The 230686-nt window shown below is 64.2% G+C and carries 205 protein-coding genes, 3 tRNA genes and 2 pseudogenes (1 of these 210 cut by a window edge); 139 read left to right on the plus strand and 71 right to left on the minus strand.

What is annotated here, in order from left to right; all coding sequences use genetic code 11:
• Positions 1-1264: 1264 nt before the first annotated feature.
• The 7 genes from T31B1_RS06970 to T31B1_RS07000 all read right to left on the minus strand — a co-directional run bounded on the left by T31B1_RS06970 (position 1265) and on the right by T31B1_RS07000 (position 6929).
• A complete protein-coding gene (locus T31B1_RS06970) occupies positions 1265-1966 on the minus strand; it encodes a hypothetical protein (protein ID WP_353248775.1) in 702 nt (233 codons plus the stop codon).
• Positions 1967-2195: 229 nt separating this feature from the next.
• Positions 2196-2660, minus strand: coding sequence for a pilin (locus T31B1_RS06975; RefSeq protein ID WP_353248776.1), 465 nt, complete (start codon positions 2658-2660; stop codon positions 2196-2198).
• A gap of 769 nt (positions 2661-3429) precedes the next feature.
• Positions 3430-3900 (minus strand): pilin, encoded by a 471-nt coding sequence (locus tag T31B1_RS06980; RefSeq protein WP_353248777.1) that lies wholly within the window; start codon positions 3898-3900, stop codon positions 3430-3432.
• Positions 3901-4067: 167 nt separating this feature from the next.
• Positions 4068-4286, minus strand: coding sequence for a translation initiation factor IF-1 (gene infA / locus T31B1_RS06985; RefSeq protein WP_353248778.1), 219 nt, complete (start codon positions 4284-4286; stop codon positions 4068-4070).
• 64 nt (positions 4287-4350) lie between these two features.
• Positions 4351-5118, minus strand: coding sequence for a leucyl/phenylalanyl-tRNA--protein transferase (gene aat / locus T31B1_RS06990; RefSeq protein ID WP_353248779.1), 768 nt, complete (start codon positions 5116-5118; stop codon positions 4351-4353).
• Complete coding sequence (locus tag T31B1_RS06995) at positions 5115-6257, minus strand: GNAT family N-acetyltransferase (RefSeq protein WP_353248780.1); 1143 nt, start codon at positions 6255-6257, stop codon at positions 5115-5117. The genes aat and T31B1_RS06995 overlap by 4 nt, the downstream gene beginning before the upstream one ends.
• Positions 6258-6593: 336 nt before the next feature.
• Positions 6594-6929 (minus strand): hypothetical protein, encoded by a 336-nt coding sequence (locus tag T31B1_RS07000; RefSeq protein ID WP_353248781.1) that lies wholly within the window; start codon positions 6927-6929, stop codon positions 6594-6596.
• A 333-nt stretch (positions 6930-7262) separates the two neighbouring features.
• On the opposite strand from T31B1_RS07000, the gene T31B1_RS07005 reads away from it, so the two are divergent.
• The 4 genes from T31B1_RS07005 (at position 7263) to T31B1_RS07020 (ending at position 12279) form a co-directional block, all read left to right on the plus strand.
• Complete coding sequence (locus tag T31B1_RS07005; protein WP_353248782.1) at positions 7263-9746, plus strand: DNA translocase FtsK; 2484 nt, start codon at positions 7263-7265, stop codon at positions 9744-9746.
• Positions 9747-9879: 133 nt separating this feature from the next.
• Positions 9880-10518 (plus strand): outer membrane lipoprotein periplasmic chaperone LolA, encoded by a 639-nt coding sequence (lolA, locus tag T31B1_RS07010; protein ID WP_353248783.1) that lies wholly within the window; start codon positions 9880-9882, stop codon positions 10516-10518.
• Positions 10519-10544: 26 nt separating this feature from the next.
• Positions 10545-10919 (plus strand): VanZ family protein, encoded by a 375-nt coding sequence (locus T31B1_RS07015; protein ID WP_353248784.1) that lies wholly within the window; start codon positions 10545-10547, stop codon positions 10917-10919.
• 37 nt (positions 10920-10956) lie between these two features.
• The gene (locus T31B1_RS07020) at positions 10957-12279 is read left to right on the plus strand and encodes a replication-associated recombination protein A (protein ID WP_353248785.1); all 1323 of its coding nucleotides are present in this window, start codon (positions 10957-10959) and stop codon (positions 12277-12279) included.
• Positions 12280-12332: 53 nt separating this feature from the next.
• Here the strand turns inward: T31B1_RS07020 and T31B1_RS07025 are convergent, their stop codons facing one another.
• On the minus strand, positions 12333-13010 hold the full coding sequence (locus T31B1_RS07025; RefSeq protein WP_353248786.1) for a haloacid dehalogenase type II: 678 nt from the start codon (positions 13008-13010) through the stop codon (positions 12333-12335).
• Positions 13011-13193: 183 nt separating this feature from the next.
• Complete coding sequence (locus tag T31B1_RS07030; RefSeq protein ID WP_353248787.1) at positions 13194-14630, minus strand: DcaP family trimeric outer membrane transporter; 1437 nt, start codon at positions 14628-14630, stop codon at positions 13194-13196.
• A gap of 574 nt (positions 14631-15204) precedes the next feature.
• Between T31B1_RS07030 and T31B1_RS07035 the strand changes: the two genes are divergently transcribed.
• Positions 15205-15894, plus strand: coding sequence for a LuxR C-terminal-related transcriptional regulator (locus tag T31B1_RS07035; protein WP_353248788.1), 690 nt, complete (start codon positions 15205-15207; stop codon positions 15892-15894).
• Between the two features lie 63 nt (positions 15895-15957).
• Here the strand turns inward: T31B1_RS07035 and T31B1_RS07040 are convergent, their stop codons facing one another.
• On the minus strand, positions 15958-19617 hold the full coding sequence (locus T31B1_RS07040; protein WP_353248789.1) for a PAS domain-containing hybrid sensor histidine kinase/response regulator: 3660 nt from the start codon (positions 19615-19617) through the stop codon (positions 15958-15960).
• Positions 19618-19650: 33 nt separating this feature from the next.
• Here T31B1_RS07040 and serS point away from each other — a divergent pair, with 33 nt between their 5' ends.
• Positions 19651-20928 carry a serine--tRNA ligase gene (serS, locus tag T31B1_RS07045; protein ID WP_353248790.1) on the plus strand — a complete coding sequence of 426 codons (1278 nt, stop codon included), beginning with the start codon at positions 19651-19653 and terminating at the stop codon, positions 20926-20928.
• 676 nt (positions 20929-21604) lie between these two features.
• Here serS and cysB read toward each other — a convergent pair.
• Positions 21605-22585: an HTH-type transcriptional regulator CysB gene (gene cysB, locus T31B1_RS07050; protein WP_353248791.1), complete on the minus strand. Its 981-nt coding sequence runs from the start codon at positions 22583-22585 to the stop codon at positions 21605-21607.
• 130 nt (positions 22586-22715) lie between these two features.
• Here cysB and T31B1_RS07055 point away from each other — a divergent pair, with 130 nt between their 5' ends.
• Together T31B1_RS07055 and cysG are read left to right on the plus strand one after the other, a co-directional pair.
• On the plus strand, positions 22716-23531 hold the full coding sequence (locus T31B1_RS07055; RefSeq protein ID WP_353248792.1) for a sulfite exporter TauE/SafE family protein: 816 nt from the start codon (positions 22716-22718) through the stop codon (positions 23529-23531).
• 75 nt (positions 23532-23606) lie between these two features.
• Positions 23607-25025: a siroheme synthase CysG gene (gene cysG, locus T31B1_RS07060; RefSeq protein WP_353248793.1), complete on the plus strand. Its 1419-nt coding sequence runs from the start codon at positions 23607-23609 to the stop codon at positions 25023-25025.
• A gap of 73 nt (positions 25026-25098) precedes the next feature.
• On the opposite strand, the gene T31B1_RS07065 is transcribed toward cysG, so the two are convergent.
• A complete protein-coding gene (locus T31B1_RS07065) occupies positions 25099-25770 on the minus strand; it encodes a Bax inhibitor-1/YccA family protein (RefSeq protein ID WP_353248794.1) in 672 nt (223 codons plus the stop codon).
• A gap of 144 nt (positions 25771-25914) precedes the next feature.
• On the opposite strand from T31B1_RS07065, the gene T31B1_RS07070 reads away from it, so the two are divergent.
• The 5 genes from T31B1_RS07070 to T31B1_RS07090 are packed head-to-tail and all read left to right on the plus strand — an operon-like array spanning position 25915 to position 32987.
• Complete coding sequence (locus tag T31B1_RS07070; protein ID WP_353248795.1) at positions 25915-26796, plus strand: DNA/RNA non-specific endonuclease; 882 nt, start codon at positions 25915-25917, stop codon at positions 26794-26796.
• Positions 26793-30428 (plus strand): response regulator, encoded by a 3636-nt coding sequence (locus T31B1_RS07075; RefSeq protein ID WP_353248796.1) that lies wholly within the window; start codon positions 26793-26795, stop codon positions 30426-30428. The genes T31B1_RS07070 and T31B1_RS07075 overlap by 4 nt, the downstream gene beginning before the upstream one ends.
• A 51-nt stretch (positions 30429-30479) precedes the next feature.
• Positions 30480-31310 (plus strand): CheR family methyltransferase, encoded by an 831-nt coding sequence (locus T31B1_RS07080; protein WP_353248797.1) that lies wholly within the window; start codon positions 30480-30482, stop codon positions 31308-31310.
• A complete protein-coding gene (locus T31B1_RS07085) occupies positions 31307-31885 on the plus strand; it encodes a chemotaxis protein CheB (RefSeq protein WP_353248798.1) in 579 nt (192 codons plus the stop codon). Before T31B1_RS07080 ends, T31B1_RS07085 begins: the two co-directional genes overlap by 4 nt.
• A 28-nt stretch (positions 31886-31913) precedes the next feature.
• Complete coding sequence (locus T31B1_RS07090) at positions 31914-32987, plus strand: diguanylate cyclase domain-containing protein (protein WP_353248799.1); 1074 nt, start codon at positions 31914-31916, stop codon at positions 32985-32987.
• On the opposite strand, the gene T31B1_RS07095 is transcribed toward T31B1_RS07090, so the two are convergent.
• Positions 32984-33271 carry an exodeoxyribonuclease VII small subunit gene (locus tag T31B1_RS07095; protein ID WP_353248800.1) on the minus strand — a complete coding sequence of 96 codons (288 nt, stop codon included), beginning with the start codon at positions 33269-33271 and terminating at the stop codon, positions 32984-32986. The two genes, T31B1_RS07090 and T31B1_RS07095, sit on opposite strands and share 4 nt — an antisense overlap.
• 244 nt (positions 33272-33515) lie before the next feature.
• On the opposite strand from T31B1_RS07095, the gene parE reads away from it, so the two are divergent.
• Together parE and parC are read left to right on the plus strand one after the other, a co-directional pair.
• Complete coding sequence (gene parE, locus T31B1_RS07100) at positions 33516-35423, plus strand: DNA topoisomerase IV subunit B (RefSeq protein ID WP_353248801.1); 1908 nt, start codon at positions 33516-33518, stop codon at positions 35421-35423.
• A 69-nt stretch (positions 35424-35492) separates the two neighbouring features.
• Positions 35493-37718, plus strand: coding sequence for a DNA topoisomerase IV subunit A (gene parC, locus T31B1_RS07105; protein ID WP_353248802.1), 2226 nt, complete (start codon positions 35493-35495; stop codon positions 37716-37718).
• A 56-nt stretch (positions 37719-37774) separates the two neighbouring features.
• On the opposite strand, the gene T31B1_RS07110 is transcribed toward parC, so the two are convergent.
• A complete protein-coding gene (locus T31B1_RS07110; protein ID WP_353248803.1) occupies positions 37775-39880 on the minus strand; it encodes an EAL domain-containing protein in 2106 nt (701 codons plus the stop codon).
• A 17-nt stretch (positions 39881-39897) separates the two neighbouring features.
• The gene (gene epmB, locus T31B1_RS07115; RefSeq protein ID WP_353248804.1) at positions 39898-40941 is read right to left on the minus strand and encodes an EF-P beta-lysylation protein EpmB; all 1044 of its coding nucleotides are present in this window, start codon (positions 40939-40941) and stop codon (positions 39898-39900) included.
• Between the two features lie 113 nt (positions 40942-41054).
• Here epmB and efp point away from each other — a divergent pair, with 113 nt between their 5' ends.
• A complete protein-coding gene (gene efp, locus T31B1_RS07120) occupies positions 41055-41627 on the plus strand; it encodes an elongation factor P (protein ID WP_353248805.1) in 573 nt (190 codons plus the stop codon).
• A 20-nt stretch (positions 41628-41647) separates the two neighbouring features.
• Positions 41648-42598, plus strand: coding sequence for an EF-P lysine aminoacylase EpmA (gene epmA / locus T31B1_RS07125; RefSeq protein WP_353248806.1), 951 nt, complete (start codon positions 41648-41650; stop codon positions 42596-42598).
• A gap of 14 nt (positions 42599-42612) precedes the next feature.
• Here epmA and asd read toward each other — a convergent pair whose 3' ends face one another.
• Positions 42613-43509: an archaetidylserine decarboxylase gene (gene asd, locus T31B1_RS07130; protein ID WP_353248807.1), complete on the minus strand. Its 897-nt coding sequence runs from the start codon at positions 43507-43509 to the stop codon at positions 42613-42615.
• Between the two features lie 274 nt (positions 43510-43783).
• Between asd and prmB the strand changes: the two genes are divergently transcribed.
• The 3 genes from prmB (at position 43784) to T31B1_RS07145 (ending at position 47378) form a co-directional block, all read left to right on the plus strand.
• A complete protein-coding gene (gene prmB, locus T31B1_RS07135) occupies positions 43784-44734 on the plus strand; it encodes a 50S ribosomal protein L3 N(5)-glutamine methyltransferase (protein ID WP_353248808.1) in 951 nt (316 codons plus the stop codon).
• Between the two features lie 40 nt (positions 44735-44774).
• The gene (gene aroC, locus T31B1_RS07140; protein WP_353248809.1) at positions 44775-45875 is read left to right on the plus strand and encodes a chorismate synthase; all 1101 of its coding nucleotides are present in this window, start codon (positions 44775-44777) and stop codon (positions 45873-45875) included.
• A 66-nt stretch (positions 45876-45941) separates the two neighbouring features.
• Complete coding sequence (locus tag T31B1_RS07145) at positions 45942-47378, plus strand: nuclear transport factor 2 family protein (RefSeq protein ID WP_353248810.1); 1437 nt, start codon at positions 45942-45944, stop codon at positions 47376-47378.
• A 30-nt stretch (positions 47379-47408) separates the two neighbouring features.
• On the opposite strand, the gene T31B1_RS07150 is transcribed toward T31B1_RS07145, so the two are convergent.
• The gene (locus T31B1_RS07150) at positions 47409-48293 is read right to left on the minus strand and encodes a LysR family transcriptional regulator (RefSeq protein ID WP_353248811.1); all 885 of its coding nucleotides are present in this window, start codon (positions 48291-48293) and stop codon (positions 47409-47411) included.
• Between the two features lie 104 nt (positions 48294-48397).
• Here T31B1_RS07150 and leuC point away from each other — a divergent pair, with 104 nt between their 5' ends.
• The 16 genes from leuC (at position 48398) to T31B1_RS07230 (ending at position 66009) form a co-directional block, all read left to right on the plus strand.
• Positions 48398-49810 carry a 3-isopropylmalate dehydratase large subunit gene (gene leuC / locus T31B1_RS07155; RefSeq protein ID WP_353249588.1) on the plus strand — a complete coding sequence of 471 codons (1413 nt, stop codon included), beginning with the start codon at positions 48398-48400 and terminating at the stop codon, positions 49808-49810.
• The gene (locus tag T31B1_RS07160) at positions 49807-50622 is read left to right on the plus strand and encodes a class I SAM-dependent methyltransferase (RefSeq protein ID WP_353248812.1); all 816 of its coding nucleotides are present in this window, start codon (positions 49807-49809) and stop codon (positions 50620-50622) included. Before leuC ends, T31B1_RS07160 begins: the two co-directional genes overlap by 4 nt.
• A 36-nt stretch (positions 50623-50658) precedes the next feature.
• Positions 50659-51303, plus strand: a complete 645-nt coding sequence (gene leuD, locus T31B1_RS07165) for a 3-isopropylmalate dehydratase small subunit (RefSeq protein ID WP_353248813.1) — start codon at positions 50659-50661, stop codon at positions 51301-51303.
• A gap of 49 nt (positions 51304-51352) precedes the next feature.
• Positions 51353-52429 carry a 3-isopropylmalate dehydrogenase gene (gene leuB, locus T31B1_RS07170; RefSeq protein ID WP_353248814.1) on the plus strand — a complete coding sequence of 359 codons (1077 nt, stop codon included), beginning with the start codon at positions 51353-51355 and terminating at the stop codon, positions 52427-52429.
• 185 nt (positions 52430-52614) lie between these two features.
• Positions 52615-55098 carry a FimV/HubP family polar landmark protein gene (locus T31B1_RS07175; RefSeq protein ID WP_353248815.1) on the plus strand — a complete coding sequence of 828 codons (2484 nt, stop codon included), beginning with the start codon at positions 52615-52617 and terminating at the stop codon, positions 55096-55098.
• 33 nt (positions 55099-55131) lie between these two features.
• A complete protein-coding gene (truA, locus tag T31B1_RS07180) occupies positions 55132-55911 on the plus strand; it encodes a tRNA pseudouridine(38-40) synthase TruA (RefSeq protein WP_353249589.1) in 780 nt (259 codons plus the stop codon).
• A 44-nt stretch (positions 55912-55955) separates the two neighbouring features.
• Positions 55956-56585, plus strand: coding sequence for a phosphoribosylanthranilate isomerase (locus T31B1_RS07185; RefSeq protein WP_353248816.1), 630 nt, complete (start codon positions 55956-55958; stop codon positions 56583-56585).
• A gap of 2 nt (positions 56586-56587) precedes the next feature.
• Entirely contained in the window at positions 56588-57835 is a 1248-nt protein-coding gene (trpB, locus tag T31B1_RS07190; RefSeq protein WP_502950935.1) for a tryptophan synthase subunit beta, read from the plus strand.
• Complete coding sequence (trpA, locus tag T31B1_RS07195) at positions 57832-58668, plus strand: tryptophan synthase subunit alpha (protein ID WP_353248817.1); 837 nt, start codon at positions 57832-57834, stop codon at positions 58666-58668. The genes trpB and trpA overlap by 4 nt, the downstream gene beginning before the upstream one ends.
• Positions 58665-59570, plus strand: a complete 906-nt coding sequence (gene accD, locus T31B1_RS07200; protein WP_353248818.1) for an acetyl-CoA carboxylase, carboxyltransferase subunit beta — start codon at positions 58665-58667, stop codon at positions 59568-59570. The genes trpA and accD overlap by 4 nt, the downstream gene beginning before the upstream one ends.
• On the plus strand, positions 59567-60883 hold the full coding sequence (gene folC, locus T31B1_RS07205) for a bifunctional tetrahydrofolate synthase/dihydrofolate synthase (RefSeq protein WP_353248819.1): 1317 nt from the start codon (positions 59567-59569) through the stop codon (positions 60881-60883). The genes accD and folC overlap by 4 nt, the downstream gene beginning before the upstream one ends.
• A 36-nt stretch (positions 60884-60919) precedes the next feature.
• Positions 60920-61648 (plus strand): SPOR domain-containing protein, encoded by a 729-nt coding sequence (locus T31B1_RS07210; protein WP_353248820.1) that lies wholly within the window; start codon positions 60920-60922, stop codon positions 61646-61648.
• A gap of 76 nt (positions 61649-61724) precedes the next feature.
• Positions 61725-62258, plus strand: a complete 534-nt coding sequence (locus tag T31B1_RS07215; RefSeq protein WP_353249591.1) for a CvpA family protein — start codon at positions 61725-61727, stop codon at positions 62256-62258.
• Positions 62259-62271: 13 nt separating this feature from the next.
• On the plus strand, positions 62272-63783 hold the full coding sequence (purF, locus tag T31B1_RS07220; RefSeq protein WP_353248821.1) for an amidophosphoribosyltransferase: 1512 nt from the start codon (positions 62272-62274) through the stop codon (positions 63781-63783).
• Between the two features lie 247 nt (positions 63784-64030).
• Positions 64031-65218: an O-succinylhomoserine sulfhydrylase gene (locus tag T31B1_RS07225; RefSeq protein WP_353248822.1), complete on the plus strand. Its 1188-nt coding sequence runs from the start codon at positions 64031-64033 to the stop codon at positions 65216-65218.
• Positions 65218-66009, plus strand: coding sequence for a ferritin-like domain-containing protein (locus T31B1_RS07230; RefSeq protein WP_353248823.1), 792 nt, complete (start codon positions 65218-65220; stop codon positions 66007-66009). The genes T31B1_RS07225 and T31B1_RS07230 overlap by 1 nt, the downstream gene beginning before the upstream one ends.
• 78 nt (positions 66010-66087) lie before the next feature.
• On the opposite strand, the gene T31B1_RS07235 is transcribed toward T31B1_RS07230, so the two are convergent.
• The 3 genes from T31B1_RS07235 to dusA are packed head-to-tail and all read right to left on the minus strand — an operon-like array spanning position 66088 to position 68483.
• The gene (locus T31B1_RS07235; RefSeq protein WP_353248824.1) at positions 66088-66828 is read right to left on the minus strand and encodes a UDP-2,3-diacylglucosamine diphosphatase; all 741 of its coding nucleotides are present in this window, start codon (positions 66826-66828) and stop codon (positions 66088-66090) included.
• A gap of 21 nt (positions 66829-66849) precedes the next feature.
• Positions 66850-67464: a peptidylprolyl isomerase gene (locus T31B1_RS07240; RefSeq protein WP_353248825.1), complete on the minus strand. Its 615-nt coding sequence runs from the start codon at positions 67462-67464 to the stop codon at positions 66850-66852.
• Positions 67464-68483 (minus strand): tRNA dihydrouridine(20/20a) synthase DusA, encoded by a 1020-nt coding sequence (gene dusA, locus T31B1_RS07245; RefSeq protein WP_353248826.1) that lies wholly within the window; start codon positions 68481-68483, stop codon positions 67464-67466. The genes T31B1_RS07240 and dusA overlap by 1 nt, the downstream gene beginning before the upstream one ends.
• 74 nt (positions 68484-68557) lie before the next feature.
• On the opposite strand from dusA, the gene T31B1_RS07250 reads away from it, so the two are divergent.
• Entirely contained in the window at positions 68558-69691 is a 1134-nt protein-coding gene (locus tag T31B1_RS07250; protein ID WP_353248827.1) for a quinone-dependent dihydroorotate dehydrogenase, read from the plus strand.
• Here T31B1_RS07250 and T31B1_RS07255 read toward each other — a convergent pair.
• Positions 69639-70076, minus strand: coding sequence for an alpha/beta hydrolase (locus tag T31B1_RS07255; protein ID WP_353248828.1), 438 nt, complete (start codon positions 70074-70076; stop codon positions 69639-69641). The two genes, T31B1_RS07250 and T31B1_RS07255, sit on opposite strands and share 53 nt — an antisense overlap.
• Positions 70077-70175: 99 nt before the next feature.
• Between T31B1_RS07255 and T31B1_RS07260 the strand changes: the two genes are divergently transcribed.
• The 17 genes from T31B1_RS07260 (at position 70176) to T31B1_RS07340 (ending at position 91826) form a co-directional block, all read left to right on the plus strand.
• A complete protein-coding gene (locus T31B1_RS07260; protein ID WP_353248829.1) occupies positions 70176-70562 on the plus strand; it encodes a hypothetical protein in 387 nt (128 codons plus the stop codon).
• Between the two features lie 17 nt (positions 70563-70579).
• On the plus strand, positions 70580-71995 hold the full coding sequence (locus tag T31B1_RS07265) for an alpha/beta hydrolase family protein (RefSeq protein WP_353248830.1): 1416 nt from the start codon (positions 70580-70582) through the stop codon (positions 71993-71995).
• 98 nt (positions 71996-72093) lie between these two features.
• The gene (locus T31B1_RS07270) at positions 72094-73215 is read left to right on the plus strand and encodes a beta-ketoacyl-ACP synthase III (protein WP_353248831.1); all 1122 of its coding nucleotides are present in this window, start codon (positions 72094-72096) and stop codon (positions 73213-73215) included.
• An 88-nt stretch (positions 73216-73303) separates the two neighbouring features.
• Positions 73304-75913: an aminopeptidase N gene (pepN, locus tag T31B1_RS07275; RefSeq protein ID WP_353248832.1), complete on the plus strand. Its 2610-nt coding sequence runs from the start codon at positions 73304-73306 to the stop codon at positions 75911-75913.
• An 80-nt stretch (positions 75914-75993) separates the two neighbouring features.
• Positions 75994-76689 (plus strand): phosphate regulon transcriptional regulator PhoB, encoded by a 696-nt coding sequence (gene phoB / locus T31B1_RS07280; RefSeq protein WP_353248833.1) that lies wholly within the window; start codon positions 75994-75996, stop codon positions 76687-76689.
• Positions 76690-76710: 21 nt separating this feature from the next.
• A complete protein-coding gene (phoR, locus tag T31B1_RS07285; protein ID WP_353249592.1) occupies positions 76711-78030 on the plus strand; it encodes a phosphate regulon sensor histidine kinase PhoR in 1320 nt (439 codons plus the stop codon).
• A 274-nt stretch (positions 78031-78304) separates the two neighbouring features.
• Entirely contained in the window at positions 78305-79594 is a 1290-nt protein-coding gene (locus tag T31B1_RS07290; protein WP_353248834.1) for a putative porin, read from the plus strand.
• 96 nt (positions 79595-79690) lie between these two features.
• Positions 79691-81364 (plus strand): choice-of-anchor I family protein, encoded by a 1674-nt coding sequence (locus T31B1_RS07295; protein ID WP_353248835.1) that lies wholly within the window; start codon positions 79691-79693, stop codon positions 81362-81364.
• 167 nt (positions 81365-81531) lie between these two features.
• Entirely contained in the window at positions 81532-82761 is a 1230-nt protein-coding gene (pstC, locus tag T31B1_RS07300) for a phosphate ABC transporter permease subunit PstC (protein ID WP_353248836.1), read from the plus strand.
• 24 nt (positions 82762-82785) lie between these two features.
• Positions 82786-83955 (plus strand): phosphate ABC transporter permease PstA, encoded by a 1170-nt coding sequence (gene pstA, locus T31B1_RS07305; protein ID WP_353248837.1) that lies wholly within the window; start codon positions 82786-82788, stop codon positions 83953-83955.
• 101 nt (positions 83956-84056) lie between these two features.
• The gene (gene pstB, locus T31B1_RS07310) at positions 84057-84836 is read left to right on the plus strand and encodes a phosphate ABC transporter ATP-binding protein PstB (protein WP_353248838.1); all 780 of its coding nucleotides are present in this window, start codon (positions 84057-84059) and stop codon (positions 84834-84836) included.
• A gap of 10 nt (positions 84837-84846) precedes the next feature.
• A complete protein-coding gene (gene phoU, locus T31B1_RS07315) occupies positions 84847-85587 on the plus strand; it encodes a phosphate signaling complex protein PhoU (protein ID WP_353248839.1) in 741 nt (246 codons plus the stop codon).
• Between the two features lie 85 nt (positions 85588-85672).
• A complete protein-coding gene (mrcB, locus tag T31B1_RS07320; RefSeq protein WP_353248840.1) occupies positions 85673-88114 on the plus strand; it encodes a penicillin-binding protein 1B in 2442 nt (813 codons plus the stop codon).
• The gene (locus T31B1_RS07325) at positions 88111-88689 is read left to right on the plus strand and encodes a tetratricopeptide repeat protein (RefSeq protein WP_353248841.1); all 579 of its coding nucleotides are present in this window, start codon (positions 88111-88113) and stop codon (positions 88687-88689) included. The genes mrcB and T31B1_RS07325 overlap by 4 nt, the downstream gene beginning before the upstream one ends.
• Entirely contained in the window at positions 88686-90593 is a 1908-nt protein-coding gene (gene yoaA / locus T31B1_RS07330) for a DNA repair helicase YoaA (RefSeq protein WP_353248842.1), read from the plus strand. The genes T31B1_RS07325 and yoaA overlap by 4 nt, the downstream gene beginning before the upstream one ends.
• Before the next feature lie 7 nt (positions 90594-90600).
• Positions 90601-91302 (plus strand): tRNA (adenosine(37)-N6)-threonylcarbamoyltransferase complex dimerization subunit type 1 TsaB, encoded by a 702-nt coding sequence (gene tsaB, locus T31B1_RS07335; RefSeq protein WP_353248843.1) that lies wholly within the window; start codon positions 90601-90603, stop codon positions 91300-91302.
• A complete protein-coding gene (locus T31B1_RS07340; protein ID WP_353248844.1) occupies positions 91299-91826 on the plus strand; it encodes a gamma carbonic anhydrase family protein in 528 nt (175 codons plus the stop codon). The genes tsaB and T31B1_RS07340 overlap by 4 nt, the downstream gene beginning before the upstream one ends.
• Before the next feature lie 15 nt (positions 91827-91841).
• Here the strand turns inward: T31B1_RS07340 and T31B1_RS07345 are convergent, their stop codons facing one another.
• Together T31B1_RS07345 and T31B1_RS07350 are read right to left on the minus strand one after the other, a co-directional pair.
• Positions 91842-92570, minus strand: coding sequence for a class I SAM-dependent methyltransferase (locus tag T31B1_RS07345; RefSeq protein WP_353248845.1), 729 nt, complete (start codon positions 92568-92570; stop codon positions 91842-91844).
• 20 nt (positions 92571-92590) lie between these two features.
• Entirely contained in the window at positions 92591-92911 is a 321-nt protein-coding gene (locus tag T31B1_RS07350) for an SCP2 sterol-binding domain-containing protein (protein ID WP_353248846.1), read from the minus strand.
• 149 nt (positions 92912-93060) lie between these two features.
• Here T31B1_RS07350 and T31B1_RS07355 point away from each other — a divergent pair, with 149 nt between their 5' ends.
• Positions 93061-94011: a transaldolase gene (locus T31B1_RS07355; RefSeq protein WP_353248847.1), complete on the plus strand. Its 951-nt coding sequence runs from the start codon at positions 93061-93063 to the stop codon at positions 94009-94011.
• Positions 94012-94026: 15 nt separating this feature from the next.
• Here T31B1_RS07355 and T31B1_RS07360 read toward each other — a convergent pair whose 3' ends face one another.
• Positions 94027-94287 (minus strand): hypothetical protein, encoded by a 261-nt coding sequence (locus tag T31B1_RS07360; protein ID WP_353248848.1) that lies wholly within the window; start codon positions 94285-94287, stop codon positions 94027-94029.
• A gap of 154 nt (positions 94288-94441) precedes the next feature.
• Here T31B1_RS07360 and T31B1_RS07365 point away from each other — a divergent pair, with 154 nt between their 5' ends.
• A complete protein-coding gene (locus T31B1_RS07365; protein ID WP_353248849.1) occupies positions 94442-94789 on the plus strand; it encodes a type 1 pili tip component in 348 nt (115 codons plus the stop codon).
• Positions 94786-95454: a CoA pyrophosphatase gene (locus tag T31B1_RS07370; RefSeq protein WP_353248850.1), complete on the plus strand. Its 669-nt coding sequence runs from the start codon at positions 94786-94788 to the stop codon at positions 95452-95454. Before T31B1_RS07365 ends, T31B1_RS07370 begins: the two co-directional genes overlap by 4 nt.
• A 16-nt stretch (positions 95455-95470) precedes the next feature.
• Here T31B1_RS07370 and T31B1_RS07375 read toward each other — a convergent pair whose 3' ends face one another.
• The 6 genes from T31B1_RS07375 to typA all read right to left on the minus strand — a co-directional run bounded on the left by T31B1_RS07375 (position 95471) and on the right by typA (position 103086).
• The gene (locus tag T31B1_RS07375; protein WP_353248851.1) at positions 95471-96280 is read right to left on the minus strand and encodes a slipin family protein; all 810 of its coding nucleotides are present in this window, start codon (positions 96278-96280) and stop codon (positions 95471-95473) included.
• A 42-nt stretch (positions 96281-96322) separates the two neighbouring features.
• A complete protein-coding gene (locus tag T31B1_RS07380; RefSeq protein ID WP_353248852.1) occupies positions 96323-97699 on the minus strand; it encodes an NfeD family protein in 1377 nt (458 codons plus the stop codon).
• Positions 97700-97708: 9 nt separating this feature from the next.
• Positions 97709-98470, minus strand: a complete 762-nt coding sequence (locus T31B1_RS07385; RefSeq protein WP_353249593.1) for a ParA family protein — start codon at positions 98468-98470, stop codon at positions 97709-97711.
• A 264-nt stretch (positions 98471-98734) separates the two neighbouring features.
• Positions 98735-99487 carry an SIR2 family NAD-dependent protein deacylase gene (locus T31B1_RS07390; RefSeq protein WP_353248853.1) on the minus strand — a complete coding sequence of 251 codons (753 nt, stop codon included), beginning with the start codon at positions 99485-99487 and terminating at the stop codon, positions 98735-98737.
• Between the two features lie 69 nt (positions 99488-99556).
• Positions 99557-101137, minus strand: coding sequence for a GNAT family N-acetyltransferase (locus T31B1_RS07395; protein WP_353248854.1), 1581 nt, complete (start codon positions 101135-101137; stop codon positions 99557-99559).
• Between the two features lie 113 nt (positions 101138-101250).
• The gene (gene typA, locus T31B1_RS07400) at positions 101251-103086 is read right to left on the minus strand and encodes a translational GTPase TypA (protein WP_353248855.1); all 1836 of its coding nucleotides are present in this window, start codon (positions 103084-103086) and stop codon (positions 101251-101253) included.
• Between the two features lie 192 nt (positions 103087-103278).
• Here typA and T31B1_RS07405 point away from each other — a divergent pair, with 192 nt between their 5' ends.
• The gene (locus tag T31B1_RS07405; RefSeq protein ID WP_502950936.1) at positions 103279-104526 is read left to right on the plus strand and encodes an MFS transporter; all 1248 of its coding nucleotides are present in this window, start codon (positions 103279-103281) and stop codon (positions 104524-104526) included.
• Here T31B1_RS07405 and T31B1_RS07410 read toward each other — a convergent pair.
• Entirely contained in the window at positions 104520-105830 is a 1311-nt protein-coding gene (locus tag T31B1_RS07410; RefSeq protein ID WP_353248857.1) for an Nramp family divalent metal transporter, read from the minus strand. The two genes, T31B1_RS07405 and T31B1_RS07410, sit on opposite strands and share 7 nt — an antisense overlap.
• Before the next feature lie 192 nt (positions 105831-106022).
• Here T31B1_RS07410 and T31B1_RS07415 point away from each other — a divergent pair, with 192 nt between their 5' ends.
• Positions 106023-107963: a metallophosphoesterase family protein gene (locus T31B1_RS07415; protein ID WP_353248858.1), complete on the plus strand. Its 1941-nt coding sequence runs from the start codon at positions 106023-106025 to the stop codon at positions 107961-107963.
• Between the two features lie 90 nt (positions 107964-108053).
• Complete coding sequence (locus T31B1_RS07420; RefSeq protein WP_353248859.1) at positions 108054-108524, plus strand: EF-hand domain-containing protein; 471 nt, start codon at positions 108054-108056, stop codon at positions 108522-108524.
• 88 nt (positions 108525-108612) lie between these two features.
• On the opposite strand, the gene T31B1_RS07425 is transcribed toward T31B1_RS07420, so the two are convergent.
• From T31B1_RS07425 to T31B1_RS07485, 13 genes and pseudogenes are all read right to left on the minus strand, one after another.
• Positions 108613-109056, minus strand: coding sequence for a SulP family inorganic anion transporter (locus tag T31B1_RS07425; protein WP_353248860.1), 444 nt, complete (start codon positions 109054-109056; stop codon positions 108613-108615).
• Between the two features lie 15 nt (positions 109057-109071).
• Positions 109072-109542, minus strand: a complete 471-nt coding sequence (locus tag T31B1_RS07430) for a SulP family inorganic anion transporter (protein ID WP_353248861.1) — start codon at positions 109540-109542, stop codon at positions 109072-109074.
• A 91-nt stretch (positions 109543-109633) separates the two neighbouring features.
• A pseudogene (locus T31B1_RS07435) lies at positions 109634-109798 on the minus strand (SulP family inorganic anion transporter); the annotation flags it as partial.
• A gap of 162 nt (positions 109799-109960) precedes the next feature.
• Positions 109961-110098, minus strand: coding sequence for a hypothetical protein (locus T31B1_RS07440; RefSeq protein WP_353248862.1), 138 nt, complete (start codon positions 110096-110098; stop codon positions 109961-109963).
• 58 nt (positions 110099-110156) lie between these two features.
• Positions 110157-110776: pseudogene (locus tag T31B1_RS07445) on the minus strand (carbonic anhydrase).
• 198 nt (positions 110777-110974) lie between these two features.
• Complete coding sequence (locus T31B1_RS07450) at positions 110975-112033, minus strand: alpha/beta hydrolase (RefSeq protein WP_353248863.1); 1059 nt, start codon at positions 112031-112033, stop codon at positions 110975-110977.
• A gap of 115 nt (positions 112034-112148) precedes the next feature.
• Positions 112149-112508: a putative quinol monooxygenase gene (locus T31B1_RS07455; RefSeq protein ID WP_353248864.1), complete on the minus strand. Its 360-nt coding sequence runs from the start codon at positions 112506-112508 to the stop codon at positions 112149-112151.
• 81 nt (positions 112509-112589) lie between these two features.
• The gene (gene pip / locus T31B1_RS07460) at positions 112590-113543 is read right to left on the minus strand and encodes a prolyl aminopeptidase (protein WP_353248865.1); all 954 of its coding nucleotides are present in this window, start codon (positions 113541-113543) and stop codon (positions 112590-112592) included.
• A 60-nt stretch (positions 113544-113603) separates the two neighbouring features.
• Entirely contained in the window at positions 113604-114926 is a 1323-nt protein-coding gene (locus T31B1_RS07465; protein ID WP_353248866.1) for a hypothetical protein, read from the minus strand.
• Positions 114927-114944: 18 nt separating this feature from the next.
• A complete protein-coding gene (locus T31B1_RS07470; protein ID WP_353248867.1) occupies positions 114945-115586 on the minus strand; it encodes a 3-oxoacid CoA-transferase subunit B in 642 nt (213 codons plus the stop codon).
• On the minus strand, positions 115583-116257 hold the full coding sequence (locus tag T31B1_RS07475) for a 3-oxoacid CoA-transferase subunit A (RefSeq protein ID WP_353248868.1): 675 nt from the start codon (positions 116255-116257) through the stop codon (positions 115583-115585). The genes T31B1_RS07470 and T31B1_RS07475 overlap by 4 nt, the downstream gene beginning before the upstream one ends.
• Before the next feature lie 29 nt (positions 116258-116286).
• A complete protein-coding gene (locus T31B1_RS07480; RefSeq protein WP_353248869.1) occupies positions 116287-118290 on the minus strand; it encodes a TRAP transporter permease in 2004 nt (667 codons plus the stop codon).
• A 78-nt stretch (positions 118291-118368) separates the two neighbouring features.
• Positions 118369-119532 carry a TAXI family TRAP transporter solute-binding subunit gene (locus T31B1_RS07485; RefSeq protein ID WP_353248870.1) on the minus strand — a complete coding sequence of 388 codons (1164 nt, stop codon included), beginning with the start codon at positions 119530-119532 and terminating at the stop codon, positions 118369-118371.
• 6 nt (positions 119533-119538) lie between these two features.
• Here T31B1_RS07485 and T31B1_RS07490 point away from each other — a divergent pair, with 6 nt between their 5' ends.
• Positions 119539-120009: a hypothetical protein gene (locus T31B1_RS07490; protein WP_353248871.1), complete on the plus strand. Its 471-nt coding sequence runs from the start codon at positions 119539-119541 to the stop codon at positions 120007-120009.
• A gap of 102 nt (positions 120010-120111) precedes the next feature.
• Here the strand turns inward: T31B1_RS07490 and T31B1_RS07495 are convergent, their stop codons facing one another.
• From T31B1_RS07495 to T31B1_RS07505, 3 genes are all read right to left on the minus strand, one after another.
• On the minus strand, positions 120112-121488 hold the full coding sequence (locus tag T31B1_RS07495; protein ID WP_353248872.1) for a PQQ-dependent sugar dehydrogenase: 1377 nt from the start codon (positions 121486-121488) through the stop codon (positions 120112-120114).
• An 83-nt stretch (positions 121489-121571) separates the two neighbouring features.
• Positions 121572-122339 carry an SDR family NAD(P)-dependent oxidoreductase gene (locus T31B1_RS07500; protein ID WP_353248873.1) on the minus strand — a complete coding sequence of 256 codons (768 nt, stop codon included), beginning with the start codon at positions 122337-122339 and terminating at the stop codon, positions 121572-121574.
• Between the two features lie 46 nt (positions 122340-122385).
• Positions 122386-122700 (minus strand): MGMT family protein, encoded by a 315-nt coding sequence (locus T31B1_RS07505; protein ID WP_353248874.1) that lies wholly within the window; start codon positions 122698-122700, stop codon positions 122386-122388.
• Positions 122701-122816: 116 nt separating this feature from the next.
• On the opposite strand from T31B1_RS07505, the gene T31B1_RS07510 reads away from it, so the two are divergent.
• From T31B1_RS07510 to T31B1_RS07520, 3 genes are all read left to right on the plus strand, one after another.
• On the plus strand, positions 122817-123995 hold the full coding sequence (locus tag T31B1_RS07510) for an acetyl-CoA C-acetyltransferase (RefSeq protein WP_353248875.1): 1179 nt from the start codon (positions 122817-122819) through the stop codon (positions 123993-123995).
• A gap of 182 nt (positions 123996-124177) precedes the next feature.
• Entirely contained in the window at positions 124178-125011 is an 834-nt protein-coding gene (locus tag T31B1_RS07515) for an aldo/keto reductase (RefSeq protein ID WP_353248876.1), read from the plus strand.
• Positions 125012-125040: 29 nt separating this feature from the next.
• Positions 125041-125457 carry a VOC family protein gene (locus tag T31B1_RS07520; protein ID WP_353248877.1) on the plus strand — a complete coding sequence of 139 codons (417 nt, stop codon included), beginning with the start codon at positions 125041-125043 and terminating at the stop codon, positions 125455-125457.
• Here the strand turns inward: T31B1_RS07520 and T31B1_RS07525 are convergent.
• The 5 genes from T31B1_RS07525 to T31B1_RS07545 form a co-directional block, all read right to left on the minus strand.
• Positions 125454-126245: a DUF3750 domain-containing protein gene (locus T31B1_RS07525; protein ID WP_353248878.1), complete on the minus strand. Its 792-nt coding sequence runs from the start codon at positions 126243-126245 to the stop codon at positions 125454-125456. The two genes, T31B1_RS07520 and T31B1_RS07525, sit on opposite strands and share 4 nt — an antisense overlap.
• A gap of 66 nt (positions 126246-126311) precedes the next feature.
• Positions 126312-129446, minus strand: coding sequence for an error-prone DNA polymerase (locus T31B1_RS07530; RefSeq protein ID WP_353248879.1), 3135 nt, complete (start codon positions 129444-129446; stop codon positions 126312-126314).
• Positions 129443-130873, minus strand: a complete 1431-nt coding sequence (locus T31B1_RS07535; protein ID WP_353248880.1) for a Y-family DNA polymerase — start codon at positions 130871-130873, stop codon at positions 129443-129445. The genes T31B1_RS07530 and T31B1_RS07535 overlap by 4 nt, the downstream gene beginning before the upstream one ends.
• Positions 130833-131663 (minus strand): translesion DNA synthesis-associated protein ImuA, encoded by an 831-nt coding sequence (imuA, locus tag T31B1_RS07540; RefSeq protein ID WP_353248881.1) that lies wholly within the window; start codon positions 131661-131663, stop codon positions 130833-130835. Before imuA ends, T31B1_RS07535 begins: the two co-directional genes overlap by 41 nt.
• Positions 131664-131895: 232 nt before the next feature.
• Positions 131896-132345, minus strand: a complete 450-nt coding sequence (locus T31B1_RS07545; RefSeq protein ID WP_353248882.1) for an META domain-containing protein — start codon at positions 132343-132345, stop codon at positions 131896-131898.
• A 423-nt stretch (positions 132346-132768) separates the two neighbouring features.
• On the opposite strand from T31B1_RS07545, the gene T31B1_RS07550 reads away from it, so the two are divergent.
• The 3 genes from T31B1_RS07550 (at position 132769) to T31B1_RS07560 (ending at position 136497) form a co-directional block, all read left to right on the plus strand.
• Positions 132769-134061, plus strand: coding sequence for an MATE family efflux transporter (locus T31B1_RS07550; RefSeq protein ID WP_353249594.1), 1293 nt, complete (start codon positions 132769-132771; stop codon positions 134059-134061).
• A gap of 191 nt (positions 134062-134252) precedes the next feature.
• Positions 134253-134546, plus strand: a complete 294-nt coding sequence (locus tag T31B1_RS07555; protein ID WP_353248883.1) for a hypothetical protein — start codon at positions 134253-134255, stop codon at positions 134544-134546.
• Positions 134547-134673: 127 nt separating this feature from the next.
• Entirely contained in the window at positions 134674-136497 is a 1824-nt protein-coding gene (locus tag T31B1_RS07560) for a patatin-like phospholipase family protein (protein WP_353248884.1), read from the plus strand.
• Positions 136498-136524: 27 nt separating this feature from the next.
• On the opposite strand, the gene dapE is transcribed toward T31B1_RS07560, so the two are convergent.
• The 6 genes from dapE to map all read right to left on the minus strand — a co-directional run bounded on the left by dapE (position 136525) and on the right by map (position 143608).
• A complete protein-coding gene (gene dapE, locus T31B1_RS07565; RefSeq protein WP_353248885.1) occupies positions 136525-137676 on the minus strand; it encodes a succinyl-diaminopimelate desuccinylase in 1152 nt (383 codons plus the stop codon).
• Between the two features lie 4 nt (positions 137677-137680).
• The gene (locus T31B1_RS07570) at positions 137681-138031 is read right to left on the minus strand and encodes a Spx/MgsR family RNA polymerase-binding regulatory protein (RefSeq protein ID WP_353248886.1); all 351 of its coding nucleotides are present in this window, start codon (positions 138029-138031) and stop codon (positions 137681-137683) included.
• Positions 138031-138855 (minus strand): 2,3,4,5-tetrahydropyridine-2,6-dicarboxylate N-succinyltransferase, encoded by an 825-nt coding sequence (gene dapD / locus T31B1_RS07575; protein WP_353248887.1) that lies wholly within the window; start codon positions 138853-138855, stop codon positions 138031-138033. The genes T31B1_RS07570 and dapD overlap by 1 nt, the downstream gene beginning before the upstream one ends.
• 114 nt (positions 138856-138969) lie before the next feature.
• Positions 138970-140172, minus strand: coding sequence for a succinyldiaminopimelate transaminase (gene dapC / locus T31B1_RS07580; RefSeq protein WP_353248888.1), 1203 nt, complete (start codon positions 140170-140172; stop codon positions 138970-138972).
• Positions 140173-140183: 11 nt separating this feature from the next.
• Positions 140184-142841: a [protein-PII] uridylyltransferase gene (gene glnD / locus T31B1_RS07585; protein WP_353248889.1), complete on the minus strand. Its 2658-nt coding sequence runs from the start codon at positions 142839-142841 to the stop codon at positions 140184-140186.
• A complete protein-coding gene (map, locus tag T31B1_RS07590) occupies positions 142841-143608 on the minus strand; it encodes a type I methionyl aminopeptidase (protein WP_353248890.1) in 768 nt (255 codons plus the stop codon). The genes glnD and map overlap by 1 nt, the downstream gene beginning before the upstream one ends.
• A 246-nt stretch (positions 143609-143854) precedes the next feature.
• On the opposite strand from map, the gene rpsB reads away from it, so the two are divergent.
• The 22 genes from rpsB to truD all read left to right on the plus strand — a co-directional run bounded on the left by rpsB (position 143855) and on the right by truD (position 168808).
• A complete protein-coding gene (gene rpsB, locus T31B1_RS07595; protein ID WP_353248891.1) occupies positions 143855-144766 on the plus strand; it encodes a 30S ribosomal protein S2 in 912 nt (303 codons plus the stop codon).
• A 71-nt stretch (positions 144767-144837) separates the two neighbouring features.
• On the plus strand, positions 144838-145719 hold the full coding sequence (tsf, locus tag T31B1_RS07600) for a translation elongation factor Ts (protein ID WP_353248892.1): 882 nt from the start codon (positions 144838-144840) through the stop codon (positions 145717-145719).
• Positions 145720-145894: 175 nt separating this feature from the next.
• On the plus strand, positions 145895-146644 hold the full coding sequence (pyrH, locus tag T31B1_RS07605) for a UMP kinase (RefSeq protein WP_353248893.1): 750 nt from the start codon (positions 145895-145897) through the stop codon (positions 146642-146644).
• Positions 146641-147198, plus strand: a complete 558-nt coding sequence (frr, locus tag T31B1_RS07610; RefSeq protein ID WP_353248894.1) for a ribosome recycling factor — start codon at positions 146641-146643, stop codon at positions 147196-147198. The genes pyrH and frr overlap by 4 nt, the downstream gene beginning before the upstream one ends.
• 29 nt (positions 147199-147227) lie before the next feature.
• Positions 147228-147956, plus strand: coding sequence for a polyprenyl diphosphate synthase (uppS, locus tag T31B1_RS07615; protein ID WP_353248895.1), 729 nt, complete (start codon positions 147228-147230; stop codon positions 147954-147956).
• Complete coding sequence (locus T31B1_RS07620) at positions 147957-148787, plus strand: phosphatidate cytidylyltransferase (protein WP_353248896.1); 831 nt, start codon at positions 147957-147959, stop codon at positions 148785-148787. It begins immediately after the preceding gene.
• Positions 148788-148976: 189 nt separating this feature from the next.
• On the plus strand, positions 148977-150338 hold the full coding sequence (gene rseP, locus T31B1_RS07625) for an RIP metalloprotease RseP (protein WP_353248897.1): 1362 nt from the start codon (positions 148977-148979) through the stop codon (positions 150336-150338).
• Positions 150339-150566: 228 nt separating this feature from the next.
• Entirely contained in the window at positions 150567-152915 is a 2349-nt protein-coding gene (gene bamA, locus T31B1_RS07630) for an outer membrane protein assembly factor BamA (RefSeq protein ID WP_353248898.1), read from the plus strand.
• A 28-nt stretch (positions 152916-152943) separates the two neighbouring features.
• Positions 152944-153453 (plus strand): OmpH/Skp family outer membrane protein, encoded by a 510-nt coding sequence (locus tag T31B1_RS07635; protein ID WP_353248899.1) that lies wholly within the window; start codon positions 152944-152946, stop codon positions 153451-153453.
• Between the two features lie 49 nt (positions 153454-153502).
• Positions 153503-154543, plus strand: a complete 1041-nt coding sequence (gene lpxD / locus T31B1_RS07640; protein ID WP_353248900.1) for a UDP-3-O-(3-hydroxymyristoyl)glucosamine N-acyltransferase — start codon at positions 153503-153505, stop codon at positions 154541-154543.
• A gap of 69 nt (positions 154544-154612) precedes the next feature.
• Complete coding sequence (gene fabZ / locus T31B1_RS07645; protein ID WP_353248901.1) at positions 154613-155083, plus strand: 3-hydroxyacyl-ACP dehydratase FabZ; 471 nt, start codon at positions 154613-154615, stop codon at positions 155081-155083.
• Positions 155073-155846 (plus strand): acyl-ACP--UDP-N-acetylglucosamine O-acyltransferase, encoded by a 774-nt coding sequence (lpxA, locus tag T31B1_RS07650; RefSeq protein WP_353248902.1) that lies wholly within the window; start codon positions 155073-155075, stop codon positions 155844-155846. Before fabZ ends, lpxA begins: the two co-directional genes overlap by 11 nt.
• Positions 155847-155867: 21 nt before the next feature.
• Complete coding sequence (gene lpxB / locus T31B1_RS07655) at positions 155868-157028, plus strand: lipid-A-disaccharide synthase (protein WP_353248903.1); 1161 nt, start codon at positions 155868-155870, stop codon at positions 157026-157028.
• Positions 157025-157636 carry a ribonuclease HII gene (gene rnhB, locus T31B1_RS07660; protein ID WP_353248904.1) on the plus strand — a complete coding sequence of 204 codons (612 nt, stop codon included), beginning with the start codon at positions 157025-157027 and terminating at the stop codon, positions 157634-157636. The genes lpxB and rnhB overlap by 4 nt, the downstream gene beginning before the upstream one ends.
• Positions 157637-157645: 9 nt before the next feature.
• The gene (dnaE, locus tag T31B1_RS07665) at positions 157646-161146 is read left to right on the plus strand and encodes a DNA polymerase III subunit alpha (protein WP_353248905.1); all 3501 of its coding nucleotides are present in this window, start codon (positions 157646-157648) and stop codon (positions 161144-161146) included.
• A gap of 30 nt (positions 161147-161176) precedes the next feature.
• Positions 161177-162148: an acetyl-CoA carboxylase carboxyltransferase subunit alpha gene (locus T31B1_RS07670; RefSeq protein ID WP_353248906.1), complete on the plus strand. Its 972-nt coding sequence runs from the start codon at positions 161177-161179 to the stop codon at positions 162146-162148.
• The gene (gene tilS, locus T31B1_RS07675) at positions 162145-163431 is read left to right on the plus strand and encodes a tRNA lysidine(34) synthetase TilS (protein ID WP_353248907.1); all 1287 of its coding nucleotides are present in this window, start codon (positions 162145-162147) and stop codon (positions 163429-163431) included. Before T31B1_RS07670 ends, tilS begins: the two co-directional genes overlap by 4 nt.
• A gap of 77 nt (positions 163432-163508) precedes the next feature.
• Positions 163509-165152 (plus strand): CTP synthase, encoded by a 1644-nt coding sequence (gene pyrG, locus T31B1_RS07680; RefSeq protein WP_353248908.1) that lies wholly within the window; start codon positions 163509-163511, stop codon positions 165150-165152.
• Positions 165149-165982 (plus strand): 3-deoxy-8-phosphooctulonate synthase, encoded by an 834-nt coding sequence (gene kdsA, locus T31B1_RS07685; protein ID WP_353248909.1) that lies wholly within the window; start codon positions 165149-165151, stop codon positions 165980-165982. Before pyrG ends, kdsA begins: the two co-directional genes overlap by 4 nt.
• A gap of 50 nt (positions 165983-166032) precedes the next feature.
• The gene (gene eno, locus T31B1_RS07690; protein ID WP_353248910.1) at positions 166033-167316 is read left to right on the plus strand and encodes a phosphopyruvate hydratase; all 1284 of its coding nucleotides are present in this window, start codon (positions 166033-166035) and stop codon (positions 167314-167316) included.
• Between the two features lies 1 nt (position 167317).
• Entirely contained in the window at positions 167318-167728 is a 411-nt protein-coding gene (locus T31B1_RS07695; protein WP_353248911.1) for a septum formation initiator family protein, read from the plus strand.
• Entirely contained in the window at positions 167729-168808 is a 1080-nt protein-coding gene (truD, locus tag T31B1_RS07700; RefSeq protein ID WP_353248912.1) for a tRNA pseudouridine(13) synthase TruD, read from the plus strand.
• A 4-nt stretch (positions 168809-168812) separates the two neighbouring features.
• Here truD and T31B1_RS07705 read toward each other — a convergent pair whose 3' ends face one another.
• Entirely contained in the window at positions 168813-169403 is a 591-nt protein-coding gene (locus tag T31B1_RS07705; RefSeq protein ID WP_353248913.1) for a Smr/MutS family protein, read from the minus strand.
• A 160-nt stretch (positions 169404-169563) separates the two neighbouring features.
• On the opposite strand from T31B1_RS07705, the gene surE reads away from it, so the two are divergent.
• The 8 genes from surE (at position 169564) to recJ (ending at position 178459) form a co-directional block, all read left to right on the plus strand.
• Complete coding sequence (surE, locus tag T31B1_RS07710; RefSeq protein WP_353248914.1) at positions 169564-170313, plus strand: 5'/3'-nucleotidase SurE; 750 nt, start codon at positions 169564-169566, stop codon at positions 170311-170313.
• Between the two features lie 38 nt (positions 170314-170351).
• Entirely contained in the window at positions 170352-170996 is a 645-nt protein-coding gene (locus T31B1_RS07715) for a protein-L-isoaspartate(D-aspartate) O-methyltransferase (protein WP_353249595.1), read from the plus strand.
• Positions 170996-171571: a YqaA family protein gene (locus T31B1_RS07720; RefSeq protein WP_353248915.1), complete on the plus strand. Its 576-nt coding sequence runs from the start codon at positions 170996-170998 to the stop codon at positions 171569-171571. The genes T31B1_RS07715 and T31B1_RS07720 overlap by 1 nt, the downstream gene beginning before the upstream one ends.
• Complete coding sequence (locus T31B1_RS07725; protein WP_353248916.1) at positions 171568-172464, plus strand: peptidoglycan DD-metalloendopeptidase family protein; 897 nt, start codon at positions 171568-171570, stop codon at positions 172462-172464. The genes T31B1_RS07720 and T31B1_RS07725 overlap by 4 nt, the downstream gene beginning before the upstream one ends.
• Before the next feature lie 277 nt (positions 172465-172741).
• Complete coding sequence (alaC, locus tag T31B1_RS07730; protein ID WP_353248917.1) at positions 172742-173950, plus strand: alanine transaminase; 1209 nt, start codon at positions 172742-172744, stop codon at positions 173948-173950.
• Positions 173951-173986: 36 nt separating this feature from the next.
• Positions 173987-175300, plus strand: a complete 1314-nt coding sequence (locus T31B1_RS07735) for a homoserine dehydrogenase (protein ID WP_353248918.1) — start codon at positions 173987-173989, stop codon at positions 175298-175300.
• Positions 175300-176688 carry a threonine synthase gene (gene thrC, locus T31B1_RS07740; protein ID WP_353248919.1) on the plus strand — a complete coding sequence of 463 codons (1389 nt, stop codon included), beginning with the start codon at positions 175300-175302 and terminating at the stop codon, positions 176686-176688. The genes T31B1_RS07735 and thrC overlap by 1 nt, the downstream gene beginning before the upstream one ends.
• A gap of 31 nt (positions 176689-176719) precedes the next feature.
• Entirely contained in the window at positions 176720-178459 is a 1740-nt protein-coding gene (gene recJ, locus T31B1_RS07745; protein ID WP_353248920.1) for a single-stranded-DNA-specific exonuclease RecJ, read from the plus strand.
• A gap of 12 nt (positions 178460-178471) precedes the next feature.
• Here recJ and T31B1_RS07750 read toward each other — a convergent pair whose 3' ends face one another.
• The 5 genes from T31B1_RS07750 to sufB form a co-directional block, all read right to left on the minus strand.
• Complete coding sequence (locus T31B1_RS07750; protein WP_353248921.1) at positions 178472-178792, minus strand: non-heme iron oxygenase ferredoxin subunit; 321 nt, start codon at positions 178790-178792, stop codon at positions 178472-178474.
• Between the two features lie 61 nt (positions 178793-178853).
• A complete protein-coding gene (locus tag T31B1_RS07755) occupies positions 178854-180104 on the minus strand; it encodes a SufS family cysteine desulfurase (RefSeq protein WP_353248922.1) in 1251 nt (416 codons plus the stop codon).
• Between the two features lie 7 nt (positions 180105-180111).
• Positions 180112-181440, minus strand: a complete 1329-nt coding sequence (gene sufD, locus T31B1_RS07760; protein WP_353248923.1) for a Fe-S cluster assembly protein SufD — start codon at positions 181438-181440, stop codon at positions 180112-180114.
• Positions 181437-182195 (minus strand): Fe-S cluster assembly ATPase SufC, encoded by a 759-nt coding sequence (gene sufC / locus T31B1_RS07765; RefSeq protein ID WP_353248924.1) that lies wholly within the window; start codon positions 182193-182195, stop codon positions 181437-181439. The genes sufD and sufC overlap by 4 nt, the downstream gene beginning before the upstream one ends.
• Before the next feature lie 85 nt (positions 182196-182280).
• A complete protein-coding gene (gene sufB, locus T31B1_RS07770; protein ID WP_353248925.1) occupies positions 182281-183750 on the minus strand; it encodes a Fe-S cluster assembly protein SufB in 1470 nt (489 codons plus the stop codon).
• 203 nt (positions 183751-183953) lie between these two features.
• Here sufB and T31B1_RS07775 point away from each other — a divergent pair, with 203 nt between their 5' ends.
• From T31B1_RS07775 to T31B1_RS07785, 3 genes are all read left to right on the plus strand, one after another.
• Complete coding sequence (locus T31B1_RS07775; protein WP_353248926.1) at positions 183954-184412, plus strand: DUF3015 family protein; 459 nt, start codon at positions 183954-183956, stop codon at positions 184410-184412.
• A gap of 98 nt (positions 184413-184510) precedes the next feature.
• Positions 184511-184960 carry an acyl-CoA thioesterase gene (locus T31B1_RS07780; protein WP_353248927.1) on the plus strand — a complete coding sequence of 150 codons (450 nt, stop codon included), beginning with the start codon at positions 184511-184513 and terminating at the stop codon, positions 184958-184960.
• A gap of 22 nt (positions 184961-184982) precedes the next feature.
• A complete protein-coding gene (locus T31B1_RS07785) occupies positions 184983-185243 on the plus strand; it encodes an Rdx family protein (RefSeq protein ID WP_502950938.1) in 261 nt (86 codons plus the stop codon).
• On the opposite strand, the gene T31B1_RS07790 is transcribed toward T31B1_RS07785, so the two are convergent.
• From T31B1_RS07790 to T31B1_RS07800, 3 genes are all read right to left on the minus strand, one after another.
• Positions 185240-185665 carry a DUF3293 domain-containing protein gene (locus tag T31B1_RS07790; RefSeq protein ID WP_353248929.1) on the minus strand — a complete coding sequence of 142 codons (426 nt, stop codon included), beginning with the start codon at positions 185663-185665 and terminating at the stop codon, positions 185240-185242. The genes T31B1_RS07785 and T31B1_RS07790 overlap by 4 nt on opposite strands.
• A 77-nt stretch (positions 185666-185742) precedes the next feature.
• Positions 185743-188205: an acyl-CoA dehydrogenase gene (locus tag T31B1_RS07795; RefSeq protein ID WP_353248930.1), complete on the minus strand. Its 2463-nt coding sequence runs from the start codon at positions 188203-188205 to the stop codon at positions 185743-185745.
• Positions 188206-188217: 12 nt separating this feature from the next.
• The gene (locus T31B1_RS07800) at positions 188218-188847 is read right to left on the minus strand and encodes a TetR/AcrR family transcriptional regulator (protein ID WP_353248931.1); all 630 of its coding nucleotides are present in this window, start codon (positions 188845-188847) and stop codon (positions 188218-188220) included.
• 150 nt (positions 188848-188997) lie between these two features.
• Between T31B1_RS07800 and T31B1_RS07805 the strand changes: the two genes are divergently transcribed.
• Positions 188998-189438: an acyl-CoA thioesterase gene (locus T31B1_RS07805; protein ID WP_353248932.1), complete on the plus strand. Its 441-nt coding sequence runs from the start codon at positions 188998-189000 to the stop codon at positions 189436-189438.
• A gap of 48 nt (positions 189439-189486) precedes the next feature.
• Here T31B1_RS07805 and T31B1_RS07810 read toward each other — a convergent pair whose 3' ends face one another.
• Both T31B1_RS07810 and purB read right to left on the minus strand, forming a co-directional pair.
• Positions 189487-190104, minus strand: a complete 618-nt coding sequence (locus tag T31B1_RS07810) for a nitroreductase family protein (RefSeq protein WP_353248933.1) — start codon at positions 190102-190104, stop codon at positions 189487-189489.
• On the minus strand, positions 190104-191486 hold the full coding sequence (purB, locus tag T31B1_RS07815) for an adenylosuccinate lyase (protein ID WP_353249596.1): 1383 nt from the start codon (positions 191484-191486) through the stop codon (positions 190104-190106). The genes T31B1_RS07810 and purB overlap by 1 nt, the downstream gene beginning before the upstream one ends.
• A 153-nt stretch (positions 191487-191639) precedes the next feature.
• On the opposite strand from purB, the gene T31B1_RS07820 reads away from it, so the two are divergent.
• Positions 191640-193043 carry a class II fumarate hydratase gene (locus tag T31B1_RS07820; protein ID WP_353248934.1) on the plus strand — a complete coding sequence of 468 codons (1404 nt, stop codon included), beginning with the start codon at positions 191640-191642 and terminating at the stop codon, positions 193041-193043.
• 471 nt (positions 193044-193514) lie between these two features.
• Entirely contained in the window at positions 193515-193721 is a 207-nt protein-coding gene (locus T31B1_RS07825) for a cold-shock protein (protein ID WP_353248935.1), read from the plus strand.
• A 195-nt stretch (positions 193722-193916) separates the two neighbouring features.
• Here T31B1_RS07825 and T31B1_RS07830 read toward each other — a convergent pair whose 3' ends face one another.
• A complete protein-coding gene (locus tag T31B1_RS07830) occupies positions 193917-195017 on the minus strand; it encodes a mechanosensitive ion channel family protein (RefSeq protein WP_353248936.1) in 1101 nt (366 codons plus the stop codon).
• 164 nt (positions 195018-195181) lie between these two features.
• Between T31B1_RS07830 and T31B1_RS07835 the strand changes: the two genes are divergently transcribed.
• Entirely contained in the window at positions 195182-196108 is a 927-nt protein-coding gene (locus T31B1_RS07835) for an alpha/beta fold hydrolase (RefSeq protein WP_353248937.1), read from the plus strand.
• Here T31B1_RS07835 and T31B1_RS07840 read toward each other — a convergent pair whose 3' ends face one another.
• Positions 196109-197617, minus strand: coding sequence for a BCCT family transporter (locus T31B1_RS07840; RefSeq protein ID WP_353248938.1), 1509 nt, complete (start codon positions 197615-197617; stop codon positions 196109-196111).
• 305 nt (positions 197618-197922) lie between these two features.
• On the opposite strand from T31B1_RS07840, the gene T31B1_RS07845 reads away from it, so the two are divergent.
• From T31B1_RS07845 to tolB, 35 genes are all read left to right on the plus strand, one after another.
• Complete coding sequence (locus T31B1_RS07845; protein WP_353248939.1) at positions 197923-198951, plus strand: DNA topoisomerase IB; 1029 nt, start codon at positions 197923-197925, stop codon at positions 198949-198951.
• Positions 198952-199008: 57 nt separating this feature from the next.
• Positions 199009-200067: an NAD-dependent epimerase/dehydratase family protein gene (locus T31B1_RS07850; protein WP_353248940.1), complete on the plus strand. Its 1059-nt coding sequence runs from the start codon at positions 199009-199011 to the stop codon at positions 200065-200067.
• 49 nt (positions 200068-200116) lie between these two features.
• Positions 200117-200617, plus strand: coding sequence for a disulfide bond formation protein B (locus tag T31B1_RS07855; protein WP_353248941.1), 501 nt, complete (start codon positions 200117-200119; stop codon positions 200615-200617).
• Between the two features lie 31 nt (positions 200618-200648).
• Positions 200649-201134, plus strand: a complete 486-nt coding sequence (rraA, locus tag T31B1_RS07860; protein ID WP_353248942.1) for a ribonuclease E activity regulator RraA — start codon at positions 200649-200651, stop codon at positions 201132-201134.
• A gap of 66 nt (positions 201135-201200) precedes the next feature.
• Positions 201201-201878: a uracil-DNA glycosylase gene (locus tag T31B1_RS07865; protein ID WP_353248943.1), complete on the plus strand. Its 678-nt coding sequence runs from the start codon at positions 201201-201203 to the stop codon at positions 201876-201878.
• A 7-nt stretch (positions 201879-201885) separates the two neighbouring features.
• Positions 201886-203709 carry an excinuclease ABC subunit UvrC gene (uvrC, locus tag T31B1_RS07870; RefSeq protein WP_353248944.1) on the plus strand — a complete coding sequence of 608 codons (1824 nt, stop codon included), beginning with the start codon at positions 201886-201888 and terminating at the stop codon, positions 203707-203709.
• A gap of 48 nt (positions 203710-203757) precedes the next feature.
• Complete coding sequence (gene pgsA, locus T31B1_RS07875; RefSeq protein ID WP_353248945.1) at positions 203758-204309, plus strand: CDP-diacylglycerol--glycerol-3-phosphate 3-phosphatidyltransferase; 552 nt, start codon at positions 203758-203760, stop codon at positions 204307-204309.
• Between the two features lie 291 nt (positions 204310-204600).
• A tRNA-Gly gene (locus T31B1_RS07880) sits at positions 204601-204675 on the plus strand.
• 82 nt (positions 204676-204757) lie between these two features.
• Positions 204758-204831: transfer RNA gene (locus T31B1_RS07885), tRNA-Cys, on the plus strand.
• A gap of 576 nt (positions 204832-205407) precedes the next feature.
• On the plus strand, positions 205408-207075 hold the full coding sequence (locus T31B1_RS07890; RefSeq protein ID WP_353248946.1) for a phosphohexomutase domain-containing protein: 1668 nt from the start codon (positions 205408-205410) through the stop codon (positions 207073-207075).
• A gap of 433 nt (positions 207076-207508) precedes the next feature.
• Positions 207509-207596: transfer RNA gene (locus T31B1_RS07895), tRNA-Leu, on the plus strand.
• 34 nt (positions 207597-207630) lie between these two features.
• Positions 207631-208263, plus strand: a complete 633-nt coding sequence (gene ccmA / locus T31B1_RS07900) for a cytochrome c biogenesis heme-transporting ATPase CcmA (RefSeq protein ID WP_353248947.1) — start codon at positions 207631-207633, stop codon at positions 208261-208263.
• Positions 208257-208925 carry a heme exporter protein CcmB gene (gene ccmB / locus T31B1_RS07905; RefSeq protein WP_353248948.1) on the plus strand — a complete coding sequence of 223 codons (669 nt, stop codon included), beginning with the start codon at positions 208257-208259 and terminating at the stop codon, positions 208923-208925. The genes ccmA and ccmB overlap by 7 nt, the downstream gene beginning before the upstream one ends.
• A gap of 215 nt (positions 208926-209140) precedes the next feature.
• On the plus strand, positions 209141-209884 hold the full coding sequence (locus T31B1_RS07910; RefSeq protein WP_353248949.1) for a heme ABC transporter permease: 744 nt from the start codon (positions 209141-209143) through the stop codon (positions 209882-209884).
• Complete coding sequence (gene ccmD, locus T31B1_RS07915; RefSeq protein WP_353248950.1) at positions 209877-210041, plus strand: heme exporter protein CcmD; 165 nt, start codon at positions 209877-209879, stop codon at positions 210039-210041. The genes T31B1_RS07910 and ccmD overlap by 8 nt, the downstream gene beginning before the upstream one ends.
• A complete protein-coding gene (gene ccmE, locus T31B1_RS07920) occupies positions 210034-210510 on the plus strand; it encodes a cytochrome c maturation protein CcmE (protein ID WP_353248951.1) in 477 nt (158 codons plus the stop codon). The genes ccmD and ccmE overlap by 8 nt, the downstream gene beginning before the upstream one ends.
• Positions 210507-212474 carry a heme lyase CcmF/NrfE family subunit gene (locus tag T31B1_RS07925; RefSeq protein ID WP_353248952.1) on the plus strand — a complete coding sequence of 656 codons (1968 nt, stop codon included), beginning with the start codon at positions 210507-210509 and terminating at the stop codon, positions 212472-212474. Before ccmE ends, T31B1_RS07925 begins: the two co-directional genes overlap by 4 nt.
• Positions 212474-213007 carry a DsbE family thiol:disulfide interchange protein gene (locus T31B1_RS07930; RefSeq protein ID WP_353248953.1) on the plus strand — a complete coding sequence of 178 codons (534 nt, stop codon included), beginning with the start codon at positions 212474-212476 and terminating at the stop codon, positions 213005-213007. Before T31B1_RS07925 ends, T31B1_RS07930 begins: the two co-directional genes overlap by 1 nt.
• Positions 213004-213513 carry a cytochrome c-type biogenesis protein gene (locus T31B1_RS07935; RefSeq protein WP_353248954.1) on the plus strand — a complete coding sequence of 170 codons (510 nt, stop codon included), beginning with the start codon at positions 213004-213006 and terminating at the stop codon, positions 213511-213513. The genes T31B1_RS07930 and T31B1_RS07935 overlap by 4 nt, the downstream gene beginning before the upstream one ends.
• Entirely contained in the window at positions 213510-214340 is an 831-nt protein-coding gene (gene ccmI / locus T31B1_RS07940; protein WP_353248955.1) for a c-type cytochrome biogenesis protein CcmI, read from the plus strand. Before T31B1_RS07935 ends, ccmI begins: the two co-directional genes overlap by 4 nt.
• A gap of 64 nt (positions 214341-214404) precedes the next feature.
• Entirely contained in the window at positions 214405-215292 is an 888-nt protein-coding gene (locus tag T31B1_RS07945) for a MaoC family dehydratase (protein ID WP_353248956.1), read from the plus strand.
• Between the two features lie 50 nt (positions 215293-215342).
• Positions 215343-216245: a UTP--glucose-1-phosphate uridylyltransferase GalU gene (gene galU / locus T31B1_RS07950; RefSeq protein WP_353248957.1), complete on the plus strand. Its 903-nt coding sequence runs from the start codon at positions 215343-215345 to the stop codon at positions 216243-216245.
• Positions 216246-216379: 134 nt separating this feature from the next.
• Positions 216380-219295, plus strand: a complete 2916-nt coding sequence (locus T31B1_RS07955) for a 2-oxoglutarate dehydrogenase E1 component (protein ID WP_353248958.1) — start codon at positions 216380-216382, stop codon at positions 219293-219295.
• A gap of 44 nt (positions 219296-219339) precedes the next feature.
• The gene (gene odhB, locus T31B1_RS07960; protein WP_353248959.1) at positions 219340-220653 is read left to right on the plus strand and encodes a 2-oxoglutarate dehydrogenase complex dihydrolipoyllysine-residue succinyltransferase; all 1314 of its coding nucleotides are present in this window, start codon (positions 219340-219342) and stop codon (positions 220651-220653) included.
• Positions 220654-220728: 75 nt separating this feature from the next.
• Complete coding sequence (gene lpdA / locus T31B1_RS07965; RefSeq protein WP_353248960.1) at positions 220729-222165, plus strand: dihydrolipoyl dehydrogenase; 1437 nt, start codon at positions 220729-220731, stop codon at positions 222163-222165.
• A 217-nt stretch (positions 222166-222382) separates the two neighbouring features.
• Positions 222383-224395 carry a potassium transporter Kup gene (locus T31B1_RS07970; protein WP_353248961.1) on the plus strand — a complete coding sequence of 671 codons (2013 nt, stop codon included), beginning with the start codon at positions 222383-222385 and terminating at the stop codon, positions 224393-224395.
• Positions 224396-224486: 91 nt separating this feature from the next.
• A complete protein-coding gene (locus T31B1_RS07975; protein ID WP_353248962.1) occupies positions 224487-225236 on the plus strand; it encodes a YebC/PmpR family DNA-binding transcriptional regulator in 750 nt (249 codons plus the stop codon).
• Between the two features lie 15 nt (positions 225237-225251).
• Complete coding sequence (gene ruvC, locus T31B1_RS07980) at positions 225252-225761, plus strand: crossover junction endodeoxyribonuclease RuvC (protein ID WP_353248963.1); 510 nt, start codon at positions 225252-225254, stop codon at positions 225759-225761.
• Complete coding sequence (gene ruvA / locus T31B1_RS07985; RefSeq protein ID WP_353248964.1) at positions 225758-226366, plus strand: Holliday junction branch migration protein RuvA; 609 nt, start codon at positions 225758-225760, stop codon at positions 226364-226366. Before ruvC ends, ruvA begins: the two co-directional genes overlap by 4 nt.
• 1 nt (position 226367) lies before the next feature.
• On the plus strand, positions 226368-227414 hold the full coding sequence (gene ruvB, locus T31B1_RS07990; RefSeq protein ID WP_353248965.1) for a Holliday junction branch migration DNA helicase RuvB: 1047 nt from the start codon (positions 226368-226370) through the stop codon (positions 227412-227414).
• Positions 227407-227823 carry a YbgC/FadM family acyl-CoA thioesterase gene (locus T31B1_RS07995; RefSeq protein WP_353248966.1) on the plus strand — a complete coding sequence of 139 codons (417 nt, stop codon included), beginning with the start codon at positions 227407-227409 and terminating at the stop codon, positions 227821-227823. The genes ruvB and T31B1_RS07995 overlap by 8 nt, the downstream gene beginning before the upstream one ends.
• Positions 227823-228575: a protein TolQ gene (gene tolQ, locus T31B1_RS08000; protein ID WP_353248967.1), complete on the plus strand. Its 753-nt coding sequence runs from the start codon at positions 227823-227825 to the stop codon at positions 228573-228575. The genes T31B1_RS07995 and tolQ overlap by 1 nt, the downstream gene beginning before the upstream one ends.
• A gap of 18 nt (positions 228576-228593) precedes the next feature.
• Positions 228594-229034, plus strand: a complete 441-nt coding sequence (gene tolR / locus T31B1_RS08005; RefSeq protein WP_353248968.1) for a protein TolR — start codon at positions 228594-228596, stop codon at positions 229032-229034.
• A gap of 1 nt (position 229035) precedes the next feature.
• Positions 229036-230160 (plus strand): cell envelope integrity protein TolA, encoded by a 1125-nt coding sequence (gene tolA / locus T31B1_RS08010; RefSeq protein ID WP_353248969.1) that lies wholly within the window; start codon positions 229036-229038, stop codon positions 230158-230160.
• Positions 230157-230686, plus strand: partial view of a Tol-Pal system beta propeller repeat protein TolB gene (gene tolB / locus T31B1_RS08015; RefSeq protein WP_353248970.1) — the start only. 769 nt of this gene lie beyond the right edge of the window; only the first 530 of its 1299 coding nucleotides appear in the window; its start codon is at positions 230157-230159; its stop codon lies beyond the right edge, outside the window. The genes tolA and tolB overlap by 4 nt, the downstream gene beginning before the upstream one ends.

Here is a 230686-nt window from a genome sequence, read left to right on the forward strand (position 1 = left end):
AAACCCTGTCTTGCGCCGATGCTTCGCATCGATGCCCTGTGCTGCTCGCCCGTCCGGGGCGCAGCCGGAACTCGCCGCGCTCCTGCGCGACTCAGACACCCGGCTGCTTCCGGGGCGCAGCCGGAACTCGCCGCACTCCTGCGCGACTCAGACACCCGGCTGCTCTTCATCCCCGGCCGGCCTCCGCTGCTCGGCACTACGCCCAAGGGATTGAATAGAGACGCTCGAACGAGCGATGTCGACGCGGCTGGAGCCGTATTGGGCCCCGTGTGGAGCGAGCGAGACGCGCAGTGCCGACGGGTGTCCGGCGCACTGCGCCGGTGCGGCCAGCCTGTCTGAGCGTCGCCCAAGCGACGCGAGTTCTGGTCGCATCCCTTCGGCATGAGCATCGCAGTGGTTCGGCGCGCTTCGCGCCGACGCGTAACCCGGGTGTCTTTTCTCTTGGTTACTTCTCTTTGGACAAGCAAAGAGAAGTAGCTCGCGCTGCAGCGCGAAACAAGAGGTTCGATGAACTCGTGAGCGCCGGAAGACGGGTGGCTTAAATCCTGCGTCTTGAATCGACCACGCGGACGAAATTCAACTTGGGGTTTCGCACCGCTGTGCGAGTAACTTTCGTATGCTTGTCCGGGTAAGTCACCAAAGCAAAGGACACCCGATCTTGCGCCGATGCTTCGCATCGGTGCCCTGTGCTGCTCGCCCGGCCGGGGCGCAGCCGGAACTCGCCGCACTCCTGCGCGACTCAGACACCCGGCTGTGCTTCATCCCCGGCCGGCCTCCGCTGCTCGGCGCTACGCCCAAGGGATTGAGTACAGCCGTGTAGGTCGGATTAGCGTAGCGTAATCCGACACGAATTCGACTCGATTCAAGCCGGAGCCCGAACAGCGACCCAGGTCGGATCAGGTGTCTTGCACCGTGAACCGACCTTCTGCGTCATGGTCGAGCGACTGTATTCAGGGCCCCGTGTGAAGCGGCGATAAGCACAGCGCTCAAGGGCGTCCGTGGCACCGCCTCGGTGCGGCCACCCTGTTTGAGCATCGCCAAAGCGACGCGATCCTTCATCTATTTCCAGGCCTGGATCCCTTCGGCACGAGCATCGCCGTATCGCCCGAAAGGCGGAGCAGGGTCATTGCGCTGCGAAGCGGCGGGATGCGACCCTCGGCGGGCGAGCTGTACGAGTCGCTCGAACTCGCAAGTACGCGAACACGATCGGGTCGAACCGCTTGACGTAACTTCGATTGGATCTTTCGCGTCGCCGTCAGCGTGTCTAGAAAGCCAGAATGACGCCCATGCCCACTGCGATATCATCGCGCAGGTCGCCGTCTTCGGTCTGGATACGACGCCCGTCGTTGAACCCGAGCCCGCCCTGGAAACCGAGGTTGGAACTTACCCAGCCCTGTTTCATGAAACCTCGCAGCCCGTATTCCGGGTTGAACAGGCTGTATGACGTCACTTTGGGCGCAGCCGGGGCAGGCCGTGAGCGCAGGTCGAGCCGAGACGACGGCAGCGACTCGGCGAGCTCATCGTCTACGTTTTCATCGCGTGGCTTGTTGGCCGACGCCAGTTCGTCTTCGACGATCGTATCGGCTTCGAGTTCGGGAACACGCAGGTTCAACGGCTCCTGAACAATGAGTGCGGGCTCGGCGCTGGCCGGCTTCGACCGCCGGGTGTCGTTCTTCGCGAGTCGGTCGCCAGAAGTGGCCGCCGAGCCGGTGTCGTCCTCGGCCACGGTGCTGAGCGCCTCATCCATCCGCAGATCCAGACCGATGGGCTGCCGGTAGCGCGCCTTGTTCGGTACGGCGATTACGTGTTCGGTGAGGGTCGGCGCCGGACGGCTGGCGGGCTTTGCCGAGGTGGCGAGGGGCTTGGACGCCAGGGGTGGGGCGGCGGGCCATAGGAATACGGCGCCGGCAGCCAGCAGCGCCGCGGCTGCCCCTGGGGCAGCGAACTTGCCTATCCCTCGTGCCACGATACCCATCCTGCTTCATCAACGAAGCGGCCATTCGGCCAGAAACCACGCGAACGCCTGCGGCTAAACCGCTGTTCACGGACATCATCGCGTCAACCGAGCAGGTTGGCAATATGTCCAGGGCAAAGATTGTATCGACAATTATCGACCGGCCGCTGAACACGTGCCTGTGGCCTGCCGGCGTGGCGCGAATCGGGCCCGCTGGCGCGTGACGGATCGAAGGACTCGGTCAGTCCGCTGCGGCGTCCGGGGAGATCGCCGAGACCGACTCGCAGCTTGCCGGAGCCTTGCCGGCGGCCGCGTCGGTCTGGCAACGCCAACTGATGCCGCCCTCGGGAGAGGCGGCGGGTCGCAGTATCGCGACCTTGCCGGCCAGCGCGCTGTCATCGGCGAAATGCGCCGTAATGACGCCGTCCTGGACATTCACGCGCGAGACGTAGGTGCCTTTCATCTGATCGGCGTCCGGAATCGAGCCCACGCCATTATCCAACCCGTCCAGCGTCTGACGGCTCTGGTACGCATCGCCGACGGCCGTCTTGAGCCCAGCGGCCAGACTCATCGCTTCCGAGAACTGGGCCTTGGCAACGTAGTTGTAGTACGTGGGTAGGGCAATGGCGGCCAGAATGCCGATGATCGCCAGGACGATCATCAGCTCGATCAGCGTGAAGCCACGCGTACGGTGCAGCCGTGCCATTAGGCAGTCATTGGAAAGCTCGTTATTCAACGCCGGGCTCCGCACCGTGCCAACGGTAATCAGATCAAGGGGAAGGCTGTTATCCCCGTGGTGTTCAGTTCGAGACGTGCAGCCTGTGCGACTCAGGGGGCTGCCGGTCGTGACCGTATCTTACGTCCGGAGGCGCCTCGATGGGCGATCGTCGATCAGATTGCGTCGAGTCTCGTTCCAGCCCGGAAAATTGACGCGCTCCCCACGCCCGAATCAAAGTCGTAGGTGGTATTAGCCGCAGGCGTAATCCGACGAGAATGCGCTTGGGTCTCGCGGGCTTATATCAAGAATCGGCGTTGGGAATGTCCCGCATCGTGTCGCCTACGTTCTGTCGGCTTACGGCCTTTGGCCTAAGCCGACCTAAGTGCTAGGCGAATGTCGTTAACGCCGGTAGAGGCTGAGTTGTACGCACGCCCGCATTAATACCGCAGGTTGGAATGCCGCAGCCGTAATCCGACGGAAATGCGCCGTGGTCTAAGTAGTGCTGAATGAAACGGAGCGAGTGTTGGTCGCCATTCTATCTCTTACGACCCGTCCGCTTACGTCACTGGCCGCAGTTGATCATTGCCACTCGACTCGCGGGCATAACTCGTTGTAAAGCTTGGTCTCGTCTATTAATTGTCGTCACACGCCGATTTAATAAAGAAAACAGGAAGGGCGATTTACGCCCTTCCTGTTTTACCTTGCGTATGACTCTACAAAGCGAGCATATACTCGACTCGGGAATGCGAGTTTGCAGTTATGTTCCTGTACCGCTACCGGTGCAACTCGAAGGCAGATACTGAGGGTCTGCGGTGCTCTCGCAGGTCCAGCTGGCGCTCCCGCCTGAACCGCCTGAACTATTGTCCGACATCTTCAAAGTAAGCGTTTTAGAGGCAATTGAGGCGGAAGCCTGATTGCCTAAAGTGGCTTCGATAGTGCACGCAGGCGCTGTGCCCCCAACCACGACCCCGGTCACATAGTTGCCGGTATATTGCCCCTTAGGACCGATCTGTCCGTCCGCTGCACTAGAGTTATCAGGACAAGCGCCGGTTTCGGAATACGCGGTAACCACGTCGGTTTTTAACCCGTCAGCTAGCGTAAGAGCCTCGGTCATCTGAGAACGAGCGACGTAATTCTGATACTGCGGAATAGCGATAGCCGCCAGAATACCGATGATCGCTACGACGATCATCAGCTCGATGAGCGTGAAGCCTTGTTGTTTCTGCATGGGTTCCCCCGGTAGTACGATGAAAATGAACGCCGAAACTCGTGACGCGGTGTTCATTATGCAGCGTTCGTGCCAGCGGGAAAACCCGTGCATTCATGGCGATTTAAGATGTCATGTGACGCTCAGGGGCAGGTCAATCGGCGTCGGAAAGTGACGCTTTGCGTCACCTAGCGGCCGCGGTAGGTGATCCGGCCTTTGGACAGGTCGTAGGGGGTGATCTGTACCGTGACGCTGTCGCCGCGCAGGATACGGATATAGTGCTTGCGCATCTTGCCGGAGATATGGGCCGTCACGATGTGGCCGTTGTCCAGCTTTACGCGGAAGGTGGTGTTGGGCAGCGTCTCGACGACGGTGCCTTCCATTTCGATATGGTCTTCTTTTGCCATTGACTCCTGAACTCGTTTTTCTAGCGGTTTAACCGGTGGATTATCGGTGATCTATCGATGGGGTTCAATCGCCCTCGTTTCCAGGGGCCGCCGTGGCTTCCAGATGCGCGGCCGAGCAGGGTACGTCGATCTCGAAATGCCAGCGCCCGGCAGGCGCCGGTCGGCGGCATTCTTCGCCGACGTGCCGGAGGAATTTGCTGCGGGGCAGGTCGACCGCGCCCATGCGATACAGATGGCCGGATCCGACCTGGCCGTCCAGCAGCGGAAAGCCCCAGGCATGCAGCTGTCGCGTCAGCCAGACCAGCGCGATCTTGCTGGCGTCGGTGGCATGGCTGAACATCGATTCACCAAAGAACATGCGACCGAGCGCGACCCCGTACAGCCCGCCTATGAGTGAACCGTCGCGCCAGACTTCGACCGAATGGGCATCGCCCAATGCGTGCAGCTTGGCGTAAGCCGCGCGCATCTGCGGGCCCAGCCAGGTACCGGGGTTGCCGGCGCGCCGACCGGCACAGGCGCCGATTACGCCGTTGAAGTCTTCATCCAGGGTGACGGCATAGTCGGCCTTGGCCAGCGTACGTTTGAGCCGGCGCGAGACATGCACGCGGTCGGTATAGAACACGGTACGCGGATGCGGACACCACCAGAGGATGGATTCGTCCGGGTTGTACCAGGGGAAGATACCCTGGGCATAGGCCCGGCGCAGGCGCTGGGGCGACAAATCGCCGCCCATGGCGAGCAGGCCGTTGGGCTGGTCCAGCGCCAGGGCCGGATCCGGAAAAGCGCCGTCCGGCGTGTTCGGATCGAGCCAGTACACCCGGAGCGCGCTCATGGCCGGGGCGCGGGCTGGGCATCGAAATTGCAGCGTTCGCGCTGCTCGGCCTGGAACGAGGCCATCATGTCTGCTTCACGCGCGCAGAAGTCGTCGACGGCACCGGCCAGCCGCGGCTCGGCGATCACGTGGTTGGACCAGGTGGCCACCGGCTCGAAGCCGCGGCGGATCTTGTGCTCGCCTTGGGCGCCGGCGTCGAAACAGGCCAGTCCGTGTTCGATACAGTAATCGATGCCTGCGTAGTAACAGGTCTCGAAATGCAGGCTGTGATAATCGGCGGCGCATCCCCAGTGGCGGCCGTAAAGCGTATCCCGGCTGACCATCATGAACGCCATGCCGACCGGCGTGCCCTGATGGCGGGCGATGAAGAACAGCACCTGATCGGGCAGGCGGTCGCACAGTTCGGCAAAGAACGCGCGGGTCAGATAAGGCGACTGGCCCCGCACCGCATAGGTCCGTCCGTAGAAGCCGTAGAGCGTCTGCCACAGGTCGGCGCCGATATCGGCCGGCCGCCGCACTTCGACTTTCACGCCGGCGTCCTGCATCCGTTTGCGTTCGCGGCGGATTTCCTTGCGTCGCTTGGATGACAGCTGGCCCAGGAACGCCTCGAAGTCGGCGTAGTCGCGGTTGTACCAGCGATATTGACATCCGCGACGTGCGATCGCGCCGACGCCGCTCATGGCTTGGGTGGACAGATCGTCGCCGAACAACGTGTGCAGCGAGGACACGCCGAGCGCAGCCGGCAGCCCGGCCAGCTGTTCGGCGAGCAATGCCCGTGCCGTATCATCCGCGGCCAGCAGGCGCGGCCCGGCCACCGGCGTGAAGGGCACGGCGTTGACGAGCTTCGGGTAATAGTTCAGCCCGACCTGACGATAGGCGTTGGCCCAGGCGAAATCGAATACGAACTCCCCATAGGAGTGGTTCTTTGCATACAGCGGCGCGGCAGCCACCAGCCTGCCGTCGCCGTCTTCGACGAGCAGATGCGCGGGTTGCCAGCCGTGGTCGGCGCTCACACTGGCGCTGGCCTCAAGCGCGGCGAGAAACCCATGCTGTATGAACGGCTGATCGGTGCCGGTCAATGCATTCCAGCGCTCAGCGGGGACATCGAGGATGGTATCGACTTGGCGAACTCGGGCCATGGGGCAATCACAACCTAGGGCGTGGATGAATGCAACCGTGCTCCGGGCGCGGTACGGCTGCGCCGTTGGACTCCGGCGATAGATGAGGCCGGTCCTCACCGCGCGGTCGTGACACATTGCGCGCGCAATGCCGGCTCGCGAGTGTAGCGTGCTGGATACACATAAACGACGCGCAGGCCAGGCCGGATGCATGCGGGTCGCGGCGGAGGCCACCCAGGCAGGATCCGATCGAAGGGCGCCGACCTCGTGGCCGGCGCCTGGTATCACGGCCGCTCGAAACCGCATACGCGCCGCACGCACCGGCGCTGGAGGCCGGTCAAGCGGGCGACGTCGTGTTCAGTTCAGTGCGTAGCCAGGCTGTACGGTATCGCGCAACGCATATTGCACACAGGCATCGTGCTCGAAGGCATCGAGCCGGTCCTGTTCGTTATCGGCCGAGCCGGCCTCGCGCACGCGGCCCTGCGCGTCGAAGGACACGATCGCGCCCAGCGTGCGGACGTGTATCTCGCCTTCCTCGTTGACCGTGTCCTCGAACGCGACCTGCACATAGCGCAGACGCTTGTCGGCATATTCGGGCAAATCGCGTTCGCCCTCGGCCACTGCGGCGGCCTCGGCCTCGCTGAATTCGTGAATGGAGCCTTCCTGAGTCAGCAGAAAATGACGGACGGACATGACGATCTCCGTGGCGTGCTGATGATGCAAATTATATTGTGCACAAATTGCGCCAATTCAAGCGCGTGGCCGGCACAGCTGAAGCGCTGCCTGCACTGTAGGCCGGCCGCTCGGGTACAATCGCCGCAGTGATGCCGTGAGCGCGGCGCTTCGTCCCGTGCTCGACGGGCGCTGGGCGAGGCCGAACCAGCCTGTGCCGTGCTGGCCGATTGCGCCGAGTTGCTCTGCCACGGCGTCGTGGCCGCGCTGCCACGGCTCGAGGCGCGAAACGGCACACCGGATCATCGATATCTGCGGACACTCGACGCAACCACCGTCAATCGAGACGTGACCATGGCGAAAGCGATCGCGAAACAGGGCAAGGCAGCCAAGGCCGGACCCAAGTCCAGCCGCGGCGGCACGGCCGGCGGCGCGAGCGAGGCACCCCCGAGCCGGTATCGGCAGCGCCTGGGCCGACTCATGCGCGAGGCGGTGCTGTTCGCCGCAGCGGCCGTCACCCTGTTTCTGCTGGCCGCCCTGGTGTCCTACAGCCCCATGGATCCGGGCTGGTCGTCATTGGGCGACGGCACCGCGATCGACAATCTGTTCGGTCGCCCGGGCGCATGGTTTGCGGACGTACTGCTCAGCCTGTTCGGCTATCTGGGCTTCATATTTCCCTGGATGGTGCTCTACGGCGGCTGGCTCGTGTTCGCCAACAGCGACCGACCGGCCAACGACGTGTTCTCCAAGAGCATACGAGCGGGTGCGCTGCTGTTCTGGCTGGTCTCGGGCTGCGGGCTGGCCTGGCTGGCGCTGGGCACCAACGGCGATGCCATGCCGCAGGGCAGCGGGGGCATTGTCGGCACCGTGACCGCCGGCGGGCTGGCGCGGGTGATCAACGTCATCGGCGCGGCGTGGCTGCTGATCACTGTATTCGTGATCACGCTATCGGTCGGTCTCGGGTTCTCCTGGCTGGCGGTGACCGAGCGTACCGGCCACTTCGTGCTCAACGGCCTTCGTGGCGGTCTGCGCGGCGCCATGGATCGTCTGCGGGCCTGGCAGGCGACTCGTGCGGAACGCCGCGAAGCCCAGGTCAAGCAGCCCAAGATCAGCCGCGCCGAACGCAAGGCAGCGAAGAAGCCGCGCGTGGCGCCGACATTGGGCAACGGCTCCGCCGGCGCCAAGGGCGAGGTTCCGGCGCCGGCTGCGGCGCCGGAACCGGCCGCCGGTGCCGGCGGCCTGACGGTCAAGAAAAAGAAGAAGACCATCAAGGCCGAGCAGCTGGATCTGCCCATGGACGAGCAGATCGATGTACCGACCTACGACCCGGCCAAGGACAGCCCGATCCCGCCCACCATGTTGCTGGATCCGGCCCGTGCGCCCAAGCATGACCAGGACGAGGCCGTGCTGCGTTCGATGTCCGAGCAGCTCGAACAGCATCTGGCGGATTTCAACGTGCAGGCCAAGATCGTTGCCGTCGAGCCGGGGCCGGTGGTCACCCGTTTCGAGGTCGACCCGGCACCGGGGGTGAAGGTCAACCAGATCTCCAATCTGGCCAAGGATCTGGCCCGCGCCATGTCCACGACCAGCGTACGCGTGGTCGAGGTGATTCCCGGCAAGTCGGTGATCGGGTTGGAGATACCCAACGTCGACCGCGAAATCGTCGCCCTGCGCGAGATCGTCGAATCGCCGCTGTACGCCAAGGCGAGTTCACCGTTGACCATGGCGCTCGGCAAGGACATCGGCGGCAATGCGGTCACGGCCGATCTCGGCAAGATGCCCCACCTGCTGGTTGCCGGCACCACCGGGTCGGGCAAGTCGGTGGCGATCAACGCCATGATCCTGTCGATCCTGCACAAGGCCGAGGCCTCGGAAGTGCGCCTGATCATGATCGACCCGAAGATGCTCGAACTGTCGGTCTATGAAGGGATTCCGCATCTGCTGGCACCGGTGGTGACCGACATGAAGGATGCAGCCAACGCGCTGCGCTGGTCGGTCGGCGAAATGGAGCGCCGCTACAAGCTGATGTCGGCGCTGGGCGTACGCAACATGGCCGGCTACAACGCCAAGGTTCGCAAGGCCATCGAAGCGGGCACGCCGATCGAGGACCCGATTCTCAAGAACGCCCAGTCCAACGACGACGCCGAAGCCGGGGAGGAGGTGCCGACTCTGGAACCGTTGCCCTCGATCGTGATCATCGTCGACGAACTCGCCGATATGATGATGACGGTGGGCAAGAAGGTCGAAGAACTCATTGCCCGGCTGGCCCAAAAAGCCCGTGCGGCAGGGCTGCACATGATTCTCGCCACCCAGCGCCCATCGGTCGATGTCATCACCGGGCTGATCAAGGCCAATATCCCGACGCGTATCGCTTTCCAGGTCGCCTCCAAGATCGATTCGCGCACCATTCTGGACCAGCAGGGCGCCGAGAGCCTGCTCGGACATGGCGATATGCTCTATCTGCCGCCTGGCACCGGCTTTTCGACCCGTGTGCACGGCGCTTTCGTGGACGACCACGAAGTGCACAAGGTCGTCGAGTATCTCAAGCAGGTTGGCGAACCCGACTATATCGAGGAGATTCTCGAAGGCGGCGATATGGAAGGCGGGGGCGGCGCCGACGACGAAGACGATATCGAGGCCGATCCGCTCTACGATCAGGCGGTGGCGATCGTGCTCAAGACCCGCAAGGCCTCGATCTCGTATGTGCAGCGTCGGCTGCGGGTCGGCTACAACCGATCGGCGCGTCTGATCGAACAGATGGAGAACGCCGGCATCGTGGGCCCGGCCGAAGGCAGCGGCGGCCGGGAAGTGCTCGCCCCGGCGCCGCCCGAGGATTGACCGGTCACGGTATCGCCGGAACTTACCGGCACGCCGGGGTTCGTACCCCAGACTCGATTAAGTCCGAGTTCATGGCCGGCAGCTAGGCTGGCCGCTACGCCTTTTCTGACTATCGCTCGTACAAGGATCGACCATGCGTCTACGTCGTCTGTTTTTCGCCGCCATGCTGAGTGTCGCGGCTGCCAGCGCACAGGCCGACGGCGTGTCGGACCTGGAGAGTTTCTACAAGAACGTGAACAGCCTGTCGGCTCAGTTTTCGCAGGTCCAGACCGACGACACCGGGCAGACACTGCAACGCGCCAGTGGCGTGTTCCTCCTGTCGCGGCCGGACCGTTTTCGCTGGGAGTACCAGCAGCCCTACGAACAGATCATCGTCAGCGACGGCCAGGTGTTCAAGTTCTACGACGTGGATCTCGCCCAGGTAACCGTGCGGGATATCGACACCACGCTACAGGCCACGCCCGCACTGCTGCTGACCGGTGGAGCCGCGCTCGAGGATGCCTTCAATATCGCTGCTGCCGGCCAGCGCGATGGCATGAGCTGGGTACGGCTGACCCCGCGTGCCGACGACACCGATTTCGCCGAGGTGCGGCTGGGCCTGAAAAATCAGGTGCCCAGCGTGATGGAACTCGACGATAACCTGGGCCAGACGACGCGTATCCGCTTCTCGCAGGTCGAACTGAACCCGAGTCTTGCGAAGTCGCGCTTCGAGCTCGACGTGCCCGACGATGTCGAGGTGGTCGACGGCCGCCAGCTTCAAGGCCAGCGATGAGGCACGCCCGTCCCGCGGGGTTCGCGATGCAGCGGCTATGGGTCGGTCTGGGCCTGGTGGCTTGCGGTGTCTTGCTGTATCTGTGTCTGATGCCGCATCCGCCGAGCGTAGGCATACACAACGCCGACAAGCTCGAGCATTTCCTTGCATTCGGGATACTCGGTACCTGGTTCGCAGGCGTGCTGGCGCCGCGCTATCTGGCGGTATTCATCGGGTTGGTCGGCTTCGGGGCGGCGATCGAGGTCATCCAGGGGTTGGTCGGCCGCGACGCGGACCTGTTCGATCTGGCTGCGGACACGCTCGGCGTACTCGCCGGTATCGGGGCCGCGCGCCTCGGCGCACTGGACTGGCTGCGGTATATTGATGCCCGTGTCGCAGCAAACCGAAATAGCGCTGGATAATCCGGCGGCCGAAGCCGGCCGGCCACTGGCGGACCGCATGCGTCCGACCGAGCTGGCCGATTATGTGGGCCAGTCGCATATCCTGGGCGCCGACAAGCCGCTTGCCCGGGCACTCGCCGGTGGCCGGATTCACTCGATGATCCTGTGGGGCCCGCCCGGCACCGGCAAGACGACGTTGGCGCGCCTGCTGGCCGCGCAGGTCGACATGCGTTTCGTGCAGATCTCGGCGGTGATGGCCGGCGTCAAGGATATCCGGGCGGCGGTGGCCGAGGCGCGAGAGGCGCGCAGCGGCCGGGGCCAGGGCACGCTGCTGTTCGTCGACGAAGTCCATCGGTTCAACAAGGCGCAGCAGGACGGTCTGCTGCCCTTTGTCGAGGACGGTACGCTGGTGCTGGTGGGCGCGACGACCGAGAATCCGTCGTTCGAGGTGAATAACGCGCTGCTGTCGCGCACCCGGACCTATGTTCTGCGCGCGCTCGACGTCCAAGCCATTCGCCTGCTGATCGACCGCGCGCTGGCCGACCGGGAACGTGGGCTCGGCGGGCGGGGCCTGGACATGCCGGCAGCACTGCGCGACCAGCTGGCCGCACGCGCCGACGGCGATGCCCGGCGTGCGCTGAATCTGCTCGAATTGGCCGCCGACATCGCCGCCGGTCGCGACGCCAGCTCGGGCGAGATCGTGCAGGCCGATCTCGACGATGTGCTCAGTTCCGGCCTGCGTCGCTTCGACAAGGGCGGCGATTATTTCTACGATCAGATGTCGGCACTGCACAAGAGCGTACGGGGCACCGACCCGGATGCCGCGCTCTACTGGCTGGCGCGCATGCTCGAAGCCGGCTGCGACCCGCGCTATGTGGCGCGTCGGGTCACCCGGATGGCCAGCGAGGATATTGGCAATGCCGACCCGCGCGCATTGCAGCTGGCGCTCAACGCCTGGGACACCTACGAACGCATGGGCTCACCCGAGGGCGAGCTCGCGATCGCACAGGCGACGGTGTACATGGCCTGCGCGCCCAAGTCCAATGCGGTCTACGCCGGTTTCAACGCTGCCTGGAAGGATGCACGCGAACAGGGCTCGCTGGAAGTGCCGATGCATATCCGCAACGCGCCGACGACGTTGATGAAAGACCTTGGCTACGGCCAAGGCTATCGCTATGCGCACAACGAGGCCGACGGCTATGCTGCCGGCGACAGTTATCTGCCCGAGGCGCTGCTGGGTACGCGCTACTACGAGCCGGTGGCGCGTGGCCTGGAGATCAAGATCGGCGAAAAACTGGCCCGTCTTCGAGCCCGCGATGAAGCCGCTGATACGAGCCGTGTGACCCGCAGTCATCCGAATGCCCCGACCGCCGACGAGTAGGCGTCGGGCTGACGCCTGAGCCGGCGACCGGCCGCGGACCGGCGGCGTGCCGCCTAGCCGCCATCGACGGCGATGACCCGCTCGGCGACCTCGTGCATGTCGGCGCCTACGATATCCGGTGTATCGGCGGCATCGTGTGCGATCCGCCCTTCGCGGGCGACATAGGCACCCGCGAGCCCGGCCCGAAGCGCACCCGTCACGTCCCAGTCGTGGCAGGCGATCAGACGCAACGCATCCGGCGTGCAGCCCAAGGCTTGGGTGGCGACGCCGTACGCGTCTGGATGAGGTTTGTAGCGCCGAGCAGCGTCCACCGACAATACCCGCTCGAAATAGCGGCCCAGGCCGGCATGCTCGAATTGCGCATCGACTGTGCGCTGGGCGGAGTTGGTCAGCGCAATGAGCGAAAACCCGTGTGCGGCGAGCTGTTCGAGCGCGGGTTCGACGTCGGCATGCGGGGCCAGCGTGGCAATGGTGTCGAACACGCGCTGACGCTGTTCGCTGGACAGCGCACAACCTGCATTGGCTGCGAGATGGTCGAGACTGGCCGCGGCCAGATCGGTGAAGTCGCGGTATTCGCCGGTTAGCGTGGTGATCGTCGACCAGTGCAACAGGCTCTGGAACCATTGTCGCCGCAAGGCAGCGTCGCCGAACAGATCGGCGAAGACCGGGTCCAACGGTGCCAGATCGAGCAGCGTTTCGTTGACATCGAAGACCAGGCGACGAGTAGGCATGACAGCAACCGACGTAGAGTGGAACAGCTCCGAAAGGCTAAGCGGTCGTGAACCTGTAGGCAATCGTCCGACAGGCGACCGGCGCACGTTAGCCCGTTCGGCATCGGACACAACGAAAAACGGCCCGCAGGGCGGGCCGTCGAAGCGGTCGGCAGCGGGCCGACCGGGGCGTGCAAGCGCCCGCTAGAAGGCGTACTTGGCCGACAACTGAACGCGATTCATGTTGCCGTCCAGCCCGTTTTCCACCTCACGCTTGGCGTAGGCATATTCGCCGCCGAGCGTCAGCGGGGTGAGCGGGTTCCAGAGCAGGTTCACGTGCACACTGGTCGCGCTCTTGGTGGCCAGACCGCCGCGTTCGGCATCATTGTCGACCTGCAGTGTGCCGACCAGCAGGTTGGAGCGCCATTTCTCGCTCCAGAAATGCCGGAGATAGCTGTAGCCGGCATAGTAGGAGATCGTTTCCACCGACCCGTCGTCGCTGACATAGCCGGCCGGCGTGATCCCCAGGCCGACATATCGGCCCAGCCCGTCCCCGTAGATGCCGGAAAAGCCGATCTCGTCGCCGTTATCCCCGAGGTTGACGCTCCCGGACAGCCGCACGCCGTAGCCGAGTTTGCTGTCGTCTTCGTAGTCGATACCGCCGGGGCCGGTCACACCGTCGTTGCTGACCTGTTTGAGCACACCGCCGACGCTAAGATGACCGAAGCCCGTCGGCAGGCTGTAGTCGCCGGTCAGCTCGGGGTATTTTTCTTCCGGGGTGAGTGCGGTGGCACGCTGGCCGCCGGCCATGACGTCGAACTGCGTTTCCGGGTTTTCCAGTGCCAGCGACCAGTTGTCATGCGTATAACGGATCTGCGGCTGCCGCGAATAGCCGACCGATTCGGCCGATGTGAAGAAGTCGAGTGTTTCGGGAAAGACCTGCAGGTCCATGAAATTCGACCAGGTCTGACCCAGCAGCCAGGTGTCGTCGATCTCGATGAAGGCGTGTCGAAGACGCAGGCCACTGGCATTGCTGGTCAGCTCGCTGCCCTTGCTGCCGTAGAAATCGGCTTCGACAAAGCCCTTGACCTTGTGATCGCCCAGGGTGGTGATGCTGGTGAGATTGAAGCGTGATTGACGGGCGTTGAAGTCGGTCGACTGCGAATCGGGACCGTTCAGATTGCCCACCGGCACCCGCGAGGGCAGATAGAACTCGCGATCGGTATCCGAGGTCTGGCCGCCGCTGTACATGCTGTAGACCGCGTCCATCTTCACGTAGCCGCCGATCTTGAGCGTGGTGTTGTCGCCGATGCGGAAGCTGCCTTTGGGGGTGGTCGGCGCAGGCTCGCTCCGTGCCTGGACATTGCCCTGGTCGGTCTTGGATTGATCGCCGACCAGCTCCTGGGCCGAGTCGCCGATGAAATCGGCACGCTGTTGGCGCACCTCGATACGTGATGAGGGTGCAGCCGCTGTCTGGCGGCTCTGACGCAGTTCGGCCTGGGTCTGGCGCAGCATCTGTTCGAGCCGATCGATACGTTGTTCGAGTTCTTCATTGGTGGCGGCATGCGCCATGTTGACGCCGGCCACGAGCGCGGTGACGCCCAGCGCCACGGCCGGCGCCGTCTTATTGAATCGTTTCATGGATCTCCCCTGGAAGTGACAGCACGGGCAATGCCCGTAATCGGTTCGGCTGCACCAATCCCCGCAGCCGAAAGCGCTATATCGAAATAGCGTTTCGAAAATAGGCCGTACACCGTCTACTGTCCAGAGTTTGCCGCCTAATGCTTTAGTCGAGTCGAATGGCTGGATAGCGTCATATATCCCCATCGTAACCGCCGTCATATGCGGGCAAGTGCCGGATATGTAATGACTAAACGCGGGCCTCGTGCCGACGCCCGACTGTCCCATAGATCATGAATATCCGCGCAATCAGCGACCGAACACGCTGTTAAGCGGATTAAATCGCGCGAATTGTCCGCATTGCGCGAGTATCGGTTGCTGCGGCGGCGGGTGGCCATGGTCGACGGACGAAAGGCCGTGCGCCATACACCTTAGGTCTTAAGCGCAAGGTCGTATATCATGAGCCGTGGCCAGCACGGCCGCCGGTATCGCGCCCGCGTTCCGGCGGTCTGTTCATAACGACGAAAACACTGAGCCGCGGCCGGCCGCACGTCACGCCGATGGGGTAGTGTGGCTTCACGTACAAGAGGACGTCATGAGCAGCAAACAACCCGCCGCCGGTATGAAAGTACTGATTGCCGACGATCACCCGCTGTTCCGAACCGCCCTCAGCGATGCGGTTCACCGATCTCTGGCTGATGCCCGTCTGGTCACCGTCGGCTCGTTCGACGAACTCAGTGCCACGCTCAAGACCGACGCCGACGCAGATCTGCTGTTGCTGGACCTGAACATGCCCGGCGCCCGCGGCTATTCCGCGCTTGTCCATGCGCGCAGCGTGGTGCCGTCGCTACCGGTGATCGTGGTATCCGCCTACGAGGACGGCGGTGTGATCCGGGCTTCCCTGGACCACGGCGCATCGGGTTTTATCCCGAAATCGGCCTCGCCTGAAACCATGGCCCGCGCGATCGCCGCCGTGCTCGACGGCCAAACCTGGGCGCCCGATAGCGGCACCGATACGCGCAGCGTCGACAGCGAGTTCACCGACAAGCTCGCGCTGCTGACGCCGCAACAGCAGCGGGTGTTGGTCATGCTCACCGATGGGCTTCTGAACAAGCAGATCGCGATCGATCTCGATATCTCCGAGGCGACCGTCAAGGCCCATATCACCGCGATCCTGCGCAAGCTCGGCGTACATACCCGCACCCAGGCCGTTATCGCCGCACGTAGTCTGGAGATCGATTGGGCGAGCTACGGCCGCGGTGCCCCCAACGCGCCGACCGACTGACCCCGCTTCAGGCGACGCCACTCAGCGCCCTTGCGCTGGCAACCCCACACAGACAATGGCTGATCAGCTCGGCCCGATGTCCGCCGCCGTGTCGAGCGTGGTCTGAGCCAGCGCGGCGCGCAGCTTGGCGGGCGATAACGGTTTATAGAGCACGGTGACGCCCTGGGCACGTGCGGTCGCCGCGATATCGGGATCCCGGTTGGCGGTCACCAACAGGCAGGGCAGCGGGCGAATCGCGCACAGCTGGCGGGCCAGCGCCAGGCCATCAGGCGAGTCGGCGCCCAGATCGTGATCCAGGATCGCCACATCGATCGCCGTATCGGCCAGGATGTCAGCTGCATCTTCGGGCGGTGCGGTCATGCAGTCGATATGCCAGCGTTCGAGCAGCCCGGCGAGTGCGTCCAGCGATGCGCTGTCGTCGTCCACACACAGAACCTGATGGACCCCCAGCGACTGAGGGCGGCTTGCCGATTCGTCCGTGTCGATCACGGTGTGGGTATCGCCATCGGCGGGGGCGGCTCGGGCGACCGTCAGCGAAAACAGCGTGCCGCGGCCGGGCACCGAGTCGACGGTGATCCGATGGCCGAGCAGACGGGCCATACGGTCGGCCAACGACAGCCCGAGGCCGAGACCACGTTCGCCCGAGGCGGCACTGGCCGAGCCGCGCTGGAATTCATCGAAGATCGAGGCCAACTGGTCCCGCGCGATGCCCGGACCGGTATCCCAGACCTGAATACGCAGTTCCTGGTCTCCGCGCCGTACGCCGACGAGCACCCGGCCTCGCTGGGTATAGCGGACCGCGTTGGACAGAAAGTTCTGCAATATCCGGCGTAGCAGCGCCGGGTCGCTACGAACCCAGCAGCGACTCGGCACATGATGCAGGCACAGCCCGGCATTGCGTGCCAGCGCGTCGAATTCCGCACTCAGCGGATCGAGCACGCGCGACAAGGGAAACACCGCTTCGTTGATTTCCCATGCACCGGCATCGAACTTCGAGATATCCAGCAGGGGTTCCAGCAAGGCCTGGGCGGCTTCGAGCGATGCCTGGATATGGGTCAATGCCTTGGCCTGGGCCGGGCCGTCGTTGTCGCGGGCCGAGGCCGCAAACAGCCGGGCGGCGTTGAGCGGCTGAAGGAGATCGTGGCTGGCAGCCGCCAGAAACCGGGTCTTGGAAAGATTCGCGCGTTCGGCTTCGCGACGCGCATCGTGGGCGGCACGCTGGGCCGCGGCGCGTTGGTCGTTCTCCCGGCGCAGGCCCTCGTTGGCTCGACTGAGCGCGGCCGTGCGCTCGCCGACCCGGGCCTCGAGTTGTTCGTTGGCCCGGGTCAGGGCGGCCTCGGTGCGTTTGAAGGCGGTGATGTCGTTGAACGTGGTCACGAAACCGCCGCCGGGCAGCGGGCTGCCGGTCATCTGCAGCACGGTGCCGTTGTGACGATGGCGCTCGAAGCGATGCGGGCGGCCTTCGCGCATGTGCTCCAGGCGTTTGCGCACGTGCTCCTCGACCGGGCCGGGCCCGCATTCGCCGCGCATGGCGTTGAAGCGGATCAGGTCGGCCACCGGCCGGCCGTTGCGTACCAGGCCCGGCGGATACTCGAACAGCGCCAGGTAGCGTGTATTCCATGCAACCAGGCGCAGGTCCTGGTCGATCACCGAAATGCCGTGATCGATATTCTCGAGTGCCGCCTGCAATACGTTGCGGTTGAACTGGACCGCGTCGGCGGTCCGATCCAGCAGGCGGACCATGTCGTCGACGCGCAGATCGCGTTGGCGCAGCCCGGAGGCCAGCATCAGGCGTGCCGAGGCGCTGCCCACGACGCCGGCCAGGCGACGTTCGGCGAACTGAAGCAGATGCGCATCGACCAGCTGGTTGGCCATGAGTTCGCGGCTGTGGTGACCGGCATAGTCGTCCAGCGCGGCCCGGGCGGCCTGAGCGCCCAGAAAGCGTTGCAGCAGAACTTCCAGCTCGCCGACGCGGATCGCCGGCTGCCGGGTTTCCACGCGCTGGCGTTGCGGGCGCTGAAGGCCCAGATCGACGAACGCGACCGCCTGCGCCCGCTCGATCAGGCTGCTCGTGGTGTTCAACGACACCGCGGCCATCACGGCCGTATCCAGCGCCAGGATCCAGAACACGCCATGGGTAAGCGTGTCGCCGAAATCGTAGCCGAACAGTGCCTGGGGCTTGAGCCAGCCGATATTGAACGGCCCGGTGGCGATCCACGCGGTATCCAGCCAGCCGACGCTGGCCAGATTCGGCAGCACCAGCGTATAGGCCCAGACCGCGATCCCGACCGCCAGTCCGGCCATCACGCCCTGACGGCCGATGCGCCGGATATACAGACCGCCGATCAGCGGCGGCAGGAACAGTGCGACCCCCGAAAACGACAGCAGCCCGATCGAGGCCAGCGCTTCGCCGGTGCCGAACAGCCGATAGCAGCACCAGGCCAGTACGAGGATGAGCACGATCAGCGTCCGGCGTATGCGCAGCAACGAGTCGGCCATGTTGCGCCCGCCGATGAAGCTCAGCCGCGGTACCCGTAGAGCGACCGGCACCACGATCTCGTTGCATAGCATGGTAGCCAGCGTGACCGTGGCCATGATGACCATGCTCGTGGCTGCGGAGACGCCGCCGATATAAGCGATCAGCGCGATACCGGTGGCGTCGTCGACCAGCGGCAATGCGAGCACGAAGCGGTCCGGGTTGATCGTGCCCTCGGCGAAGATCACCAGACCGGCGCCGGCCAGGGGCACCACGAACAGCGACATCAGCAGCAGATACAGCGGGAACAGCCAGCGCGCCGTGACCAGATCCCGGGTGTCGGTGTTCTCCACCACGCCGACGTGGAACTGGCGTGGCAGACACAGGGTGGCCGAAACCGCCAGCACGGTCGTGGTGATGAAGCGTGCATCGATCAGCGGGCCATCGAACAGCGTGTTGAACTTGGCCACGCGACCGGCCTGGTTGAACAGATCGTCGAGCCCGCTGAACATGCCGTAGACCACGAACAAGCCAACACACAGAAAGGCTGCAAGCTTGACGACGGACTCGAAAGCGATCGCCAGGATCAGGCCCTGGTGAGATTCGCGCGGGTTCACGTGGCGAGTACCGAACGCGATGGTGAACACCGCCATCATGATCGCCACATACAACGCCGTGTCTTCCCAGGGCGCATCCGGCGTGCGCGTGGCAGCCAGCGAATGGGCGCCTTGGGTAAGGGTATAGAACGACATCGTCAGCGCCTTGAGCTGCAGCGCGATATAAGGCAACACCACCAACAGGGCGATGCCAGAAACCAGGGCAGCCAGTCCCTGGGACTTGCCGTAGCGGGCGGCGATGAAGTCGGCGATGGAGGTTGTGTTCTGCTGCTTGGCGATCAGCAGCATCTTGCGCAGCACAGGAGAGAACACCAGCAGCGCGATCATCGGGCCGACATAGATCGGCAGATAGGTCCAGCCCTGGGTGGCGGCCGTGCCGACGTTGCCGAAGAATGTCCAGGAGGTGCAGTACACGGCCAGCGACAGCGCGTAGACGATCGGCCGCGGGCCGGGCCGCTTGTGCTGACGCCCCCGGCGATCGCCGATATAGGCGATTGCGAACAGCACGCCGATATAGATGATCGAGCTGGTGACGAGTATCCAGGGGCTGACGATGGCGGAGTCTCCCTCGTGCGGTCGATGAACGGCGCGCCGGCCCGGTACGGGCTGCAGGCGCGGCGTGCGGCCCATATAATGCCGCGCAAATTCTCAAATCACGACGTTATGCTTGATCCCCGCCTGCTACGCAACGATCCCCAGGCCGTGTCCGCGGCCCTGGCCAGGCGCGGATTCGATTTCGACGCCGCGGCCTACGCGGCGCTCGATGCGCAGCGCAAGCGCCTGCAGACGCGCACCGAGGAGCTGCAGGCAGAGCGCAACCGGCGGTCGAAGTCGATCGGCCAGGCGAAGGCCGCGGGCGAGGATATCGAGCCGCTCAAACAGGCGGTGGCCGGGCTGGGCCAGCAGCTCGACGATGCCAAGGCCGAGCTGGAGACCATCCAGCAGCAGCAGGACGACGTCCGCGCCGGGCTGCCCAATCTGCCGCGTGCCGACGTGCCGGAGGGGTTGAGCGAGACAGACAACGTCGAGGCCCGCCGCTGGGGCGAGCCGGCTGTGTTCGATTTCACGGTGCGTGATCATGTCGAGATCGGCGCGCTGCTCGACGGCATCGACGCCGCGGCGGCGGCAAAGATCACCGGCGCGCGCTTTTCCGTGCTCAAGGGCGGGGTGGCACGTCTGCACCGGGCGTTGATCGCCTACATGCTGGATACGCACACCGCCAACGGCTATACCGAGCTCAACGTGCCGTATATCGTCAACGCGGGTTCGTTGTTCGGCACCGGCCAGTTGCCCAAGTTCGGCGAGGACCTGTTCCGCCTGGCCGAACCCGACGACTACTACCTGATCCCTACCGCTGAAGTGCCGGTCACCAATCTCGTGGCTGACGAGATCGTGGACGCCGATCAGCTACCCCTGCGCTTCGTGACGCATTCGCCGTGCTTCCGCTCGGAGGCGGGCTCGGCCGGACGCGATGTCCGAGGCATGATTCGCCAGCACCAGTTCGAGAAGGTCGAACTGGTCAATCTCGTGCATCCGGACGAATCCGATCGCGCGCTGGAAGCGATCACCGCAAGCGCCGAGTCCATCCTGCAGGGGCTGGAGCTGCCGTATCGTGTGGTCACACTGTGCGCCGGCGATATGGGCTTCGCGGCTGCCAAGACCTACGATCTGGAGGTCTGGTTGCCCAGTCAGGACACCTATCGCGAGATCTCCTCCTGTTCGAGCTTCGAGGATTTTCAGGCTCGGCGGATGGGCGCTCGGTACCGGGATGCGGATACCGGCAAGCCACGGCTGTTGCATACGCTGAACGGCTCGGGGCTGGCCGTCGGGCGCACGCTCGTGGCGCTGCTCGAAAATCACCAGCGCGCCGACGGCAGCGTGGATATACCGGCCGCGCTGCAGCCCTTCACGGGCGGCGTCGAGAAGTTGACGCCGGGCTAGATTGTGGCGACAGGGCGGGTGCGGGCGGTGCAGGGCGGCAGTGCAAGGGTTCGTCGATGCCCTGCGCTGCGCTCAAGGGATTGAATACAGCCGTGTAGGTCGGATTAGCGCAGCGTAATCCGACACGAATTCCACTCGAGACAAGCCGGAGCCCGAACAGTGACCCAGGTCGGATCCTGGCGGAGCGCGTGTATTCGGGCTCCGTGTGGAGCGAACGAGACGCGCAGTGCCCAAGGGTGTCCGAGGCACGGCCTCGGTGCGGCCAACCTGTCTGAGCGTCGCCCAAGCGACGTGAGTTCTGGCCGCATCCCTTCGGCATGAGCATCGCAGTGGTTCGGCGCGCTTCGCGCCGACGCGTAACCCGGGTGTCGTTTCCTTTGCTTCCTTTCGTTTGGACAAGCAAACGAAAGGGAGTTGCGCGGCAGCGCGAGACCAAAGTGGCGTCTAACTCGTGAGCGCCGTAAGACGGGTGGCTTAAACCCGGCGTCTTGAATCGACCACGCCGGCGAATTCTCGCTTGTCTTGTCACACGGCGACACGAACTCGACATTTCGGTCAGCTCGTAAGCGCCGAAAGAGGCCGCGGCCTGATACAGGCGAGTCATGAATCCTTTCCTACGGCTTCAGTTGCCATACGTCGATGGACAAGCGACGAGAACATCGCCGTCGAGCGCCCCTCATCGGAACGGCAGCTCGTCCCAGATCTCGGCGATGAGCGCGTCGTAATCCGGGCCCGGGTAGGATGCGATCGCCCGATCCAGCCGTCGGCTGGTCAGATGTGGGGCGAACTGGGCGATGAAACGACGCATATAGCCCCGCAGGAAGAGGTTATGGCGAAAGCCGATATGCGTAGTGCTGGAGGCAAACAGATGGCTGGCATCCAGACGCACGAGATCGCTGTCCTCGGCTTCGTCGTAGGCCATGTTCGCGACCACGCCTACGCCCATGCCGAGACGCACGTACGTCTTGATCACATCGGCATCCACCGCCGTGAGCACCACGTTTGGCTCGAGGCCTTCGGCGTTGAAGGCGTCGTCCAGATGCGAACGCCCGGTAAAACCGAACGTATAGGTCACGATTGGCTGCGCGGCAAGTTCGGCCAACGATAGCCGTTCGGTCTTGGCCAAGGCATGCGCCCGGGGAACCAGAACACAGCGGTTCCAGTGATAGCAGGGCAGCATGATCAATTCATCGTAGTGCTCCAGCGCTTCCGTGGCGATCGCGAAATCGGCGTCGCCGGCGGCAGCCCAGCCTGCGATTTGGGGCGGCGCGCCCTGATTGATATGCAGCGAGACCTGTGGATAGGCATGCCGGAAGGCGTCGATCACGTCCGGCAGGGCATAGCGGGCCTGGGTGTGTGTAGTGGCCAGACACAGCGACCCGCGGTCGGCATCGGCGAACTCGGTGGCTGTTCGGGTGATGTTCTCGACCTCGGACAGAATCCGTCGCGTGGTCTCGAGGATGCGTTCGCCGGCCGGCGTCACCCGATCGAGATGTTTGCCGTTGCGCTCGAAAATGAGTACGCCCAGCTCTTCTTCGAGCAGCCGAATCTGCTTGCTGACCCCCGGCTGTGAAGTGTGCAGCGACTCCGCGGCGGCGGTGATATTGAGCCGCCGACGGGCGACCTCGTTGATATAGACGAGTTGACGAAGCTTCATCTTCGGGCAGGTTTCTCAGGGCCTGGTTTCATATGCTATTCCATTCTTAAAGCATAAACAGATATTTCTATCCGATTCTATACGTCGCTGCTAGCCTTGCGCGCTTGGATTTCATGGCAGTGCAGCATCGATGCTTGCGTTCAGTGTGGCGGGATTGGTGGTCGGTTTGGCCGTCGGCGTGACCGGCGTAGGCGGCGGATCGCTCATGACGCCGCTGTTGATCCTGCTGTTCGGTTTCGCACCCTCCGCGGCGGTCGGCACGGATCTGCTGTATGCCGCCGGCACCAAGGGGTTCGGTACCTGGCTGCATGGTCGCCAGCAGACCGTCGACTGGCGCGTGGTCGGGCTGATGGCGGCGGGCAGCCTGCCGGCCGCCATCGCCACGATCGTTTGGCTGCACTTCGTTGGGCTGCATCCCTGGGTCGAGCATCTGATGACTATCACGCTGTGCGTGGCCATCATCGCCACGGCCGTGTTGACCCTGGTACGCAAGCGGCTGATGGCCCGTTTCGGCTCCGGGATCGGCAGCGACAATGACAGCGGGTTGCCGGATCGGCTGCTGCACTGGCGCGAGCCGATCACCGTGTTCGGTGGCGTGGTGCTAGGGGTGTTGGTGACGCTGTCATCGGTAGGCGCGGGCGTGCTGGGCACGACGATGCTGCTTCTGCTCTACCCGCGTCGTGCGGCGATTCGAATCGTGGGCACCGATATCGCCCATGCCGTGCCGTTGACGCTGGTTGCCGGCCTGGGGCATCTGAGCCTCGGCACGACCGACCTCCCCGTGCTCGGCTTTCTGCTTCTGGGCTCGCTGCCGGGTATCTATCTCGGGACACGGCTTGGCTCGCGTTTGCCAGATGGCCTGTTGCGGCCGATCATATCGGTCCTGTTGCTGCTCATCGGCTCGAGCATGCTCATCGATAGCGCGCGGTCGCTGCTCGGCAGCTGAGCCGCCGGCCGGTGCGGCAGGGCAGTGAAACGCGCCGACAGTTTGTCGTTCGATCCTCCCAGCCCAGTTGATGCCGTGCCGAGTCCTGTGACGCCGCCGCTGCCCTTGTTTATCCGTCTGTCGGGCCGGTCGGTGCTGGTCGCCGGCGCGGGACGAGTCGCCGCCCGGCGTATCCGGCGTTTAATCGATGCGGGCGCGTGGGTACGCGTGATCGCCCCCGAGGCCGCGCCGGAGATCCGTGCGGCCGCCGATCGTGGCGCTATTGAATGGCAGGCCCGCCGCGCCGAGCCGGGCGATGTGGCCGGCCAGTGGCTCGTCTTTGCGCTGACCGACGATCCCGCGGTCAATGCCATGCTGTGCGACGCCGCCGCCCATGCGGGTATTCTCGCCCAGCGCGGCGACGACGCGCAGGCATCGGATTTTGTCGTGCCCGCGGTGATCGAGCGGGACTCGCTGCAGATCGCCATCGCCAGCGGCGGCGAGGCGCCCACGCTGGCCCGCCTGCTGCGGGCACGGCTGGAGGCCTGGGTGCCGCGTGCCTACGGTGATCTGGCGGCTCTGGCCGGACGCTATCGCGACGCGGTCAAGCAGCATTTGCCGCGCTCTCGTCGTGCGGCGTTCTGGACGCAGGTACTCGACGGGCCGATTGCGGAAAAAGTCTTTGCCGGGCGGCTGGCCGAGGCGCAGCGCGATCTGGACGCGGCGCTCCGGGACGCTCGCCACGCGCCGGCGGCGTCGCGTGGCGAGGTGTACCTGGTGGGCGGTGGGCCGGGCGACCCGGACCTGCTCACCTTTCGGGCGCTGAGGTTGATGCAGCGCGCGGATGTCGTGCTCTACGACAGCCTGATCGCGCCGGCCATCGTGGAACTGGTCAACCCTGAAGCCGAACGTATCCACGTGGGCAAGCGTGCCTCGCGCCATACCTTGCCTCAGGACGATATCAACGGGCTGATGGTGCGTCTGGCGAGTCAGGGCAAGCGCGTGCTGCGGCTCAAGGGCGGGGACCCGTTCGTGTTCGGTCGCGGCGGCGAGGAGATCGCGCGTCTGGCGGCCTCGGGTATCGCCTTCCAGGTGGTCCCCGGAATCACGGCGGCCAGCGGATGTGCGGCCTACGCCGGCATTCCGTTGACCCATCGCGACCACGCCCAGTCGGTGACGTTCGTCACCGGCCATCTCAAGGCCGGTGAACTGGAGCTGGCGTGGACACAGCTCGCCGCGCCCGGCCAGACGGTGGTCTTCTTCATGGCCTTGAAGAGTCTGCCCATCATCTGTGAACAGCTGCAGACCCACGGCCTGCCGCGCGAATGGCCCGCGGCGCTGATCATCGAAGGTACGACGACGCGCCAGCGCGTGGTCGTCGGCACGCTGGCGGATCTGGCCTCGCGTGCGGCGCGGATGACCATCCACGGGCCGACTTTGCTGATTGTGGGCCAGGTCGTCCAGCTGAGCGAGACCCTTGCCTGGTTCGACCCGGTCGCCGACGAGCGCGCATGAAAAAGGCCCGGCATCGTCTCGATGCCGGGCCCGGATCCGTCGTCTCGGGCGTCGCCTGTCGACGGCCTCGGTTCTATTCCTCGCCCATGAATACGCCCAGCAGCTGGAGCAGGCTCAGGAACAGGTTGTAGATGGTCACGAACAGGGTGACGGTGGCGGTGATGTAGTTGGTCTCTCCGCCGTGCACGATTTCGCCGGTCTGATATACGATCAGACCCGACATGAGCAGTACGAACAGGGCGGACACGGCCATTGACAGGGCGGGGATCGAGAACACCACCGCGATGATGCTCATCACGAAGGCCACGAGGATGCCCATGAACAGCATGCCGGCCCACTGGTTGAAGCGACGGCCCGAGGCCAGTGCGTAGGCCGACAGTCCCATGAAGATCGTGCCGGTGCCGCCCAGGGCGAGCATCACGATCTGGCCGCCATTCGAGAAGCTGTTGAGGTAGAGATTGAGAATCGGGCCGATCGTATAGCCCATGAATCCGGTCAGGGCGAATACGCTGACCAGACCCATCGCGCTGTTCTTGGTTTTTTCCACCGCGAACAGCAGGCCGAAGTAGCCGACCAGCGTGATGATGATGCCCGGGTGCGGCGCGTTCAGCCACATCGCCGAGCCCGCGACCGCTGCCGAGAACAGCAGGGTCATCGACAGCAGCATGTAGGTGTTGCGCAGCACGCTGTTGGTGGCCAGCGCGGTCTGTGCGCTTGAGGTACGGACAGTGCGTTCAGCAGTCATTGAGGTGGGCCTCGGTGGGTGTCTGGTCGAAGGCTATCACGCCTTTTCGTGGAAAGAATCTTTGGTTGAACAATGCAGATAAAAATGCCGTATCAACGGTTTCAGTCCACTACGATAATCGGGGCATTTCAGGCATTTGCAAGCGTGCTGGCGATCGTGTGCACGCTGGTCCTGGCAATGGCCGGCTGTGCTGCCGGCGAGCCCGACGATCACGGTGGCGACACGCCGGAATTCGGGCAGCCGGTGGCCGCGCGGCAGTCGCTACGCGTTCTCGATAACACCGGCTTCACGATTGGCTACGACGGGAAACGTCGACAGGCGGCCTGGGTCGCCTACCGGCTCGGGCCCATCGGCGCACGGCAATACCTGCCGAGGCCGTCGTTCGAAGCGGACCCGCGCCTGCCAACCCCCGCGCCATTGGCACGCTACGCCGGGCCCGACTACGATCGTGGTCATCTGGCGCCTAACTACGCGATCAGCCAGCTTTACGGCGAAGCAGGTCAGCGCCAGACGTTCTATTACAGCAATGTCGCCCCCCAGCGGCCGCGCCTGAACCAGCTTGTCTGGCAGCGGCTTGAGGAGATCGAGATCGACGAGATCGCGCCGCGAGTCGGCGCACTCTGGGTCATCGTCGGCCCGATCCCGGCTGCGCCCGGCCAGCCGCCGGTCGCTTTCTTCCGGCTATGGATCGCGCGCGACGGCCAGGGCGGCTGGCAGGCGCTGGCGTTTCGTGTCGGCCAGTCGGTGCGTGGCGACGAACGCCTGGACGCCTTCATCGTGCCCATTGACCGTATCGAAGCCGAAACCGGGCTCGATTTCCTGCCCGAGCTGAGCACCGCGCGACAGGCCGCCATCGAAGGACACGCCGCGCCGGCCTCCACCTTCGGTTTCGCCCCGCTGGCGTGTCAGCCAGCCCGTTACAGCCGTCGCTGGCAGGACCGGGACGGCATTCGGTTACGTTATGATCGCTGCGCAAACCCTGCTGAAACGCCTGCCGGCCGTGCCGGCCGAAGGAAAGACCATTGACCGAGAACACGCGTACGCCGGGGGTCATCGGCGCATTCAGCGAGCGGTTGTCGATACGCCAGCGCCTGGTCGGCGCCGTGATTCTGCTGCTGCTGCTCTTCGGCGCGGTCTGTGTATTCAGCCTGGTCGCCGCAGAAAGCGTGCGCAGTGCCCGATCGTTTTCGCAGCAGGTCAACCGCGTATTTCTGGATACAGCCGATCTGGGCGAGGCGATCTCGCGTCAGGAGGCCAGTCTCCGCGGCTATGCGTTGTCGGGTAGGCCCCGCTATCTGGATACGCTGGATGACATGGACATCCAGTTCACCCGCGCGCTGGTCGCGTTGCAGGCGGCACTGACCAACGCACCGGCCCAACAGCAGCGGCTGAACACCATCGGAGGTCTGCATGAGCGCTGGCGACTGACCGTGGCTGACCCGATCGTGAGCGCGGTCAAGGACGGCGATCTGGCCAGTGCCCGCGAGCGGCTGATCGCTGGTGATAGCGTCAAGCTGATCGATCCGATACGCGGCGCGCTACAGGATTATCGCGAAGCAGTGCAGTCCCAGCTGGCCGCGAGCGATGCGATACTCGATTACCGTCAACAGCGTGCCCGCTGGCTGCTGGTCGCCATGTTGCTGTTCGGCTTGTTCGTGGGTCTGCTCACCGTCAACGCCATCATCCGTCGCGTAACACGACCTCTGACCCAATTGACCGACATCACTTCGCGTCTTGCCGCGGGCGAACGCGATATCCACGTGCATTTCCGTCGTCGCCGCGACGAGATCGGGTCGGTCGCACGTGCGCTTGAACACTTCCGCCAGATCATTCTCGAGCAGGACCGCCAGGACTGGATCCGCGATCACCGGGCCCGCCTGAGTGTGCTGATGCAGCGCTTCGGTAATGACCGGGAGCTGGGCGATCAGCTGCTCGGGCAACTGGCCGAACTCTGTGGTGCCGGATACGGCGCATTGTTCACGCCGGCTTCGCTGGCTGACGACGAGACACGGTTCGCGCTGCTTTCACGCTACGGCTACAGCGATGATGCCGAGCAGGTGTTCGCAGCCGGCGAGGGGCTGGTCGGCCAGGTACTGGTGACCCGGCGCCAGATTCTGCTCGAGGCCGTACCCGAGGGTTATCTGCCGGTGCGTTCCGGGCTGGGTGCGGCACGACCGTCTGTTCTGCTCATCGTCCCGGCCCTGGTCAACGACCGCGTGAGCGCGATTCTCGAACTGGCGTTGTTTCGCCAGCCGAGCCAGTCGGAGCTCGACCTGCTCGATACGCTGATGCCCAATATCGGGCTGGCATTCATGTCGCTGGCACGCATGCGGCGCACCGCCGAATTGCTCGATCAGAGCCGTGCCCAGACCCAGGCGCTGACCGCGTCGGAGCGCCAGCTTCGCGAGCAGCAGGACACGCTCGAAAAAGCCAACACCGAACTGCGCATGCAGAGTGAGGAACTGGCCGCCCAGTCCGAGGAGTTGCGTGCGTCGGAAGAGGAATTGAAGGTCCAGTCCGAAGAGCTTCAGGCGACCAACGAAGAGCTCCGCCAGAAACAGGATCTGATGAGCGACCAGCAGGTCGAGCTGTCGCGTCTGCATAGCGAAAGCGAACAGCGCGCCGAGGCGTTGGCCCGCGCCAGCCAGTACAAGTCCGATTTTCTGGCCAACATGTCCCACGAGCTGCGCACGCCGCTCAACAGCCTGCTGATCCTGTCACGAAGCCTGGCCGACAACGACGAGGGCAATCTCGAGGCCGATCAGATCGAGGCGGCCAGCATCATCCACGAGTCGGGAAGCAACCTGCTGGCCCTGATCAACGATATTCTCGACCTGTCCAAGATCGAGGCCGGCAAGATGCGCGTCAACGCCGAGCGATGCCGGATCGTGGATCTGGTCGCTCGCCTGCATCGATATTTCGATCATGTGGCCGAGCGCAAGCAACTCGCCTTCGCGGTCGAGATCGCCGACGATACGCCCGCGGAAATCATGACCGATGCAGGCAAGCTCGAGCAGATTGTGCGCAATCTGGTCAGCAATGCGATCAAGTTCACCGAGCACGGTCGGGTGACGGTCACCTTCGCGCCGGTCGATCCCAGCACCGTGCTGCGGAGCGAGGGGCTGACGCCGGGCGATGGGTTGGCGGTTCATGTACGCGACGAGGGTATCGGCATACCCGCCGACCGCCTCGAACAGATCTTCCAGGCCTTCGAACAGGTGGATGCCAGTACCAGTCGAACCTATGGCGGCACCGGACTCGGGCTGTCCATATCGCGCGAGCTGGCGCGCCTGCTCGGTGGCGAGGTGCACGTCGAGAGTCGGCTGGGCGAGGGGAGTTGCTTTAGCGTGTATGTTCATCGCGAGCTGGTCGCGGCGAGCGAGGCCGGTGGCGATTCGCCGATATCTGGTCGTGCCGCGTCCGTGCGTGAACCGGCTGTCGAATACGGCGCGGCTATAACCGAGCGCCCGGCCCGACCGACACCGGAGCCTGGGCGTAGCCCGCATCTGCTCATCATCGACGACGATGCCGTATTCGCCCGGGTGGTCGCCGAGGCGGCGCGCAAGCGCGGTTTCGAATGCACGATCGCAGGCGACGGCGAACGCGGTCTCGACATGGTTCGCCAGCAGTTGCCGGACGCGATCGTGCTCGACCTGGGTTTGCCCGGTATGGACGGCTGGGCCGTGCTGGACCGCCTCAAGGCCAATGAACGCACCTGCAAGATTCCCGTACATATCGTCTCGGCGGCCGACGATACCGGACGGTCCCAGCAGTCGGGGGCGGTGGGATACTTGCGCAAGCCGATTTCGCGCGATGACCTGGACACGCTTTTCGCACGCGCCGAGGCATTGACCGGCCGGCAGGCACGCCGCGTGCTTGTGGTCGACGATGATCGCGAAGCGCATACCGCCATCGCCCATCTGCTCAAGCACGAGCGGGTGGAGATCACGGCCGTGACCAGGGGCAGCGAGGCGTTGTCGGCGCTGGACGAGCAGAGCTACGACTGCGTGGTGCTGGACCTGCGGTTGCCCGACATCAGCGGTTTCGAGCTGCTCGAACGCATCGCCGCGCGCACCGGTGCGCCCCCCGTCGTGGTGTATTCGGCGCGCGAGCTCACCGACGAGGAGACACGGACGCTGCGGGCGCACACCGACAGCATCGTGATCAAGGGCTCGCACGCGCAGGCGCGGCTGCTCGATGAAATTTCGCTGTTCTTCCACCGTATTGCCGATGCCTCGCGCACCCCGGCACCGGTCGCGGCGGCCGAGCGCGCGGCGCCGGAGACGTCGCTGGCCGGGCATACGGTCCTGCTCGTCGACGACGACATGCGCAACACGTTCGCGCTGTCGCGCGTGCTGCGTGCGCGCGGCCTGAACGTGCTCATGGCCAGCGACGGGTTCAAGGCGCTCGATCAGCTGGCCGCCCACGACAGCGTCTCGATCGTGCTGATGGACATCATGATGCCCGGCATGGACGGCTACGAGGCCATACGACGTATTCGTGCCCAGCCCGAACGGGGCGAACTGCCGATCATCGCCTTGACCGCGAAGGCAATGGCCGGTGATCGTGACAAATGCCTGGAGGCCGGCGCCAATGACTACCTGCCCAAACCGCTGGATACCGATACGCTCGTCACACGCATGCAGGCGCTGCTCTAGCGTCCGCGCATTCGCGCCGGCCATGGGTGGGCTGCGCTGATGGCCTCGCGAATGAGTGATACCGACGTCGAAGACATCGCCCTGGAGGTTTTCATCCAGAGTGTGCGTCTGCGTCACGGCTACGATTTCTCGGGCTATGCACGGGCCTCGCTCAAACGTCGAGTGGTCGAGCTGGCGCGTTCGCTGTCGCTGCCCAATATCGGCGCGCTCCTGCCACAGGTGCTCTACGATGACGATATCGCCCGTACCATCGTCGCCCATCTGTCGGTGCCGGTTTCGGCACTGTTTCGCGACCCGGAAGTCTTCGGCCGGCTCAAGCACGACGTGCTGCCGGTGCTTGCGTCCTGGCCGCGTATCAACATATGGCAGGCCGGATGTGCTCATGGCGAAGAGGTCTATTCGCTGGCGATCCTGCTGTCCGAAGCCGGCCTGACGTCGCGTAGCCAGATCTACGCCACCGATTTCAACGACCACGCGCTCGAGCGGGCCGCCGAAGGAATCTTCGACAGCCGCCACCTGGATGATTACCAGCAGAACTATCGCCTGGCGGGCGGGCAGGGCGCGCTGTCGGATTACTATCATGCCCGCTACGATCTGGTGCGGATGCGCCGGGAACTGCTCGATCGTGTGGTGTTCGCCCATCACAACCTGGTGACCGACGGCGTGTTTGCCGAAGCGCACCTGATTCTGTGCCGCAACGTGTTGATCTACTTCACGCAACCGCTCAAGGACCGGGTGCTGGAGTTGTTCGCCGACAGTCTGGTGCGCGGCGGATATCTGGTGCTGGGCAGCAAGGAGACGCTTCGCTTTTCGGCGGTGGCCCATCGCTTCGAGGCGGTCAGCGAAGACGACCGCATCTATCGTCTTGCGAGTCAGTCGTGATCGACACCGAGCGCCATGAAGCGCTGGCCATCGGCGGCTCGGCCGGCAGCCTGCCGGTCGTTATCGATCTGCTGGCCGAGCTGGCCGCCGATACCGCGCTCGTCGTGGTGCTGTGCCTGCATATGGGCCGCAGCCGCGCCGGGGACATGGCGCGCGTACTCGGCCGGCGCTGCGCGCTGCCGGTCAGCGAGGCGGGCGAACGACAGCGGTTGGCGCCGGGCCATGTCTACTTCGCGGCCGGCGGATACCATCTGCTGGTCGAGCGCGACCGGCGTTTCGCGCTGTGCGCAGGCGAACGGGTGAACTTCGTGCGGCCGGCGATCGATATCCTGTTCGAATCGATGGCTGACGCCTATCGGGACGGGCTGGCAGGCATGTTGCTTTCTGGGGCCAATGCCGACGGCGCATCCGGATTGGAGTATATTCAGCGTCTTGGCGGGCTGACCCTCGTGCAAAGCCCGAACAGCGCGATGGCGGCTCAGATGCCTTCAGCCGCGCTGGATCTGTTCACGCCCGACCGCGTGCACGACCCCATGGGTCTTGGGCAGGCGGTGCGGGCGCTTTCGCGGTCGTGATGCCGTTGCTATGACACAACGCAGTGGAATGTGGGGCAACGATTTGTCCACGCCCAGGATCCTTGTCGTCGACGATCGGTACGCCAACCGCGTAGCGATGCGCCACGTGCTGTCCGGCCTGGATGTGGAACTGGTGGAGGCCGAAAGCGGCAACGACGCGCTCGTGGCGTGTCTGGAACACGAGTTCGCGCTGATCCTGCTGGACGTGCAGATGCCGGGCATGGACGGTGTCGAGGTGGCCGAGTTGCTCAACGGCGAGGAATCGACCCGCGATACGCCGGTGATCTTCGTGACGGCCGGCTCGACCGACGACATCGACCGCCTCAAGGGGTATGACGTCGGCGCGGTGGACTACATTACCAAACCGCTGAATCCGCCGCTGCTTGCGGCCAAGGTCCGTAACTTCCTGGATCTTTATCAAAGCCGCCGCGAACTGGTCGCGACACTCGCCGCACTGGATGAGCGCAACCTCGAACTGCAGCGCGAAATCGAGGAACGCAAGCGCGCCGAGGCACTGGCCCAGCAGCTGGCGACCCACGATGCGCTGACCGGGCTGCCCAATCGGCTGCTGTTCGTCGACCGTCTGGCTTCAAGCATGCGTCGAGCCCGGCGCGAACAGGCACAGTTCGCACTCGGCTACATGGATCTGGACGGCTTCAAGCCGATCAACGATGCCTATGGTCATGGGGCCGGTGATACGCTGCTCAAGGTAATCGCGGAACGGCTGGAACGCCATACCCGTGCCTCCGACACCACCGCCCGATTCGGTGGCGACGAGTTCGCGCTGATCTTCGATCACGTGAAGTCCGCCGAGAGCTGTCGTTCGTTTTGCGAAGAACTGCGGCTGGAACTCAGCGCGCCGACGACGGTGGCACTGGACGGCGGCTCGGTAGAGGTTGCGGTCGGGGTGAGCATCGGTCTGGCGATCTATCCGGCTCACGGTGACGACGCCGACCGACTCATGCACAACGCCGACTGTGCGCTTTACCAGGTCAAGGCTCACGGCAAGGCCGGGGTACGCGTGTTCCAGCCCGAGGACGATGTGCCGCGGCTCGGCGCGGAGCCTGTGGCTAAGCCGTTGGGGCGCGTGGTGCGCGGTTAGCCCGGCGATGCATCGTCCGGCCGATCGAAGGCGACGACCTGTTCTTGTGCGCCGTCGGCCAGGAGCTGGTCGACCCGCAGCTCGGCTTGCTTGAGCAGGCTCTGACACTGTCGCGCCAGAGTAACGCCGCGTTCGAACTTGCCGAGCGCATCCTCGAGCGAGATATCCCCGGCCTCAAGCGCTTCGACCAGGGTCTCCAGTTCGGCGACGGAGGCTTCGAAATCGCCCAGCCCCGGCTTGGTGTCGGTAGCTTGAGCTGACGGCGTGCTGGATTTTCGAGCCATGGCGGGGCGCGGGTCCGACGAACGAATGACAGTCGCGCAGTGTACCCGGCGCACCGGCCGGCGTCAGCGCTGTCTTGCCAGCGTACCCGCGGTGGCTTAACGTGCCGCGCTATTGCAACGCACGCATCCGCCCGTGCCCGTCGACGGTCGCGCCGATCCCGCCGGTGGGCCGACGACGCAGCCTGCAGGGCCGTCCAGCCGTGACGGACCCAGCCGGATGCGCGACCAGATCCGAAGAGGTTTCATGGCCAGCCGTTACGACGCCGCCGATATCGAAGTGCTGTCCGGGCTCGATCCGGTACGCAAGCGCCCGGGCATGTTCACCGATACCGCGCGTCCCAATCATCTGGCTCAGGAAGTCATCGATAACAGCGTGGACGAAGCGTTGTCCGGGCATGCCGGGACCATCGAGGTCACGCTGGCCGCAGACGGCAGCCTGGCAGTGGTCGACGATGGCCGCGGCATGCCCGTGGATACTCACGGCGAACATGGCGTATCGGGCGTCGAACTGATCCTGACGCGCCTGCATGCCGGCGGCAAGTTCTCCAATCGGCAATACCAGTTCTCGGGTGGTCTGCACGGGGTCGGCGTATCCGTGGTCAATGCGCTGTCCACGTCGCTGGTGGTGCAGGTCTGGCGTGGCGGGGTGCATTACGAAATGCGCTTTGCCGACGGCGAGAAGACTCAGGAGCTTACCGAGATCGGCCGCTGTGCCAAGAACCGGACCGGCACCATGCTGCGGTTCTCGCCCGATCCGCAGTATTTCGACAGTCCGCGGTTTGCCACTGGCCGGCTCAAGCATCTGTTGCGGGCCAAGGCCGTGCTGTGCCCGAACCTGCGGGTACGTTTCGTCGACGAGGCCGGCGAGGAAGACATCACCTGGCAGTATGCCGACGGACTGGCCGACTACATGGCCGACGCGCTCGCCGATATCGAGTGCCTGATCTCTCCGGCATTCACCGGCGGCGAGAACGAGACCACTCAAACCGTCGACTGGGCGCTGACCTGGCTGGCGCCGGATCAGCCAGGCGTGGATGGGGTGGCCGAGAGTTACGTGAACCTGATTCCGACCGCCTCGGGCGGTACCCACGTCAACGGCCTGCGGACCGGTCTCACCGAGGCGGTGCGCGAATTCTGTGAATTCCGCAACCTGCTGCCACGTGGGGTCAAGATCGCCCCGGAGGATGTCTGGTCCGGGTGCAGCTATGTGCTGTCGGTCAAGATGAACGAGCCCCAGTTCTCGGGCCAGACCAAGGAACGGCTATCCTCGCGCGATATCAGCGGGTTCGTCTCCGGCGCGGTCAAGGACGGATTTTCGCTGTGGCTCAACGCACATGCCGAGACCGGTGAGCTGCTGGCCGCCCAGATCATCGGCAACGCCCAGGCGCGGGCGCGGTCGGCCAAGAAGATCAAGCGCAAGCGTGTGACCGCCGGCCCGGCGCTCCCGGGCAAGCTCACCGACTGTGTGACTGACGACCCGGCGCGGTCCGAACTGTTCCTGGTCGAAGGCGATTCCGCCGGCGGTTCGGCCAAGCAGGCCCGTGATCGCAACTTTCAGGCGGTGATGCCGCTGCGCGGCAAGATCCTCAATTCCTGGGAGGTCGATGCCGCCGACATCATGGCCTCGAACGAGATCCACGATATCTCGGTCGCCCTTGGCCTGGACCCGGGCTCGGGCAATTTCGAGCGTCTGCGCTATCACAAGATCTGTATTCTGGCCGATGCCGATTCGGATGGGCTTCATATCGCAACGCTGCTGTGTGCGCTGTTCGTCAAGCATTTCCGGCCGCTGGTGGAGCATGGACACGTGTTCGTGGCGATGCCGCCCCTGTTTCGGATCGACGCCGGCAAGGAAGTCTTCTATGCGCTGGACCGCGACGAGCGCGATGCCACGCTGCGCCGGCTCGACAACGAAAAGAAAAAGCGCAAGATCAGCGTCACGCGGTTCAAAGGGCTCGGCGAGATGAGCGCACTGCAGCTGCGCGAGACCACGATGGCCCCGGACACGCGCCGTCTCGTCCAGCTGTCGATCGGCGAGGACGGGGTGCCCGATGGGCAGGTCGACGAACTCATGGACATGCTGCTGGCCAAGAAGCGCGCCGCCGATCGTCGGGGCTGGCTCGAGGCCAACGGCCACGAAGCCGAGGTCTGACAGGCCATCGCCGGGTGGCCGGTGAACGCCGCCAGCCGTTAAGCAATCAATCAAGCGAATCCTTTACGCATGGCAACCACTCTGGAACACGACAGCGAGCGCCAGCCGCTGCGCACCTTTGCCGAAAAGGCGTACCTCGACTATGCGATGTACGTCATTCTCGATCGTGCGCTGCCTCATGTCGGCGACGGCTTGAAGCCGGTACAACGGCGTATCGTCTATGCGATGTCCGAGCTGGGCCTGTCGGCCGCCTCGAAACCGAAAAAGGCCGCGCGTACGGTCGGCGACGTGATCGGCAAGTTTCATCCGCACGGCGACTCGGCCTGTTATGAAGCCATGGTGATCATGGCGCAGTCGTTTTCCTATCGCTATCCGTTGATCGACGGTCACGGCAACTGGGGTACGGCGGATGACCCGAAATCGTTCGCGGCCATGCGCTATACCGAATCCCGGCTGACCGGTTATGCCGCGACGCTGCTGTCCGAACTGGGCCAGGGGACAGTGGACTGGCAGCCGAACTTCGACGGCACGCTGGACGAGCCCAAGACGTTGCCGGCGCGGCTGCCCAACGTGTTGCTCAACGGCGGGACCGGCATTGCCGTGGGCATGGCGACCGACATACCGCCACACAACCTGCGCGAAGTCGCCGCCGCTACCGTCCATCTGCTCAACCATCCCGATGCCGATCTGGATGCGTTGAGCGAGCATCTGCCGGCGCCCGATTTCCCCACCGGCGCTGAGATCATCAGCCCCGCCGAGGAAATCCGCCAGCTCTATGCCACGGGTAACGGCATGGTGCGCCTACGGGCCACCTATACCGTCGAGTCTGGCGAGATCGTGATCGATGCGTTGCCCTATCAGACATCCGGGGCCAAGGTGCTCGAGCAGATCGCCGGCCAGATGGCGGCCAAGAAGCTGCCGATGGTATCGGATCTGCGCGATGAATCGGATCACGAGAACCCGACCCGCCTCGTCATCGTGCCGCGCAGCAATCGTGTGGATATCGAAGCGCTCATGGCGCATCTGTTCGCCACCACTGGTCTGGAAAAGGGGGTGCGGGTCAATCTGAACGTGATCGGCCTGGACGGCGCGCCCCGGGTCAAGAACCTGCGCGAAATTCTGTCCGAGTGGCTGACTTATCGCACCACGACGGTCACCCGTCGACTCGAACACCGGATGGATGCCGTACTGGACCGGCTGCATATCCTCGAAGGGTTGTTGATCGCGTATCTGAATATCGACGAGGTGATTCATATCATCCGCACCGAGGACGAGCCCAAACCGGTGATGATGAAACGCTTCGAGATCACCGGCACGCAGGCCGATGCCATCCTGGACCTGCGCCTGCGGCACTTGATGAAGCTCGAGGAGTTCAAGATCCGCGGCGAACAGGAAGCCCTCGAAGACGAACGCAAAACCCTGGAAGCGACGCTCGGCTCGAAGAAGAAACTCAATGCGCTGATTGCCTCGGAAATCGAGGCCGATGCGGAAAAATACGGCGACGAGCGGCGCAGCCGTCTGGTCGAGCGTCAACAGGCCCGCGCCTTGTCCGAGGCCGATCTGCTGCCCAGCGAGCCGATCACCGTGGTGCTGTCCCGTCAGGGCTGGATTCGTTCGGCCAAGGGCCACGATGTCGATGCGCCGAGCCTGAATTTCCGTAGCGGCGACGACTATCTGACCCACGCGGCCGGTCGGAGCAATCAGACCCTGATCGTGATCGATTCCACCGGACGTAGCTATACGCTGGCCGCGCACAAGCTGCCGTCGGCCCGTGGTCAGGGCGAGCCGCTGACCGGCAGCCTCAACCCGGCCGACGGCGCCCGTTTCGTGGGTCTGGCCATCGGCGACGAGAACACACGCTGTGTGCTGGCCAGCGATGCCGGCCATGGTTTTGTCACCACTCTGGCCGATATCAGCAGCCGCAACCGTTCCGGCAAGACGGCGTTGTCCACCGGGCGCAATGCCCGTGCGCTCGAGCCCTCGACGTTCAGCGCCGAAGACGCTGAAGTCTGTGCGGTCACCAGCGAGGGGCAGCTACTGTGCCTGGCTATCGACGAACTGCCGGTGCTGTCCAAGGGCAAGGGCAACAAGCTCATCTCGCTGAAAAAGGGCGAGCACCTGATCGCGGTCGCGGCCCTCGCAGCCAACCAGCGTCTGACGCTGTACAGCGGCAAGCGTCACATGACGCTCAAATCGGCGGACCGGGACGCTTATCGGGGCCCGCGTGCCTCGCGCGGGCGAACGCTGCCGCGGGGGTTCACCCAGGTACAGGCGCTGGCGGTCGAAAGCGACTGACCGAGCTCGGGGCGGGCCGCCCGGTCGTCGGTTACCGGCGGCATGCGGCAGGCTCGCTAAGGGCGAATCTCGCCGGTGTGATCCAGCACGTCGGTATTCGGTTCCTGGATGAAGTGGCCCTGGACATAATTCACGCCGGCCTGCCAGAGCCGCGCCATGCTGTTGGCATCCTCGATCTGTTCGGCAATCAGCGGTATATCGCGTTCGCGCGCGCTGGCGATGATCTGGGCCAAGCGTTCGTCGTCGCCGGCGGCCAGGATCTGGCGGGCGAAATCGGCCGACAGCTTGATGAAGCTGGCCGGCATCTTGTCGAGCACTTGAATGGCCTTGGCCGTGCTGCCGTAATGGGTCAGCGCCATACGGAACCCGAGTGCCTCGAGTTCGGTAGCCAGGCGCCGGGCTTGCACGATCTGGCCGCGCGCGTCTTCTTCTCGAATGCTGAAAATCAGATTCTGGCGCGCAATGGCACGCGCGGCCAGTGTCTGCTTGAGCCAAGCCAGGAATTCGTCGGTTGCTGCGATCGTCGCGGCCGAGAGTTTGACGAACAGCGCGATATGGATGTCCTTGGCCTGCTGCTGCCAGATCACGTCGATAGCGCGGCGCGTGACCCATTGGTCGATACCGCCCATCAAGTCCGCCTTTTCGGCGGCCGCGAGGAATTCCCCGGGACGCACGAGCGCGCCGCGGTCGTCGACATAGCGCAGCAGCACGTCGAAATAGGGCTGGCTGTCGCCGGCCAGGCTGGTGATGCCCTGGTAGGCCAGGCTGAACCGGTCGTGGGTCATGGCCTGTCGCAGCCGCGCGATCCACTCGGCCTGCATGCCCTGATCGGCGTCGCCGTCGGCCGCGCCGATGGTGCATTCCTGACACAGGTTGCCGCCGTCGGCGCGCAGCTGATAGGCGGTGTTCATCAAGGTTTGCAGACGCTGGGCGTTGTCGGCGGCGGTGCCCGAGAGCACAGAATAGGTCAGAGTGGCCGACAGGCTGGCACTGTGGCGGCCGTCGCCGAAGATCTCGTCGGCCAGCGAGGCGCGGAGCTGACGGGCCGACTCGGCCAGTTCATTGGCCGAATGCCGCTCGACGAGCATGACGTACTCACCGTTGCCGAACCGGAAGATGCGGTCCTCTTCGCGTACGGCCTGAAGCAGGAACAGACCCACTTCCTGCAGCAGAAGATCGGCTTCGGCGAGGCCGAGATCCGATTGCAGCACGGGGGCGTCGTCGACGGCGATGAAGATCAGGCCGAGCACGCGCTCCTTGGCGCGGCCGGCGACCTGACGCAGAATCGCATGCAGTGCCATCCGCCCGTCGAGCGCGGTTCGGCGCGAGGCCTCGGGCAGGGGCAGGTGCTCCTTGTCGGTGGCTTGCAGGACCAGATTGACCGAATGACGTTCTTCGCTTTCGCTGACCCCCGGGCTGAGCACCGCCCGGACCGGCTGACGATGACCGTGTCGGGTCACCAGATCGAAGCTGAGCGTGGTATCGCTGTTATGGCGCACGACCTGCTCTACCCCTTCGGCCACCCGGCCGCGGTCGGCCGGCGCGGTGCGATCGAGCAGGTCCATGCCGCGTACGCTGTCGATGTCGGCCACCCCGATCAGCCGGGCGAAGGCCGCATTGGGATCGATGATACGGGTGACGTCGAGGGTGGCCCGTGCATCCTGTCCCTGGCTGAGCAACACATCCAGGCGCCGCTGAGACTGATTCAGCCGCTGCCCGGCCTCGAGCAGTTCGTGTCGAACGCGGCCGAGTTCCACAGCCTGGCCCAGGCGTGTTTGCAGACGCGCTCGATCGCCGAGCGCCACCAGATCCCAGGCGCCGTCGGCCACCGCTGTCTCCAGCGTCAGGCCGGCTTCGCCGGCATCGATCATCACGATCGGCGCGGACCCTGCCACGCCGCGGATCAGTCCGAGCGCGCGCTGTGCGGCCTCCGGCTCGGTATCGCAGCCCAGGCAGTAGACGGCCGCCGGCGCGTTGGTGTGACTATCGGCAGCCTCGGCCGGCGCCGAGGCGTGGACAATCTCCAGGGCCGGGTCGATCTCGGCAAGCGCCTGCGAGGCGGCGCTTCGAATCGCCGGCTCAGTGGTGATCACGATCGCGACCAGATTCTGCATCCGGCCGGTAGGCGGTGTGAGCGTCGTGGCAGAGCGGGTCTGGTTCAAAAGAGCGTCCCCGATATTCAGTGGCTGTGGTTTCGGGCGCGATGGCCCAGCACCTGCTTGGCACCTTCGCCGGCGCTTTCGCGAGCCAGCCTGGGTACGAGATAGCCCGGCAGACGCGCGGCCAGCCGGTCGATGAGCGTTTGCGCCTGTGCGGGGCCGACCTCGAAATGCGCGGTACCGGCGACACGGTCGAGCAGGTGCAGATAGTACGGCAGCACGCCCAGCGCAAACAGCCGCTGGGATAACGCCGCGAGGGTCTCCACATCGTCGTTGACGCCGCGCAGCAGCACCGCCTGATTCAACAGTGTGGCGCCGGCGTCGCGCAGGCGCGCCAGGGCCGCCGCGACCGCATCGTCGAGTTCGCGGGCGTGATTGGCATGAATCACGATGACAGTCCGCTGAGCGCGCCCGGCGATCCAGTCGACGAAGCCGTCATCGATGCGCTCGGGCAGAACCACAGCGGTACGCGAATGGATACGCAGGCGTTTGACGTGTTTGATCTCGTCGATTCCCGCGCCGATCGCCGCCAGCCGGGCGTTGCTCAGCGACAATGGGTCGCCGCCGGACAGGATGACTTCGTCGATACGGTCGTCGGCGGCGATAGGCGCAAGGGCGGTGCCGGCGGGACCGCGCCGTGCCTGATGAGCGGCATAATCGAAATGTCGGCGGAAGCAATAGCGACAATGGATCGCACAGGCGCCGGTGGTCACCAGCAGCGCGCGGCTGGTGTACTTGTGCAGCAAGCCATGGCCAACATGGCTGTCCCCGTCGCCGACCGCATCGAAAACGAAGCCCGGCGTATCGTCGTGTTCGGCGTCCAGCGGCAGGACTTGGCGGAGCAGCGGATCGGCCAGGTCGCCCCGGGCCATGCGAGCGACATACCCACGCGGCACGCGCAGATCGAACAACCGGGCCGCTCGACGAGCGCCCGGCAGCGCCTTGCGCGGCAGTTCCAGCAGTTCGAAGAGCGTGTCGACATCGGTGATCGCATCGCGCATCGCCTGCTGCCAGGGGCGATCGCTTTGCGATAGACTGACGCGTTTTCGGGCGAGAGCGCTCATGGGCTCGGACAGCCGCGGGGTGAACTGCTGCAGTGTAGAGCGCCATCCGCGGCACGCCAACAGCCCGGCCGTGTCGGCCGCGCCGCATAATTTGCTCATCGGAAGAATTTTGTATGGCCAGTTTCAATACCAACCAGTTCAAGGGTGGTCTCAAGATCATCCTCGACGGCGATCCCTATACGATCGTGGAGAACGAATTCGTCAAGCCCGGCAAGGGGCAGGCGTTCAACCGAGTCAAGGTGCGCAATCTCAAGACCAACCGCACCATCGAACGCACGTTCAAGTCGGGTGACAGCGTCGAAGCGGCCGACGTGCTCGATATCGATCTGCAGTTTCTCTACCACGACGGCGAGTTCTGGCACTTCATGGAGCCGAACACCTTCGAGCAGTATCAGGCCAGTGAAGCCGCTGTCGCGGATTCGGCCAAGTGGCTCAAGGCACAGGACACTTGCCACGTCACACTGTGGAACGGCACGCCGCTGCAGGTGGATGCCCCCAATTTCGTGACGCTGACCGTCACCGAGACCGACCCCGGCCTGCGTGGTGACACCTCCGGCGGTGGTGGCAAGCCGGCCACGCTCGAGACCGGTGCCGTGGTGCGCGTGCCGTTGTTCATCGAGGAAGGAGAAGTGCTCAAGGTCGACACCCGCAAGGGCGAATACGTCTCGCGCGCCAACGAGGGCTGATCGCGGCCCTCGACCGCGCGATGAATCCTCCGGACTGGCGGCCGTCGGCGACGCCCGCTGTGCTGCGTCGACGCGCGGCGCTTCTGGCCGATCTGCGCGCGTTCATGGACGCGGCCGGGCTGTGCGAGATCGACAGCGCCCATATCGGCCGCGCCGCGCCCAGTGAACGTGCGCTCGACTGCCTGGCGGTCGGTCAGGCGGGCTTTCTCCAGCCATCGCCCGAGCACGGTTTGAAACGGCTGCTCGCGGCCGGCATGGGCCCGATCTACCAGCTGAGCCACGTGTTCCGGGCCGGCGAGGTGGGCCGTTGGCACAATCCCGAATTCTCGATGCTCGAGTGGTATCGGCCGGGCGCCGATCTGTCGACGATGATTGCCGAGACCGAGACCCTGATCGCCCGTATCGCCGGCGTCGCCTGTGCGCCGCGGCTGCGCTATCGCGCCGCATTCGAAGCCTGTATCGGGCTCGATCCGTGGAAGGCCTCGACGCGGGCACTGGCTCGGGCGGCGATCGAGCGGGGCGTGGCGCCGGTACCGCCGGCCGGCGACGAGGATCGGGTCTACTGGCTGGATCTGCTGATGAGCCTGGTCGTACAGCCAACGCTCGGCCACGATGGCCCGGTCTGTGTGGCCGGCTTTCCGGCAGCCGATGCCGTACTGGTCGAACACGATTCCGACGAACCCGGTGCAGCCGCGCGCTTCGAGTGCGTCTGGCGGGGCGTGGAACTGGCCAACGGTGCGCAAGAGCTCCTCGACGCATCCCAGGCCAGCACGCGTATGGATCGCGAGATCGCGGCACGGGCGGCTGCAGACAGACCCGCCCAACCGCGCGACGAGCGTCTGCTGGCGGCGATGCGCGCGGGGCTGCCCGCCTGTGGGGGCGTCGCGCTCGGTGTCGATCGTCTGCTGGCGCTGATGCTCGAGCGAGACAACGTCGCTGAGGTGATGCCCTTCGCCTGGGCACAGCGCTGAGCGCAGGCTGCGCGTCAGGCGCCGGTGCCCAGCCGTGCCACGGCTTCGCCGAGTTTGACCGGCTGACCGGCCGTCAGCTTTTCCTGCCATGCCAGCGCGCCCGGACCGAACAGCAGGATCACGCTCGAGCCGATCGAAAAGCGGCCCATTTCCGCGCCGCGGCGATAGTAGGCCTGCTCGACGGTCGTATCGGCATAACCTTCGGTATGGCCGATGCGCCGATGGGGCGGGCAGATCTGGCCTGCCCAGCGGGTATGAATCCCGCCGACGATGAAGGCGCCGACCATGATCAACGCCATCGGGCCAACGGCGGTATCGAACAATGTGACCAGGCGTTCATTGCGCGTGAACAGACGCGGAACCGATCGGACGCACATCGGATTGACACCGAACAGGCGCCCGGGCAGGTAGCGCATATCGCGCACGCAGCCATCGACGGGCATATGCACCCGGTGGTAGTTGGCCGGCGCGAGATAGAACGTGGCATAGCTGCCACCCAGAAACGCCGCCGACCAGGCCTCGTCGGGCCCGACGAGGGCGCGCAGATCGTAGCTCATGCCCTTTGTCTGGCAGATCTGGCCGCTGTGTGCTTCGCCAAAGCTGCCCAGCACGCCGTCGACGGGTGAGATCACCTGTTCGCGATCCTCGGGCAACGGGCGTGCATCGGCAGCCAGGGCGCGGGTGAAAAAGGCGTTGAAACTGTCGTAACGGTCGGGGTCGGGCTCGGCGGCCTCGCGCATGTCGATGGCCGGATAGAGTTTGAGAAATCCTCCGATCATGGCGCGCCGTAGCCACGGAATACGTGAGTTGGCCAGACCGTGTGCGGCGCGCGAGATCGCCCGGGTGGGCAGCAGCGAAAGCAGGGTGGTCAGAACACGATCGGAAAAACTCGCCCGGGGGGTCGCGGCCATGGATTCGGTGGAGCTTGTGGGAGACAGGTTGCGCAGCGTAGCGTCGCCACGCGCCCACGCAAAGCGTGCGTGGTTTATCCTACGCTGGCTGTCGGGGCGATTTTCGTTCCGGCGCATGGTCGCCAGGCCGGCTCGGCGCGAACACCCACGGCCGGGCCTGTCGAAGCGGGCACGATATTCGGCAAGCAAGCCGTGCCGCTGCCGACGGATCGCCAGGCCGGTTTTGGTTCGATTTACAAACGATACGGCACACCCGTGCCGCTGCATGGTGGCTATGAGTCAACGCGACGCAGATACTTCAGACGACCCTCGGATAGCGGCCACGCTGACGCGGGTACTCGATTACGTGCGCTGGGGGGCGTCGCGCTTCAACGCCGCCGGGCTGGCCTTCGGTCACGGCAGCGACAACGCCGTGGATGAAGCGGCCCACCTCGTGCTCGATACGCTCGGTCTGGATGCCACGCTGCCGGATCTGTATCTGTACGCCACGCTCACCGAGCCCGAGCGGCTCGCGGTGATCGAGGTCATCCGCAAGCGTATCGAGACCCGTCTGCCGGCGGCCTATCTGACCCGCAAGTGCTGGTTCGCCGGAATCGAGTTCCATGTCGACGAGCGCGTGATCGTACCGCGATCGCCTATTGCCGAGTTGATCGAAACCGGTTTTCAGCCGTGGCTTGGTCACCGCGAGCCGTTGCAGATCCTGGATCTGTGTACCGGCAGCGGGGCGATCGCGATCGCCTGTGCGATGGCGTTTCCGGAAGCGCGTGTCGTGGCCACCGACGCCAGTTCCGACGCGCTCGCGGTCGCCGCGATCAACAGCGAAAAACACGATATCGGCCCCCAGGTCGAATATGTCGAAGCGGATCTGTTCGACGGCCTGGCCGACGAGCGCTTCGATCTGATCGTGACCAATCCGCCGTATGTCAGCCACGACGAATGGTCGGGCCTGGCGCCGGAATATCACCATGAGCCCGGCTTTGCCTTCCATGGCGACGCCGACGACCTGCTGCTGGTCAGCCGAATCCTGTTCGATGCGCCGCGCTATCTGGCCGAAGATGGCTTGCTCGTGCTGGAAGTCGGCTACAGCGCGTTTGCGCTGGAAGCGCGTTACCCCGATCTGCCGATCACCTGGGTGGACCTGGCCCGCGGCGGTCTGGGTGTAGGCGTCATCGAAGCCGAGGATCTGACCGCCTGGGCGGCGGCACAGCACGACGAGGCGTTCTGATGCATCGATCGTTTCGTTCCCATCACAAGGAGTACTGACCATGGCCGGCAATACCTGGGGCCAGCTGTTCACGGTCACCACATTCGGTGAAAGCCACGGCCCGGCCATCGGCTGCGTCATCGACGGTTGCCCGCCGGGCATTGCGATCGACGAATCCGATCTGCAGGCCGACCTGGATCGGCGCAAGCCGGGGACGTCGCGCTATGTTACCCAGCGGCGCGAGGCCGACGAGGCGCGAATCGTCTCCGGCGTGTTCGAGGGTGTGACCACCGGTACGCCGATCGGGTTGATCATCGAAAACACCGATCAGCGCTCGCGCGACTACTCCAAGATCAAGGACGTCTTTCGGCCCAATCACGCCGACTACGCCTATCTGCAGAAGTACGGCGTACGCGACTATCGCGGCGGCGGCCGCTCGTCGGCCCGCGAGACGGCCACGCGCGTTGCCGCCGGTGCGATCGCGCGCAAGGTGCTGTCGGAGTGCTTCGGTGTGCGCATTCAAGGGTATCTGTCACAGATGGGGCCGATCCGGTTGGCCTGTACCGATCTCGAAGCGGCCAACCACAATGCGTTTTTCTGTGCCGAGCCCGAACGGGTGGGTGAGCTCGAGGACTACATCAACGCGCTGCGTCGTGACGGCGACTCGATCGGCGCGCGTGTCGAGGTGATCGCGACCGGCGTGCCGCCGGGCTGGGGAGAGCCCGTCTTCGATCGGCTCGATGCCGATATCGCCAAGGCGCTGATGAGCATCAATGCAGTCAAAGGCGTGGAGATCGGCGACGGCTTCGGCGTGGTCACCCAGCGCGGCTCCGAGCATCGCGACGAAATGTCGCCCGAGGGTTTCGTAAGCAACCATTCCGGCGGCGTCCAGGGCGGCATCTCCAGCGGCCAGACCATACGGGCGAGCATGGCGCTCAAGCCGACGTCCAGCATCACGATTCCGGGCGATACGATCGATACCGCTGGCCAGGCGGCGCAGATGCGTACCACCGGCCGCCACGACCCCTGTGTGGGTCTGCGGGCGACACCCATTGCCGAGGCCATGTTGGCGCTGACACTGCTCGATCACGCGCTGCGCCAGCGCGGGCAGAATGCCGATGTCGCCAGCGGGCTTGCACCGATTGCAGCGCAAAGGCAATGATCGGCGCTCAAGAGCTGGGCGCGACCGGCCGATAAGTACAGGACGGTACAGGGGGAACTGGCAGCCATGTCGAAGTTTTTGGCGAATCGCGGGCGCCGCCGCGCCGCATGGGCGCTGGCAACAGGGATATTCGTCTGCGGGGGCGCGCACGCGGATGTGCAATCGGCTCGCCAGGCCATGTCGGCCAACGACTATCCCGCGGCGATCACGCAGCTGAATGATGTGCTCGCCCAGACGCCCGACAACGTCGAAGCGCGTTTTCTGAAAGGGCTGGCACTGGCACGCAGCGGCGATACCAAAGGCGCGCTGACGGTGTTCAATGCGCTGGTCAAGGACGACCCGGACATGGCCGAGGCATGGAACAACCTCGGTGTGCTGCGTGCCCGCAACGGCGATCTAACCGGCGCGCGCGACGCGCTTCAGCGTGCCACGCAGACTGATCCCGAGCACGGACCGGCTCAGGAGAATCTGGGCGATATCTATGTTGCACTGGCCCGCAATGCCTATCGGCGCGCCGGCGAACTCGAAACCGACAACGCCATCGCGCGGGCCAAGAGCCAGCAGCTGGCGGCGTTCATCGGTAGCGGGCAGGACGCGAGCGAGACATCGCAGTCGACAGGCACTCGGCGTACCGCGGCGAGCCCGCCAGCGGTGGCGGGCGTGTCCGAAAACGCTGAATCGACCGCCGCCGCGGATGACAATGGACCGAAGGCCGCGTTGCAGCGCTGGGCCTCGGCCTGGTCGGCCCAGAACGTCGACGCGTATCTGGCCATGTACAGCGACCGCTTCGTGCCGGATGACGGAGCCAGCCGTTCGGCGTGGGCCAGCGAACGCAGACAGCGACTTACCGCACCCTCGCGTATTCAGGTCACGCTCGACGATATCCGAGTCGAAACGCGGGGCGATCAGGCGCTCGTACGATTCGATCAGCGTTATCGCTCGAACACGTATCAGGATCACGAGGTCAAGGCGCTGCTCATGCGTCGAAGCGACGATGGTTGGCGGATCCTGCGGGAAGGCAAGGCGAGTGCCGTGGACTTCACCGCGCCGGCCGAGCACGGAAGTGGCTCGGCGGCGATACCGGCGCAGACGCCGGGCAACGAGTCCGATGCCGCCCGTGCACAGGGGTCGGACCCGGCGCGGATGCAGGCCGCCAGTCAGGCCGAGGCGACCCGCGGCGCGGTACGTCGATCCCTGCAGGCCTGGGCTCAAGCCTGGTCGAGCCAGAACCTGCAGGCCTATCTCAACGCCTATAGCGATAACTACCAGCCGAGCGAAGGCGTCAGCCGCGTCGATTGGGTCCAGACTCGGCGGGCGGCCGTGCGGACCCCGGCATGGATTCGGGTGGAAATCAGCGACCTGGACGTGAGCGTGCTCGACGGCGACCGTGCGCTGGCCACCTTCAACCAGCATTACCAGTCCGACGGCCACGAGGATCGTGAGCGCAAGCGAGTTACGCTGGTCCAGGAGGACGGCGGCTGGCGAATCGTGCGCGAAGGATAGACGCACCCAGCAGAGCCGCCCGGTAGGGCGCTAGCCGCGGTCGGCGTCGCGCTCGTCGATCAGCATGGTCAGCAGTGCGCCCGCCGCGTTCGACAGGCTGCGCTGGGGGTGACGGATCACGCCCAGTCGGCGAGTCAGCGCCAGGCCGCGGACCTCCACGGGAACGAGTTCTTCGTGGTGCATGGACGCCGGCAGTACGGTCCATCCGATACCGGTGGCGGCCAGCATCTGCAGTGTTTCCAGGTAATGGCTGGTCATGCGGGGCGTCACCGTCACCCCGAGCCGGGCTAAGGCGGCCACGACGATGCCATAGGTATAGCTCTCCGTGGGCGGGAGCACGGCAGGGTGCTCGGCCAGCGCTGCCGCGCCGACGGGCGACGAGCGTGCCAGCGGGTGTTCGTGCGCGGCGAACACACGCATCGGATCGTCCCAGATATGCGTTTCGACCAGCTGGGGGTCGGCGACCGTCGGCAGAGTGATCACCGCGATTTCCAGCTCGCCGTTGGCCACGCGCCGACAGGCCGCCTCCGAATCGAGGAACACGACTTCGGGCGACACCTGCGGGTAATGCCGTATGTAGGCACGCAGGATATCCGGCATGCGGTGCAGGCCCACGTGATGCGACAGCGCCAACCGGAGCGGGCCGGCCACCTTGCCGCCCAGATTGTCCAGCGCGCGCTGACCGTCGGCGAGCACGGCCAGTAGTTCGCGTGCGTGCGGCAAGTAGGCTCGGCCGGCCTCGGTGAGTGCTACGCCACGGCCGACCCGGTCGAACAGCGCATGGCCCAGGCGTTGCTCGAGAGTAGCCAGACGCTTGCTGATGGCCGGCTGGCTCAAATGCAGGGTATCGGCCGCAGCCTGAAAGGAACCGAGATCGCAGATAGCCACGAATGCACGAATGGCGTCGGTTTGCATGGCTGAACTCATGAAGGAAAGTTTTAGAATATATCCAAAACATTCATTTGAGTAATTACTGGACGCGCTTTAGGCTTTGCGGTCTTCGCCACTGTCAGGAGCGGATCATGGGCGCGACACTCTACGAAAAGATCTACAACGAACATCTGGTGCGCGATGAAGGCGGCAGTGCGCTGCTGTATATCGATCGGCACATGGTTCACGAGGTCACCTCGCCGCAGGCCTTCGAAGGGCTGAAGCTGGCTGATCGCGGCGTATGGCGCGTGAATGCCAATCTCGCCGTGCCAGACCACAACGTGCCGACGGTCAACCGCGACGGCGGGATCGCCGACTCGATTTCGCGTGCCCAGGTCGAGGCACTGCAGATCAACTGCAACGAGTATGGCATCCGTCTGTTCGGCATGGGCGATCCGCGCCAGGGCATCGTCCATATCATCGGTCCGGAGCAGGGGGCCACCCAGCCGGGCATGACCATCGTCTGTGGCGACTCCCATACGGCTACGCACGGCGCCTTCGGCTCGCTGGCTTTCGGTATCGGCACCTCCGAGGTCGAACACGTTCTTGCCACCCAGACGCTGCCCCAGGCGCGCTCGAAGACGATGCTGGTGCGGGTCGACGGCCGGGCCGCTCCGGGCATCTCGGCCAAGGACATCATGCTGGCGATCATCGGCAAGATCGGCACCGCGGGTGGTACCGGCTATGTCATCGAGTATGGCGGTGAAGCGGTCCGTGCCCTGTCGATGGAAGGCCGCATGACCATCTGCAACATGTCGATCGAAGCCGGCGCGCGCGCCGGCATGGTCGCAGTCGACGATACCACCATCGACTACATGCGCGGCCGCACCTATGCGCCGAACGACGACCAGTGGGATACCGCCGAGGCGTACTGGCGGACGCTGGTGTCCGATGAAGATGCCGAGTACGACCGCGTGGTGGTGCTCGACGCCGCCGAGATCGCGCCGCAGGTGACCTGGGGCACGTCGCCGGAGATGGTCGCGCCGGTGACTGCACGGATACCGGCACCGGCTCAGGCCGCCAGCGACACCCAGGCCAAGGGCTGGGCCGCTGCGCTCGAATACATGGGCCTGACCGCCGGCGTGCCGATCACCGAGGTCATGCTCGACAAGATCTTCATCGGGTCCTGTACCAACGCTCGGATCGAGGATCTGCGCGTGGCCGCCCGGTATGTCGAAGGGCGACAGATCGCGCCCAACATTCAGCTGGCGATGATCGTGCCGGGTTCCGGTCTGGTCAAAGCGCAGGCGGAAAAAGAGGGTCTGGACATTATCTTCAAGGACGCCGGGTTCGAGTGGCGAGACGCCGGCTGTTCGATGTGCCTGGGCATGAACGACGACAACCTGTTGCCCGGCGAGCGCTGTGCATCGACGTCCAACCGCAACTTCGAAGGTCGCCAGGGCAAGGGCGGGCGAACCCATCTGGTCAGCCCGGCGATGGCGGCGGCGGCCGCGGTCCACGGCCATTTCGTCGATATCCGCGAACTGGACGTCACGCAATGAGCTCCGCGGGGCCCGAAGCGCCGACCGCCGATACGACCGGCGGCTGGAACGCCGATGACTATGCTGCCAATGCCCGCTTTGTCGCCGACCTGGCCGGTTCGCTCGTTGACTGGCTCGAGCCGGCCGCCGGCGAGCGCATTCTGGATCTCGGCTGCGGCGACGGCGAACTGGGCCTGGCGATCGCGGCGCGCGGCGCACACGTCCTGGGCGTGGACGCCAGCCCGGCGTTCGTCGCCGCTGCGGGTCGCCGCGGGCTGACCGCGGTCGTCGGTGACGGCCAGGCGCTGGATCGTGTCGACGGCGTGGACGGGCGGTTCGACGCGGTGTTCTCGAATGCCGCACTCCACTGGATGAACCGTGCGCCGGATGCCGTGATCCAGGGCGTGTTCGACCGGCTCGTGCCCGGCGGGCGTTTCGTCGCCGAATTTGGTGCGCAGGGCAACTGTGGTCCGATCAGACAGGCGCTGCGTGCCGAGCTCCAGGCGCGCGGTCTGGATGCCGACGCGGTCGACCCGTGGTTCTTTCCCAGCGAAGCCGATTATCTGGCCCGGCTGCGGGCGGCCGGATTCGTCGTGGAGGCCCATGAATGTTTCGAACGACCCACGCCGCTACCCGGAGATATCACGGCCTGGATCGAGACACTGGCGCGGCCGTTCGTTCACGCCGTCGAGCCGGACGACGCGCGTCCGGGCTATGTGGCCGCGGTGCGCGAGCGCCTGGCCCCGATGTTGCGCGGCGAAGACGGCCGCTGGACCGCGCCCTATGTCCGGCTGCGCTTTCGTGCGCGCAGGCCGGTCATGTCCGACGACTGATTGCACGACCGTACGACCACCAGAGCGAGTCAGAACATGCAGGCATTCACCGTTCACGACGGCATCGTGGCGCCACTTAACCGGGCCAATGTCGATACCGACGCCATCATCCCGAAACAGTTCTTGAAATCGATCCGGCGGACCGGCTTCGGGCCGCATCTGTTCGATGACTGGCGGTACCTGGACGCCGGGGACCTTGATACGCCGATCAGCGATCGGCGCGAGAACCCGGAGTTTCTGCTCAACCAGGCGCCCTATCGCAATGCCAGCATACTGCTGGCGCGGGAGAACTTCGGCTGCGGCTCGTCACGTGAGCATGCGGTCTGGGCGCTGGAGGATTTCGGTATCCGCTGCGTGATCGCGCCGAGCTACGCCGATATCTTCTACAACAACTGCTTCAAGAACGGCGTCCTTCCGATTGTTCTGCCGTCAGAAAACGTCGACGAATTGTTCTCGGCTGCAGATCGTGACCAAGGCCTGACTGCACGGGTGGACCTGGTCGAACAGAAGATCGGGCTGCCCGACGGGCGCGAGTTCGGTTTCGATATCGATGCCTATCGCCGCAAGAATCTGCTCGAAGGGCTGGACGATATCGGCCTAACGCTTCAGCACGCCGACGAGATCCGTGCGTTCGAAGCCAAGCGCGCTCAGGAAAAACCGTGGCTTTTTCGTGACTTGTAAGGCATCGTTGAGCAGCTGAATCAATCTTGTACCAAACCGAGAGACGTCGATGAGCGCAAAGATCCTGGTCATGCCGGGCGATGGAGTGGGTCCGGAGATATGTCGAGAGGCTGTGCGCGTGCTGGACGCACTGGCGACCGACCATGGCCTGGATATCGAACTCGACGAGGCCCTGGTCGGTGGTGCTGCCATCGATGCCCACGGGGATCCGCTGCCCGAAGGCTCGCTGGCTGCCGCGCGCTCGGCCGATGCCGTGCTTTTCGGCGCTATCGGCGGGCCGGCCTGGGACGACCAGCCGCGCGACAAGCGCCCGGAGTCCGGTCTGCTGCGCCTACGGGCCGAGCTGGGCCTGTTCGCCAATCTGCGCCCGGCCATTCTGTATCCGCAACTCGCACACGTGTCGGCCCTCAAGCGGGAGATCGTGGCCGGGCTGGATATCATGATCGTGCGCGAACTGACCGGCGGCATTTATTTCGGCAAACCCAGCGGCACCCACACCAACGCCAATGGCCGGCGTGAAGCGTTCAACACGATGCGCTACGACGACGCCGAGATCGAACGCATCGGGCGCGCCGCATTCGATATCGCCCGCGCCCGCGGGGGCCGGCTGTGCAGCGTCGACAAGGCCAACGTGCTGGATGTCTCCCAGCTTTGGCGCGACGTCATGAACGAGATCGGCGGCGATTATCCTGACGTGGAACTGACCCATATGTATGTGGACAACGCCGCCATGCAGCTGGTGCGCGCGCCCAAGCAGTTCGATACGGTGGTGACCGGCAACCTGTTCGGCGACATCCTTTCGGATGCAGCCGCGATGCTCACGGGTTCGATCGGCATGCTGCCGTCGGCGTCGATGGATGCCAACGGCAAGGGGCTGTATGAACCGGTACACGGCAGCGCACCGGATATCGCAGGCCAGGGCGTGGCCAATCCGCTGGCAACGATCCTGTCGGTTGCAATGATGCTGCGCTATACCCTCGACCGCGGCGATCTCGCGGACAAGGTGGAGAATGCAGTGGGTTACGCGCTCGATCGGGGGTTGCGCACGCGCGACATCATGGACGACGAAACCCAGATCGCCAGCACCCAGGAGATGGGGGGGGCCATCGTCGATATGCTGCGCTGAGGCTCGATCCTCTTTCGCCCGCAACCGGAATACCGGCAAGCGGGATGGCCACAGCGGTCGCCGTGGAGCCGTCTTAGGTGACGTAAATCGTCACGTAGGGCGTCCTCGCGGCCGCGGTCAGTGCTAGCATGTCGAAATCTGCTTATGCAGCCGGGGGATAAGGCCGCACAGTGCGCATATCGAGAATGACGATCAGGCGGTGGCTGGGTGCAGGCGCACTGCTCGCGCTCGGGCTGCACGCCGGGCTGGGTTTCGCGCTCGGGTTCGGTAGTCTGCGTGTCCAGTCGGCGCTCAACGAGCCGCTCGAGGCGAGTTTCGATCTCGTGTCTTTATCGGCGGAGGAGCAGGCGTCGCTGGCCGTGGATGTCGCCAGCTCCGACATGTTCGAGCGATTCGGTATCGAGCGGTCTTCGCTGGCAGACGATCTGCGTATCCGCACCACACACGATTCCTCCGGGCGGGTCACCGTACACCTGAGTACGCGGCGCACGGTTCGCGAGCCCTTTCTGCGCTTTCTGATTGAAGCGCGAACCAGTCAGGGCAAGGCACTGCGCGAGTACACGGCACTACTGGATCCGCCGGGTCGCCGGCCGCCGCCCGTGGGGCGTTCCGACCCAGCGCCGGCCGTCAGCGAGCGCAGTGCACCGCGCCGGTCGTCGACGCCGCCGGCGAGCGCGCCGTCGCCCAGCCGGACCAACACCGCCGCCATCGATTCCGACCGCTACGGGCCTGTGCGGCGCGGCGAGACGCTGTTCAGTATCGCCGAGCGTATTGCCCGACCCGGTACCAGTCAGGCCCAGCGTCAACTCGCGCTGTATCGCGATAATCCCCAGGCGTTCAGCGGCAGCATGGACATGCTGCTGCGCGGGGCGATGTTGAAGGTGCCGCCGGCCGAGCGCATCGCCGCGATCGATCCGGATGCCGCGCGTGCCGCGATTCGCGCAGCGCGCGAATCGCCGTCGGCCGACGACTCCAGCGGCCAGGCCGCCACAACGGTAGCCCGCACGAGCAGCGCGCGCGATGCCGTCGAGCCGCCGCCACCGACGACCAGTACCGATGCCACGCTGCGTCTGGAGCCGCCGCGCACGCCGGCCGGGTCGAGCCCGGCCAACAATGAGCCGGCCTTCGGTCGGCTGGTGATGCCGGCGTTCGATGACACGGCGGTCGCAGCCGCCCCGGCCGCTACCACCGCCGACGACACCGCTCCGGTCGCTGCCTCGCCCGACACGGTGATCGCGGCCACAACGGCGGCCGGGGATTCGTCGTCGCAAGCCGAGTCGGCAACGCCGGCGCCGGCCGTCACCTCGGAACAATCGATGGCTAGCGATGCGACAGGGGCGGGCGCATCCCAACCCCTGTCGGCCGCCGGGGCGGATGTGGCCGCGGCCGGCGACAATGGCTTGCTGCGCCCGGTCAACCTGGTACTGCTTGGTATCTCGCTACTGCTGCTGGTACTGCTGCTGTTGTGGCGGCGTCGACGTGAATACCGACCGGTACCGCTGGACTTCGATGAGCCATCGGACACACCGGCCGAGCACGCGACCTCCGGCACGACCGCGGGGGCGGCATCGCCGAACGATCCGTCGCTCGAGACGCCCGACGCGCTCGGCTCTGTGGCCGAGCCGGAGACCGGTCGCCGTGGTATCGCGCCCTCGGTACGCCTACAGGATGCCGACCGCCAGATGAAGCTCGGTCAGTTCGGCGCGGCACTGGCAACCCTGGAAGAGGGGCTGGCCAGCCATCCGGAGGATGCGGCTCTGCAGGACAAACTGCTGGAGTTGGACTATCTGGCGGGCGATGCCGCTCGTTTCGATCGCGATGTGGATCGCTTTGGCGCTGCGCTGGCCGATAACGGCGTGCGCTGGGCAGGCGTGGCTGCAATGGGCCGGCTCCTGTTGCCACACGATGCCCGTTTTGCCAGCCAGCCGGTGCATCCGGGCACATATCGGTCCGAACCTGTAGAGCCCGGCGAGCCTGTCGCTTCCGTGGCCACGCCCGCACGGCCGGCGCCCGAGCCGGTGGGCCCAGCAAACCCGGCGCCGGTGGCGCCCGATTCGCCGGCGCCAATGGTCGGACGCGATGTGTCCGACGAGGTCGACCATCGGGAATCGTCTGCACCGGGCGATGCGCTGGACCTGCCCGCCGCTGAGCCCGGCGCGCCTGTGGGTACGCCGGTTACCGCTGTGTCGCCCGATACGGCGGCACCGGGAACGTCACCAGGAACGATCGACGACCGCCCGGCAGCTGCGGTGGCGGACGAGCACGGCCTGTCGCTGGATCTGGACGATGGCTACGAATGGAAGCCACAGCCGGCGCCCCCCGGCGGCGAGCGCCGTCATGATCTGGGCGACGAGCGCGGCATGCCGTTCGAGCTGGATACCTCGGACTACAGCGCCGATCTCGAATCCGTCGGACGAGACGACCTGACTTCGTCGGAGCCGCCGACCTCGGTTGCGCCCATCGACACGAGCGAGTTCGACCTGGGCGACGCGGAGTCGTCGAACCAGACGGAGACAGATGCCGACTCGGTGGATATCCGGCTCGATCTAGCGCGCATGTATATCGATATGGAAGACGCCGGCTCGGCACGCGAGCTGCTTGAAGAAGCGCTCGCCGAAGGCAGTGAGTCGCAGAAAGCCACGGCCCGCCAGTTGCTGGATACGCTTTGATCGGCCGGCATCCCGATGGACGGCGCGGCTGACGTGCGCTGGGCGGCCTGTATCGAATATGACGGCTCCGGCTATCACGGCTGGCAGAGTCAGCCGCACGCGGCCAGTGTCCAGGACACGCTCGAGACGGCGTTGAGCCGCCTGGCCGATGCCCCGATCCGTACGGTATGCAGCGGGCGCACCGATGCGGGTGTGCACGCCCAGGGGCAGATCGTGCACTTCGATACCCAGGCGGTACGCCGACAGCGTGCCTGGCTGCTGGGGACCAACCGTTATCTGCCCGACGACATCGCGGTGCAATGGGTCGAGCCGGTCGATGAGAGCTTTCACGCCCGGTTCGGGGCGGTGGCGCGTGAATATCGGTACTGGATCCTCGATCGCACGGCGCCATCGGCGCTCTGGCGGAATCGGGCCTATCACTCCCACGTACGACTGGACGCCGAGGCGATGCACGCAGCGGCACAGCAGCTGGTCGGGTATCACGACTTCAGCGCGTTCCGTGCGGCCGCCTGTCAGGCCAAGACGCCGTGGCGAGACCTGCAGGCGATATCGGTCGTTCGCCACGGCGACTGGCTGCGTCTGGATGTCCGAGCCAATGCGTTCTTGCACCACATGGTGCGTAATATCGTCGGCAGCCTGCTGCCTATCGGTCGCGGGCAACACGACGATCAGTGGCTGGCCGATCGGCTGGCCGAGGGCGATCGGACGCAGGCGGGCATGACGGCACCGGCCCAGGGGCTGTCACTGCGGCGGGTGCATTATCCGCCCCGGTTCGTGCTCCCCCAGCCGGCGCTTGAGCGTCACGGCTGGTAAACTGAACGATTGATTCGTTCACTGGCCCGGCAACGAGTCCGACCATGCAGCGTGTACGCGTGAAAATCTGCGGTGTGACACGGCCCGAGGATGGGCTGGCAGCGGCACGTGCGGGCGCCGACGCCGTGGGGCTTGTGTTCTATCCGGCCAGTTCGCGGGCGGTGAGCATCGAACAGGCCCGCGATATTGCCGCTGCGCTGCCGCCGTTCGTAGCGCGGGTCGCGTTGTTTCTCGATGCCTCGGCAGACGAGGTGACGCGCGTTGTCGAGGCGCTGCGTCTGGATGCGCTTCAGTTCCACGGCCATGAAAGCGCGGCCTTCTGTCGCCGCTTCGGCTTGCCGTATCTCAAGTCGGTTCCGATGGGCGAGCCGGATATCGACCCGGGGCAGTGGGCACGAGCCTACGACGATGCCCAGGGTCTGTTGCTGGACGCCAATCGCGCAGGCCAGGCGGGTGGCCGAGGCGAGACCTTCGATTGGCACACGCGCCACGACCTGCCGGACCGGCCGATCGTGGTCGCCGGCGGTCTCAACGTGGATAATGTAGGTGACGCCATCCGGCGGTTCGCCCCGTATGCCGTGGATACCAGCAGCGGGGTGGAGAGCGCCCCGGGGATCAAGGACGCACAGCGCATGCAGGACTTCGTCCGCGCCGTGTACAACACCACAGGATGATTATGGCGACGACAGCAGAGCAACCGACCGTGGATCCGACGCCCCTGGCCAACGCATGGCGCAACATGCCCGACGCGCGCGGCCATTTCGGACCTTACGGCGGGCGCTACGTTGCCGAGACGCTGATGGCGCCGCTGGACGAGCTGGCGGCCGCCTATGACTCGGCGCGCAACGACCCGACGTTCATGGCGGCGCTGGATCGCGATCTCGCCGATTATGTCGGCCGCCCGTCGCCGCTCTATCTGGCCGAGCGGTTGAGCGCCCGGGCGGGCGGGGCCCAGATCTGGTTCAAGCGCGAGGATCTGAATCACACCGGGGCGCACAAGATCAACAACACCATCGGTCAGGCACTGCTGGCCGAGCGTATGGGCAAAAAGCGCATCATTGCCGAAACCGGTGCCGGTCAGCACGGCGTGGCCTCGGCAACGGTCGCCGCTCGCCTGGGCATGGAATGCGTGGTCTATATGGGCAGCGAAGACATGCGCCGCCAGGCCACCAACGTCTACCGCATGCGCCTGCTGGGCGCCGAAGTTCGTGCGGTCGATTCCGGCTCCAAGACGCTCAAGGATGCGCTCAACGAGGCGCTGCGCGACTGGGTGGCCAATGTCGACGACACCTTCTATATCATCGGTACGGTCGCCGGACCGCATCCGTACCCGGCCATGGTGCGTGACTTCCAGGCGATCATCGGACGGGAAGCACGTCAACAGATGCTCGATCGCTGCGGCCGGCTCCCCGATGCCCTGGTTGCCTGTGTCGGCGGCGGCTCGAATGCCATCGGTCTGTTTCATCCGTTTCTCGACGACGAGAGCGTCGCCATCTATGGCGTGGAAGCCGGCGGCGACGGCGTGGCCAGCGGGCGCCATGCGGCGCCTCTGTCGGCCGGCCGCTCGGGTGTGCTGCACGGAAACCGGACGTACATCATGCAGGACGAGAACGGCCAGATCAGTGCGACGCACTCGGTTTCGGCCGGGCTGGATTATCCCGGCGTGGGCCCGGAGCATTCCTGGCTCAAGGATATCGGTCGGGCCCACTATGTCGATGTCGACGACCGCGCCGCGCTCGCAGCCTTTCATGAATGCACCCGTATCGAAGGCATCATGCCGGCACTGGAATCCGCCCATGCGGTGGCCTATGCCCAGAAGCTGGCCGCCCGCATGTCGCCCGATCAGATCGTGCTGGTGAACCTGTCCGGCCGCGGCGATAAGGACATGGCCAGCGTGGCCGAGGCCGCCGGAGACACGCTGTGACCCGTTTGAGCCAGCGATTCGACGAACTCGCCGCCGCCGGGCGGACCGCGCTCGTACCCTATCTGACCGCGGGCGATCCGAGCCCGGACGCGACAGTGGGCTTCATGCACGCACTGGTCGCTGCCGGGGCCGACGTGATCGAGGTGGGCGTGCCGTTTTCCGACCCGATGGCGGACGGGCCGGTCATCCAGGCTGCCTGCGAACGCGCGCTTGCCCACGGTACCAGCCTGACGCGCGTGCTCGAGATGGTGGCGGAGTTCCGCCGCGAAGACGCCAGCACGCCCGTGGTGCTTATGGGATATCTCAACCCGATCGACCGCTTCGGACTGGAGCGATTCGCTGCACGTGCCGCCGAGGTCGGCGTTGATGGCGTACTGATCGTGGACCTGACCGCCGAAGAGGCTCCCGAGATCATGCCCACGCTACGAGGAGCGGATCTGGACGCGGTCTGTCTGGTCGCGCCGACCACCGGTGCCGAACGGCTTGAGCGGATCTGTGCCAACGCCGGCGGCTTCATCTACTACGTGTCGTTCAAGGGCGTGACCGGCAGTGCGAGTCTGGACGTATCGTCGATCGGTGAACGGATCGAGGCGATCCGCGCGGTCAGCGATCTGCCGGTGGCGGTAGGGTTCGGCGTGAGCACGCCGGCCAACGCCGCGGACGTGGCGCGCGTAGCCGATGCCGTGGTGGTCGGCAGCGCGCTGGTCAGGCGAATCGCCGATCTAGGCGATGACCGAGCCGCCACCGAACAGGCCTTACGCGATACGCTGGGCGCGATGCGAACCGCGATCGATGAACAGGACATGCAAACAAAAGAGGCACGACGCGCATGAGCTGGTTGCAGAAACTGATGCCGTCGCAGATGCGAAACGACAGTGCGGCGAAGAAGAACACAGTCCCGGAAGGACTCTGGACCAAATGCAGCAACTGCGGGGCCGTGCTCTACAGCGCCGAGATGGACCGCTCGCTGCAGGTCTGTCCGAAGTGCAACGCACACCAGCGGCTGCGCGCGCGCAAGCGTCTGGATCTGTTTCTCGATGCCGATAACCGTGAAGAGTTGGCCGCAGGGCTGGAGCCCAAGGATCCGCTCAAGTTTCGTGACAGCAAGAAATACCGTGATCGGCTGAATCAGGCGCAGAAGGATTCGGGCGAGCGCGAGGCGGTGCTGGTGATGGGCGGCTCGCTGCGGCAGATGCCGGTGGTCGCGGGCGCGCTCGACTTCGGGTTCATGGGCGGCTCGATGGGCAGTGTCGTCGGTGAGGCGTTTGTTCGCGGGGTGGATGCCTCTATCGAACGCGGCTGCCCGTTCGTGTTCTTTTCCGCCAGCGGCGGCGCGCGTATGCAGGAAGGCCTGCTGTCGTTGCTGCAGATGGGCAAGACGAGTGCGGCGCTGACCCGGCTGGCTGATCGCAGCCTGCCGTTCGTATCCGTGCTGACCCATCCGACCATGGGAGGCGTGGCGGCCAGCTATGCCATGCTTGGCGATATCAACGTCGCCGAGCCGGAGGCCCTGATCGGGTTCGCCGGGCCGCGAGTGATCGAGCAGACCGTCAAGCAGACCCTGCCCGACGGGTTTCAGCGCAGCGAGTTCCTGCTCGAGCATGGTGCGATCGACATGATCGTCGAGCGCCGCCATCTGCGCGAGCGTATTCACTCGGTGCTGGCGGTGCTCATGCACCAGCAGCCGGCCGCGCCGACGGTCGAGCCCGCGCCGGCACCGGCCGAGGACGCGTGAACCGAATCCCGGCGCCGACAAACCGCGATCTCGCCGAATGGCTGGCTTGGCAGAGTTCGCTGCATGCCAGCGAGATGGAGCTCGGCCTGGAGCGGGTTGGTCGGGTTGCCGAACGTCTGGGTTGTCTGCCGCCGTCTCGTCAAACCGTCGTGGTCGGTGGCACCAATGGCAAGGGCAGCTGCGCGCGCCTGCTGGAGAGTCTGCTCGGCGATCACGCTCGGGTGGGCACTTATACTTCTCCGCATCTGTGGCATTACAACGAGCGCGTCCGTATCGACGGCGCGCCGGCCAGCGATGCGGATCTGTGCCTGGCATTCGCGGCGGTCGATGCCGCGCGCCGCGACGTCGCGTTGACCTATTTCGAATTCGGCACGCTGGCCGCGTTGTGGCTGTTCCAGCGTTACGGCGTGGACTACACCGTGCTGGAGGTCGGGCTCGGCGGGCGGCTGGATGCCGTGAACATCGTCGATGCCGATGTGGCCTTGATCACCAATATCGGGCTTGACCATATGGATTGGCTTGGGCCGGACCGGCACCATATCGGGCATGAAAAGGCGGGCATCATGCGCGCCGGCCGGCCTGTGGTCTGCGCCGATCGGGATATGCCCGATAGCGTGTCCGATCATGCCGAGCGTCTGGGTGCCCGTCTGCTCAAGATCGGGGAATCTTTCGATCTGGCGCGCTGTGACAACGGGCGCTGGCGATGGATGGACGCACACGCACGGGACGTCGTCCTGGCGCCGCAAACCGGTGTGCTAGCCGACAATCTCGCTGCGGTGCTCGCCGTCTATTCGTGTCTGTTCGACCGGCTGCCCGAGGCCGACGCGGTCGAGCGGGCCTGCAGCGCGCAGCGTCTGCTTCCGGGCCGGCGAGAGTATGTCGACGGACCCTACGTCGTGATCTACGATGTCGGTCACAATCTCGAAGCGGTCGCCGTACTCGTCGACGAACTGATCGATCGACCGGTTGAAGGCGAGACCGCAGTGGTGCTCGGTATGCTGGCCGACAAACCCGCGAATGCCGTCGCCGCGCGACTGGGTCGTATTGCCGACCGATTCTATCTGGCCGGGCTGGACGGCTTGAGCCCCCGCGGGCTGAGCGCATCGGCGCTGGCCGAACGCACAGCGCTGGTTGGAGAGTGTTTCGATACGCCGATGGCGGCGTTGGCAGCCGCCCGAGCCCAGGCCTCGCCGGGCGACCGGATCGTGGTATGCGGCTCTTTTCTCACGGTTGCTCATGCCTGTCCCGAACGTGCGATGGCGCCACCACCGGTCGCGGAGCAGGTGCCGGTCGTGCATACCGAGACGTCTTGAACACACCTCTGGCCGTTTCGACATAGAGATTCTCCAATGAACGACGTCATGAAAAAACGGGTGGTCGGTGCAGTCGTGCTGGTCATACTCGGCGTGCTACTGCCGCTGCTGCTGGCTCGCTGTCTGCACGGCGACGGGGGCGCCGACAGCGCGTCGATGCGTGTTTACGAGGTCACGCCGGATGGTCAGGCGCGTCCCGCAGACGGCTCCGAAGCGGCCAAGGTGGCTGGCCAGCAGACCGATAAGCGCCGCGGCCAGCAGAGCGAATCCGCCGCCGGGCCGGTCGATGGCTCGACCGGCGCGCCGCGGCCGCAGGCCGTCTCTCCGTCTGCCGATACCACCAACGACGCAGACGACGATGCGTCGTTCGACACGCCGCCGGTTCAGGGCGGTCGCAGCGACAGTCGTCAGACCGCTTCGGCAACCCCGGCCCCCGACCGGGCCGAGCCGGAACCGGCCGCGAGTTCTGCAAACGCCGCATCTTCGACTGCGCCTGCCCAAGCCAATACGTCGCTGCGCAAGACAGGCAGCGACGGCAGTGGCTGGGTGATCCAGGTGGCCAGTTTCGGTGACGAAGCCAACGCCAAACGCCTCGCCACCCAGCTAAACGCCGACTATCGCGCCTTCTATCGGGCAGGCAATGTCAACGGCAAGACGTGGTATCGCGTGCGCATCGGGCCCTTCGACAGCGAGTCGCAGGCGCAGACGGTGGCGGCCCGCCTGCGGCAGCAAGGGCGTTCGACGCTCGTTCAGCGGGCCGAATGAGCCGTATCGGCGGCCGCGCCTCGCAGCGTTTGCTAGACTTGGCGCCTGAACGCAACACCGTGCACGAGCGGGTGTGATGATCTGGGTGGATATCGCCATACTTGCGGTGGTCGCGTTGTCTGCGGTCATCGGCTTCTTCCGCGGTTTTCTGCGCGAAGCAGTGGGTCTTGCGACATGGATCTTTGCCTTCTATGTCGCGTTCGTATTCGCCGAAGCGGGCGCGACGTTCCTGTCCCAATGGATTACCTCGGCCTCGGCGCAGTTGGCCGTGGCCTTCGTGGTCATCTTCATCGCCGTGCTGATCGTCGGCGCATTGATCAACTTCCTGGTCGGCCGGCTGGTCAGCCAGACCGGATTCGCCGGCACCGACCGTGCCCTGGGCGGTGCATTCGGGGTGCTCCGCGGCGTTGCCGTGCTCGTGGTGCTGGTGCTGCTGGCCGGCGTGACCCCGGTGCCGCGCGACGACTGGTGGCAGCAATCGATCTTCATCGGACATCTGGAAGCCGGCGCGCTGTGGGCGCGCGATTTCCTGCCCCCGGATCTGGCCGCCGCGGTGACCTATCCCGATGCGCCCAGCGCGGCGCCGGCCTCTCGAACACCCTCGACTTGAACTGGTCCTACTTATGTGCGGCATCGTTGGCATCGTCTCTCACACCCCGGTCAATCAGGAACTCTATGATGCGCTGACCGTTCTCCAGCACCGGGGGCAGGATGCCGCGGGCATCGTGACCACGGCCGGTGGCCGGCTGTTCCTGCGTAAGGACAACGGCCTGGTGCGAGACGTCTTCCGAACCGACCATATGCTGCGGTTGCAGGGCAACGCCGGTGTCGGTCATGTGCGTTATCCGACGGCCGGCGTGGAGACCAGCGCCGAGGCGCAGCCGTTCTATGTCAACACGCCCTACGGCATCTGTCTGTCTCATAACGGCAACCTCACCAACGCCGAGCAGCTCGGAGAAGAGCTGTTCCGCTCGGATCGTCGTCATCTGAATACCGATTCGGATTCGGAGATCCTGCTCAACGTCTTCGCCCACGAGCTGATGCGCGGAGAGCGGCTCGAACTGTGTCCGGACGATATCTTCGAAGCCGTCGGCGCCGTGCATCGGCGCTGTAGCGGCGGATACGCCGCGACGGCGTTGATCACCGGTTACGGACTGATTGGCTTTCGCGATCCGCACGGTATCCGGCCGGTGGTCTACGGCAAGCGCGAAACCGAAGCCGGCACCGATTACATGATCGCTTCCGAGTCGGTCGCACTCGACGCGCTCGGCTACGAGCTCATCGATGACATCAACCCGGGCGAATGCGTGGTGATCACGCTCGACGGCCAGTTGCATGTCCGCCAGTGTGCCGATCATCCGGTCTATTCGCCGTGCATTTTCGAGTATGTCTATCTTTCGCGTCCGGACTCGGTGATCGACGACGTCTATGTCTATAAGGCCCGGCTGCGTATGGGCACCTATCTGGCCGAGAAGATAAAACGGGAATGGCCGGATCACGATATCGATGTGGTGATTCCTATCCCCTCGACCAGTCGCACCGCCGCGGTCGAGCTCGCCAGCCAGCTCGAGGTCAAGTATCGCGAGGGGTTCATCAAGAACCGTTATATCGGTCGGACCTTCATCATGCCGGGCCAGCAGCAGCGTGCGAAGTCGGTGCGCCAGAAGCTTAATCCGATCGATCTGGAATTCGCCGACAAGAACGTGCTTCTGGTCGACGACTCGATCGTGCGGGGGACGACCTCGCGTCAGATCATCGAGATGGCCCGCGAGGCGGGCGCGGCGAAGGTGTATTTCGCCTCGGCGGCGCCGCCGGTACGCTACCCCAACGTGTATGGCATCGACATGCCCAGCGCTCACGAGCTGGTAGCCCACGGCCACACCGAAGACGAGATCGCAGAAATCATCGGCGCCGATCGGCTGATCTATCAGGACATGGCCGATCTGGAGCGAGCGGTCAGCGACGGCAACCCCGAGCTGACTCGTTTCGAGGACTCGGTGTTTTCGGGCGACTATGTCACCGCCGACATCAGTGCGGCCTATCTCGAGCAGCTCGAGCTGTTCAGGGCGGACGCGGCGCGCGAAGATCGTCGAAACAAGGATAACGCCGTGCTCGAACTGCACAACGACGGGTAGCGCGCTCAGGCATGGCCGGGTCGGCCTGCGTCGGCCCGGTTGCCTGTGGCAGCCGGGCGTTTCATACTGCGCGGGCGCCGATTTGAAACAGCTTGCGGGCGCCCTATAAGTACGGCTAAACGGTCAAGGGACAGCAAGCCTGCTCGCGTGATTACGCAGCGGGCTTTTTCGTGTCCGGTTGTGGCCCGAGCCGCCACGCGGTGCAGGGCGATCATCGACAGCCCGCGCCTGGCCACTGGAGACAGCAATGAACGACGATTTCGACCCGGAGTGGGGTACCGCCACGCGCGGCGTGCGCGCCGCCAATCTGCGCAGCGTCGAAGGCGAACACAGCAGCGCCATCCATATGACCTCGAGCTTCGTGTTCGACTCCGCCGAAGCCTGCGCCGCGCGTTTCGGCGGCGAGTCGCCGGGCAATATCTATTCGCGTTTCACCAACCCCACGGTGGATGCGTTCTCACGACGACTCGCCGCGATGGAAGGCGGGCAGTCGTGTGTCGCGACCGCCTCGGGCATGTCCGCGATTCTGGCGACCTGTCTGGCCACGCTCGAGTCGGGCGACCATATCGTCGCCGCACATACGCTGTTCGGCTCTACGATCGGGTTGTTCAACAACTATCTCGGCAAGCTCGGCATCAGCACGAGCTATGTCTCGCCCGAAGATCTCGAGGGCTGGAAAGCCGCGATCACGCCAGCCACGCGCATGCTGTTCGTGGAGACGCCCTCGAATCCGTTGACCGAGGTCGTCGATCTGGCGGCGCTGGCCGACCTGGCCAACGCCAATGACGCGTTGCTGGTGGTCGACAACTGTTTCTGTACGCCCGCGCTGCAACGTCCGCTGGACTTCGGCGCCCATGTGGTGACCCATTCGGCGACCAAGTTCCTGGATGGGCAGGGAAGAGCGCTCGGCGGGGCCGTGGTCGGCGATGAAGATATCGTGGGTGATCGGGTGTTCCGCTTTTTGCGAACCTGCGGCCCGACCATGAGCCCGTTCAACGCCTGGATCTTCTACAAGGCGCTCGAGACGCTGGAAGTGCGCATGCGCGCGCACTGCATCTCGGCCCAGCGGGTCGCCGAATGGCTGAGCGAGCAGCCGGGTGTGGAACATGTCTACTATCCCGGCCTGGCCTCACACGCACAGCACGATCTCGCGCGCCGTCAGCAGCCCGGCGGATTCGGCGGCATTCTGTCGCTCCGGTTGTCCGGCGGCCGGGCCGCGGCGTTCAAGTTGATCAACGCCACGCGCATGCTCTCGATCACCGCCAATTTGGGCGATACCCGGACCACCATCGTGCACCCGGCCAGCACGACCCATGCACGCATCTCCGAGGCCGATCGGGCGCGCGCCGGCATCACCGAGGGGGTGGTTCGGGTATCGGTGGGGCTGGAAAACGTCGACGATATCATCGCCGATCTGGCGCGCGGGCTCGAATAATGACGCCGTCGGACGTGTATGCCGCGCTCATGGAAGCTGATCCGGCACGGAAATGCGCGTTGGCACGTGCGCTGCACGTCGCCGACAGCGCCCAACTGGCCACCGCCGACGGTACACCCGAGGCCGTGCCGGTGCCGGGACGGCCCGCACGCCCGGCGCTTGTACATCCGGCGCGGCTGGCCAAGCGAGGCCTGGGCCGGCCCGAAGGCAGGGCAGCGCTTATCCATGCCGTTGCCCATATCGAATTCAACGCCATCAACCTCGGTCTGGACGCCGCCTATCGGTTCCGCGGCATGCCGGCGGCGTTCTATGCCGACTGGCTACGGGTCGCAGCCGACGAATCCCGGCATTTCGAACTGCTCAATGCACGCCTGGCCGATCATGGTCTGGCCTACGGCGACTTCGATGCTCACAACGGCCTGTGGGAGATGGCAGTCAAGACCGCGCACGACGTAATGATTCGCATGGCGCTGGTGCCCCGCGTGCTGGAGGCGCGCGGGCTGGATGTCACCCCCGGCATGATCGAGCGGCTGCGCCAGGCCGGCGATCGGGAAACGGTCGCGGTGTTCGAGATCATCCTGGAAGAAGAGGTGCCGCACGTGGAGATCGGTACACGCTGGTTCCGCTATTGTGCCGAACCACGTGGGCTGGACCCGGATGCGACCTTTACGTCATTACTGGACGAATACATGAACGGCGGGCCGCCCGGGCCCTACAATTTTCCCGCGCGCCGGCAAGCCAAGTTCTCGGAGACCGAACTCGATTGGCTGGTTGAGCGCGCGCGACGCTGAGGCGCCCGGCCGCCGGGGACCATTCATCCGCACAAGACATCGTCAGCGCCCGGTCAAGTCGCCCGACGAGGCGGGCATTCAGGAGCCGCCGCCGGCTTCGATGAGCGAATCGCGGTGAATGCCCCGATCATCGATACGAAGCACTTCGGCCTGATCCGGCCGCCAATCCGCCAAGACAATTCGCTCGCCGGTGCACGTCGGCAGCGCCACCTCGTGGGTCGCCGGCCGGTGGGTATGGCCGTGAATGAGCCGGCGCACGCCGTAGGCTTGCATGGCCTGGCGTACGGCGTCGTAGTTCACGTCCATGAGTTGACTGGCCTTGATTTGCTTGCCGGCCTGGCTCCGACGCCGCGCGCGTCGGGCAATGCGTCGTCGCAGCCAGAGCGGTAGCCTCATCATCCGGGCGCGCCAGCGTGGATTGGTGTATCGGGCCCGAAAGGCCTGGTGTGCTGTGTCGTCTGTGCAGAAGATGTCGCCATGAGACAGCAGGGTCGGCTCGCCGGCCAGATCGACGACGCAGGGATCGTCCAGGATGCGCAGTCGGCTGGCCGAGACGAAGGCCTCGCCCACCGCGAAATCGCGGTTGCCCCGCATGAAATACAGTGCGACCCCGTGGCTGGCCAGCTCGGCGAAGGCGTCGAGCACCGCGGCATGCGGGGCGATGGAACCGTCGTCGCCGACCCAGACGTCGAACAGATCGCCCAATACATAGACCGCCTCGGCATGGCGCGCCCGACCCGCCAGATAGCCTATCAGGCGCGCCGCATTTGGGTCTTTGCCGTCGCGCAGATGCACGTCGGCAAGCAGATGAACCGCCACGAGGCCGGCCTGCGATACGGGCTATTCGGAGACGACTTCCGCCGACTCGATGACCACCATCTCCTGGGGGGCGTCCTGACGGAACGGCCCGGCGGAGCCGGTCTGCACATCGGCGATACGATCGACGACGTCCATGCCGTCGGTCACCTTGCCGAACACCGCATAACCCGGGCGGCCACGGCCGGCGTTGAGCGGCGCATTGTCGGACAGGTTGATGAAGAACTGCGACGTTGCGGAATCCGGATCGTTGGTGCGTGCCATCGACAGCGTGCCCCGATCGTTGTCGACGCCGTTGTCGGACTCATTGCTGATCGGATCGCGCGTGGACTTTTGCCGATAGTTTTCGTCGAAGCCACCGCCCTGGATCACGAAGCCGGGAATCACGCGATGGAAGATGGTGCCGGCATAGAAACCATCCTTGACGTACTGGATGAAGTTGGCGGCCGTCTTGGGCGCGTCGTCCTCGAATACCTCGATCCTGATATCGCCGAGATTGGTATGCATGACAACCATGGGGTCTTCCTTACTGGTCGGGGTGCCGGCATCGCCGGTCGCGGAATGGGCCGCCGCGGCGGCGAAAACGGTCAGGCCGGCTGCGAGCAGACGGGCGACAGGGATTAGGGAACGAAATTTCATCAGGCGACGGCCTCCGAGGCGGCATGAAAGGGCTCGACTTCGGCCAGTGCAGCGTCGAGCACGCGAAGATCGGCGTCGCGACGATGACCCTGCTCGGAGAGCACGCGCCGCCAGCCACGACCGCCAGGCTGGCCATGATACAGGCCGAGCATGTGGCGGGTGACGTCCTTGAGCGCGCCGCCGGCGGCCAGATGATCGGCGATATACCCCCGCATGGCAGCGACGACGCCGGCCCGGCACGGTGGCGCAGCGGCGACGCCGAACAACCGACGGTCGACCTGGGCCATGAGGAAGGGGTTGCGATAGGCTTCGCGACCGATCATGACACCGTCGACATGGCCCAGCTGGGTGTCGACGGTATTCAGGTCGACGATGCCGCCGTTGATGCTCATCGGCAGCGCTGGGAAACACCGGGCCAGGGCATGGACCCGTTCGTAATCCAGCGGTGGCACATCCCGGTTCTCCTTCGGGCTCAGACCCGTCAACCATGCCTTGCGGGCATGAACGATCAAGCGATCGGCGCCGGCCTCGGCGACCCGGGCGGTGAATTCGTGCAGGAACGCGAAGCTGTCCTGGTGATCGATGCCGATACGTGTCTTGACCGTGACCGGGATCGATACCACGGCGCGCATCCCGGCTACACAGTCGGCCACCCGCGCGGGCTCGGCCATCAGACAGGCGCCGAACGCGCCGTTTTGTACACGGTCCGAAGGGCAACCGACGTTGATATTCACCTCATCGAAACCGGCGTCCTCGGCCAGTCGTGCGCAATGAGCCATCGCGGCAGGCTCGCTGCCGCCCAACTGCAATGCGACCGGGTGTTCGTCGGCATGGTGCGCCAGAAAGCGCCCGGTATCGCCATGGATGAGCGCGCCGGTGGTCACCATCTCGGTATACAGCAGCGCACGCCGAGTGATCTGGCGCATGAAATAGCGCTGTGCCGGGGTCGTCCAGGCCATCATCGGCGCAATCGACAGTCGCGCGCCGGGTGTGACGCGCTGCGTGTGCGAATCATTCATCCGGGTATTATCGCAAACTCTGGCGAGCCGGGCAGTGCCCGGCAGGCTCGCAACCGGCCCGGCACGGCGGCACAATGGCCGGCCCGATATCGCGCCAGGAAGTCAGCCTTATGTATGCGTTCGCCCGAGCCGGTCTTTTTGCCCTGGAGCCCGAGCGTGCGCACCATCTCACGCTGAGCGCACTGGCCCGTCATGCCGACCTGGCTCGACGTGTCTACGGCCGACGCGTGCCCTCGGCGCCGCTCGAATTGATGGGACTTCGCCTGGCCAATCCGATCGGGCTGGCAGCCGGGCTGGACAAGGACGGCGCCTGTATTGACGGCCTGGCCGCGATAGGCTTCGGCTTTCTCGAACTGGGTACGGTCACGCCGGTGGCCCAACCGGGCAACGACCGGCCGCGCCTGTTCCGGCTGGTTGACCAGCGTGCGCTGATCAATCGGTTCGGGTTCAACAACGACGGCGTCGAGGCGCTCGTCGCACGGGTCCGCGCGGCGCGCTTCGATGGCGTGATCGGCATCAATATCGGCAAGAATGCATCCACGCCGGCCGACCGTGCCGTCGATGACTATCTGGCCTGTCTGGAGGCGGTTTACGACATCGCGTCCTATGTGACCATCAACGTATCGTCGCCTAATACCCGCGGGCTGCGCGACATGCAGTCGCGCGAAAATCTCGACGCATTGCTGGGCAGTCTCGTTGCGCGCCGCGACGCGCTGGCCGAGGCACGCGGCCGGCGCCTGCCGCTGGCGGTCAAGATAGCGCCGGACATGAATGATGCGGCTCTGGACGGGGTGGCCGAACTGCTCGTTCGGCACCGGATGGATGCACTGGTCGCGACCAACACGACGACGGGGCGGGCCGATCTGCCGCTGCGCTGGCGGAACCAGGCCGGCGGGCTTAGCGGGGTGCCGGTGCGCGCACGGGCCACCGAGGTGATCGCCGCCATGCATGCGCGGCTCGGCGAGGCGGTGCCGATCATCGGTGTCGGCGGTATTCAGAGCGCCCAGGACGCCCTGGCCAAACTGGAAGCCGGCGCGAGCGCGTTACAGATCTATACCGGGCTGATCTATCGCGGGCCGGCGCTGATCCGGGAATGTGCCGCGGCCGCCGCGCAGTGGCAGGCGCGCCGACGCGTGGTCGCTCAGGCCGGCGTCGTCAGCCGCGATCGAGCACACGCGACAGCTGCCGGTCGAGGATCGATCCGATGAAGCCCAGACTGTTGGCCAGCCGGTGACCGTCGTCGACGACATGCAGGCTGGCGGCGCGCGCACGTGCGAACGCCAGGCTTGAGCTCAAGGGTACGATGTCGTCGTGCCAGCCGTGGATCACTTCGGTGTCGGCAGGGCAACCGACCGGCTCACCCGGATACCCGTCCAGATAGAGCGCTGGGGCGAGCAGAAGCAGGGCTGACGGCGCGAGTCGTTCGCAGGCCATGGCGCTGACATAGCCGCCCATGCTGGAGCCGACCAGTACCAGCGGCAGGCCGGTGGGCGCGCGTTCGATCAGCCGTGCCACGCGGGCGCGGGGATCCATCAGGTCGCTGTAGTCCAGGCTGTCCACGGCGAATCCGCGGGCCCGCGCGACGTCGGCCATGTGACGAATCTTCGAACCCCAGGGGCCGCTTTCCTTTCCGTGTGCGAAGACCACGCGTGGACCGGGGGCGGATGAACCTACATAGGAATCGGACATGTAATGGACGCTGGTCGGAATGCGGGCGTACTATGCCATCCATTGCTGGCAGGATGCCGCTTTTGCGGCGGCGTGCCGATCCCCGGGCCGGAGCCGACGCTGAAGATTCTCGCATTCATTAACTGGATACTGCTGGGCATCGGCGCGCTCATGGCGCTGCTGTATGCCGTGGTGTGCCTGATGATGTGGCCGTATCCGGAGCTGGTCGAAAACGCAGGCGGCGGCTTCGGCCACGTGGTTCAGATCACCTGCCTGCTCGGTCTGTTTACTGCAACCGCCGCCCTGGCTACCTGGCTGCTGGAAAAACGTCACCGCCGATGGTGGTGGGGCCAGATTCTGCTGGCCGGCGTTTTCGTCACGGTTGCGGTATTCGCCTGGACGACGCGTTGAACCGTCGCCACGCGCCGATGAGAACCCAGCCGCGCTGGTTCGTATGTGCGCTGATTCCCCTGATCGCCGGCCTGTACTGGCTTGCCGTGGCGTCAGACCATGGGGTGGTCGTGTGGCTGCTGGCGACCGTGCCGGGCGTGGTGATACTCGCCACCGGCGCGGGTCTGCTCCTGTGGCCCGGCGACCGCTACCTGACCCATTACCTGGGACTGGCGAGCCTGGTCGGCACACTCGGTTCGGTTCCGCTGATGCTGGGCACGGGCATCGTCGAGGGGCTGGGGCTGTTCGTCGCCGCGGCGGGATCGTTTCTGACCTGCGGACATACGGTCCTGCGACAGCGTGCGCTGCCGGCCGGCGTGCCGGTGCCCGTTGCCGGCCCACGAATCTGGCGCAAGGCAGCCACGGATGAAGCGCTACTCGGTTTTTTCGTTACCTGTGCGCGTATTCCCGTCGGCGACGACGTTGCCCGCGATGCGCAGGAAGTCCAGGCGCTCGGCGCGATCCGCAATCGTCGAGGCACCTACGATCTGGCCGACCGGCTGGTCGCTGCGCCCGCAGCACCCTCGGCACCGCATATTCGCCGGCGCCGTGCCGCCGGGCGCGAGTTCGAGTGGCTGACCTTCGATAGCGGCTACGTGCCCGACCCGGGGTTGCCCGGTGCGGCGCGCTGGCGCGCGCATCGCGTCAACGATCGCATGGCGGCCCGCGTATTCCGTCACCCCGGCCGTGCGCGGCCCTGGCTTGTCTGTATCCATGGGTATCGCATGGGCGTGGATCGGCTGGATCTGTCGCTGTTCGGCGTACGCTATCTGCACGAACGGCTGGGCTTGAATCTGATGATGCCGATCCTGCCGCTGCACGGCCCGCGCAGCATTGCCCGTATCACGGGCGGGCATTTTTTCGATGGTCCCATGGTCGACCTGCTACATGCCCAGGCCCAGGCGCTGTGGGATATCCGCCGATGTCTGGCATGGATCCGCGTCGAGCAGCCGGGTGCCGAAGTAGGCGCGCTGGGCTACAGCCTCGGCGGTTACAACGCGGCGCTGCTGGCCAGCGTCGAATCGTCGCTGGCGTGCGTGATCGCGGGTATCCCGCTGACCGATATTCCCGCGACGATCTGGGATCACATGCCGTTGCTGCATCGCCAGTATATCGAGGCGCAAGGAATCGATCAGGGCCGGTTGAGCGCGCTACTGGCGCCTGTATCGCCGATGTATCGCGCCTGCGCAGTGGCCCGCGAGCGCCGCTATATATTCGCAGCAACCGCCGACCAGCTGGTTTCGCCGCAACAGCCGCTGGATCTATGGCAGCACTGGCAGCGCCCGGCTATTCACTGGTATCACGGCTCGCATCTGTCGGTACGCCAGGAACCGGGCGGGCATACATTCATCGAGCGCGCGCTGCGAGAAACGGGGTTGATCGGCGCTCGGTAGCACCGGCGCGCTCTTATGCCGCGAGGTTGTGGCAGGCGGGTGCGCGCGCGAGAATACCCGCCGACATGCCAGGCATCGATCAAGTGAAGGGGTAACAGGTGAACAACGTCGTCATTTCCGGGACCGGGCTGTATACGCCGCCCGAGTCGGTCTCCAACGAAGAACTGGTCACGGCATTCAACGCCTATGTCGAGCGCTTCAACCGCGACCATGCCGGGGAGATCGATGCCGGGCGTTGCGAAGCGCTGGCCCCTTCGAATGCGGATTTCATCTACAAGGCCTCGGGGATAAAGAGTCGCTACGTGGTCGATAAGGCCGGCATTCTGGACCCTGACGTCATGCACCCGCGTATCCGTACACGCGGTAACGACGAACCGTCGCTGCAGTGCGAGATGGCCCTGGCAGCCATCGAGCCCTGTCTGGCACAGGCCGGCCGCAGCGCCGACGAGATCGACGCGGTATTGGTGGCCTGCTCGAACCTGCCGCGTCCGTATCCGGCGCTTGCCGTGGAGGTGCAGCAGTATCTGGGGGGCGGTCGTTTCGGGTTCGATCTGAACGTCGCCTGTGCATCGGCGGCGTTCGCCATTCAGACCGGCGCGGACATGATCCGCAGCGGCAGCGCGCGTCGTGTGCTCATGGTCAACCCGGAAATCTGCTCGGCCCATCTCAATTTCCGCGATCGCGACAGCCATTTCATCTTCGGCGACGTATGCACGGCCGCCCTGCTGGAAAACGCCGACGATGTCGCCGATGGCGAAGGCTTCGAGGTGGTCGGTACCCGTCTCCAGACTCGGTTTTCAAACAACATCCGCAACAATTTCGGCTTTCTCAACCGCAGCGAGACCGAACCGCGCACCGACGCCGACCGGCTTTTCGTTCAGAACGGCCGTCGCGTATTCAAGGAAGTCGCGCCCATGGTCGCTCAGATGATCGTCGACCATGTGGGTGAGCACGATCTTTCGGCTGACGACATCAAGCGGCTGTGGCTGCACCAGGCCAACATCAACATGAACTCGCTGATCTGCCGACGCGTGCTGGGACGCGAGGCCAGTCAGGCCGAGATGCCCTCGGTACTGGCCGAGTATGCCAATACCAGTTCGGCGTCGCCGGTGATCGTGTTCCACAAGTTCTCCGACGACATGGTCGCCGGCGACGTGGGCGTACTGTGCGGCTTCGGCGCCGGCTATTCCGCGGGCAGCGTGATCGTCCGCAGACGCTAGCCTCGCCTGGCTGCCTGCGGCTTTCGCGCCGATGTTGCCGGCGGCGGCGGCCGATCCCGTTTTAGACAGTCCTCAAGGGGCATCGCCGATGAGCCAGACCCTGCGCAAGTACCGTGCTGACTACCAGCCGCCGACCTATCTGATCGACGAGGTCGCACTGGATTTCGATATCCGCGACGACCGGACCCGGGTACGTGGCGACTATCGGATGCGTCGAAACCCGGCATCGCATGGCCGGCCCGCGCTGCGTCTGGACGGTCGCGGACTGACGCTAGTGTCCATCGCTGTCGATGGCAGAATGGCGAGCGACGAGGAATACGCCGTCGATGACACCGGGCTTACGCTGTTCGAGTTGCCGCAGGCGTGCACGCTCACTGTCGAGACGTCGATCGATCCGGAGCACAACCTTTCTCTGGAAGGGCTGTATCGTTCCGGCGATATCCTGTGCACGCAGTGCGAGGCGACCGGCTTTTCGCGGATCGTGTATTTCCCCGACCGGCCTGACGTCATGGCGCGTTATCGCACCCGTATCGAGGCCGATGCGAGCCGCTATCCGGTGCTGCTGTCCAACGGCAACTGTGTCGAGACAGGCCCGACCGACCCCGGCCGCCACTATGCGGTGTTCGTCGATCCGTTTGCCAAACCCTGTTATCTGTTCGCGCTGGTCGCCGGCGACTTGGGCCTGATCCGCGATCACTACACCACCGGGAGCGGGCGCGAGGTCGACCTGAGGCTGTACACCGAGCACGGCAACGAAGATCAGTGCCATCACGCCATGGCTTCGCTCAAGCAGGCCATGGCATGGGACGAGGCCACCTATGGCCTGGAATACGATCTGGACAGCTACGTCACCGTGGCGGTGTCCAGTTTCAACATGGGCGCAATGGAGAACAAGGGCCTGAACGTATTCAACACGGCCTGTGTTTTCGCCCGCCAGGACACCGCCACGGATGCGGATTTCGCCCTGGTGCGCGATGTTGTCGCCCACGAATATTTCCACAACTACACCGGCAATCGTGTCACCTGCCGCGACTGGTTTCAGCTGTCGCTCAAGGAGGGTCTAACGGTCTATCGCGAGCATCAGTTCGCCGTTGACCAGGGCTCGCCCGGGGTGACTCGTATCGGTCAGGTTCGAACCATACGGGAAGTCCAGTTCCCCGAGGACGGCGGCCCGCGCGCCCATCCGGTCAGGCCCGATTCGTATGTGGAGATGGACAATTTCTACACCATCACCGTTTACGAGAAAGGCGCGGAAGTCATTCGCATGATCGCCCGCATGGCCGGAGACGATGCGTTTATCGCGGCGGTGCGCCACTACCTAGCCAAGCACGACGGCCAGGCGGTGACGATCGAGGACTTCGTTGTCGCGATGGAGGAGTCCACTGGCCTGGATCTCGAGCAATTCCGCCGCTGGTATGCACATGCCGGCACGCCGCACCTGCGGCTGGACAGCGATCATGTCGCCGATACGCTCACGCTGCGCCTGTCTCAGCATACGCCCGACACCCCGGACGATCGCGACAAGCCGGCCTTCGACCTGCCGGTCGAGATCGCGCTGTTCGATCACCGCGGCGAAGTCGTTCGCGGCCCGGAAGTGCTCCGGCTGAATCAAGCCGAGCAGGAGTGGCAGTTCGAGGGCCTGCACGAGGCGCCCATCGTCTCGGCGCTGCGCGGTTTCAGCGCGCCGGTCCAGCTGTCGCAGGCGCAGAGCGACACCGAGCGTGCGTTGCTCATGGCCCACGACAGCGATCCGGTATCGCGCTGGGATGCCGCCCAGGCGCTTTACCTGGAGGCGCTGGTCGCCGATGCAAGCGCGCGCAGCGCGGGCCAGGACGCTGCCTCTGCACCGGCGGTGTTGTTTGAAGCGATCGAGACATTGCTCGATAACCCGCCCGACGATCGGGCGCTGCTGGCCGAGATGCTCACCCTGCCCAGCGAAGCGCGTATCGGCGAGCAGTTCGAGCGCATCGACGTGGCCGCCATCGGCGCGGCGCGGCGTGAACTCGGCACCGACATCGCGCGCCGTTTCAGTGCGCGCTTCGAACGGCTGGCCGACGAGCACGCCGCGTGCGAGCCGTATGTCTTCGATGTCGCCGGCGCAGGGCGCCGACGCGTATTCGCGTGTGCGCTGGATTATCTGGCTCGTATCGATGCGCCGGGCCTGCGCGAGCGTGCCGTGGATGCTTTCGAGCGCGCCGACAACATGACCGACCGCATGGCGGGTCTGTCCGCGCTACGGGATCTGCCCGGGGCCGAGCGGGAGCGCGTGCTGGCGGATTTCGCCCGGCGCTGGGCCGACGAGCCGCTGGTCATGGACAAGTGGCTGCGCCTACAGGCGACCACGCGCCGCGACGATGCCGCCGACACAGTGCGACGATTGCTGGCCGACGATCGCTTTGACTTCACCAATCCGAATCGGGTCAGAGCGCTGCTGGGCGGTTTCGCCCGAGGCAACGTCGAGGCCTTTCACCGCGGCGATGCCAGCGGCTATCGATTGCTTGCCGACGAGATCGTTCGGCTCGATGCGATCAATCCCCAGCTTGCGGCCGCCCTGGCCGGATTGCTGGCGCCTTGGGCCCGATATGTCGCGCCGCAACGCGACGGCATGCGCGAACAGCTCAACAGGCTGAGCGAGCGCTCGCTGTCGGCCAATACACGCGAAATCGTGGACTCGGGGCTGGCGGCCGCTGCCGGATGAGACGGTGTCTCTGAATCGTCATATTATTGTCATCTGCAGGCCATAGCGTTACGACGTCACCCGTCATGAAACCTAGCCAGATGCAACATAAACACGTGCTGATCGTCGAAGACGAAGCCCCAATCCGGGACATGATTCGATTCGCTCTTGAGCGTGCCGGCTTCGAGGTCGCCGAGGCGGAGGATGCGCAGAGCGCACGCCTGGCGATCGCCGAACGGCGTCCCGACCTGATGCTGCTGGACTGGATGTTGCCCGGCGTGTCGGGCGCCGAATTCGCGCGCGAGCTGCGCCGCGACGAGCTGTGCGCGGACATGCCGATCATCATGGTGACCGCGCGCGTCGACGAGGACGATCGCGTGCGTGGGCTGAATATAGGCGCCGACGACTATGTCACCAAACCGTTTTCGTCTTCGGAGCTGGTCGCCCGGGTCAGAGCGGTGCTGCGTCGCAGCCTGCCGGGCGGCGAAGACGAAACCCTGGAGCTGGAAGGCCTGGTTCTGGATGCCGCCAGCCAGCGGGTCGCCGCCGGTGAGGCGCCGGTCAAGCTCGGACCGACCGAATACCGCCTGCTTCGGTTTTTCATGAGCCATCCCGAACGGGTGTATTCACGCGAGCAGATGCTCGACCGGGTCTGGGGTCAGAACGTGTTCGTCGAGGAGCGCACGGTCGATGTGCATATCCGTCGGCTGCGCAAGGCGCTGGCCCCGCACGGTTTCGACGGCTTCATTCAGACCGTACGGGGCAGCGGCTATCGCTTTTCCAGCAAGAGCATGTAGCCCGGTGGACGCACCGTGAGCATGCCCTCGATGGGGGTGCGTCGCGTCTGGCGTCGCGAGTCGCTGATCATCGTGACGTGGCTTGCCGTCAGCGCGGTGGTCGGTTTGCTGGTCGGACGTGTGCTGCTGTGTGTGCTGCTGGGCGTGAGCGCCTATCTGGCCATGCAGCTGATCTATGCCTATCAGCTGCACCGCTGGTTGACTTCGGATCGTATCGAGCCCTCCGACGGGTTCGGCGTATGGCAGGAAATCTATACCGAGCTGTACCGGCTCAAGCAACGCAACCGCAAGCGCAAGAAGCGCTTGAAGAGCATCGTCCACGAATTCCAGGCTTCGACCGCGGCGCTGCCGGACGGTGCGGTCGTTCTGGATTCACAGGGCCGGATCGTGTGGTTCAACCAGGCTGCCGCGGCACTGCTGGCGCTGCGTACGCCACAGGATCTGGGCCAGCGAATCGCCAACCTGCTTCGTCATCCGCATTTCGCCAGCTATCTGGCCGACCCGGGCGACGGCGGGGAGCTGGAGATGCCGTCGCCACTCAACGAAGCCGACACCATCCTCCTGCGTCGGATCCCCTATGGGAACAATCAGCGTCTGCTGATTGCGCGCGACATCAGCGAGCAGAAGCGGCTCGAACATACGCGGCGAGATTTTGTCGCCAATGCGTCGCACGAACTGCGTACTCCGTTGACGGTGCTGCGCGGCTATCTCGAGATGATGGAAGAAGAAACCGCCGACGGCGCGGCACTGTCGAGCTGGCGCGCGCCGATTCGGGAGATGGGCGAGCAGTCACGGCGGATGAATCGCATCATCGAAAGTCTGCTCAAGCTCGCGCGGGTGGAGGCCGAAGGGCTTCAGCAGCGGCAGGAGCGGGTGGACGTCGGGGCGATGGTCACGTCCCTGGTCGACGATATCCGTCTAGCGGCCGGCGCCGGCCATACCATCGTCACCGATCTCGAGCCCGGTCTGTCCCTGTACGGGCGCACCAGCGAACTGGAAAGCGTGTTTTCCAACCTGTTGTCCAACGCCGTGCGCTATACGCCCGCCGAGGGCCATATCCATGTGCGCTGGTGGTCCGACGACGAGGGCGCCTATTTCTCGGTCGCCGACGACGGGCCCGGCATCGACGCCGTACACCTGCCGCGCCTGACTGAACGTTTCTACCGGGTGGACGCGGGCCGCAAGGCCAGTGCCGGCGGGACCGGCCTCGGTCTGGCAATCGTCAAGCATTGTCTGGAACACCACGACGCCGATCTGCGGATCGACAGCCGCCCCGGCGAGGGCACGGTGTTCACCTGTCATTTCCCCGCGCAGCGCCGTCTGTCCCAGCGCGCGGCCTGACGGCCGGCCATCAGCGGCGAAGCCGTCCAGGGTCGGTCCGCGCTGTTTTAAGACGCACCCTCTGAATAACCGCCCAGAGCCAGCGCTATCTGCGTTGATCGGCGGGCTCGATTGGCGACGATCGTGCGCAGTCGGCGGGGCGTTGTGCTCGTCATGAAACCGTCACCGGCACGTCATCCGGTTGTCTCAGGCCGGCGGTAACTTCCGCGGCGTGCCGTTGGCGCCACGGGACGCGCCGACGGCTGTAACCGCCGATTTTCCAGGGAGACAACCAATGAAGACCACGCCTTACAGGCTCGGCGCAATCGCGCCTCGATCCGGACTGATCGGGGCTACGGCCCTGGTCGGGGCCTCGATGTTCGCGGGCCCGGCGATGGCCAGTGACACGACCATGCAGCTCATCCAGATGATGCGCGACAACGGTAGCATCACACAGGCCCAGTACAACCAGCTCAAGGCCGCCGCGGCTGACGACGAACAGCAGCAGGCACACGCGCAGAGCGCGCGACCGGTGGCGGATCAGGCGTCGCTGGAAGCGCGGGTCGACGACAAGCTCGCTGAAATGGAGTGGGCATCGAAGATCAAGCTCAAGGGCGATATCCGTCTGCGCTACCAGTACGGTGATAACAGTGGCCGGGAGAACGCTGCCGGCAACAATATCGATCGCAATCGGGGCCGCGTACGCTACCGGCTTGGGATCATCACCACGCCGATGGATCGTCTGGAGGTCGGTGCCGGCCTGGCCAGCGGCGGGTCCGATCCGCGTTCGACCAACCAGACCTTCAGTGACAACTTCAGTTCGAAGGGGATCAACCTCGACTACGCTTATGCGCAGTACGAGTTCACCGACTACTTCGCTGCCATCGCGGGCAAGTTCAAGTTCGGCGATTATCTGTGGATCCCTACCGACGTCATGTGGGACGGCGATATCAACCCCGAGGGTGTGTCCGCGCGCCTGAACTTCGACAACGCCCTCGGCGAGAGTTTCGCCAACGGCGGCCTGTGGGTGCTCAACGAATTCGGCGGCAACAACAGCGACCCGTATCTGTATTACGGCCAGCTCGGCCAGCAGCTGGCCAGCGGCAATGTGTTCGCCACGCTGGCCGGTACCTGGTACGGCTTCGAGAACACCGCCCAGCCAGGGACATTCAACCCCGACTACAGTGCGGGCACCAATACCGACGACCAGTTCGGTATCGTCAACGTCAACGGCGAACTCGGCACCAAGTTCGCCGGTGGCAAGGCGTCGCTGATCGGCGAATACCTGCTCAATACCGAGACGGACACGAACGAGGACACCGGGTTCGCCTTCGGTGCGAAAGTCGGCATCGAAAGATGGTCGTTCAAGTACATCTATGCAGATCTGGACGCCAACGCCGTGCCCGATATCTTTCCGGACTCGGACCGGCTGGGCGGGGCGACCGATATGAAAGGCCATGAAATCGCCGGCGCCTATGCGCTGACCGATGTCGTTGAGCTGGGTCTGGATTACTACAACACCGAACGCAAGTCGATCGATCTGGACGAGCAGATCCTCCAGGCCGATCTGTCGGTCAAGTTCTGACGATGAGCCGGGCGGCGAACCCGCCGCCCGGCCGTCGCATGTTCCGATGCTCGACCCGGGTCATACCCCGGTCTTCCCCATATCCAGGATCAACCCATGTACATTCAAACTTGGCGGTGGTCGGCCTGTGTGGCAGCCACCGTACTTTGCGTCGTCGTGGCTGGCTGCAGCGACAGTGACGACCGCGTTGCCGCCGGGCCGGGCCAGGCCGATGACATCGATGGTTCCCCCGCCGCGGTTACGCTTGCGATCAGACAGGCCGGGCGGTATCAGGTCGATCCGTTCGCTTTCGACGCGGGCGCGGCGGAAATCGTGGCCCACGATGCGCGCCTGAACCGCCTGTTCGTGGTCAATTCCAGTGCGCGTACGGTGGACGTGCTGGATATCAGCGACGTCGACAACATTCTGAAAATCGGCGAGATCGACGCCACGGCCGAGGGGGCCTCGGCGAACAGCGTAGCGGTCGCCGGCACCACGGTGGCCGTCGCCATCGAGAATGCCGACGCCCAGGCGCCCGGCCATGTCGTGTTCTACAACAGCAGCGACCTGAGCCGGCTCGGCGAGGCTACGGTGGGCGCGCTGCCCGACATGGTGACCTTCACGCCCGACGGGCAGCGCGTGCTCGTGGCCAACGAAGGCGAACCCGACGACGACTACAGCCGAGATCCGGACGGCTCGATCAGCGTGATCGATGTCAGCGGCGGTTTTCAGACCCCGTCGGTGACCACCATCGGTTTCCAAGCGTTCAACGATCGAGCCGATGCACTGCGCGCGCAGGGCGTGCGGATCTTCGGCCCCGGCGCGAGCGTGGCCCAGGATCTGGAGCCGGAATATATTGCCGTGGCCGATGACAGCACGACCGCCTATGTGAGCCTGCAGGAAAACAATGCCGTGGCGGTAATCGACCTGGCCTCGTCGAGCGTGACCGCGATCAACCCGTTGGGCTACAAGGATCACAGCGTGGCCGGCCAGGGCATTGACCCGAGCAACGAGGACGGATTCAACATACGCAGCGTCCCGGTGTTCGGTATGTACCAGCCCGATACCATTGCCGTGTTCGAAGCCGATGGCACGCGGTATCTGCTCACCGCCAACGAAGGCGACGCCCGCGACTACGACGGCTTCAGCGAAGAGGCCGATGTGAAGGATCTGGCGCTCGACCCGGTAAGTTTCGGTGACGCTGAGGCTCTGCAGGCCGATGCGGCGCTGGGCGATCTGAAAGTCACGCGCATGCTGGGCGCGAGCGGGCGCGAGTCCGCCGACGGCGTTGAGTTCTACGACGGGCTGTATGCCTTTGGTGCGCGTTCGTTCTCGATCCGGCGAGCCGATAGCGGCGCGCTGGTCTACGACTCGGGTGACGACTTCGAGCGCATCACCGGCGCGCGCTATGGCGATGGCTTCAACGCCGACAATACCGATAACGACGGGGACGATCGGTCCGACAACAAGGGCCCGGAACCCGAGGCGCTCGCGTACGGGCGCGTCGGAAGCCGTTCGTATGCATTCATCGGCTTCGAACGCATGAGCGGGTTCGTCGTCTATAACATCACCGAGCCGGCCGAACCGTCGTTCGTGGCTTATATCAACAACCGCGATCTCACGATCGAGCCGGGATCCGGTGACGCCGGCGACCTCGGTCCGGAGAGCATCGTGTTCATCGATGCCGAGGACAGCCCCGACAGGGCCGGCGCGCTGTTGGCGGTCGGCAATGAGGTCAGCGGATCCACCACGCTCTACCGGCTTGAGACGGTCCCCGCGACCGGCGACTGAGCCGATCGCGCCCGCGCCGCGTCAGGCGCGGGCGGTCGTTCCTGTCGAATGGCCGGCAAGCCTCCGGTGACATCGGCCGCGGCATCGCCGCGGTCGGTTTTTTCATGACGGGTTGCGTATCATGAGCGCCGATACGCCCGCTTGCCGCTCGTACCAGGATCCGCGTTTTGGACACCAGCCAGACTCTGCTCGTTTTTGTCGGCGGTCTGCTGCCCATGGCAGTCATGGCCTTCGTGCTCGGTCGCCGCAAGGCACTGATCGCCGAAGGGCAGGGCACGCGTCTGCATTCGCTGCCCGGCCAGTACGGGGTTTACGTCGCAACCTGGATGGCGCTGCCGGCCGTCGCGATCGGTTTCGTGGCCGGGGCGGCGAGTCTTTTCGGCGTGCGCGTACCCACCACCCCCTTCGTGCTCGCTTTCGCTCTGGTCGCGGCCGCGATCGGCTGCGCGCTCGCCTTGCGGCGGGTGGAGCCGTCACTGCGCGCACGCAATGCGATCGAACGGTTTGTCTACTGGGCCTTGTTTGCGGCGTCCCTGGTATCGATCCTCACCACGCTGGGGATCATCCTCTCGATCGTGTTCGAAGCGCTCAAGTTCTTTCAGCAGGTCAGCGTCTGGGAGTTCGTGACCGGCACACAGTGGTCGCCGGTGGCCACGTTCCGTCCCGGTCAGGCGTCGGCGAGTTCGCAATTCGGCTCGGTACCGTTGTTCGCCGGCACGTTCATGATCACGGCTATCGCGATGCTGGTAGCCATTCCGGTCGGGTTGTTCGCCGCGATCTACATGTCCGAATACGCCACCCGACGGGTGCGCACGATCGCCAAGCCGCTGCTGGAGATTCTGGCCGGCATTCCGACCGTGGTCTACGGCTTTTTCGCCGCGATCACGGTCAGCCCCCTGATCGTGCAATTCGCTCATTCGGTGGGGCTGGAGGCTTCGTATACCAACGCGCTGGCGCCGGGTCTGGTGATGGGAATCATGATCATCCCGTTCATCTCGTCGCTGTCGGACGATGTCATCAACTCGATCCCCAATAGCCTGCGCGAAGGCTCTTATGCGCTGGGCATGACCCAATCGGAGACGATCAAGAAGATCGTCCTGCCGGCCGCGTTTCCCGGCATCATGGCGGCCTCGCTGCTCGGGATTTCGCGCGCGCTGGGCGAGACGATGATTGTGGTCATGGCCGCCGGTCTGCGGCCGAATTTGACCTGGAACCCGCTCGAAGACATGACCACCGTGACCGTTCGCATCGTCGACGCGCTGACCGGCGATCAGTCCTTCGACAGCCCGGAGACGCTGGCCGCTTTCGCGCTCGGGCTGGTGCTGTTCGTCGTCACGCTCGCCCTGAACCTGGTCTCGATCGTGGTGATCCGAAAGTTCCGCCAGGCTTATGAATAGCGCCGCCTCGAGGGAGGACCATCGATGAACCAGGGCATATCACTGGCGCCGTCGCGGCGACTCAAGCGGCGCTATCGCGCCGAGAGGCGCTTCAAGGCCTGCTGTCTGGGTGCGCTGCTGCTAGCGCTGGCGTTCCTGCTGCTGTTCTTCACCGACATGATCCGACAGGGCTATTCGGCGTTCGTGCAGACCGAAATCCGTGTGCCGGTGACCTATAACGCCGATACCGTCAAATTTACCCGCGAAGCGGTCGACCCGGCGATCGCGCCGATGGTGTCGCGCGCGTTTTTCCGCCAGATCCCCCGTCAGGTCGCCGCCGAGCCGGCGTTGATGGGGACCACACAGCCGCAGTGGGTCGTGGCCACGACGGATATCGATCAGTACCGCAAGGGCCATATCGACTCGCTCGATACGGACAAGCAGGCGGTGCTCGACCGGCTGACCGAAGCCGGGGACGTGGCGTTCGGCTTCAACAAGTCGCTGTTCTTTTCGGGCGATTCGAAGATACCGTCGAATGCCGGGCTGTGGTCGGCGTTCGTTGGCTCGATCTACGTGATGCTCGTGGTGCTGGCAGTGAGTTTTCCTATCGGTGTCGCGACCGCGATCTATCTGGAAGAGTTCGCGCCTGATAATCGCGCGACCCAGGCGATCGAGATCAATATCAACAACCTGGCGGCGGTGCCGTCGATCCTGTTCGGCCTGCTCGGGCTGGCGATCTTCATCAATTTCTTCGGGGTGCCACGCTCGTCGGCATTGGCCGGCGGTCTGACGTTATCGCTGATGACGCTCCCGGTGATCATCATCAGCACGCGCGCCGCGCTGCGGGCGGTACCGCAGAATATCCGTCAGGGGGCGCAGGCGGTCGGTGCCTCGCGCTGGCAGGCGGTACGCGATCATGTGTTGCCGTTGTCGCTGCCGGGTATCCTCACCGGTACCATCATCGGCATCGCGCAGGCGATGGGCGAAACCGCGCCGTTGCTGCTGATCGGCATGATCGCCTACATCCCGGATGCGCCGACCAACATGACCCAGGCGGCCACGGTGCTGCCGGCACAGATATTCACCTGGGCCGGCATGCCCGAGCGCGCCTACGTGAGTCTTACCGCGGCCGGTATTCTGGTGTTGCTGAGTTTGCTGATACTCCTCAATGCGGCTGCCGTGTTGTTACGCAATCGCTTCGAGCGGCGCTGGTAGCGTCATGCGCGTTCGAGCCATTTTCTTCTTCGGGCCAGGGATCTAGCATGCCGTCATCGCGTTCGGAACCGGCGCAATCGGGCCCGGTATACAGGCAGAGCATGGAGCAGCCGCGGGTGAAACAGGCGATCAAGATGAGCGTACGTGACCTGTCGGTCTGGTACGGCGACAAGCAGGCGCTGCATGGGGTCTCGATGGACGTGGCCGAAAACGAGGTCACCGCACTGATCGGTCCCTCGGGTTGTGGCAAGTCGACCTTCCTGCGTTGTCTGAACCGTATGAACGACCTGGTCCAGGGCATACGCATCGATGGCGAAGTGGCATTCGACGGCGAGAACATCTACGCCTCGCATGTCGATGTCGTCGAACTGCGATCGCATATCGGCATGGTGTTCCAGAAGCCGAACCCGTTTCCCAAGAGCATCTACGACAATATCGCCTACGCGCCGCGGATTCTCGGCAAGGTCCGCAAACGCACCGAAATGGATGATCTGGTCGAGGAGTCGCTCCAGCGGGCGGGGTTGTGGAGCGAGGTCAAAGACCGGCTCCAGATGCCGGGGCTGGCATTGTCGGGCGGTCAGCAGCAGCGGTTGTGTATCGCCCGTGCGATCGCGGTGAGTCCGTCGGTGCTGCTCATGGACGAACCCTGCTCGGCGCTTGATCCGGTGGCCACGGCCACCGTCGAACAGCTCATCGACGACCTGAAGGACAATTACACGATCGTGATCGTGACGCACAATCTGCAACAGGCCGCACGCGTGGCCGGATACACCGCGTTCTTCCATCTGGGCAACATCGTCGAGTTCTCCGATACCGACTCGTTGTTCACGCATCCGCGCGAGAAACGCACCGAGGATTACATCACCGGCCGCTATGGCTAGAGAGTTCGATATGGAAAAGGTGGGTCTGGAGAAACACACGTCCAAGCAGTTCGATGCCGATCTGGAAGACGTGCGTGAACTGGTGCTGGCCATGGGCGGCCTGGTGGAACAGCAGATCGCCGATGCGGTGCGTGCGCTGATCACCGGCGAGGGCGGTCTTGGCGAGGATGTCGTCGCCGGCGATCGCGAGGTCAACCGCATGGAGCTGGAGATCGACGAGGAATGCACGCGTATTCTGGCCCGGCGCGCGCCCCAGGCCGGCGATCTGCGTCTGATCATCGCGGTGGCCAAAACGATCACCGATCTCGAGCGCATCGGCGACGAGGCCGAGAAGATCGGCCGCATGGCCACGCACCTGGCCAGCTACGATCGCCCGAAAAGCGCGTTCCGCCAGATCGAGGTCCTCGGTCGGCACGTTCGCGAAATGCTCCGTGATGCGCTGGACGCCTTCGCACGCCTGGATTCGGAGGCCGCAGTGCGGGTCTCCCAGGCCGACGCCGAGGTGGATCGTGAATACGAGGGCGTGGTGCGCCAGTGCATCACCTACATGATGGAGGATCCGCGCACCATTCGGCACATGCTGGACGTGCTGTGGGCGGTCAAGGCGCTCGAACGCATCGGCGATCACTCGACCAACATCGGCGAATACGTGGTCTACTTCGTCGAGGGCAAGGACGTACGCCATATCGGCGTTGAGGCCATGGAAAAGGAGGTCGCCAACAGTCCGCGTCGTCGTAATCAATCCGAATGACCGACGGAAATCGGCACGGATATGTCGCCGCGAACGATGCGAGCTTTGATACTATCACCGGCCTTGTTTGGCCCGGATAGCAGCCTTGGCCCGGAAAACGCCTAAACCACGACGGCCCGCGCGGCGCCCGGCAAAAAAACGCGGCGGCAAACCGCGTCGGGGTTTCATCCGTCGACTGTTGCCCTATGTGTTCCTGCTGTTCTGTCTCGGTGCGGTCGTGGTGGCGGCCTATGCCGTCTATCTGGACGGCGAAGTGCGCACGCAATTCGAAGGTACGCGCTGGACACTGCCGGCCAAAGTCTATGCCGCGCCCCTGGAACTGTATGCCGGGCTGGACCTGAGCCGGGAGCAGATCGCCGACCGTCTGAAGCGCCAGGGCTATCGCTCGGCCTCGACCACCGACAAGGCAGGCACCTACGAGGTGGTCGGCGGCTATCTGGATATCCATACGCGACCGTTTTCGTTCTGGGACGGCGACCAGGCGGACCGCGAAATCCGGCTCGGTTTCGACAACACCGGCGTGGCCTCTCTGCGTGCACTCGATGGCAATGGCGATCTGGCATTGATCCGTCTCGACCCGTTGATGATCGGCAGTATCTACCCGACCCAGGGTGAGGACAGGATTCTGGTCAAGCTCGGCGAAGTGCCACCCATGCTGCCCGCCGGGCTGATCACCGTCGAGGATCGGGATTTCCTGCATCACTGGGGGGTGTCGCCAAAATCCATCCTGCGAGCGGCCGTCGCCAATCTGCGTGCCGGTCACGTGGTGCAGGGCGGTTCGACCATCACCCAGCAGCTGGTCAAGAACTTCTATCTGAACAACCAGCAGACCCTTGTGCGCAAGGCCAAGGAAGCGCTCATGGCGATCCTGCTGGATGCGCACTACTCCAAACCGGAGATCCTCGAGGCCTATCTCAACGAGGTCTATCTCGGCCAGGACGGCGGACGTGCGATTCACGGCTTCGGTCTGGCCAGCTATTTCTATTTCCAGAAGCCGCTGGAAGAACTACAGCCCAACGAGATCGCGTTGCTGGTTGCCATGGTCAAAGGCCCGAGCTATTACGATCCGCGTCGCAATCCCGAGCGTGCCAAGACGCGGCGCAACCTCGTGCTGGACATGTTTCACGACGCCGGTTTTCTCGACGACGAAGGCTGGACGACCGCCAAGAAGGCGGACCTGGGCGTGACCGCGCGCTCGACCCGCAGCACCAGCCAGTATCCGGCGTTCATCGACCTGGTGCGGCGTCAACTCCATGGCCAGTATGCCGACGAGGATTTGACAGAGGACGGGCTGCGTATCTTCACCACGCTCGATCCGAGCGTGCAGGCCGATACCGAGGCACGCGTCAATCAAGGTCTGGCCGACCTGGAGCGATCGCGCGGCATCAAGGCAGACAGCCTGCAAAGTGCGGCGGTGGTGACCAGCGTCGAAGGCGGCCGCGTGCTTGCGTTGGTGGGCGGACGCGACGCCGGTTATGCCGGCTTCAACCGCGCCCTGGACGCGCGCCGGCCGATAGGTTCGCTGATCAAGCCCGTGGTCTATCTCACGGCACTGGCCGAGCCATCGAAATACAACGTCATCACGCCGTTGGACGACAGTCCGCTGGCGGTCAAACTTGCCAATGGCGACACCTGGCGGCCGCAGAATTATTCCAAGACCAGTCACGGGCGGGCGGTGCCGCTGCACTATGCGCTGACGCATAGCTACAATCTGGCCACAGCCCGGCTGGCGCTGGATGTCGGTATTCCCAACGTCATCGATACGTTGAAGAAGCTGGGCTATACGGGCGATCCGCTGTCCGTGCCCTCGCTGTCGCTCGGGGCGGTCGACATGGCGCCGATGCAGGTCGCCCAGATCTACAACACCCTCGCCGGCGGCGGCTACTACACCCCGTTGCTGGCGATCCGTGACGTGACCACGCGTGACGGCGAGCCTCTCAACCGCTACCCGCTGCAGATCAAGCGCGTGCTCGACGAAGCGCCGGTCTACCTGACCGACTGGATCATGCAACGCGTCGCCCGGTTCGGTACCGGGGCTTCGATGTACAAGGTACTGCCCGATCGCCTGAATCTGGCGGGCAAGACCGGCACCACCGACGATCTACGCGACAGTTGGTTCGCCGGCTTCGGGGCCAATCGGCTGGCCGTGGTCTGGGTCGGACGCGACGACAACCAGCCTGCCCAGCTGACCGGCGCGACCGGGGCACTGCAGCTGTGGACGCGCATCATGAGCGATGTCGGCCCGAGAGGGATGATGAACGTGCCGCCGGAGGACGTGGTCGAGGTGCCGTTGCGGATGCGGTTCGACCCGCGTGGCGGCGCGTCGACCGGCGATGGGGACCTCTACCAGTACGCCCAAAGCTGCGGTGGTGCGACCGACGTGCCGTTCATCCGTGGTTATGTACCGGACGGGCTTTCTGGCTGCGATAGCGATATCATGAGTGAAAATGCCGCGCGCGATCGACAGCAACAGCAACAGCAGCGCGAGCAGGACGAAGGCAACTGGCTGCAACGAATCTTCAGATGAACATGAAAACCAGAATCATTGCACTCCTGGCGGTCGCCGTTCTGGCCGGCTGTGCCACGACCCAGCGCACGTCCACCTATCCCCCGACCGGGGACCAGGGCGTCGAACAGCCTACGCCCGAACCGCGCGGGCAGAGTTCGCAGTTGCCCGAGCGCAATACGCCGGAGGTCAGCCGCGGTGAAACGGCGCCGGCCGGGCCGATGCCGCCGCGTTCGGCCGACGAGGCCAGCAGCCCGGCGGTTCGCTCGCTGCTGGGCCGGGCCGATACGCTGGCGCGCAACGGCAATATGGACATGGCCGCCTCGACGCTCGAGCGCGCGCTCGATCTGGAACCTCGCAATCCGTTCATCTACCAGCGCCTGGCCGCCGTCAAACTGGCCCAGGGCCAGCCGGGCCAAGCCGAGGCGATGGCGCGCAAATCCAACAGCGTCGGCGGCAACAACCCGTTCGTACGGGCCGACAACTGGCAGCTGATCGCCGAAGCGCGACGCACGGCCGGCGATAGCCAGGGCGCTAGCGAAGCTGCGTCCCGGGCCGAGAACTATCATCGCACCAGCCTGCAGTTGAGCCGATGAGCGCCGCGGCGGGAGCCGCGCTCTTCGACGACGATGCGGCGCTTGCCGCCGCGCTGCCCGGCTACGCGGCGCGTCCCGGCCAGGCCGAGATGGCCCATGCCGTGGCTACGGCCATCGATGAAGGCGGCCGACTGGTGGTCGAAGCAGGTACGGGCACGGGCAAGACCCTGGCCTATCTGCTCCCGGCCATGGCGTCGCGGCGCAAGATCATCGTGTCCACGGCAACGCGTTACCTGCAGAGCCAGCTCGATGACAAGGATGTCCCTTTGGCCCAGACCGTACTCGGCCGACGCATGCACGTCACGGTGCTCAAGGGGCGTGCCAACTATCTCTGTCTGCATCGGTTGAACCTCACAGAGGCCAGCGGCGACCTGTATCTGGCCGCCAAGATTCGGCGGGTGCGAGACTGGGCCGCACGTACCCGGACCGGTGATCTCGGCGAGTTCGGTGATCTGGGTGACGGCGATTCGCTGTGGCCGCGGATCACATCGACCACCGACAACTGTCTCGGCCAGGATTGTCCGTTGTTCGATCAGTGCTGGGTTGTCAACGCGCGCCGCGAGGCACAGGCCGCGGACGTGGTGATCGTCAACCATTATCTGCTGTTTGCCGATCTCACCCTGCGCGAGAGCGGTTTCGGCGAGGTGTTGCCGGGTGCCGATGCGATCGTGCTCGACGAGGCGCATCGCCTGCCCGATATAGCCGGGCGCTTCTTCGGCGAGGCGCTGTCGGCCCGTCAGCTCAAGGATCTGGTACGCGACGGGTTGAGCGAGCTCGATAGCCTCGGCGGTGATATGCCGGTGCTCAAGGCTCGCCTGCAGGATGTCGGTGAGGCCGAGCGCGACTTTGCAGATGCGCTCGGGCCCAACGCAGGCAGCCGCAGCTGGCAGGAGATCGCCACGCCAGCGCTCGACGCGGCCCAGCAGGCGCTGGCCGACGCACTGGATACGCTCAAGACCGGTCTGGAACCGGTAGCGTCACGCAGCGATCGGCTCAAGGCGCTGGCCCGCCGCTGTGACGAGCTTGTCGGCTGTCTGGCAACCGTTGCACGCGATGACGCCGAGCGAATCAACTGGCTTGAAAAGCGCGGCAATACCTGGATCTGGCACAGCACGCCGCTGGATGTCGCCAGCCCGTTCTCGCGAGCGATCGACGGCTATCCCGGCGCCTGGATCTTCACCTCCGCGACGCTGGCGGTGAACAACCGGCTGCGCTATTTCTGCGAGCGGCTCGGGCTGGTCGACGTGGTCGAAAAGGTGTTGCCGAGCCCTTTCGACTACGAGCACAACGCGCTGATGTATGCGCCCACGGCCATGCCCATGCCGGCCAGCACCGAGTTCGACGATGCCGTCGTCGCGCAGACCCTGGCTCTGGTCACCGCGGCCGGTGGCGGTGCATTCGTGCTGTGCACCAGTTATCGCGCGGTCGCCTACTACGGCCAGGCGCTCGATGCGGCCGGGCTGGATGTGCTCACCCAGGGCAGCGCGCCCCGTGCCACGCTGCTGGCCGATTTCCGGGCCGACGACCATGCGGTACTGGTGGCCACCAGCAGTTTCTGGGAGGGGGTGGATGTCCGCGGTCAGGCGCTGAGACTCGTCATTATCGATCGCCTGCCGTTTGCCTCTCCAGCCGACCCGGTGCTGGCGGCACGCTTCACCGCGATGAAAGAAGCCGGCCAGAATCCGTTCATGGACTACCAGCTGCCCCAGGCGGTGATCACGCTCAAGCAGGGCGTGGGCCGCCTGATTCGGGATGCGGCCGATCGTGGCCTGCTGGCGATCTGTGATCCACGCTTGTTTACCGCACGCTATGGCGGGGCCATCCGTGCCAGTCTGCCGCCGATGCCGATCACGCGCGACCAGGCAGTGGCCTGCGAGTTTCTGGGCGCGCTGCAGCCGGCATGAGCCGCCCGTGAGAATACTGGCACTGGACGCCTCGACCGAAGCGTTGTCGGTTGCGCTGCTCGACGCCGAGCGCGATGTCGCGCGCGAACATTTCGAGATTGCACCACGCGCGCACGCCAGCCGGCTGTTGCCCGAAGCGCAGCGATTGCTGGCCGAGGCCGGCTGGACGCTGGGAATGCTCGACGGCCTGGCGTTCGGTCGCGGCCCGGGCGCGTTCACCGGGCTTCGAATCGCGGCCGGGCTGATCCAGGGCCTGGCCAGCGGACTCGAGCGGCCGGTGGCGCCGGTCTCCACCCTGGCGGCGCTGGCGGCACGCTGCCTGGGCCAAGCACGGGTCGAGCGGGTCCGGGTGGTACAGGATGCCCGTATGGGCGAAGTGTATACGGCCGATTTCGCGCGCGGCACACCGCCCGTATTGCTCGGCGCCGAACGCGTCGTCGCCCCGGCGGCTATCGATCTCATCGACGATGATAACGGCTGGGCGGCCGCCGGTAACGGTTGGGCTCTGGTGGCCGACGCGGGTGACGGACGAAGCGTGTCGGTGGCCGAGCCCTGGCCACACGCACTGGATATCGCCCGCCTGGGCGCCGAGTTGCTGGGCGCCGGCCAGGGCGTGTCGGCCGTACAGGCATTGCCCGTCTACGTTCGCGACGATGTCGCCCGCAAACCGACACCACGTTCAGACTTTGCCCAACCCGAGGACAGATGATGCTCTATCGACTCGACGACACGCAGCCGATCACGCCGGACAACGGGGCCTGTTTCGTGGCCGACAATGCCACGGTGATCGGTCGGGTGACGCTGGCCGAAGATGCCAGCATCTGGTTCAACGCCGTGTTGCGAGGAGACAACGACGATATCGTCATCGGTCGCGGCAGCAATATCCAGGATGGCAGCGTCCTGCACACCGATCCCGGTTTTCGCCTGACGGTGGGCGAGGGCGTGACGGTGGGTCACCAGGCCATGCTTCACGGCTGTACGATCGGCGACAATACGCTGATCGGGATCAAGGCCGTAATCCTTAACGGCGCGACGATCGGCCGCAACTGCCTCATCGGCGCCGGCGCGCTGATTCCCCAAGGCAAGACCATTCCGGACAACAGCATGGTGATCGGCGCCCCGGGTCGGGTCAAACGGACGCTGGAGGACGACGAGATCGAAGGCCTTCGGCGCTCGGCGCAGCGCTACGTGGCCAATTACAAGCGGTTCTCAGGCGGGCTCAAAGCGCTGTAACCGGCGCTGCCGGGCTCAGCCGCCTGTGAGATAAATATCGAACCGCACCGCTTTGGCCCGCACCTGTCGGTCGGGTAAGGCGAGCGGCTGGGCACGCGCATGCTGTTTGACCACGACTTGGCGGCCCGCGCGTGAACACGCGGCGGCCAGCAGGCGATCGGCATCGATATCGATACCCACGAGCGCGTTCAGCCACGCCAGCGCTTTCTGCGGAGCGGCCTTGCGACGGGGTGCGGCAAACATCGGGTCGATATAGATCACGTCGAAGGCCGGGGCGGCAGGCCGGGCCTCGAGCCACCGGATGGCATCGGCATGAACCAGTGTCTGCCAGTTGGCTAGCCATTGCGGACCGCCCGGCTCGGCCCGTGCCCGCGTCAACGCATCGTCGAGCAGGGCATGCAGCACCGGGTGGCGTTCGAGCGCGGTCACGCGCGCGCCCAGGGCGGCTAGCGTGGCGCTGTCGCGGCCCAGCCCGCAGGTGGTATCCAGCAGCCGGGGCTCGCGGTGACGACGCAGGCCGATGGCCTGGGCCAGCGGCGAGCGTCGGCCCGAGGCGATCCGGCGCGCGATCTCGGCGTCACCGAGGTCCAGCCGCAGTCCACGGCCGTGGTCGCGGGCCGCCGCGTTGCGAAGCGTCAGCCCATGTGTGTCGTCGACCAGATAAAACCCGGTATCCGGCGCGAGGCGCCGACAGGGCCAGCCCAGCGCGGTCCAGTAGGCCCGGCGGTCGTCGGCACAGATCACCGGGCATTCCCCGGGCCCTGTCATGCCAGCCGGCGGCGATCGAATATCTGTTGGAGTTTCTGTGCGAGCATCATGTTGCCTTCGACACGCAGTTTGCCGGTCAGGAATGCGGTGATGCCGCGCATGCGCCCGGTCATCAGGCGGACCAGGTGCTCGCCCTTTATACGCAGCGTGACGTCCGGGTCGGTGGCAATGCCGGTATGAACACGACAGCTGCCACGGTCGACCACGACATACATGGGCTCTTCGATGAGGTACTGAACGGTCATGGACAGATCGCCCGCAGCGTCGGGGTCGAATGCTTCGGGCATGCGCTGGATCAGTTCGGTCGCACGGCTCATGGACTATCGGGATGGCTCGTTCGGATGGCGCGCATGATGCGACACGGCGCGCGTCATGGCCAGTAGGAGAGCCGGGGGCTACGGGTTAGCTACCACCCGATGTGGCCGCTATAGTGTGGACATTCCCGATAGCGAATAGACACCGGATCATGGCTGACAGCACTCACCGACAGATAAAGGACAGCGCACTGGATGCGCTGCGCGCCCGTACCACCGTCGTGGCCGACAGCGGAGAGTTCGAGACGATCCGGGCCTATCGTCCGACCGATGCCACGACCAACCCGAGTCTGGTGCTCGCCGCTGCGCGCCAGGACAGCTATCGCATGCTGGTCGATGAAGCGCTGGCCGGCACGCCGGGGCACAATCTCACGCCCGCCGAACGGTTGATGACGCTGTTCGGGCGGGAACTCACGGGCGTGGTGCCCCGCTACGTATCTACGGAGGTGGATGCGCGACTGTCCTTCGATACGAGCGCGACGATCGCCAAAGCTCGCGCCCTGCTGGCCGATTACGACGCACTCGGTGTGGCGCGCGATCGGATTCTGATCAAGATCGCGAGCACCTGGGAGGGTATTCGCGCCGCCAGCGTGCTGGAAGCCGAAGGCGTGGCCTGCAACATGACGCTGATTTTCTCTCTGGCACAGGCACAGGCGTGTTTCGACGTGGGCGCTACGTTGATCTCGCCGTTCGTCGGGCGGATCACCGACTGGTACAAGGCTGCGGACGGCGTCGATCATTATCCGGCGTCAGAGGATCCGGGCGTCAAGAGCGTGGCGCGTATCAATGCCTACGCCAAGACCCACGGCTACCCGACTCAGGTCATGGCGGCGAGCTTCCGCAACTGCGATCAGATTCTCGCGCTGGCCGGTGCGGATCTGATGACGATCTCACCGGCATTGCTCGCAGAACTCGACTCGATGCCGGCGGCCGACATGCCGGGACTGGACGTATCGGCCAGCCGGGATCCGCGTGTCGCACTGGATCGGGCGGGATTTGCATGGGCGATGAACGACGATGCCATGGCCACGGAAAAGCTAGCCGAGGGCATTCGCAAGTTCGCGGCCGATCAGCGCACCCTCGAAGGCGAGCTCGGCGTCTAGGCGCTGACGCGCGCTTCAGCCGTCCAGATAATCGAGGATGGCGCTGTAACCGCCTTCGGTCAGGAGGATCGCGTTGACCGTGGTCTCGTAGATCCGCCCGGCCTTGCGGAGGGATTCGATCTCGCGGGCGTCCTGACTTGCGCTCAGGTAATAGTAGTCGCGGCCTTCGTCGAAGCTGTCCTTGAGCTGTTTGAACGCCAGAAAGGCTGTTCCCTTGCTGTCGCCACGGGCCTGATCGATCTCCCGAAGGCTCCAGGTCTTTTCGCTCTTGGCCATGCGCTTCTCGCGGTGGAAATTGGCGCCAAGCTAGCAGGCGCTTCATACGCGGTCAACGCGCTGTGACGGGCGGCAGCGGGCTCTCGCGCACGTGGGCTTGCGTAATTCGTGTGTCGACCCAAGACTGGAGGTCAGTCCATCGTCGAGTCACCGTATGAAAGTCAATGAACTGGTTGCTCAGTGGCAGGCTAATGCCGGCGAGCAGCGTACCGATGCCACCTATGAAATCCGTCTTCCCCTGTTCGATGCCGCCAAGGTCGCCGCGCTGTGCGACCTGTTTCCGGGCCTGACACAGGAACGCATTCTCACCGATCTGCTGGCCGCGGCCCTGGACGAGCTGGCGAGCTCGTTCAGCTACGAACCGGGCGATCAGGTCGCCGCCTACGACGAGCAGGGCGATCCCATGTATGCCGACGCCGGCCTGACGCCGCGGTTCCAGGCGCTGGCCAAGGCCTATGCCGAAGAGTTGCAGGCGCGCGGCAACGGGACACCCCGCGGTTGACCCAGCCTCACGAACGCGGATCGGCTGCCGAGTGGCGGCATCGTCTGACCGCCGCGCTGGCCGAACCGCTGGACGAGCGTGAAGCCGCGCCCGGCGAGACGCGCGGGGTATCGATCGACGAGGCCACCGCCCGGCGAGCGGGTGTCCTCATCCCCGTGGTCGGGGCGGCGCGGCCGTATATCTATTTCACCCAGCGCAGCCATGCGTTGCGCCATCACCCCGGCCAGATCAGCTTCCCGGGCGGCAGTATGGAAGCCTACGATCGCAACGCGGAGGCTGCGGCGCTCCGAGAGGCGCACGAAGAGATCGGGCTGGACCCCAGCCATGTCGAAATACTGGGCGAGTTGCCCGAGTATCGGACGATCACCGGTTTCGTGATCAGCCCATTCGTCGGCTGGGTGGCGCCCGCGGCGCGGGTGGCTCCCGATCGTGTCGAAGTGACCCGGATCTTCGGCGTGCCACTGGCGCATGCGCTGGATCATCGACACTTCCGGCGTCAAACGCGCGAGCGCGACGGTCAGGTTCACCAGATCTACTCGATCGACTACGACGACGACCATATCTGGGGCGCGACGGCGGGCATCCTCTACGGACTGCTGCAACGGCTCAGCCATGTCGAGGCCCGAGAGGTGGAGCGGCCGCGGGCACGCCAGCCGGGCCGCTGAAGCGCCCGCCGTGGGTTCAGCGCTCGTCGGAGGGCGTGCCGGCCCGGGGGGCGGCCGGTGCGCCAGCGCTCTTGAGCTTGTCGCGCATGTCCATGAGGGGTTCGATCAGGTCCATCGGCAGCGGGAATACGATCGTCGAACTCTTGTCGCCTGCGATATCGACCAGCGTCTGCAGATAGCGTAGCTGCAGCGCCTGCGGCTCGCGGGCGAGCTGTTCGGCCGCCCCGCGCAGGTTCTCGGCGGCCTGCATCTCGCCTTCGGCGTTGATCACCTTGGCTCGGCGTGCCCGTTCGGCCTCGGCCTGACGCGCGATCGCCCGCGTCATGCTTTCGTCCAGATCGACCTGCTTGATCTCAACGTTGGCAACCTTCAGCCCCCAGGCGTCGGTGTGCCGATCGAGAATCTGCTGAATATCGGCGTTGAGTTTCTCACGCTCGGCGAGCATGTCGTCGAGCTCGTGTTTGCCGAGTGTGCTGCGCAGCGTGGTCTGGGCGAGCTGACTGACCGCGTCATAGAAGTGCTCGACCTCGATGATGGCCTTGTCGGCATCGATGACGCGAAAATAGACCACCGCGTTCACACGAACCGAGACGTTGTCGCGCGAGATGACATCCTGGGGTGGCACGTCCAGCACCACGGTACGCATGTCCACCTTGATCATCTTCTGGATGAACGGGATGACGAGAAACAAGCCGGGGCCCTTGACCCCGGTCATGCGACCGAGCGTGAACATCACCCCACGTTCGTACTCCGGCAGTATCTTGATCGAGCTGAACACGAACACCGCAAGCAGCACGATCAATGCGAAACCGAAATTGAGGATCATGAGAATCTCCTGACATAGGGAACGTGGGGGCGCGGTGAGCCGTTAATGTCGATACGCCGTGCCGGGCTGCCGGTCGGCCGGGCGCACGGTGACCTGCAGCCCGTCGACCGCGACGACGATGAGCTTGTCCTCGCGACGGACCGGACGGTCGCAGTCAGCCAGCCAGGATTCGCCCTGAAGCAAGACCCGGCCTTCGCCGTCGAAATCCTCGAGGGCGACGCATCGTTGGCCGACTAGGCCTTCGCGGCCGGTCCATACGCGCTGCCGACGCGAGCGCAGGAACATATACAGGATACCCACCAGCAACAGGGCCGCAGCCACGGCAATGCCGCCGATCAGCCCGAGCGGAATATCGAAACCGGGAATACTGCTGTCCATGAGCATGACCGAACCGAAGACGAAGGCGGCCACTCCGCCCAGTCCGAGGATACCGAAGCTCGGCGCAAACAGCTCGGCGATCATCAGTGCGATGCCTAGTATGAGCAGCCCCAGGCCGGCCATGTTGACCGGCAGCAGCTGAAATGCGAACAGTGCGGTCAGCAGACTGATTCCGCCGATCACGCCCGGCACGGTCGCGCCCGGGTTGAGTCCTTCGAGGATGAGTCCGTAGATCCCGACCATGAACAATAGATAGGCGACGGTCGGGTGGGTGATCACCTGCAGCAGTCGCGTACGCCAATCGGGGAGGCGGGGCGTGATCCGGGCCGCGCCGAGATCCAGCGTATGGACACCGCTGACGGTTTCGATCCGCTGGCCGTTCAGTCGCTGCAACAGGGCGGCGGGATCGGCCACGATGGCATCGATGACGCCCGCCTCCAGCGCTTGGCGCGCGCCTAGGCTGACCCCTTCACGCACGGCCCGTTCTGCCCAGTCGACGTTGCGCCCCCGCTGCTCGGCCAGCCCGCGGATATAGGCCACCGAATCGTTGATCACCTTGCGACGCATCGATGTGGCGTTGTCGGGCGCATCGTCAGCCGATTCGGAGGACGTTTTTCCCGCCGGGCGGTCGCCGGCCAAGCTCACCGGCGTCGCCGCGCCGAGGTTCGTCGTCGGCGCCATGGCTGCGAAATGGGTCGCATACAGGATATAGGTTCCGGCGCTGGCCGCGCGAGCGCCGGCCGGCCCGACGAAACCGGCGACCGGCACCGGTGACGCAAGCACGGCCTGGACGATATCGCGCATGGCACCGTCCAGGCCGCCGGGCGTGTCCAATCGCAGAATCACGAGCGGCGCGTTATCCGAGGCGGCCTGATCGAGTGCCCTCACCACGTAATCGCTCGTTGCCGGGCCGATGGGGCCGGTGATCTCGATCTGCGGCACGGTCGTCGGCGTCCGGGCCAAGCCCGTGCCGACGATCAGTAGCGCGATGGCCAGCCAGAACCGACCGAGCCGGGCCCGTATCGTCGGACAGACGTTCATGGCCACGCGTCAGTCTAGATGATCGTAGAGCGCGACCAGTTGCTGGGTGACCTTATGGTTGGGCGCGTAGTGAATCAGCGGGATCGAGGCATCATGCGATTCGCGCACCTTCACCGAGGCGGTGATCTGGGTTTCGATCATCGGATGGCCTTCCTCTCGCAGCTCGGCGATCATGCGCGCCGGCAGCCGGGCGCGCGGCTGGAACTGGTTGACCACGATGCCGTCGATGACCAGTTCCGGATTATGGTCGTCCTGGATTTCGTGGATATTGTCGAACAGTGAATACAGCGCCTGACGGGCGAAATCGTCGCAGTCGAACGGCACCAGACAGCGATCGGCCGCGATCAGCGCGGATTGCGAGTAGAAATTCAGCGCGGGCGGCGTATCGATGAACACCGCATCGTAGCCATCCAGCCGCTCGAGCTCCTGTTTGAGCTTGTAGATCTTATGCTTGGCTTCAAGCTTGACCCGCAGCGACTCCAGGTCGGGGTGGGCAGCCATGACCGACAGATTGTCGAACGGCGTGGGCGTGAGGAAGTCGGCGAAGCGGCCGGCACGACGTCCCCGTGTCAACGTGGCCTCGAAGAAATCCGCGCTGCCGGCCTCGGCCTGCCGATCGCCCGATGACAACAGGTACTGGCTTGCGTTGCACTGGGCATCGAGGTCGATGACGAGCGTGCGCCGGCCGCGTGCGGCGCTGATGGCAGCGAGATTGCATAGCAGCGTGGTCTTGCCCACCCCGCCTTTCTGATTGAATACCACCCGACGCATCATGCTTGGCTACTCCGCGGTTGCGAGGATCGGTTTCCGAAGGACCGGTCGATGGGCGCCGGCCGCGCGGGCCGACACTCTGCTCGTTCATTGGACCACAAACCGACCGGGTTTCGCCTGGAAGCCGGCCCGATGACCACACTTCTACGTGTGACAACTCGATAGCCATGGCGACCGGTCGGGCACCGGAAGAAACGCGATCTTTTCGAAATGACTCAGCCTAACCGCGGCACTTTGGCTCGTCGAGCGCGAATCAGCGGCCGGTCAGGCTCGGGCCTTGATGCGCCGGCTGATCTGCGGCAGCGCGTGGCTGGCCGACTCGGCCAGATGAACAGCCACCGATCCGGAGATCGGCGTCGTCTCGATATTGATTTCGATCACCGAAGCGGGCCCGCGCAGCGCGTGTTCGACCAGGGCCGCGGCTGGATAGACGCGGTTGGACGTACCGATGACCAGAACACAGTCGGCCTCACGGATATATGCCTCGGCAGTGGTCAGGGCGTCGACGGGCAGCGTCTCGCCGAACCAGACGACGGCCGGGCGAGTCAGTGCGTTGCACTGCGCGCAGCTTGGCAGTGCAAGGTCATCGCCCGGATGATCGATGATCGCAGTCGACGATTCGTGTCCGCAGGCGGTACAGCGTTCCCGCCAGATGTTGCCGTGCAGCTCGGCGACGTCCGGACTCCCCGCGGCGGTATGCAAACCGTCGACGTTCTGTGTGACGACCTCGAGCGGGACCTGCGTGCCCAGCTCGGCCAGTGCCCGATGGCCGGCGTTGACTCCGCCCCGCGCGATCAGGCTCCGTCGCCAGCGATACCAGGCCCAGACGCGTTCCGGAGCGGCCGCGAACGCCTCGGGCGTGGCCAGAGCCTCGGGTGAGAACCGGGCCCACAACCCGGTCTGAGCCTCGCGGAACGTCGGGATGCCGGATTCGGCGGATATGCCGGCACCGGTCAGCGCCACGACGCGCCGGGCGTCTGCAATCAGGCGGGCGGCGGCTTTGAGAGCATCGGACATGGGTGTGGCTGCATTCGGACAGAGCGATCGGGCAACGTAGCGGCCCGAGCGATCGCGTTGGCCGGTCGATCAGCGCGAGCGGGGGCCCTTGAGCGCACGTCGGCGCGGTTTCCACTGCACGTGATACAGATCGTGGCGCCGGTCGAGCATGTTCTGTACCGAGCCGGTGGTGCGTGCCTCGTGAAGCAGATCGGTTCGCACATCGGCGATGGCGACCATTTCCACGTTCGGCGTGGTGTCGGCCGCGATCCCGTCGCGCGCGAAGGCGAAGTCGCAGGGGGTGATGATCGCGCTCTGGCCATAGTGCAGGTCCATGGCATGGATACGCGGCAGGTTGCCCACATTGCCCGACGTGGCTACGTAGATCTGGTTCTCGACCGCTCGGGCATGGGCGGAATAGCGCACGCGCAGATGGCCGTTTCGATCCTCGGTGGAGAACGGCACGAACAGGATATTGATGCCCTGATCGGCCAGATGTCGCGACAGTTCGGGGAACTCGCTGTCGTAGCACACCAGCACACCGATCGGCCCGCAGTCGGTTTCGATGGCGTTGAGCGAATCGCCGCCGACGATGTTCCAGTAGTGGCGCTCGCCGGGGGTTGGGTGGATCTTGGGTTGCAGGTATTCCGAACCGTCGCGCAGATAGATATAGGCGATGTTCTGCAGTTCTTTGCCGACCCAGGTCGGATGTGAACCGGCGATGATGTTGATATTGAAACGCACCGCCAGATCGGCCATCAATTCGCGGAACTCGTCGCAGAAGTCGGCCAGCCGCTGGATCGCGGCGCGATGGCGGAGTTCTTCGTTCTTGATCGACAGCAACTGAACCGTGAACAGCTCGGGGAAGACCACGAAATCGGCCTTGGCGTCGGCGCATTCCTGGACGAAGTAGGTCACGATCTGGGCAAACTCGTCGAACGAGTCGATTGCGCGCTGCCCGTACTGGACCGTGGCGATGCGGACACGGTTCTGGCGCTGCAGGTGCACGTGTGAATCGCCCGCGACTTCCTCGTGCTGGGCGTATTCCGGGTTGCGCCACAACAGATGGGCAGCATAGCCCATCGACGCTTCGTCGGCCGGCAGATAGTTTTCCTGCACGCCCAGCAGCTCGTAGCCCTGGTTCAGCTGAAACGACAGAACCGAATCACGAATCGTCTTGTCGCGGACCGCCTCGACATAAGCCTGGGCGCTGCCGAAGCGTTTGAACCGGCGTTTGAGCCCCGGCAGGCGGCCGGCGAAGACGATGCCCTTCAGGCCGAGCTTGATACAAAGTGCTTCACGTTCGCGATACAGACGCTGGCCGATACGCAGCCCGCGCGCGGCCGGGTCCACGCAGATTTCATAGCCGTAGAGATAGTCACCGTCGGTGTCGTGGGTCGAGCCGTACCCGTTGCCGGTGATCTTGGCCCAGGTATGCGGAGCCATGACCTGCGCTTCGGGCAGACACAGGGTCGCGCAGTAGCCGACCACGGTGTCCTCGTAAACCGCAACGAGCTGACCCGCCGGGAAATTGTTGATCTGGCCGCGTAGCTCGTCGAACGAATAATCGTCGAGATTGGGGTAGGTGTTGCGTACCACCTGGTTGATCGCCGGAATATCGGCAAGCGTGGCGGTACGGACGATCAGACGCGAACGACTCTGGCTGGGCATGGCGATTCCCGCGGGTTGAAAAAAGACCGGCCCGGCGGGGCCGTGACCGGTCGATGGTGGTCAGCCGCCGTCTTTCAAGGCGACGGCCGGCGCTGGCCGACGGCCGGAGCCGCTCAGCCGTTGGCGCGGCCGGCCTTCTTGCGCTCGTGTTCCTTGAGCCAGCGCTTGCGTACACGCACGGTCGCCGGCGTGATCTCGACGAGCTCGTCGTCGTTGATGAACTCCAGCGCCTGTTCCAGCGTCATCCGCAGCGCCGGCGTCAGGACAATGTTCTCGTCCGAGCCCGAGGCACGCACGTTCGTCAGCTGCTTGGCCTTGAGCACATTGACGGTCAGATCGTTGTCGCGGGAGTGAATGCCCACGACCATGCCTTCGTACACCTCGTCGTTGGGCGCGACCATCATGCGTCCGCGCTCCTGGAGGTTGAACAGGCCGAAGCCGACGGCCTTGCCCGTGGCGTTGGAGATCAGCACACCCGAATGACGCTGGCCGATGCCGGTGTTGCCGACCGGGCCATAGTGATCGAACACATGGGTGACGATGCCGGTACCCGAAGTGATGCTCATGAACTCGGTCTGAAAACCGATCAGGCCGCGCGAGGGGATCATGAACTCCAGCCGCGTGCGCCCATTGCCATCCGGCTGCATGTTCTGCAGCTGACCGCGGCGCTGGTTGAGGTTATCGATCACCGGACCCTGATGGTTGTCCTCGATATCGCAGATCAACAGCTCGTAGGGCTCGTGGATCTCGCCATCGACTTCGCGGGTGACCACTTCCGGGCGCGACACGGCCAGCTCGTAGCCTTCGCGGCGCATGGTCTCGAGCAGGACCGACAGGTGCAGCAGACCGCGGCCGGAGACCTTGAATCGATCGGGGTCACTGGTGAACTCGACGCGCATGGCCACATTCGACTTGAGCTCGCGCAACAGACGTTCGCGAATCTGGCGCGAGGTCAGGTAATCACCGTCCTTGCCGGCCATCGGTGACTTGTTGACCTCGAACGTCATGCTCATGGTGGGCTCGTCGACGGTCAGTGCCGGCAGGGCCTCGGGGGCGTCGGGATGACACAGCGTATCGGAGATGTCCAGCCCGTCCATGCCGGTCAAGGCCACGATATCGCCGGCCTGGGCGGCATCGACCTCGACCCGGTTCAGGCCCAGAAAACCGAAGACGCCGGCGATCTTGGCGTTACGCTTGTTGCCTTCGCGGTCGACGATGGTGATCTGGGTGGCCGGCTTGATACGGCCGCGGGCGATACGGCCGATGCCGATCTGGCCGACGAAGGTGTTGTAGTCGAGCGTGGTGATCTGCATCTGGAACGGTCCGTCCAGATTCACGGGCGGCGCGGGCACGCGTTCGACGATGGTCCGGAACAGCGGCTTCATGTCGCCGTCGCGCACATCGTCCTCGAGCCCGGCATAGCCGCCCAGCGCCGAGGTGTAGACGGTCGGGAAATCCAGCTGTTCGTCGGTCGCGCCGAGCGAGTCGAACAGATCGAAGGTCTGGGTCAGCACCCAGTCCGGGCGCGCGCCATCACGGTCGATCTTGTTGATCACCACGATCGGCTTGAGGCCCAGCTCGAATGCCTTTTCGGTCACGAAACGGGTCTGAGGCATGGGGCCGTCGACGGCATCGACGAGCAACAGCACCGAATCGACCATCGACAGCACGCGCTCGACCTCGCCGCCGAAGTCGGCATGGCCGGGCGTATCCACGATATTGATGCGATAGGCCTCGTCGGCGTCCGGATCGCGCCATTCGATTGCGGTGTTCTTGGACGTGATCGTGATCCCGCGCTCTTTTTCCAGATCGTTCGAATCCATGATCCGGTCGGCGACTTCCTCGCGCGCTTCGAAGGTGCCGGACTGTCGGAGCAGGCAGTCGACAAGCGTGGTCTTGCCGTGGTCGACGTGGGCGATAATCGCGATATTGCGAAGATTTTCGATCATTGAGAACCTCTGGCGACCCGCCGAGAAATGAAGGCGGCGAATCGAAATGCGCGCCGGACGGGCGCAAAACCCGCGTATTATCGGGTATTGCGCGCGCCTCGGCTAGCCGGGCAGGCGAAATGCCCGGCGCGTGCCGCCTGGAGGGCCCGTAAGGCCACCCGGGTGCGCCCGGCGCATGCCATACTCGCGCCGATGAGCGTGCGCAGACCGTCTCCGGACAACCCGCTATCGTCTGGTGCCGGACTGGCACGCGGCACGTCCGCTTTTCGTCGGGCGAACATCGCGCTGTTCGCTGCCGGGTTCGCGACTTTTTCATCGCTGTATACCGTCCAGCCACTGATGCCGCTGTTCTCGCACACCTTCAATATCAGTGCGACGGCGAGCAGCCTGTCGCTATCGGTGACCACCGCCATTCTCGCCGTTACGCTGTTCATGGCCGGCCTGATGTCGGAGGCGATCGACCGGCGCCGGATGATGAGCGCATCGTTGCTGGCCTCGGCCGCGCTGTCGGTGATCGCTGCCTTCGCGCCTGGCTGGTATGGCCTGCTCACCGCACGAGCACTCGAAGGGATCGCACTCGGCGGTGTGCCGGCCCTGGCGATGGCCTATCTTTCGGAAGAGATCCGCGCCGGGGACCTCGGTTTTGCGATGGGATTGTATGTGGGCGGCAGTGCCTTCGGCGGCATGTCCGGCCGCGTGCTTGCAGGCGTAATTGCCGATATCGGCGGCTGGCGGGCCGCGATCGGTAGTGTGGGCACGCTCGGTTTCGTGAGTGCGGCGGTGTTCGTCTGGCTGCTGCCGCCGTCGCGTCATTTCGTGGCCCGCCGCGGGCTCGGCCTGCGCGATCATCTGGCCCCGATCGGCCGCCATCTGCGCCATCCGGCGCTACCCTGGCTGTTCGTCTGCGGTTTCGTGCTCATGGGCGGCTTCGTGAGCCTCTACAACTATATCGGTTATCGCCTGGCGGGGCCGCCATTCCGGATGAGCCAGAGCGCGATCGGGTCGATCTTCGTGGTTTACCTGCTGGGCATCGCCGCGTCGGCGATCTTCGGCCGGCTCGCCGATCGCTACGGGCGCGCACCGGCGCTCGTGAGTGCTTTCGCGCTGATGTGCGCCGGGCTTGCCTGCATGTGGCCGAACAGCCTGGTCATGATCGTGCTGGGGCTGGCCCTGGTCACCACCGGTTTCTTCGCCGGCCATTCGGTGGCCAGCGGCTGGGTCGGGCCGCTCGCCGAGACCGGCAAGGGCCAGGCAGCCGGCTTGTATCTGCTGGCCTATTATCTCGGTTCCAGCGTCGTCGGTTCACTGGGCGGCGTGTTCTGGCAGGCCGCCGGCTGGTCCGGCGTCGAGTTGATGGTGGCCGTGGTGCTGGCGATCGGGGTGGTGGCGGTCGTGCGTCTGGCGTATTGGCAGCGCCGTGTCGGTCGCGCGCTTCAGTGAGCGCTGAAGCCGCCGGTGAACGTCTGATAGAGCAGGAACATATTCAGTGAGATCACCACGCCCGCAATGGCCCAGGCAGCTACGGTGGTCGCACGCCGGTTGACCAGCGTACCCATGATCTCGCGGTTGGAACAGAACAGCAGCAGGGGGATCAGCGCGAACGGAATACCGAACGACAGCACCACCTGGCTCATCACCAGCGCGGTCGTGGCGTCCACGCCGGCGCCGATAATCAGCAGCGCCGGCGCCATCGTGATCATGCGACGGGCGAACAGCGGAATCTGGCGGCGGATGAAGCCCTGCATGACCACCTGACCGCTCATCGTACCGACCGACGAACTGGAGAAACCGCTGGCCAGCAGGCCGATGCCGAACAAGGTCGCCGCAACCGGGCCGGCCTGTTCGCCAAGCCGGGCGAATGCGGCCTCGATCGTGGCGACCGGTTCGCCCACGCCGAAGAACAAGCCCGCGGCCATCACGAGCATGGCGGCATTGATCAGGCCGGCCACGCCCATGGCGATGAGAATATCGAAGAATTCAAAGCGGAAGATCCGGTGGCGTTCGGCGGCCGTACGCCCGATCACTCGCCGCTGGGTCAGCGCGGAATGCAGGTAGATCACGTGGGGCATGACCGTTGCGCCGAGGATGCCGGCAGCAAGCATTACGCTCGAGCTGCCCTGGAAGCCCGGAACCAGGCCGCGAGCCAGCGCGCCCGGGTCCGGGCGGGCGACATAAACCTCATAGGCGAACGAGACGACCACGACGCCCACGAGCGTGGTGATCACCGCTTCCAGCGGCCGGAAACCGCGGCGCTGGAGCTCGAGCAGGCCGAACGAGAACACGCCGGTGATCAGTGCGGCCGGAAACAGCGCGATGCCGAACAGCAGATGCAGGCCCAGCGCGCCGCCGATGAACTCGGCCAGGTCGGTGGCGATGGCGATGATTTCGGCCTGAATCCACAGCGCGAACGTCACCGGACGGCTGAATCGTTCCCGACACACCTCCGGCACGTTCTTGCCGGTGGCGATGCCGAGCTTGGCCGACATCGACTGGATGAGAATCGCCATCAGATTGGCCGTGATGACCACCCACAGCAGCAGATAGCCGAAGCTCGACCCGGCCTGGATATTGGTCGCGAAGTTGCCGGGGTCGATATAGGCTACGGCCGCAATGAACGCCGGTCCGAGAAACGGCAGCAATCCCTTGAGACCACGCTGGCGGCCGCTCAGCGCGGCTTCGGCCGCGCGAATCGTGGCCTGCTCGCCCGGCAGCCGGTCCATGGAAGTATCCGCGCCGGTACTCATGGCCGACCCCTGCGCGATCCGACGCCAAACGAATAGAGCAGGTCGTGCATTAGTGGGCCATTACAATAAAACTTAGCATTGGCTTAAAAGTAAGCCGCGCTGTGGTGGCCGTCAATAGCGCCTGAAGTTCACCAACTGCTTCACTGACGACGCTGCGATAGCAAAATCGGTTGTGCTCAGTACAATCGGCTCATGAATCAATCGCGTGAACCCTCGTCGTGCCTGCCGGATGTATTGGCCGGGCCGATTCTGCGCCGCGTGGGCGCGCGTCGGATGGTGCTGTGGCTGGCCACGAGCCGGCCGCTGACGTTGCAGCTGGCGCTGTACCGGGCGGACGACGGCGACCAGCACACGCCCGACGATGTGGTGGATCTGGCCGATCACGCGCGCTCGATCCGGGTGGGCGAACGAGCATGGATCGTGCTGATCGATATCGATTTCGATCGGGCCGGGCTGGCCGATCTGGCCTCCGATCGGGCGATTGGCTACGACCTCAGGTTGGGCCCCGACGGGTATTCGCTCGCCGAGGCCGAGCCGGGTCTGTGCTACGCCGGCGAGCGCCGCCCGCGGTTCGTTCGGCGGCGACGGCTGGATAACGTGCTGCACGGCTCCTGTCGGCGTCCACACCATCCGTCGGCCGACGGCATGGCGCGCGCCGATCGCTGGCTGGGCGAGCGCCGCGGCAACAGCGCCGGCTGGCCGACGGTGATGCTGCTCACCGGGGACCAGATCTATGCCGACGACGTGGCGGGCCCGATGCTGCGGGCCATTCATACGCTGGTGGGCCGGCTGGAACTCTGGCCGGAGCAATTGGCGGGCTCGACGGTCGAGGACAGTGCAGGCTTGTATGCCTGCGAGCGTTGTTATTACCAGCGCGACGAACTGCTGCCCCGAGAAAAATCCAGCCATGCGCTGCGTGAGCGGTTCTTCGGCGGCACCGAAAAGCCGGTATTCACTTCGGCCAGTTCCGGCAACCACCTGATCACCCTCGGCGAAGTGCTGGCGATGTATCTGCTGTGCTGGTCGGATGCCCCGTGGCGGCAGCTTAGCTACACCCCGCCGGACATGACCGCCGAAGAACGTGAGCGCTACGACGAGGAAGCCGGCGTGATCGCCGACTTCGCCGCCGAACTGCCGGCGGTGCGCCGGATCATGGCGAACACCCCCACGGCAATGATCTTCGACGATCACGATATCACCGACGACTGGAACCTCACCGGGCTCTGGATGGACAGCGCCTACGGGCACCCGTTTTCCAAGCGCATCATCGGTAATGCGCTGATCGCCTATCTGCTCTGCCAGGGGTGGGGCAATCGGCCCGAGGCGTTCGAAGGCCGAGTCGATACGGCGCTCAACGACTATGCACGCGCTCCCGGCCCACCGACCCACGACGCCCTGGTCGATACGCTGCTTACATTCCATGACTGGGGGTTCGTACTCGAAACCGATCCGGCGGTGGTGGTGCTGGATACGCGCACCCGCCGCTGGCGCCGGCAGCGGCGCCCGGCACACCCGTCCGGGCTGATGGACTGGGAGGCGCTGTCGGACATGCAGGCCAACTTCATGGGCCGCGACAGCGTGGTCATCGTCTCTGCTGCGCCGATCTTTGGCGTCAAGCTCATCGAGAACGTCCAGCGCGTGTTCACCTGGTTCGGCAAACCGCTGATGGTCGACGCCGAGAACTGGATGGCCCATGCCGGCGCGGCCCATACGCTGCTCAACATCTTCCGTCACCGGGGGACACCACAGAACTTCACGGTGCTGTCCGGAGACGTGCACTATTCGTTCGTCTACGACGTGACGCTGCGCTATGCGCGTCACCGGCAGCGTATCTGGCAGATCGTCAGTTCCGGAATCAAGAATGAATTCCCGCGGACGCTGCTCGACTGGTTCGATCGGCTCAATCGCTGGCTGTATGCGCCATATTCGCCGCTGAACTGGTTCACCAAACGGCGTCGCATGCGGGTCAGCCCGCGACGACCGTCGCCGGCCAGCCACGGCGAGCGCCTGGTCAATGGAGCTGGCATGGGCTTCGTGCGATTCAATTCCGCCGGCCAGCCCACCGAAATCCGCGAACTCGGTGCCGACGATCACGACGTGACGTTTGACGAAACCGACGAGATCGAAACCTGACCGGCGACAGGGAACGCGTTTGCACCGGGGATGTCTTCACACCGGGCGGCCGATGCGATCGCCCGTGTGCATATTTCAACGGAGACAGACATGAGCTCGATCCTCTTTCCCGGCGTCCGCACGGCGATCGTCATGGGGCTCATCGGGGCGGCTGCGCCGGTTCACGCAGCCGATAGCGGGGATTCGGGTCTGGCCGCGCTGGATGCCAACGACGATCATGTAATCAGTCGCCAGGAGGCGGCCAATGGTCAGGTGGCCGCGTTCCGGTCGATCGACGCCGATGGCAACGGCGTGCTCGATCGTGGCGAACTCGCCGCCAGCCGTCCGAGCACGGCCGAGGCCGATGATCGCGCCGTTCGCCGTGCCCGCCAGGCCGCGCTGGACCGATGGTTTGCCAATCTCGATGCCGACGACAGCGGCGATATCTCGCTGGCCGAGTACCAGGCGGCGATGACGCCGTATTTCGACCGCCTGGACGACAACGGCGATGGCGTCATCGACGGCGCCGAACTGCGTGAGGCGTACGGCGAGCCGGACGCCTCGGCCGCGAAGTCGCGCTAGCGGCCCGTCCACGGGCGGCGGTCACCGTCCGTGGACGGGCCGTACATTCAGGCAATACTCGGCGCAGGCGTTTCGCTCGGCCGAAGATTCAGATAGGTCGCCGATCGGCCGTCGAAACGGCGTAGCTCGACCAAGATACCGCGCGCATGGCCCCATCGACGAACCGGTGGATATCCTCGCGGATATCCGGATCGATGAAGCGGGACTGGCTCGCGTCGATGATCAAATCGCCGCCTTCGGGTACGCCGCTCAGATAGCGCCGCAGTTCGTTGCGGTTGAGAAACGACACTTCGGTGTTCAACCGCGGCAGGGCATGTTGCCCGCTCCGGGTGAAGCGCAGCGCCGAACCATAGTTGGCACGTACCAGGAAATAGGTCGCGCAGACCAGCCCGATGAGTACGCCCTGTAACAGATCGGTCGCCAGAATCGCGCCGATCGTCACGATGAATGGCAGGAACCGCTGTCGGCCGAGCCGGTACTGGGCCGCGACCAGTGCCGGCCTGGTCAGCTTGTAGCCGGTGAACAGCAGCACTGCCGCGAGGCTGGCCTATGGTATCCACTCCAGCGCAAAGGCGGCGAACGCGACACTGGCCGTTAGCAGCACGCCACGCAAGAAGCTCGACAGTCGCGTACGACCGCCGGCCTGGACGTTGGCCGAGCTGCGCACGATCACGGCCGTCATCGGCAGGCCGCTGACCATATTGCCGATGCCCTGGGCGCCCAGTTCCCGGTGTGCGGGCATGGTCCGTCCGAGTGGATCCATAGCATCGACGGCCTCCACGCTGAGCAGCGTTTCTAGATTGGAGATCAGGGCGATCGTCGCCGCCACCCGGTAGTTCTCTGGCTGATTCCAGTGACTCCTACCCGGCAGGCGCAAGGCCTGTACGAGAGAGCCCGGGCCGTCCAGGTCCGACAGGGCAATATGCTGTTTGGCGGTCAATGCAAGGCCAGTGTCGGCGCCAGAGGCGAGCGCGCTGACGGCCATACCCAGACCGACGAGGACCAGCGGAGCTGGCACGGCGCGTAACGAAAGCGCTCTCGTAGGCGGCGAGAATCGCCACGCCGATGACGGTCAGCGCGACCGCTAGTGGCGAGATTGCGGCGGCCAGACTGGGCGGATCGAGCAGACTGGCATCGTTGTCTGCGGCATGCCCGAGCGCCAGTGGAATCTGGCTGCCGATCAGCAGCAGGCCGATAGCAGTCAGCATGCCCTTGATGACACCGCTGGGTATGAAGGCGCCGATGCCGCCAAGCCTGAGCAGGCCAAACGCCAGCTGAGCAAGCGCCGGCGATCACGGTCGCGAACAGCGGGCCGCCATAGCCGAACTGGTCGATCGCACCGAGCACGATCACCGTCAGCCCCGCGGCCGGACCGCTCACGCTTGGCTGGGAGCCGCTGGCAACGGATACGGCCGGCCCGCCGACCATGCCGGCAATCAGGCCGAAACAGGGGGCGCGCCGGGGGCGATCGCGATGCCAAGGCATAGAGGAATCGCCACCAAGAACACCACCATGCCGGCGCGCAGATCGCGGCCCAGATAACGCGTATCGAGCAAGGGTTTGGTTGAGAACATCAATAATCTCGCAGCCGGGCCGCAGCGGGCCCATGGTAAGTACGTCAGAAACGTTGATTCAGGCGGCGACGGCCACGGGCGTGCGCACGTCGTCGGCGTGCTCGCAAACGGTTTCGAGCAGGCCGGACACGGTGGTATCGATCAGGCCATGCAGCCGGGGCGGCGACGCGGCCTCGCGAATGACGGATAGCGCTGCGAGCGCCTCTGCCTGGGCCATGACGTTCAGTTGCACCAGACGATCGATACGAGCGGTAAAGGGTTCGATACTTGCCAGTTCCCCGCGATGGGCGTCGTAGAGCGCACGCAGGGGCGTGATATGCGCATCGACAGGCCTCAGCGCGGTCGGCTCGCATGCACAGGCGGCCGCCACGCCGCCACAGCCGGTATGGCCACAGATCACGAGTTGCGGCACGGCGAGCACGGACACTGCGTACTCGAGCACGCTCATGAAGCCGTGTCGTCGCGGGCGGCGAGATTGGCTACATTGCGATGGATGAGCAGATCGGCCGGTGCGGCGTTGCATAGCTGTTCGGGCGGCACGCGGCTATCCGAACAGCCGATCCACAGCGCCTGCGGGGACTGGCGGTGGTTCAGACGGGCAAAGAAATCCGGATCTCGCGCCCGCATTTCGTCCGCCCAGGCCCGGTTTTCCAGAAGCAGCCGGTCACAGAATTGCATGATGATTTGCTTTTGCTGGTCACCAGTGACAACGACTCCTCGTTGTTCGGCGGACCGCCAGGCGGCCTCCCGCAAAAGACCGACGGCCACGAACGACCGTCGGATATCACCATTGCCGACCGATAAAAATCGGCAAGTTCAGCAATTTACACAGCGTCAGCAAAATTCTTCGTGGCTGTGGTGCAGTGAGCGCGAGTATCAGCGGCCGCCATCGGCAGCCCAGGCCTGGGCCAGTGCGTGTGCGCCTTCGGCCAGGCCTGCCATGGCACCGTCTACCGCCCCGGCGAAATTCAGAAACCCGTGGATCATGGTCGGCATACGTCGGGCCCGCGCGGACACGCCTGCCGCTGCGAGTGCGGCGGCGTAGTCTTCGCCTTCGTCGCGCAGGGGGTCGAATCCGCCGGTGATCACCAGCGCTGGGGCCACGCCGGCCAGTGGACCGAAGATCGGCGACACCCGTGGATCGGCATTGTCGAACCCGTCCGGAATATAGTGACCGCGAAACCAATCCATCGAGCTTTTTTCCAGAAGAAAGCCCTCGGCGAAGAGGAGAACCGATTCACGATCGCGGGTGAAATCGACGGCGGGGTAGTACAACAGTTGAAAGCACGGCGCGAGCCTGTCGTCCCGCGTGGCCTGGGCGACCCCGGCCGCAAGGTTGCCACCGGCGCTGTCTCCGCTGACCGCCAAGCGTGCCGGATCGATGGACCATTCAGTGGCCCGTTCGGCGATATCCCGGAACGCGGCGACCGAATCGTCCAGTGCTGTGGGCGCCGGATGCTCGGGGGCCAGGCGATAGTCCACGGAAACCACGACACAGCCGGCGCGCTCGGCCAGTACACGGCAGATTCCGTCGTGTGAATCCAGCGAGCCGAGTACGAACCCGCCACCGTGATAGAACACCAGGCCGGGCGCCGAGTCCCCGCAGCCGCTCGGGCGATAGACACGGGCGGGGATCGTCGTTCCGGCGCCGGCCACCTGGATGTCGGTGGTCGTCACCGGGGAATCGGGCGCGGGCGCGAGTACCCGACACTGGGCATCCATCGTGTGCCGCTCTTCGCCCGGCGTACCGCCGCCCAGCCTGTCCGCACCGCGCAGGCGTTGCAGTTTGAGCAGAAGCTGGGTTTGTATGTCCAGCGTCTGGCCGTCGCGGACCAGCGGCCGACCGGCGAGCACCCGCAGAAGGCCGGCCGGCAGCCGCATCAATCCGCGTGCGAAGCCGCTCTCCACCCGTTGCGAAAACGATTCTCCACCCATGCAAACCCTCGTATTGATCGTCTGAGCATCGGCCGGTCACAACTGACCAGCCTCGTTGTCAGATGAGTCTAGCGGATATATCGAGTGCTTGCCGGGGCTGCGGCCCTGGTCGTTGTCAGTTTCGAAAGCCAGCCTCGAGTTCGTAGAAATCGATAGCCATGCCGGACAACGGCTCACGCAACCGATCGAGTTCAGCTTTCGGGCCGTGGACTTCCATCCGCGTCAGTTCGGCGATCTGCTGGGCCTGTGTGAACAACTCGCCGACATTGTCCAGATGGGCGAGCACGCCGTCCGCGCCGTCATAACCTTCCCGGCAGGTCGCCGTCTGGCCGTCGAAGAGAAAGCCGTAATACAGACAGCCCGGCTCCTTGGCGCTGGCCTCGACGAACCGGCCGACGAGCGCCTTGAACTCGTCCATGCGCTGCTCGGGTACGTTGAAATAAGGGGCGATTGAACAACAGTTGTCGTGGCTCATGTGGGCTCTCGTGGATAGCAGATCGAGCGGCCAGCATAGCCCACCGCAGGACCGGCCTCGCAAGCCGCGAATCACGGCGGGCTATCGATAGCGATCGGTGGCTTCGATCAGAGCCGACCGATTGCTGGCTTCGAATGCCGAATGCCCGGCATCCGGGGTGATGCGCAGGTCCGCTTCCGGCCAGGCGCGATGTAGATCCCAGGCGTTGGCCAGCGGGCAGACGACATCGTAGCGGCCGTGCACGATGGTCGCGGGGATATGCCGGATACGTTCGACCTGACGCAGCAGTTGGTCGTCGTATTCGAAGAACCCGCCGTGAACGAAGTAGTGGCATTCGATCCGGGCAAAGGCCAACGCAAAGCGATCGCCGGCCGTGGTGTCCATATAGCCGCGGTTGGGACGAATGAAACTGGTTGCGCCTTCCCAACTGGCCCAGGCACGCGCGGCGGCCCGCTGGAGCTCTGGGTCGTCGCTGGTCAGCCGGCGGTAATAGGCGCCCATCATGTCGCCACGCTCGACTGCAGGAATGAAATCGCGATAGGCCTCGAAGGCGTCGGGAAAGATTGCGCTGGCGCCTTGCTGGTAGAACCACAGCATTTCTGCTCGACGGAGCATGAAAATGCCGCGTAGCACCAGTTCGGTCACGCGTTCGGGATGGGTCTGTGCATAGGCCAGGGCGAGCGTCGATCCCCAAGAGCCGCCGAAGACCTGCCAGGCTTCGATCTGCAGATCCGCGCGCAGGCGTTCAATGTCTTCGACGAGATCCCAGGTGGTGTTGTCGGTCAGTTCTGCATGCGGGGTGGAACGTCCACAGCCGCGCTGGTCGAACAGCACGATCCGGTAGTGTGCCGGGTCGAAGAAACGGCGACTGGTCGGCCCGGCGCCGCCGCCGGGGCCGCCATGCAAGAACACGACCGGCTTGCCGTGCGGATTGCCGCACTGTTCGTAGTACAGCGTGTGGCGTTCGGATACGGCGAGCATGCCGCTGTCGAAGGGCTCGATCGGCGGGTACAGCGAGCGGTGGTCATCGTTCATGGGCGATCGGCCGGTGCAAAAGCGACAGGCTATCAGCTGCACATACGTCTGCCAGCAGGTTCAGGGCATCAGTCCCCAGGTCAGTGAGGCGGCCAACAGCGAGGCGAGGGTGAGCGCACAAAGTGACAGCCGCCCGCTCCAGACCACGGATACCAGCCGGTTGTCGTAGCCGGTCAGTCGCTGAATGAGCAGGGCGTTTGCGGAATAGGGCGTGCCTGCAATCGTCAGCCCCCAGCCGCAGACCATTGCCACAGCCAGACCCAGCCCGGCATCGGCCGGCCAGAGCTGGCTGGCCAGGCCGCCGATCAGCGTCACGCCGATGATCGGGTTCACCCCCAGCATGCCGCCCCCGAACAACAGCCAGGGAACACTCAAGGCGATCAGGGGCAGCAGCACGCCGGGCAGATCGAAGCCCACCCCGACCCATGTCGAGACGAACCCGCTGACCGCAGAGCCGATGAAAGCCGACCCGCCGATGATGGCCAGTTCGTTGCCGATGTTATCCAGCGCCGGGAACCGCGGACGGCCGGGGGTGGCCAGGATGCCGATGGCCACGATAACAAGACAGCTGGTGGTGACCGCACGCGCATAGGCGATGTCGGTGACCGTGCGCAGCACATAGGTGCCCAGGCAGATCAGGCCGATACACAATGCGAAGAACAGCCAGGCGCGCAATACGCTGAAGCCGTCCAGACGTGTGCGCGGGATATCGGTTGCCGGCTCGGCTTCGCGGAACACCGTGCCGAGCAGTAGATAGGCAGCGGCCAGGGGAAAGGTCAGGCTGATCAGCTGCCAGCCGTGAATACCGGGAACCAGGGTGAGGGTCAGCACGACCGCGATCGACAGCGGCGAACAGAGCGAGGCCGAGCCGAAGCCGCGCAGCACCGCGCGGGCCGCGTTGCGGGTGCCCGGCGAATCACCGTGGGTACGGATCTCGCGTCCGACGAGCGTACCGATGACGCTCACCGAGCCGAAATTCATGGGCACAGCCAGAAACAGGCTGCCGAAGGTAATGCTCAGGTAGCGTGTCAGCGCATGCCCGGCAAACAGATGCTCGGACAGAATCGCCAGATGACGTGAGCGTGAAAGCACCGCGGCAAGCAGCATCACGGTAATCAGCAGCGAGGCCAGGCGCGTGAGTGTCGTGGCGGCCGGCATGAGCGTGGCCGGCTGGAAGACCAGGGTCGCAATGGCGATAACCACTACCAGGCAGATCAGCACCCTCGGAATAGGCTTGAGCGTGCTCCAGGCCAGGCCGATGGCCAGCACCGCGGCGGGCGCACCGATCAATGCGGGTAGCGGCGTGATGCCGATTACGCCCGACAGCACCACGAGATAGGCCAGCGCGCTGCGCGCGCTGGCCTTGCCTGTCGTACCCTGCACGGTGATCGGGCGAGCCGTCTAGCGTGCCGGCAGCAGTTTGGTGCCGGTAACGGCCTGCACGTCGTCGAAGGTGTTGCCTTCGAACAGTTCCACCACGCGAAGGCCCTGGTCGACGACCTCGATCACGGCCAGATCGGTATAGATACGCTTGACCACGCCGGTGCCGGTCAACGGGTAGGTGCACTGGTCCAGAATCTTGGGCTGGCCATCCTTGGTGGTGTGGCGCATCAGCACATAGACCGCCTTGGCGCCGACCGACAGATCCATCGCACCGCCGACGGCCGGCGGATACTTTTCGTTATCGGTCGCCCAGTTGGCCAGGTCGCCGGTGGCCGATACCTGGAAGCCGCCCAGCACCGCGATATCCAGATGGCCGCCGCGCATCATGGCGAACGAGTCGGCCGTATCGAAATAGCAGCCGCCCTTGATCAGGGTGACATACTGCTTGGCGGCGTTGATCAGGTCCGGGTCCTCGGTCCCCGGCGCCGGCGTCGGGCCGACACCGAGAATGCCGTTCTCGCTGTGATAGATCACCTCGCGGCCTTCCGGCACGTAGTTGGCAACCATCACGGGCATGCCGATGCCCAGGTTCACATAGCTGGCATCCGGAATATCCAGTGCCAGTCGTTCGGCCATCTGTGGGGGGGTGAGGCTGTTCACGTAAGGCTCCCTTCCTGGGCGACGACACGGTCGACGAACACGCCGGGCGTGGCCACGCTTTCCGGATCCAGTTCGCCGAGTTCGACGATATGTTCGACTTCGGCGACGGTGACCGTGGCAGCCATGGCCATCACCGGGTTGAAGTTTCGGCCGGCCGAGTTATAAGCCAGGTTTCCCCAGCGGTCGCCCTTGTGGGCCTTGACCAGCGCGAATTCCGCGGCCAGCGGATATTCGAAGACGTAACCGCGCCCGTCGATCTCGCGGGTCTCCTTGCCGTCGGCCATCTTGGTGCCATAGCCGGTCGGTGTGAAGAAGCCGCCCAGACCTGCGCCAGCAGCACGCATGCGTTCGGCGAACGTGCCCTGCGGGATGAGCTCCAGCTCGATGGCATCTTCCTCGAACAGACGTTCGAACCAGATCGAACCCTGCGAGCGCGGGTAACTGCACACCACCTTGGACACCAGGCGATCCCGTAGCAGGGCGGCAATGCCCTGTTCGGCTACGCCGGCATTGTTGGAGATGATGGTCAGATCGTCGGCGCCGTGAACACGCAGCGCCTCGATCAGTTCGAAGGGAATACCCGAACTGCCGAACCCACCGATCATCACTGCGTCGCCGGGTTTGACCCCGGCGATCGCCTCGGCCATGGAGGCCACTCGTTTATCAATCATCGATATTCCTTACGCTCTTGAACACTGTGTCAGGGCGAGACCGGCTGGTCCTCGGCGGCCTGTCGTTCGGCTTTTTCCTCGGCCAGGCGCTGCGAAGCCTTGGAGCCGAGCCGCCCGCCGAGGGCGAAGTCGGCGATATAGATCAGCGCGATGATGGCAAAGCCGATGAGATCGCTGTAGCCCTCGGGATAGATCAACCCGGCGCCGGCGGCCAACACCACGAAGCGCATCGCCATGTTGATCGAGCCGACCCGGTAGAGATAGCCCTCCAGCGCGGCGGCGACCATCCACACGGCGACGACAGCCGTGATCGCCGACGGGACGATATGCCAGATATCGCCCTGCAGGATCAGTGCCGGGTTGGTCACGAACAGGAACGGCAGCACGAACAGCACGCTGCCCAGACGCATGGCGTACAGCCCGGTCCGGGTGGCGTTGGACTTGGCCACGCCCGACGCGGTGATCGCCGCCAATGCCACCGGCGGCGTGATGTAGGACATCATCCCCCAGTAGAGGATGAACAGATGGCTGGCCAGCGGATTGAGCCCGGCCTGGACCAGCGCCGGGGCCAGCAGAATCGACAGGAAGATATAGCAGGCGCTCACTGTCATGCCCATGCCCAGCACGAAGCTGGTCACTGCACCCGCGGCGAGCATCAGCGGGATGCTGCCGTCAGCATAGAGCAGGAGCTCGCGCGAAAACGCACCGGCCACGCCGGTATAGGACAACCCGCCCACGACCAGACCGATGCCGGCCAGAATCGAAACCAGATTGGCCACGCTGCTGGTCAGGTTGAGCAGCAGATATTGCAGCCGGTCCCAGTTGAGCCGGTGGCTCTTCTTGAAGACGGCGATTACCAGCAACACGGCCGTCGCGTAATAGGGCGCATAGGCGTCCAGCCGCATGAAAAGCAGCATGTAGATCAGCATTGCCAGACTGAATAGGTACGGCCAGCCCACCTTGAGCGTGTCCCAGACCTTGGGAATCTCGGATTCCGGCATGCCGATAAGCCCGCGGCGGGCGGCATAGGCATCGACCTGGAACAGCAGGGCCAGATAGAACAGCAGCGCCGGCAAGAACGCCGCAATCATGACCTCGGAGTAGGGAACGCTCAAGAACGAGGCCATGATGAAGGCCACCGCGCCCATGACCGGGGGCATCAGGGTGGCACCGGTCGACGCACAGGCTTCGATCGCCCCTGCGTAATGGGGTGGATAACCCGAGCGTTTCATGGTCGGAATGGTGATCGGGCCGGTGGTCAGGATGTTCGAGATCACGCTGCCCGACAGGCTGCCCAGAATGCCGCTGGACAGGACCGAGACTTTCGCCGGACCACCGCGGCTGCGGCCCATCAGGGCCATGGCGAAATCCATGAAGAAATCGCCGCCGCCGGTCACGGTCAAGGCCGCGCCGAACACCACGAAGCCGATCACCAGATTGGCAACCACCTGCATCGGGATGCCGATGACCGACTCCACACCGAGCACGTGGGCCCGAATGGTCTCACCGAACCCGTACTGGGTGCCCCAGAGAAAGCCGGGCATGTGATCGGCATACAGCGGAAACGTGCCGAACAGCAGCGCGACCATGAGCAGCGGAAAGCCGCCACATCGACGCGTGCCTTCCAGAATCAGTGCGAGCATGACCCCGGAGGCGATGGTGGCTTCGATCGGCGCCGAGAAATCCCAGCCTTCCTGAATGATCTGCAGACCGTGCTGGCCGAGATAGATTGCCGGCACGATGGCAGCGACCGCCAACACCCAGTCATACAGCGGAACGTGCCCCTTGGCGCCGTCCCAGGCCGGGTAATACAGAAAGGTCGCCGCCAGGAATATCCCGATCAGATAGTACAGAAACGAGTTGCCCAACGGCTGAAAGCCGGCCAGGCCCAGAGTGAACGTCTGGTTGATGGTCAGCAGCAGGCCGATGGTGCCCAGTGCCAGTACCGTCCAATAGGACACGCCACGCAGACGGCTGGCGGATTTTTCGGCAGCCAGCGAGATCTCGGTCGCGGATAGGGGTTTCGAAGCCATGATCACGATACTCCGACAGTTTGAAAAAGAGTCGACCGGGCCCGCAGTGGACCCGGCCGACTCACATGCCGCCGATCGCTAGAGCGAGTCGATGGCCTGCTGACGATGCTTGGCCCAGATATCGGCGAAAGCCTCGTCGCTCTTGCCTTCGCCTTCGGCGACGGCGTCTTTCCAGGCAGCCTTGAGTGCGTTCAGACGCGCCAAGCGCTGATCGTTCCAAGCCTGCATTTCATCGGTCCAGATGCCTTTTTCCTTCAGATACTTGATCGCGCCCGGGTGAAAGGGGACGTCAATCGGCGGAGTGCCCGCGCGATCGAGCTTCCAGCGTTTCATCACCGAGGTGCCATCCTTGTACATCGGATAGGCCTGATCGAGTGCCTTGATGAAGTTGTAGACGAAATCGTCATCGGTGTCCGCCTTGACGGTCAGAACCGGATAGCGATACGCCAGTATATCGACCGGATTGTCCTCGCTCAGCCCCGCGCCGATGGTTTCGCGATAAGGCTGGAAGAACGGAGCCACCTTCTTGAGACGGTCCCAGCCGGCCTTATCGTTCGGGTCGACTTCCAGCCAGCGAATGCCACGCGGCGACTCGGCGAGTTCGTAGACCTGACTGGGCGTAGTCGTCGTGCACGATGCGTCCGCCTGATTCTGCGCCAGCGAGCTCATCGCGGCGTTGTAGGTCGGGAACATCACGGGCTCTACGTCGTCGCGGGTCAGGCCGGCGAACGCCAGGAACGCATCGCATTTGACGTTGATCGACGGGTTGCCGGCGACATAAGCGAAACGATGGCCCTTGAGATCCTTGAGCGACTCAATGCCAGCGTCCTTGGCCGTGAATACGCCGAACGACGACGGACGGCCCGCCACGGCGCGCAGGTCCTGCGGCCCCCAGCGGCGCGTGGCGAAATCCGCCGCGCCTTCGGAAGCGAAGAAGGTCTCGGTGGCGAGATAACCCACCTCGGCACGCCCAAGCAGCAAAGGCTGCAGACGGCCGATGGCCGAACCCGACGGCTGGATACGGATACGGGTGCCGTATTTGCGGCCGAAGGCGTCGGCGATCGCCGAGGCTTCTGCATAGCCGGCAGAGCCGACGTCGTAGGACGACCAGGTCATCGAGCGGGGCAGATCCGGCTTGGTCTGGTCGGTGTCGGCCGCATGGGCTGCCGAAAGCGATGACAGCGCGCACGCGGCCACCAGTGCGGAAGCCGTAAGCGGCCGCAGAAAACGTTGCACGATCATGATGGCGTGGAGTCTCCTAAGTTTGGTTTTTCGAGAAGGGGAATTGTAAAAAATTACGACTGTCAGCAGTCGATTGAAAAAGTCCCTATCGAAGGTCCCCGTAATCAGAACGCGTGCAAGCCTAATCCGGCGTCTAACTGGCGTCAACAGGTTTTTCTTTGCGCACAAAACATGTCATATGAATCGCTCCAGCCGCGGCTTTGGGTCGTAAAAATCATGAAAAACACGGGAGTAAATAAACGAAATGATAAGCAGGGCGAATTAAGATTAAATAAATACGAAATCAGCCGGCATGGCTGGTTTCGTATACAGAATACCACCATGCTGAAAGCGCATCCGGCCCCGTTGTCAAAGGCGTTGGCGCCGGTTGAAGCAGCGAAAATTGAAATACAATGGAGTGCCGCTCGAGCCGTGCTCAAAGTGGTACAAACTGCAGCCAAAAAGAGCTGGGGCCGCACGTCGCTGCCATCTGTTTGAAATATGGCGGGGCACGACGCTTTTCGGTGGAACCTTATACCGCTAAGCGAAACGCCATGCCTGACGATTTTCGCTAGGCCGGGCTGCCGTGCGGTCGAGAATTCAATTTTTCGTGCCGCGCTGCAACATGCGGGCCGGGTCGTTGTCCGACTCAGCCTCGTGGGCGCTTATGCGCCATACGGTGTCGCCGACATCGTCGGCCACCAGGACAGCGCCGTCGCGATCCATGGCGACTCCGACGGGGCGGCCGTGGGCGTGGCCATTGGCATCGACGAAGCCGTCCAGAACGACTCGGGGCGGACCGTCCGGATGGCCCTTGGTAAAAGGCACGAACAGTACGCGGTAACCACTGCGGGGCGTTCGGTTCCAGGAGCCATGCTGGCCTACGAACATGCCCGGGCCGAATGAAGCATCCAGCCCCTTGCCTGCGCTATAGGCCAGCCCGAGCGAAGCGGTATGGGCGCCCAGCGCATAATCCGGCACGATCGCCTCGGCGACCCGGGCGGGGTTTGCCGGCTGTACGCGTTCGTCGACGTGGTCGCCGTAGTAGCTGTATGGCCAGCCATAGAATCCACCGTCGACAACTGATGTCATGTAATCCGGCACGAGATCGCCGCCAAGCTCATCGCGTTCGTTGACCACGGTCCACAGTTGCCGACTGCCGTCGGGCTGGGGCACGAACGCCATGCCATTGGGATTGCGCAGGCCGGTGGCGAACAGCCGGTAGGCTCCGGTAACGCGGTCGATCGCCCAGATCGCGGCGCGGCCCTGTTCCACGGCCAGGCCGTTTTCGGCGGCATTACTGTTGGAGCCGACCGTGACATATAGCGTATCGCGGTCGGCGATGACGTTCTTGGTCCAGTGGTGGTTGATCGCTCCGGCCGGCAGCCGGCTCACCAGGGTGGGCGTATCGGTGATCCGCGTCTGCCCGGACTCGTAGGCGTAGACGTCCAGACGGTCGGTATTGGCGACATAGAATCGCTGGTCAACCAGCGCCATGCCGAACGGAGCGTTCAGTCCGGAGAGAAACACGTGACGCTCGTCGGCGACGCCGTCGTCGTCCGTGTCGCGCAGCAGGGTGATGCGATTGGCACTGGCTCCGCCGGCGCCGGCGCGCGCCATGATCTTCTTCCGAACCCAGCCTCGAATGCCCGTGGCGTCTCGGGGGCGCGCCGGCGCATTGGTCTCGGCCACCAGTACATCGCCGTTCGGCAGCACGAAAAGCCAGCGCGGATGGTCCAGATCCGTCGCGAAGGGCGTCACCGACAGCCCGGCGGCAGGCTTGGGCTTTTCGCCGTCGGCCCAGCCTCGTGCCGGCGCGATGTTGACCGTGGGTATCAGCGACGTGCGAGGCTCCGGCAGGATCGGGGTCGGCCCTGTCCCCGCGGCGATGTCCAGCTGAGCCTGGTGGCTGCAGGCGGCCAGCAGCAGCAGGCCGGTCAGCAGGGCTGGGCGACGACAAGACACAACAGCGGGCATGGCGGACGACCGGAGAGGTGACCAGGGCTGGATCATAGCGCAGCCGGACCAGCCGGCGCGCCGCGCCTTGCCTGGACGACGCCTTACTTGGGCTGCATGCGGATAGCGCCGTCGAGCCGGATGGTGCTGCCGTTCAGCATCGGGTTCTCGATGATGTCGCGTGCCATGCGTGCATATTCGTCCGGCTTTCCCAGACGCGACGGAAACGGCACCATCGCGCCGAGCGATTCGCGGACGTCCTCGGGCAGCTCGGCCATCATGGGCGTATCGAACAGCCCCGGGGCGATCGTCATCACGCGAATGCCATGCCGGGCCATCTCTCGGGCAATGGGTAGCGTCATGCCGACGATGCCGCCTTTGGACGCCGAATACGACGCCTGACCGATCTGGCCCTCGAAGGCGGCGACCGACGCGGTATTGATGATCACACCGCGTTCGCCGTTCTTGTCTGCGTCTCCGGCGGCCATCGCCTCGGCTGCCAGACGGATCATGTTGAAGCTGCCGATCAGATTGATCTGGATGACCTTGGCAAAGCGATCCAGGTCGTGCGGGCCGTCGCGCCCCAGCACCTTGCCGGGAATACCGATACCGGCACAGTTGAGCAGCCCGTGCAGGCCGCCCCCGTGTTCACGTGCGGCGGCCACCGCCGCTTGGCCATCTTCGGCGCGGGTGACGTCACAGGGTACGAAGCGGGCCGCGGCCCCCAGCGATTCGGCGGTCTGGCCGCCGGCTTCGGCGTTGACATCGGCGAGTACCACCCGCGCGCCGCCGTCGACCAGCATGCGGGCGCTGGCAGCACCGAGGCCTGAGCCCCCGCCGGTGATCAGGAAACAGCTGTCGTTGAGTTGCATGGATTCTCCCGTTTTTGTCGATGAATCATAACGAGCCGAAATCGGCTCAAGCCGGTACGCCGTCCCATCCGTAGACGGACAGATCGACGCGTTGGCCGCTAAACCGCACGCCTTCCTCGATCAGACGTCGGCGCTGGGTCAACGCCGAAGTACTTTCGCAAGGCAGCGATATCTGGCCGCGCGCATTGATCACGCGGTGCCAGGGCAGACCAGGCGGGCAGCGATGCAGCGCGTAGCCGACCAGACGCGCCTGACCCGCCAGGCCGGCCAGGCGCGCAATCTGGCCGTACGTGGTCACGCGCCCGTACGGAATCGCGGCGACGATCTCGAAGATGGCCTGGTGGCTGGAAGGCTCGGACATCGGAAGTGGCCGGCGGGTAGCCGGCCGTCGTGCTTAAAAGACGGATGGCCCAGCTTTACATTGTCGGACGGCACTGGCAAAAGATTCGTCTGTCTCGTTCTCGTTGGAGTGTGCTGATGTCCGAAGCCTATATCGTGTCTGCCCTGCGTACCGCGGGAGGCCGGCGCAACGGGTTGCTGTCGGGTTGGCATGCGGTGGACCTGGGCGCAGCGCTGATCGACGGACTGGTCGCCCAGACCGGCGTCGATCCGGCAGCCGTGGACGACGTCATTCTCGGTTGTGTCGGCCAGGTCGGGGAACAGGCGGCGAATGTCGCCCGCAATGCAGTGTTGGGCTCGTCGCTGCCCGAATCGGTACCTGGCACGAGTGTCGACCGGCAGTGCGGCTCGTCCCAGCAATGTCTGCACTTCGCCGCGCAGGCGGTGATGTCGAACACCCACGATATCGTCATTGCCGGCGGCGTGGAGAGCATGAGCCGCGTGCCGATGGGCAGCCCGGTGACGCTGGCCAGCCAGGCGAAGCTGGGCACTTACATGAGCCCGAACATCGGCCGCCGCTACCCGGACGTGGCGATGTTCAGCCAGTTTCAGGGCGCCGAAATGGTCGCCGAGAAGTACGATCTGACACGTGATGCGCTCGATGCCTTTGCGCTGGAGAGCCACCGACGTGCCCAGCGTGCGACCGAAGACGGCGCCTTCGCCGCCGAGATTCTGCCGGTCGAGGCAAGAGACGCCGATGCCAATGTCGGCGGCATGCATACGGTCGACGAAGGCATACGGGCCGACGCGACGTTGTCTTCGATCGCCAGCGTTAAACTGCTGGCAGAGGGCGGACGCATCAGTGCCGCAACGGCGAGCCAGATTTGCGACGGGGCCAGTGGCGTGATGGTGGTCAACGAGCGCGGGCTCAAGCTATTGGGCGTGGAGCCGCTGGCACGCATTCATCACATGAGCGTATTGGGGCACGACCCGGTGGTCATGCTCGAGGCGCCGCTGCCGGCCACCGTCAACGCGCTCGACAAGACGGGCCTGGGCATTGACGACATCGATCTGTTCGAGGTCAACGAGGCCTTCGCATCGATCCCGCTGGCATGGCTGGCGGCCACCGGGGCGGATCCGGCCCGCATGAATATCCATGGCGGGGCGATCGCGCTCGGCCATCCGCTGGGTGCTTCGGGAACCAAGCTCATGGCCACGCTCGTGCACGGCCTGCATCGTCACGGCGGCCGTTACGGGCTGCAGACCATGTGCGAAGGCGGCGGCATGGCAAACGTGACGATCATCGAACGGCTGTAGCCGCGGGCGACGACGGCCGCTCGAGCCGAGATCCAATCCCGGGGTTGTGTTCCGACGCCCGGCAGGCCATCGCCGGGCCCGGGGCGCAGGGAAAGTCGCAAGTTGGCCCGGTGCCGTCTGTCTGCGTTTTTTCAGCGCGTGCTGGTAGTCTGGCAGCCCAGACTCTCCAGCCAAGAACCGGCATGAAACAGCTGATGTTGCCCTGTGGTGAGTGCGTACCGGCGCTGGGCCAGGGCACGTGGTATCTCGGCGACGATCCGGACGTGCGCGAGCAGGAGATCGCCGCGCTCCAGGCCGGCATCGATCACGGCATGTCGCTGATCGACACCGCAGAGATGTATGGCAACGGCCGTGCCGAACGACTGGTCGGCCGGGCCATCGCCAACCGACGCGACGAGGTATTCCTGGTGAGCAAGGTCCTGCCGTCGAACGCCGGCCGCGAGGCGGCCCGCGCAGCCTGTGAAGCCAGTCTCGCTCGCCTGGGCACCGATCACCTGGATTTGTATCTGCTGCACTGGCAGGGCGGTGTGCCTTACGCACAGACGATCGAAGCCTTCGAACGACTCCAGGCCGAGGGCAAGATCCGCCACTTCGGGATCAGCAATCTGGATCTGGCGGCCACGCGCGCGTTCGTCGATACGCCCGGCGGGGAGGCGATCCAGGTCAATCAGCTGCTCTACAACCTGGCGCAGCGCGGTATCGAATGGGAGCTGCTGCCGTGGCTTGACGAACGGGGGCTGGCGACCATGGCCTACTCGCCGTTCGACGGGGGCGATCTGATACGCGATCCGGCGTTGAACGCGTTTGCGCGTGCCCGCGACATGACTCCCGGCCAGGCGGCACTGGCGTGGTTGTTGTCCCGTGACCGTGTACTGCCGATTCCGAAATCGGCAAGCCGCGAACGCGTGATCGAGAATGCCCGCGCGCTCGAGATCGAACTGTCTGCCGAGGATCTGGCCGAACTGGATCGCCTATACGCACCGCCAGCCGGCCCGACGTCGCTGCAGATCTACTAGACCCGCTGCGGACCTCGGGCAGACCGTTCATGCCGGAACTCAAGGGCATCGTCGAAACCGTGCTGTACACGTGCGACATGGCCGCGGCGCGGCGATTTTTCGAACAGGTGCTGGGACTGCGCGCGCATACCGCCGATCATCGTTTCACTGCCTATCCGGTGGGTTCGAGCATGCTGCTGATCTTCGCGCGGGGCGAAACCGGTGACACGGTCGTGCTGCCCCGGAACATGGGCACGATTCCGCCTCACGATGGCAGCGGCCGACAGCATGTCGCGCTGGCCGTGGCGGATGACGATCTGCACGCCTGGCAGGCGCAGCTCAAAGCGCACGGCGTGGCCGTCGAAGGGCATACCCGTTGGCCCAAAGGGGCAACGAGCCTTTATTTCCGGGATCCGGACGGTCATCTGCTGGAGCTCGTCAGTCCCGGTATCTGGCCGAATTACTAGGTCCGGCCGGAGGGCGGGCCTGCCGGTGTTTCTGCACTGGGCTCGAGTCCGCCACGAAAGCTCAGGCGACCGATGCCGGGCAGCTTGATGGCCAGCGCGAATGGGTCGATGCCCCAGACCAGGCCGAACAGGTTGAGCTCGAGGCCTTCTTCGCGGGCAAGGGTCACGCCGAGTACGCCGTAGAGTGACAACTGATAGCCGCTACCGCTAGGTACGCGGGCTACAAGGGCGCGGCCGATGAAGTCCTTTCCGATCGCGGTCGATGGCAAAGCCACGTTCAGCGCCGGCACACGCCGGATCAGCCACGCAGTGAACGTGTTGCTGTTGGGCCCGGGCCAGATGCGATAGTCGCGTGCGAACGGGTAAAGCGGGAGTTCGGTCTCGATATCTTCGATGGCCCGTTCGGCGCGGGCGCCGCGCAGATCGGCCAGCACCACGGGCGTGGCTTCGAACCAGCGGCGATCCGGAACGGCCGATACGGAGCTCAGTGCCGGCCGTGCCCAGCCGGTGACTTCGTGCACGGTATAGCCCGTTGCATCCCGGCGCTTAGTCGCCACCCATGTATGTACTGCAAACAGACCGCGCCAGCTGAATGCGCGCGCTGCATAAATCTGAACGACAGCCTCGGGCGTGGTGGCAGCAGCCGGGGCCAGCCCCGCGCTGCTGCGATCGGCCGCATACCAGGCCGAGCCCAAGCGTACGTCGCTGGTGGTCGCCATGAACGCCGGCCCGGCCAGGGTCAGCAATAACAGCAGCGCGAATCCCATGAACCATTTCATGGCAGGCATGATAATCGCCGCAGCGCCCGGCGTATCCAACCAGGCGGCACGCACGGTACGGCGCGGCCACCAAGGTCAGTGGAAATCACGCGATCGCGTGTCCAACGCACCCAGCAAGCGGCTGTCATCGACCAGATGACGGGCCACGCAGTGGGTGACCGGTCCGGCGCGCTGCATGGTGCCCAGCACGCGCAACAGTCGTGCACTCAGTACAGCGATCCGGTAACGATCCAGCAGTCCGCGATGAACGATCACGTTCACATGCCCGGTTTCATCCTCGAGCGTGATGAACGTTGTGCCCTTGGCGCTGCCGGGCCGCTGGCGCATGGTCACGATACCGGCGACATGTACGGCCTGCCCGTTGGGACGCTCGCCGAAACGGGCGGCATCGAGCACGCCGGTGGCATCCAGACGGCTACGCAGCAGTGCCATCGGGTGTCGCCGCAGTGTCAGGCCGGTGGCGGCGTAATCAGCCACGATATCGGCCGCTTCGCGCGGGGCCGGCAGTTTGGTCGGTGTTTCAGGGGCGGGCAGGTCGGCAAACAGGTCGTCGTGTACGTTGGCCGCGGCAATCTGCCATTGCGCGGCGTGGCGATGGCCGGCCAGCCCTTGCAACGCGTCGGCGCGGGCCAGGGCGTCGCGTGCGCGACGGTCTAGGGCGGCTCGGGTAACCAGGTCGGCGACGCTGTCGAAGCCGCGCCGTTGGCGTGCAGCTACCAGCCGCTGCCCGGCCGCCGGGGCCAGGCCCTTGACCAGACACAGGCCCAGGCGTAGCGCTGGCGGCCGGCGGGCGGATGCAGGCTGGCCGGGGCCATCCTCGAGCGTGCATTCCCAGCTTGAATGACGTACGTCCACGCCCCGCACGATCACATCGTGACGGCGGACATCGGCCACGATCTGGGCGGGTGCATAGAACCCCATCGGCTGACTGTTGAGCAGCGCCGCGGCAAACGCGGCGGGCTCGTGGCATTTCAGGTACGACGAGACATAGACCAGCAACGCGAAACTTACCGCGTGCGACTCGGGGAAACCGTAGCTGCCGAAGCCCTTGATCTGTTCGAAGATACGATCGGCGAATGCCTCGTCGTAGCCGTTGGCGGCCATGCCGGACTTGAGCCGGTCCCGCCACGGCTCCAGGCCGCCCTTCTTTTTCCATGCAGCCATGGAGCGGCGCAGGCCATCGGCCTCGCCGGCGCTGAAATTGGCTGCGACCATTGCGACCTTCATCACCTGTTCCTGGAAGATCGGCACGCCGTGGGTGCGTTGCAGCACTTCGCGCAGCGCCTCGCTGGGATAGTCGATCTCCTCCGGGGTTTTTTCCCGGTTGAGCAGATAAGGATGGACCATGCCGCCCTGGATCGGCCCGGGGCGTACGATTGCAACCTCCACCACCAGATCGAAGAAACGGCGGGGCCTGAGCCGCGGCAGCATCGACATCTGTGCTCGCGACTCGATCTGGAATACGCCCACCGTATCGGCGGCACAGATCATGTCGTAGGTCGGCTGGTCACCGCCGGGCAGGGTAGCCATGGTCCAGTGACGGCCGCGGTAAGCCTTGATCAGGTCGAAACAGCGACGGATACAGGAAAGCATGCCGAGCGCGAGCACGTCGATCTTCATCAGGCCCACGGTTTCCAAGTCGTCCTTATCCCACTGAATGATCGTGCGCTCGGCCATGGCTGCATTCTCGACCGGTACGAGTTCCGACAGAGGTGACTGTGAAAGCACGAAACCGCCGACATGCTGCGACAGATGACGGGGAAAGCCGATCAACGTATCCATCAGCACTAGAATCCGGTGCAGGGTGTCCTCGCCGATATCGATCCCACGCTCGTCGAGCTGGTCTTCGATCGTGCCGTCATCGGCGCGTCGAGAAAGCGCGCCGGCCAGAGTGTCGATCTGATCGACGCTCAGGCCCAGGGCACGGGCGACATCGCGCATCGCGCTGCGCGGGCGGTAATGGATGACTGTGGCTGCGAGTGCGGCCCGGTTGCGACCGTACTTGGCATAGATATGCTGGATGACCTCCTCGCGACGCTCGTGCTCGAAATCGACATCGATATCGGGCGGCTCGTTGCGGTCGTCGGAGATGAAGCGCTCGAACAGCAGCTGGTGTCGCGTGGGATCGACTTCGGTGATGCCCAGACAGAAACAGACCACCGAATTGGCCGCCGATCCGCGGCCCTGGCAAAGAATCCCGCGGCTGCGGGCATGAACGACGATATCGTGCACGGTCAGAAAATAATGCGGATAGCGCTTGCGCTCGATCAGCGCCATCTCCCGGTCGATCTGCTCGCGCAGCGGCTGACCGATACCGCCCGGCCAGCGTGTGCGCACGCCTTGTTCGACCAGCGCGCGCAGATGGCCGGCCGCGCTCAGCCCGGCCGGCACCAGCTCGGCCGGATAGTCGTAGTGGATCTCGCGCAGCGAAAAACCGCAGTCGTCGGCCACGCGCACGGCCGCAGCCAGCGTGGCGGCCGGGTAGAGCCGGGCCAGAGTGGCACGCGGGCGCAGATAGCGTTCGCCGTTGGCGGCCAGCGTCAGCCCGGCCTCGGCCACGGTGGTGCCCTGACGCAGCGCAGTGAACACATCCTGTAGCGCACGCCTTGAGCGGCTGTGCATGTGTACATCGCCAACGGCGACGATCGGCAGGCCGTACTGGGCACGCAGCCGGTCCAGACGTTGCCGGTGTACCGCGTCCTGTGCCTGGCGATGCAGCGCCAGCGCGATTCGTGCCCTGTGCGGGTAGTGCACGGCCAGCCACCCCAGCATGTCGAAAACCGCAGGCGTGGGCGGGGTGTCGAAATCGGGCAGCCAGATGAGCCAGAAGTCATCGAGATCAACGGCTTCCAGATCGGCACGGCCGAGGCGGTAGTCTCCCTTGCCGGCGCGCCGCCGGGCGGTGGTGATCAGCTGGCACAGGCAGGTATAGCCGGCCCGATTGCGTACCAGTACGACCAGCGTGACCCCCTCGTCGAGCACGAAGCGGGCCCCCAGTACCAGCTTGATGGTGCAGGCCTCGGCGGTGACCAGGGCCCGCACCGCGCCCGCAAGACTGGCCTCGTCGGCGATCGCGATCGCCCGGTAGCCGAGTTCGGCGGCGCGTGCGACCAGTTCTTCCGGCGTGGAAGCACCGCGCTGAAAGGAAAAGGCCGATACACAACACAGCTCGGCATAGGCGATCGGCTCGTTCGCCGGCGTAGCCGTCATCCGAACAGACCGTGCAGATAATACTGGCCCGGCGCGGTGCGTTCGCGCCGATCGAGTTCGCGATAGACCCAGAGCAGCCGCCCCTGTGTATCGCGGGCACGGAAGTAGTCCCGGCGAACGCCCTCCTGCCACCAGCCGGTCTCGATACGTTCGGCATCGGTGACAAACTCCAGCATGTCTCCGGTAACCGGGCGCGGGGTGGCAAACAGCCACAGCGGGCGAGGGGCTGCAATACAGGCGCTTTCAGTCGGTGGGTGATCGCGCATGACGCTGGCCCGCTCGGGCCGGTGATCGGCCTGGCCATGCAGCCAGCCGACCGCGTCGTGGCCCAGCCGGGCCCGTATGCGATCGAGCACGGCCGGCCAATCGTCGTCGCTCGTCGAGGCCGAGGCATCCTGCCAGAGAGCCTCCTGGTGCGCCTCGACGCGCCGCAAGCGGTCGGTGGCCAGCCCCACTTCCAGCACCGGCGCCGACAGTTTCACCCGGGCCATCCGTTCGGCCACCACGCGCTCCAGATGGTCGGCCTGGCGAGAGGGGCGGGCCAGCCGCAGACACAGACGGGTAGGAGGATGACGATCGTGTACGAGCGTCAAGGCCAGCTGCTGTATGGCCGCATCGGCACCGCGCAGAACCGCGGCGAGTTCATTCAAGGCGCGCCGCAGGACGAACTTCAGGCCCTGGGTGGTCTCGACCGCGCCGATGAGCTCATGCCGGGTGCGATAGCGCTCGGGCAGACGATACAGCGCCAGCCCGTGAGGCCGGCGGCCACGAAGACGTTCCAGATAATCGAGCAGGGCCGGGCCATAGCGTCTGGCCAGCGAGGCCGGTGGCAGGGCCAGCAGTTCGCCGGTGAATTGCAGCCCGCTGGCAGTCAGCGAAGCAGCGGTGCGGGGCTCCAGATCCAGACAGCTCAACGGCAGCCCCGCCAGATCGGCTCCGCGTTTGGTATGCGAAGCACGCGCAAAAGCCAGCGCTGCCTGGGGTGAAAGACCGACGCCGGCATGAAAACGATAGGCCCGGGCAGACAAATCCTGACGGACGGCGCCCAGCAGCGCACGCCGGCCGCCGAACAGGCGCAGGCTGGCGCCGATCTCGAACACCAGATGCGTACAGTCGGAAGCCGTCCGGCCCGTGGCGGCATGTACCTGGCTGCTGTAGCCCCAGGCCCAGCCCGCCAGACGCTGCAATGCCGCCTGTTCGGCGGCGATACCCCGCTCGTGAACCAGCGCCGAAGGCAGCCGCAGACGGGCATCGGCCAAAGCCATGCCGCGGGTGATGCCGGCCCGCTCGGCAGTCTCGCCGGCGGCCACCACGATCCGTCGGCCGTCCCGGTGATCGGCGATGAGCGTGGTGTCTCGATCGTACGCCCGATCGGCCGGGGTCCGGCTATCGAGCGCCCAATGGGGGAAACGCAGCGCGAGCCACATGACGGGCACCGTTGGTAGCGGGTGGCACAGGCCGGCCATGTTCGGCAGCCGGCAGGTCGTTGTGGGCCCGGGGCCGGGTCAGGCTGGCCAGATCGGCTTCGGTATCGGGTCGCTGCCAGCTGGCGTGGTCGCCAGCGCACAGGCCATTGAGGCGGGCCCCGGCCGGGCCGCGGCATTTGATGATCTCCAACCGCTGGCCGGCACGGCGGCCGCTGATCGCCAGGCGAAGCGCGGCCGGAGAGCGCTGGGTCGCACAGCGCAACGGGCGATAGACGAACACCGGGCTGGTTGCGTTTTCAGCCGCCAGCTGGAGCCGCCGGATGGCTCGATAGTCGAGCGTGTCGCTCCAGAGCACGAAAGCACAGAACGCCTGCGTCTGGGCCATCTGTTCGATACACCAGACACGTTCGGCATCGTCCCGACAGTGGATGACCGGTGCGCGTGCACAGTCGATACCAGATGTGGCCAGGGCCGGCGCATTGAGTGAATGGGTCGGCGAGACGAGCGCGATACGACGACCCGACTGGCAGGCCAGGCGCTCGGCAAGCGTGCCCAGCAGCAGAGTCAATTCGCCGATGCCGGCATCGCGATAGAGCAATTCGGTGACCGCGCTCAACGGATAGCCGCCGCCGGGCAGCAGGCGGTCCAGACGTGGCCAGCCGGTGCTCAGTGTGGTCATTTCGGCCTGACGACTGGCTCGGTGAATACCGAAACGCTGCCAGTAGGCTTCCAGCTCGGCTCGGCCGGGCCTGGATGTATTCGAAGCGGAAGAAAAAGATGCAATGTCCATAACTGTATTTATATACAGTTAATCGGCCAGTGCCTACCCCTATCGTCGTCTCAAAGCGCCCAGGGCCTGACATGCGGTTGACCGGGGACGAGTTTGTGGCGGTATCGGCCGTGTATGACCGTTGGCCGTGCGCTGTATTAACCCGTTATCGGTCGTCGGTTCGCGGTTCAGGTTGGCGCCGGTCGTCCCGTGGTGTTGGGCGAGCGTAGGCCATATGCCGGCGCGTAGGGCCCTAGTGCATCAGACGGGCTTCGAAACGTGCCAGCGGCTGGCCATCGGCATCTTCTAGGGTCAGTCGATCCTGCTGGATATGTGCACGGGCGGTATGTTCGAGCGCGTCGAGCAGGTCCTGTTCGGTGTCGGCGCTATCGGCACAGAACATGCGCGTGGTGGTGATCGGGCCGAAGGTCAGGCTGTGGCCACGGCTGGTGTAACTGCCGGCCATGCGGTTGCAGCCGGTATGCCCGCGCAGGCGGTGGCCCTCGGCATCCAGCACGATATTCGGTTCCCGCTGGCCGTCGCGGACCGTGACCGTTTGATCGTTCACCGACATCAGTTTCCAGTAGGTATTGACCAGCGGCATGTCGCCCGGCCGGTCCGGGGCGGGTGCGCTCTGGCAACCGCCCAGCAGCAGCATGGTCATGAGCGTGATCAGCAGATAGCCAGCAGTCGAATGTCGCATGAACCGTTACCGATAGAGGAAAAGCAACAGCCTAGAGGCTGGCCATGTTTCGTGCCAGTCGGTGCCGAAGTCCGACCCGGGGCAGGGGTTGCTGGCGATCGCGCCCGACACGGCGGGCGAATGTCTGCCGGCTGTGCTGCACGCATGGGGTTGCCCGCTTCGACAGGCCGAGTGCGACGTGCGACTGGCCTGCCGTCAGGCCTGAATCGATAAACGATTTGTCCGACGCACAGCATGAGACGCGTGCGGCACCCCAGCTTTCGCAGGGCCATGCAGGCCCGCGATCATCGGGCCGGGGTCCGGCCAGGTATCGGAGTGGCGTAGAATCCCGCTCCGCTTTATCGTCGGAAACCGTTGTTCGTGTCTGCCCGTTCTACCGACCTGAATCCGCTGCGCCGCCAGCTGTTCGCCCAGACCTGGCCGATGGCGCTCGGCGTGATGTCGTTGCTGGGTTTTCAGCTCGTCGATTCGGCGTTTGTGGCGCGCTTGGGCACCGTGGCCCTGGCCGCGCAGTCGTTCACCTTTCCGATGACGTTTCTGATCATCGGTGTGCAGGTCGGGCTCGGCATCGCCATTGCCGCGCTCATCTCGCGGGCCATGGGCGCCGGCGAGGCCGAGCGCGCACGGCGTCTGGGCAGCCTCGTGGTTTTCGGCGGCGCGGCCATCATCGGGGTCATCGCGCTCGGTTTGTGGATATTCCACCGACCGCTGTTTGCGGCGTTGGGCGCCGAGGGGAGAACGCTGTCGCTGATCGACAGTTACTGGCCGGTGCAACTGCTGGCCAATTGGCTGTCTGCGCTGCTGTATTTCGGTTACACGCTGTTTCGGGCCCACAACAACACCCGTCTGCCCGGCACGCTGATGGTGCTGACCAGTCTTTGCAATCTGGTGCTCGACCCGGTACTGATCTTCGGTATCGGGCCCTGGGCGGGGCTTGGCTTGCCCGGCGCGGCGTGGGCCACGGTGGCGGCATTCGTGATCGGCCTGGGTGTGCTGGTCTGGCGGTTGTCCTATCACCACTGGCTGAGCATGCACGGTCTGGTAGCTGAGGCACGACGCTCGACCGGCGCGTTTGCGCTCATTGCCGGGCCGGCGATGCTCAGCCAGCTCATGCCGCCCTTGTCGGCGATGATTGCCACCGGTCTGATCGCCACGCTGGGTGAACCGGCGGTGGCGGCCTGGGGATTGGCGAGCCGCCTGGAGACCGTATCGCTGATGATCGTCCTGGGGCTGACCATGTCGCTGCCGCCGTGGCTGGGCCATTGTTACGGTGCCGGCAACTGGCCGCGAGTACACAACCTCATGTATATCGCCAGCCAAGCGGTCCTCGTCTGGCAGCTGAGCCTCGGCATCGTCATGGCGCTGGCCGCGCCCTGGATCGCCGGGCTGCTCACCGACAGTGCCGATGTTTCTGGGTCGCTGACCTGGTTGATCCGGTTCATGCTGCCCAGCTATGCGCTGCTGGGCCTGTGCATGCTCGCGGTCTCGGCGGCCAACGCGCTGGGTTGGCCGGTTCGGGCCATGCTGTTGTCTTTCGCTCGGCTGTTCCTCTGCTATCTGCCTTGTGTGGCGCTGGGCGTCTGGCTGGGCCGGAGCATGCCGTTCGTCGGGGTCGGTGCCGCGGCCGGCAATCTGCTTGCCGGGGGACTGGCCTGGTGGATATTTTCGCAACGCATGAAGCGTCTGCCCGCAGAGGCGCAGACAAAATCGTCATAGACAGCTCTGATAACCCGATCGACGATTGCTATGAACGTCGTCGAAAATGCGACGAAAAGAAGTCTTTTGAGACTAAAAACCAATCAATTGAAAATTGCTGCACTGCAGCGCTTGAAAGCGCTCCCGGTGAGCCCATCTCTGTTGGCAACCGATTTTCGATTCGTTGATTTGTCTTTCAAAGGAGTTTCGTCATGACCCAGATCTTCACCCGTTACGCGATCGCCCCCTTGGCTATTGGCCTGTTGAGTCTGGGCGGTGTTTGTGCCTCGGCCAGTGCCGCCGATACCGACACCCGCCTCGATAGCGCAACGCCGGTTTCGGCCTCGCAAGCCGCGCTGCTACGCAATGCGCCGGATCAGTCGGATGCCCTGCGTGCCAGTGATCCGTCCCACGAAGACGTGCCGGCCACCCGCAGCCAGATCGAGTTGCTCGATCGCAGCCAGGCCCGCGTATCGGCCATGGATGCCACGGCAAGCATTCGCTGAAGCCGCAGGGCTCGGACGCGCATGCGTCTGGCCGTGCGTTCGAGTGCATGAAAGGCCCGGCCATGCCGGGCCTTTTAGTGTGTGCCGATCGGCAGGCCGCAGCCCGCGCTACGTTTAGAATACCCCTATGGATATCTACTCGGCCTTGAAGGCCAGCGCCCTGTTTCGCGATCTGGATCGTCGTGCGTTGCGTTCGGTCGTGGCCAACGCGGAGTGGATCGAACTGGCCGGCGGCCAATACCTGTTCCGGGTCGGTCAGCCGAGCGATGCGCTGTATCTGGTGGCGAGTGGCCGTGTGCGGGTGGTCGACCCCGGTGCTGCGCGTACGCCGTTGCTGCTCGGTGAAATAGGGGCCGGCGATACCGTCGGCGAGATCACGGTGATTACGGCCGAGCCGCATTCGGCCGACGCCTTCGCGTTGCGGGATACCACGCTCGTGCGTATCTCGCGTGAAGTCTTCGAGGATCTGGTGGTGCGCCACCCCAAGGCGATGCTGCGGGTGACGCGGACCATCGTGGATCGGCTGCGCGCGGTCAAGCCGGTGCCTCAGCGCGAAAGCGTTCGGAGCACGCGTACCTATGCGATCGTGCCCGCCCATCCGGGCGTCGATCTGCAGGCGTTTTCACGGGCATTGTCGGCGGAACTCGGCCAGGCCGGCGCGACGCTGCGCCTGGATTCGGCACGCGTGGGCCAGGCCATGGGCGAGGGGACGGCCCTGGTCGATGCCGGCGCGGGCGACGCCAACCGCCGTCTGACCGGCTGGCTGACCCAGTTGGAAGATCGCTATCGCTACATGGTTTATGAAGGGAGCACCGAACCCGATGCCTGGACTCGACGATGCCTGCGTCAGGCCGATCGGATCCTGCTCGTAGCCCATGACGATCAACGGCCCTTCGTGTCGCGCAATCTCGCCTGGATCGCCGAACAGAAGCTGCGTGCCCCACAGGAAATGATCGTGCTGAGTGGTTCGAAGCGCGGTCATTCCGCCCGTGCCTGGCGCGATGTCGCCGGCGCGGCATTCCATCATCGCATCAATCGTGACCTGCCGGAGCAGGACATGGCCCGGCTGGCGCGCATGGTGTCCGGACGCAGCGTCTGTCTGGTGCTGGGCGGTGGCGGGGCACGCGGGTTCGCGCACCTAGGGCTGATCCGTGCGCTGGCCGAGCATGGCATCCCCGTGGACGCGGTCGGCGGGACCAGTATGGGCGCGATGGTGGCAGCGATGCTCGCGATGGGCCTGGACGCCCAGCAGATGCTGGCCCGTCTGCGGGAGACGTTCGTGACCGGCAAGTTCCTGAACGATTATTCGCTGTCACGGATTTCGCTGATCAGCGCCGAGAAATTCCATCGCCAACTGGTCAACCTGTTCGGCAGCCGGCGTATCGAGGATCTCGATCTGCCGTTTTATTGCCTGAGCACCAATCTCACCAAGGGCGTGCCCGTAGTTCATGACGAAGGCGAGCTCGCGACCTGGGTCGGCGCGAGCATGGCGGTGCCCGGCATCGCGCCGCCGATCGCTCATCGCGGGGATCTGCTCGTCGATGGCGGCCTGCTGAGCGCGATTCCGTTCGATACCATGGCTCGCCTGGGCCGGGGCCAGATCATCGTCTCCGATGTCTCGCGCCAAGCCAATCTGCGTGTGGACATGGCCGAAGACGCCGAAACGACATCGCTGTTGTCGCTGGGCCCGGGAGCGCGTCACCTGAACATGTTCAAGATCCTGTTTCATACCGCCACGCTGACCAGCGAGCGAGAAAGCCGCGATATCGACGCCCGTGCGGATCTGGTGCTGCATATGCCGGTCGGCGGTGTCAGCATGTTCGATTGGGATGAACTCGACGAGATCGTGTTCCGGGCCTACCACCATGCCGACCAGAAACTCGACGAGTGGCTCGCGGCAAGGCCCGATCGCATGACCGAGCGCGTCAGCGCCAATCGCCGTCACCGATGAACGCGCAATGCGCCGCCGCTGCGCCGTTCAGGCGCTCAGCAGACGTGTGATGATGCCTTCGTAGATCGTGCTCAGACGCGCCACGTCGCCAGCGGCGATACGTTCGTCGGCTTGATGAATCGTGTCGTTGAGCGGTCCCAGTTCGACCACCTCGGCTCCGGTCGGGGCAATGAAACGGCCATCGGAGGTGCCACCGGCGGTCGACAATACCGGCTCGGCGCCGGTGACCTGATCGATCGCCGCGCGAGTCGCCTCGATCAGCGGGCCGGTTCGGGTAATGAACGGCATACCGGACAGACGCCAGGTGATCGCCTGCGCTGGAATGCCGTGGGCATGACAACGGGCCTCGACATGAGCCACGATCGATTCCCGGCTCTGTTGTGGGTTGAAGCGCCAGTTCATACGCGCCTCGGCCACTCCAGGGATGACGTTCTCGGCGCCGGTTCCGGCCGTGAGATTGGAGACCTGGAATGAAGTAGGCGGAAAGAATTCGTCGCCGTCGTCCCAGTGATGAGCGGCCAGTTCGGCGAGCAGCGCCAGGCCGCGGTGCAGCGCATTGTCGGCCAACTGTGGATAGGCGACATGGCCTTGGCGGCCCTGAATCCGAAGCCAGGCATTGAGGCTTCCGCGTCGTCCGTTCTTGACGGTATCACCGAGTGTACGGCTGCTCGACGGTTCACCGACCAGGCAGTAGTCGAGTGTGATGCCGCGTTCGGCCAACGCGGCGACCACTGCCTTCGTGCCGTCGACGGCCGGGCCTTCCTCATCGGCGGTAATCAGAAACGCCAGCCGCCCCGGGTGGTCGGGGTGAGCCGCCCGGAAACGCTCGGCGGCGCACACCATGGCGGCCAGGCTGGATTTCATGTCGGCCGCGCCGCGACCGTAGAGCCACCCGTCGTCGATGTCTGCCTGGAACGGCGGATGCGTCCAGGATTCGAGCGGGCCGGGTGGGACCACATCGGTATGCCCGGCAAGACAAAGCAACGGGCCCTGTGTGCCGGCCACGGCCCAGAGATTGTCGACTTCGCCGAAGCGCAGGTGCTCGATCGTGAACCCGGCCGTCGCCAAGCGCTGTGCGATTTCCTGCTGACAGCCGGCGTCCTCGGGCGTCACCGAGGCCCGGCGGATGAGCGCGCGTGCAAGTGCCAGCGCCGGCGACTCCGTGCTGTCCGTGCTCATGGGCTCAGTCGGCGCCGGCGAACACGGCGGCATAGCGATCGGCCGAAAAACCGGCCAGGGTCGTGGTCGACGTTTCCAGGATGGGTCGTTTGATCAGCGTCGGATACTCGCCGAGTACGGCTACCGGTTCGCGCTCGGCGGCCTGGCGCTGCTGGCCATCGAAATCGCGCCAGGTCTTGCTGCGCTTGTTGAGCAGGGCATCAGGCCCCAGCGTTTCGTACCAGGCGCGCAGACGGGCCCGATCGACGCCATCGGCGCGCACATCGACCCATCGGTAGTCGATACCGGCCCGGTCCAGCCATTGGCGCGCCTTGCGGCAGGTATCGCAAGTGTGGATGCCGTACAGCGCAACCATTATTCGACGTTGCGCAGCAGGTCGTTGACGCTGACCTTGGCACGCGTACCTTCGTCGACCTTCTTGACGATGATCGCGGCGTTGATGGCATAGCGGCCGTTGTCGCGCGGCAAGCTGCCCGCGACCACTACCGAGCCGGCCGGTACGTGCCCGTGCACGATCGTGTCGGCCTCGCGATCATAGATCGGCGTGGATGCGCCGATGAACACCCCCATGGAGATCACCGAACCGCGGCCGATGCGCACCCCTTCCACGATCTCCGAGCGGGCACCAATGAAACAGCCGTCCTCGATGATCGTGGGCGCGGCCTGCAGCGGCTCGAGGACGCCGCCCAGCCCGGCGCCGCCGGACAAGTGAACGCCTTCGCCGACCTGGGCACAGGAACCCACGGTCGCCCAAGTGTCGATCATGGTACCCGCCCCGACATAGGCGCCGATATTGACGTAGCTGGGCATGATGACGGCGTTGGGGGCGATATGCGCTCCGCGACGAACCATGGCCGGCGGCACGATACGCGCGCCCTGACGCTTGAAGTCTTCGGCGGTGTAGTCGGCGTACTTGGACGGGACCTTATCGAAATAACGGGTATGGCCGCCTTCGATCGGTGCGTTGTCGTGCAGGCGGAACGAAAGCAGTACCGCTTTCTTGAGCCATTCGTTGACGGTCCAGCCGTCGCCGCTGGGTTCGGCGACACGCGCCTGGCCGGAATCGAGCATGGCCAGAGCACTGTCGACCGCCTCCCGTACGGACGCATCGACTGAGTCGGGCGAGATCCGGTCGCGGTTTTCAAACGCGTCTTCGATGATCTGCTGGGGGTCGGCCATGAGGATATCCTTGTTGTCGACAGCGCAGGGCTGTCTCTGTGCGGTCTGTGAACCGCGCGGATTCTAACGCAGGGGCAGGCGACATTCACCCGGACGGCCGCGGCGAGACCTGTGTCAGCCCATGGTCTGACAGACGCGCGCAAGCCGCGTCACGGCCTCGACGCAGTCGGCGGTGCTGGCGACCAGCGACAGTCGCAGACGACCCTGGCCGGGGTTTATGCCTCCGGCCTCGCGCGCCAGGTAGCGCCCGGGTACCACCCGCAGGTTTTCGTCGCGCAGCGCGGCTACGGCGAGTGTTTCGTCGTCCCGGCCAAGTGCCGGCCAGAGATAGAACGAACCCCGCGGCCGGACCACCTCGGCCAGGGGATCGAGCAGCGGCATCACGGCATCGTACTTGTCCCGATAGCGTGCGCGGTTTTCGCGTACATGCGTCTCGTCGCGCCAGGCGGCGATGCTTGCGGCCTGCACGTGGCCGCCCAGCGTGGCGCCGTGATAAGTGCGATAGCGCAGGAACTGTCGGATGAGCTCGGCATCACCGGCCACGAAACCCGATCGCAGGCCGGGCAGATTCGAACGCTTGGACAGGCTGTGGAAGACCACACAGCGCTCGAAGCCGGTTCGGCCATTGGCGTGGGCGACATCCAGCAGGCCTGGGGGCGGATCGGCCTCGTCGGTATAGATTTCGCTGTAACACTCGTCGGCAGCGATGACGAAATCGTGGCGCTCGGCCAGTTCAAGCACGCGCAGCAGGTAGTCCCGATCGGCCACGGCCCCGGTGGGATTGCCTGGCGAGCATAAATAGAGCAGCTGGACGCGATCCCATCGTGCGGGCGAAAGCGCGTCCAGATCGGCAAGGAAGTCGGTCTCGGGCAGGCACGGCAGATAGAGCGGCTGAGCGCCGGCCAGCAACGTCGCCCCCTCGTAGATCTGATAGCCAGGATTGGGCATCGCGACCGCCGCGTGCTCCGGGCGCGGGTCGACAATCGTCTGAGCAAACGAGAACAGTGCTTCCCGAGTGCCGGCCGCAGGCAGTATATGTCTTTCAGGATCAACGGCCTGGGAAGGCAAGTTAAAGCGAAACGACAACCACTGTGCGATGGCCTGTCTCAGTTCCGCGCCGCCCTTGGTGGGCGGATAGTGCGACATGCCCTGCAGATGATCGGCCAGGGCGGCCACGGCGACCTCGGCCGCCGGATGCTGAGGCTCGCCGATCGCCAGCGATATCGGGCTCTGGCCCGCTGCAGGTTCGATATCGGCGAGCAGGTTCGCGAGCCGTTCGAACGGATAGGGCTGGAGTGCATGCAGACGAGGGTTCATTAACAAAGGCCTTAATCCAATTCGAGGGTCAGCGTACGGCGAAGTTCTTTCATGAAGTCACGATCCGACAACGGCTCGCCCTGCTGGTCGGTGATGAAGAACACGTCTTCGGCGCGTTCGCCGATGGTCGCGATCTTGGCGGTTTCGATGACGATACCGAAACGATGGAATACGTCGCCGATCATCGACAGCAGGCCCGGCCGGTCGGCGGTGACTACCTCCATGACCGTACAGGCTCGCTCGGTAGCCTGGCTGAAGTAGATTTGCGTCGGCACGTTGAAATACTTGCTCCGCCGCGATGCACGGCGGGTGACGTCGATACTTTCGATAGCCGGATCCGCGATCGCTTCCATGAGCGCCGCTTCGACCTCCTGCCGCCGGTATTCGTCGTCGATCGGGCCGCCGTGTTCATCGCAGACGACATAAGTATCCAGGGTGTAATCGTCCCGGGTCGAGTTGATGCGGGCATCGAGAATCGACAGGCCCAGCTGGGCGAGTACGCCCGTAGTCACGCCGAACAGGTAATCCCGATCCCGGGTGTACACGAACAGCGTGGTGCCCTGATCGTGGATATGGGTCAGCGACACCAGTGGTGCATCGTTATCGTGTGTCACGATCGCGCGGGTCTGGCGGGCAATCTCCTCGGGGCTGTGGCGCAGGAAATAGTCGGGTTCGAATCGTTCCCATACGGCCTTGAACCGCGGCGTATTGACCTTGCTGCGGGTCAGCAGCGCCGCAGCCGCACTGCGGGTTTCGGCGATCAGTTCCTCTTCGTCGAGCGGATCGTCAAGGCCGCGCTCAAGCGCGCGCCGGGTGCTGGTATACAAGTCGATCAGCAGACTTTCTTTCCACGAGTTCCACAGATTCGGGTTGGTAGCACGAATATCGCAGACGGTGAGCAGGAACAGCCGGTCCAGGCGTTCGCGGGTGCCGACCTCGCGCGCGAACTCGTTGACCACGAGCACGTCGTTGATATCGCGTCGCTGGGCGGTCATCGACATCAGCAGATGCTGGCGCACCAGCCAGCACACCAGTTCAGTGTCCTCTGAGGAGATACCGTGGTTCTCGCAGAACGCCCGTGCATCGACCGCGCCCAGCTCGGAATGGTCTCCGCCACGGCCCTTGGCGATGTCGTGCATCAACCCCGCAATGAGCAGGATCTGGGGCTTGTTGAGCGATTGCATGAGTTCGCTGGCGAACGGCAGCTCATGATCGAACCGCGACAGGGCGAGTCGGCGCAGATTGCGAATCACGAACAGCGTGTGTTCGTCGACGGTCAGGGTGTGGAACAGGTCGTACTGCATGCGACCGATGATCTTGCCGAAATTCGGCAGATAACGGCCGAGCACGCCATAACGATTCATACGACGCAGGGCCCGGGTCACACCGCTGCGCTGACGCAGAATTTCGGTGAAAAGGCGGCGGCAATGCAGTGAATTTCTGAAGGTTTCATCAATACGATGGCGCTCGGCACGCATGAGCCGCAGGGTGTGGGCACGGATACCGGTCAGCCGCGGCCGGGTCTGCATGAGATAGAAGATCTCGAGCAGCGCGCTCGGTGTCTTGGCAAAGACATCGTCGGACGTGACTTCGATGAACCCGTGGCGGGACTGGAACCGGTCGTTGATCGGTTTCGCGCGTTCGCTTTCGCCCTGATGCAGGATCGCCTCGGAGAATAGTTGCAGCAAAATATCATTAAGCGCAGTCAATGCCTTGATATTTCGGTAATAACGCTGCATGAGCTGCTCGACGGCGAGACTGTTTTCCTTATCCTCGTAACCCAGCATCTGGGCGATCTGGATCTGATGGTCGAACAGCAGGCGATCCTCGGCTCGATCAGTCAGCGTATGCAGCGCGAACCGCACGCGCCAGAGAAACGCTTGGCCGCGCTTTAGCTCGGTGAACTCGCGAGCGCTGAGAAAACCGTAATCGACCAGACCGTCGAGCGTCTGGGTAGAAAACTGGCGTTTGGCGACCCAGGCGATGGTCTGGATATCGCGCAGGCCGCCGGGCGATTCCTTCGCATTCGGCTCGAGCTTGTAGGCGGTTTCGTCGTAGCGGGCATGACGTGCCGACTGTTCCTCGACCTTGGCCGTGAAGAAATCGGCCGACGACCAGATATGCTCGGCGGAGGTGGCCGCCCGCATGGCGGCGAACAGCGCCGGATCCCCGGCGAGAGTGCGCGACTCCATCAGATTGGTCATGATCGTGATGTCGCCTGCCGCCTGCTCGGCGCACTCGCTCGGGGAACGCACGCTGTGGCCGATCTCCAGGCCGATATCCCACAGATAGGTCAGGAACGCTTCGAGGGCCGGTCCGACCGACTCCAGACAGCCGTCGCGATAGAGGATCAGCAGGTCGATATCGGAATGTGGCAGCAGTTCGCCGCGACCATAGCCGCCGACCGCGACCAGACAGGCGTTGCGTGTATCGACCAGTGCCTGCCAAGCGTTGCTGAGCACGGCATCGACCAGGTCGCTGCGCGCGCCGACCAGTACATCGACATGCGCGCCGCCCCGGAAGGCATCGGCAATGCGTTGCTGGCCCTCGCGCAGCTTGTCGCGCGCCGGCGGAATCGCGGTGGCATCGAGCGCGGCCACCCCGTCCAGAAACTCGGCCCAGTCACTCAGGCCGCGGTATTCGGGCGGGGACGACTCGGCGGGCTGCACTAGCGTTCCGCCAGCTGGCTCGGGGTCAGGATTTCCACGCTGTCATCGGTAACCAGCACGGTATGTTCCCACTGCGCGGATAACGAATGGTCCTTGGTGACGACCGTCCACCCGTCGGGCAACACCTTCACATGGCGCTTGCCGGCATTCACCATGGGCTCGATGGTGAACGTCATTCCGGCTTCCAGCGTCAGGCCTTGTCCGGCCTTGCCGTAATGCAGGACCTGGGGTTCTTCATGAAAACCCAGGCCGATGCCGTGACCGCAGTATTCACGGACAACGGAGCAGCGCCGCGATTCCACGTATTCCTGTATCACCGCGCCGATGTCGCCCAGCGTGGCGCCGGGCCGTACGACCTCGATGCCGGCATACATCGCCGCCTGGGCGATATCTGACAGCCGCTGGGCCTTGATCGACGGTTCGCCGGCGAAGTACATGCGCGACGAGTCTCCGTGGTAGCCGTCCTTGATCAGCGTCACGTCGATATTCAGCGCGTCGCCTTTCTTGAGCTTCTTGTCGCCGGGAATGCCGTGGCACACCACATGGTTGATCGACGTGCAGACGGATTTCGGAAAGCCGTGGTAATTCAGCGGCGCCGGCGTCGTGCCCAGCTCTTCGACCATGAATTCGTGGCAGCGTGTGTTGAGCTCGTCGGTGGTCACCCCGGGCTGGACATAGGGGCCGATCATGTCCAGAACCTGCGCGGCCAATCGGCCGGCCTCGCGCATCTTGTCCTGCTGTTCGGGCGTCTTGATGGTCACGCTCATGGGGCCACGATCCTTGTATACACGTTGAATGAGGCGTCGCGAAGGCACGCGGCGCTAGCCTGATCAGGGCGGCTATGGTATAAACCGCTCGCGTTCGCGGCAACGCGACGCTTGCAACGGTCGGAATTCGACCGCATTCGTTATCGAAAATCCGCACGTGTGTCGACACATGAAACGGGGTGCCTCCGAGACGTTCGAGGAGGTTGTTTCATGGGATGCGCGTAAGCCACAACCCGGAGACAATCCATGAGTCAGATCAGCATGCGCCAGTTGCTGGAGGCGGGGGTCCATTTCGGCCATCGCACGCGTTACTGGAACCCCAAGATGGCCCCTTATATCTTTGGCCATCGCAACAAGATTCATATCATCAACCTCGAAGAGACGCTCCCGCTCTTCAAGGATGCCTACAACTATATCAGCCGCCTGTCGGCCAACGGCGGCAACGTCATGTTCGTCGGCACCAAGCGCGCCGCGCGTGAAGCTGTGGGCAAGCAGGCCCAGCGCTGCGGGATGCCGTTCGTCAACCATCGTTGGCTCGGCGGCATGCTCACCAACTTCAAGACGGTCAAGAACTCGATCCAGCGTCTTCACGATCTGGAGCAGATGATCGAGGACGGCTCGATCCGCAAGCTCAACAAGCGCGAAGGTCTGGATCTGCACCGTGAACGCGACAAGCTCGAGCGCGGCATCGGCGGCATCAAGGAAATGACCAGCCTGCCGGATGCGCTGTTCGTGATCGACGTCGGGTTCGAGAAGATCGCCGTCGACGAGGCTCGCAAGCTGGGCATTCCGGTGATCGCCGTGGTCGACACCAACTGCTCGCCGGACAACATCGACGTGGTCATTCCGGGTAACGACGACGCCATTCGCGCGATCCGTATCTACACCGAAATGGTGGCCGACGCCGTGCTGGCCGGTCGTGGCAGCAAGGGCGACTTCTCTGGCGATGCCGATGTCGTCGAGGTCCAGGAAGAGGGCGCCTCCCACGCACCCGGCAAGCCGGCCGAGGCCCAGGCCGCCAGCGAGGCGACCCAGAACTCCGTCATTCAGGAGTCTCAGGGTGAAGCCGAGCCGGCCGCTACCGCGTCGCTGGGCGACGTGGCTTCGGTGCCCGCCGAACAGCCGGAAGAGTCGGATCCCAAGCAGGCCGACAAGTAATACCGACCGAACGAGGCGGTCGGCATGATGCTGGCCGTCTCCGTCCTACCGAATTTTTGGAGTAATCACTCATGGCGATTAGCGCAGCTCTGGTAAAGGAACTCAGAGAACGCACCGGCGCAGGCATGATGGAATGCAAGAAGGCGCTCGTGGCCACCGATGGCGATATCGACGCCGCGGCCGACAACATGCGTCGCGAAGGGCTGGCCAAGGCCGACAAGAAGGCCGGCCGCGTGGCGGCCGAAGGCCGTATCGCAACCGCGGTATCTTCCGATCAGACCGTGGCGGTGCTGCTGGAAGTCAACTGTGAAACCGACTTCGTGGCCCAGAACGAAGACTTCATCCGCTTTGCCGAGCAGCTGGCCCAGGGCGCGCTCGATGAAAGCCCGGACGATGTCGACGCGCTGGTTGCGCTCGAGATCGACGGCGAATCGGTCGATGCGCGTCGACGTGCACTGGTGGCCAAACTTGGCGAGAACATCAGTATTCGCCGTTTCCGTCGTATCGAGGCCGGCGAAGGCAAGCTGGACGTGTACCTGCACGGCGTGCGGATCGGCAGCGCCGTTGCCCTCAAGGGTGGCGACGAATCGCTGGCTCGCGATCTGGCCATGCATGTGGCCGCTACTGCGCCGGCCCATCTGTCGGCAGACGATGTGCCGCAGGCGACCCGAGATGCTGAAAAGCAGCTGCTCATCGATCAGGCCCAGGATTCGGGCAAGCCGGCCGATATCATCGAGAAGATGGTCGAAGGTCGACTGCGCAAGTACCTGGCCGAGATCACACTGATGGGACAGCCTTTCGTCAAGGATCCGGACGTGACCGTCGAGAAACTGTGCAAGCAGCACGGCGCCACGATCACCGACTACGCTCGTCTGGAAGTCGGCGAGGGGATCGAGAAAAAACAGGAAGACTTCGCCGCAGAGGTAAAGGCGCAAGCCGAAAAAACGGCCTGACCGGCCACCAGCCGACTGCATGGCAGTCGGCTTTTTTTTGTCTGCGTCCGTCGAGCTCGTTTTCACACCCCGGCCGGTCAGGCACCGGCCGGGATTCGAATACGCGCTGTAAAGACGCCGTGTTATCGTTCGCTGGCCAGGAGCCGCCCATGCCGCAGTACGCACCCCTTTGTCGATGACTCAGAACAGCACGCCCACCTTTCGACGCATTCTGCTCAAGCTCAGTGGCGAAGCGCTCATGGGCAACGCCGATTACGGTATTTCGGCGGACGTGGTCGAACGGCTCGCCGCCGAGATCAAGGAACTCATCGACGCCGGTGTGGAAGTCGCCCTGGTCGTTGGCGGGGGCAACATCTTTCGCGGGGTCGGGCTGGCCGGTCGCGGGATGGATCGCGTCACAGGCGATCAGATGGGTATGCTCGCCACGGTGATCAACGCCCTCGGCCTGCAGGATGCCATCGAGCATGCCGGCATGACGGCCCGCGTGATGTCGGCGGTACGGATCAACCAGGTCTGCGAGGACTACATCCGCCGCCGGGCGATTCGTCATCTGGAAAAAGGGCGCGTCGTGATATTCGCTGCCGGCACTGGCAACCCGTTCTTCACGACCGATTCGGCCGCCAGCCTGCGAGCCATTGAGATCAATGCCGATCTCATGCTCAAGGCCACCAAGGTGGATGGCATCTATACGGCCGATCCCAAGCGGGATGCCAGCGCCAAACGCTATTCACATCTGAGCTATGACGAGGTCATCGACCAGCGCCTTGCAGTCATGGATACAACCGCGATCGTGCTCTGCCGGGACAACGGGATGCCGTTGCGGGTGTTCGACATCAATCGTACCGGCGATCTCAAGCGTATCGTCTTCGGCGAGGACAACGTCGGCACGCTGGTCGACAACAATCTGACAAGAGACAAGGCATGATTGACGATATTCTCAAGGACGCCGAGCAACGCATGGAAAAGACCATCGGCGTCATGCGTGACAACTTCAGCAAGATTCGCACCGGTCGCGCCAGCACCAGCCTGCTGGATCACGTCACCGTGGAATACTATGGCAGCGAAGTCCCGCTGAACCAGGCTGCCAACGTCTCGACGGAAGATGCGCGTACGATCAGCATCATGCCGTACGAGAAGACGATGGTGAACAAGATCGAGAAAGCGATCCTCAGCGCCGATCTGGGCCTCAACCCGTCCACGGCCGGACAGGTGATCCGGGTGGTCCTGCCGCCGCTGACCGAAGAACGACGCCGTGATCTGGTCAAAGTCATTCGTGCCGAAGCCGAAGACGGTCGTGTGGCGGTGCGCAATATCCGCCGCGATGCCAACTCCACGCTCAAGGAACTGGCCAGCGAAAAGGAGATCAGTACCGATGACCAGCACGGCGGCGAGAATCTGATCCAGAACCTGACCGACAAGCATATCGGCCGTATCGATAGCCTGCTCGAAGACAAGGAGCAGGAGATCATGACGGTTTGAGCGATCTCGGCCCGGCAGACCCACGACCCATGAGTACCGTTCCCGAGCACGTCGCGATCATCATGGACGGCAACGGCCGTTGGGCCGGTGCTCGCGGGTTGCCGCGGGCCGCGGGTCATCGCGCCGGCGCACAGTCCACTCGCGCAGTAGTCGAAACAGCACGAGAAGTCGGCGTCAAGGCGCTGACTTTGTTCGCGTTTTCAAGCGAAAACTGGCAGCGGCCTAAAGCCGAGGTGCGCGTATTGCTGGATCTGTTCCGTCGCACCATCCGACGCGAGGTGGCCTCGCTGTACGACAACGGCGTGCGTCTGAGTTTCATCGGCGAACGCAGCCATTTCTCGACGGCCCTGCAGGACGATATGGCCGACGCCGAGGCGCGGACACGTCACAATCAAGCTCTGGATCTGGTGATTGCGGTGGATTACGGCGGGCGTTGGGATATCGTCCAGGCCGCGCGTTCTCTTGCCCGGGACGTACTGGCAGGCGAGTTCGAGCCCGACGATATAGACGCCGAGCGGCTGTCCGCCCGTATGAGTCTGAGCCGCTTCGCGACGCCGGATCTGTTCATTCGTACCGGGGGCGAACGCCGTATCAGCAATTTTCTGCTCTGGGATCTGGCGTACTCGGAACTGTATTTCACCGATCGGTTATGGCCGGATTTCGACGCCGACAGTTTTGTCGAAGCGGTGAACTGGTTCGCACATCGTGAACGCCGGTTTGGCGGTCTGCCTGCGACCCGTCGCAAGAGCCTGGGCTGAATGCTCGTCACCCGGATCGCGACTGCGCTCGTACTCGTGCCCCTTGCGGTGCTGGGCATTCTCTTTCTGCCCACCTTCGCCATTGCGTTCGTGTTTGCCGTGCTCATGCTCATGGGCGCCTGGGAGTGGGGCGCATTCGTGGGTTTGACGCGCACGCCACGGCTGTTGTTCGTCCTGGCGACGGCGGTGGCGATGGCCTGTGTGGCCGGTCTTCGCTCACGGGCCACTCCGGTCGGGATAGAGACGGTGGCGATCGGCCTGGCGTGCCTTTGGTGGCTTGCAGCCGTGGGCTGGATCGTCCGGTTTCCGGATGGATGGGCGGAAACGATCGGTCGCCCGGCGATCACGCTGGTGATCGGTCTGGTAGCGCTGGTGGCACCGGTGGCTGCGGTGACCTACCTGCACGACAGCGATACCGGGGCGGTATTGCTGGTCGTATTCTTCTTCATCGTCTGGGCAGCCGATACGGGTGCCTATATGGCCGGTCGAACGATCGGCCGGCACAAGCTCGTACCGCGCGTCAGCCCGGGCAAGACGCGCGAGGGGGCGATTGGCGGCATCGTGGCCGCGATCGTGTTCGCGGGTATCGGTGGCTGGGTTCTGGGGTATACGGGGACGCGCCTGGCGGGATTCATGGTGCTGGGCGGCTGGGTGGCGGCGATCTCGATCGTGGGCGATCTCGGAATCAGCATGTTCAAGCGCCACGCCGGGCTCAAGGATAGCGGTACGCTCTTCCCGGGGCACGGCGGCGTGCTGGATCGTCTCGATAGCGTGTTAGCGGCCGCACCCTGGTTCGTTGCGGGTTTGCACTGTCTGCCCAGCCAGTTCTGACCCATCGCACGGGTTGTTCGAACACCGGGTGAATCATTCCGGTTTCGGGGCGGTCCAAGCGGTTCGATGCGAACCGTGCGGATCCGGGGCACGTTGCAGAGACGTATCTGCAAGGCGACCGGATCCCTATACTCGATACACGACAGCCCGGCTGCGACCGTGGCCGGCCCACGAATCTGAGGACGCTTGATGTCTGACTGGCTCATGTCAGTACCCGCATTCATCCTGGCGATCGGCCTGCTGGTCGCCGTGCATGAGTACGGCCATTTCTGGGTCGCACGCCGCATGGGCGTGAAGGTGTTGCGCTACTCGATCGGCTTCGGCAGCCGCCTGTGGGGGCGCACCAGCCCGCGTACCGGTATCGAATACTGGTTGTCCGCCATTCCGCTGGGCGGCTATGTAAAGATGCTCGATGAGCGCGAGGGCCCCGTGGCCGAGGCCGACAAGCCCTATGCCTTCAATCGCCAGCATCCGGCCCGTCGGATCGCCATCGTGGCCGCCGGCCCGGGCGTGAATTTCCTGTTCGCCATTCTGGCTTACTGGCTGGTGTTCATGATCGGTGTGGCCGGCATCAAGCCGATGATCGCCGCCGCACCCGACGGTTCGCTGGCGCGCGACGCCGGTCTGCGCGCCGGTGACGAAATCACGGCCGTGGCCGGCAAGACGACCGGCGACTGGCAGGATCTGCGGTTGACGCTGCTCGAACGCGGCCTGGACGGGGAGCCGGTCGAACTGACCGTACGCGACGGCGACGGCCGGACGCGTCAGGTGCGGCTAGACCTCACCGGTGTGCCGGCCGATCCGGATGCCTTGTTCGACCGTCTCGGTCTGGCGCCCTATCAGCCGCCGGCGACGCCCACGATTGCGGCCGTGATCGGCGATTCGGCGGCTGAACGCGCCGGTTTGAAAGCCGAAGACCAGGTCCTGTCCGCCGATGGTCAGACGCTGGACACGCCGCAAGCGCTGGTCGACTACGTCAAGGCGCGGCCGGACGAGACCATCCGGCTGACCGTCGAACGCGAGGGCCGTCGTCTGGAGCTGCCCGTGACACTCGCCCGGGCCGAAAACGCATCGGGCGAGCCGGTCGGTCGGCTGGGCGCACAGATCGGCGTCGATGCCCAAGCCTGGTCTCAGATGCGTACGACCCGTCAGCTCGGGCCGCTGGCCGCGATCCCGGCGGCGATCGGCAAGACCTGGGAGGTGTCGTCGCTTACCGTGCGGCTCATGGCACGGATGCTCACCGGCGACGTGTCGTGGCGCAATGTCAGCGGTCCGATCCAGATTGCGAACTATGCCGGCCAGACAGCAAGTATTGGCCTCGAGGCCTTCGTCGGGTTTCTCGCGTTGGTCAGCGTCAGCCTCGCGGTGCTCAACCTTTTGCCTATTCCGGTGTTAGACGGGGGGCATCTTCTGTATTATTCGATCGAATGGATCAGGGGTCGGCCTCTTTCCGAGGCCGTTCAGGCGGCAGGGCAGCAGGCGGGCATGGTGGCCCTGCTGATGTTGATGACGCTGGCTTTCTACAACGATATCCTGCGCTTGCTCGGGTAATGGAATGAAGCATCCTCGCTCTGTCCGAAGACGGTCATGCCGGGATGCATGCCAAATCCGGCCGCAATGAGGAGGGCTGTGTGCAGCACGCACATGAACGACCAATGACGCCGTTCGACGGCGCAACGGCGTGCTGTGGCCGGCAGGCCACGGCAATCCGCGGCGTTCGGGCCCAAGCCCCGGTTCGCCCGGGCGATCCCTGTCTGTATAGATCAAAGGTTCTTTAATATGCCTGGATTTGTGATGCGCGCGTTCGCCGTGCTGCTGTGTGTTTGCGCCGCGAACGCGTGGGCCCAGGACCAGTACAATTTCCGTATCGACGATGTACAGGTCCAGGGCGTCCAGCGTCTCGAACCGGGTACGGTGCTGACCTATCTGCCGTTGTCGGTCGGCGACCGACTCAGCGAAGCACGGGCGCAGCAGTCGATCCGCGCGCTCTACGACACCGGCCTGTTCGAGAACGTGGCGCTTCAGCGGCAGGGCAACACCCTCGTCGTGGACGTGACCGAGCGGCCCGAGATTGCACGCTTCACCATCAAGGGCAACAAGAAGATCGGCGGCGACCAGCTCAAGGAAGCCCTCAAGGAGCAGGGCCTGGCGCAGGGCGAGCTCTACAAGCGTTCGCTGGTCGATCAGCTGGATCAGGAACTCCGGCGCCAATATTACGCCAACGGCTATTACAGTGTCGCGATCGACACCCAGGTGAGCGACCTGGACAACAATCGCGTGGCCATCGATATCACCGTCAAGGAAGGCCCGGTCGCCTCGATCAAGGACATCAACATCATCGGCAACGAGGACTTCACCGATGAGCAACTCAAGGACGTTTTCGAGCTCAAGGCCAGCGCGCCGCGCTATACCCATCCGCTGACATTCTGGCGCAGCCCGGATCGCTATTCGCGCGAAAAGCTGCTGGGCGATCTGGAATCGCTCAACTCGTTCTACCAGAACCGCGGGTATATCCGCTTTTCAGTGTCGTCGATCCAGGTCTCGCTGTCGCCCGACAAGCGCAACATTTTCCTTACCGTCAACGTCGATGAGGGCGCCAAGTACACCATCGCCGACTACCAGTTCGCCGGCGACATGATCGTTCCCGAAACCAGCCTCCAACGTCTGGTCAGCATCAAGAAGGGCGAAACCTTTTCGCGCAGCGAGGTCGACGCCTCGGCCAACCGCATCAGCTCGGGCCTGGCCGACTTCGGTTACGCCTTCGCCGACGTGGATCCACTGACCCGTGTCGACGACGAAGCAAAGACCGTCGATCTGACCTTCTTCCTCGACCCCGGCAAGCGCGCGTATGTGCGCCAGATCACCTTCAACGGCAACGAAAAGACCAACGACGAGACCTTGCGCCGGGAAATGCGTCAGTTCGAAGGCGCTCCGTTCTCACGGCGCGGCGTCGAGCGCTCGCGTACGCGTCTGGCTCGCCTGCCGTATGTTCAGGATGTCCAGGTCAATACCGACAAGGTGGCTGGCTCGGACGACCTGGTGGACGTCAACTACGACGTCACCGAGCGTGCGGCGGGCACACTCCAGTTCGGTGTGGGGTTTTCCGACGCCCAGGGTTTTCTGATCAACGGCAGCGTCTCGCACAGCAACTTCCGGGGCACCGGTAATACGCTGAGTCTGCGGGCCGAAACCAACGATTACGCCAAGAGCGTGGGCGCGAGCTGGACCGATCCGTACTTCACCGACGAAGGCGTGTCGCGCACCATCTCGGCGTTTTATCGGAACACCGATCAGCTGATCCGCATCGGTTCCGGCTTCGACCTGAACTCCCTCGGAGGGGCGGTCACCTTCGGGCTGCCGGTGACCGAATACTCCCGGCTGCGCGCCGGGCTCGGCGTGGAAACCAACGAAATTAACTCGGCGGTCAACCGCAACGGACAGCAGGTGTTGTCCGACGAGCTGGCCGAGTTCATCGATAAGAACGGCAAGAAAGCGACGACCTATGAACTCCAGACGGGGTGGTCGCGTGATACCCGTAACCGCACGTTCTTCGCTACGCGTGGTTCGAATACGGAGTTCCAGTTCAATATCAAGGGACCGGGGTCGGACCTGGAATACTACGACACCAGCCTCGAGCACGAACGCTATTTCCTGATCGGCAACTGGATTCCCGGGTTGTCCGACAAGTTCGTGTTGCAGGTCGACGGCCGCGTGGCTCAGACCGACATCTGGGGTACCGGCGAGGACGTGCCGCCCTATGACAATTTCTTTGCCGGCGGCGCGCGCTCGGTGCGTGGTTTCTCCAACGGCGGGCTGGGTCCGCGGGACTCGTTCGACAACCCCTACGGTGGCCAATTCCTGACCACGCTGCAGAGCGAGTTGGTGATCCCGACCTTCCTCGAATCCGACAACAAGTCGACTCGGCTGACCGCGTTCTACGACATGGGCAACGTCTACGCAAAAGCCAGCGACTTCGATACCGGCGAGTTGCGTAGCTCGGCCGGCGTTGCGTTCTACTGGTTTACGCCGTTCTTCGGTCTGCTTCGGGTCAGCTACGCCGCCTATGTGGACGATCAGCCGGGTGACGACGTCGATCGCTTCCAGTTCTCGTTCGGCGTAGGACTCTAGCTCGCATGACGTACGCAGGGGGTGCGGCATGAAACTTCGTCGACACGTACTGGCGCTGGTGGGGATCTGTCTGCTCGCCTGGGCAGCCTCGGCGGGTGCACAGGAGCTGAAAATCGGTGTGGTCGATCTGGGGCGCCTGATCAACGATTCGCCGCAAGCCGAGCGGGCCAAGACGAACATGGCCAGCCAGTTCGCCGAGCGCAAGAACGAGATCGAGTCGCAGGCCAATACGCTGCGCCAGGACGTCGAACGTCTCAAGCGTGACGGCTCGGTGATGAGCGAGGACGGCCGCGACAAGCTTCAGGCCAGTATCCGTGATCGCCAGCGCGAACTGCAGATGCAGCAGAGCAAATATAACGACGACGTCGCCGATGCGGAACAGAAAGAGTTCGACCGCATGCGATCGGATATCCGCAGCGTCATCGACAATTATGCCGAGGAGCAGGGCTACGACCTGATTCTGGGCGATTCGGTGTTGTATGCCGACGATGCGATCGACGTTACCGACGAAATCCTCGCGCAGCTCAAACAGCGCTAGCGACGATGACCGGATCTGTCACGGCGCGACGGCCCGGGGGGAGTCCCCCATGAGCGAACATGCCCCGACGCCTCTGCATCGACTAGGCGATCTGGCCCGTCGTGCCGGTCTTGAGGTCGATGCGGCTCATGCCGATATCCTCATCGCGGGAGCCTGTGCTCTGACCCCGGGTGCGGCCGATCGTATTGCTTATGCGGAAGGCCCGGCGCGCGATCAGGCGGCCGCTGACAGTGCGGCCGCAGCCGTGATCGTCACCCCCGCTGTGGCCGCCACCATCGACCGGCCGGTGCTCGTGAGCGATCAGCCGAAGCTGGCCTTTGCTCGCCTGGCCACCGCTTTCGAACCCGCGCGTGCGCCCGCCGGCATCCATTCCAGCGCCGTGGTCGATGACCAGGCAGTGATCGCGCCGACGGCCACGATCGGCGCGCTGGTGGTGGTCGGCCGTGGTGCGGTGATCGAGGACGACGTGGAGCTTGCCGCCGGCGTGGTCGTGGGTGAGGGTGTGCATATCGGCCGCGCAAGCCGGATCGGCGCGCATGTCAGTCTGGCTCGTGGTGTGCGGGTCGGCATGCGGGTGACGATCGAGGCACAGGCTGCGATCGGCGGCCGGGGCTTCGGCCTGGCGCACAACGGTCAGGGGTGGGAGGCGGTGCCTCAGCTGGCGAGCGTGCGGATCGGCGACGATGTCGAGATTGGCGCTGGCACGACGATCGACCGGGGTGCGCTCGAAGACACCGTGATCGGGCAGGGCGTGAAGATCGACGACCAAGTACACATCGGACACAACTGCGTGATCGGTGCCCATACCGTCATCGCTGGCTGTACCGGTATCGCCGGTTCATGCACGATCGGTGCGCACTGCGTGATCGGTGGCGGCGTGGGTATCGGCGATCACGTACGCGTGGTCGACGGGGTGATGATCACAGGTGCGAGCCAGGTGCCCAAGGATATCGACACCCCCGGCGTATACTCGTCGACGTTTCGTGCCATGCCCGCCAGGCTTTGGCGCAAACGGCTGGCGTTGTTCCGCCAGCTCGACCGCATCGAGACGCGCCTGCGCGGCGTCGAAAAACAATCCCGCGACCAGTAGGCATGCCGGTCGGCGAGGACAGACGCACGACCGGGCCCACCCAGACACAGAATCTCAGGAGCTAAGCGAATGGCCGAACAAGACGATATCCGCGCGATCATGCGCCAGGTACCGCACCGATTTCCGTTTCTGCTCGTTGATCGCGTGGTGGCCTGCGAGCCGGGCCGGTCGATCACGGCCATCAAGAACGTAACCATCAACGAGCCGTTCTTTCCCGGCCATTTTCCCGGCCATCCGGTGATGCCCGGCGTGCTCATCCTGGAAGCGCTGGCTCAGGCCGGGCTGATTCTGGGTATGCGCACCGTCGATGCCAGCGACGGCACGATCGTCTACTTCGCCGGCATAGACAAGGCCCGCTTCAAGCGCCAGGTCATTCCCGGTGACCAGCTTATCCTGAAGATCGTCATCGGCTCGGCTAAAAAGCGGATCTGGCGTTTCGATGCCGAAGCCTGGGTCGGCGACGAACTGGCCTGTCGGGCCCAGCTGATGGCGATCCCCTCGCGTCCGGAGGACGAGGCGGGAGGCAGCCATGCCGATTGATGCCTCGGCCCAGATACATCCCGAAGCGCGAATTGCCGACGATGTCGATATCGGCCCGTTCACAGTCATCGGACCGCACGTGGAGATCGGCTCGGGCACCCGGATCGGGCCGCATGTGGTCATTTCCGGACATACGACGATCGGGCGAGACAACCAGATATTCCAGTTCGTCTCCCTCGGCGCCGAGCCGCAGCACCGAGTGTATGCCGGCGAGCCGACACGCCTGACCATCGGCGATCGCAATACGTTTCGCGAATACTGCAGCGTGCATCGCGGCACGACCATTGACCAGAGCGAGACCATCATCGGAGACGACAATCTGCTGATGGCCTATGTCCATGTCGCACACGACTGTGTACTGGGCAACGGTATCACCATGGCCAACGGCGCCAGTCTGGCCGGTCACGTGCGTATCGGCGATTTCTGCATCCTGGCGGGCTTCGCGCTGGTATATCAATTCCGGCGTATTGGCACGATGGCGTTTCTGGCGTATTGCAGCGGCGCCCAGCAGGATGTGCCCGCGTTCGTGCGCACGGCCGGCGCGCCGGCCGTGCCGCACGGGATCAATTCCGTGGGCATGCGCCGTCGCGGCTACTCCAACGATGAAATCAACGCCGTCAAGCGCGCGTATCGCACCATCTATCGGTCGAAGCTGCGGCTCGAGGAAGCGCGCGAGGCGTTACGGGAACCGGCCGAGAACAGCCCGGCCGTACGCGTGATGCTGGATTCGCTGGACGCCGCGCAGCGCGGCATCATCCGCTAGCCTCGACCCCGGAGACCGCGCATGGCCGAGCCTGCGCCGCACATCGTGATCGTCGCCGGAGAGACCTCCGGCGACATGCTCGCGGCTGGGCTGATGCGTGCGCTGCGCCGATACTATCCGCGGGTGAGTTTCGAGGGGGTCACCGGGCCCTTGATGCGCGCCGAAGGCTGTCGGAGCCTGGGCGACGTCGAACAGCTGTCTCTGTTCGGCATCAGCGAGGTGATCGGCCAGATTCCCCGTCTGCTGGCGCTGCGTCGTCGGCTGGCGAGCCATATCATCGAGGCGCGGCCCACGCTGTTCATCGGCATCGATGCGCCGGCGTTCAACACGGCCCTCGAGCGGCGCGTGCGCGCGGCCGGCATCGCTACAGTCCACTATGTATGCCCCACCGCCTGGGCCTGGCGGGCCGGGCGTACCCGCAGTATTCGTCGTGCGGTGGATCTCATGCTGGGAATCTTTCCGTTCGAACCTGCGTTTTTCGCGGGCTACGATATTCCGGTGACGTTCGTGGGCCATCCACTGGCCGACGAGCTGCCCATGCATGCCGACCCCGGCGCCGCGCGACGGGCGCTGGGACTGGCAGCGAAGGGGCCCTGGGTCGGCCTGCTGCCGGGCAGCCGGCACTCCGAAGTCAGCCGGCTGGGGCCGCTGTTTCTCGCCACGGCACGCTGGCTCTCCGAGCGGATGCCCGGCATACGTTTTGTCGTGCCGACCGCCAACCCGGCTGTAAGAGCACTGTTCGAACGCCAGCTTCAAAGCGACGGCGGCGGCCTGTCGATCACCCTGGTTGAGGGGCGCTCCCGCGAGGTGATGCGCGCGGCCGATGTGCTGCTGCTGGCCTCGGGCACCGCGACACTGGAGGCGCTGCTGGCCAAGACACCGATGGTGGTTGCGTATCGGCTGTCGGCGACCAACTACTGGATCGCTCGCGGGCTGAATCTGATCAAGACCGAGTACGTAAGCATGCCCAATCTGCTGGCCGGGCGGGCCCTCGTTCCGGAGCTTCTGCAGGACGACGCCGATGCGCGCACGCTGGGTGCGTGGGTATATCGTCTGCTGTGCTCACCCACGGCCCGCAGACGCCAGGTCGATGTGTTCGAGACCATTCATCGCGAACTGGCCTGCGATGCCGATGCCAGCGCGGCACGTGCCGTCGCCGGCTTGATCGAGCGCGACCGGTGAGCCGTCGGCGTTTTGCCTGTCCTTTCGTCGCCGGCGTGGACGAAGTCGGCCGCGGACCGCTGGCCGGACCGGTGGTCGCTGCCGCGGTGATCCTGCCGGCACGTCCGCTGCTGCGAGGTCTGGGCGACTCCAAGACACTCAGCCCTGCGGCCCGGCAGACGATGGATCAACGGATCCGCGATCGCGCGCTGGCTCATGCGATCGGCCAGGCATCGGTTGCCGAGATCGATACACTCAACATCCTGCAGGCGAGCCTGCTAGCGATGCGGCGCGCGGTGGCCGCGCTGCCGTGGCCACCCAGCGTGGTCTGGGTCGATGGCAACCAGCATCCGGGCGTGGCGATGCCTGCGCGCACGATCATCGGCGGCGACGCCCGTGTGCCGGCGATCAGTGCGGCCTCGATCCTTGCCAAGGTGGCGCGCGATGCGCAGATGGTCGAACTCGATGCCCGGTTCCCGGGCTATGGGCTGGCCGCCCATAAAGGCTATGGCACGGCCTTGCACCGTGCCGCACTCGTGAACCTCGGGGTGAGCCCGATCCATCGCCGCAGCTTCGCGCCGGTCGCGCGTCTGCTGAACGCCGCCCAACGGCCCCTGGATTACACGTAAGCTAGACCCATGACTGCATCCTTCGTTCATCTCCGCGTTCATACCGAATACTCGCTGTCGGACGGCATCGTCCGTATCAAGCCGTTGCTGGCCCAGGCCCGTGCTGCGGGCATGCCCGCGGTGGCAGTTACCGACAACGTCAACCTGTTCGGGATGGTCAAGTTCTACAAGACCGCGCTGGCCAACGGCGTCAAGCCCATCGTCGGCGTGGACCTGCTCGTCGACGAGGGGCCTCAGAACGCGCCATCACGGCTGACCCTGCTGGCCCAGCACCGCGAGGGCTACCGCAACCTGTGCGAACTGCTCACCCGCGCCTACCTGCACGGCCAGGAACGTGGTCAGGTGCTGTGTGAGCGCGAATGGATCGCCGAAAGCAGCGATGGACTGATTGCTCTTTCGGGCGGGATGGCCGGAGACACCGGCACCGCGCTGCTCGCCGGCAAACCCGAGTTGGCCGACGCCTGTGCACAGTATTGGCAGCAGGTCTTCGGCGACCGCTACTATCTGGAGCTGACCCGCTGCGAGCGCACCGGCGAGCCGGCCTGGCTATCGGAGACGATCGCACTGGCCCTGCGCCACGATATCGCGGTGGTGGCAACCAACGACGTGCGTTTCCCCACCGCCGCGGATTTCGACGCACACGAAGCACGGGTAGCCATCCACGGCGGCTATACCCTGGCCGATCCGCGGCGGCCGCGGCACTACACGCCGGAGCAGTATCTCAAAACGCCCGAGCAGATGGTCGAGTTGTTCTCCGACCTGCCCGAGGCGATCGACAACAGCGTCGAGATCGCGCGCCGCTGCAATCTGGAACTCACGCTCGGCGAGAACGTCCTGCCGGACTTCCCGGTGCCGGAAGGCCACGACGCGGTGAGTTTTCTCAAGGCCGAGTCCGAACGCGGCCTCGAGCAAAGGCTGGTCGATCTCTACCCGAACGCCGATACGCGCGAGGCGCGCCGGGGTGAATACGACCAGCGGCTCACGCACGAGCTCGGCGTGATCGAATCAATGGGCTTTCCGGGCTACTTTCTGATTGTGGCCGACTTTATCCGATGGGCGCGCGAGAACGGTGTGCCGGTCGGGCCGGGCCGTGGTTCGGGTGCAGGCTCGCTGGTGGCCTATGCGCTGGGCATCACAGACCTCGATCCGCTCGAATACGATCTGCTGTTCGAGCGGTTCCTCAACCCCGAACGCGTATCCATGCCCGACTTCGACGTCGACTTCTGCATGGACGGGCGCGACCGCGTGATCGAGTACGTGGCCGAGGCCTACGGCAAGGAAAAGGTCAGCCAGATCATCACCTACGGCACCATGGCCGCGCGCGCGGTGGTCCGCGACGTCGGGCGCGTGCTCGGCCATCCATACGGCATGGTGGACCGTATCGCCAAACAGGTGCCGTTTGCCCCCGACATGACGCTGTCGCGCGCGCTCGAGGAGTCTGAAGAACTTCGCCAGTCGAAAGAGGACGAGGAGATCGGCTATCTGCTCGATCTTGCCATGGCGCTGGAAGGCTTGTCGCGAAACCCGGGCAAGCACGCCGGCGGCGTGGTCATCGCACCGTCCAACCTGATCGATTTCACCCCGCTGTATTGCGAAACCGGCGGCAACAACCGGGTTACCCAGTTCGACAAGGACGATGTCGAGGCGGTCGGCCTGGTCAAGTTCGACTTTCTCGGCCTGCGTACGCTGACCATCATCGATCGCGCGGTGCGGGTGGCCAATCAGCGCCTGGCCACACAGGGGCGCGATCCGATCGATGTGCGCGCCATCGACATGACCGACAAGGCCGCCTTCGATCTGCTCAAGGCCGGGGACACCACCGCTGTCTTCCAGGTGGAATCCTCTGGGATGCGGCGGCTGATCAAGCGGCTCAAGCCCGATGCGTTCGAGGATATCGTCGCCCTCGTGGCGCTGTACCGGCCTGGGCCGCTGGAATCGGGCATGGTCGAGGACTTCATCGACCGCAAGCATGGGCGTACACGGGTGGTCTACCCGCACGATTCGCTCGCGGAAGTGCTCGAACCCACCTATGGCGTGATCCTCTACCAAGAGCAGGTCATGCAGATCGCTCAGGTTCTGGCCGGCTATTCGCTGGGCAGCGCGGACCTGTTGCGACGGGCCATGGGCAAGAAAAAGCCCGAAGAGATGGCCAAACAGCGCGGTGGCTTTCTGGAAGGCGCGGTCGCCAATGGCGTGGCCGAGGATACTGCGGCCTATATCTTCGATCTGGTCGAGAAGTTCGCCGGCTACGGCTTCAACAAGTCGCATTCCGCAGCCTATGCGCTGCTGACCTATCAGACCGCATGGTTGAAGACACATTATCCGGCCGACTTCATGTCGGCGGTGCTATCGGCGGATATGGATCACACCGACAAGGTCGTGATCATGATCGACGAGTGCCACCGCATGGAGATCGAGGTCGCGCCGCCGGACGTCAACGCCTCCGAATACGATTTTTCCGTGGTCGACGATGCCACCATCCGTTATGGCCTGGGGGCGATCAAGGGCGTGGGTCGCGGCGCGATCGAGTCGATCATCGACGAACGCCGTACGGGCGGGGCGTTCGCGAATCTCTACGATTTCTGTCGCCGTATCGATACCGGCAAGGCGAACCGGCGTGCGCTCGAGGCGCTGATCAAGGCCGGCGCGCTGGATGCTCTGGGTCCCAATCGTGCCAGCCTCGCCTGGGGATTGACCCGGGCGTTGGCTGCAGCCGAGCAGGATCGGCATGCCGCCAGTGCCGGGCAGAATGACATGTTCGGTCTGGCCGAAGACGCTGAAACCGCCGGCCCGCCGCTCGAAACACGACCAGAATGGCCGGAAGACGAACGGCTGCGCGCCGAGCGCGACACGCTGGGCCTGTATCTGACCGGGCACCCGATCCGGGCCTGGGAAGATGAACTGGCGCTCATGACTGGCGGCAAGATCGCCGATCAGGTCGCCGCGATGCCTCGCCCCGAGGAGGGCGGCGGTCGCAACCGGCGAGGCCAGAAGCGGGCCGCCGTGGTCGCGGGGCTCGTCGTGGAAGTCCGCCGCATGAAAAAGGGCCGGCGCATTATCGTGGTCCTTGACGATGGTTCCGGACGTATCGAATGTCCACTGTTCGAAGACAAGGCAGCCGAGTACGGGCACCTGCTGTCGGCCGACAAGCTGGTCATCGTGGACGGCAAGCTGTCGTTCGACGATTTCACCGACGGGTTTCGTTTGAACGCGGAAACGGTCATGGATATCGACGGCGCACGGGAGCGTTATGCCAGCCGTATCCTCCTGCAACTGCGCGCCTCGCGCGGGGTGGATGTCGATGCGCTGGCCGGCTGCATGCATCGCTACCGCGCCGAGGAGGCCGGCTGCGATGTGGTCGTGCGTTATGCCAACGATCAGGCGCGTGCCGTGCTCACGCTGGGCGACACGCGCGTGCGCGTGTGCGATGGTCTACTCACGGATTTGCGTCATCTCGTAGGTGCGGATCGGGTACAAGTACGTTATCGTCGCGCTCAGGCGAGCCCATAATCCACCGACAGCGGCGAAGATACGACTCACATGGCGCAAAAGAACCTCGATTATCTGGATTTCGAACAACCGATCGCCGAACTGCAGCAGAAGATCGAGGAGCTGCGTTTCGTGGCCGACGGTAGCGAAGTCAATCTCAACGAGGAGATCACGCGGCTCGAAGCCAAGCGCCGTAACCTGACCGAACAGATCTTTTCCAAACTCTCGACCTGGCAGACCGCTCAGATGGCGCGCCATCCGCAGCGGCCCTATACGCAGGATTATATCGACGGCCTGTTCACCGACTTCGTCGAATTGCACGGCGATCGGGCCTATGGCGACGATCCGGCGATCATCGGTGGTACGGCGCGTCTGGGCGGGCAGTCGGTGATGGTCATCGGTCATCAGAAAGGCCGCGATACCAAGGAAAAGATCTATCGCAATTTCGGTATGCCCAAGCCCGAGGGTTATCGCAAGGCGCTACGGCTGATGAAGATGGCCGAACGCTTTCGGATGCCGGTGCTCACATTCATCGACACGCCGGGCGCATATCCCGGCATCGGGGCCGAGGAACGCAATCAGTCGGAGGCGATCGCGCGCAACCTGTTCGAGATGGCCAAGCTGCGCGTGCCGGTGCTGTGCACGGTCATCGGCGAAGGCGGCTCGGGCGGGGCGCTCGCCGTGGGCGTCGGCGATTTCCTGATGATGCTCCAGTACAGCATCTACTCGGTGATCTCGCCCGAAGGCTGTGCCTCGATTCTCTGGAAGAGTGCCGACAAGGCTGAAGAGGCCGCCGAAGCGATGAAGGTCGGCGCTGCCGACCTCAAGCAGCTCAAGCTTGTCGACGAAGTACTGGAGGAGCCGCTGGGCGGCGCCCACCGCGATCCGGCCCGGCTGATGGAATCCATGCGCGATCGGCTTCTGGCCAACATGTCACGGCTCAAGCACATGAGCGTGGACGAACTGCTGGAATCGCGTTACCAGCGCTGGATGGGCTTCGGCGACTACAAACAGGTGGGGTGAACCCGCTACTCGATGCGCTGACCCGGCCGCCGGAATCCGCATCCGGCCTGGTGGTGGCTTACAGCGGGGGCTGCGATTCCACCACGCTCCTGCATGCGCTCGCCCGCCACGGCCCCAGAGGCATGCCTGTTCGTGCCGTGCACGTCTGCCACCATCTTCACGCCGAGGCCGAAGCCTGTGCCGAGCACTGTCGTGCCCGTTGTGCCGAACTCGGTGTGGGCTTTACCCGGCTGGATGTTTCGGTCGCGGAGAGCGGGTACGGTCTGGAGGCTGCGGCCCGTCAGGCACGCTACACGGCGTTGAAACAGGCCATGACCGCGGGCGAAGCGCTCGTGACCGGACACCACGCGCGCGATCAGGCTGAAACATTCATTCTGCAGGCACTGCGTGGGGCCGGCGTCGAGGGACTCGCGGCGATGCCGGGACTGGCCGGCTTCGGACCCGGCTGGCATTGGCGCCCCTGGCTGGCGTTCGACCCGGCGATGATCGCCGCGGCCGCCGCTCAGTGGTCGTTGTCCTGGACAGAGGACCCGACCAATGCCGATCGGCGGATGGATCGAAACTACCTGCGCCACGAGGTTTTACCGCGGCTCGCCGTCCGATGGCCGGGCTATGCGGCAACGCTGGCGCGCTCGGCCGGCCACGCGGCGGCCGCTGCAAGTACCGTGGAGGCCTGCGCGGAACAGGATCTGGCGCACGCCGCCGAGGGGATGGCGATCCGCTGCCGGCGGGTTGTCATGCTCACCGCAGTGCGCCAGCGAGCGCTGATTCGTCGATGGCTGCGACGTTGCAATCGCGATACACCCGACCATCGGCATATCGAACAGATCCGGGCGCTGCTCGGCGCCGAGTTGCGAGCCAGCCCCTGCGTGCGATTCGCGGCCAGCGAGGTACGCCGCCACGATGACCGCTTGTATGCCATGCCCGCGCTGGCCGATGTGCCGGGGAACTGGCGACAGTGCTGGGCCGGTGAGTCGCCGCTGAGTCTGCCCGGCGACGGCGGTCGGCTCGACTGGTGCATCCCCCGACCCGCCGGCGTCGTATTCGAGGTCCGATTCCGACACGGCGGCGAGCGCCTGGACGACGGCAGCGGCACCAGGCGTCGACTCAAGGAATGTCTGCGCGCGGCGCGTATTGCGCCGTGGGTACGTGATCGCATGCCGCTGATCTATCACCGGGGCCGGCTTGTCGCGGTGGCCGGGTTCTGGCGGGACCCATGTCTTGACGCGCGCCTGGGCCAGGCCACCGGTCCGATCGACTGGGAACACGGCCTGGCAGGCTGATCTGCGCGTTGTCCGCGCGTGGCCTTTGGGCTAGCATGCGCGCTGTTATTCCCCCGGCATGAGTTTTCAAGATCGCGATGGCAGGCGACGCGGCAGGTACCCGTTATATTTTCGTGACCGGTGGGGTGGTGTCCTCGCTCGGCAAGGGCATTGCAGCGGCCTCGCTCGGCGCGCTGCTCGAGGCTCGTGGGTTGAGTGTTTCGGTCATCAAGCTCGACCCCTATCTGAACGTCGACGCCGGTACGATGAGCCCGTTCCAGCATGGTGAGGTGTATGTCACGCGCGACGGGGCGGAAACCGACCTGGATCTCGGCCACTACGAGCGTTTTCTGAAGACGCGCACGTCACGACTGTCGAACTTCACCACGGGCCAGATCTACAACAACGTCATCAACAAGGAGCGCCGCGGCGACTACCTGGGTGGCACTGTGCAGGTCATTCCACACATCACCGACGAGATCAAGCGCTGCATTCTCGAAGGCGGCGAAGGCGCGGATATCTGTCTGGTCGAGATCGGCGGGACCGTGGGCGATATCGAGTCGCTGCCGTTTCTCGAAGCGATTCGTCAGTTCGCCGTCGAGCTCGGGCACCATCGCGTGCTGTTCATGCACCTGACCCTGGTCCCGTTCATCGCCTCCAGCGGCGAGATGAAGACCAAGCCCACCCAGCATTCGGCCAAGGAACTGCGCTCGATCGGTATCCAGCCGGATATCCTGCTGTGTCGTGTCGACCGGCCGCTGCCCGAGAACGAGCGTCGCAAGATCGCGCTGTTCACCAATGTTTCGGAGCGGGCGGTCATCGCGGCCATCGACGTCGACGATATCTACAAGATGCCCGGTTTGCTGCAGAACCAGCAGCTGGACATGCTCGTCACCGAGCATTTTGGGATCACCGCGCCGGTGGCCGATCTGTCCAACTGGTCGGCGCTGGTCGCTGCCCGCAAAACACAGGACGTCACGGTTCGCGTGGCCATGGTCGGCAAGTATGTGGATCTTGCCGATGCCTACAAATCGGTTAACGAAGCGTTGTCGCACGCCGGGCTGCATACCGCCACGCGCGTGGATATCCACTATGTGGATTCGGAAACGGTGGAACGCGACGACGGCGAATGCCTGGCCGACATGGATGCGATTCTCGTCCCCGGTGGTTTCGGCGAGCGGGGCATCGAAGGCAAGATTGCAGCGGCCCGCTACGCTCGGACGCATGCGATACCGTATTTCGGTATCTGTCTGGGTATGCAGGTGGCCTGTATCGATTTCGCCCGCGAGATCGCCGGGCTGACGGGTGCGCACAGCACCGAGTTCGTGCCCGAGCCTGAACATCCGGTGATCGCGCTGGTCACCGAATGGCATGATCTTGCCGGGAATATCCAGACCCGGGCCGCCGGCGCGGATCTGGGCGGCACCATGCGTCTGGGTGAGCAACGTTGTCGTCTGGTCGACGGCACGCTGGCCGAACGCTGCTACGGCACCGACGAGGTGTTCGAGCGCCACCGTCACCGCTACGAATTCAACAATCGCTATCGCGACGAGCTGGGCAACAAGGGTCTGGTGTTTTCGGGGTTCTCGGCCGACGATGACCTCGTTGAAATCGTCGAGTTGTCCGATCATCCCTGGTTTCTGGGCTGCCAGTTCCATCCGGAGTTCACCTCCACGCCGCGCACTGGCCACCCGCTGTTCATCGGCTTCATCGCTGCCGCCCGCGAGCATGCCACCGCATGAGATTGTGTGGTTTCGACGTGGGCGCCGACCGGCCGATGTTTCTCATTGCCGGGCCCGACAGTCTCGAGTCCCCCCAGCTTGCCCTGGACGTGGCGGGTACGCTCGCCGAACTGACCCGCGAACTGGGCATCGGTTATATCTTCAAGGGATCGTTCGACAAGGCCAACCGCAGTTCCGGCGATAGCTATCGCGGGCCTGGTATCGATGACGGCCTGGACATGCTGGCTCGCGTCAAGCGCGAGATCGGCGTGCCGGTCACCACGGATGTACACGTCGAGGCCCAGGTCGCGCCGGTCGCCGAGGTCGTGGATCTGCTGCAGACGCCGGCCTTTCTGTGCCGGCAGACCGACTTCATCCAGCAGGTGGCTGCCAGCGGCGTGCCGGTGAACATCAAGAAAGGGCAATTCCTTTCGCCGGGCGAGATGCAAGGCGTCGTGGCCAAGGCGCGGGCGGCCGGGGGGCGCGACCTCCTTGTGTGCGAACGTGGTTTTTCGTTCGGCTACAACAATCTGGTTGCCGACATGCGCAGCCTTGCGATCATGCGCGACACCGGCTGTCCCGTAGTCTTCGATGCCACGCATTCGGTACAGTTGCCGGGCGGCCAGGGTAGCCGTTCGGGCGGCGCACGAGAGCAGATTCCGGTATTGGCCCGGGCGGCGGTCGCCGCGGGCGTGTCGGGGTTGTTCATGGAAACCCATCCGGCACCGGAACGTGCGCTTTGCGACGGACCGAATTCGTGGCCGCTAGACCATATGCGCGAGTTGCTGGAAACGCTCGTGGAGCTCGACGCTGTCATCAAGCGTCGAGGTTATGCCGAGAACGGCCTCTAGTACGGCTGGTCCTCAACTCTTTCAATCCGTGATTCAACGATAACCAAGCTATGTCCAAGATCGATAAAATCCGTGGCTACCAAATCATCGATTCGCGCGGCAATCCCACGGTGGCCGCGCGTGTGACCCTCGAAACCGGCGCGGTCGGACTGGCGATGGTGCCCTCGGGCGCCTCCACAGGCAGCCTGGAAGCCGTGGAATTGCGCGACGGCGACGCGGACCGCTTCCTCGGCAAAGGGGTAAGTCGCGCGGTCGCCAGCGTCAACGGTGAGATCGCCAAAAAGCTGAAAGGCTTTGAAGCCGACGATCAGGCCGGGCTCGACAAGACACTGATCGAGCTCGACGGTACGGACAACAAAGCCCGACTGGGCGCGAACGCGCTGCTGGGCGTTTCGCTGGCGACCGCGCGTGCCGCGGCCGCGGATGCCGGCACGGGTCTGTACGATTTCCTGGGTCACGACGACGCCACCAATCTGCCCGTACCGATGATGAACGTCATCAACGGCGGGGCGCATGCCGACAACAACGTCGACATGCAGGAATTCATGATCGTGCCCGCTGGCCTGCCGAGCTTTGCAGAAGCCATGCGGTGTGGCGCCGAGATTTTCCAGCATCTGAAAAAGCTGCTCGGCGAGCGCGGACTGTCCACTGCGGTGGGCGACGAGGGTGGCTTTGCACCGAACCTACCCTCCAACGCAGCCGCGCTGGATACTCTGGTCGAGGCGATCGAGCGTGCCGGCTATCGTCCTGGTGAAGACGTCTGGCTGGGGCTCGATGCCGCCAGCACCGAGTTCCATGTCGACGGCGTCTACAAGCTCGACTCGGACAACGCCGAGTACGATGCGGCCGGTTTCGTGGACTATCTGGCCGACCTGGTCGATCGCTATCCGATCATCACCATCGAAGACGGCATGGCCGAAGACGATTGGGATGGCTGGGCGTTGTTGACCGAGCGTCTGGGAGATCGTATTCAGCTGGTGGGGGACGATCTGTTCGTGACCAATACGCGGATTCTGCAGAAAGGCATCGAGGAGGGCATCGCCAACTCGATCCTGATCAAGCCGAACCAGATCGGAACCTTGACCGAGACCCTGCGGGCGATCGACGTGGCTACCCGCGCCGAATACACCGCCGTGATCTCGCACCGCTCCGGCGAAACCGAAGACACCACGATCGCGGATCTGGCGGTAGCCACGGCAGCCAGCCAGATCAAGACCGGTTCGCTGTCGCGTTCGGATCGTATTGCCAAGTACAACCGTCTGTTGATGATCGAGGCCGAACTGGGCACGCGCGCCGTCTATCCCGGCAAAAACGCATTCAAGGTCGGCTTCTAGCATGGGCTTGCCGGTGGATCTGTCGCGCGCCGTCGGCCGCTTCACCGGCGGTTTGTCCGTGCCTACTGGACAGTCAGCGTGGTCGCGCTACAATCCGGGCATGTACCGCGCGGTCATCATCGTTCTGGTCGTCGCTCTCGCCGGGCTGCAGTATCGGCTGTGGATTGCCGACGGCGGCTGGTCAGAGATTCATCGTCTGACCCATATGAAACACGATCTCGCCGCGGCGAACGATCGGCACCGGCTGCGTAACGATGCGCTTCAGGCCGAAGTCGACGATCTCAAGGGCGGCGAGAGCGCAACCGAGGGGCGCGCTCGATCCGACATGGGCATGATCAAGCGCGACGAAGAGTTCTTTCTGACCGTCGCGCCCCCCGCCACGGCGTCTGCCCACCAGCAAGCTGCACGCTGAATGGCGCTGATCGAGGGCGACGTGGTCGACGTCGCCGCGCTGGCGCATGCCGCCGGTCATGTGCCAGCCACCACGGCCCGTTTACGCGTCGCGCCCGAGGATTTCCGGGTGGACGAGGATTGTCCGATCGCGTTGTCCGGTCAGGGCGAACATCTCTGGTGCCATATCGAAAAGACCGGCCTGACGACGCAAGACGCCGTTCAGGCGCTCTCGCGTGCCGCGGGCGTGCACCCTCGATATATCGGTTTCGCCGGCCTGAAGGATCGACGGGCGGTCACGCGCCAGTGGATCTCGCTGGCCTGGCCCGTCAATACACCGGCGCCGACGTTGTCCGGGCTGTGCGGGATCGATGTACTTGCGGTGGCCCGGCACGACCGCAAACTAAAGCGCGGCGCGCATCGAGGCAATCGGTTTGAGATTACGCTGCGCGAGGTAGCCGGCGATACCGATGCCCTCGAACACGCACTGGCCCGTATCGGACGCACAGGCGTGCCGAACTACTTCGGCGGCCAGCGTTTCGGCCGCGACGGGAGAAATATTGGGCTGTCGCGGGCTTTGTTCGCCGGCCGTCGCCTGTCGCGCAATCGGCGTGGTTTTGCCCTATCGGCTGCCCGTTCGCTGTTGTTCAACGCCGTGCTCGATGCGCGAGTACGCGATGCCAGCTGGGACCAGCTCATCGAAGGCGAAGCAGTCATGCTCGACGGTACGCACAGCGTGTTTTCGCTGGCTGGCACCGATCAGGCCGCGAATACACTGGACGAGCGACTGTCGCGCTTCGATATCCATCCGAGCGGTCCTTTGCCGGGCCGTGGCGGCGATGATGTGGTCTGCGCTCATGCGCTAAAGCTGGAGCACAGCGTGCTCGCCGAGCACGACGACCTCGTACAAGGGCTTCGGCAATGCGGGGTAGACGCGGCCCGTCGGGCGCTGAGGCTGCCGGTGCGCGAGCTGGCCTGGCGATGGGCCGATGCCTCGTCGCTGGTGGTTTCGTTCTGGCTTCCACCGGGGGCGTTTGCCACCAGCGTGCTGCGCGAGATCGTACAGACCGAGGAAACCGGCGATACAGCGACCGCGGAGTAGGGCGCTATCCCCGCCGCAACAAGACATAGACCGCACCGGTGCCGCCATCGTTTTCACGCGCTGAACAATAGGCAAGCACCTCGTCACGCTGGCGCAGCCATCCGGCGACCTTGATCTTCAGGACCGGCCCGCGGTGACCGGATCGCAGCCCCTTGCCATGCACGATGCGCACGCATCGGTAACCGCGGTCCAAGGCCTCGCGCAGGAACACGGCCAGACAATGGCGGGCTACATCGACCACCATGCCGTGCAAATCCAGCTCCGCCTGACAGCGATACTGACCCCGGCGCAGTTTACGCATGACCGACCACTGCACGCCCTCTCGCCGATGAAACAGATCGTCGCCGGTCTCGATATCGGGCGGTGGCGGCAAGTCGAGAAGTTCTCCGATGACCGCTCGCTCGTCGGCTTCACGCATGGCCGGCCGCGCCGATGGAAGGCGCCGCTCCGGCGCGCGCCGGGCAGGCGTGCGCAGATCCTGGACCTGGCCTACCGAGTCCCGAAACAGGGCGCGTTCCGAATCACTGACGCCGGCATCGTCCATGTCGGCGGGTTCGGCAGCACGCCGCGACGGCATTTTCGATGGGTCGGTCACCTCGACACTCCATCCAGCAAGAAACGGTCGACATGAGCTATGCTAGCGGGCTTGCCGCCCGCGTGCACACGGGCGGCGACATCGCCGAACCGATCCTTGGAACGCCGCGATTCGTTCGTCCGAGCCGACGAATGGACGTGGTCCGCTACGATATCTGCGCATGCGATTATTGCTGAGTAACGATGACGGCTGTCACGCGCCCGGTCTGACCGCGCTGCGCCAGGCGCTGGCCGAGGTGGCCGATGAACTGGTTACGGTCGCCCCGGACCGCAATCGCAGTGGTGCCAGCAACTCGCTCACCCTGGAGCGCCCGTTGCGCGTGCGTCAGGTCGAGGACCGGCTTTATTCGGTCGATGGAACGCCCACCGATTGCGTACACCTGGCGACCACCGGTCTGTTCGACGACGAGGCCGATATGGTCGTCTCCGGCATCAATCAAGGCGCCAATCTGGGCGATGACGTCTTGTATTCCGGCACGGTTGCAGCCGCCACCGAGGGCCGGTCGCTGGGCCTGCCGGCCGTGGCGATATCGCTGATCGGCGAGAATCCGCAGCATTACGATACGGCTGCGCGGGTGGCCGTATCCGTTGTCCGGCTGCTCATCGAGCATCCGCTGCCGGCGGATACCATTCTCAATGTGAACGTGCCCGATATGGCCTATGAAGCGCTGGATGGATTCGCCGCCACGCGTCTGGGCCATCGCCACCGGGCCGAGCGGCTGGTCGAGGACAGCGATCCGCGCGGTCGGCCGATCTACTGGATCGGCCGGGCCGGCGGGGAAGCGGACGCAGGGCCGGGCACGGATTTTCATGCCGTGGCCCGGGGTCAGGTATCGATTACCCCGATTCAGATCGATCTGACACGCCACAGCGCGATCGACGCGGTCGCGGACTGGGTACGCCGGTTTTGAAGACCGAGGAAAAACATCCGCACGTGCGCGGTTTCGGCATGACCTCGGCGCGCAGCCGGGCCCGCCTGATCGAGCGGCTGCGGGGGCTGGGTATTGCCGACGAGCGCGTGCTCGAAGCCATGGGACGCGTTCAGCGACACCAGTTCGTCGACGAAGCCATGACCAGCCGCGCCTACGACGACACCGCCTTGCCGATCGGCTACGGCCAGACGATCTCGCAGCCGTACATCGTTGCCCAGATGACCCAGCTCTTGCTGGTCGACGGCGTGCCAGCCAACGTGCTGGAAATCGGCACTGGCAGTGGCTATCAGGGAGCGGTCCTTGCCGAGCTGATCGCCAACGTCTATACCGTCGAGCGGGTCGAAGCGCTCTATGAGCGCGTACGGCGACGTTTCGCCGCGCTGGGCTATCGCAACATCCGGGCGCGGCTGGCACGCGAGGGCGTGCTCGGGTTGCCCGACTATGGTCCGTTCGAGGCGATCCTGGTGACTGCGGGCGCAGAGAGCCTGCCGACTTCGCTCTATGAGCAGATGGCCGATGGTGCACGCCTGATCGTGCCGGTGGGTGCCAGCGGCGACCAGCGGCTGATGGTGGTTCGGCGGGAAGGCTCGCATTTTCACCAGGACACGCTCGACCCGGTCAGCTTCGTGCCGCTGATCGAACAGCGCGGCCGAACCGACTGATGTTCCGCCGGCTCTACGAGGCGGTGGTGCGCGCCTCCGGTCATCCGCGGGCGCCCTGGGCACTGGCCGCGCTTGCGTTCGCCGAATCGTCGTTCTTTCCGATTCCGCCGGACGTGATGCTTGCGCCGATGGCGCTGGCCGAGCGGGCCAGGGCCTGGCGTTTCGCGGCCATCGCCACATTGGGGTCGGTGGCCGGCGGCATTCTCGGCTACTGGATCGGCGCGATCTTTCTGGAGTCGTTGCTGCCCTGGCTCAAGGAACTCGGCTATTACCACGGTTATGAAACCGCCCGTGACTGGTTCTCGCAGTACGGTTTCTGGGCCGTACTGCTTGCAGGCTTCTCGCCGATTCCCTATAAAGTTTTCACGATCGCCGCTGGCGCGGTGGCCATGCCGTTCGTGCCGTTCGTGCTGGCCTCCGCGGTGGGGCGGGGCGCACGGTTTTTTCTCGTGGCCGGACTGGTACGCTGGTTCGGGCCGGTTTTCGAGCAGCATCTGCTCAAGTACATCGATTGGATCGGATGGGCCACGGTTGCCTTAGTTGTTGTCGGAATCGCCGTTTACCGGTTCGTATGAAGCGGCTCGGGCTGATCCTGATTCTCATGGCCACGCTGGCGGGCTGCGCGGTCAATCGCACGCTCGCGCCGGACACCTACACCGTTCGACGTGGGGATACGCTCTCGGCGATCGCCGGCCGTTACGGACTGGACTGGCGTGATCTGGCGCGCTGGAACCGTATCCGCGCGCCGTACGTGATCGAAGTCGGCCAACGCCTGTCGCTCGAGCCTTACCCACCGCTTGATTATCGTCGCGGCGCACCCCAGCCGGTATCGACGCCGCGCGTGGTGCGCGCGCCGCAGGATAGCCGGGCCGAACAGGAGGCCGCGATCCAGGCTTCCACGCCGCAACTCACACGTACGATCGAACATGCCGGATCAGACGATCGTTCACCGCCTCCGCCGGTGGCGTCCTCGGCGCCGGCACCCGACGCCACGTCCGAAGGCGCGTCGGGCGACGCCGGAGATGTCGCCGAGGAATCCCAGATCACCGAGGCGAGCGAAAACGCGCCGGTGCCGCCTACCCGTACCGGCGGGCCCAGCAAGGATGGCTGGCAATGGCCGGCCAGCGGCTCGGTACTGCGCGAATATGCCGCCGGCCGTACCCGGCAGGGAATCGATATCGGCGGACGAGAGGGGTCACCGGTGTACGCAGCCTCCAGTGGCCGCGTGGTCTACAACGGAACCGGGCTCAAGGGCTACGGCAAGCTCGTGATCATCCAGCACGACGAACACTATCTGTCGGCGTATGGCTTCACACGCCGTACCCTCGTCGAGCAGGGACAGGACGTGGCCATGGGCACGCACATCGCCGACATGGGCCTGGGCCCGCAGAACAAGCCGATGCTGCATTTTGAAGTACGTCGTGACGGCAAGCCGATCAATCCCGCGAGCATCCTGCCGGATCACTAGCCGTCCCCGGCCGACATCGCCGGCCGACGTTATGCTTTGCACGGTCGACGCATCCGAAACCTGCACCGGCCGCCGACTCGGGCGTCGACCCACAGGCACAGGAATCCACAGCCGGTCGGTGCCGTGTATTCGGACCCGGGGCAGGTTGCCGCCACCGCGCGTAACACGCCTTTCCGCCGCTATGGCTGGCATGCCCGTATTCTGGCAAACTGCGGCGCTTTACCGTGTTTGTCATTCCCCAACCATCCGCCAGTGCGGCGCTGCAAGCTGAACGATCATGTCCAACCCGTCCTCCAAATCCGATTTCGTGCGAATCAATCGCTTGCCGCCGTATGTGTTCGGCATCGTCAACGATCTGAAGCAGGCGGCACGAGCGCGGGGCGAGGACATCATCGATTTCGGCATGGGCAATCCCGATCAGCCGACGCCGGATCATATCGTCGACAAGCTGGTCGAAGCCGCCAAGCGGCCCGATACGCATCGGTATTCGGTCTCCAAGGGCGTACCGAGACTGCGCAAGGCGATCTGTGACTGGTACAAGCGTCGTTTTGACGTCGACCTGGATCCGGCCACCGAGGCGATCGTGACCATGGGTTCGAAAGAGGGGCTGGCGCACCTGATGCTGGCCATTCTCGAACATGGCGATCAGGTTCTCGTGCCCAACCCGGCGTATCCGATCCATCCCTACGGGGCGGTGATCGCGGGCGCGGACGTACGTCATGTGCGCCTGATGCCCGATTCGGATTTCTTTGCCGAACTGGAACGGGCCATCAAGGAATCCTGGCCCCGGCCCAAGATGGTGCTGCTCAATTTTCCGGGCAACCCCACGACCGAGTGTGTCGAACTCGAGTTCTTCGAGCGGATTGTGGAAATGGCGCGGGAGTACGATCTCTGGATCGTTCAGGATCTGGCCTATGCCGATCTGTGTTTCGATGGCTATGAAGCACCGTCGATCCTGCAGGTCGAGGGGGCCAAGGATGTGGCGGTCGAGTGCTATACGCTGTCCAAGAGTTACAACATGCCGGGTTGGCGTGTCGGTTTCATGTGTGGCAACGAAACGCTCATTGCTGCCCTCGGCCGCATGAAATCGTATCTGGACTACGGCATGTTCACACCGGTTCAGGTCGCGGCAATCGCCGCACTCAACGGGCCGCAGGAGTGCGTGTCCGAGATCCGGGATATGTACCAGCGGCGGCGCGACGTGATCTGCGAAGGCCTGTGCGACATCGGCTGGCACGTGGACAAGCCCAAGGCGACGATGTTCGTCTGGGCGCCCATTCCGGAGCCCTACCAGCACCTGGGATCGCTGGAGTTCACCAAGCTGCTGCTCAGCGAAGCACATGTGGCGGTGTCGCCCGGGGTGGGCTTCGGCGAATACGGCGATGGCCATGTGCGTTTCGGCTTGATCGAAAACGAGCAGCGCACGCGCCAGGCCCTTCGAAACATCAAGCGCATGTTCAAGCGCGACGGCGTACTCGGCGCCTAATAGCCGAGTACGGCTTCACCAATTAGGAGAGCCACTGTGAAACCGGTCAGGGTAGGCATTCTCGGGCTCGGCACTGTGGGTGCTGGCGCGGTCAATCTGCTGAGCGACAACGGCTCGGAAATCACACGCCGTGCCGGTCGCGGCATTCGTGTGACCCGAGCCGCCGTACGCGACGTGGCCAAGGCTCGCGAGTGCCGGACCAGCGATATCGATATCGCCACCGATTGTCACGATATCGTCTCTGATCCGGATATCGATGTCGTCATCGAGCTGATCGGCGGCGATACCGAAGCCTTCGATCTGGTCATGGCGGCTATCGCCAACGGCAAGCACGTCGTCACGGCCAACAAACACCTGATCGCGCTGCGCGGCAACGAGATTTTCGCCGCAGCCGACGAAGCCGGCGTGGTGGTGTCGTTCGAGGCTGCCGTGGCCGGGGGCATCCCGATCATCAAGGCGATCCGGGAAAGTCTGGCAGCCAACCATATCGAATGGCTGGCCGGGATCATCAACGGCACCGGCAACTTCATTCTCAGCCAGATGATGTTCGAGAACGTCAGCTTTGCCGAGGCACTGGCCGATGCGCAGGCGCGTGGGTTTGCCGAAGCGGATCCCACCTTCGACGTCGAAGGCATAGATGCCGCTCACAAGCTGGCGATCCTCGGCAGCATCGCGTTCGGCATTCCGCTGTCGTTCGACAAGATCTTCACCCAGGGCATTCGCGAGATCGAAGCCGACGATATCGAGTACTGCGCGGAGCTCGGCTACCGGATCAAGCATCTGGGCATCGCTCGCCGTCAGGAAACCGGCGTGGAGATGCGGGTCCACCCGACGCTGGTCTCCGAGAAAGCGTTGCTCGCCAGCGTCGAGGGCGAGAAGAACGCGATTATGGTCCATGGCGATGCCGTCGGCCCGACGGTGTACTACGGCGCCGGCGCCGGCGCCGGGCCGACGGCCTCGGCGGTGGTGGCCGATCTGATCGACACCGTGCGCATGATGAGCGTCGATCCGAAAGGCCGTGTGCCGCATCTGGCGTTTCAGCCAGACCAGATCAGCGATGAGCCCATTCTGTCGAGCGATGATTTCGAGTGCGGACATTACTTCCGGGTACAGGTCGCCGACCAGATCGGCGTGATGGCTGAAATCACCCGCGCGCTGGCCGATCAGAAGATCGGTATCGAGGCGATTCTGCAGAAGGACCCGCCGACCGAAGATGATGACGCGCGTGTGATGATCGTGACCAAGCCAGCCCGTGAGCGCGATCTCAACAAGGTGCTCGACCATATCCGGTCGCTGCCCTACACCCGAGAGGGCATCGTGCACATGCGCGTGGCCCAGTTCGAAGACTGATGCGCTACATCAGCACGCGCGGCGCCTCGCCGGCGCTGAACTTCGAAGACGTGGTGCTGACCGGACTCGCTCCGGACGGCGGCCTCTATGTTCCCGAGACACTGCCGTATTTCGATCACGACGCGCTTGCGGCGATGGCAGGGCTGCCCTATACCGAGATCGCGTTCCGGGTGATGCGACCGTTCGTGGGCGGCGAGATCGACGACGCCACGTTTCGACGTCTCATCGACGAATCCTATGCGACGTTCAATCATGATGCAGTGACGCCGCTCAAACAGCTCGACAGCAATCACTTCCTGCTCGAGCTGTTTCATGGGCCCACCCTGGCGTTCAAGGACGTCGCACTGCAATTGCTCGGCCGAATTCTCGATCATCTGCTCAAACGCCGTGACGAAAAGGGCGTGATCATGGGCGCGACCTCGGGCGATACCGGCTCGGCTGCGATCGAAGGCTGTCGCGCGTGCGACAATCTGGATATCTTCATCCTGCACCCGAACGAGCGGGTGTCGGCCGTGCAGCGGCGTCAGATGACGACAGTGGTCGCCGACAACGTCCATAACATCGCCATCGAAGGCGACTTCGACGACGCCCAGGCCATGGTCAAGGCCAGCTTTGCCGACCAGTCGTTTCTAGCGGGCCAGCGTTTGATTGCGGTCAATTCGATCAACTGGGCGCGCATCATGGCCCAGATCGTCTACTACGTGGCCTCGGCGGTCGCTCTCGGCGCGCCGCATCGGTCGGTCAGCTTCACCGTACCTTCGGCGAATTTCGGCAACCTGTTCGCCGGGTACATGGCCCAGCGCATGGGCCTGCCCGTAGAGCAATTCGTGATTGCCACGAATGCGAACGATATTCTCCACCGTACGATCGCCGACAACGACTTCTCGCGCCGGGCTCTGAAGCCCACGCTCGCACCGTCGATGGATATCGTCGTATCTTCGAACTTCGAACGTTTGCTGTTCGAAGCCTACGATCGCGATGCAGGCGCAATCTCGCGGTTGCTCGATCAGTTCCGGCAAGGTCCGGCGACGATCGACCCAACCCGATTACAGGTGATGCGCCGACTGTTCGCAAGCTACAGCGTCGACGACGATGCCATTGTCGAGGTCATCCGCGAGGCGTTCGAACACACGGGCGAACTGCTCGACCCGCATACCGCGACCGGGTATCGGGCCGCTCTCATGGCGCGTGCGAATACGCTCACCCCGATGATCACGCTGGCTACCGCTCATCCAGCCAAGTTCGAAGACGCGGTGGTCCGCGCCGGTTTCCCGGGGGCGCCGCTGCCCGATGCCATGCATGATCTGATGACGCGCGAAGAGCGTTACGATGTGCTGCCCGCCGAACTGCCGGCGGTTCAGGCCTACGTCGCCGCCCATCGGCATTGATTCGGGCGGACTGCCGACGGCCGGGCCGCTGATGACCGAGCTGCCGGTGGGCGCGGGCCCACGACGCATCCTCGAACGAGCGCTGGGCGATACCCCGGAGCTGTTGGCGCTGGACTGTCCGTTGCTTCGCCGGATCTACGCGGGGCGGGGTGTCCGCCGCGCCGCCGAGCTGGATTACCGGCTCGCGGGCATGCCGCATTACCGCGATCTCAAAGGAGTCGCCGCCGCCGTCGAGCTGCTGAATACGGCCATGGACGACGGCCACCGGATTCTTGTGGTCGGCGATTTCGATGCCGACGGGGCAACGAGCACGGCACTCGTTTGCGACGCGCTGGCGGCCATGGGCGCGACGCACGTGGATTACCTCGTGCCCCATCGTGCCCGACACGGCTATGGTCTGTCGCGACGTCTGATGGCCGCTGTAGGCGTTGCCTCGCCGGGTGATCTGATCGTAACGGTAGACAACGGCATCGCCAGCGTCGACGGCGTGGCCGCGGCGCACGAAGCTGGATGGCGCGTGCTGGTCAGCGACCATCACCTGCCGGGCGAGCGGTTGCCCGATGCCGAAGCGATCGTCAATCCCAATCAGCCGGGCTGTCGGTTCGAGGGCAAGGCGCTCGCCGGTGTGGGCGTTGCGTTCTATCTGATGGCGGCGTTGCGTGCGCATCGGGCCGAACGACAGCCCCAGGCGAGTCTGGTGCGGCTCGACCGGTATCTGGACCTGGTCGCCGTCGGCACGGTCGCCGATGTGGTGCCACTGGATCACCTCAACCGCACGTTGGTCAGCCAGGGCTTGAGGCGTATCCGCGAAGGGCGCGCACGGCCGGGAATCGCTGCACTGATCGAAGTCGCGGGACGTGACGCGCGCCACCTCGATGCGGCGGATATCGGCTTCGCGATCGGCCCGCGGCTCAATGCGGCCGGGCGGCTCGAGGATATGGGCATCGGTATCGCCTGTTTGCGGACTCGCGATGCAGCGCAGGCTAGCGCGCTCGCCCAGGAGCTGGCTGCGCTGAACCGACAACGCCAGAGTGTGCAGCAAAGAATGCAAGCCGAAGCCGAGGCGGCGCTCGACCGCTTGGATGAACCGCCCTCGGCACGCGCCGGGCTGGTCGTCTGGCACGACGATTGGCATGAAGGCGTAGTGGGCCTGATTGCCTCCCGACTGCGGGAGCGCCACCACCGACCGGTCGTGGCCTTTGCGCCGGGAGAGCACGGCTACCTGAAGGGATCGGCCCGTTCGATCCCGGGCTTGCATATACGCGATGTGCTAGCGGCGGTGGACGCCGAGGCGCCCGGACTGATCGCGCAGTTCGGCGGCCACGCCCAGGCAGCGGGCCTGGTACTCGCGCCCGGGCACGTCGAGGCATTCGCGACGGCATTCGTGGCTGCGGCCGAACGCCGTCTCGACGCCGCGCTGCTCAGCCCCGATCTGATCACCGACGGTTCGCTGTCCGATGCCGATCTGACGCTGGAGACGGCCGAACGTCTGCGTTCAGCCGGGCCCTGGGGCGCCGGCTTCGACGAGCCGCTGTTCCACGGCGTGTTCCGGATCCTGGCGCAACGCGTGGTCGGTGGCCGGCATCTGAAACTCACGGTGGCCCACGCCGAGGGAGCCTGCCCGATCGAGGCGATGCGCTTCGGCAGCGACGATTGTCTCGACGCCACCGTTGCGCATCGGCTGGTCTACCGGTTGGCGGTCAACCGTTTTCGCGGCCAGGCCAGTGCGAACCTGATCGTTGTGGATCACCGTCCGGCCGCACCCGACTGACGGCCTGGCGGTTCAGTCGAACCGATCGTCGGTGACCTGGACCATGCCGTTGTCGACACGTGTGGGGAAGGTCGGCAGGTCCTCATAGGCCGGCGCGCACAGCGCCTTGCCATTACGGATACAGAACCGCGCGCCGTGCCGTGGACAGATGATCTCATCGCCCTCGACCTCACCGCTGGCCAGCTCGCCGCCGTCGTGCGTGCACATATCTTCGATCGCGTAGTATTCGCCTTTGCGAAAGAACACCGCGACCATGACGTCGTCGACATCCACGACGCGGCATTGTCCGTCCTTGAGTTCGCCATCCCTGACGACATCGACCCATTCGCTCATCGTTCGTTCTTGCTCGTGATGGATGAAACAGATTGCCCCGGGGACACCGCGCGGTAACCGATCAGCCGAAGATCCGGGCGACGCTCTCCAGCCCCTTGATCAGCGCGTCGACATCCTCGTCGTTGTTGTACATCGCAAACGAGGCCCGTGCGGTGGCCGGCACCCCGAATCGCGTCATCAACGGCATGGCGCAGTGGTGTCCGGTACGGATCGCGACCCCGGACTCATCGAGCAGGGTGCCGATATCGTGAGCATGCACACCGTCCATGACGAAGGAGATGGTTGCGGCCTTTCCGGGTGCTGTGCCGATGATCCTGAGGCCGTCGATGCCCGCCATCGCCGCGGTCGCTTTCTCGAGCAGGCGATGCTCGTGAGCGGCGACCGCGGCGAGATCGATGCCGTCCAGATACTCCAGCGCTGCGCCGAAGGCGGCCGCACCTGCGATGTTGGGGGTGCCGGCCTCGAATCGATAGGGCAGCTCGTTCCAGGTCGTGCCTTCGAACGAAACCGTCTCGATCATATCGCCGCCCCCCTGATAGACCGGCATGTCCTCGAGCAGTTCGCGCTTGCCATACAGCGCACCGATACCGGTCGGACCGAACAGCTTGTGTGCCGACATGACATAGAAATCGGCATCCAGCGCACGGACATCCACCGACATGTGGGCGACAGCCTGCGCGCCGTCGACCAGCACCGGCACGCCGCGGGCGTGGGCTGCGGCGATCATCTCGGCGACCGGCAGCACCGTGCCGAGCGCGTTGGAGATATGGGCAATACAGGCGATCACGGTGCGATCGCTGAGACGTGACTCGAAGGCCGCCTGTGTCACCGAGCCATCGTCTTCGACCGGAACCACGACCAACCGTGCGCCGGTCGCTTCGGCCGCGATCTGCCAGGGCACGATGTTCGAGTGGTGCTCGAGCTCGGTGACCAGAATCTCGTCGCCGGGCTTCAGCCGCGGACGGGCGTAGCACTGTGCAACGAGGTTGATTCCGTCAGTCGTGCCCCGGGTATAGATGATTTCGGCTCGCGACCCGGCGCCGAGAAAATCCACCAGGCGGTCGCGCGCGCCTTCATAAGCACGCGTGGCACGCTGCGACAATGCATGAATCGCGCGATGCACGTTGGCGTTCGCGTGACGGTAATAGTCGTCGCTGGCACAAATCACGTGAAGCGGCTTCTGGGTGGTCGCCGCATTGTCGAGATACGACAGCCGCATACCCTGATCCAGCGGTTCGGACAGGATCGGAAAATCCTCGCGTATGCGTTTTGCGTCGAACAGGGGCTTGTTGGCAGCGGTCGCGGTATTCATGGGGCTCTCAGACCAGGTCCGTGTAGTTTTCGCCTCCGGGCAGCTTGGACATCAGTGCCGCTTCGACGAAGCGCTCGATCGGCTCGATTCCGATTTTCTGAACCAGCGCGTTGGCAAAGCTGTAGGTCAGAATCGCGCGTGCACCGACATCGTCCACGCCGCGGCTCGTGAGGTAGAACACTGCGTCCTCGTCGAGCTGGCCAACCGTCGAACCGTGTGCCGCCGTCACGTCGTCGGCATAGATTTCCAGCTCGGGTTTGGCATCGACCTCGGCCTTGTCCGATAGCAGCAGCGCATCGCAGGCCTGTTCGGAGTCGGTCTTCTGGGCATGCTTGTGGATGATGATCTTGCCGTTGAACACGCCTCGGCCATGGTCGGCAAGCACGCCCTTGTAGATTTCGCGGCTGATACTGTGCTCCGTGTCGTGGTCGACCCGGGTATGGTTATCGATATGCTGTCGGCCGGTCGGCGCATACACGCCGTACAGATGAATCTCGGCGTTGTGGTCGACCAGCGTGGTGTTGGTATCGATACGCGCCAGTCGGCCGCCCAGATCAAAACCGTGATTGATCACCCGGCTGTCCCGGGTCTGTCGCGCGAAGAAGCTGGCGATATGGTAGCCGCGGCTGGATTCCTGCTGAACACGACAGCGGGTCAGCTGCGCATTGGTGCCCATATCGGCTTCGGTCACCACGTTGGTGAAGTAGGGCTTGTCGCCCAGGCCGACGTAATGTTCGATCGCGGTCGCCTGGCTGCCGGTTTGCAAGACGAACCGGTGCCGAACCTGAGCCATGCGATCCTCGCGCGTACCGCTGGACAGTGTCACCAAGTGAATCGGCTTGTCGACAACCACGTTGGCCGCGACTTCCACGTAGGCGCCGTCGGTGGCGAATGCGGCATTCATTGCAGAAAGACTGCCCGGTTGTTCTGTCACCGCGGCGCATTTGACCCGTGCCTCGGCGTCTTCGTCGAGATGGGCGGCGAACGAGCGTACGGTCACGCCCTCGGGCAGCGCGTCCAGTGACGATAGGCGCGCGCTGAAGTGGCCGTCGACGATGACGATACGATGCGTATCCAGCCCGTCCGGCAAAAAGGGAGCAAGAGCGGACTCGTCCAGATCGCCGGCGTCGTCGCTGGCTTCGAACCGACGCTTTTCCAACGCCCGCAGACTGGTGTATTTCCAGTCTTCCAGACGCGTATCGGGGAACCCGGCTTCGGCGAACGCCTTGAGCTCGGCCTGACGGTCGCGCTTGCTGGCGTCGCTGCCCGGCAGGTCGCGCTCGAGACGGGCGTACTCGGCCAGATAATGATCGATGAGCGGCGCGATATCGTTCATGAGGAAGCGGCGTTCTCGGTTTCCAGGTTCACGTAGCCTTCGGCTTCCAGCGTATCGGCCAGTTCCGGCCCGCCAGAGCGCACGATACGACCGGCCGCCAGCACGTGCACGCGATCCGGCACCACATGTTCGAGCAGTCGCTTGTAATGGGTGACGAGCACGGTCGAGCGTTCGGGCGAACGCAGGCGGTTGATGCCATCCGACACCACCTTCAGGGCGTCGATATCCAACCCCGAATCGGTTTCGTCGAGAATCGCCAGGGCCGGCTCCAGCACCAGCATCTGGAAGATCTCGTTACGCTTTTTCTCGCCGCCGGAAAAATCCTCGTTCACACCGCGCTTGACCATGTCCATGCTCATGCCGACATGACCAATCTTCTCCTGAATGATCTGCATGAACTCGACGGCGTCGATCTCGGGCTCGCCGTGGTACTTGCGCCGCGCATTTACTGCCGCGCGCAGCAGGTACAGGTTCGAAACACCCGGAATCTCGACCGGATACTGAAAGCCGAGGAAAACCCCTTCGCAGGCACGTTCGTCGGCGTCCAGATCGAGCAGGTCCTTGCCCTGGTAGGTCACGGTTCCGGCGGTTATCTCGTAATCCTCGCGGCCGGCCAGCAAGCTCGCGAGCGTGGACTTGCCGGACCCGTTCGGACCCATGATGGCGTGGACTTCACCAGCGGGGATCTCGAGATCAATGCCGCGCAGGATCGGCTTGCCTTCGACCTCGGCGTGTAGATTCTTGATGGAAAGCATAAAGTGTATTCAACGGATTAATAACAGGACAGGCCCGTGCACACTGGCACGGGCCCGGTATTATCGACAGTGTGGTGCCCGGGACTCAGCCGACGGCATTCTCGAGCGTGACGTTCAGCAGCTTCTGTGCCTCGACGGCGAACTCCATCGGCAGCTCCTTGAAGACATCCTTGCAGAAGCCGTTGACGATCAGATTGACCGCATCCTCTTCGGACAGTCCGCGCTGCTGACAATAGAACATCTGGTCTTCGCCGATCTTGGAGGTCGTTGCCTCGTGTTCAAGCTTGGCCGACGAGTTCTTGGTCTCGACATAAGGGAAGGTGTGTGCACCGCACTCGTCGCCGATAAGGAGCGAGTCGCACTGGGTGAAGTTTCGAGCGTTGGTCGCGCTGGGCAGAATCTTCACCAGCCCCCGATAGGACTGCTCTCCGCGTGCTGCCGAAATACCCTTGGCGATGATGGTGGACTTGGTATTGCGGCCCACGTGAATCATCTTGGTGCCGGTGTCGGCCTGCTGCATACCGCGCGTCACGGCGACCGAATAGAACTCACCGACCGAGTCGTTGCCGTTGAGCACGCAGCTCGGATACTTCCACGTGATCGCGGAACCGGTTTCTACCTGGGTCCAGGAGATCTTCGAGCGGTCCCCGCGACAGTCGCCACGCTTGGTTACGAAATTATAGATTCCGCCCTTGCCATTTTCGTCGCCGGGATACCAATTCTGGACGGTGGAGTACTTGATTTCGGCGTCTGCCTCGGCGATGAGCTCCACCACGGCCGCGTGCAGCTGATTTTCATCGCGCTGCGGCGCAGTACAACCTTCCAGATAACTGACATGGCTGCCTTCCTCGGCAACGATCAACGTACGCTCGAACTGGCCGGTGTTTTCCGCATTGATACGGAAATAGGTCGACAACTCCATCGGGCACTTCACGCCCTTGGGGATGTAGACGAAGGATCCATCGGTGAATACTGCAGCGTTGAGTGCTGCGAAAAAGTTGTCGCCACGCGGAACTACCGTGCCCAGATGCTTCTTGATCAGCTCGGGATGTTTCTGGATGGCTTCGGAGATCGAACAGAAGATCACGCCGGCTTCAGACAGCTTCTTCTTGAACGTCGTCGCGACCGATACGCTGTCGAACACGGCATCGACCGCTACGTTGGCCGAACCCTTGACGCCAGCGAGCACTTCCTGTTCGCGCAGGGGAATCCCGAGCTTGTCGTATGTCTCGAGCAGCTTGGGATCGACGTCGTCCAGGCTGTCCGGACGATCCGCATCGCTCTTCGGCGCGGAGAAATAGGATATCTTCTGGTAATCGATCGGCGGGTAGTGCAGGTGCGGCCACTTGGGCGCACGCATGCGCAGCCATTGCTGATAGGCTTCCAGGCGCCACTGCAGCATCCATTCCGGTTCGTTCTTTTTGCCGGAAATGAAGCGAATGACGTCTTCGTCCAGGCCAGGTGCGATCGTATCGGATTCGAGATCGGTAACGAACCCGGCCTCGTATTCGCGCGCGGCGACCAGTGTTTCAACGTCTTCCTGATGTGCGGCCATAGCGTCTCGGGTGATTCGGATATGTGCAGTTATCCGGGCAAGTATAACGCGATTCGGAAGGCGCCCGGCGGCAAGATTGCCGATACCCCTGATAGTGGAGTTCTATTGTCACTCTTCAAGGCATTGGCGCGCTCGAATGTGCTTGATTGCAGCGAGAAATCGGGCTTTAATGCCCGCTTATCCAACGATTATAGGGAGTTCCCATGCGTGGCATGATTCGTCTGGGTGCGCTGGCACTCGCCGGCACAGCGGTCGCCGGTTGTTCACAGATCACCATCACATCCGACACCATCGTCGACGGCACCGCGCGTATCGCCGATGCCACGACCAATGCCGTACAGGGCACCAGCAACATCACTACGGATACCGCCAACGACGTGGATGCGCGCACGCACGCGGCACGTCGTGAATTCGTGGATTCCCAGTACGCCATGCTCAAGCGCGAAGCCGCGCAGGGATCCGGCGAACATCTGGATGCACTGGCCTACATGATGCATGCTCAGGACACCGCCGCCTTCGATGCACAGATCCAGGCGCATTATCAGACGCTGTTCGGCAATGCCGACGAGGCCGGCGACGCCGATCAGTGGCTGAGCCAGCTGTATCAGGTGGTTGGAACCCCGCCTGACATGGCCATGGCCTCAGCGGCCACGGCGGGCTGATCGCACGCCGCGTGCAGACGAGCCGGTATGGCGACATACCGGCTTTTTTTATGGTCGCCTGCAGCGCGGCCCGGCATCACCATCGACGAGGTCGCGCCATGGCGCGCAATAAGCACTGGGATATCGACGTCCCGTTCTATATCGACATCGAGGTGGTCGAAGACCATATCGACCGGCTCGAGCATGTCAACAACGGCGTATACCTGAGTTTCATGGAGCAGGCGGCCTGGCAGCATACCGAGGCGCTCGGTCTGAGCTGGGCAGACTACCGTGAGCTCGATGCTGCCTGCGTGGTTCACCGCCACGAACTGGATTATCTGGCGCCGGCCGTGCTGGGCGAGCGGCTGCAGGTCGCGACATGGATCACCGAAAACGACCATCGCCTGGCGATGTGGCGTGCGTTCCAGATCCGGCGTACCAACGACGGCCACACGATCTTTCGTGGTCGCACCCAGTATGTGTGTATCCGGTTGTCGAACGGACGTCCGCGACGCATGCCGCAGCTTTTTGTCGATGCCTACCGACCCGCGGTGGCCGCGGGTGGCTGATCCGGGTTCAAGCGGGCCTCGTGTGGCGATTCTGTTCTGCCCGGGCTGTCGTTGGCAGACTCGTGCGAGCTGGATGGCGCTGGAACTATTCAACACGTTCGGAGACGCGCTGGGCGAGATTGCGCTCGTGCCCGCCGGCAGCGGCGTGTTCGAGATTCGGCTGAACAACGAGTGTTTGCATTCGCGAGCGCGCGACGGCAGCTTTCCCGAGCTAAAACCTATCAAGCAGCGGATTCGCGACCGTATTCAACCGGATCGCGATCTCGGCCATTCCGAACCCTAGCCGGCAGCATCCACCCAAACCAGCGCCACGAGCGCGTGCCGGGGAACCGCCACCACCGCCAGCTGGCCCAGACGCCGGCCCAGGGCGCACGCCATGCCCTGGTCCATGCCGCCAATCAGAAGGCCGGGTTCGTCTGGCCATTGGCCGTCGGCGTCGCGGTTCACGCTTCGACAGGATCGGTATCCGGCCATGCTGGACCATCGATCCAGCCAGGCAAGCCGGGCCTGGTTACGCTCTGTCGCCAAGGGATGTGCCTGCGGGTTGCAGGGTGTGACCAGCCATGCACATTCGCTTGCGCTGGCGCGCGTCCAGGCGCCGATCGGCGCGGGGCAGGGCCGACCTATCCCGAGTACATGCCAGCGGCCGTGAAGTTCGACACGGTAATGGGTCTTTTCGAATGCCTCGCGAAGGGGTACCGACATGGCCGTGAGTATGCCGGCTTGAGCCAGAGCATGAAAAAACCCGGGCCGAAGCCCGGGTCGTTGCCGATACGCGAGCGCTAGGCCACCCGCGTTTCCAGGCGCTGATCCTCATGCGTGTTTTCCAGCGGATTGAGCAGATACTCTTTGGAAAACGCGTCCGTGAGAATGGCGTCGTAGCGCATATCGTCATATTCCTTGACCTGACGCGCCTGATCTTCCGTAAGGATTCCCTGGTCGACACAACTGGCCAGCCGCTCGTCGACCGTGAATCCATCGGCTTGCCCCTTGGCAACCGCCTTGAAGAAAATGTCGTAGACAGGTTCGACTTCGATGAGGCGGTTGAAGGTCTGTTCCATGCGCCCGGTCGCGCTCTTGTAGTCCTTGCCGATATGGATATTGGCTGACAGACGGTCGCGGAACGCCGACGGCTCCATGATCTCCTCGCCCAAGCGGTTGATCAGCGCGTCACTCGGCCCCTTGTGAGCCAGACCGGTCGGGAACACCAGAAAACGAAGTGCGCCGCCGACGAACGCATTGGGGAAATTACGGAAAAATCCGTCGAACGCCTGCTCGATCTTGGCCAGGCTATCCTGCATCACATAGTGCAGATGCGGGATATCTGCCTCGAGCTCGCCTTCATCGTAGAAATATTTGAGCGTGGCCGTGCCGAAATACAGCTCCGACAGTACGTCACCCAGCCGCGCCGACAGCAACTCCTTGCGTTTGAGCTCGCCGCCAAGCATGCCCATGGTCACATCCGAGCAAATAGCCAGCGCCGAGGAGAAACGCTCCATCTGACGATAGTAGGGGGCGGCGACCCCGGTCACCGGTGCCTTGGCAGTTATCGCGCCCGACAGGCCGAAGGTCAGCGTCCGTGCGGCACGGTTGACCGAGTGCCCGACATGCGACCAGAGCAGAGTGTCGAATTCGTTCAGATCGTCGGCACGTGCGGCCTCCATTTCGGGAAAGACGTAGGGATGACAGCGAATGGCGCCCTGCCCGAAGATCATCAGGCTGCGCGTGAGAATATTCGCCCCCTCGACCGTGATCGCTACGGGGATCTGCTGATAGGACGCCGCCAGGTAGTTCCTCGGGCCCTGCTGAATGCCGCGCCCGCCGTGGACGTCCATGGCGTCGTTGAGAATGATCCGCATCCATTCGGTCATGTGATATTTCGCCATGGCCGTGACCACCGACGGGGTGCACTGGTCGACGCCGCTGGCGGTGAGGATGCGTGCTGCCTCCATCTTGTAGTTCAGCCCGGAGATACGGGCGGTTGCCTCCTGTACGCCTTCGAACTTGCCCACGGGCAGTTTGAATTGCCGGCGGATACGCCCGAACGCGCCAGTCATGCGATAGGACACCTTGGAAGCGGCCGACGACAACGCCGGCAAGGAGATGCCACGGCCGGCCGACAGACATTCGACGAGCATGCGCCAGCCGCCGCCGGCCTTGTCCTGACCACCGATGATGGCGTCGAGAGGCACAAATACGTCCTTGCCGTAAATGGGGCCGTTCATGAATGCACCCGGGCAGTGTCGGCGGCCAATCTCAACGCCCGGCTCGTCGGCGCGGATCAGTGCACAGGTGATGCCGTAATCGGTCTTGTCCGCGTCGCCAAGCAGGCCTTCGGGATCGTAGAGCTTGAAGGCCAGCCCGATGACTGTCGCCACCGGTGCGAGCGTGATCCAGCGTTTGGAGAAGGTCAGCTTCATGCCCAGCACGTCTTCGCCGTTGTAGGTACCGCGACAGACAACCCCAGTATCTGGCAGCGCGCCCGCGTCGGAACCGACCTCCGGCCCGGTCAGGCCGAAACACGGAATTTCAGTGCCCTGGGCCAGCCCCGGCAGCCACTGCTCCTGCTGGGCCTTGGTACCGTAGTGGGTGAGCAGTTCGCCCGGTCCGAGCGAGTTCGGCACCATGACGGTAACGGCAGCGGTCAGCGAACGTGAGGCGATTTTGGCCACGACCGTGGACTGTGCCACCGCAGAGAAACCGAGCCCGCCGTGCTCCTTGGGGATCAGCATGGCGAAAAAACGATGCTCGCGGATATGGTCCCATGCGGCCTGCGGCAGGTCCTTGAGTTCGTGAGTGATCTCCCACTCGTCAAGCAGATCGCACAGCTGCTCGGTTTCGTTATCCAGAAAGGACTGCTCTTCGTCGGTGAGCCGCGTACGCTTGAAATCGAGCAGATACTGCCAGTCCGGCTTGCCGCGGAACATTTCGGTTTCCCACCAGGTGCTGCCTGCCTCAAGCGCTTCGCGTTCGGTTTCCGACATCGGCGGCAGCACGGCCTTGAAACCCGCGAAGATCGGCTTGCTCACCCACCGTCGCCGCAAGGCGGTGACGTTGAACAGCACAAGCAGCGGAACGAACACCACGGTCGCAAAGATCACGCCGGGCCATGCGATGGCTCCCACGAGAGCCAGCAACGCGAAATACACGATCACTGCCGCGCTCCACGTCATCAGGGATGCGCCTCTATAGGCGAGCGTCCATGCCGCGGCCAGGGCGACGAGAATGGCTATCAGAGCTGTCATAACAATCTCCGGTTAAGAATTCTTGCCCGGCTCGAACATCTGTCCGGCCGAGGCCGGGTCTGGTCTGGCCGGGGAGGGCGCGTCGAGCTCCGGCGGCATCAGGCTGACCATGAGGAATCTGACGTAATCGCCGAACTCGGGCCCGTCGGCGGCCGGCCACTGATCGGGCAGGTCGCGTCGAATCTGGAGCGAGCCGAGGAACACCGAGAACGTCATCAGTGCCCACCGGCGCGCCACCTCGAGCGACAGGCCCAACGCGCTGTAGCAGTCGACGATGAATTCCAGGCGTCGTTTCGACACGCGTTCGACATAGTCGCGTACGAACGCCGGCTTGGTTGCACTCGACAGTGCGACATACACCCGACTGGCGCGACGCGAGGTGTTGACCTCGGTGATCAGCCGCTTGATACGGGCACGCGGATCGACTTCCTGCTGAACGCGCTCGAGTACTTCGTCGGTCTCACGCGCTTCCCACCGGTTGAGAGCGGCAACCAGGAGCGCCTCGCGATTCGGAAAATGCCAGTAGAAGCTGCCCTTGGTCACGCCCAGCTCGCGGGCCAACGGCTCGACCGCTACGCCCTCGACGCCCCGGCGGCCAATGGCATCCAGGGCGGCTTCTGCCCAGTCGTGAGCGGTGAGCATAATTTTCTGTTGTCGAGCCATTCCGCTTCGCGCCATAAGACTTCCGTATAATGTTGCTAAATTGCCGCGCCGTGTCAATACGGCGCCGTATGGATTGGACAACGCGTCGCCGGCCCAGCGCGGCGCACCGATGACCGACAGGGGAGCCGTATGCGCCAACCGACCCGTTCAGACTACGCCCACTATGTTTCGATCAAGGTCAAATGGGGCGAGATGGACAGCCTCGGCCACGTCAACAACACCGTGTTCTATCGTTACTCGGAGGACGGCCGGATCGATTACATCCACGGCATTGCCGACGGCGGCGATACCCAGACAAGCGACGGTCCCATCCTGGCCGATCTGCGTTGCAGTTTCCGCCAACAGCTGCGTTTCCCGGCCGATATCGAGATCGGCACGCGGGTCAGCCGCATGGGCCGCAGTTCGATCGATCTGGAGCAGTGTCTGTTCTTTGCCGACACTGACGACGTCATCGCGGTGTATCAAACCGTGATCGTATGGTTCGACTTCGGTGCGCAGACGAGCATGCGGGTGCCGGAAACCGTTCGGGAACGTGTCCGGGACCGCGAAAACGTACCGCCCGAGGAATAGATGCGCAGTGGCTGTCCGGTGGGGCAGCCACTGCGCGTCTGGCCGATACTACTGCGCGCGTTCGCTGAAGCCGTCGCGCATGAACACATCCGCCAGCGGCAGCTGGCCGCTGCGCGGATGGGCGCCCTGAAGTGTCTTGCCGATACACAGCATCATGCAGATGCGATGATCGGGCGGCAGGTTGATCAGATGCCCGACCCGCTTGAAGTCGAAGCCGTCCATCGGACAGGAATCGTAGCCCATGGCTCGCGCGGCGAGCATCGCGGTCTGGGCTGCCATCCCGCAGGAGCGCATGCCTTCGTCACGCTGTAGCGCTTCGTCGTCGCGGTAGAAATGCAGGATCTCGCGCACCATCGCCTCGGCGACCTCGGGCGGGGCGTTGCGCCAGTAACGTTCCGGCGATTTGGCCCAGCTCTTCAGGTCGAGACACAGCACCAGCAGCAAAGACGCTTCGGTGACCTGTGACTGATCCCAGGCCGCTTTGCGGATCTCCGCTCGCAGTGCGTCGTCCTGTACGGCAACAAAACGCCAGTTCTGAATATTGAATGCCGTGGGCGAGAGCAGCACGTGCTCCATGAGCTGTTCGATCTCGGCGTCGGACATCCGGTGCGCGGGGTCGAAGTGGCGTACGGATCGTCGACTGACGATCGCTTCGAAGACCTCCATCAGGCGCCGCCGACCGTGGCGGCCCGTGCCTGTTCGGCCGCATTGCCCACGTAGTCGTGCGGGCGCATCGCCTTGAGCCGGGCGCGATCGGCCTCGGGGATGGCTAGCGTATCGATGAAGGCCTGCATCGCGCCGGCGTCGATCACCTTGCCGCGTGTCAGAGCCTTGAGCTGTTCATAGGCACCGCTGATGCCGCGTACACGCATCACCGTCTGGATCGCCTCGGCGAGTACGATCCAGTTGTCGTCCAGATCGGCAGCCATGCGCGCTTCGTTGGCCTGGAGTTTGCCCACGCCCTTGAGCAGCGACGCATAGGCCACGCCGCCGTGGGCTAGTCCGACTCCGAGATTGCGCAGGACGGTGGAATCGGTCAGATCGCGCTGCCAGCGCGAAATCGGCAGTTTCGCAGCCAGATGATCCATGATGGCGTTGGCCAGCCCGAGGTTGCCCTCGGCGTTCTCGAAATCGATCGGATTGACCTTATGCGGCATCGTCGACGAGCCGATTTCGCCCTCGACTGTGGCCTGCTTGAAATAACCCAGCGAGATGTAGCCCCAGATATCGCGCGAGAAATCGAGTAGCACGGTGTTAATCCGCATCAGCGCGTGAAAGAACTCGGCAATGAAATCGTGCGGCTCGATCTGGGTCGTCGCCGGACTGACCTCCAGCCCCATGCCGCGAATGAACCGACTGGCGATGCCCGGCCAGTCGGCATCCGGATAAGCGGCCATATGAGCGTTGTAGTTGCCCACCGCGCCGTTCATCTTGCCGAATATCGCAACTTCGGCGAGCAGGCCGCGCTGGCGACGCAGACGCTGGACGAACACCGCCATCTCCTTGCCGAGCGTCGTCGGCGACGCCGATTGGCCGTGCGTACGCGAGAGCATGGGCACGTCGGCATAGTCGCCCGCCAGGGCAGCGATCGCATCGATCAGACGATCGATGGCGGGCAGGAGATTGTCGTCGCGTGCATCGCGAAGCATCTGGGCATAGGCCAGATTGTTGATGTCTTCGGAGGTGCACGCGAAATGGATGAACTCGTTGAGTTGAGCGATCTCGTCGATATGCTTGATCTTGTTCCGCAGGTAGTACTCGACCGCCTTCACGTCGTGATTGGTCGTGTCCTCGATCGCCTTGACCTGCTGACCTTCGTTGATATCGAAGTCGGTGATCAGCTGTTCGAGAAATGCATGGGCCGAGTCGGACAGCGCCGCTACGTCGGGAATTTCGTCCTCTAGTGACAGCGCCTGTAGCCAGCGGATCTCGACAATCAAGCGGTAGCGGATCAGGCCGTACTCACTGCAGATCGCGCGCAGATCCCAGGTCTTGTCGGCATAGCGGCCGTCGATCGGTGAAATAGCAGACAGCGCGGTGAGTTGCATCGCCATGGGCACGCATCCGTTGGTTTCGAGCGGTGATAGAATCGCGGATTCTACCGAATTCAAAGGTCCTGCGTTGCACGCTCGACGCCGGGCCGTGACGTTTTCACGCCGGGATGCCTGTGGCATCTCCATGCCTTCCACAAGGAGCGACCGATGGCCGACGATCCGAACAAGACCGATGACTACCGCATCGAAAAAGACAGCATGGGCGAACTCAAGGTGCCCAAGAGCGCATTATGGGGCGCTCAGTCCCAGCGAGCGGTCGACAACTTTCCGGTATCGGATTTGCGTGCGCCGCGCGCCATGATCAACGCGCTGGGCCTGATCAAGGCCAGCGCCGCCCAGGTCAATCGTGATCTGGAACTGCTGGACGGCGATCTCGCCGAGGCCATCGTCAGTTCGGCCACGGCCGTGGCCGAGGGGCGCTACGACGCCCACTTCCCGGTCGACATCTTCCAGACCGGCTCGGGCACGTCGACGAACATGAACACCAACGAAGTGGTCGCACATCTGGCCACCGAGGCGGCCGGCAAGACCGTGCATCCGAACGATCACGTCAATATGGGCCAGTCGTCGAACGACGTTATCCCCACCTCTATTCATGTGGCGGCGGTGATCGAAGCCGAGAAACGTCTGCTGCCGGCGCTGCGGCACATGCGGGATACGCTGCACACCAAGGGCGCCGAGCTCTCGGAAGTAGTCAAGACGGGCCGGACTCATCTGATGGATGCCATGCCGGTCCGCTTCGACCAGGAACTCGGCGGCTGGGCAGCTCAGATCGACTCCAACATCGCGCGGATCGAATCCGCGCTCCAGCGCATGCGCGGACTCGCCCAGGGTGGGACCGCCGTGGGCACGGGTATCAACGCGCATCCCGAATTCGGCGAACGTTTTGCCAAGGCCGTCAGCCAGGCCAGCGGCTGTGACTTTCACGCATCGACCAACTATTTCGAAAGCCTGTCGTCGCAGGATGCGGCCGTCGAGCTGTCGGGACAGCTCAAGACCGCGGCCGTCTCGATGATGAAGATCGCCAACGATCTTCGCTGGATGAACTCGGGCCCGTTGGCCGGCCTCGGCGAGATTCAGCTGCCTGCGCTTCAGCCGGGGTCCAGCATCATGCCGGGCAAGGTCAATCCGGTCATTCCCGAGGCCGCTGCGATGGTCAGCGCACAAATCATCGGTAACGACGCCACGATCACCGTCGCCGGCCAGTCCGGGAACTTTCAGCTCAACGTCATGCTGCCGGTCATCGCCTACAACCTCCTGCAGTCGATCGAACTGCTCACCAACACCGCCCGTATCATGGCTGACAAGGCGATCGCCGGCTTCACCGTGAATCAGCACAACCTCGACGATGCGTTGTCGAAGAACCCGATTCTGGTCACGGCGCTCAACTCGGTGATCGGCTACGACAAGGGCGCAGCGATCGCCAAGCAGGCCTACAAGGAAGGTCGTCCGGTCAAGGAGCTGGCCATGGAGCAGACCGATCTTGACGAAGCCGAGCTCGATCGACTTCTCGACCCGGCCGATCTCACCAAGGGTGGCATCAAGAAGTAGGCCGGTTGCTTTCGGCCGATTTTGCCAGGGCGCGCTTCGGCGCGCCCTGGCTGTCGATGCGCCTGGGCAGTTTTGAATACACGCGGCGTGTCGGCGGGACGCATGGCATCACCCGTTTGTCGACCGAGCCGGTGAGCCAACGGGCCGGGTTGAGCCGGCCATTAGCGTGTTGTGGTCGCGCAGCGATCGCGCTTTGGAGCGCCGCTCCACTTTGCGACGAATATCGCCGCGGCATGTGATGAATCGAGCGGTCGAGCACCACGGCACGCCGCGGGCGGGCGAATATTCAACGTTTTCAAGCCGTGCCAAGCGACCAGACAGTCGATTGTTGGCGACCGAAATACCGTGGACGCGGTGTGGCGCTGCAAGACAGTGGTCGTTCGAATAAAAAATTATCGTTCTGGCTGAATAACCGCTATAGTGCAGGGGCAGATCAATCTGCGTTTAATACGATTAACCAAAGAGTACAGTATGGCCAAAGGCACCGTGAAGTGGTTCAGTTCCGAAAAAGGTTTTGGTTTCATCGCCCCTGAGGATGGAAGCAAGGACCTGTTCGTGCACCACTCCGAGATCAAGAACGGCGGCGGTTTCGCCACCCTGAACGACGGCCAGGCCGTCGAATTCGAAGTGGGTGAGGGCAAGAAAGGCCCGTGCGCCAACAACGTCGTCGCGGTCTAGCCACTCGAACGACTACGACCGCTGTTTCGCTGGCCTGAGTCGGTCAATCTGACGGCCCATTCGTAGCTAAGCAGCGTGTCGGCAAACGCCGGATGCCCGCGGGTATCCGGCTTTTTTTTGCCCGCTTGTTACGTCCGCGCACGTGTCCGTGGGTGCCCCGACCAGCTGGTTCTGCCCGGGTGTGCGAATACAGGCTCACTCACGCCAGGGCGCGGCGAACGGATCCGCGACGACGCCGGTCGACTCGTCAGGGTCGAACACATGCGCGCGTATCCGGGGCAGGTACTGCGGGTACTCACGCTGGATGAAGTCGAGCATGGCTTCGCGTACCCGGCAGCGGAAATGCCAGAGCGTGATCGAATCGGCGGCGCTGAGCAGAAAGCGCAGTTGCATCGCCGTTTCGCTGGCCTCCACCACCTGGGTATGGCCGACCCGGCCATCCCAGGCACCATCGGTGTCGAGCAGCCGTTGAAACTCTTGGCGTACGGGTTCGACCGGCAGACGGTAATCGACCCAGATCAACACCGGCGCGAAAAGATGCGTGCTGTCGCGTGTCCAATTCTCGAACGGGTTCTCGATGAACCACTGCAATGGCACGATGATGCGACGCATGTCCCAGGCGCGCAGCACGACATAGGTAGTGGTGATGTCCTCGACCCAGCACCAGTTGCCCTCGACTTTCAGAACATCCTCGATACGGAACGGCTGTGACAGCGCGATCTGGAGGCCGGCGAACAGGTTGCCGATCACCGGGCGGGCCGCAAACCCGAGGATCAGCCCGCCAATGCCCGCCGAGGCCAGCAGGCTCGTGCCCAGCTGTCGGATCGACGGAAAGGTCATCAGGGCCGCGGCCACGCCGATGATCGCGATGAGTACACTGATACCACGGCTGATGAATCGTGCCTGAGTTTCGAGTTTTCGCGCAGACCGGTGTCGCCCTTCGACCGCGGGGTTGAGCCCGACGATGACGTCGCCGATCGCACCGCTACCGCGCATGGCGGCCCAGGTCAGTGCGAGGATGAGACAAAGGCTGGTGATATGGCGCACGGCCTCGATCCAGGGCAGGGCACCGCCGTGGGCTTGCCAGATCGTTTGCAATACCAGCAGAAACACGACGGCGCCGCCGGCGTAGGCACAGTCGTCGAGAGATTGGCGTGCCAGTTCACGACGCTCGGTCAGGTGGCGTGCGAGACGGATCATCAGGCAGTAGAGGCCCAGCACGGCCAGCGCGGCACCTAACCCGTAGAGCAACGTCAGCGCCCAGTCGGCCAGCCAAGAATGCGTTGAATCCGTCATGAACCTCTCCTGGCATGGCCTCGGATGACCACACGCCTGAGCGCAGCATGCAAGTTTGGTGCGCTTTTGCGTAGCGGGTCATGTCCGGTCGATGTCGCCGCGGCTGATGCCGTACCGCGCAGGCGTCCTCGCACGGATCAGCGCATAAACCTCGGAGGCGGCCCGTGCACGGTGGGTCGGCCGATGTACGATCACCCGAACTCATCGAATTCCACCTGCGTATGACCCTGACCAGCCGGATGATCGAGACCTCCCGAGGCACGTTCCACGTCAGACGGGCCGGTGTACCCGGCGCGCCCGTGCTGTTGTTGCTCCACGGCTGGCCGCAAAGCAGTTACTGCTGGCAGCCGGTCGCCAGAGCGCTGGCCGACCGGTTCGATCTGGTGATGCCGGACTTGCGCGGACTGGGCGATTCGCCGCGCACGCTCGAGCCACTCGCCTACACCAAGCAAGCACTGGCAGGCGACGTGCTGGCGGTCATGGAAACACTGGCCATCGAGCGCTGTACGCTGATCGGCCATGACTGGGGCGGGGCGGTGGCCCAGGAGCTTGCGTTCGCGGCGCCCGGCCGTATCCAGCGGCTAGTCCTGCTCAATATCCTGGTACTCGCCAATAGTCGCGGCAATCGCGCGGCACGGGCCGCGCTGGCAGCAGTGGGCAATCGGCCCATGTGGTACCAGTTCTTCCAGCACGCAAACGGATTGCCGGAGGCCATGATTCCCGGCAACGAGGCCGCATGGCTGGGCTATTTTCTCAAGACATGGAGCCGGTCCGGTTTCCCTGCGGCGGCTTTCGACGAGTACGTGCGCTGCTATGCGATCGAACATACGCCGGCGACAGGCGCAGCCTACTACCGTTGCCACAAAGCCGATTCGGCGCGCTGGCGCGAGCTGGCCGGTCGCAGGCTGACGATGCCGGCGCTGTATATCCACGGACGGCACGATCCGGTGATCGTGTCCGAATTCACGCATCATCTGGATGACGTGTTCGAGGACATTCGTCTTGAGACACTCGACGCGGCCCACTTCGTCGCAGAAGAGTGTCCGGACGCAGTAGCGCGCCTGATCGGCTGTTTCGCCGAAGGTGGCTGATCAGTATGGGTGAGCCGACGGCGCGACGCCTGTCGTGGCGGCCTCCCACTCGGCTCGCAGACTCTTCACGACGGCCACACATAGCGCGATCATCACCACCGAGAAGGGCAGACCGCCCACCAGCGACGCTGTCTGCAGCGCCGACAACCCGCCGGCCACGGCCAGTGCCACGCTCACCGCACCCTGCAGGACAACCCAGAGTGCGCGGGTAGCCAACGGTGGGTTCTCCATCCCGCCGGTCGACAGGGTGGCGACCACGAATGCGCCGGAATCGGCCGAGGTCACGAAGAATGTGGTGATGAGGATCATCGCCAGTACGGAGCTTAGCGTGGCCAGAGGCAGGCCAGAGAGAAACGCGAACACGACCTGCTGCGTGGCCAGATCGCCCAGTCCGCCCGCGCCGAAAATCTCGCGGTGGAGGGCCGCCCAGCCCATCGTTCCGAACCAGATGAAAATACCCAGGCTCGGGATCACGAGCACGCCGAGGGCGAACTCTCGTACCGTGCGACCACGCGATATGCGCGCCAGAAAGGTGCCCACGAACGGGCCCCAGGCGATCCACCACGCCCAGAAGAACGTCGTCCAGTACGACTGCCATGCATCGCCACTGGCGAAGTCGGTTTCGAAACTGCTCTGGAGGATATGCTGGGCGTAGTAGCCGAACTGGGCCACGACCGCTTCGAGTAAAAAGACGGTGGGCCCGAACACGAGTACGAACACGAGCAGCAGGACGGCGAGCGCAATATTCAGATTCGAAAGCCATTTGATACCGCGGGTCAGGCCGGTCAGTACCGACACGCCGGCCGCCAGGGTGATGGCGATAATGATCGCCAGTCTCAAAGCCAGCGAACCCTCTGCCACCCCGAGATAGGTCAAGCCCGTGTTGATCTGGATGACGCCCAGCCCGAGTGACGTCGCCAGCCCGAAAACCGTGCCCACGATGGCGGTGATATCGATGATATCGCCTACCCACCCCCGTACGATCCGCTCGCCCAGCAGCGGCTCGAGCCCCCAGCGAATGGTCAGCGGCCGGCCGCGGCGGTGCGTGGCGAACCCGAGCGCCAGGCCGACGACGATATAGATCGCGAATGCGCCCGCGCCCCATTCCATCCAGGCTATATGCACCGCGTAACGCGCGGCGGCGATCGTGTCGGAAACGCCCTGACGCGGGGCGGCGTGATAGTGCGCGATCGGTTCGGCGGTACTGTAGAAGATCACGCCAATGCCGATGCCGGCCGAGAACAGCATCGTGTACCACGACACACGGGAAAAATCGGGGCTCGAGTCGGCCGGGCCGAGCTTGAGCGTCCCGTAGCGGCTGCAGCCTACCCAGATCGAAAATCCGATGAACCCGGCGGTGATGAGGATGTAGTACCAGCCGAAGTAATGAACGATCCAGGCCATGATTGCATCGAATGCGTTCGATAGCGGTTCCGGAGCGACGATCGTCGCCGCCACGAAACACACGATCAGCACGACGACCGGGTAACAGACCCGGGGCGCGAGCATGAGCCGTGTCGAACGTGTGGGGGTGGCGGTCGGAGAAGTGGCGGAACGAGTCAAATCGGGCCCTCGGCATGGCGGCTGGACAAGCAAGCTTCGGCGGTCGCGCGGCTCGATGCTCGGCTCGACGAATCCGGCAAAGCGCGAAGCCTACAGGATATCGGCCGGTACGCCGTCACCGGCGTGGTCAGCACGAATGCGCAATCCACCGGATTGCGCGCTCGACATTCGCGGTCGAAGCTTTGTCCACGCATCGTCGCCGCTGCAGCCGGCGTAATGATCCGCATTCGACACGGCAAGGAACATGATCGATGGCATCACAGGCCAAGACCGTCGCCCGCCTGCGCTGGGGCAAGGGATTTACCTATCGCTATACGCACGGGCGCAATAAGGGGCGCACCCTAAAGGACGCCCGCTGGCGGGACTGGATCGCCGAACTGGTGATCCCGCCAGCCTGGCACGACGTCGAGATCACCCTCGATCCGAAGGCTCGGGTGCTGGCCAGCGGCCGCGACGATGCCGGCCGCAAGCAGTATATCTACAACAGCGAATTCACCGCAGCGCAGCAGCGTCGAAAGTTCGACCGCCTGACGCAGTTCGCCCAGCAGCTTTCAACCATGCGACGGGTCACCGGACAGCACCTGAGACAACCGGGATTCACGCGGGAAAAAGTGCTGGCCTGTATGGTGAGACTCATCGATATGGCCTATTTCCGTCCCGGCAGTGAACGCTACTTGCGCGAGAACGACTCCTATGGCCTGACCACCATGCGTTCGCGCCATCTACGGATCGAGGGCGACGAGTTGATTTTCGACTACGACGGTAAAAGTGGCCAGCACCAGCACCGCGTAGTCGAGGATCGACGGCTGGCACGAGTGGTCGCCGAGCTCGATGCCGAACCCGGCTACGAGATATTCAAGTACTACGACGACGATGGCGACAAGGTCTATGTCGATAGCGCAGATCTCAACGAATACATCCGGGAAGTGATGGGAGATGCGTACAGCGCCAAGGATTTTCGCACCTGGGCGGGGACGTCGCTGGCCGCGCTTGCATTGGACGAACTGGGCATCGGCGACGACGAGCAGGTCAGCCAGACGTACGTACGCCAGGCAGTCGAGCGCGTCGCCGAGCGGCTCGGCAATACGCCGGCGATCGCCCGCGACAGCTATATTGACCCACGCGTCATCGACACCTATCTGGATGGGCGAACGCTCAGTCATTTTCTGACGCTGATTCAGAACGAGCTCGAAAAAGGCGACCTGACCGGCCCCGAGGAGCGTGCGATCATGAAAATGCTGGAAAGCCGGGTCGATCGCGAGCGGGCGGCCAAAGTGTAGAACCAGGCACCGATGAGTTAGGATGGAAAATCCATCTTTTCCTTATTGGTGCTGCTTATGGCCAACGAACACAACGCGCCCGTACTGGTAACCGGCGGTAATGGTTATGTTGCGTCGTGGGTGGTCAAGTACCTTCTCGAGGACGGCCAGAATGTACACGCGACCGTGCGCGACGTTTCCAACAAGGACAAGGTCGGCCATCTGGAGGGGATTGCCGCCGAGGCGCCCGGCACCCTGACGCTTTTCGAAGCCGACCTACTGGATCCCGGCGCGTTCGATGAGGCGATGGCCGGCTGTCGGGTGGTCTTCCACACGGCCTCGCCGTTCGTGATCGCCGGCGTCGAGGATCCGGAGGCCGAACTGGTTCGTCCGGCGGTGGAAGGCACCGAGAACGTGCTTGCCAGCGTCGAGCACACGGCCAGCGTGGAGCGCGTGGTTCTCACCTCGAGCGTGGTCGCGGTCTATGGCGACGCCGCCGACATGGCCGATGCCGGCCTTTACGCCTTCGATGAACGCCATTGGAACACTACCTCCAGCGTCGACCACCAGCCCTACAACTATTCCAAGGTATGTGCAGAGCGGCGCGCTTGGGAGCTCAACGATGCACAGCAGCGCTGGCAGTTGGTCACGATCAATCCCGGCTTCGTCCTCGGCCCGTCGCTCACACGCGCCAGCGCGTCGACGAGTCTGTCGACGATGAAGCAGTTCGGCAACGGTACTCTAAGGTTGGGCGCGCCGGAACTGTATTTCGGCGTGGTCGACGTGCGTGATGTAGCCGAGGCCCACCGACGTGCCGGTTTCCTGCCCAAGGTTAGCGGGCGGCATATCGCTACCAGTGGGACGGTCAGCATGCTTGAAATGGGGCGCATGCTGACCGAAGCGTTCGGTAAGCGCTATCCGTTCCCGTCTCGCACGCTACCCAAATGGTTGCTCTGGTTGGTTGGCCCGTTCCAGGGTTTGCCTCGACGGTTTGTCGAGCGCAACGTCGGTCACCGTCTGGATTTCGACAACGGCTATATCAAACGCGATCTGGACATGCGTTTTCGTACAGTCCGCGAAACCGTACAGTCCCATTTTCAGCAGATGCTAGACGACGGGCTCGTTCGACGCCGATAGTCAGGCTCGGTCAATTGTCGGTCCGCGACGGCTATGGGATGATCGCGCCATGAATACGCGGATGACCTTTCTGGCGGGCTTCATCGCCGCGGCCGGCGCACTGGCTTTTGCCTATTATCTGCAGTATGCGCACGGTTTGGAGCCGTGTCCGCTGTGTATTTTCCAGCGCGTGGCCATGGCCGGCGTTGGGCTGTTCTGTCTCGCGGGCTTCATCCACGGGCCGGGCGCCACCGGCGGTCGCGTCTATCTGGCGCTTGCGCTGATCTGTGCGCTCACCGGCGCGGCGATAGCTGCACGGCATGTGTGGCTCATGCATCTGCCGCCGGACCAGGTGCCGGCCTGCGGTCCGGGCCTGGATTATCTGATCGATATCATGCCGTTGACCGAAGTCCTGACCACGGTCCTGCGCGGCGACGCCAGCTGTGCCACGGTCAAGGGTGCATTCGCGGGTCTCAGTCTGCCGGCCTGGACCTGTATCTATTTCATCGGTCTGTCGCTGGCCGGTATGTTGGGGCTGTTGGTGGCCCCGGCCCGTTCGCGCAGTCGTTGAATCCTCCATTTCTTCTCATCAAGGCAAGCTCATGTATCCGGTCACCGATCTTTGCGACGAATTCTCCGACAAGATCCAGATAGCCGAGCCGATCTTCACCGACTTCGGTGCGGTCCTGGCTTTTGGCGGCCCGATCAGTACCGTCAAGTGCTTCGAGGACAACTCTCTGGTGCGCGCCGCGCTCGAGGAGCCCGGTGAGGGCCGTGTACTCGTGGTCGACGGGGGGGCCTCCGATCGCTGCGCGCTGCTTGGCGATAACCTCGCTCAACTCGCCATTGACAACGACTGGGCGGGCATCGTGGTCTACGGCTGTATCCGCGATAGCGCCGAGATCTCGCAGATGGATGTGGCGGTGAAGGCGCTCAATACGCACCCCAAGAAGTCCAGCAAGAAGAATCAGGGCGAGCGCGATGCGCCGGTGCGCTTTGCCGGCGTGTCGTTCATGCCGGGTGACTGGTTATATGCCGATCTCGACGGCGTGATCGTCTCGGAATCGGAATTGTCGCTGTCCGAATAGAAGCATCGGCCATCGCGCCCCGCAACACGCGTGCGGCCCCGTCCGGCGGGCAGGGCAGAAGCCGCCATGCCTGAGCCGTCAGTATCGCAAATTCGTCAGCCCCCGCCGGACTGTACGCGCTGCCCACGTCTTGTAAGCCTGCGCAAGCACGTGCGTACCGAACGGCCGAACTATCACGCGGCGCCGGTGCAAGCCTTCGGACCGGCCGACGGCCGCCTGTTGGTTGTCGGCCTGGCGCCAGGCATGCACGGCGCCAATGCCACTGGCCGCCCGTTTACCGGCGACCGCTCGGGCCAGCTTCTTTTTGAAACCCTGTACAGACAGGGGCTTTGCTCGGCGCCGGTCTCCGTAGGGCCGGGAGACGGGCTGCAGCTCCACGATTGTCGGATCACCAATGCCGTCAAATGTCTGCCGCCCGGCAATCGGCCGGTCGCCGCCGAGATCAACGCCTGCAATGCGTTTCTGCGAGCCGAAATCGAGCCGGCAACGGTCGTGCTCGCATTGGGCGGGCTGGCGCACAATGCCGTGGTGCGCGCACTGGGGCTGCGTCGGGCCGACCACCGCTTCGGCCACGACATCGTCCATCGCCTGCCGGCGGGCCAGACGCTGATCGATTCGTATCACTGCAGCCGCTACAACATCAACACCGGCCGGCTGACGCCGGCCATGCTCAATCGGGTGTTCGCACGCGCATGCCGAATGATTGCGGGCAACGGCTTGCCTGAGCCCTCGATGACGCCATAGTGATGCCATGACCGAGGCAGGCTTCGATTCCAAACGCTATCTGCGCCAGCTCACCCAGGCGCCGGGCGTCTATCGCATGTACGACGTCAAGGGTGACGTGTTGTATGTCGGCAAGGCGAAGAATCTCAAGAAACGGGTTTCGAGTTATTTCCTGCGGGCGTCGGGCAATGCAAAGACCGAATCCATGCTTGATCAGGTGGCCGATATCGAGGTCACGATCACGCATACCGAGGATGAGGCGCTGCTGCTGGAATCCACCCTCATCAAGCAGCACCGACCGCGCTACAACGTCTATCTGCGCGACGACAAGAGCTATCCTTATCTGCTGATCACCGGCGACAACGCCTACCCCCGCGTCGTCTATCACCGCGGTGCCCAGAAACGCCAGGGCCATTACTTCGGCCCGTTCCCGAGTGCGAGTGCGGTCAAGAGCACTCAGGACACGCTGATGCGACTGTTTCAGTTGCGCAATTGCCGAGACAGCTTTTTCGAGAACCGCTCGCGACCCTGCCTGCAATATCAGATCAAGCGGTGCAGCGCCCCTTGCGTGGGCCATATCAGCGAGGCCGATTATGCACGCGACGTGCAGGATGCGGTCGAACTGCTGGAAGGCCGCAACGAAAAACTCATTGATCGGCTGGTCGGTGATATGGAATCCGCGGCCCGGGCGCTGGACTTCGAGACGGCCGCCCGGCTACGGGAGAAGATATCGGCACTGCGCCGGCTGCAGTCGCAAAGCCAGAAAGTCGGTGGGCAGGGTGATTTCGATCTGATTTGTGCGGCGGTGGACGGCGGCGTGGCTGCCGTGGTCGTGGTGACCGTGCGGGGCGGGATCAATCTCGGCCATCGCAGCTTTTTTCCGAGCGCACCGGCCGGCACCGAATCGGCGGACGTCATGGCGGCCTTTGTCAGCCAGTATTATCTCGAGCGCAGGCCGCCACCGGAGCTGCTTGTCGACCCGATGCCGGCCGACGACGCCTGGTTGTCGGAAAGTCTGGCCGAGCGCGGTGGCCGGCGTGTCCATCTGAAGACTAGCGTACGCGGCGAGCGCCGCCGCTGGCTGGACAATACCCGGGCGACGCTGACCCAGACGCTGTCAGCCCAGTTGGCAAGCCGTGCCGGGGTGGAAAAACGTCTGGCTTCACTGGCCGACGCGCTGGGCCTGTCGGCACCGCCGATGCAGATGGCCTGCTTCGATATCAGTCATACGCGCGGCGAGCGTGCGGTGGCTTCGTGTGTCGTGTTCGAGGCCGGGGCGCCCCAGAAGTCCGCCTATCGGCGCTTCAATATCGACGGCATCGAGCCCGGAGACGATTACGCGGCCATGCGTCAGGCGCTCACACGCCGGTTCAAGCGGGTCAAGGACGGCGAGGCAGCGATGCCGGACCTGTTGCTGATCGATGGCGGCAAGGGCCAGCTCGGTGTGGCCGTGGAAACCCTGGACACGCTGGAAATACGCGGCGTGCAGCTGCTCGGCGTGGCCAAGGGCTCGACCCGCAAGCCGGGCCTCGAGCAGCTGTTTTTGCCCGGCCAGTCGGCGCCGCTTATACTGCCCGCGGACTCGCCCGGGCTGCATCTGATCCAGCAGATACGGGACGAAGCCCACCGCTTCGCCATAGCCGCCCATCGCGGTCAGCGTGGCAAGGCGCGGCAAGGTTCGATGCTCGACGGGATAGACGGACTGGGCCCAAAACGCCGCAAGAAGCTGCTTCAGACCTTCGGCGGGCCGAAGCAGGTCGCCCGGGCCGGCATCTCCGAGCTTGCACGCGTGGAGGGCATCAGTGCGACCATGGCACAACGCATCTACGATTATTTCCATAACACGGCGTAAGTCGGTAGCCGCAGGCCTGGCCGCGGTCGGCGCGTAGAGGAGACACGTTTGAACCTGCCCATCTGGCTGACCCTGTTTCGGCTCATTCTCATTCCCTTCGTGGTGGGGCTGCTGTTCGTGCCGCTGGCGGAGGCGAATATCGCCGCAGCTGTACTGTTCGGCATTGCGCTGGCGACCGACTGGCTCGACGGTCATCTCGCACGGCGCTGGAACCAGACCTCCGCATTCGGCGCCTTTCTCGACCCGGTTGCCGACAAACTCATCGTGTGCGCCGTGCTGGTGATGCTCGTCTACCGCGATCCGCACTACTATATCGCGCTGTCGGCCACGATCGTCGTCGGACGCGAGCTCACCGTATCGGCATTGCGTGAATGGATGGCCGAGCTCGGCGAGCGCGGGGTGGTCGCTGTGGGGGCAATGGGCAAGTACAAGACCGCAATCCAGATGGGCGCGATCTTCTGCATGGTCTTCGATCTCGCTCAACGCAGTGGCATCTACACGGTTGGTGTGGTGCTGCTGGTGATCGCGGCAGCCCTGACGCTCTGGTCCATGATCGAATATCTGCGTCAGGCCTGGCCCCGGTTGAGCATGGAGCGCTGAGCCAACGCCTCGCATCGGTTTCAATCGCTGCCTGAGCGAGGGTAGACGATTCATCGTTCCGATTCTCGTGGCGTGAGATCCTGGGGACAGCGCGAAGCGCTGTCGTGGCCTGGGATGGCCAGACACCGAACGGTGCGATGGGCGTTGTCGACCGTCGGCACCCGGTGCCGCCCACGGGAATAGGCGGCCATCGGAGCCCTCCGAGGCGGGCCGTTCTGCCAAACTCTGAAATCGTTCGGAAAAATGCCTTGACAGAAAAACAGTCTGGCCTAGAATATGCGCTCTCGACGGGCGGGAATAGCTCAGTGGTAGAGCACAACCTTGCCAAGGTTGGGGTCGCGAGTTCGAATCTCGTTTCCCGCTCCAAATAACACCGCCGAAACCTCGGCCCGACCGGTCGGGGTTTTTGTTTATCGGGCCCCGGCACGCTGTCGCCGGTCGCCCCACCGGCCAGGTGGCAGAGTGGTGATGCAGCGGCCTGCAAAGCCGCGTACCTCGGTTCGATTCCGGGCCTGGCCTCCATTATTTCGTCGAGACGCAGCCTTTCGCGGTTGCAATCGTCGGTGATTGGTCTCGTGATGTCACTGCATGGCCTGTAGGTGACCGCGTCGGCGATACGACATCCGCAGTCTTCCGATCGGGCCGCGAGCACGCCAGTGGTACTGGCCGGCCTGTCGGTCAACGAACCAGTCGCCCCCGTGCGGGAATGCTCGCTTTGTGCCTCGACAGTCCCGCGGATTTTCTTGGCGTGGCCCCGGCCGCACCTCATAGCACACGCCCTCACAGCTCACGCTGCAAGAACGCATTCGCGTCGCTTGTTCGCCCGTGGGGCTCGTCTTCTGCGGTCGTCGCCACCGGCCTAACCCTGCCTCGCTCCACGCAAGTCCCACCCCCATGGTCAAGCGGCCGGATCATGTCGTCCGGTACGATGCGTCATATGAGCAAGCCAGCCTCGCGAACGATCGACCACGCGGATACGGCGCTTGGCCGGCCGGGCGTTCTAGACGCGCGTGTCCCGGCAGACGGCGGACCGGCCATCGTGCGAGCGGGGCGGGCTCGATCGAAGAGGCGGTGGTTGGTGCGAGCGGGCGTCTGCGTATGAGCGTCGATCCACGAGCGGGCGGGCCGTCGCCTGCATCGGCGCGTGTGGATGTGAGCGCGCTGTGTGCGGCCTATGTGAACCGGCGCCCGGACCCGTCGGTGGCTGCGCATCAAGTGGCCTTCGGTACCACCGGCCATCGGGGTGTGGCGTTCGACCATAGCTTCAACGAGTGGCACGTGCTGGCGATCAGCCAGGCAATCTGCGACTACCGCCGACATCGCGGAATCGGCGGGCCGGTGTTTGTCGGCATCGATACACATGCGCTCTCGCAGCCGGCGCTGGACACCACGCTTGCGGTACTGGCTGCTAACGAGGTGCCCATGCGGGTGGCCGCGGCCGGCCAGTTCACGCCCACCCCGGCGGTCTCCCATGCCATTGTGGCCCACAACCGCGGTCCTCGCCGAGGGGATGCCGATGGCATCGTGATCACCCCGTCACACAACCCGCCGGAGTACGGCGGTTACAAATACAACCCACCTCACGGGGGCGCTGCCGGCAAGGCAGTTACCGACTGGATCCAGGCACGCGCCAATACGTTGCTTGCCTCTGGTCTGCAAGGGGTCAGACACGTCCCGCTCGGACGTGCCCGTGCCATGGCGGCGGCCGATCCATACGATTTTCTCGGCCATTATGTCGAGCAGCTGGACGCCGTCATCGATTTCGACGTGATTCGCAGTGCCGGGCTTCGTATCGGGGTCGATCCCATGGGCGGCGCCGGCGTGCATTACTGGCAGGCCATCGCCGAACGTTACGGCCTGCAGCTGACCGTGACCCACCCCGAGATCGATGCGCAGTTCGGTTTCATCCCGCTGGACTGGGACGGACGTATCCGCATGGATCCGTCGTCGAAATATGCGATGCGATCGTTGATCGCACGCAAGGACGAGTTCGATATCGCACTCGCCTGTGACACCGATCATGACCGGCACGGTATTGTGACTCCGGGCGATGGTCTGCTGGATTCCAACCATTACCTGTGTGTGATGATCGATTATCTGTTCCGTCATCGCTCGCGGTGGCCCGCTACCGCAGGAATCGGCAAAACGCTGGTCAGTACCGCGCTGATCGACCGGGTGGCGCGACAGCTTGGCCGTTCGGTGTTTGAGGTCCCGGCAGGTTTCAAATGGTTTGCGGATGGCCTGGCCGATGCCCGTCTCGGTTTCGCCGGCGAGGAAAGCGCCGGAGCAAGCTTTCTGCAACGTGACGGCTGCGCATCCGTGACCGACAAGGATGGGATCGCCCCCGGTCTCCTGGCCGCAGAGATCACGGCGCGCACTGGACGCGATCCGGGGGCACGGTATCGGCAACTCACCGACACCCTCGGCCAGCCGTTCGCCAAGCGACTCCAGGCACGAGCCAACACCGCCCAGAAAACCGCCCTGGCGAGATTGAGTTCACGCGAGCTCGATTGCGCCCGGCTGGCGGGAGAGCCTGTGACAGCCATTGTGGATCGCGCGCCGGGCAACAACGAGTTGATTGGCGGCATCAAGATCAGCACGGCAAACGGCTGGTTTGCTGCACGCCCGTCAGGCACCGAAGATATCTACAAGCTCTACGCAGAAAGCCTGCGCAGCGCCGAACATCTCGAGGCGATTCTGACCGATGCTCGGCACATTCTCGACCGGACCCTCGCCATCGCTCCTCCGGGGCAGGCATCGACGTGAGCGATCCAGGCCCTTGGTTCTGATGCGTCGGTGGGCGCATTCGAAGAGCAAATACCCGCGGCGCGCACTTTTCGATTCGCGCAAGGAGTCTGAACGACACCGGTTCGACGTCCTCCGACGGTTCATTTAACGAGCTCGCGGCGCGCAACGTTCACGGGCAGCATGCAGATCTACGGCGGCTGCGCCCGATGGCCCGGGGAGGGGCCTGTCGGTACACCGGGCGACGGCGGTCCGGAAAGCGCGCAGCGCGCCGGTGGCCGTGGACTCGGGCGTCGGCCTGATAACGGCGCGGCCCGTTCCGGTTCATATGCCGAGTTTGCGACGCGCGTCGTACGTACGGGCGGCACAGCGTTGTCATGCGGCGGCATCGTTCGTGCCGGCGTCGGCGTCGTCGAGCGGTATGCCGACTGGAACTGCTAGACTTGCGCGCCGTGCCCGGGTGGCGAAATTGGTAGACGCATGGGACTTAAAATCCCTTGGATTATTAATCCGTGCCGGTTCGAGTCCGGCCCCGGGCACCAATGACATGCCGAACCCGGGAGCGCTCTGGCAGCCATGGCGACGTCTCGTCTGATTATCGAAAATCTGGCCTGCGGACGGGGCGAAAAAGCGCTTTTCACCGGTCTGGATGCCGTGCTCAATCGCGGCATGGCGGCACGCGTGCTCGGTGACAACGGCATCGGCAAGACCACGTTGTTGCGCACGGTGGCCGGTCTGCACCGACCGATCGACGGCCGGGTGCGTTGGCAGGGTGTGGCGACCGGCGACGAGCCGGCCCCTTTGCGCGAGGACCTGTGTTTTATTGGCCATGAGAACGGGCTCAACGGGGCGCTTACTCCGGTCGAGAATCTGGACGTGCTCATGCGGCTTGCCGGGCGCCGCGTGAGTACCGACACGATTCGTCGCACGCTTGCCGAACTCGGTCTCAAGCGGTTGGCGCATCGGCCCTGCGAGCGGCTGTCGGCCGGCCAGCGTCGGCGGGTGTCGCTGACGCGCTTGTGGCTCACACAGGCGCCACTCTGGCTGCTCGACGAACCCGCCTCGGCGCTCGACGCCGACGCCCGGACGACGCTGTGCGAGCGCATGGCCGACCATGTGCAGGCCGGCGGCATACTGCTGTTCACCACTCACGAAGCGCTGGCCCTGCCGGGCGTGGATGTCGCCGCGATCGAGCTCGGTTCATGCTAGGCGTTTTCTGGGCCGTATTGCGCCGGGATCTGCAGTTGGCCTTCCGCCAGCGCGGCGTGCTCGTTCATCATCTGCTGTTTTTCATCCTGGTGGTCGCACTGTTTCCCCTGGGTACACAGGCGGACTCGACGGTGCTCGTTTCGGTTTCGCCGGCGCTTATCTGGATGTCGGTGCTCCTGGCCGCGCTGTTATCGCTCCAGCGTCTGTTTCGGCCGGACTTCGAGGACGGCACCCTCGAGCAGTATCTGCTTTCGCCGGAACCGTTGGCCGTGATTGCGCTGGCCAAGGTGGCGGCCTACTGGCTGGCCAGTGGATTGGTGTTCGTGATCGCCTCGCCGCTGCTTGTGCTGCTGCTGGGCGTGCCCGCGGCCGCGGTTCCCGTTATCATGGCCAGCCTGCTACTCGGCACGCCCACGCTGGGGCTGGTGGGCGCGATCGGCACGGCACTCACGCTGAGTCTGCCCAGGGCGGGGCTGCTGTTGAGCCTGCTGATCTTTCCGCTGTACGTGCCGGTGCTAATCTTCGGCGCCGGTGCGATGCAGGCCGCGATCGCCGGGCTGCCGTATGCGGGCCCGCTGTATCTGTTGGGTGCATTGCTGGCATTGGGTATCAGCACCGCACCCTGGGCGATTGCGGCGGCGTTGCGAATAAGCCTGGAATAATCGGGCGCTCGTACGGAGCAAAGTCCGGATTTTGTTGTCGAAAACCTCGATGCTGCGTGCAGGGCGCGTATCGGGACCGAACGAACGAGAGGAGATGCGCCGCGGCGTGGGTTTGTATGAACGATGACAGCCGATCCATCAATCGAACGGCCTGGCGGTGGCCGGTTCGTACCGCCCACCGATAACGGGTTCGCGTTTTGGCGAAGAGTCGATTCATGCGCTGGCTGCATACCTTCGGGTCCCTGCCGTACTTCTATCGGGTAAGTCGTCCGATCGCCTGGGCGCTGGCCGTGCCCGGTCTGCTGCTGGCCGGCTACGGGATCTATGCAGGGCTGGTGCTCGCCCCGACCGACTATCAGCAGGGTGATGCGTTTCGTATCCTGTATATCCACGTGCCCAGCGCGTGGCTGTCATTATTCGGTTACACGAGCATGGCCGTGGCGGGCTTCATCGCGCTGGTCTGGCGGCTCAAGCTGGCCGAGATCTATCTGATCGCCGCCGCGCCCGTGGGCGCGAGCTTCACGTTTCTGGCCCTGGTGACGGGCTCGATCTGGGGCAAGCCGATGTGGGGAACCTGGTGGGTGTGGGACGCCCGGCTCACCTCGGAGTTGATCCTGCTGTTCCTGTATCTGGGCGTGATCGCACTGCATAACGCGATCGAATCGCCGCGGACCGCTGCACGTGCATGTGCGCTGCTGGCGGTGGTGGGCGTGATCAACGTGCCGATTATTCATTACTCGGTAGAGTGGTGGAACACCCTGCATCAGGGTCCGACGGTGACCCGTTTCGGCAAGCCGGCCATGGAGATGGACATGCTCGTGCCGCTGTTGTCGGCAGCCCTCGGTTTTACCCTGATGTTCGGCTGGCTGACGCTCTGGGGCATGCGCGTGCAACTGCTCTGGCGTGAGCGCCGTAGTCGCTGGGTCGGGCGCATGATCGGGAGCGCCTACGATGCATGACAGCTGGCAGCAATTCTGGGCCATGGGCGGTTATGCAGCGTTCGTGTGGAGCAGCTACGGTATCGCCGCCGTGGTGTTGATAGGCAATATTCTGGCCCCCGTGATCGCGCATCGCCGCCTGGTGCGCCGTATTCGCAACGAGGAATTCGATGACTAGAACCCGACGTCGTCGTCTGATGCTGGTGGGAGGGCTGTTCGTCGGCCTGGCCGCCGCCGTGGCGCTGGCCCTGACGGCTTTCAGCCAGAACCTGCTGTATTTCTACCAGCCGAGCGAGATCGTTGCCGGCAAGGTGCCGCCGGACACGCGTTTTCGTATCGGCGGTCTGGTGGAGAACGGTTCCGTACAGCGCAACCACAGCGACTTGATCGTGCGTTTCAAGCTGGCCGACTGCGAAGCCAGCGTGCCCGTACAGTTCAAGGGCACGCTCCCGGATCTGTTTCGCGAGGGGCAGGGCATCGTCGCCTACGGCAAGCTAGACGGTCGCGGGGCGTTCGTGGCTGACGAAGTGCTGGCCAAGCACGATGAGAACTACATGTCGCCGGATGTGGCCGAAGCCATGAAGGACAAGCAGGGGGTCAGTTGCATGCCGACCAATATGAAGCCGGATATGCAGGCCGCCCGATGATTCCCGAATTAGGACATTTCGCCCTGATTCTGGCGCTGGGGCTCGCACTGGTCCAGACCGTCGTGCCGATTTACGGAGTCGTCCGTTCGCGGGCTGACTGTCTGGCCGTCGCCGCCCCGGCGGCGATCGGGCAATTCGTGATGCTGAGTATTGCCTTCGCGGCGCTCGGTTTCGCTTTCTATGCCAATGATTTCTCGGTGGCTTACGTAGCGGCGAATTCGAATACGCACCTGCCGTGGTTCTACCGGATCGCCGCGATCTGGGGGGCGCACGAAGGCTCGCTGCTGCTGTGGATGATGGAACTGGCCTGCTGGAGTCTGGCGGTGGCCGCGGCCAGCCGAAGTCTGCCGCGAGAGGTGGCCAGCTGCGTGCTGGCGGTGATGGGCGCGATCAGCGTCGGCTTCCTGTTGTTCACCTTGTTTACCTCCAATCCGTTCGTTCGCGAATTTCCCATGCCTTCGGAGGGCCGGGATCTGAACCCGCTGTTGCAGGACCCGGGTCTCGTGTTCCATCCGCCCATGCTCTATATGGGCTATGTCGGCTTCTGCGTGGCGTTCGCGTTCGCCATTACCGCGTTGATCACCGGCCGTGTCGACAGCGCGTGGACGCGCTGGACCCGGCCCTGGACGACGGCCGCGTGGGTGTTCCTTACCATCGGCATTACGCTGGGTAGCTGGTGGGCCTACAACGAACTCGGCTGGGGCGGCTGGTGGTTCTGGGATCCGGTGGAAAACGCCTCTTTCATGCCTTGGCTGGTTGGTACGGCCCTCATCCACTCGCTGGCGGTGACCGAAAAACGCGGCATCTTCAAGAGCTGGACGGTGTTGCTGGCAATCACCGCGTTTGCGCTGTCACTGCTGGGCACGTTCCTGGTGCGATCCGGCGTGCTCATTTCGGTGCATGCGTTCGCCACCGATCCAGCGCGCGGGGTCTATATTCTGGCGTTCTTCGCCGTGGTCATTGGCGGGTCCCTGTTGCTGTACGCGGTTCGCGCGCCGCAGTTCGAAAGTGGCGGCGAGCCGGTGGCCGCACTCTCGCGCGAAGGCCTGTTGCTTCTTAACAATATCTTTCTGGTCGTTGCGGCCGCGGGCGTGCTGCTGGGTACGCTCTATCCGATCCTGGCCGACTCGCTCGGCATGGGCCGTATTTCCGTCGGTCCGCCGTATTTCAATAAGATATTCATTCCTCTGACCGCGCCGCTGGTCGTCTTGGTCGGCTTTGCCGCGGTCATGGCATGGAAACGGACGCGGCTCGAGACGCTGCGTTCGCGCCTGTGGCTGCCGCTTGTCGCGGCCATCGTGGCTGGGGTCGTGCTGCCGCTGGTGACCCTGGGCACCACGGCACTGGCCGCGATTGCCGGCTGCGTGTTGGGCAGCTGGGCCATTCTGACTGCGATCGAGGATGTGGTTCGGCGTACCAGCGGGCGACGCACGATGTTGCCCCGTAATGTGCTGGGCATGACCCTCGCACATGTCGGTGTCGGGGTGTTCGTGATCGGCGTGAGCCTGGTCAGCGGGTTCGGCGGCGAGCACGACGTACGCATGGCGCCGGGTGACCAGGCGTCGATCGCCGGCTACGACTTCCGGTTCCTGGGCACACGTCACGAAGACGGCCCGAACTATGTCGCGGAGATCGGCGACTTCGTCGTCTCGCGTGACGGCAAACAATTCAACGAGCTGTACCCGGCCAAGCGGCGCTACAACGCCAGCGGCCAGGTCATGACCGAATCCGGTATCGACGTCGGTGTATTCCGCGATTTGTATGTCTCGCTGGGCGAGCCGTTAGCTGGTGACGCTTGGAGCGTCCGTCTCTATTACAGGCCCTTCGTGCGGTGGATATGGGCGGGCGGATTTCTGGCGGCGATCGGCGGGTTGCTCGCGCTGTCCGACAAGCGCTACTGGCGGCGCGAACGCGCCGCAGAACGGGCGGCCCGGCAGGGCGGTCTGCAGCCGGCCGGCACGTAATGCGCTGGCGTACGCTCGCACCCATCATCGTAGTGATGGGCCTGATCGTGCTGCTCGGCTACGGGTTGACGCGGCGTCCGGATATTCTGCCTTCGGCTCTGATTGGCAAAACTGCGCCCGCCTTCGATCTGCCCACGCTCGCCTCCGATCGGCCGCGGATATCGGCCGCGGATCTGAAAGGCCGAGTCACGCTGGTCAACGTGTGGGCCAGCTGGTGTGTGGCCTGTCGAGCCGAGCACGCTTTGATCACAGAGATCTCGCAGCAAACCGGCGTCCCGGTGGTCGGTCTTAACTATAAAGACACCAAGCAGGCGGCGTTGCGCTGGCTGGGTCGCTACGGCAATCCGTTCGCAGTGGTCGCTTTCGACGAGAGCGGGCAGGTCGGCATCGACTGGGGCGTGGCGGCCGTGCCGGAGACATTCGTGCTCGATCGCAGTGGCACGATCGTCTACAAGGTGGTCGGGGCGATCACCCCCGAGGAAATGAAGCAGACGCTCATACCCAAGCTCAAACAGCTCAAGCAGGCCTCATGATTCGGCGAATGGGCTGGCTATGGCTATGTCTGAGCCTCGCGCTGCTGGCGGGCGCGGCCGGTGCGGCGACCGTGGGCGATACCACCCTGACCGACGCACAACTGGCGCGCTATCACTCGCTCAACGCGGAGTTGCGGTGTCTGATCTGCCAGAACCGGACCATCGCCGAATCGGACGCACCGCTGGCCAAGGATCTGCGCGATATCGTTGCGCGCCAGCTGGCCGCCGGTCGCAGCGATGCCCAGATCAAGCAATATCTGGTGGACCGCTACGGTGAGTGGGTGCTCTATGATCCGCCGCTACAGACCTCGACGCTCATACTATGGCTCGGGCCGTTCGCACTGCTGTTGTTCGGCCTGGCCGTGGTGATGCTGATCATGCGCGGTCGGCGCAGGTCGCCGGCAGCGCCGCCGGCGCTCGACCGGCAGCGCCTGGCCCGAGTGCTTGAGGGCCATTCTCCAAGCCCGGATCACCGCGCAGCGGATCCCGACAAGGATCGTTCATGATCGAATTTGTGCTGTTCGCGACCCTTCTGGTGGTCGCGAGTCTGGTATTCGTGCTCATTCCGCTGTGGCGGGCTCGGATTTCGAGTGCCGATCGCCGGCGTGAAGCGAACATCACGATCTATCATCAGCGTTATGCAGAGATCGAGCGCGAAGTCTCCGCGGGACGCATGACCCGGCGGGACGCCGAATACGAAAAGGACGAACTCGGTGCCCGCCTGCTGGCTGATATCGATGAGACGCCGTCGCTCACCGGCGCACCGACCCGCGCGGGCCGGCCATGGTTCACATCGCTGTTGATGATCGCGTTACTGGTCGTCGGCACAACCGGCACCTACTGGTATCTCGGTGATCCCGCGGCGTTCGAAAACGCCGACATGCCCGATATCGCGACCATGGTTCGCGAGCTGGAGCAGCGGGTTGAGGCAGCGCCGGACGACCTGCAGGCACGAGCGATGCTGGCCCGCGCTCAGGAGGCGACGGGCGACTATGCCGGCGCTGCAGAAAACTATCGCGCGCTCAATGCCGCCATGCCCGAGCCGCAGGCACCCATCATTGCCGCCGAGGCCGAAGCCACGTTGCAGGCCAGCGACGACCTCCAGGGGCGCACACAGCAATTGTTCGCTCAGCTGCTGGAACTCGACCCGGCAAGCCGCGAGGCGCTCTGGTATCTGGGTCTGGCTGCTGCCGAACGAGGCGACGACCCGCAGGCGGTCGAGTACTGGACACGTCTGCTCGATCAAGACCTGCCGAGCGATTTTGCGGACATGGTTCGTAACCGTCGCAATGAGCTCACCGGACGCAAACCCGAACTGGGGGGCGCGGATTGAACGTATTGTTTCGCCCTGATAAAGGGGTTACCTTCGCGGGCAGCGCTTTAACCCAAGGTTTTTGATGGCGGCACATCAGACGCGGCTCGAGTATGAAAGTCTTCCGGCGGTGATGCCGTCGTATGTGCGGGCGGCAACGACGCTTTCCGGCAGCCTGTCCCGGGGCGAAACCATTCCGGACATCGTGGCCGAGCTGCCCGATCTGGCGGTTCGTGCCGACGCGCTGGCCCAATATCGCAAAGTGTGCGGATTCTCACACTCGCGGCACCTGCCGGTTACCTATCCGCATGTGCTGGCGTTTCCGATGCATATGGCCGTGCTCACCCACAAGCGGTTTCCGCTCAAGCTGCTCGGGCTGATCCACGTGCGAAACGAGATCACCCAGCATCGCGCAATCGCCACTGATGAAAAGCTGCATATCGAAGTCCGCGTCGATGGCCACCGCGACGTCGCCAAGGGCGTCGAATTCGACCTGGTCACGCGCGTGCGCGACCGCGCCGGCGAGCTGGTATGGGAAGAAACCGGTGCGATGCTGTCTCGGCAGAAGTCGCATGACCGCGGCGGCCGGGACCAGCCCAGATCGAAGCCGCCCGAGCCGCCGGCATCGCCCGACGTGAGCGAGGATTGGGAGGTACCGGCCGATATCGGACGTCGTTACGCCCGAGCCGCCGGCGACTACAACCCGATTCATCTGAGCGCCTATTCGGCCAAACTGTTCGGCTTTCCGCGTGCGATCGCGACCGGCATGTGGACCAAGGCCCGAGCCGCCGCGACCCTGGAGCCCCGCCTGTCCGGTGAGGCCTTCACCTTGGGCGTTGCGTTCAAGAAGCCGGTGTTCCTGCCCAGTCGGGTACGTCTCGGTTATAACCTCACCGAGCAGGGCGCCGAGTTCGCGCTCACCGATTCGAAAGGCGATATCGTCCACCTGCTCGGTGATGTTCGCTACCGCTGAGCCTATTCCGTTTTCCAGACCCTTTATCGTTTTAAGCCAAAGGATTGCATATGCGTATTCGCAAGGCCGTGTTTCCGGTCGCCGGGCTCGGCACCCGATTCCTGCCGGCCACCAAGGCCAGCGCGAAGGAGATTCTGCCGGTCGTCGACAAGCCGCTGATCCAGTACGCGGTCAAGGAAGCCATCGCGGCCGGCGCCGAGGAAATGGTCTTCATCACCAGTCATACCAAGAACTCGATCATGGATCACTTCGATCGGGACTATGAGCTGGAAGCCACGTTGGAGGCCAAGGGCAAGAAGGAACTGCTGGATGCGGTACGCGACGTGCTGCCGCCGGGCATCAGCTGCGTATATATCCGTCAGCCCGAGCAGATGGGGCTCGGTCATGCGATCAGCTGCGCACTGCCGGCCGTGGGCGATCAGGATTTCGCCGTGATTCTCGCGGACGATCTGATCGCCGGCTCGTTCCAGCCGTGCATGGCGCAGATGCAGCGGGTCTACCAGGAATACGGTACGAGCGTGCTTGCGGTGCAGCGGGTGCCCTGGGAAGAAACCTACAAGTACGGCATCGTCGAGGTCGAACCGATCGGGCCCGGGTTGTCCGAGATTCGCGGTATCATCGAAAAGCCGGACCCGGACAAGGCGCCGTCCAATCTGGCAGTCGTCGGACGCTACATCCTCACGCCGCGGATATTCCGACTACTGGACAAGACCAAGCCCGGCGCGGGCGGCGAAATTCAGCTGACCGACGCGATCGAAGCGCTGATGGGCGAGCAGACCGTACTGGCCTATGAGTTCGAAGGCACCCGCTATGACTGTGGCAGCAAGTTCGGGTATCTGAAAGCCAATGTTGAAATGGGCCTGCAGCATAGCGAGATCGGGGACGAGTTCCGCGGCTATCTCAAGAGCCTCACGGCAGGGTGGGACGACGAGGACGATAAAGCGACAAGCTAAGTTGTCGCTTTGCCCGCCCCGGCAAAGCCTCCGGTTTGTTATCATTCGGCTGCCCGGCGCCTACCGGAACGCGCCGGCGCGGCACGGTTTGAAAGAGACGTTTCCGGCGTCTCGACCCGGCTACGAGCCTATCTATGAAAAGCGAACTTAACGAAAAGTTCATCGAGAATTCCCCTCTATTCGGCGGCAACGCGGCGTACGTCGAATCCTATTACGAGCAGTATCTGAAGGATCCCGACTCGGTCGAACCGAGTTGGCGTGATTACTTCAAAAGCCTCAATGGCGATGGTGCTGAAGACGTGCCGCACGGCCCTATCCGCGATTCATTCGTCGACACCGCAGCCTCGGCCGGCCAGGGGGCACGGCCCCGCGCAAGCATGTCGCAGCAGGCCGCCCAGAAGCAGGCCGGTGTACTGCGGCTGATCAACTACTATCGCGTACGCGGGCACCAGGCAGCCGATCTCGATCCGCTGGGCCTATATCAGCCGCCGCCCGTGCCCGATCTGGATCCGGCATTCCACGGGCTCGGCGAAGCCGATATGGACACGGTCTTCAATACCGGGTCGTTATTCACCGAAGCCGATGAGATGCCGCTGAGAGACATCATCGATGTCTGCAAGCGCGTGTATACGGGCACCATCGGCACCGAGTACATGTATATCACCGATACTCGCCAGAAGCGCTGGATTCAGCGGCGTCTGGAAGCCAGCGTCGACCAGCCGCGACTCGACGACAAGCAGAAGCGCGAGGTCCTGCGACAGCTGACCGCGGCGGAAGGCATCGAACGCTATCTGCATACGAAATATGTCGGCCAGAAGCGTTTCTCGCTGGAAGGCGCCGACAGCATGATCCCGTCGCTTGACGAGATGGTGCGGTGCGCCGCTCGCAGTCATGTCGACGAGATCGTGATTGGCATGGCCCACCGCGGCCGGCTCAACGTGCTCGTCAACATCCTGGGCAAGTCGCCGCAGGAACTGTTCGCGGAGTTCGAGGGCGACTACGACCTCGACGAGCTGGATATGTCCGGCGACGTGAAGTATCACCTCGGCTTTTCGACCGATATCGAAATCGAGGATGAGCGAGTCCATCTCGTGCTGGCGTTCAACCCGTCGCATCTCGAAGCCGTCAATCCCGTCGTACAGGGCTCGGTGAAAGCGCGCCAGGAGCGTCGCCACGACACTGATGGCGATACCGTGCTGCCGGTGCTGATTCACGGTGATGCATCGTTTGCCGGTCAGGGCATCGTCATGGAGACGCTGCAGCTGTCCCAGGCCGAAGGCTATGCCACCGGTGGCACCGTGCATCTGATCGTCAATAACCAGCTCGGGTTCACCATGCAGAACCCGATCACCGCGAAGCTCGGTGAGTATTCGCGTACGTCCCAGTACTGTACCGACATCGCCAAGATGCTCGAGGCGCCGGTGTTCCACGTCAACGGCGACGATCCGGAGGCCGTGGTCTTCGTCACGCGACTGGCAATGGATTATCGCGAGACGTTCGGCAAAGACGTGATCATCGACATGGTCTGCTACCGCCGGCACGGCCACAACGAGGCCGACGAGCCAGCCGTCACCCAGCCGATGATGTACCAGAAGGTCAAGAAGATGGAGACGACCCGCAAACTGTATGCGGGCAAGCTCGAATCCGAGGGCCTGATCGACAAGGATGAGGCCGAAAAACTGTCGGCGGCCTATCGCGACGGCCTGGATGCCGGCAAGAACATCTCGCGCACCACTCTGGGGCTGGTCGGCAACGAACATACCGTGGACTGGGCCCGCTACTCCCGCGACCACTGGTCTCACGTCATCGACACATCCGTGCCGGTAGAGACCCTGCAGCGCCTGTCCAACAAACTCCACGACCTGCCCGATGGCTTCGAACTGCACAAGCGCACCCAGCGCATCATCGACGACCGTCGGAAGATGGCTGCCGGCGCGTCCCGTATCGACTGGGGCTTTGCCGAGCACATGGCCTATGCGAGCCTGCTCGACGATGGTTTCAACGTGCGCCTGTCGGGACAGGATTCCGGTCGCGGAACGTTCTTCCATCGGCACGCGGTGCTGTACAACCAGAAGGATGGTGCCGAGCTGGTACCGCTGACCCAGGTCGGTCGCGAGGCAGCCACGTTCACTGTCAACGACACGCTGCTGTCCGAAGCGGGCGTGCTCGGATTCGAGTACGGCTATGCCACAGCCGATCCCGAGACGCTGACGATCTGGGAAGCCCAGTTCGGCGACTTCGTCAACGGCGCGCAGGTGATCATCGATCAGTTCATCTCCAGCGGTCAGGCTAAGTGGGGACGCATGTGCGGCCTGGTCATGTTCCTGCCGCACGGTTATGAAGGCCAGGGCCCGGAGCATTCGTCTGCACGGCTGGAGCGCTTCCTGCAGCTGTGTGCCGAACGACATATGCTGGTGTGTGTGCCGTCCACGCCCGCCCAGTGGTTCCACCTGCTACGCCAGCAGATGGTGCGCAATCTGCGTATGCCGTTGGTCGTGCTCACGCCCAAGAGCCTGCTGCGCCACCGGTTGTCGACGTCCACTCTCGAAGAGCTCGCGAGCGGCAATTTCCAGTTCATCATCGACGAGCCGTCCGATATCGACGACAAGGCGATCAAGCGGGTTGTTTTCTGTAGCGGCAAGGTTTACTACGACCTGCTGGCGGCCCGCGAGGAACGCGAACTCGACCACGTCGCGCTCGTGCGTATCGAGCAGCTCTATCCGTTCCCGGCCGAAGACTATGCAGCCGTGCTGGACCGCTACACGAACGCGACCGAAGTGGTCTGGTGTCAGGAGGAGCCGGAGAATCAGGGTGCCTGGTATCAGATCAAGCACCGCCTGCAGGTACCGCTGGCCGACCGGCACCAGTTGTTCTATGCCACCCGTCCCGGTGCGGCCACGACTGCGGTCGGCTATCACAAGCTTCACGTCCGGCAACAGGAAGAAGTGGTCGAAGCCGGTCTCGTCGGTGGCGAACAGCTGCTGGATAAGGGCGGATCGCGCGATTTGTCGCGCGGCAAGAAGAACGCCACGCGCAAGACCAAGAAGTAGCGCGCCCCAATTCATCGATACGAATCAGTTTAGGAACGACAAGCATGGCGACAGAAGTCAAAGTCCCGGAACTCCCCGAATCGGTCTCCGAGGCCACCGTTGGCGAATGGCAGAAAAGCAAGGGCGATCGCGTTGAACGCGACGAGAACCTGCTCGATCTGGAAACCGACAAGGTGGTGCTCGAAGTCCCGGCCGTAGCCGCGGGCGTACTCGCCGAGATCAAGGTCGAAGCGGGACAGACCGTGCAGGCCGGTGACGTGCTCGCGATCCTCGAAGAAGGTGAAGGCGGCGAAAGCTCGGAGGACGAAGACGCCGATGACGGCGACGACAATGCCCCGGCGAAAGCCAGCGCGTCCGAAGACGATTCGAAGTCCAAGGCCGACGACAACGACGACGACCAGGCAGGGGACGAGGATGCAGTCGCCAGCCCGGCCGCCAAGAAGCTGATGGACGAAAACGACATCGCCGCGCGCAACGTCAAGGGCTCGGGCAAGGACGGCCGGATCACCAAGGCGGACGTCCAGAAGGCCATCGAGACCAAGAGCAACGATCAATCGTCGGCGCGTTCCAAGCCGGCCGAAGATCGCGGCGATGCACGCGAAGAACAGGCCGTCTCCGAGAAGGCCGACCGTCAGGCGCTTGCCGACATGCCTGACGAGCGGACCGAGCAGCGCGTGCCGATGACCCGCATCCGCCAGCGCATCGCCGAACGTCTGCTCGATGCGAGCCAGAACACGGCCATGTTGACCACCTTCAACGATGTCGACATGAAGTCGGTCATGGAACTGCGTTCGCAGTACAAGGACAAGTTCGAAAAGGACCACGAAGTCCGGCTCGGTTTCATGTCGTTCTTCGTCAAGGCGGCGGTGGAGTCGCTCAAGCGTTTCCCGATCGTCAACGCCTCGATCGACGAGGGCGATATCGTCTACCACGGCTACTACGATGTCGGCGTGGCCGTCTCTTCGCCGCGCGGCCTGCTCGTGCCGGTGCTGCGGGATGCCGATCAGATGTCCTATGCCCAGATCGAGTCGACCATCCGTGATCTGGGCAAACGTGCCCAGGAAGGCAAGGTCACGATGGACGAAATGACCGGTGGCACCTTCACCATCACCAACGGTGGGGTGTTCGGTTCGCTGCTGTCGACGCCGATCATCAACCCGCCGCAGGCGGCGATCCTCGGCATGCATGCCACCAATGACAAGCCGGTCGTCGTCGACGGCGAAATCGTCATCCGGCCGATCATGCAGTTGGCGCTGTCGTACGATCACCGTCTGATCGACGGCCGCGACGCGGTGCTGTTCCTGCGCACGATCAAGGAGCTGCTCGAGGACCCGGCCCGCCTGCTGCTTCAGGTATAGACCGTTTCACGACGCCGGCGCGCGATCGCGCCGGCGTCAGCAGCCTAGCTGCCCCACGTTATTTCAAGGAAAAGCATGAGTAAGGAATTCGATGTCGTCGTGATCGGTGCCGGACCGGCGGGCTATGTCGCCGCGATCCGTGCCGCTCAGTTGGGCATGAACGTCGCGTGTATCGACAAGTGGCTCGACCTCAACGACAAGCCGTCGCTGGGCGGTACCTGTCTGAACGCCGGGTGTATTCCCTCGAAAGCGTTGCTGGAGTCCAGCGAGCTGTATCACCGTGCACAGCACGAGTTCGCCGATCACGGCCTGAACGTCGGCAGCGTGGAACTCGATCTGGCCACCATGCAGAAACGCAAGGCCGGTGTGGTATCGCAACTGACCGGTGGCATTTCCAGCCTGTTCAAGGCCAACGGCGTGCAGTCGTTCTCCGGGCGCGGTCAGGTCGTCGATTCGGGCGAGGTGCTCTATACCTCGCACGACGACAAGGAAGAGACCTTCACAGCGAAGAACATCATCATCGCGGCGGGTTCGGAGCCGGTCGAACTGGACATCGCCAAGTTCGACGGCGATCGCATCGTCGACTCCTGGGGCGCGCTCGAAATCGACGAAGTGCCGAAGAAGCTCGGCGTGATCGGCGCAGGCTATATCGGCGTAGAACTCGGGAGCGTCTGGTCGCGCCTGGGTAGTCAGGTCACGTTGCTGGAGGCCGTCGACGAATTCATGCCGATCGCGGATCGCCAGGTCGCGGCAGAAGGCCTGAAGTCCTTCAAGAAGCAGGGCCTGGATATTCAGCTCGGGGCACGGGTGACTTCGACGAAGGTCAACAAGAAGTCCGTGCGCGTGGAATACACGCAGGGCGACGAGACCAAGTCGGCCACTTTCGACCGCCTCATCGTGGCCGTCGGCCGTCGGCCGCACACCAAGGATCTGTGTGCCAAGGGCGCACGCGTCGAACTGGACGACAAGGGCTTCATCGACGTCAACGAGAATTTTCGCACCAGCCTGCCGGGCGTGTATGCCGTGGGCGATGTAGTGGGCAACCCGATGCTGGCGCACAAGGGCATGGAAGAGGGCGTGGCCGTGGCCGAGATTCTGGCCGGTCAGAAGCCGCACCTGAACTATGACGTCATCCCGTCGGTCGTCTATACCGCGCCGGAAATGGCCTGGGTGGGCAAGTCCGAGGCGCAGGTCAAGTCCGCGGGTACCGACTATCGGGTCGGCCAGATTCCGTTCGCTGCCAACGGTCGCGCCAAAGCGCTCGGTCAGCAGGGCGGTTTCATCAAGATGATCGCCGATGCACAGACCGACGAGATTCTCGGTGTGCACATGATCGGGCCGTACGTCTCCGAGCTGGTTCAGGAGATGGTCGTGGCGATGGAGTACAAGGCCTCGAGCGAGGATATCGCGCGGATCATTCATGGCCACCCGACGCTGGGCGAGACGGTGCACGAGGCCGCGCTCGCGGTCGACGGTCGCCCGATTCATTTTCCGCCCAAACGGAAGAAATGACGGGCCCGTGCCCTGAGTTTCGTAGTCGTTGAGACGCCATGCAGGCCCGCCCAATCCGGCGGGCCTGTTTCGTCGGGGACTTGAGTCGGCTCGACTCGTGCGCGCCCATCGCCGGCCCACCCGGTCGTGTAGCATCCAAGACCGGAAACTTGCGTAGTCTGAAGATGCCCGCCGGCCCGTAGCCGGCTGTTTTTGCAACCCAGGACACCCACTGTCGATGAGCACGGAAGAAGAAGACCGATCGCTGGCCAAGGGCCGGAAGAACGGCATCAAGACCGACGATTCGGAGGCCGAGGAGAAAAAGAACACCACGGGCCAGGCTGCCGCCGATGACGATCAGAACGGCGGGGGTGCATCCGAAGACGACCAGAAGCACGGCCAGTCGCTGCCGTTTCTGTGTCTGGCCGCACTGGGGATCGTGTACGGCGATATCGGCACGAGTCCGATTTATGCGCTCAGAGAAGCGTTTTATTCGCACGGCGGTATCGATGTACTGCCAGCGAATATCTACGGGGTTCTGTCGCTGATCTTCTGGTCGCTGATCATCGTGATCTCGATCAAGTACCTCACGGTGGTGATGCGCGCCTCCAACAACGGAGAGGGCGGCATCATCGCGCTGGTTGCGCTGCTCAACCCATGGAAGACCGAAAAGACCAGTCGGCGCTACGTGCTCATGCTCTGCGGCCTGTTCGGTGCGGCGCTACTCTACGGCGACGGCACCATCACGCCTGCGATTTCCGTGCTCAGTGCGATCGAGGGTCTGGAAGTGGCCACACCGGCGTTCAAGCCGTACGTCATCCCGATCACCATCGCGATCCTGATCGGTCTTTTCATGATCCAGAAGCGCGGGACCGCGGCCGTCGGCACGCTGTTCGGCCCTGTGATGATGCTCTGGTTCGCGGTCCTCGCACTCCTGGGAATTTACGGCATCGCCCAGCATCCCAGCGTATTCGCCGCGCTCAATCCGATCTATGCCGTCCACTTCTTCCAGGCCAACGGCCTCGCCGGTTTCCTGGTGCTGGGAACGGTCTTTCTGGTTGTCACGGGCGGCGAGGCGCTCTATGCGGACATGGGCCATTTCGGTCTGGCGCCGATTCGGCTGGCCTGGTTCTTCCTTGTCCTGCCGGCTCTGCTGCTCAATTATTTCGGCCAGGGGGCGTTACTGCTGGAAAATCCCGGCGTCAAACAGCCGTTTTATGAGATGGCACCGAGCTGGGCTTTGTATCCAGTGGTCGCGCTTGCCACGGCCGCGACCATCATCGCCTCGCAGGCCGTCATCTCCGGCGTGTTCTCGTTGACCCGTCAGGCGGTCCAATTGGGCCAGCTGCCGCGGCTCAACATTATCCAGACATCGCACGAATCATACGGCCAGATTTATATCCCGTTCATGAACTGGATCCTCATGGTCGCGACCATCGGATTGGTCATCGGGTTCCAGACATCGAGCAACCTGGCCGCCGCTTACGGCGTGGCGGTCTCGATGGACATGGTGATCACCACGATCCTTGCATTCTTCGTAGCTTATCGCTGGGGCTGGTTCCCGCGCGTGGCAGGCGTAATCGCTGTGCTTTTGATGATCGTGGATCTATCGTTTTTCGGCGCCAACCTGTTCAAGATCCCGGAGGGCGGCTGGTATCCGCTGGTGATCGCCGGGCTCGTGTTCTTCGTAATGGGAACCTGGCGGCGTGGGCGCGAACTGGTAGCTCAGCGGCTGAAGGACGATACCGAGCCGCTCGACGAATTCATCGCCTCGCGTGACGCCGATGCACGCCGGATCGACGGCACTGCCGTGTTCATGACCGACGAGGGCAGCAAGACGCCGCCGATGTTGCTGCACCATCTGCGGCACAATCGGGTGCTGCACGAGCAGGTCATTTTCCTGACCGTACACACAGAAGACGTGCCACGCGTGCCGGCGGCCGACCGCCTGCGAATCGAGGATCTCGGCCACGGTTTCCATCACGTCAAGGTCTACTATGGTTTCATGCAGCCGATCAACGTACCGGTGGCGCTGCGCTTCGCGGGCGAGTTCGGGCTTGACGTGGATATCGAACAAACCACGTTCTACGTGGGTCGGGAAACACTGATTCCAACCCAGGATGTGGCCGGCATGTTTGTCTGGCGCGAGCGGCTGTTCGCCTTCATGGCACTCAACGCCACGCGTTCGACCGCCTACTACCGGATTCCGCCCGAACGTGTAGTGGAACTGGGCATTCAAGTAGAGATCTGACCGGGGCACGTCCGTGCGCGCATGGAGTGCGCCGAGTCCGGCGCCGGGCTGGTAGAATCCGCGCAGGACATGCAGTGCAGAACGAGGCGATATGGCAGGTCATAGCAAATGGGCGAATATCCAGCACCGCAAGAATGCGCAGGACAAGAAACGCGGCAAGATATTCACCAAGCTGATTCGTGAAATCACCGTGGCGGCCCGCATGGGCGGCGGCGATCCGAACGATAATCCGCGGCTGCGGCTGGCCTGGGACAAGGCGCTGGCCGCCAATATGCCCAAGGACAATATCGAGCGTGCGATCAAGCGCGGTACGGGCGACGGCAACGCCGACAGCTATGAAGAGATCCGCTATGAAGGCTACGGGCCGAACGGCGTGGCGATCATGGTGGATTGCATGACCGACAACAAAAACCGTACCGTCTCGGAAATCCGCTATACGTTCAATCGCAACGGCGGCAATCTCGGTGCGGACGGCTCGGTCGCCTATCTCTTCGAACGCAAGGGTGTGTTGACCTATGGGCCCGACAGCGATGACGAGGCCGTGCTCGCACCCGCCCTCGAGGCCGGCGCCGAGGATCTGGTCGAGTATGACGATGGCTCTTTTGACGTGCTCACCGCGCCTGACGACTATGCCACCGTACGCCAGGCCGTCGAACAGGCCGGCTTCGAGCCCGCCGCCGCCGACGTGACCATGCGGCCTGCGACCACCGTCGATCTGGCCGGCGAAGAAGCGGCCAGCTGTCTGAAACTGATCGAAGCGCTGGAGGACCTCGACGACGTACAGAGCGTCTACAGCAACGCCGAACTCGACGAAGCCACGCTGTCCGGCGCGGCGGCCTAGGCCGGCCGGGTCGCCGTGGCGCGCATTCTGGGCATCGATCCCGGTTCGACGATCACCGGCTTTGCCGTGATCGAGGGGGGCGCTACGCCGACGATGTGCGTGATCGACTGTATCCGTCTGCCACGCGTGGATTTCCCCGCGCGGCTCGGGCTCATATTCGAAGGCCTGACCCGTGTCATTCAGCAATACCGTCCGGAGGAGATGGCCATCGAGAACGTGTTCGTATCCAAAAACGCCGCGAGTGCGCTCAAGCTCGGTCAGGCGCGCGGTGCGGCGATCTGCGCGGCCGCGGCACGCGGACTCCCGGTGAGTGAATACACCGCAACCCAGGTCAAGCAGGCGATCGTCGGGCGAGGCCATGCGGACAAACGCCAGATTCAGCACATGGTTGGTATGTTGCTTGGCGTAGCGGGCCCGATACAGGCCGATGCGGCCGATGCCGCGGGCGTGGCGATCTGTCACGCCCACCACGCACGGACGGCCTCGCGCATGCGTGTGGCGGTGTCGACGACGGGACGACGATGATCGGCCGTCTACGCGGGCGTATTGTCGAAAAGCAGCCGCCGCGGCTGGTGATTGATGTTGCCGGCGTCGGCTATGAGCTCGAGGCGCCCATGTCGACGTTCTTCGCCCTGGGACAGGCCACGAATGGCGACCATGAAACCACGTTGCTCACCCAGATGGTGGTGCGTGACGACGCACTGCTGCTCTACGGCTTTGCCAGCGCCGACGAACGGCGCCTGTTTCGCGAGTTGATCAAGGTCTCCGGCGTCGGCGCGAAACTCGCCCTGACCGTACTGTCGGGTATGAGCGTGGCCGACTTCGTGGCCACGATCGAGGCCGACGATGCTGCGCGCCTGACCGGGCTGCCCGGTGTGGGCAAGAAAACGGCTGCGCGCCTTCTGGTGGAGATGCGCGACAAGCTGTCGGGCAGTTCGCTGGCACCGGCACTTGCCGCATCGGCCGATCAAGTCGGTAGCAACGGCAGCACGCGTCGGGACGCGCGCGAAGCGCTGGTTGCTCTCGGCTACAAGCCGGCCGAGGCCGAAAAGCTCATGCAAGGGCTCGATACCGACGCACTGGACAGTGAAGCACTGATCCGCGAAGCGCTGCGCCGGGCCGTGCGCTGATATGCCGGACGAACACCGCGTGATCGACGCTGTCCCGCAGGGCGACGATGCACGGATCGATCGTGCGCTGCGGCCGACCGGGCTGGCCGAATATATCGGCCAGCCCGGTGTTCGCGAGCAGATGGCGATCTTCGTTGAAGCCGCCCGCGGCCGCGGGGAAGCGCTGGACCACGTGCTGATCTTCGGCCCGCCCGGTCTGGGCAAGACGACGCTGGCCCACGTGATCGCCAACGAGATGCAGGTCGGTTTTCGCCAGACCTCGGGGCCCGTTCTGGAGCGGCCAGGCGACCTCGCCGCCTTGCTCACCAACCTCGAGCGCGACGACGTTCTGTTCATCGACGAGATCCATCGGTTATCGCCGGTGGTCGAAGAGGTGCTCTATCCGGCACTCGAGGACTATCAGATCGATATCGTGATCGGCGAGGGTCCGGCCGCCCGCTCGATCAAGCTCGATCTGCCGCCGTTCACACTGGTCGGCGCCACCACGCGCGCCGGCGCGCTCACCTCGCCGCTACGGGACCGCTTCGGCATCGTCCAGCGGCTGGAGTTCTACAGCCGGACAGAATTGACCGAAATCGTCACCCGTTCGGCACGAATCCTCGACGTCGAGATCGAGGCGGCAGGCGCCGGCGAGATCGCACGACGCGCTCGTGGCACGCCGCGGGTGGCCAATCGTCTGCTCAGGCGCGTGCGGGATTTCGCCGAGGTACGGGCCGATGGCCGTATCAGCGAATCCGTGGCCGCAGGCGCCATGGACATGCTCAAGGTCGACGACAACGGGTTCGATATCATGGACCGCAAGCTGCTGGGCGCGCTGATCGAGAAATTCGAAGGCGGCCCGGTCGGCGTGGAGAGCCTGGCGGCCGCCATCGGCGAGGCACGCGAGACGATCGAGGATGTGATCGAGCCGTACCTGATCCAGCAGGGTTTCATGATGCGCACCCCACGCGGTCGTATGGCCACCCAGGCCACCTATCGGCATTTCGGCCTGGCCTTGCCAGCGAATCGCGCATCGGTTGCAACCGACCTGTTCGCTCCCGATGAGTGACAGCGCTCCAGTGAACGACGATGTGTTCCGTACGGTCGTCCGCGTGTTCTACGAGGATACCGATGCCACGGGCGTCGTCTATCACGCGAACTATTTGAAGTATCTCGAGCGCGCTCGAACGCTATGGATGGAAGCCCAGGGTGCGACCCACCGCGCGCTCGCCGCGGATCGCGGCGTGGGTTTTACGCTGGCCGATGCAAACCTCGTTTTCCGTTCCCCGGCGCGGCTGGATGATCGGTTGACCGTCAGCGTGATGGTTGAACAACGGCGCCGGGCACGGATCGTGCTGGCACAACAGATCGATTGTGAAAATCGTGTCCTGATTAAGGCACGATTCACGGTGGCGTGTGTCAGACTTTCCGACTTTAAACCCTGCGCGCTGCCTGCCTTTCTCACCAAGGAGACGTAATGAACGTCGCAACGGATATGTCTTTATGGGGCCTGGTCATGCAGGCAAGCCTGCTGGTCAAGCTCGTCATGCTTGCGCTGCTGCTGGCCTCCGTTGCCTCGTGGGTGGTGATCTTTTCCAAGCGTCGGTTGCTGCGTGCCACCGAGCGCGAAATGGAATGGTTCGAAGATCGGTTCTGGTCTGGCGGCAACTTGAAGGATATCTACAGCGAGACCCAACAGTTCACCGACAGCCCGCAGGGCATGCCGGCATTGTTCAAGGCCGGTTACGAAGAGCTCAAACGTCAGCGCAACCAGGGGCAGGCGCATCCGCAGGAGATCGTGCCGTCGGTTCAACGCGCCATGCGGGTCGTGCTGTCGCGTGAGCTCGAGCGCCTGGAACGCGGTTTGGCGTTTCTGGCCACGGTCGGCTCGATCAGCCCATATGTTGGCCTGTTCGGCACCGTCTGGGGCATCATGAGCGCGTTCATTGCGCTGGGCAACGTCAAGCAGGCCAGCCTGTCGATGGTGGCGCCTGGCATTGCCGAAGCACTGATCGCAACCGCCATGGGCCTGTTCGCGGCCATTCCAGCCGTTGTTGCCTACAACTTCTTCAGCAACCGCGTGGATTTCATCGAGAACCGTTTCCATACCTTCATGGAGGAGATGGCAGGCATCGTCGAACGCGGCATGAGTGCCGCCAACCCCGCGCCGAGGCAGCCGGCGCGACCGCGGCCCGCGCCGGAGCCGGTTCGCACCCCGCCCGAACTATAAGAGGGCGTTCACATGGCAATGAACATGCGACGAGGCAAGCGTCGATTGGCCAACGAGATCAACGTTGTGCCCTATATCGACGTTATGCTCGTATTGTTGATCATCTTCATGGTCACGGCTCCGTTGCTGACCACGGGCGTCGAGGTCGATCTGCCCGAGGCGCCCGCGGAGACGATCGATTTCGGCGCGGAGAACCAGCCAATCGTGCTGACGGTGACCGGCGACGGTAGCCTGTATCTGAACGTGGGCGAAAATCCCGACCAGTCACTGGACCCGGCTCAGGTCACCTCGATCGCCTCGCGCGTTATTCAGGCACGGCCGGATGCGCCGGTTGCCGTGCGCGGCGATGGTGCGGGCTCCTACGGCAACGTGGTTCGCGGCATGGTGATGCTCCAGCGCGCTGGCGCCAAACAGGTCGGCCTGCTCACCGACGACATCAGCGACGAGGCCAATCCCTGACGTGTTTGCAAAGCTAGTCGACAACTGGCGCGCGATATTGCTGGCCGTGGGTCTGCATGCGCTGATCGCGGCCTTGCTGATCCTGGGCGTTCAGTGGGCCAGCGATTCGGCCGCATCGAAAGGTAATCACGGTGAGCGGATCGTGAGCGCATCGGTGGTCAACCCGGCAAGCGTCGACACCCAGATGCCCGAGGCCGTTTCCCCGGCGGCCGAGCCTTCCGAGCAGGCGACGCCCGAACCGGAAAAACCGGTCGAGGATGACAGCACGCAGCAGGCTGCCGAAGCCGCTGCAGCGAAGGCGGCCGCCGAGGCGAAAGAACGCGAACAGCAAGAGAAAGCCAACGCTCGGGCGAAGGCCGCGCAAGACGCGGCCGAGCGTGAAAAAGCGCAGGCCGCGGCGAAGGCCAAGTCACAGGCTGAGGCCGCCGCCAAAGCCAAGGCCGAAGAACAAGCCAAGGCAGAAGCCGAGGCCAAGGCCAAGGCACAAGCTAAACGCAAGGCTGAGGCAGAAGCCAAAGCCAAGGCTGAACAGCAAGCCCGGGAAAAGGCACAGGCAGAAGCCGCGCAAGAAAAAGCGGCGGCCGAGGAAAAAGCGCGCAAGGCCGCTGCTGCCCAAGCAGCACGAGAAAAGGCCGAGGCCGAGCGTAAGGCGAAAGCCGAAGCTGCGCAAAAAGCCAAGGAAGCGGCCGAACGTGAGGCCAAGGCCAAGGCGGCCGCCGCACAGAAAGCCAAGGAAGAGGCAGCGCGAAAGGCCGCCGCTGAACGAGCCGCGGCCGCCCAGCGAGCCCGCGAGGCCGAGCTGCGCGAAGCGATGGCCGCAGAGTCGGCCGGGCGGCAGAATGCGGCTGATTCGCGCGCGCGGGGGGCCTATATTCAGGCGATCAAGGATCGTGTCGAATCGAACTGGAATCGGCCACCGGGCGCGCGCAATATTTCCTGTAAAGTGAGCGTCAAGCAGCTGCCAGGCGGTCAGATCTCCAGTTTCCGGCTGTTGGGCTCCTGCGGCGGCGCGGCCGTCGACCGCTCCGTCGAGCAGGCGATCCGCAAGTCGGATCCGCTGCCCAAGGCGCCGTCCGACAGCGTGTTCTCATCGGAAATCGTGTTCAATTTCGAGCCGGATCAATGAAAAAACAGTACTCGCGAAAACTCTTCGCCCTGACCGCCATGCTCTGGCTGGCCCTGGCCGGTATACCGGCACAGGCCGCACTTCAGGTGGATATCACCGACAGTTCCCAGAGCGCCATTCCGATCGCCATCTCGCCATTTGGCGGTTCGCTACCCGTCGACGTCGCCCAGGTGGCAAGCAACGATCTGGAGTCGACCGGTCTGTTCAAGGTGTTCTCGCGCAACAATATGGTGGCCACACCGAGCTCGCCGGATCAGGTCAACTATGACAACTGGCGCACGTCATCGGTCGATAATCTGGTGGTTGGCTCGGCCCAGCCGAACGGTCAGGGCGGATACCGGATCACCTTCGATCTGCTGGATGTCTATCAGGGCCGCTCGGTCGCGAGCTTCCAGATCAACGCGGCCGGCAACGAGCTGCGCGACGCGGCCCATACGGTCGCCAATCTCGTTTACGAGAAATTCGTCGGCAAGAAAGGCTACTTCCTGTCGCGGATCGCCTATATCACCATGGCCAAGGAAGGCGG

The organism is Salinisphaera sp. T31B1, assembly GCF_040361275.1.
Taxonomy (GTDB): Bacteria; Pseudomonadota; Gammaproteobacteria; order Nevskiales; family Salinisphaeraceae; genus Salinisphaera.

Excerpts from the sequence above, each read along its gene's own strand:
- T31B1_RS06975 (WP_353248776.1), bottom strand. The coding sequence starts at position 2,660 with ATGGCACGGCTGCACCGTACGCGTGGCTTCACGCTGATCGAGCTGATG.
- T31B1_RS06980 (WP_353248777.1), bottom strand. The coding sequence starts at position 3,900 with ATGCAGAAACAACAAGGCTTCACGCTCATCGAGCTGATGATCGTCGTA.
- infA (WP_353248778.1), bottom strand. The coding sequence starts at position 4,286 with ATGGCAAAAGAAGACCATATCGAAATGGAAGGCACCGTCGTCGAGACG.
- aat (WP_353248779.1), bottom strand. The coding sequence starts at position 5,118 with ATGAGCGCGCTCCGGGTGTACTGGCTCGATCCGAACACGCCGGACGGC.
- T31B1_RS06995 (WP_353248780.1), bottom strand. The coding sequence starts at position 6,257 with ATGGCCCGAGTTCGCCAAGTCGATACCATCCTCGATGTCCCCGCTGAG.
- T31B1_RS07000 (WP_353248781.1), bottom strand. The coding sequence starts at position 6,929 with ATGTCCGTCCGTCATTTTCTGCTGACTCAGGAAGGCTCCATTCACGAA.
- T31B1_RS07005 (WP_353248782.1), top strand. The coding sequence starts at position 7,263 with ATGGCGAAAGCGATCGCGAAACAGGGCAAGGCAGCCAAGGCCGGACCC.
- lolA (WP_353248783.1), top strand. The coding sequence starts at position 9,880 with ATGCGTCTACGTCGTCTGTTTTTCGCCGCCATGCTGAGTGTCGCGGCT.
- T31B1_RS07015 (WP_353248784.1), top strand. The coding sequence starts at position 10,545 with ATGCAGCGGCTATGGGTCGGTCTGGGCCTGGTGGCTTGCGGTGTCTTG.
- T31B1_RS07020 (WP_353248785.1), top strand. The coding sequence starts at position 10,957 with ATGCGTCCGACCGAGCTGGCCGATTATGTGGGCCAGTCGCATATCCTG.
- T31B1_RS07025 (WP_353248786.1), bottom strand. The coding sequence starts at position 13,010 with ATGCCTACTCGTCGCCTGGTCTTCGATGTCAACGAAACGCTGCTCGAT.
- T31B1_RS07030 (WP_353248787.1), bottom strand. The coding sequence starts at position 14,630 with ATGAAACGATTCAATAAGACGGCGCCGGCCGTGGCGCTGGGCGTCACC.
- T31B1_RS07035 (WP_353248788.1), top strand. The coding sequence starts at position 15,205 with ATGAGCAGCAAACAACCCGCCGCCGGTATGAAAGTACTGATTGCCGAC.
- T31B1_RS07040 (WP_353248789.1), bottom strand. The coding sequence starts at position 19,617 with ATGGGCCGCACGCCGCGCCTGCAGCCCGTACCGGGCCGGCGCGCCGTT.
- serS (WP_353248790.1), top strand. The coding sequence starts at position 19,651 with ATGCTTGATCCCCGCCTGCTACGCAACGATCCCCAGGCCGTGTCCGCG.
- cysB (WP_353248791.1), bottom strand. The coding sequence starts at position 22,585 with ATGAAGCTTCGTCAACTCGTCTATATCAACGAGGTCGCCCGTCGGCGG.
- T31B1_RS07055 (WP_353248792.1), top strand. The coding sequence starts at position 22,716 with ATGCTTGCGTTCAGTGTGGCGGGATTGGTGGTCGGTTTGGCCGTCGGC.
- T31B1_RS07065 (WP_353248794.1), bottom strand. The coding sequence starts at position 25,770 with ATGACTGCTGAACGCACTGTCCGTACCTCAAGCGCACAGACCGCGCTG.
- T31B1_RS07080 (WP_353248797.1), top strand. The coding sequence starts at position 30,480 with ATGAGTGATACCGACGTCGAAGACATCGCCCTGGAGGTTTTCATCCAG.
- T31B1_RS07090 (WP_353248799.1), top strand. The coding sequence starts at position 31,914 with ATGTGGGGCAACGATTTGTCCACGCCCAGGATCCTTGTCGTCGACGAT.
- T31B1_RS07095 (WP_353248800.1), bottom strand. The coding sequence starts at position 33,271 with ATGGCTCGAAAATCCAGCACGCCGTCAGCTCAAGCTACCGACACCAAG.
- parE (WP_353248801.1), top strand. The coding sequence starts at position 33,516 with ATGGCCAGCCGTTACGACGCCGCCGATATCGAAGTGCTGTCCGGGCTC.
- parC (WP_353248802.1), top strand. The coding sequence starts at position 35,493 with ATGGCAACCACTCTGGAACACGACAGCGAGCGCCAGCCGCTGCGCACC.
- epmB (WP_353248804.1), bottom strand. The coding sequence starts at position 40,941 with ATGAGCGCTCTCGCCCGAAAACGCGTCAGTCTATCGCAAAGCGATCGC.
- efp (WP_353248805.1), top strand. The coding sequence starts at position 41,055 with ATGGCCAGTTTCAATACCAACCAGTTCAAGGGTGGTCTCAAGATCATC.
- epmA (WP_353248806.1), top strand. The coding sequence starts at position 41,648 with ATGAATCCTCCGGACTGGCGGCCGTCGGCGACGCCCGCTGTGCTGCGT.
- asd (WP_353248807.1), bottom strand. The coding sequence starts at position 43,509 with ATGGCCGCGACCCCCCGGGCGAGTTTTTCCGATCGTGTTCTGACCACC.
- prmB (WP_353248808.1), top strand. The coding sequence starts at position 43,784 with ATGAGTCAACGCGACGCAGATACTTCAGACGACCCTCGGATAGCGGCC.
- aroC (WP_353248809.1), top strand. The coding sequence starts at position 44,775 with ATGGCCGGCAATACCTGGGGCCAGCTGTTCACGGTCACCACATTCGGT.
- T31B1_RS07145 (WP_353248810.1), top strand. The coding sequence starts at position 45,942 with ATGTCGAAGTTTTTGGCGAATCGCGGGCGCCGCCGCGCCGCATGGGCG.
- T31B1_RS07150 (WP_353248811.1), bottom strand. The coding sequence starts at position 48,293 with ATGCAAACCGACGCCATTCGTGCATTCGTGGCTATCTGCGATCTCGGT.
- T31B1_RS07160 (WP_353248812.1), top strand. The coding sequence starts at position 49,807 with ATGAGCTCCGCGGGGCCCGAAGCGCCGACCGCCGATACGACCGGCGGC.
- leuD (WP_353248813.1), top strand. The coding sequence starts at position 50,659 with ATGCAGGCATTCACCGTTCACGACGGCATCGTGGCGCCACTTAACCGG.
- leuB (WP_353248814.1), top strand. The coding sequence starts at position 51,353 with ATGAGCGCAAAGATCCTGGTCATGCCGGGCGATGGAGTGGGTCCGGAG.
- T31B1_RS07175 (WP_353248815.1), top strand. The coding sequence starts at position 52,615 with ATGACGATCAGGCGGTGGCTGGGTGCAGGCGCACTGCTCGCGCTCGGG.
- T31B1_RS07185 (WP_353248816.1), top strand. The coding sequence starts at position 55,956 with ATGCAGCGTGTACGCGTGAAAATCTGCGGTGTGACACGGCCCGAGGAT.
- trpB (WP_502950935.1), top strand. The coding sequence starts at position 56,588 with ATGGCGACGACAGCAGAGCAACCGACCGTGGATCCGACGCCCCTGGCC.
- accD (WP_353248818.1), top strand. The coding sequence starts at position 58,665 with ATGAGCTGGTTGCAGAAACTGATGCCGTCGCAGATGCGAAACGACAGT.
- T31B1_RS07210 (WP_353248820.1), top strand. The coding sequence starts at position 60,920 with ATGAACGACGTCATGAAAAAACGGGTGGTCGGTGCAGTCGTGCTGGTC.
- T31B1_RS07215 (WP_353249591.1), top strand. The coding sequence starts at position 61,725 with ATGATCTGGGTGGATATCGCCATACTTGCGGTGGTCGCGTTGTCTGCG.
- purF (WP_353248821.1), top strand. The coding sequence starts at position 62,272 with ATGTGCGGCATCGTTGGCATCGTCTCTCACACCCCGGTCAATCAGGAA.
- T31B1_RS07225 (WP_353248822.1), top strand. The coding sequence starts at position 64,031 with ATGAACGACGATTTCGACCCGGAGTGGGGTACCGCCACGCGCGGCGTG.
- T31B1_RS07230 (WP_353248823.1), top strand. The coding sequence starts at position 65,218 with ATGACGCCGTCGGACGTGTATGCCGCGCTCATGGAAGCTGATCCGGCA.
- T31B1_RS07240 (WP_353248825.1), bottom strand. The coding sequence starts at position 67,464 with ATGAAATTTCGTTCCCTAATCCCTGTCGCCCGTCTGCTCGCAGCCGGC.
- dusA (WP_353248826.1), bottom strand. The coding sequence starts at position 68,483 with ATGAATGATTCGCACACGCAGCGCGTCACACCCGGCGCGCGACTGTCG.
- T31B1_RS07250 (WP_353248827.1), top strand. The coding sequence starts at position 68,558 with ATGGCCGGCCCGATATCGCGCCAGGAAGTCAGCCTTATGTATGCGTTC.
- T31B1_RS07255 (WP_353248828.1), bottom strand. The coding sequence starts at position 70,076 with ATGGCCGACGTCGCGCGGGCCCGCGGATTCGCCGTGGACAGCCTGGAC.
- T31B1_RS07260 (WP_353248829.1), top strand. The coding sequence starts at position 70,176 with ATGGACGCTGGTCGGAATGCGGGCGTACTATGCCATCCATTGCTGGCA.
- T31B1_RS07265 (WP_353248830.1), top strand. The coding sequence starts at position 70,580 with ATGAGAACCCAGCCGCGCTGGTTCGTATGTGCGCTGATTCCCCTGATC.
- pepN (WP_353248832.1), top strand. The coding sequence starts at position 73,304 with ATGAGCCAGACCCTGCGCAAGTACCGTGCTGACTACCAGCCGCCGACC.
- phoB (WP_353248833.1), top strand. The coding sequence starts at position 75,994 with ATGCAACATAAACACGTGCTGATCGTCGAAGACGAAGCCCCAATCCGG.
- phoR (WP_353249592.1), top strand. The coding sequence starts at position 76,711 with ATGCCCTCGATGGGGGTGCGTCGCGTCTGGCGTCGCGAGTCGCTGATC.
- T31B1_RS07290 (WP_353248834.1), top strand. The coding sequence starts at position 78,305 with ATGAAGACCACGCCTTACAGGCTCGGCGCAATCGCGCCTCGATCCGGA.
- T31B1_RS07295 (WP_353248835.1), top strand. The coding sequence starts at position 79,691 with ATGTACATTCAAACTTGGCGGTGGTCGGCCTGTGTGGCAGCCACCGTA.
- pstA (WP_353248837.1), top strand. The coding sequence starts at position 82,786 with ATGAACCAGGGCATATCACTGGCGCCGTCGCGGCGACTCAAGCGGCGC.
- pstB (WP_353248838.1), top strand. The coding sequence starts at position 84,057 with ATGGAGCAGCCGCGGGTGAAACAGGCGATCAAGATGAGCGTACGTGAC.
- phoU (WP_353248839.1), top strand. The coding sequence starts at position 84,847 with ATGGAAAAGGTGGGTCTGGAGAAACACACGTCCAAGCAGTTCGATGCC.
- T31B1_RS07325 (WP_353248841.1), top strand. The coding sequence starts at position 88,111 with ATGAACATGAAAACCAGAATCATTGCACTCCTGGCGGTCGCCGTTCTG.
- yoaA (WP_353248842.1), top strand. The coding sequence starts at position 88,686 with ATGAGCGCCGCGGCGGGAGCCGCGCTCTTCGACGACGATGCGGCGCTT.
- T31B1_RS07340 (WP_353248844.1), top strand. The coding sequence starts at position 91,299 with ATGATGCTCTATCGACTCGACGACACGCAGCCGATCACGCCGGACAAC.
- T31B1_RS07350 (WP_353248846.1), bottom strand. The coding sequence starts at position 92,911 with ATGAGCCGTGCGACCGAACTGATCCAGCGCATGCCCGAAGCATTCGAC.
- T31B1_RS07355 (WP_353248847.1), top strand. The coding sequence starts at position 93,061 with ATGGCTGACAGCACTCACCGACAGATAAAGGACAGCGCACTGGATGCG.
- T31B1_RS07360 (WP_353248848.1), bottom strand. The coding sequence starts at position 94,287 with ATGGCCAAGAGCGAAAAGACCTGGAGCCTTCGGGAGATCGATCAGGCC.
- T31B1_RS07365 (WP_353248849.1), top strand. The coding sequence starts at position 94,442 with ATGAAAGTCAATGAACTGGTTGCTCAGTGGCAGGCTAATGCCGGCGAG.
- T31B1_RS07375 (WP_353248851.1), bottom strand. The coding sequence starts at position 96,280 with ATGATCCTCAATTTCGGTTTCGCATTGATCGTGCTGCTTGCGGTGTTC.
- T31B1_RS07380 (WP_353248852.1), bottom strand. The coding sequence starts at position 97,699 with ATGAACGTCTGTCCGACGATACGGGCCCGGCTCGGTCGGTTCTGGCTG.
- T31B1_RS07385 (WP_353249593.1), bottom strand. The coding sequence starts at position 98,470 with ATGCGTCGGGTGGTATTCAATCAGAAAGGCGGGGTGGGCAAGACCACG.
- T31B1_RS07390 (WP_353248853.1), bottom strand. The coding sequence starts at position 99,487 with ATGTCCGATGCTCTCAAAGCCGCCGCCCGCCTGATTGCAGACGCCCGG.
- T31B1_RS07395 (WP_353248854.1), bottom strand. The coding sequence starts at position 101,137 with ATGCCCAGCCAGAGTCGTTCGCGTCTGATCGTCCGTACCGCCACGCTT.
- typA (WP_353248855.1), bottom strand. The coding sequence starts at position 103,086 with ATGATCGAAAATCTTCGCAATATCGCGATTATCGCCCACGTCGACCAC.
- T31B1_RS07405 (WP_502950936.1), top strand. The coding sequence starts at position 103,279 with ATGAGCGTGCGCAGACCGTCTCCGGACAACCCGCTATCGTCTGGTGCC.
- T31B1_RS07410 (WP_353248857.1), bottom strand. The coding sequence starts at position 105,830 with ATGAGTACCGGCGCGGATACTTCCATGGACCGGCTGCCGGGCGAGCAG.
- T31B1_RS07415 (WP_353248858.1), top strand. The coding sequence starts at position 106,023 with ATGAATCAATCGCGTGAACCCTCGTCGTGCCTGCCGGATGTATTGGCC.
- T31B1_RS07420 (WP_353248859.1), top strand. The coding sequence starts at position 108,054 with ATGAGCTCGATCCTCTTTCCCGGCGTCCGCACGGCGATCGTCATGGGG.
- T31B1_RS07440 (WP_353248862.1), bottom strand. The coding sequence starts at position 110,098 with ATGTTCTCAACCAAACCCTTGCTCGATACGCGTTATCTGGGCCGCGAT.
- T31B1_RS07450 (WP_353248863.1), bottom strand. The coding sequence starts at position 112,033 with ATGGGTGGAGAATCGTTTTCGCAACGGGTGGAGAGCGGCTTCGCACGC.
- T31B1_RS07455 (WP_353248864.1), bottom strand. The coding sequence starts at position 112,508 with ATGAGCCACGACAACTGTTGTTCAATCGCCCCTTATTTCAACGTACCC.
- pip (WP_353248865.1), bottom strand. The coding sequence starts at position 113,543 with ATGAACGATGACCACCGCTCGCTGTACCCGCCGATCGAGCCCTTCGAC.
- T31B1_RS07475 (WP_353248868.1), bottom strand. The coding sequence starts at position 116,257 with ATGATTGATAAACGAGTGGCCTCCATGGCCGAGGCGATCGCCGGGGTC.
- T31B1_RS07480 (WP_353248869.1), bottom strand. The coding sequence starts at position 118,290 with ATGGCTTCGAAACCCCTATCCGCGACCGAGATCTCGCTGGCTGCCGAA.
- T31B1_RS07485 (WP_353248870.1), bottom strand. The coding sequence starts at position 119,532 with ATGATCGTGCAACGTTTTCTGCGGCCGCTTACGGCTTCCGCACTGGTG.
- T31B1_RS07495 (WP_353248872.1), bottom strand. The coding sequence starts at position 121,488 with ATGCCCGCTGTTGTGTCTTGTCGTCGCCCAGCCCTGCTGACCGGCCTG.
- T31B1_RS07500 (WP_353248873.1), bottom strand. The coding sequence starts at position 122,339 with ATGCAACTCAACGACAGCTGTTTCCTGATCACCGGCGGGGGCTCAGGC.
- T31B1_RS07505 (WP_353248874.1), bottom strand. The coding sequence starts at position 122,700 with ATGTCCGAGCCTTCCAGCCACCAGGCCATCTTCGAGATCGTCGCCGCG.
- T31B1_RS07510 (WP_353248875.1), top strand. The coding sequence starts at position 122,817 with ATGTCCGAAGCCTATATCGTGTCTGCCCTGCGTACCGCGGGAGGCCGG.
- T31B1_RS07515 (WP_353248876.1), top strand. The coding sequence starts at position 124,178 with ATGAAACAGCTGATGTTGCCCTGTGGTGAGTGCGTACCGGCGCTGGGC.
- T31B1_RS07520 (WP_353248877.1), top strand. The coding sequence starts at position 125,041 with ATGCCGGAACTCAAGGGCATCGTCGAAACCGTGCTGTACACGTGCGAC.
- T31B1_RS07525 (WP_353248878.1), bottom strand. The coding sequence starts at position 126,245 with ATGCCTGCCATGAAATGGTTCATGGGATTCGCGCTGCTGTTATTGCTG.
- T31B1_RS07530 (WP_353248879.1), bottom strand. The coding sequence starts at position 129,446 with ATGACGGCTACGCCGGCGAACGAGCCGATCGCCTATGCCGAGCTGTGT.
- T31B1_RS07535 (WP_353248880.1), bottom strand. The coding sequence starts at position 130,873 with ATGTGGCTCGCGCTGCGTTTCCCCCATTGGGCGCTCGATAGCCGGACC.
- imuA (WP_353248881.1), bottom strand. The coding sequence starts at position 131,663 with ATGGACATTGCATCTTTTTCTTCCGCTTCGAATACATCCAGGCCCGGC.
- T31B1_RS07545 (WP_353248882.1), bottom strand. The coding sequence starts at position 132,345 with ATGCGACATTCGACTGCTGGCTATCTGCTGATCACGCTCATGACCATG.
- T31B1_RS07550 (WP_353249594.1), top strand. The coding sequence starts at position 132,769 with ATGGCGCTCGGCGTGATGTCGTTGCTGGGTTTTCAGCTCGTCGATTCG.
- T31B1_RS07555 (WP_353248883.1), top strand. The coding sequence starts at position 134,253 with ATGACCCAGATCTTCACCCGTTACGCGATCGCCCCCTTGGCTATTGGC.
- T31B1_RS07560 (WP_353248884.1), top strand. The coding sequence starts at position 134,674 with ATGGATATCTACTCGGCCTTGAAGGCCAGCGCCCTGTTTCGCGATCTG.
- dapE (WP_353248885.1), bottom strand. The coding sequence starts at position 137,676 with ATGAGCACGGACAGCACGGAGTCGCCGGCGCTGGCACTTGCACGCGCG.
- T31B1_RS07570 (WP_353248886.1), bottom strand. The coding sequence starts at position 138,031 with ATGGTTGCGCTGTACGGCATCCACACTTGCGATACCTGCCGCAAGGCG.
- dapD (WP_353248887.1), bottom strand. The coding sequence starts at position 138,855 with ATGGCCGACCCCCAGCAGATCATCGAAGACGCGTTTGAAAACCGCGAC.
- dapC (WP_353248888.1), bottom strand. The coding sequence starts at position 140,172 with ATGAACCCTCGTCTGCATGCACTCCAGCCCTATCCGTTCGAACGGCTC.
- map (WP_353248890.1), bottom strand. The coding sequence starts at position 143,608 with ATGAGCGTGACCATCAAGACGCCCGAACAGCAGGACAAGATGCGCGAG.
- rpsB (WP_353248891.1), top strand. The coding sequence starts at position 143,855 with ATGAGTCAGATCAGCATGCGCCAGTTGCTGGAGGCGGGGGTCCATTTC.
- tsf (WP_353248892.1), top strand. The coding sequence starts at position 144,838 with ATGGCGATTAGCGCAGCTCTGGTAAAGGAACTCAGAGAACGCACCGGC.
- pyrH (WP_353248893.1), top strand. The coding sequence starts at position 145,895 with ATGACTCAGAACAGCACGCCCACCTTTCGACGCATTCTGCTCAAGCTC.
- frr (WP_353248894.1), top strand. The coding sequence starts at position 146,641 with ATGATTGACGATATTCTCAAGGACGCCGAGCAACGCATGGAAAAGACC.
- uppS (WP_353248895.1), top strand. The coding sequence starts at position 147,228 with ATGAGTACCGTTCCCGAGCACGTCGCGATCATCATGGACGGCAACGGC.
- T31B1_RS07620 (WP_353248896.1), top strand. The coding sequence starts at position 147,957 with ATGCTCGTCACCCGGATCGCGACTGCGCTCGTACTCGTGCCCCTTGCG.
- rseP (WP_353248897.1), top strand. The coding sequence starts at position 148,977 with ATGTCTGACTGGCTCATGTCAGTACCCGCATTCATCCTGGCGATCGGC.
- bamA (WP_353248898.1), top strand. The coding sequence starts at position 150,567 with ATGCCTGGATTTGTGATGCGCGCGTTCGCCGTGCTGCTGTGTGTTTGC.
- T31B1_RS07635 (WP_353248899.1), top strand. The coding sequence starts at position 152,944 with ATGAAACTTCGTCGACACGTACTGGCGCTGGTGGGGATCTGTCTGCTC.
- lpxD (WP_353248900.1), top strand. The coding sequence starts at position 153,503 with ATGAGCGAACATGCCCCGACGCCTCTGCATCGACTAGGCGATCTGGCC.
- fabZ (WP_353248901.1), top strand. The coding sequence starts at position 154,613 with ATGGCCGAACAAGACGATATCCGCGCGATCATGCGCCAGGTACCGCAC.
- lpxA (WP_353248902.1), top strand. The coding sequence starts at position 155,073 with ATGCCGATTGATGCCTCGGCCCAGATACATCCCGAAGCGCGAATTGCC.
- lpxB (WP_353248903.1), top strand. The coding sequence starts at position 155,868 with ATGGCCGAGCCTGCGCCGCACATCGTGATCGTCGCCGGAGAGACCTCC.
- dnaE (WP_353248905.1), top strand. The coding sequence starts at position 157,646 with ATGACTGCATCCTTCGTTCATCTCCGCGTTCATACCGAATACTCGCTG.
- T31B1_RS07670 (WP_353248906.1), top strand. The coding sequence starts at position 161,177 with ATGGCGCAAAAGAACCTCGATTATCTGGATTTCGAACAACCGATCGCC.
- pyrG (WP_353248908.1), top strand. The coding sequence starts at position 163,509 with ATGGCAGGCGACGCGGCAGGTACCCGTTATATTTTCGTGACCGGTGGG.
- kdsA (WP_353248909.1), top strand. The coding sequence starts at position 165,149 with ATGAGATTGTGTGGTTTCGACGTGGGCGCCGACCGGCCGATGTTTCTC.
- eno (WP_353248910.1), top strand. The coding sequence starts at position 166,033 with ATGTCCAAGATCGATAAAATCCGTGGCTACCAAATCATCGATTCGCGC.
- T31B1_RS07695 (WP_353248911.1), top strand. The coding sequence starts at position 167,318 with ATGGGCTTGCCGGTGGATCTGTCGCGCGCCGTCGGCCGCTTCACCGGC.
- truD (WP_353248912.1), top strand. The coding sequence starts at position 167,729 with ATGGCGCTGATCGAGGGCGACGTGGTCGACGTCGCCGCGCTGGCGCAT.
- surE (WP_353248914.1), top strand. The coding sequence starts at position 169,564 with ATGCGATTATTGCTGAGTAACGATGACGGCTGTCACGCGCCCGGTCTG.
- T31B1_RS07715 (WP_353249595.1), top strand. The coding sequence starts at position 170,352 with ATGACCTCGGCGCGCAGCCGGGCCCGCCTGATCGAGCGGCTGCGGGGG.
- T31B1_RS07720 (WP_353248915.1), top strand. The coding sequence starts at position 170,996 with ATGTTCCGCCGGCTCTACGAGGCGGTGGTGCGCGCCTCCGGTCATCCG.
- T31B1_RS07725 (WP_353248916.1), top strand. The coding sequence starts at position 171,568 with ATGAAGCGGCTCGGGCTGATCCTGATTCTCATGGCCACGCTGGCGGGC.
- alaC (WP_353248917.1), top strand. The coding sequence starts at position 172,742 with ATGTCCAACCCGTCCTCCAAATCCGATTTCGTGCGAATCAATCGCTTG.
- thrC (WP_353248919.1), top strand. The coding sequence starts at position 175,300 with ATGCGCTACATCAGCACGCGCGGCGCCTCGCCGGCGCTGAACTTCGAA.
- recJ (WP_353248920.1), top strand. The coding sequence starts at position 176,720 with ATGACCGAGCTGCCGGTGGGCGCGGGCCCACGACGCATCCTCGAACGA.
- T31B1_RS07750 (WP_353248921.1), bottom strand. The coding sequence starts at position 178,792 with ATGAGCGAATGGGTCGATGTCGTCAGGGATGGCGAACTCAAGGACGGA.
- T31B1_RS07755 (WP_353248922.1), bottom strand. The coding sequence starts at position 180,104 with ATGAATACCGCGACCGCTGCCAACAAGCCCCTGTTCGACGCAAAACGC.
- sufD (WP_353248923.1), bottom strand. The coding sequence starts at position 181,440 with ATGAACGATATCGCGCCGCTCATCGATCATTATCTGGCCGAGTACGCC.
- sufC (WP_353248924.1), bottom strand. The coding sequence starts at position 182,195 with ATGCTTTCCATCAAGAATCTACACGCCGAGGTCGAAGGCAAGCCGATC.
- sufB (WP_353248925.1), bottom strand. The coding sequence starts at position 183,750 with ATGGCCGCACATCAGGAAGACGTTGAAACACTGGTCGCCGCGCGCGAA.
- T31B1_RS07775 (WP_353248926.1), top strand. The coding sequence starts at position 183,954 with ATGCGTGGCATGATTCGTCTGGGTGCGCTGGCACTCGCCGGCACAGCG.
- T31B1_RS07780 (WP_353248927.1), top strand. The coding sequence starts at position 184,511 with ATGGCGCGCAATAAGCACTGGGATATCGACGTCCCGTTCTATATCGAC.
- T31B1_RS07790 (WP_353248929.1), bottom strand. The coding sequence starts at position 185,665 with ATGTCGGTACCCCTTCGCGAGGCATTCGAAAAGACCCATTACCGTGTC.
- T31B1_RS07795 (WP_353248930.1), bottom strand. The coding sequence starts at position 188,205 with ATGACAGCTCTGATAGCCATTCTCGTCGCCCTGGCCGCGGCATGGACG.
- T31B1_RS07800 (WP_353248931.1), bottom strand. The coding sequence starts at position 188,847 with ATGCTCACCGCTCACGACTGGGCAGAAGCCGCCCTGGATGCCATTGGC.
- T31B1_RS07805 (WP_353248932.1), top strand. The coding sequence starts at position 188,998 with ATGCGCCAACCGACCCGTTCAGACTACGCCCACTATGTTTCGATCAAG.
- T31B1_RS07810 (WP_353248933.1), bottom strand. The coding sequence starts at position 190,104 with ATGGAGGTCTTCGAAGCGATCGTCAGTCGACGATCCGTACGCCACTTC.
- purB (WP_353249596.1), bottom strand. The coding sequence starts at position 191,486 with ATGCAACTCACCGCGCTGTCTGCTATTTCACCGATCGACGGCCGCTAT.
- T31B1_RS07820 (WP_353248934.1), top strand. The coding sequence starts at position 191,640 with ATGGCCGACGATCCGAACAAGACCGATGACTACCGCATCGAAAAAGAC.
- T31B1_RS07825 (WP_353248935.1), top strand. The coding sequence starts at position 193,515 with ATGGCCAAAGGCACCGTGAAGTGGTTCAGTTCCGAAAAAGGTTTTGGT.
- T31B1_RS07830 (WP_353248936.1), bottom strand. The coding sequence starts at position 195,017 with ATGACGGATTCAACGCATTCTTGGCTGGCCGACTGGGCGCTGACGTTG.
- T31B1_RS07840 (WP_353248938.1), bottom strand. The coding sequence starts at position 197,617 with ATGCTCGCGCCCCGGGTCTGTTACCCGGTCGTCGTGCTGATCGTGTGT.
- T31B1_RS07845 (WP_353248939.1), top strand. The coding sequence starts at position 197,923 with ATGGCATCACAGGCCAAGACCGTCGCCCGCCTGCGCTGGGGCAAGGGA.
- T31B1_RS07850 (WP_353248940.1), top strand. The coding sequence starts at position 199,009 with ATGGCCAACGAACACAACGCGCCCGTACTGGTAACCGGCGGTAATGGT.
- T31B1_RS07855 (WP_353248941.1), top strand. The coding sequence starts at position 200,117 with ATGAATACGCGGATGACCTTTCTGGCGGGCTTCATCGCCGCGGCCGGC.
- rraA (WP_353248942.1), top strand. The coding sequence starts at position 200,649 with ATGTATCCGGTCACCGATCTTTGCGACGAATTCTCCGACAAGATCCAG.
- T31B1_RS07865 (WP_353248943.1), top strand. The coding sequence starts at position 201,201 with ATGCCTGAGCCGTCAGTATCGCAAATTCGTCAGCCCCCGCCGGACTGT.
- uvrC (WP_353248944.1), top strand. The coding sequence starts at position 201,886 with ATGACCGAGGCAGGCTTCGATTCCAAACGCTATCTGCGCCAGCTCACC.
- T31B1_RS07890 (WP_353248946.1), top strand. The coding sequence starts at position 205,408 with ATGAGCGTCGATCCACGAGCGGGCGGGCCGTCGCCTGCATCGGCGCGT.
- ccmA (WP_353248947.1), top strand. The coding sequence starts at position 207,631 with ATGGCGACGTCTCGTCTGATTATCGAAAATCTGGCCTGCGGACGGGGC.
- ccmB (WP_353248948.1), top strand. The coding sequence starts at position 208,257 with ATGCTAGGCGTTTTCTGGGCCGTATTGCGCCGGGATCTGCAGTTGGCC.
- T31B1_RS07910 (WP_353248949.1), top strand. The coding sequence starts at position 209,141 with ATGCGCTGGCTGCATACCTTCGGGTCCCTGCCGTACTTCTATCGGGTA.
- ccmD (WP_353248950.1), top strand. The coding sequence starts at position 209,877 with ATGCATGACAGCTGGCAGCAATTCTGGGCCATGGGCGGTTATGCAGCG.
- ccmE (WP_353248951.1), top strand. The coding sequence starts at position 210,034 with ATGACTAGAACCCGACGTCGTCGTCTGATGCTGGTGGGAGGGCTGTTC.
- T31B1_RS07925 (WP_353248952.1), top strand. The coding sequence starts at position 210,507 with ATGATTCCCGAATTAGGACATTTCGCCCTGATTCTGGCGCTGGGGCTC.
- T31B1_RS07930 (WP_353248953.1), top strand. The coding sequence starts at position 212,474 with ATGCGCTGGCGTACGCTCGCACCCATCATCGTAGTGATGGGCCTGATC.
- T31B1_RS07935 (WP_353248954.1), top strand. The coding sequence starts at position 213,004 with ATGATTCGGCGAATGGGCTGGCTATGGCTATGTCTGAGCCTCGCGCTG.
- ccmI (WP_353248955.1), top strand. The coding sequence starts at position 213,510 with ATGATCGAATTTGTGCTGTTCGCGACCCTTCTGGTGGTCGCGAGTCTG.
- T31B1_RS07945 (WP_353248956.1), top strand. The coding sequence starts at position 214,405 with ATGGCGGCACATCAGACGCGGCTCGAGTATGAAAGTCTTCCGGCGGTG.
- galU (WP_353248957.1), top strand. The coding sequence starts at position 215,343 with ATGCGTATTCGCAAGGCCGTGTTTCCGGTCGCCGGGCTCGGCACCCGA.
- T31B1_RS07955 (WP_353248958.1), top strand. The coding sequence starts at position 216,380 with ATGAAAAGCGAACTTAACGAAAAGTTCATCGAGAATTCCCCTCTATTC.
- odhB (WP_353248959.1), top strand. The coding sequence starts at position 219,340 with ATGGCGACAGAAGTCAAAGTCCCGGAACTCCCCGAATCGGTCTCCGAG.
- lpdA (WP_353248960.1), top strand. The coding sequence starts at position 220,729 with ATGAGTAAGGAATTCGATGTCGTCGTGATCGGTGCCGGACCGGCGGGC.
- T31B1_RS07970 (WP_353248961.1), top strand. The coding sequence starts at position 222,383 with ATGAGCACGGAAGAAGAAGACCGATCGCTGGCCAAGGGCCGGAAGAAC.
- T31B1_RS07975 (WP_353248962.1), top strand. The coding sequence starts at position 224,487 with ATGGCAGGTCATAGCAAATGGGCGAATATCCAGCACCGCAAGAATGCG.
- ruvA (WP_353248964.1), top strand. The coding sequence starts at position 225,758 with ATGATCGGCCGTCTACGCGGGCGTATTGTCGAAAAGCAGCCGCCGCGG.
- ruvB (WP_353248965.1), top strand. The coding sequence starts at position 226,368 with ATGCCGGACGAACACCGCGTGATCGACGCTGTCCCGCAGGGCGACGAT.
- T31B1_RS07995 (WP_353248966.1), top strand. The coding sequence starts at position 227,407 with ATGAGTGACAGCGCTCCAGTGAACGACGATGTGTTCCGTACGGTCGTC.
- tolQ (WP_353248967.1), top strand. The coding sequence starts at position 227,823 with ATGAACGTCGCAACGGATATGTCTTTATGGGGCCTGGTCATGCAGGCA.
- tolR (WP_353248968.1), top strand. The coding sequence starts at position 228,594 with ATGAACATGCGACGAGGCAAGCGTCGATTGGCCAACGAGATCAACGTT.